Source organism: Nonomuraea montanisoli (genome assembly GCF_013363975.1).
Lineage (GTDB): Bacteria > Actinomycetota > Actinomycetes > Streptosporangiales > Streptosporangiaceae > Nonomuraea > Nonomuraea montanisoli.
In genome coordinates this window covers 111,220-334,356 of record NZ_JABWGN010000006.1, presented here as the reverse complement: position 1 = coordinate 334,356, position 223,137 = coordinate 111,220, and the positions used below count along the sequence as shown (strand labels likewise).

Sequence of the window (223,137 nt, the reverse complement as noted above, 5' to 3'; positions counted from 1 at the left end):
GCGGGTCCACCCCGTGGTCCGCCGCGTGGGCCCGCACCCAGCGCACCGCCCGCGCCGCGTCCAGCAGCGGCAGCGGATGGCGGTGCGGCGCGACCCGGTAGCGCAGCACGAACGCGGCCACGCCCAGCGTGTTCAGCCACCGCGCCACGGGCTCGTTCTCGTGCTCGGCCAGGCGCATGTACCCGCCGCCCGGCAGCACCACGACGGCCGCCGTGGGCCGTCGCGACCGCACCGGGTACGCGATGATCCGCTCGTCGGGCTCGCTCGGCCACAACCGGTGCCCGCTCACGCCGCCGCCTTCACGAGCCCGCCGTCGACGCCCGTACCCACGACCTCACCGCCGCCCGACCCGGCACGGTCCAAGCCAACGCGGTCCGACTCACCGCCGCCCGGCCAGACGCCGTCACCGCCCGCCACCACAGTGTCCCCGCACACGCTTCCGCCCTTCACGATGCCGCCCTCCGGAGGGTTCGCCGGGACACCGTACCCGGCCGTGATCACGACGCCGGGAGGGAGGGGGCGGCCGACCAGCTCGCCAGGACCGCGAGCTTCTCCGCGGCCTCCGTGCCGGGCGCGGCCGTGTAGACGACCAGCATCTGGTCCGGGTCGCCGGGCAGCGTCAGCCCCTCGAAGCCCAGGTCGAGCCGGCCCACGACCGGGTGCAGCATCCGCTTGACGCCGAACGTCTTCTCCTTCACCTGGTGGTCGGCCCACAGGCGGCGGAAGTCGTCGCTGGCCAGCGACAGCTCGCCGACCAGCGCCGCCAGCCGCTTGTCGCGCGGCCGCCGGCCGGCGTCCAGCCGCAGGAAGGCCACCGTGTCGGCGGCCACCGCGGGCCAGTCCAGGTAGAACTCGCGCGCGGCGGGGTTGAGGAAGGCGTCGCGCGCCTGGTTGAGCCCGCGTTCACCGAAGCGGGACCGGCGCTCGGAGAAGCCCATCACGGCGTCGCCCAGGGCGTTCCAGGCCAGCACGTCCATGCAGCGGCCCAGCAGGAACGCCGGCCCGCTCACCGATTCCACGACCAGCCGCGTCCCCGGCCGGACCCGCTGCCCGGCCGCCCGGGTGCGGGCCTCCTGGGGTGGTTCCTGCCGTTCCGGGCGGGCCAGGTCGCGCAGGTGCGCCTGCTCCACCTCGTCCAGCCGCAGCACCCGGGCGACGGCGTCGAGCACCGCGTCCGACACGCTCTGCCCGCGGCCCTGCTCCAGGCGGATGTAGTAGTCGACGCTCACCCCCGCGAGCTGCGCGACCTCCTCGCGGCGCAGGCCGGGCACGCGGCGGCGCCCGTACGGCTGCAGGCCGAGCTCCTGCGGCTGGATGCGCGCCCGTCGCGAACGCAGGAAATCGCCCAGATCACTACTCATGGGGCACAGCCTAGGCAAACTCCTGAGCGTCCAGCCTGGTACTGCCAGACCCATGATGAGCCTCACCCTGGGTACGACGGCTCGGACGCCGCAGGATCGTCACGTCGGCCGGCCACGAGGCCCGGCGGACGCGAAACCTTGCGAACAGGAGCAAACCACCATGAGCTACGACACTCTCTCCACCCGCACCGCCGTCGTCACCGGGGCCGCCAGCGGCATGGGCGAGGCCACCGCCCGTCTCCTGGCCGCCCACGGCGCCCGCGTGGCCCTGCTGGCCCGGCGGGCGGAGCGGCTCGACGAGCTGGCCGCCAAGATCACCGCCGAGGGCGGCCGGGCGCTGGCGGTGACCGCCGACGTCACCGACTCCGGCAGCGTCGCCGCCGCCGCGGCCCGGATCCACGAGGCGTTCGGGCCGGTCGACCTGGTGGTGAACTCCGCGGGCGTCATGCTGCCCAACCCGATCACCGAGGGTCGCGAGGACGAGTGGGCCCGCATGATCGACACGAACTTGAGCGGGGCGCTGCGCGTCATCCGCGCCTTCGTCCCCGACCTCGTCGCCGCGGCGGCCGAGGGCCGGACCGCCGACCTGGTCAACGTCTCCTCCATCGGCGCCCACGTGAGTTTCCCGAACTACGCGGTGTACGGGGCGACCAAGGCGGCGCTGACGCACCTGTCGGCGACGCTGCGCACCGAGCTGGGCGGCCAGGACGTGCGCGTCACCAACATCGAGCCGGGCCTGACCTCCACCGAGCTGGCCGACCACATCGACAACGCCGAGCTGAGCGGCCAGCTCGACGGGATGCTGTCCGCGATCGGCGCGCTGGCGGCGGAGGACGTGGCCGACCTGATCGCCTACACCACCAGCCGCCCGCGCCACGTCAACCTCCGCCAGCTCGTGGTCCTGCCGACGCGCCAGGCGTGAGACGGCCCCGCCCCGTGACAGGCTACGAGCCCTTTCCCGAGGCCGGGGGCTCCTCGGGGAGGCCCTGCGGCGGCCGGCGGGCGCCGGCGGCGAGGCGCCTGCCGAGCCGCTGGGCCGGAGCCTCGACCAGCCGCCAGGTCAGGGCGCTCAGCCCGAGGAGCAGCGCCACCACGCCCGCCAGGACGGCCAGCCGCGGGCCCAGCGGGACGGTGGCCGGCTCGGGCCAGAACCACTCGACGCTCTCCAGCAGCAGCGGGTGCAGCAGGTAGACGGAGTAGCTGACCAGCCCGAGCCAGGCCAGCGCCGCCGGCACCCTGCGGTGCCGCAGCGCCATCCCGGCGGCGAAGGTGATCCAGGCGGCGGCCGTGGCCGTCTGCAGGGCGGGCTCGTCGCGCCCCAGCCAGAGACCGGCCAGCGGCACCAGCGCCACCCAGCCGGCCCGGCCCCAGGTGATCTCGCCCCGCTCGGCCCGGTACAGCGCGGTGCCCGCGAACATGGTGGCCAGGATCAGCAGCCCCTGCCACGGGCCGGGATAGCTCTGGTTGACCAGCAGCAGCACCAGCACGGTCGCCCCGAGGAAGACCGCGCCCGCGCGTCGTATCCCGGCCGAGCCCCTGAGCACCGCGGCCAGGGACGCCGCCAGCACCGCCGTCACGACCAGCACGGACGTCAGCATCCGCCCCGCCCCGCCGGCCGACAGCAGCGCGACCGGCAGGGCGCCACCGCCCAGCACGGCCACCGCGGCGAAGCCGAGCGCGCCGGTGAGGCTCGCCCGGTGCGCGCCGAGGGTGAACATCGCGGTCAGCAGCAGGTAGAAGGCCATCTCGTAGGAGAGGGTCCACAGCACGTTGACCACGTTGGGGACGTACAGCAGGTTCTGCAGCATCGTCAGGTGGCCGAGGGCCATGGAGACCGGCCGGGAGCTCCACCAGACGTGGGCGTCGTCCCAGCCCACCGCCGTGAGCAGCGCCATGCCGGCCACGCCCACGGCGAACAGCGGATACAGGCGGAAGAACCGTGAGATCCAGAAGTCCCGCACGCTGCCGCGCCGCTCCAGCGACGCGGGCACGATGTAGCCGCTGACCAGGAAGAACACCATCACCCCGTACCAGCCGGGGTCGAAGGCCGCCTTGACCGGGTCGTGCGCCTCCGGCAGCAGCGGCCGCAGGGCGTGCTCGAGGACCACCACCATCGCGGCGACGCCGCGCAGCCCGTCGAGCCAGGCCATGCGCCGCCCGGTCCGCCGCCCCGATTCCGCCGCCGGAAGAGTGAGCATCCGGCGATCGTACCGGCGGGCGGGCGACCGCAAGCCGGACCATGCACGCGAGCCCCGGCGCCCGCCCCAGGTCAGTGGTCGCCCGACAGGAGCGCCAGTTCGGCGTCCGAGAGCCGCAGAGCGCCCGCGGCCACGTTGGCGGCCAGGTGCTCGGGGTCGCTCGTTCCCGGGATGGCCAGCACATGGGCCCCCTGCCGCAGGGTCCACGCCAGCCGGATCTGGGCGGGGGTCGCGCCGTGCGCCCGCGCGACGGCGAGCACCGTGTCGCTGTCGGTTCCGGTCGCGCCCGCCTCGCGCCCGGCGCCGGCGATCGCGAAGAACGGCACGAAGGCGACGCCCTGCTCCCCGCACGCCCGGACGAACTCCTGGTCGGCCGCGGGCGCCCCGATGCCGTAGGGGTTCTGCACGCAGACCACCGGGGCGATGGACCGGGCCTCGGCCAGTTGCCCGGGCGTGACGTTGGAGACGCCCAGGTGGCGGATGAGACCGGCGTCGCGCAGGCCGGCCAGGGCGCCGAAGTGCTCGGCGATCGAGCCGGTCCGCCGGCTCGGGGGGACGCGCAGGTTCACGACGTCCAGGTGGTCGCGGCCGAGCTGGCGCAGGTTCTCCTCGACCTGGCCGCGCAGTTGCTCGGGCGTGGCCCACCACCATTCGCCCGAGGGGTTCCGGCCCGGCCAGACCTTGGTGACGATGACGAGGCCGTCCGGGTACGGCGCCAGGGCCCGGTTGATGAGCTCGTTGGCCGAGCGCAGCGACGAGAAGTAGAACGCGGCGGTGTCGATGTGGTTGACGCCCAGGTCGACGGCGCGCCGGAGCACACGGACGGATCGTTCGCGGTCGCTCGGCGCGCCCATGTCGAACGGGGCGCTGCCCGTGAGGCGCATCGCGCCGAACCCGACTCGGTTGACGGTCAGGTCGCCGAGTTTCCAGGTGCCCGCGGAGGCGGCGGACACGGTGGTGCTGTCGAGCATGGATCTCCTTTGGTGCGCGATCGCGGGAAGGCGGGCCGGTTCACGGCTTCGGCCGGGGGACGCCCGCAGTGGGGGCGCGGTGGCCCCGGACATGAAAAAAGCCTCCTCGGCGGACGTGGTCCGGGCCGAGAAGGCTCAAGTGATGGAACAGATCATATCAGGCGGACCGAGGACGCGCGGAACCGCGGAGCCCGCGGAGCCCGCGGAGCCCGCGGAGCCCGCGGAGCCCGGGGAACCGAGGACCCGCGGAACCCCGGAGCCTTGGGGAACGGCTACACGGCGGCGAGGCGGACGCCGGTGGCGATCGCGTGGCAGGCGCCGGGGCCGTCGGCGCGGGCGACGATCCGGCCGTCCCGCACCCGCACCGCCGCCACCGTCCCGTCCGTCACCGCGGGCACTCCGGCCGCCGCGGCCAGCGCGCCCGTGGCGTCGTACGTCACGCGCAGCCGGGGCCACGCGCCGGGCGGGAACGCCTCGCGCAGGCAGCGGGTCACGTCGGCGAGCACGAGCCGCGTCAGCGGCGCGGACTCCGCCGGATCATCGCTGACCAGGGCCACGGTCACCGGCACGCCGGGCGGCGCGGCCCGTACGGCCTCCTCGGCGGCGGCGGCCTCAAGCGGCCCGAGCACCGCCACCACGCCGTCCTCCGCCGTCACAGCCGTCGCCGCGAGGTCACCGGCCCGCGCCGAGCCGACCCGCGCCGAGCCCGCCCCTCCCTCCACCGCGAGGTCGCCACCGGGCGCGATGGCGCCACCGGGCGCGATGGCGCCACCGGGCGCGATGGCGCCACCGGGCGCGATGGCGCCACCGGGCGCGATGGCGCCACCGGGCGCGAAGCCCGGCCAGGGAGCATCCCGCCAGGGGGCGTCGGCCGGCCAGGGGGCGTCGGCCGGCTGGACGGGCGGGACGTGCGGCGGCGGGGTCCACCGGTCGTCCAGGTCCAGCCCAGCCAGTTCGTCGCACACCGCGACCAGGTCGAACGGCTCCACGAAGCCGGGCGCGGCGACGGCCAGCTCGCTCGCGCCTCTCAGCGTCATCAGCGCCGCCTCGGCCACCCGCACCCGGCGCCCGCCTCCCGCCACCCCGGCCCCGGCCCCGGCGAGCCCTGGGGGCAGACCCCCGGCCCCGGCGTCCCCCTCCAGGAGATCGCCGCGTTCCAGGGCGTCCATGCGCTCCAGGGCCAGCCCGAGCAGCAGCGCGTCGAGCCGGCGCAGCCCCGACACCACCGCCCGCAGCCGCTCGTCGGCGAGAACCTCCGGCATGAGGTCCACCGGCAGGCGCCCCTCGCCGGCCGGGTCACCCGGGTCGCCGCGGCCGCCGCTCACCAGCGGCAGCCGCGTCACCCAGGCCCGCGCGAACGCCCCGAGCGCCTCCCGCGCCGTGCGCGCCCGGGCGGCCTCCCCGGGAACGGGTTCGGCGGGGCTGGACAGCTCGGCCAGGACCGTGAAGTACAGGGCCCGCTTGCCGGGGAAGTTCGAGTACACGGCTCCCCGCGTCAGCCCCGCCCGTGCGGCGATGCCGTCGATCGTGGCGCCGCCGAAGCCCCGCTCCGCGAACTCCCCCCGCGCCGCCTCGAGCACCTTCGCGCGGTTGAGTCGTTGCAGCTCCGCCCTGCTGAGCCGGGCCATCGTCCTCCCGTCGCGCGCGTTTGCGCCCTGTCCGCGACCAAGATACCGTCGCCATTCAGATGATGGCATCATCTGATCTTGGAAGAGCGAGGCGCGAGGAGGCGGTGCGGATGGCGCCCGGGCTGAAGTGCAGGTTCTGCGGCAGGAGCCAGGCCGAGGTCAGGAAGCTCATCGCCGGCCCGGCGCAGATCTGCATCTGCGACGGCTGCGTCGCGCGGTGCACCGAACTCCTGGGCGAGGAGGCCCGCGCGGAGGCCGCGGAGACGGCCGCCCGGGAGGAGCCGCCGCCCGCGCCCCGCGACCTCCACGCCTTCCTCGACCAGTACGTCGTCGGCCAGGACGCCGCCAAGACCGCCCTCGCCGTGGCCGTCCACAACCACTACAAGCGCGTCCGGCACGGCCGGCTGGGCGAGGTGGAGCTGGGCAAGTCCAACATCCTCATGATCGGCCCCACCGGCTCCGGCAAGACGTACCTGGCGCAGACCCTGGCCCGGGTGCTCGGCGTCCCGTTCGCCGTGGCCGACGCCACCACCCTCACCGAGGCCGGCTACGTCGGCGAGGACGTCGAGACCATCCTGGCCAAGCTCATCCAGGCGGCCGGCCACGACGTCGCCAGGGCCGAGACCGGCATCGTCTACATCGACGAGATCGACAAGATCGCCCGCAGGGGCGGCAACCCGTCGATCACCCGAGACGTCTCCGGCGAGGGCGTCCAGCAGGCCCTGCTGAAGATCATCGAGGGCACGACGGTGAGCGTCCCCTCGCCGGGCGGGGGCAGGCGCCCCGACCAGGACCACGTCCGGATCGACACGACCGGCGTGCTGTTCATCTGCGGCGGGGCCTTCGACGGGCTGGAACGCGTCGTGGAGGCCAGGACGGGCCACGGCGGCGCGGGCTTCGGCGCCGTCCCGCGCGCCCGCTCCGGGCCCGGCGCCGGCTCCCTGACCGGGGTCATGCCGTCCGACCTGATCGCCTACGGGCTCATCCCCGAGCTCGTCGGCCGCCTGCCGGTGACCGCGACGCTGGAGCGCCTGGACCGCGAGGCGCTGGTGCGCGTGCTGACCGAGCCCCGCAACGCGCTGCTCGGGCAGTACCGCAGGCTGCTGGAGATGGACGGCGTGGAGCTCGACTTCACCCGCGGCGCGGTCGAGGCGATCGCCGAGCAGGCGCTGCTGCGCCGCACCGGCGCCCGCGGCGTGCGCGCGATCGTCGAGGAGGTGCTGCTCAACGTCATGTACGAGGTGCCGGGACGCGAGGACGTGGCCCGGGTCGTGGTGACCCGCGAGACCGTCCTCGGCAACGTCAACCCGACCCTGGTGCCCCGCGAGCCCGGCGGCCGTGACGCGGGACCGCGCGAGAGGTCGGCCTGACGGACGGCGTGGGTCACTCCACGAGGCGGGCCAGGCGGCGCAGCGACAGCCGCGCCATCGCGTCGGCGAACGGCCTGGCCAGCGGCCACAGCAGCCGCCCGAGCGCCCCCAGCGGCAGGTCCAGGTCCTCGGCCCAGATCACCCGGCTGCCGCCCCCGTACGGCCGGATCCGGAAGACGCCCTCGCCGCGCACCAGCCGCCCGGTGTGGCGGACCCGCACGAGCCCCGGCGGTTCCCAGCGGGTGATCGTCATCGTGTCGAGGAACCCCAGCGGTCCCACCCCGGTGAACGCCTCCACCTGGTCGGGCCCGCTGCGCCGGGCGGTGGTGAGGAGCATCCACTCGTGGTGGCGCGGCCAGTCGGTGAGCACGGCGAAGACCCGTTCGGGCGGCGCGGCGACCAGCACCGCCGCCCCCATCCGGGCCCCGCTCACCCCCTGTCTCCCGGCCCGGCTCCCGCTCGTCCGGTGCCCGCCTGTCGCGACGCTCATGAGCCGATCCCCCTGACCTCGTGCCGGTCCGCCTTGGCCGGTTCGGCGAAGGCGAGCAGCGCCAGCGCCTCGGCCCTGACCTCCTCCACCTGCCCCGGCGTCAGCGGCGCGAACGGCTCGACCGTGACCACCGGCCCCTCGCGCTTCCAGACCCCGCGCACGAACCCGTCGGCCAGCACCGTGCCCAGCACCTGCCCGTTGATCGTGATGACCGTCCTGCGGTGCTCGTCGGAGATGATCCGGGTGCGGTCGGCGTGGCCGAGCAGCACGTTGTCGAACGGCGCGACCAGCCGCACGGGCGCGGGCACGTCGGCGCCGGGACGCGGCGCGTCCGGCAGGTCGAACAGCTCCCGTCCCTGCTCGTCGCGGAGGACGACGAGCCGGGGACGCAGCCGCTCGACGATCTCCCGCAGCCCGGTCAGGCCGGACCACGCCTGGGCGTCGGCGACCGTGGCGGGCCCGAAGGCGGCCAGGTAGCGCAGCACCAGCCGCTCGGGCGACGGCTCGGGGTGCGGCGGCCGTCCCAGCCAGTCCTCCATCGCCGCGTACGCGGTCCGCCCAGCCTTGCCCCACACGGCGCGGGGCGGCACCTGGACGAGCGGCACCACGCAGCGCACGGCCACCGCGAGATCGTCCGGCGCGGCGGCGGGGAAGCGCTCGGCCAGGTGCGCGCCCAGCTCCGCCGACGTCAGGGGCCGCTCCGCCAGGGCCTGGCGGATGGTCTTGGCCAACCGGTCGGCGTCCACGCCCTGGAGGGAACGGCCGTGGGCGAGGTTCAGGTGGCGGTCGAGGAGCGGCTGCGTGAGCGGGCGCAGGGTCAGGGCGTCGGCGGCGGTGACGAGGTGGACGGTGCCGCGCATGAGCACCATGCGCACCGCCTCACGCTCCAGCAGCGGCCGGGCCAGCTCGTCCGGGGTGAAGCCGTCCAGGCGCGACCACAGGCCGAAGTACGGGGGGAAGGGGGCCTGGGCCTGCAGGCCGACGAGGTGCTCCACGGCCTCCAGGGCGGGCATGGCGTGCCGCCGGAGCAGCAGCTGGCGGGCCAGGGTCGCCCGGTTGAGCTCACGCGTGCTGATCACGGGCCACAGCCTAGGCGTTCGGCCACGCCGCCGAGGAGGGAGGACGGGCCGCCGAGAAGGCAGGCCACGCCGTCGAGGAGGGGGCCGGGCCGCCGCGCGAGGGCCTCCCTGTCGTGGCCGAGCCCGTACGCGGCATGATGGCCGTCGGAAAGATCGTCGGAAGGTGCCACGTGAAGAGAATCCTGTCCATCGCCGTCGCGAACGCGCTCGTGATGAGCCTCGCCCCCGCCGCGCTCGCCGAGTCCGCGCGGCCGGCGGCGCCCGCGGAGGCGCGCGACGTCTACGCCGACTATGCCGAGCTCTCCGCCCACGAGGTCGAGGGCAAGGACTACCGGCGCGTCCTGCGCGTCCCCCGCGGGGCGAAGGTGGCGCACATCGCCATCCACGGCGGCGCCATCGAGGCGCCCACGTCGCAGCTCGCCGACCAGGCCGCGGGCCGCAGGGACGCCTATTACGCGTTCGAAGGCATCAAGGCCACGGGCAACAGCGCCCTGCACATCACCGCCACGCACTTCGACGAGCCCCGGGCGCTGAAGGTGGTGGCGGGGGTCGACCGCACCGTCTCCTGGCACGCGGCGTCGGGCTCCGACGCCACCACCTACGTCGGCGGGCGGGACACGGCGCTGATCAGGAAGGTCAAGGCCGAGCTGCGCGCCGCCGGGTTCGCGGTCTCGGCGTCCGTCCCCGAGGAGATCGGCGGTGACAGCCCTGGCAACATCGCGAACAGGAACCGCAGGGGCATGGGGGTGCAACTGGAGATCAGCCGGGGCCAGCGGGAGCGGTTCTTCAAGGACGGCAGGCTGGAGCGCGCCTGGGTCGAGAACCCCGCGAACCGCACGAAGGCCTTCTACGCGTACGTGGCGGCCGTCGACCGCGCCGTCGGCTGAGCAGCGACCGACGGCGTTCACTCGGGGTTCACCTGGGGTTCATCTGGGGTTGGTTGAGGGGGTTTGCAGGTAGTCCGGCGGGGCGGGGCGCACATACCGTCCAAGCCGTCACGTAGGCGAGCTCCGCCACGTGTCGGCACCGGTGCTCGGCAAGGAGATCCACGTGTTCAAACGCCTCGCCCTCGTCCCCCTCCTCCTTCTCTCGTTCCTGGCCACGGGCACCGCCCCGGCGCAGGCGCTCCACCGGGAGCCCCTGCGCATCCTGCTGACCAACGACGACGGTTACTCCTCGACCTACCTCCACCAGCTCCGCGAGGCTCTGGAGGCCGCCGGGCACGAGGTCACGGTCGTCGCCCCGGCCGCCGACGCCAGCGCCTCCGGCACCCAGATCAACGCCAGGTTCGGCGGCACGATCGAGGCCGGCAAGCAGGACCACGGCTGGGCCGTCGGCGGCAGCCCCAGCGACGCCGTCTCCTTCGGCACCCGGGTCCCCTTCGCCGGCGACCTGCCCGACCTGGTTGTCTCCGGCCCGAACCCGGGCGAGAACGTCGCGGCCGCCGCCACCTACTCCGGCACGGTCGGCGCCGCCATCACCGCCGTCGTCGCGGGCGTCCCCGCCATCGCGCTCAGCGTCGCCCGCGACGGCAGCGCCGTGCCCAGCGCCGCCCGGTCGATCGCGTTCACCGTACGGCTGGTGAACCGGCTGGCGGCCACCGCGAACGGCGGTCCCGTGCTGCCGGCCCGCACCGCGCTCAACGTCAACTACCCCGTCACGCCCAACGGCACGGTCAGCCTCGCCCACCTGGGCACCTCGCTGCCGTACGGCGCCGGCTACACGCCCGCGCCCGAGGCGTGCCCCCTGTGCTACCGCATCGTCCCGATCGCCGACCCCGGCCCCGACCCGGTGCCGGACGCCGACCGCACGCTGCTGGCCGCCGGCAACGTCACCATCACCCCGCTGGACGGAAGCTGGGAGGCCGGCTCGGCCACCGCCACGGCCATCCGCTCCCGCCTGCGCTCCCTCACGCCCTGACCCGAACCCCTCGATCCGAGCCCTTCGACCAGAGCGTCCCGCCGCACGGGCGGGGCGCTCAGCGGCCGCCCGTGAACGGCGCCTCGCCCTCCTTCAGCGGACGGAAGCGCAGCGCCGACCAGACCTCGTCCACGGCCACCTGCCCGTTGGGCCGCAGGCCGTACTCGCCGACGATCGGCCACAGCGTGTCGCGGTTGACGTCGGACCGGTTGCCCTTCGGGTAGGCCACCCACAGCACGGACGGGCCGGTCAGCGCGTCGCGGTGCTCGTCCAGCAGCCGCCGGGCCGAGGCGGCGTCGGCGGCGAAGACCACCGCGACGTCCGCCTCGCCGAGGCTCTCCGCGTGACGGGCGCCCTCGGGCAGCGGCTCGACCAGGCTCCGGTGGGCCGGGTCGGAGACCCAGACGACGGTGCCCGGCTTGACCAGGAGCTTGGCGGCGACGGTCTTGGTGCTGGTGGTCGTCGGCATGGTCAGGCCCTTCCGTAGGTCGCGTGGATGACGCCGGTCTCCAGTGTGCGGCTGTCGAGGAGCCGCAGCGGCACCTGCTCACCGTCGGTGAACAGCTTGGCGCCCCAGCCCACCACGATCGGGTGGATGAGCAGGCGCAGCTCGTCCAGCAGGCCGCCGGCCAGCAGCGAGCGCACCAGCGTGGGGCTGCCGGTGATCGAGATGTCCTTGCCCGGCCGCTCCTTGAGCTCCTTGAGCGCGGCCGGGACGTCGCCCCGCACGATCGTGGAGTTCTGCCACCCGGCCGTGCGCAGGGTGGTGGTGACGACGTGCTTGGGGGTGCCGTTCATGTAGCCGGCCAGGTCGGCGGCCTGCGGCTCGGGGTTCGGCCAGTAGGCGGCGAACTCCTCGTAGGTGCGGCGGCCGAGCAGCATGGCGTCGGCCTCCTTCATCTGGTCGCCGATGATCTGCGCCATCTCGTCGTTGAGGTACGGGAAGTGCCACTTCTCCGGCGACTCCACCACGCCGTCCAGCGAGACGAACAGTCCCGCGACGATCTTCCGCATCCGTGTCTCCTAGGTCCGTTTCCGAGGTGCCCCCACCGTCTCACCGACAAATTTTTTTGTCAAGGGTGCCGTGCTTCACGGAGGACCCGCCCGCGAGGCGCCCGGGTCAGGACTCCAGGAAGCGCAGCACGGCCAGCACCCGGCGGCTGTAGCCGGTGACGTGCGAGAGGCGCAGCTTGTCGAACAGCGCGTTGACGTGCTTCTCCACCGCGCTCTGCGACACGTGCAGCTCCTGCGCGATCGAGGCGTTGGTCAGGCCCTGCGCCATCCGCTCCAGCACCTCGCGCTCGCGGGCCGTCAGCCGGGCCAGCGGGTCCACCTGCGTGGTGCGGGCCAGGAGCTGGCGCACCACCTCAGGGTCGAACGCCGCTCCCCCCGCCGCCACCCGCTCCAGCGCGTCCAGGAAGTCGGCCACCTGCGCCACCCGGTCCTTCAGCAGGTAGCCGACGCCCTCGACGTCGCCGCTCATCAGCTCGGCCGCGTACTTCTTCTCGACGTACTGCGACAGCACGAGCAGGCGCACCCCCGGCCACCGGCGGCGGATCTCCAGCGCCGCGCGCAGCCCCTCGTCGGTGTGGGTGGGCGGCATGCGCACGTCCACGACCACCACGTCAGGGGCGTGCTCGGCCACGGCCTCCACCAGCGACGCGCCGTCGCCCACGGCGGCCGCGACCTCGTGCCCCTCCTCCACCAGCAGCCGGATGAGACCCTCGCGCAGCAGGGTCGAGTCCTCGGCCAGAATCACCCGCACGGCAGCTCCGCCACGATCGTCGTCGGCCCGCCCGGCGGGCTCGCCACCTCGAAAGTCCCGTCCAGCGCCGCCACCCGGCGCGCCAGCCCCGACAGGCCGCTGCCGGCCGGGTCGGCGCCGCCCGCGCCGTCGTCCTCCACCCGCACGACCAGCGCCGCGCCGTCGCGGCGGACGTCCACGGCGATGCGCGCCGAGCCGGCGTGCTTGGCGGCGTTGGTGACGGCCTCGCACACCACGAAGTACGCGGCCGTCTCGACCGCCATCGGCGGCCGTTCGTCCAGGTCGCAGGCCACGGCCACCGGCACGCTCGACCGCTCGGCCACCCCGGCCAGCGCGTCGTCGAGGCCCAGGGCGTCCAGCCCGCTCGGGTACACCCGCCAGGCCACCTCACGCAGCTCGGCCAGGGCGCGCTGCGCCTCCTCGTGCGCCTGGTCCAGCAGCTCCGGCCGGCCTCGCCGGGAACGTCCGATCAGCATCGACAGGGCCACCAGGCGCTGCTGGAGCCCGTCGTGCAGGTCGCGCTCGATGCGGCGCCGCTCGGAGTCGACCGCCGCCACGATCCCGGCCCGGCTCTCGGACAGCTCGGCGATCCTGCGCTCCAGCGCCTCGGTGCGGTCGGGCGCGAGCACCGCCCAGGCCAGGCGCCGCTCCACCGCGTACACGCCGATCATGCCGGAGACGTCGATGAACAGCATCACGATCCCGGCGACCACCAGGTAGGTCACCACCAGCGGCGTGGGCACCATGCCGTCGAACGGCTCGCCGCCCAGCCACGCCCGCAGCGCGGCGACCGCCATGGCGGCCCCGTACACGAACAGCGTCACCACCAGGCCGCCCAGCACCCCGACCGGCAGCCGCAGCGTCAGGAACCGCAGCGCCCGCGCGCCGGCGAGCCGCGCCCGGTCCTCACCCGCGCGCCCGGCGGGTCCGGCGGGTCCGGCAGGTCCGGCAGGCTCGGTGATGAGGTCCAGGGCGGCCGGGTCGAGGTGCAGCCGGCGCACCTCCAGCCCGGCCAGGCGGACCGCCGCGCCCGAGACGTTCGGATGGCCGAGGAACGGCAGCGCCAGCAGCAGGAACACCGCCTCCAGCAGGGCCGTGACCGCCCCCAGCACCACCGCCCCGGCCACCCGGGCTCCCTCAGCGACGGGACGCATGCCGCCCCTTGCGCCGCTCGGCCAGCCGCACGCCGACGAAGACCAGCACCGCGACGACGACCAGCGCGATCACCACGTTCGTGCCGACGCCGACGTAGGTCTCCACCAGCTCCCACTGCTCGCCCAGCAGGTAGCCGGCCATCACGAAGACGGTGTTCCAGGTCAGGCTGCCGGCGCTCGTCAGGGCCAGGAACGTCGTGAGCGGCATCCGCTCGACGCCCGCCGGGATGGAGATGAGGCTGCGGAACAGCGGCACCATCCGGCCGAAGAACACCGTCTTGCGGCCGTGCCTGAGGAACCACGCCTCGGTCCTCTCGACGTCGGCGGGCTTGACCAGCGGCATCCGCGCGGCGATCGCCAGCACCCGGTCCCGGCCGAGCAGGGCGCCGACCCAGTACAGCGCGAGGGCGCCCACCACCGAGCCCAGCGTCGTCCACACCAGCGCGTCGATCAGGTCCATCTCGCCCCGGCTCGCCGTGAAGCCCGCCAGCGGCAGGATCACCTCGCTCGGCAGCGGCGGGAACAGGTTCTCCAGCGCGATCGCGATGCCGGCCCCCGGCGCCCCGAGGTCCTCCATGAGTCCAACCACCCAGTCAGTCATGCCCTTAAGGCTATGGATGATCGAATATGCCAGTAATGAGGCGAACGCCCGATCTGGGGTGTGGTAAACCACAGCCCGTGTGTACCGTACACTGTACGGCCGTGAGTGCATCAACGGAGCTGGTACGGCAGGCGGTCCTCTTCGAGCCGGGCGATCCGCCCAGGTCCGGCCGGATGGTCTTCCTCACGACGGACGGGGACACCGGTGACGGCGCGGCCGACGGGGACACCCTTGACGGCGGCGGCACGGTCGAGGTGGCCGAGGACGCCGGCGACGGGACCGTGCGGGTCCGCCGGGCGCCCGCCACGCGGCTGCCCGTGGGCGAGGCCGTCGCGGCCCTGGCCCGTGCCCGCCACGACGCCGCCGCCCATCCCGCCGCCCGGTTCTGGGGAGCCGTCGCGGTCGTCGCCCTCCAGCTCGTCGCCCGGGGCCGCATCCTGCCGGGAGTGACGGACGGCGACCACGACGCCTGGCGGGCGGGGCCGTTCGACGCCGCCGACCTCCAGCGGGTGCGCGAGCTGGCCGCCGCCATGCCGGCCGCCGCCCGCGCCCAGCCCCTGCCCCTGCCCCTGTCCGGCGGCGAGCAGGCGGCCCCGCCCTCCCCCGGGGGCGAGGTCGTGCTGCTGCCCGACGCCGAGCGGCACGTGCGGGCGTTCCTGGACGCGGTGGCCGACGCCATGCCCCGCTCCCCCGGCGCCGTGCGCGCGACCGGCACCTCGATGTTCGCCGCCGCCAAGCCGGTCAAGGCGGCGCGGCTGCGCGCCTGGGCGGGCGAGGTGTCGTCCGCGCTCGACTCCGGCGTGCGGGTCTCCCTGCGCCTGGAGGCGGGCGACCCCGCCGTGGACGACTTCCGCGCCGTCGTCCAGGTCCACGCGCAGGCCGACCCGTCACTCGTGGTCGACGCCGGAGCCCTGTGGCGCGGCCAGGACCCGGGACTCGGCGGCCGCGCCCGCATCGACGTCACCGTGGCACTGCGCCGCGCCTCCCACGCCTGGCCCGCGCTGGCCCGGCTGCTCGACAGCGCCGTCCCCGACGAGCTGGCGCTGTCCGACGACGAGGTGGGAGAGCTGCTGGCCGGCGCCGCCGAGCGGCTGGCCGCCGCGGGCGTGGAGGTGCACTGGCCCCGCCACCTGGTACGCGGCCTGACCGCCCGCGCCGTCGTCGGCGACCGCGACCGGCCCTCCGACCTGCCCTCCTTCCTCAGCGGACGGCACCTGACCGGCTTCGACTGGCGGCTCGCCCTCGGCGGCGAACGGCTGACCGCCGCCGAGATGGACGCCCTGGCCGAGGCGCACCGCCCCGTCGTACGGCTGCGCGACCAGTGGGTGCTCATCGACCCCGACGTGGCGCGCAAGGCCCGCCAGCGCGACCTCAAGCCGCTGACCGGGCTGGAGGCGCTCGGCGCCGCGCTGACCGGCGCCGTGGAGGTCGACGGCGAGCAGGTGCCGATCGAGCCGAGCGCCTGGCTGGCCGAGCTGCGCGACCGGCTGGCCGAGCCGCTCGACATCCAGGCTCCCGAGGGGCTGGCCGCCACGCTGCGCGACTACCAGCTCCTCGGTTTGCGCTGGCTGGCCCGCATGACGTCCCTCGGGCTGGGCGGCTGCCTGGCCGACGACATGGGCCTGGGCAAGACCATCACCCTCATCGCCCTCCACCTGCATCTGCGCGACCACTGGGCCGCCGCGGGCGGGGGCGGCCCGACGCTCGTGGTCTGTCCCGCCTCGCTGCTCGGCAACTGGGAGCGCGAGATCACCCGCTTCGCCCCCGGCGTGCCCGTGCGCCGCTACCACGGCGCAGCCCGCACCCTGCCCGAGGAGGGCTTCGTCCTCACCACCTACGGCACCATGCGTCTCGACGCCGCCCGCCTGGCCGCCCACTCGTGGGGGCTGCTGGTGGCCGACGAGGCCCAGCACGTCAAGAACCCCGCCTCCGGCACCGCCAAGGCGCTGCGCGAGATCCCCGCCGCCGCCCGCGTCGCCCTCACCGGCACCCCCGTCGAGAACAACCTGTCGGAGCTGTGGGCCATCCTCGACTGGACCACGCCCGGCCTGCTCGGCCCGCTCGCCCGCTTCCGCGCGCGCTGGGCCAGGCCGGCCGAGTCCGGCGACGCCGAGGCCGCCGAGCGGCTGTCGCGGCTGGTCGGCCCGTTCCTGCTGCGCCGCCGCAAGAGCGACCCCGGCATCGCGCCCGAGCTGCCGCCCAAGACCGAGACCGACCGCCCGGTCGCGCTCACCACCGAGCAGGCGGGGCTGTACGAGGCGGTCGTGCGCGAGATCATGACCCGGATCTCCGAGGCCCGCGGCATGGCCCGGCGCGGGCTCATCGTCAAGCTCCTCACCGGGCTCAAGCAGATCTGCAACCACCCCGCCCAGTACCTGCACGAGGCGACGCCCCGCCTGACCGGCCGCTCCGGCAAGCTGGAGCTGCTGGACGAGCTGGTCGACACCATCGTGGCCGAGGACGGCGCCGTGCTCGTCTTCACCCAGTACGTCGCGATGGCCCGGCTGCTCGAACGGCACCTGTCGGGCCGGGGCGTCACCACCCAGCTCCTGCACGGCGGCACGCCCGTCGCCCGCCGCGAGGAGATGGTCCAGCGCTTCCAGGACGGCCGGGTGCCCGTCTTCCTGCTGTCGCTCAAGGCCGCGGGCACCGGGCTCAACCTCACCCGCGCGGACCACGTCATCCACTACGACCGCTGGTGGAACCCCGCCGTCGAGGACCAGGCCACCGACCGCGCCTACCGCATCGGCCAGACCCGGCCCGTGCAGGTCCACCGGCTGATCGCCGAGGGCACCATCGAGGACCGCATCGCCCGGATGCTCGCCGCCAAGCGCTCCCTGGCCGAGGCCGTGCTCGCCTCCGGCGAGGCCGCCCTCACCGAGCTGACCGACGCCGAACTCGCCGCACTCGTGGAGCTGAGATGAACGCCGCCAGAGGATTCCCCGCCTTCCCCCGCCAGCGGGCCGGCGCCCGCTTCGCCACCACCTGGTGGGGCCTCGCCTGGATCAAGGCCCTGGAGGACACCTCCCTCGACCAGGGGCTGCTGCGCAAGGGCCGCGCCTACGCCAAGACCGGCCAGGTCGGTCCCATCACGGTCAGCCCGGGCCGGCTGGCCGCGGTCACCGAGGGCGAGTACGACACGGTGGTGCGCGTCGAGCGGCTCACCGCCGCCGAGTGGGACCGTTTCCTCGACCAGGTCACGGCCAAGGCCGGCCACATCGCCGCCCTGCTCGACGGCGACATGCCGCACGATCTCGTCGAGGCGGCCCAGGACGCGGCCGTGCCGCTGCTGCCCGCCGTGGGCGACCTCGAACCGGAGTGCTCCTGCCCCGACTGGGGTCACCCGTGCCTGCACGCGGCGGCGCTGTGCTACCAGGCGTCCTGGCTGCTGGACGGCGACCCGTTCGTGCTGCTGCTCCTGCGGGGACGCGGGCGGGACGACCTGGTGCAGGCGCTCCTGCGTCACACCCCGCCCGCCACGGGGCCGGCGGGCGGGGCCTCGGACGTCTCCCCGGCGGGGGCGGTCGCCGCCGAGCCGGGAGACGACGACGCGTGGGGCGGTTCGCGGCCCGGCGGCCTCGGGGCCGCCGATACGGGCGTGGGCGGCAGGAGCATCGGCGGGACGGGCACCAGCGTGCCGGGCCTCGGCGGGACGGGCGCCGGCGGGGACGACCTCGGGGAGGTGGGCACCGGCGCGAGCCGCCTGGGACCCGCCGGCTCCGGGGCGGGTGGCTTCGGAGTGGATGGCTTCGGGGGAGGTGGCTCGGAGGGCGGGCGCGGTGTGCCCGCGGTCGAGGTGTTCGCGGCCGAGGCGGCCGCCGGGGTGCCGCCGCTGCCCGAGCCGCCCCCGCTCGACGTCACGTGCACGCCGCTCCGGCTCGAACCCGCTCCCGGCGTGGACGTCGCCGCGCTGGAGGTGCTGGCCGCCTCCGCCGCCTCCCGGGCGCGTGACGTCCTCGCCGCCGCGGCCCTCGGCCGGGAGCCGGCCGTCCTCACCGAGTACCAGGACCGCGTGCGGCTGGCCGCCGAGCACGACCTCGACCTCGGCCTGGACGCCGCGGTGCGGGCCTGGCGGTACGGCGGCGCCGACGGGCTGGACGCGCTGGAGTCGCCCTGGACGCCGCCCCGCCACGAGCTGGCCAGGGCCCGGGCGGTCCTGGAGGCCGCGTGGGAGGGCGAGGAGCCGCCGCCCACGGAGCTGTCCCGCAACCGGTGGACCATCGGCGGCGACCGCCAGCTCCGCTACGGCCGCGACGGCCGCTGGTACCCGTTCACCCTGCACGACGGCCAGTGGTGGCCGGCGGGCCCGGCGGAGCGTGACCCGGCGGTGCTGCTGTCCTCCTAGCGGGGTGCCCCGTTCACGGAAGCCATGGCCGGGAAGACGCCGTGACGGCGGCCCGCCGGCACCCGGTCAGCGGCCGTCTTCCTGGAGGCCCTCAGCCCCGTGCGGCGGGTGGCGGCCTGCTTGGCCGTGCCGTAACGAAGGATTCACCACGGAGGAGCAGACGAAAGGCCGGGAAGGTGCTCCGCCCACTCGCGCGGAGTCATGGAGGGATGGGCGAGGGTCCAGACGCGGGCGGCGACGCGCTCCGGCTCGGGGTCCCAGGTGGCGCAGGCGGCGGTCCGCGTCGCGCAGCGCGAGCCCGGCCTTCCGGAACTCCCGTTCGGGCGCGCTCAGCGCGGTGTCGGCGCACTTCTGCGTGGCGCCGGGCGAGTCGAGGTACGTGGGCCGCTGGAACTTCACCTTCCGGGCCCACGTCCGGGGGCGCCTCCTCCGTGCGGTCCCGCGCCGCCGCACGCGCCCCCGCCCGTTCACCCGACCACCCGTGCCCCGTCGCGCGTCCCCTTCGCGCGGCGGGGGCTCCCCTCCCGCCCTGGACCGCTTTGCGGGCCCGTGACGGACTCCGATAGGCTGCCGTCCCCAGTACGTGACGATCGAGGAGGTGAGACCCATTTCGCCAGATCAGGCCGGGTGCTCTCACCCCGCGGTCGGGCCGGTCGACCGAAGCGGCTGACCGGGAGGGCGCCCAACGGCATTCCGGAAGGGCGCTTCATGTCAGTCTCACCGCTTTCCCTCACTCACTCCGCCATCACGACCCGGCTCAGAGCGGCCGGCTGCGTCTTCGCCGAGGACGAGGCCGAGTTGATCATCACCACCGCGCGCACCCCCGCCGAGCTCGCCGCCATGGTGGACCGGCGCGTCGACGGGCTCCCGCTCGAGCACGTGCTCGGCTGGGCCGAGTTCTGCGGTCTCCGGGTGAGCGTGGATCCCGGGGTCTTCGTGCCGCGCCGCCGCAGCGAGTTCCTGGCGGCACAGGCGATCGACCTGGCCCGGCGGACACTCGCGGGCGGCTCCGGCGGTCCCCCGGCCGGGCGCCGGGTGGTGGTCGTCGATCTGTGCTGCGGTTCGGGCGCGCTCGGCGCCGCCGTGGCGGCGGCCCTCTCCACGTCCGCCCCTGAGGGACGGGCCGCCGACGCGAACCCTGTCCAGGCGCACGCCGACGCCCCGCACCCGGCCGAGATCCGCGGCGGCGAACCGCGCCCTGCCGAGACGCACGCCGATGACCGGCGCCCCACCGGGAACCGCGGCGGCGAACCGCGCCCTGCCGAGAAGGACGCCGACGACCTGCGCCCCACCGGGAAAAGCGGCGGCGACGGGAGTCCCGTCGAGTTGCACGCCGCCGACCTCGACCCGGTCGCGGTCCGCTGCGCCCGGCGCAACCTCGCCCCCGTGGGAGGTCGCGTCCACCAGGGCGACCTCTACGAGCCGCTTCCCGACCGGCTGCGCGGCCGCGTCGGCGTCCTGCTGGCCAGCCCGCCCTACGTGCCGACCGAGGCCATCGGGCTGCTGCCGTCCGAGGCGCGCGAGCACGAGCCGCTGCTGGCGCTCGATGGAGGCGCGGACGGGCTCGACATCGCCCGCCGCGTGATCGCCGAGGCGCCGCTCTGGCTGGCCCCCGGCGGGCACCTCCTGGTGGAGACGAGCGAACGGCAGGCCGCGCACACGGCCGAGGCCATGGCGCGCGCCGGCCTCACCCCCCGCGTGACAGGCTCGGACGAGCTGTACGCGACCGCGGTCATCGGCACCAGGTGACGCACCGGACCGTCTACCGGCGGCCGGACGCGGCGCCGTCACCGGTGCCGCTGACCACCTTGTACACCCCGTACAGGGTCTCCACGCCGCCGACGACCATCAGCACCACGCCGATCTTGGACGGCGTGAAGATGACGATCTCCTCGTCCAGCCCGAACAGCCACAACGCGAGCCCGCCCACGAACGTGGCCAGGCCGGTGAGCAGCGTCTTGCGAGCGGAGGTCATGCGAGCCTCTTTCCTTACGGCAGGGGACACAACGCCCCGTTCGCCGGAAAATCTAGTGATGATCCGGGTAGGCGCGCTTCCTGCCGCGAGAGGAGATCCGGCTACATCTTTCGTGTGACGTCAGGCGTCGAGGAGCCCGGCCAGCACGGCGGCGTGGCTGATGTCGGCGCGGGCGGTCGCGGTGAGCAGCGTCAGCGGGCCGTCCCCGGCGAGGCGGCGCAGGCCCTCCAGCGCCTCCGCCCGCTCGGGCTCCTCCAGCTCGGCGAGGTAGCGGTGCCTGAACTCGGCGAACCGGTCGGGGTCATGGCCGTACCAGCGGCGCAGCTCGGTGGACGGCGCGACCTGCTTGCACCACTCGTCGAGCCGGGCCGCCGCCTTGGACAGTCCCCGGGGCCACACCCGGTCGACCAGCACCCTCGTCCCGTCGTCGCCCGCCGGCTCCTCGTAGACCCGCCGCACCCGCACCCCGGCCATGGCCCCTCCCCGTCCGTCGTCCTCCCCATAGGGCGTTCCCGGCCGGAGGGGATTCTCGCGGAATCGTCACAGACGCTGTCCAGGCCGGCCGCGTCCCGCTGATCGCGCCGCACGGCCGGCGGGTGGTCAGGGGCGGGTGAGGAAGCCGGCGAGGGCGCCGCGGCTTCGCTGCATGTCGCCGATGCGCGCGTCCATGGCGGCCAGTTCCCCGTTGAGGATGTCCCACAGCTCCGCGCACCACTCGAACTCCGGGCGTTCTCCCCGCACGCACGGCAGCACCTCGCGGATGACCTCGGTGGACAGCCCGGCTCCGAGCAGGGCGCGGATCTGCCGCACGGTGACCACCGAGTCCTCGTCGTAGGAGCGGTAGCCGTTCGTGCCGCGCCCGGCGTCGAGCAGTCCCTGCGACTCGTAGTAGCGCAGCAGCCGCGCGCTCACCCCGGTACGCCGGGACAACTCCCCGATCAGCATGCGCCCCGCTCCCCCGCGTTTGACCTTGCCATCGATGTCAGCCCCTAACGTCACCTCGTCAGCGGACATTCCGTACAAGTCGTTGGGAGTAATGCATGTCCTCTTTCGTGGTTCATCGTGACGGGCACGCGGCGAGCGCCGACGAACTGGCGCCGCTCGCCTTCGCCGGCTACGCCCACTTCACCGCCATGCAGGTGCGCGGCGGCCGGGTCAGGGGCCTGGACCTGCACCTGGCACGGCTGCGGGCGGCCTCGATGGAGCTGTTCGGCCGGGCGCTGCCCGACGACCTGGTACGGGACCGCCTGCGGGCGGCGCTGGCGGCCGGCCCGGACGACGTCTCCCTGACGGCCACCGTGTACTCCCCGGAGGGCGAGTTCACCGCGGACGGCGCCGGCGCGGAGCCCGAGCTGCTGGTGCGCACCGGGCCCGCCGCGTCCGGTCCGCGCGGCCCGCTCGCCCTGGCGGTCGTCGAGCATGAACGGGTCCTCCCGGGCGTGAAGCACGTCGGCGAGGTGGCCAAGACGTACCTCCTGCGCCGGGCCGTCGAGCAGGGCTTCGACGACGCCGCGTTCGCCGACCGCCGGGGCCGGCTCAGCGAGGCGACGATCTGGAACCTGGCCTTCTGGGACGGCTCCGCGGTGGTGTGGCCGGAGGCCGAGATGCTGGGCGGGACCACCATGGGCATCGTCCGCCGGCGGCTGGACGATCTGGGCGTGCCGCAGCGCGTCCAGGAGGTCCGGCCCGCCGACCTGCCGTCGCTGGCGGGCGCCGTGGTCATGAACTCGTGGACGCCGGGGGTGGCGGTCCGCCGGATCGGCTCCGTGTCCCTGCCCGAGGCGCCGTCCTTCGTGGAGGCGCTGCACCGGGCCTACGCGTCGGAGCCGCTCGCCGCGCCGTGAGCGCCTGGCGATCCTACCTAGCGCTTGGTAGGGTCATCTCGTGCTGTTGCGGGACAAGGTGGCGGTGATCACCGGGGCGGGGCCTGGGCTGGGGCGCACGCTGGCGCGACTCATGGCGGCCGAGGGCGCGCGCGTCGTGGTCGCGGCGCGCACGGCGGCGACCGTCGAGCGGACGGCCGCCGAGGTGCCCGGGGCGCGCGCCGTGGTGGCCGACGTCTCCCGCCACGACGACGTCGAACGGCTGGCCGACCTCGTCGCCGAGCGCTTCGGCGGCGCGGACGTCCTGGTCAACGCCGCCTTCCCCGGCTCGCACCGCAGGAACGTGCTCGACATGACGGAGGCCGACCTCGCGGCCTGGCGGGCGGCGGTGGACATCGCGGCGTACGGCACGCTGCTGGCCTGCCGGTTCATCGCGCCGCACATGGTCGCCCGCGGGTCCGGGGCGATCGTCAACGTCACGTCGATGTCCTCGCGCGCCGGCTACGCGGGACGCAGCGACTACGCGGCCGGCAAGGCGGCGGTCCACCTGCTGTCGCACTGCCTGGCCGACGAGCTCGGGCCGTACGGGGTGCGCGTGAACTGCGTGGCACCGGGCTGGATCGCCTCGGAGGTGCTGGACGACTGGATGCGCGCCAGGGCCGCGGCCGAGGGGGCGACGTTCGAGGAGATCCGGGCGCGCGACGTCTCGGCGATGGCCCTGCGGCGCATCGCCACCGAGGAGGACGTCGCCCGGGCCGTGATCTACCTCGCCTCCGACCAGGCCCGCTCCGTCACCGGCGCCACCCTCGACGTCAACGCGGGCCAGCACTTCAGCTGAGCGCCCGTCAGCCGGCGATCTCCTCGCGGGCCGGCTCCGACAACGCCCGCACGGCACGCCGCGTCGGCACGAAGTTCGCCCCCGGCCAGACCCGCGCGTTCTGAGGCCTGTTCACCCTCTCCGCGACCGCCACGACCCTCGACGTCAGGATCGCCGCCTTCCGCGACCTCCAGGCCCTCGCCCGGTAGAACCTCCAGGTCCCCGTCCGGTAGATCCGTGGAGTACGGTCCCCCGTTCCCGACCGCTGGAGGTCAGACCATGGCACGGTTCGTCGATCCGACACCCCGGCTGCGCGCGTCGTTCCTGGAGGCGGTGGCCGAGTTCCGGGCCGACCGCGACTACCCGCCCTCCTGGTTCGTCCGCGACGTAGATCCGGCCGCCCTGACCGCCCCGGATGCCTTCGCGGCGTACGTGGCGCGGGTGCTGGGCGAGCGGTCCGAGGCGGGCGCACGGGAGGGATTCGTCCCCATGACCACGCTGTGGTGGGCCGACGGCGACCGGTTCCTGGGCCGGATGGCCGTCCGGCACCGGCTCACCCCGGCGCTGGAGCAGCTCGGCGGCCACATCGGTTACGACGTGCGCCCCTCCGCCCGGCGCCGGGGACACGCGACGGCCATGCTCGCCGCGGCGCTGCCGGTCGCCCGGTCGCTGGGCCTGTCCCAGGTCCTGGTGATGTGCGACCTGACCAACACGGCCTCGCGGCGGGTCATCGAGGCCAACGGCGGACGGCTCATCGACGTCACCGAGCACAAGCGCCGCTACCGGGTGCCGACCACGGCCTCCTGACCCCGCGGCGCGCAGGTCAGGTGCTCCACGAAGCGGGCGACGGCGGCCGTCGGGTGCGGGGGCGGGTTCCACACCAGGCCGATCGGGCGGTGCTGGGCCGGGACCAGCGGCCGGTACGCCGGGTCGTCCACCTCGGGCGTGGCCGGCAGCGGCAGGATGCCGACCCCGAGCCCGGCGGCGATGAGGCCGCGCACGGTGGCGATCTCCTCGCTCTCGAACGCGATGACCGGCTCGAAGCCCGCCTCCCGGCACAGCCCGTCGATCACCCGGCGCAGGTCCGTGGTCGGGGCGAAGGCGATGAACGGCTCGGCCCGTACGTCCCGCAGCGTGATCGAGGGGGCGGCGGCCAGCGGGTGGTCGGCGGGCAGGGCGATGCACAGCCGCTGCTCGCGCAGCCGGTGCCAGCGGGCCCCGCTGCCGGGCGGCGGCGGGGTGACCAGCGCGGCGTCGATGTCGCCGTCGTGCAGCCAGGCCAGCAGCTCGCGGGTGAAGCCCTGGCGCAGCTCGAACCGGATGCCCGGCGTGACCGCGCGGTAGTCGCGCAGGATCTGCGGCACCAGCCACCGCCCCACCGAGTGCAGGAACCCCAGCCGGATCAGGCCGGTGTCCGGGTTGGCCAGCGCGTCCACCCGGCGGCGGGCGTCGTCCAGCTCGGCCACCGCCCGCGCGGCGTGCTCGCGCAGCAGCGCGCCGAACCGGTTGACGGCCAGCCGCCGCCCGCGCCGGTGGAACAGCTCCACCCCCAGGTCGGCCTCCAGCCGGGCCAGCGCCCGCGACAGCGTGGACTGGTTGACGCCTTCCAGCGCCGCGGTGTCGCGCATGTTCTCTGTGTCACACAACGACAGGAACCAGCGCAGCGTCTGCACGTCCATACAGGCATGATGCACATAACGCATCAGCTACGTCAAACACTGCATTTTGCGCATCAGGGCCGCTGGGGCAGCATCGAGGCCGTGTCCTCCACAGTCGGGGCGGAGGAGCGCGTCCACCGCCGGATCAGGTACGGGCTGATGTGCGGCGGCCTGGCGAACTTCCTGGCCCTCTACTATGTGCAGCCGCTGCTGCCCGGCGTCGCGCGCCACTTCGGCGTGAGCGCCTCCGAGTCCACCGCGGTCCTGTCGCTGGCCACGATCACGATGGCCGTGGCGCTGCTGTTCGTCGGCCCGATCTCGGACATGACCGGCCGGGTCGGGATCATGCGGCTCTCGCTGGTCGCGTCCGGGGTGCTGGGCCTGGCGACCGCGTTCGCGCCCACCTGGCACAGCCTGCTCGTCCTGCGCGGCCTCCAGGGCGTCGCCCTGGCCGGGCTGCCCGCCGTGGCGCTCGCCTACCTGCGCGAGGAGACGCCGCCCGGCTCCCACGTGCGCGCCAACGCCACCTACATCATGGGCACGGCGCTCGGCGGCGCCGCCGGCCGGCTGCTGCCCGGGCCGCTGCAGGAGCTGTGGGGCTGGACGGGCGCGAGCACCGCCGTCGGCGTCGTGACGCTGGCGTGCGGGTTCGGCCTGTGGGCGCTGGTGCCGCCGTCGCGGCACTTCGAGCGGTCCAGCCCGAGCCTGGGCGGCCTGCTCGCCAACACCGCCCGCACCCTCAAGGACCCCACCCTGGTCCTGCTGTGCCTGGCGGGCGCGGCGACCATGGGGGCGTTCGTCGGCCTGTACAACGCGCTGGCCTTCCGCCTGGAGGCGGCTCCGTACCTGCTGGGCGGCGCCGCCGCACTGGCCTTCCTCGCCTACCCTGTGGGGATACCGGCGCCGCTGGCCGCCGGCCGGCTGGCGCTGCGGCGCGGGCGCGGCCCGGCGGCTCTGCACGGCGTCGCCCTGCTGGGGGCGGGCGTGCTGCTGACCCGCATGAGCGCGCTGCCGGCCATCGTGGCCGGTCTGGGAGTGCTGACGTTCGCCTTCCTCGGCACGCACTCGCTGGTCAGCGGCTGGGTCTCCGACCGCGCACAGCGGGTGGGCGTCGGCGTGGGCCAGGCCGCGGGGCTGTACCTGCTCGCCTTCTACGCCGGCAGCTCGGTGTTCGGCGCGCTGGCCGCCTACCAGTGGCAGAGCGCCGGATGGCCCAGCGTGATCACCGGCGCCATCGTCCTGACCGCCGCGGCCGGGCTGCTCGTCGTCCTGGCCCGCCGCTTCGACACCCCGTGAGGTACGCGATCATGTCCCCACTCGCCGGCATCGTCACCGGTACGGCCGTCGCCCCCGACGGCGTCCGCCTGGCCTACCAGGCCGGCGGCCGGGGCGAACCCCTCGTGCTGCTGTCCGGGCAGGCCAACAGCCACCACTGGTGGGACGGCGTCCGCGCCGGCTTCGAGGACGCCCACCGCACGATCACCCTCGACTGGCGCGGCACCGGCGCCAGCGGCAAGCCCGACGAGCCGTACACCACCCGGGCGCTCGCCGCCGACGTGGTCGCCGTCCTCGACGAGCTCGGCGTCGAGCGGGCCCACGTCTACGGCACGTCCATGGGCGGGCGGGTCGCCCAGTGGCTGGCCGCCGACCATCCCGGCCGGGTCGGCTCGCTCGTGCTCGGCTGCACCTCGCCGGGCGGCCGGCACGGCGTCGAGCGCGACAACAGCGTGCGCAGGGCGCTCGCCCAGCCGGACCGGGACGCGGCCGAACGTGCCCTGGCCGAGCTGATGTACACGCCGCGCTGGCTGGCCGCCCGTCCGGGGCCGTACAACACGGCCGGAGACCCCGGCATGCCCGCGCACGCCCGGCGGCGGCACCTGGCGGCCAGCAACGGCCACGACGCCTGGGACGTGCTGCCCGGCATCACCGCGCCGACCCTCGTGCTGCACGGCACCGACGACCTGATGACCCCGGCCGACAACGCGCCGCTGCTCGCCGAGCGCATCCCGGGCGCGCGGATGATCCTCGTCGCGGGCGCCCGGCACGCCTATTTCGAGGAGTTCCAGGACTACGCCACCCCGGTGGCGCTGGACTTCCTGGCGGGCCGCATGCACGCCTGACACCGCCGCACGATCACGGGCGGGCCTGCGCACGGCCAGGGGCGAACCCGCCCACGATCACGGGCGGGCCTGCTCGCGGTCAGGGGCGGACCTGCGCACGGTCAGGGCGGGCGGCCAGGAGGTCGTTCAGGCCGCGGGCCTCGGCGTCCTCGGCGGTGGTGTCGTACGTGCCGGCCGTCAGCATCTCGGCGGCGGCCCGGGCGGCCAGCGCGTAGGCGGCCTGGGCGATGGCCGCGCCCAGGCTCACCCGCACGGCTCCGGCCGCGGCCAGCTCGGCCACCGCCGGGGCGCCCGCCCACACCATCACCGTGACCGGCAGCGGTCCCGCCGCCAGCTCGGCGATCGCCGCCAGGTCCGTCAGCCCCGGCACGAACAGACTGTCCGCCCCCGCCTCGGCGTAGACGGCCGCGCGCCGCAGGGCCTCCGGCACCCCTTCGCGGGGCGCCGCCCCGGTCAGGAAGACGTCGGTGCGCGCGTTGATCCACGCGCGGACGCCCACCCGGTCGGCCGCCGCGCGGGCCGCGGCCAGCCGTCCGGCCTGCTCGGCCGGCGCGAACAGCGGGACGTCCGCGCGGCCGGAACGGTCCTCCAGGTTCACGCCCACCGCGCCGGCCCGCACGGCGGCGGCCACGGTCGTGGCCACGTCCTCGGGGCCGGGCCCGTATCCGGCCTCCACGTCCGCCGAGACCGGCACGGAGACGGCCCCGGCGATGCCGCGCACGACCGCGGCGGCGCGGGCGGCGCCCAGGTCGGCGGCGTCGGGCACGCCCAGCGACCAGGCGACGCCCGCGCTCGTCGTGGCGACGGCCCGGGCTCCGGCGCGCGCGATCAGGGCCGCCGAGGCGACGTCCCAGGCGTTGGGCAGCAGCAGGGGGTCGCCGCGCCGGTGCAGGCGGGCGAACTCCGCCGCCAGCCGCGCCTGCCGGTCACGATCGACGTGCTCTTCCGGGGTGTCGTGTCCTGTCATGGGACCGACCGTACGGATGCTCCCCCACACCAGGCCGGACATATCCGGACATGTACGCCAGGCGGATGCCGGCGCGTCCCCCTCAGGGCGTGCGGTGGCGCTGTCGTACGCGGTTGCCGGCCGAAGGCGGCACCCGGATCCGGCCTGCGCCCGAACCGGCTCACCCCAAAGGGGAGACGTTCGAGTCGATGCCATCGCTGTGCCGAGCACGACGAACCCGGACACCCGCCAGCGGAATGAGCCGACGCATCGGGTGACCTCAGCGATCGCAAAAAGGTCGGGAGAGCGCGAGATCGGCGTCCACTCGGCGCAACCCGTCGAAACCCCAGGTGTTGACGCCCTCCAGATCGACCTCGTTGAAGACGCGAACTGCAAGGTCACGCAGCGAGCGGGCGAGCCGGGCGTACTCGAGGTGGGTGAGGTCGAGTCCCTCCGCGCCGTAGGCACGCAGGAAGCGCACAGGGTCCGGCCCGCACAAGGCAGCGAACACATCGTGCTCGCGCGGCGCCGGCATCGCGCGGCCCCAGTCGAGCAGCGTCGCGATGCGGCCGTCGCGGTCAACGAGGACGTTGTGAGGGAACAGGTCATGGTGGCACACGACATGGGGCATGTCGATCGCGCGTGCCCGTTCGATCACCGCTTCGAGCCGGTCGACGCCGGCCATGACCTCGTCCCGGCGGTCGACGATCCAAGGGTGGTCGTGCCGGTCGCGCAGCACCTCGATGCACCACTCGTCCATATCGGTGCGGGGCAGGACGAGGTCGGTGATCTCGTGCACGGCGCGCATCGCCCGCGCGATCGCGTCGGCGTCGTTCCACGTCCCCTGGCGGCCGTCGACGAACGGGAACAGCGCATAGCGCCGCCCGTGGTGCTCGGAGGTGTATGAGCCGTCAAGTGCTCGCTCCGCCGCGGGAACGGGGATGCCCCGAGCCGCCAGCTCAGCGGTCAGCGCCAGACCGGCGTCGCTGTCGGGCCGCTGACGCCAAAGTTTCATGAACCAGCGCCCGTCGGTGAACGCATCCGCTTCGAAGCCGCCCGGATGCGGCCGCAGCTCGCCCACCTCGACACCGAAGGCGTCGCGGACCTGAGTCGTCGTCGGCGGTCGTACGTCGCTCCACATCGCCCCAGGACGCTACCGTTGCCGGGGTCAGCCGGTCGACGTCTTTTTGCGAGCACCGGCTCGACGCGGCCGACCTGCCGGTGTTGAACGCCCGCCCCGCCTCGCGCAGCCACGCCAGGTACGCGCAGACCACTCGTCGGCGACCACCGCCCCTTCAGGCCGGTCGTAGCGAGGCAGTACACCTGACATGACCGAGCGCCATGCGGCCGGCCGGTCCCCTCGACGGCCCGCTCCAGCCGCGTGGAGCGGTGCGACCCGTCGCCCGGCTCGTCCCCTGCTGGAGGCCGACCACAGGACGTCCGGGACCGGTCGGCCGAGGTGCTGCCGCAGGTCATGCCGTTCCTGTCCGCCGGCTGTGACCCCGCTTCTCGTCAGCCGGCACACGACCGCGCGTCGGCCGCGCGCTCGAAGCTCTCTTGGCCGGGAGGAGCCGGGAGCGCCGAGGCGGGCAGCGGCCGCGCGCCCGCCTCGGTCGACGGCCTGCCGGTCAGACAGTCAGGCCGGGTCAGATTCAGGCCGGTCAGGCAGGTCTGACAGTTCAGGCGGCCAGGCCTGTCAGGCGGCCTCGTGGCGGCGCTGGCAGGCGATGCAGTAGCGGGCCAGCGGGCGGATCTTCAGCCGTTCGAACGGGATCGCCGCCTCGCACTCGGCGCAGCGGCCGTAGCCGCCCTCCGCCAGCCGGTCGAGCGCCTGGGTGAGCTCGCCGACGGCGCGGTCGGCGGTGACGATGGAGACCGACAGCTCCTGCCAGGTCTCGTCGGCCCCGGTGCCCTCGCTCGCCGCCTCCTGCAGCCCGGCCAGGTGGCCGCGCCGCCGGGCGAGCTGCTCCTGCAGCTCCTGGCGCAGGACGTCGATCTGCACGCTGCTCAGGTGGGTCTGTCCGCTGGTTCCGGTGGTCATGGTGAAATGGTCCTTTCGGGAAGTCGTCGAAGGCCGGGCGGCTCGGCGGCCGGCCGGTTCGGGCGGGCGGCTCCGGTGCGGGGCCGCTCAGCGGCCGGCGGCGAGGCCGCCGGCCAGGGCCGGTTGCAGGCACAGACGGGTCAGGCCGCGTACGGTGGCGTGGGCCGGCTCGGGCGCGGCCTCGACCGGCAGCCGCAGCGTCTCCCGCAGCCGGTGCGCCAGCCGCGGCTGCGTGGCTCCGCCGCCGGTCAGGAGCAGGCCCCCGTCACGCGCGGCCGGACGGAGCCGAGCGGGCAGGCGGCGCAGCAGGCGGGCGGTCATCTCCACGACCCCGTCGAGGGCGTACGCCGGCAGGCCCGTGCCCGTCGTGGCGCTCAACTGGAGGGCCAGCGCGTCGGTGACGACGCCGTCGCGGATGACGACCGCCTCGACGATGCCCGCCCCCACGTCGAGCAGCAGCGCCGGCCTGGGGTCGGTGACGTCCAGCCCGGCGCCGACGGCCGCCGCGAGAGGCTCCTCGACGAGGGTCACCGCGCACCCGGCCGCCTCGCTCACCGCGGTGCGCACCGCGGCGCGGTCGCTCGCCGTGGCGGCCACCGGCATGCCCGCCAGCACCCGGTCCAGCGGCCACGCGCCGCTCAGCCGGGCGTCGTGCAGCACGAGCCGGACCAGCCGGTGGCAGGCGCCCGGGTCGGCGACCATGCCGTGCCGCAGGGGCCGCACCAGCCCGGACCCGGACCCGGCCGTGCTCGGACGACCCAGATCGCCGGGCGCGGGCGTCCGGCCCCACTCACCGGGCGCGGGCGTCCGGTCTCGGTCACCGGGCGCGGGCGTCCGGTCTCGGTCACCGGGCGCGGGCATCCCGCCTCGGTCACCGGGCGTGGGTGTCCGGCCCCGGTCACCGGGCGTGGGTGTCCGGCCCCGGTCACCGGGCGTGGGTGTCCGGCCCCGGTCACCGGGCGTGGGTGTCCGGTCCCGGTCAGAGGGCGCGGGCGGCCGGCGCGGGTGGGCGGGCACGGCCGAGGGCCGGTCGGCGATCGCGAACCCGCCCGCCGACAGCGACCGCGTCCGCGCCGTGCCCAGGTCGAGTGCCATGAACGCCCGCCGTGCCGAGGCGTTCACGCGGCCGCCCCGCGGCCGGACAGGACGGCGCAGCCGTCGCACGCCTGCCGCTCCGGCGCCCGCCGCAACTGCTCGAACGCGATGAGCGCCCCGCACCTGCGGCACACGCCGTAGACGCCGCGGTCCATGCGTTCGAGCGCCGCCTCGACCGCCGCGGCGCGCTCGTGGTCGCCCAGCGACCGGGCGGCGCCGAACCGGTCGTGCAGCAGGGCGCGCAGCTCCTCCAGCCGCGCCAGGTGCTGGTCGTAACGCTGCAGAAGGGTGTGAACTGATCTGACGTCGGCCATGACGACGACGCTCCTTGCGTACGTGAAGGGCCATCCACGGCGAGAAACGGGATGGCGATGCCGGCCCCCGGCCCGGCCGTCAGGCGCGGGGCAGGGGCGCGCGACACCCGGGCGTGCGGGCGCGCGTACAGGAGTTCGGAGAGCGGACGGCTAGATCAGCGGCGGGCTGCGTGAACCCGTGGCGCGGTGTCCGACCTGCTGCGGATCGCGGATCGCGGCCGAGCCGAGACCCGGCGCGGGCAGCAGCGGGACGTGGGCGGCCACGACGGCGCGCTCACCGCGCAGCGCCAGCCACAGCACGTGGTGCTCGCGGACGCTCGCGTTCTGCGGCGGCAGGCTCGACAACTGCCCGTCGCCCGCCCCGGGGACCCAGGTCTGCGTGGCCGCGGCGGAGCGATGCCCCGGGTCGCCGCCGTACCAGGCGGGGAGCGAGCCGATCATCAGCAGGCACAACAGGACCAGGCCCACCACGCCCGTGAACGCGGCGGACCCACGTGGTGTCCTCCACGGTCCCGTCATAGGCCCGACCATAGCCCAGCCCGCGCGGAAAGGCACCTGCCCTCACCAGCCAGATCACCCCGGCGGCCGCGGCGGGGTACGGTGGCCCCGAACCCACCCCCACGTCGGGACCCGGCACGAGATCAGGGAGAGGAGGACGCGTGCGCACTCGCCTGGCCGCCGCGCTCGTCCTCCTGCTGCACCTGCTCGCGCCGATCGCGGCGAGCGGCCCCGCCCTCGCGCCCTCGTCCCATCCGTCGGCTATCCAGGCCCTCGAGGCCGTCCTCACCCAGGTCGTCCAGGCCCCGGGACATTCCCGCGAGGAACGCGCGTCGCGCGGGCACTCGCTCGCCGTGGCGCCGGTCGCGTCCGGCGGCCCGGCGGTGCTGCCCGGCACGGCCGTCCCCGTCACAGGCTCGCGGCGGGCGGCCGTCGCGGGCGCCCTCAGCCCGCCCTCCCCCAGGCCGGACCGCCGCGCGGCCCCGGCCCGCGCTCCTCCCCTCTCCACGCGCTGACGCTCGTTCCCGTTCGTCGACGAAGCCCGTGGAGGCTCCCATGTCACGTGCGCCCGTGTGGCGCGCGGTGGTCGCGTGCGCCGTCATCGCCACCGCATTCATCCTCGCGTTCACCCTGTCCCCGCGCCTCGGCCTCGACCTGCGCGGCGGCACCCAGCTCGTGTTCGAGACCCGCGACTCCCCCACCGCCAAGGCCGACTCCGAGGCCACCGACCGGGCGCTGGACGTGCTCCGGCGCCGGGCCGACGCGCTCGGGGTCGTCGATCCCACGCTCGTGCGCTCCGGCGAGCGGCGGATCATCGTGGAACTGCCCGGCGTGCTCGACCCGCGCCAGGCCGCCGAGGTCATCGGCAGAACCGCCCAGCTCGCCTTCCATCCCGTACGGGGCGCCGCCGGCCCCCAGGAGCAAGGCGCCGGCCCCCAGGAGCAAGGCGACACCGTCCTCGCGGACGAGTCCGGGACGCGGCTGCGGCTCGGCCCCGCCGCCGTCAGCGGCGACGCCGTGGCGGACGCGGCCGCCCGCAGCGACCCGCAGCAGGGTCCCGGCTGGTTCGTCACCGTGGACTTCCGCGACGCCGGAGGCTGGCAGCGGCTGACCGGCGCGGCGGCCTGCGAGGCGCCCGGCGACCCCAGGCGGCGGGTCGCCATCGTCCTGGACCGCGAGATCATCTCCTCTCCGCAGGTGGACCCGTCGGTGGCGTGCCGGGCCGGCATGCCGGGCGGATCCACGCAGATCACCGGCTCGTTCACCCAGGAGGAGGCCGACGAGCTGGCCGTGCTCATCAAGGGCGGCGCGCTGCCCGTGCCGCTGACGCTGGTCGAGCAGCGCACCGTCGGCCCCACGCTGGGAGAGCAGGCCATCGAGGCCAGCGCCAAGGCGGGCGTGGCCGGGCTGGTGCTCACCACGCTGTTCATCGTCGTCGTCTACCGCGTGGTGGGCCTGCTCGCGGCCGTGGCGCTGGCCGCCTACGGGCTCATCTCGTACGCGGCGCTGCTGGCGCTCGGCGCGACGCTCACGCTGCCCGGTCTGGCGGGGTTCGTGCTGGCGATCGGCATGGCCGTGGACGCCAACGTCCTGGTCTTCGAGCGCGCCCGCGAGGAGTACGGCCGGCGGCCGGGCCGGGGCCTGCGGGCGGCCCTGGACCGGGGCTTCAGGCACGCCTGGAGCGCCATCGCCGACTCCGGCATCACCACGCTGCTGGCCGCCGGCCTGCTGTTCTGGCTGGCGTCGGGGCCGGTGCGCGGGTTCGGCGTGACGCTGGCCATCGGCGTGCTGGCCTCGCTCGTCTCGGCCATGCTCATCACCCGCGTCCTCGTCCACCTCGCCGCCGGACGGCTGGGCCCGCGGGTGTCCGGTCTGGGCGGCGTCGGGTGGGTCAGGACGTGGGTCGTCAGGCGCGGCCCGGACCTGATGGCGCGCGGCCGGCTCTGGCTCGGCCTGGCGGGCGCGCTCACCGCCGCCGCCGTCGCGGGCCTGGTCCTGCACGGGCTGAACGTCGGGGTGGAGTTCACCGGGGGACGTCTGGTCGAGTTCGCCGCGAGCCGGCCGGTAGGCGCGGAGGCGGCCCGGCAGGTCGTGAGCGGCGCCGGGCATCCGCAGGCCGTGGTGCAGGTCGCCGGCGAGGCGATCACCGTACGGACCGGGCAGATCACCGCGGACGAGGTGGCCGGCCTGGAGCGGGCCCTGGACGCCGGCGTCGGCGAGGTGACCAAGCAGCGCGACGAGCTGATCGGGCCGAGCCTGGGCGAGGAGCTGCGCCGCAACGCGTTCGTCGCCCTCGGCGTGGCGCTCGGGGCGCAGCTCGTCTACCTGGCGGTCAGGTTCCGGTGGACGTTCGGGGCCGCCGCCGTGCTGGCGCTGGTGGTGGACGCGGCGGCCGTCGTGGGCGCGTTCGCCTGGCTGGGCAAGCCGGTGGACGGGGTGTTCCTGGCCGCCATGCTCACCGTCATCGGGTACTCGATCAACGACAAGGTGGTGGTGTTCGACCGGGTCCGGGAGCTGTGGAGCGCGCACCGGGACCGGCCGTTCGCCGAGGTGGTCAACGGGGCCATCCTGCAGACCGTGCCGCGCACGGTCAACACCGGCATGGGCGCGCTGTTCATCCTGGTGGCCCTGGCCGTCTTCGGCGGCGACTCGCTGCGGGACTTCGCGATCGCGCTGGTCATCGGCATCGTGGCCGGGACGGCGTCCTCGGCGTTCGTGGCGGGGCCGCTGGCGGTCGAGCTGGAACGGCGCGGCGACCGGCCGCCGCCGGAGCCGGCCGGGAAGCGCCGGCCGCGGGCCAGGGACGGCTCCGGGGCCGTCGTCTGAGCCCGGGACGTGATGCCGCCGGCCCCGCGGCGGGCGGCATCACGTCCCGCGCCGCCTCACGGCCCCGAGAACCCGGTGCCGCCCTTCGGGAGACAGCACGATGACATACCTACTCACGAAGGAGAGGCGTTGAGTGCTGAGACCGTCGAGATCGACGACGGAGAACTGATCCGGCGATCGGCGCACGACCCGGAACAGTTCGCCGCGCTCTTCGACCGCTACGCCAAGCAGATCCACCTGTACGCGGCACGGCGGATCGGCACGCAGGCCGCCGACGACGTCGTGGCCGAGACGTTCCTGGCGGCCTTCCGCAGGCGCGGGACGTACGACACGTCGTTCGCGCTGGCCAGGCCCTGGCTGTACGGCATCGCCACCACGTTGATCGCCAGGCATCGGCGGCAGGAGGAACGGCTGCTGCGGGCGCTGAGCCGCACCGGGGTGGACCCGCTGCCCGAGGCGCTGGCGGACGCCGTGACGCACCGGGTGGCCGCGCAGGACAGGGAACGCGAGCTGGCGGGGGCGCTGGCGTCGATGTCGCGCGGGGATCGGGACGTGCTGCTGCTGGTGGCCTGGGAGGACATGTCGTACGACGAGGTGGCGCGGGCGCTGGACATCCCGGTGGGGACCGTGCGGTCCCGGCTGCACCGGGCGCGGAAGAAGGCCAGGAACGTGCTCGGGGACGAGGAGCTGTGATGAGCGCGATCAAGGAGTTCCGCCGGAGCACCCCGGCGATGACCGCCGAGGCCGCGGACGCGGCCAGGGCGCGGCTGATGGAGGCGATCCACCAGCCGGAGAAGGGCCGCGAGCGGGGCGCGACCGCCGCGAGACGGCTGGGCCTGCGGGCCGCGACTTCCGCGAGACGGCTCGGCCTGCGGGCCTCGGCTCCCGCGAGACGGCTCGGCCTGCGGGTCGCGGTGGCCGCGGCGCTGGCCCTGGCCGCCGGTGCGAGCGTCGTGGCGCTCAGGGACGACCGGCCGGACATGGCGCCGGTGGCCGGCGTGGCGGAGCTGGGCGAGCGCGCGGCCCGCGCGGCGGAGAACGACCCCACGCCGGCCCCCCGCCCCACCCAGTGGCTCTACACCAAGGAGCTGCAGATCACCGGCGTCGAAGGGGACGCCGACCGAGACCAGCGCGACACCTGGGAACGGTGGACCAGCGTGGACGGCAAGCGGTCGGCCTGGTACCAGGGTGGCAAGCTGATGTTCCAGGGCGGCGCGGTCATGGACCCCGCCGAGCTGGCCGAGGCCCCCGTCACCCCGGCCGGGGTGATCGGCAGGATCGAGGCCGCCGTCCTCGACGAGGACCGACGAGGGCCGGGGGAGCTCGACGGCCACGTCCCGCCCGCGACGCTGCTCATGGAGGTCAGCCAGCTCATCACCGACCAGTGGCTCGCCCCCGACGTCCGGGCCGCGCTCTTCCGCGGGCTGCCCACGATCAAGGGCATCACGGTGACCCGGGACGTGCCCGTCGCCGACGGACGCCGGGGCGTGGCGTTCAGCCTGGCCGACGCCGAGGCGCGCAGCTACCTGGTCCTGGACCCGGCGACCTTCCGCTACCTGGGCACCAACTCGACGCGGTTGAAGGACCGGACGTACACGTGGGCCGACGGCAGCAAGGAGACCTTCAAGGCGGGAACGACGGGCCAGACCGCCCAGCTTGAGGCCAGGATCGTGGACCGGCCAGGCCAGCGCCCCTGACCACGGCAGAAGCGGGCCCGGCCGGCTTCCCCGGCTCCAGCAGAAGCGGCCCGGCCGGCTTCCCCGGCTCCAGCAGAAGCGGCCCGGCCGGCTTCCCCGGCTCCAGGGGAAGCCGGCCCGGCCGGCGTTTCCGGCCGCGGGAGGATGCGGGCCCTCGGCTACTGACCGCTCGCGGGGTCCCCGGGCTCCGGGGCGTAGAAGCCGAGGGTGTTCTTGACCATGGCCGCCACGGTCTCGGGCGCCTCGCCCGCCGCCCGGTGCGCCTCGCCCCACGCCTCCGCGCTGACGGTCATGCACCGGCGGGCCTCCTCGCTCACCTCCCACGCCCTGGGGTCGCCGATCGAGCCGCCCGCCAGGTGCAGGCCGAGGCCCAGCACGGTGAGGTCCCAGCCGACGCCCACCGCGCCCGGCCCGTACGTGGACCACATCCCGGGCGGCACCGTCGCGACGTGCCGCAGCTCGAACAGCGTGCTCTCCTCGCCCTCGGGCGTCAGGCGCACCTCGACCTCCGACAGGCCGGGGGCGTCGCCCATCACCCAGGAGACCTTCAGCAGGCCGGGCGGCTCGCAGCGCAGGATCTCGCCGCCCGCGTTGCCCTGGAGCTGGTAGTGGCCGCCGACGCGGAAGTCGCCGCTGACCGGCAGGAACCACCGGGCGATCCGCTCGGGGTCGGTGCAGGCGTCCCACACGTCCTCGACGGCCGCGTCGTAGCGCCGGCTGATCGTCACGGTCTTGGTCTCGCCGTTCTCGCCCACCTCGCGGCGGGCCAGCTTGATCTGGTCGATGATGTCGATCATGTCTGCTCGTCTCTGGTCGGCGCCGGCGGCGTGGCCGGCGGGTCAGGGTCGGTGTCGGTGTCGGTGTCGGAGTCGGTGTCGGAGTCGGAGTTCGGGCCGGGGTCGCGGCGGCGGCGTCTGCCGCGCGCCAGCTCGGTGGCCAGGGCGTCGAGCCGGTTCTCCCAGAAGCCGCGGAAGCGCTCCAGCCACACGTCGACCTCCCGTAGCGGGGTGGGATCGACGGCGTAGAGGCGGCGCGCCCCGTCGGCCCGCACGGTGGCGAACCCGCTGTCACGCAGCACCCGCAGGTGCTGGGAGACGGCGGGCTGGGAGATCCCGTACTCGCGCCTGATGACGGTGGTGACCTCGCCGGAGCTCAGCTCGCCGTCGGCGAGCAGCTCCAGGATCCGGCGCCGGACCGGGTCGCCGAGAACGTCGAACGCATGCACCACGGAAGTATGCCGACAGCCGCTTATATAAGTCAACTCTTATGAACGATGGGCTAGGCTTATTGCGAATTCTTTGCAATAAGGAGTCGCGGTGACCACATCCTTGCGGCGGCACGACGCGGCCGGCATCCCGTCCCTGACCGGCGGGCTGGCCGCCCTGTACGAGCTGTGCTACGCGGCCCCGCCCTGGTCGGAGACGCCGGAGCAGATCGCCGGGTTCCCCCGCAGGCTGGCCGAGGCGGCCGCCCGGCCCGGCTTCGCGGCCTGGACGGCCCACGACGGCGACGACCGGCTCCTCGGCGTCTGTTACGGCTGGCCCACCCCCGCCGACCGGTCGGGCGACCCGTTCTACGCCATGCTGACCGGGGCACTCGGCGCGGGCGTGGTCGCCGGGCTGGCCCGCGACGCGTTCGAGGTGGCCGAGCTGTGCGTCCATCCCGGGGCGCGCGGGCGGGGCGTCGGGCGCGACCTGCTGGAGGCCGCCGTCGCCGGACGGCCCACCGCGTGGCTGATCACCTCACCGGAGGCGCCGGCCGCCCGGCTGTACGAGCGTCTGGGGTGGCGCCCGGTCGCCCCGCTGCCCGGCGGCCCCGGGGCGGGCCTGCCTCTGTCCGTCTACGCCCGCACCACCGCCGCCCGGCCGGACTCCACAGAGCCGGACCCAGCACGGCCGGACTCCGCACAGCCGGACCCAGCACGGGCGGACCCCGCACGGTCGCGGGAGCTGAGCAGCCCGGCCGTCTGAGCCGGAAGGGCCCGCCGCACCTCGGGGCGAGGCGACGCGGCCGATGTTTTTGCCTTACCCGGACGCCTTCCAGGCGCGCCGGTCGTTGAGCGGGCGGGCGGCGCTGCCTACATTTCCAGGGCCCATGGCCGTACCGTCACCCCGTCTGGTGGTCCCGACGTGAAACACAACCGTTCGAGCCTCGCCCACCAAGCCCGCTACGCCCTCACCCATCCGGGACGCGTCGCGCCGCACCTGCGCCGGCTGGCGCGCGACGCCTGGCTGCGGCTGCGCACGCGCGACCACGTCGCGTACTACCGGGCCGTGATGCGGTCCGACACCTCCCGCAGCCCCGAGGGGGCCGTCGGCTCGCACTCGCACAAGCGCTGGCTGGCGCTCGGGCGCATGCAGTTCGACTACCTGAGGGAGCACGGGCTCAAGCCGGACCTCCGGATGCTGGAGATCGGCTGCGGCAACCTGCGCGCCGGCCGCCTGTTCATCGACTACCTCGACCCGGGCAACTACTACGGCATCGACATCTCCCCCGACATCCTCTTCGCCGCCCAGGACACGATCGTCGCCCACGGCCTGCGCGACAAGCTGCCCCACCTGACGCCGGTGCGCGACCTGCGCTTCGCGTTCCTGCCCGACGCGCACTTCGACGTCGTCCACGCCCACAGCGTCTTCTCGCACTCGCCGCTGCACGTCATCGAGGAGTGCTTCGCGCACGTGGGCCGCGTCATGCGGCCGCAGGGCTGGTTCGACTTCACCTTCGACCGCACGGAGGGGCAGGAGCACCACGTGCTGCGCGAGGACTTCTACTACCGCACCGAGACGCTCGTCGGGCTGGCGGACAGGTACGGGCTCAACGCCGTGTTCATGGACGACTGGGAACGGCTGCCGCACAAGCAGTCGAAGATCCGCGTCACCAGGCGGGCGTGACCTCGCGCTCGAAGCGCGTTCAGAAGCCGGTCGAGAGCGCGGTGGGCCGCCACCGGTCCAGCTCGCGGCGGACGAAGTCCAGCTTGCTCTCCACGCGTTCGACCGCGTCCGCGCCGAGTTGCAGGCGCAGCGGAGGCTCGTCGGCCTCCGCGACGTCCACGATCGCGGCGGCGGCCTTCGCCGGATCGCCCGGTTGACGGCCGTCGTTGGCGGCCAGGGCCGCGCGGGTCGCGCCCGCACCGGCGTCATAGTCCGGGATGGAGGCGGGCTCGACCTGGAGGCTCGCGTCGTTGAGGAAGTCCGTGCGGAAGCCGCCCGGCTCGACGATGACGACCCGCACCCCGAGAGGCGCCAGTTCGCCGTGGAGCGCCTCGGAGACGCCCTCGACGGCGAACTTCGTCGCGCCGTACAGGCCCGTGCCCGGGGCCGTCGCGAACCCGGCCACCGAGCCGATGTTCACGACGCATCCGGAGCGCTGGGCGCGCAGCGCGGGAAGCGTCGCGCGCAACGTGTTCAGCACGCCGAAGACGTTGACGTCGAACAGGTCGCGGGCCGCCTGGTCCGACACCTCCTCGACCGCGCCCACCAGCCCGTACCCGGCGTTGTTGACCACGACGTCGATCCGGCCGAACTCGGCCAGCCCCGCGTCCACCGCGGCCCGCACCTGCTCCTGAGAGGTGACGTCCGCGGTCACGGCCAGCAGTCCGGCCGGTTTGTCCGGGTACGCCGTGAGGATCGCCTCCGCGTCCCGGGCCGTGGCGACGACGCTGTGCCCGCGGGACAGTGCTTCGCGCACGATCTCCGCCCCGAGCCCCCGCGACGCACCGGTGACGAACCAAACACTCATGATCTTTTCCTGTCGTTCGATCGGCTGCGCCGCGACGCTACAAGCTAGAGTCGGCTCTAGAGCAAGGGGCGGCGGCCTCGTCAGCGGCGGGGCGGCGCGCCGGAGGTGCTCGGGGCGCTCCGGCTGCCCGTGGGCGCGCCCTGGGGTGAGGGCAGCAGGGACGCCGGGACCAGGCCGAGGGCGGCGATCCCGGCCAGCACGGCCAGCGTGACGCCGGTCACGGGCGCCTCGCCGGAGGCGGGCGAGGCGGGCATCACGCTCGCGGCGACGGCGATGCCGAGCGCCGGGCCGACGTTCATGGCGGTCTGCTTGATCCCGCCGACCACGCCCGCGTAGCCGGGCGGGGCGTCGCCCACGACGGTGCCGGTGGCGGTCACCATGACGGCGGTGAATCCCGCGCCGAGCACGCCGAACGCGGCCCCCGTGGCCAGCGGGGAAGCGCCCGGCGCGAGCAGGGACAGTCCCGCGACGCCGGACGCGACCAGGACCGTCCCGGCCGTCGCGGTGCGGCGCGGGCCGTGCCGGCGCACCGCCGTCGTGGCGATCGGCGCGCCGACGACCATGAGCGCCGTCAGCGGGAGCACCCGCAGCCCGCTCTCCAGGGCGCTGAGCCCGAACACGTCCTGGAGCAGGAACGTGCCCACGAACAACGCGCCGAACATGCCGGCCGTGACGGCGAGCAGGAGCGCCATCGACGCCGCCACCGGCAGCGACCGGGCCACGGCGGCGGGCACGACCGGGTGCGCCGTCCGCCGCTGGTGGGCCGCGAATGCCGCGCCGGCGCCCGCGGTGACCGCGAGCCCGAGCAGCGTCGCGGCGCCGGTCCACCCGTGCGCGGGCACCCCGACCACCGTGTGGACGCCGGCCGCCAGCGTCGCGGCGAGCAGCGCCGGGCCGGTGAAGCCGAGGGGGCGCGCGGCGGCGCGTGCGGCCGGCGGCTCCTTCACGGTGAGCGCCAGCGCCGCGATCACGACAGCGACCGGGACGTTGACGGCGAAGACGGCACGCCATCCCACCTGCGCGACCAGGACGCCGCCGACGACCGGCCCGGCCGCGGCGGACAGCCCGATCACGCTGGTGCGGACGGCGACCGCGGCGGCGAGCCGGTCGGCGGGGTAGGTCACGCGCAGCAGGGCCAGCGTCGCCGGCTGCAGCAGCGCGCCGGACACCCCCTGGAGGACCCGCAGCGCGATCACCCAGCCGACGTCGGGCGCCAGGGCGAGGGCGGCCGAGGTGCCGCCGAGGCCGAGCGCGCCGGCCATCAGGAGCCGCCGGTGGCCGTGACGGTCGCCGAGGCGGCCGGCGATGACGAGGAGGGCGGCCACCGCCAGCAGGTAGCCGGTGCTGGTCCACTGCACCTGGGCCAGGCCCGCGCCCAGGTCGCGCCGCAGGCTGGGCTGCGCGAGCACGAGGAGGGTGCCGTCCAGCGCGACGATCCCGGCGCCCGCGGCGCTGGCCGCCAGGGTCAGGCGCGTCCGCCAGGGGGAGGTCATGCCGGCTCCGGGCCGAGGTGGGCGTCGAGCGCGGCCGAGACCAGCCGGTCGAGCAGCCCGCCGTCAACGTCGCCGTCGGAGGTGCCGCCGTCGGAGGTGCCGCCGCCGTCACCGTCGCCGTCGGAGGTGCCGCCGTCGGAGGTGCCGCCGCCGTCACCGTCGCCGTCGGAGGTGCCGCCGCCCGTGTGGTCGTGGGGCAGGGCCAGGCGCAGGCTCTCCCACGTCCAGAGCTGGACGAGGCCGTGCACGTTCGCCCACAGCGCGGCGGCCGCGACGGCGGGCGGGGGCGCCTGAGCGGACCCGCCCCCGCCGCGCCTGGACTCGCCGACCAGGGAGACCACGCGCTCGAACAGGGGAAGAGTGCGTTCGCGCAGGCGCGGCCCGCCGTGGTCCTGCCCGTCGCCGTTGAGCAGGTCGTGCCGGAACATGAGCTCGAACATGCCGGGACACTCCACCGCGTACCGGACATAGGCCCGGGCCAGGGCGCGCAGGTGGTCGCGCGGGGTGGCGGCACCCTGACCGGCGGCGTCGAAACGGGCCTCCAGGGCGGCGAACCCGCGATGGGCGATCGCCGACAGCAGGCTGTGGTGGGTGGGGAAGTACCGGCGCGGGGCGCCGTGCGACACCCCGGCGGCCCGGGCGATCTCCCGCAGCCCGAGGTCGCCCGCTCCCCGCGCCATCACCAGGTCGACGCCCGCGTCGATCAGCCGATCCCGGACGGATCCTTCATCAGACATAGACAGTGTCTACCACCGATGCGCAGACACTGTCTACGCGCCCTGGTCGCAGCCGAGCTTCGCGGTGCCGGACCGAGTTCGCGCGCGCAGCGCTCCGGCCGGTCGCCCGCCCGGGGCCTCCGCCGGGGTGGCATCATGCCACGCATGACATGGACCGCTCCCGAAGTGACCCGCCCCGAGGGGTCGCTGCTCGCACCCGAGGCCGAGCTGCTGCCGGGCCTGCTCGACTGGCACCGCGCGACGTTCCTGCACAAGTGCGCGGGCCTCACCGGCGAGCAGCTCGCCGCCGCGCCGATCCCCTGGTCGAACCTGTCGCTGCTCGGGCTGATCCGGCACCTGGCGAAGGTGGAGCACATCTGGTTCCGGCGCTCCTTCCTCGGGGAGGACGTCCCGAAGCTCTACTCCACGCCCGAGCGGCCCGACGCCGACTTCGAGGACCTCGACCCCATACGCGCCGAGGCCGACCACGCGGTGCTGCTGGAGCAGCAGGACATGGCCCGCAAGGCCACGGCCGGGGTGCCGCTGGACACCACGTTCGAGAACGCGGGCTGGGGCACGGTGACGCTGCGGCTCGTGTTCAACCACATGATCGGCGAGTACGCCCGGCACAACGGGCACGCCGACATGATCCGGCAGGGCGTGGACGGCGTCACCGGCGCCTGAATTCTCCGCCACTTTTATCATATGCGGCGAATTAATTATTGTCCATTTTTGAAATTCCCCTTGCCGGGACACCCTTAGCCGCTGTTATTCTCCGTCGGCTCCCTTTCGGTCCTTTCAGAGAGGAGACGGCGAGAGATGAGCGAGATGAAGGCGCGCGACGTCGGCCCGGCCGGGATCGAGGTGACCTACGAGCGCCTCGGCGACCCGGCGGACCCGCCCGTGCTGCTGATCATGGGCGGCGGCGGGCAGCTGATCCACTGGCCCGACGGGTTCTGCCGGAGCCTCGTCTCCCACCGGCTGCACGTGATCCGGTTCGACAACCGCGACGCCGGGCTGTCCACCCACTTCCATGACGCGCCGGTCCCCGACCTGCCCGCGGTGCTGTCCGGCGACCTGTCCTCGGTGTCGTACACGCTGGCGGACATGGCGGCCGACACCGTCGGCCTGCTCGACGCGCTCGGCCTGGAGTCCGCGCACCTCGTCGGCGCCTCCATGGGCGGGATGATCGCCCAGACGGTCGCCGTCGAGCACCCGGCGCGGGTGCGGTCGCTGACCTCGATGATGTCCACCACGGGCGACCCGAAGGTGGGGCAGCCCAGCCCGGAGGCGCTGGCCGCGCTCGCCGGCCCTCCGCCCGTGACCCGCGAGGAGGTGGTCGAGCACACGGTGAAGGCGTCCCGGGTGCTGGGCTCGCCGGGCTACCCGGCCGACGAGGAGGCGGTGCGGGAGCGGGCCGAGCGGGCCTACGACCGGGCCCACGACGAGCTCGGCTTCCTGCGCCAGGCGGTGGCCGTCGTGGCCTCCGGCGACCGCACGCCGCGGCTGCGCTCCCTCGGCGTCCCCACGCTGGTGATCCACGGCGCGGACGACGTCATGTGCGACGTCAGCGGCGGCCGGGCGACCGCGGCGGCGGTGCCGGGGGCGGAGCTCGCGGTGTTCGACGGCATGGGCCACAACCTGCCGCCCGCACTGTGGCCCGCGATGACCGATCTGGTGGCGAATCTCGTACGGCGCGCGGAGGGCATGAATTAAGGGGATGATTCGGGGCACGAACGTATGTTGTTCGTGCCCCGAATCATCCTGTCAGCCGGTCCCGCACGGCCAATTCTCGGCATTTCAGGAATTGTCGTTCACCGTCCCGTCGCCCCAACCTTCAGACCGACTGAAGCCTTCGCTAAGCTTCAGTCACTCTGAAGGTTGGAAGGGACCCCATGGAACACGTCCTGCTGTCGGTGCACGTGCTCGCCGCCATCGTCTTCGTCGGAGGATCGGCCGTCGCCACGAGCCTGTTCCCCCGGTACGCGCCCGTCGCCGTCCCCGTGCCGGACGACTCAGGCGGCCCACGCGACCGCGCCGTGGCCGCCGCCCTGCACCGGGTCACCGGCGGCTACGCCGCGTTCGGCCTGATCGTGCCCGTGGCCGGCATCGCGCTGGCGACCGCGCAGGGACGCATGGGCGAGATCTGGATCACCGTCTCCATGCTGCTCACGGCGGCCGCGGGCGGCCTGCTGGCGACGCAGATCCACCCGCGCCAGCGTGAGGCGCTGCGCGAGCCCGGCGACCCGCGGAGGCTGCGCACGCTGTCCATGCTGGCCGGGATCTACAACCTGGCCTGGGCCGCCGTCGTCGTCCTCATGATCGTCCGGCCGGGGTCGGGCCGGTGAGCGCGGCGCACCTGGGCGTGCTGCGCGTGGCCGCCGCCGTGGAGATGCTCTCCCTCGTGATGCTGCTGGGCAACCTGTTCACCGTCCACACCAGGGCGATCACGACGTTCGGCGGGCCGGCGCACGGGATGGCGTACCTCGTGGTCATCGCCGCCGTCTCGATGGCGCCGGCCGCGGCCGGGTCAGGGGCGCGGTGGCGCGCCTTCGTCCCCGGCGTCGGCGGGATGCTCGCGCTCCGGCGCCTGCGCCGGGCTGACAGCGCGGGCGCACTCCGCCCGCGACGCACTAGTTAGGAAATTTTCCTAACTATCTTGACGTGGACCCGGCCGCTTGCCACTCTTCAGGCGAGCGGCTTGGCGCGGCGCCCCGGTGGCGTGACGCGCTCAGATCCTGACCCGGCCGTGCCTTCCATGCTGACCACTCATGGAGCAATGCCGTGTACATCTCGGATGTCAAGTCCGGCGGCACGATGTCCCGACTCAGCCTCGCCGTGCCCGCCAACGTCCTGGCGCTCGGCGCGGTCAGCCTGGTGACCGATGTCTCCTCCGAGATGGTCACCGCGGTCCTGCCCTTCTACCTCGTGCTCTCGCTGGGGCTGAGCCCGCTGGCCTTCGGGCTGGTGGACGGCCTCTTCCTCGGCGTGACCGCCGTGGTGCGGCTGGCCGGCGCCCACCTCGCCGACCGGCTCCAGCGGCCCAAGCTGGTGGCGGGCCTCGGTTACGCGCTGTCGGCGGCGTGCCGGCTGGGCCTGCCGGCGGCCGGCGGCTCGGCCGCCCTGATCGGCGCCGTGGTGGCGGCCGATCGGACCGGCAAGGGCCTGCGCACCGCCCCGCGTGACGCGCTGATCACGCTCAGCGCCGACCCCGGGCGGCTCGGTCAGGCGTTCGGCGTGCACCGGGCCATGGACACCGCCGGGGCGTTCCTCGGACCGCTGGTCGCCTTCGCCGTCCTCGGCGTGAGCGGCGCCTACGACGCGGTGTTCGTGGTGAGCTTCGCGGTCGCCGTGCTGGGCGTGCTGATCTTCGTGCTCTACGTGCGCGACCGGCGGGAGGCCGCGCCGCCCCCGGCCTCGATCCGGCCCGCGCTGGCACTGCTCGCCGAACCTCGGTTCAGGCGGCTGTGCCTGACGGCGTGCGGCCTGGGGCTGGTGACGGTCAGCGACGCCTTCGTCTACCTGCTGGTCCAGCACAACGCCGGGCTCGCGACCGAGCACCTTCCGCTGCTGCCCCTGGGCACCGCGGCGGCGTACCTGCTGCTCGCCGTACCCCTCGGCAGGCTCGCCGACCGGGTGGGCAGGGGCCCGATGTTCGTGCTCGGCCACCTCGCGCTCGTGGCCGTCTACGGCGTCCTCGCGGCGTCCGGGCCGTTCTGGGTGGTCCTGCCGTTGCTCGGCCTCTTCTACGCCGCCACCGACGGGGTGCTCATGGCCGCCGCCGGGCCGTTGCTGCCCCCCGGGTTGCGCACGAGCGGGCTGGCCCTGCTGCAGACCGGCCAGGCCGTCGCCCGCATGGTCTCCTCCATCCTGTACGGCGCCGCCTGGGCCGCGTTCGGCCCCGTACCCGGCCTGGTCGCGATGGGCGTGGGCGTGGTGGCGTGCCTGTCGCTCCGGAAGGTGGTCCGATGAGACGCGGTGTGATCCTGCTCGTCGCCATGCTCGTGCTGGGCGGCGGCGCGACCGGCTACATCCTGTGGTCCGGACACCCCGCGCCCGCGGCCGGCCGGAGCACGCTCGACCTGGCCAAACCCGGCCAGATCCTGGTCAGGGACCGGGCCACCGGCCTGATCCGCGGCAGCAGCACCCGGTGCGACCGCTTCCACGCGGCGCACGGCACGGGCGTGTGCCTGGTCGCCCAGCCCGGGGCGATGGCGACGACGTACGCACTGGTCCTCGACCACGCCATGAGACAGACCCGGCGCGTCAGGCTCGCCGGGATCCCCAGCAGGGCGCGGGTCTCCGCCAGCGGCAGGATGATCTCCTGGACGGTCTTCGTCACCGGCGACTCCTACACCGGCGGCGCGTTCTCCACCCGGACCGGGCTGCTCGACACCCGCACCGGGAACGTGACCGTCACCATCGAGGACATCCCGCTGATCAAGGACGGCCGCCGCTACCACTCCGCCGACGTGAACTACTGGGGCGTCACCTTCGCACCGGACGACAGCCGCTTCTACGCCACGGTCGCGACCAGGGGGAAGACCTATCTGGTCGAGGGCGACTACACCCGCTGGCAGGCCAGGGTGCTCAGGGAGAACGCCGAGTGCCCGTCGCTGTCCCCGGACGGCCGCCGGATCGTCTACAAGAAGCGCATGCCGTCCGGCGCCTGGCGCCTGCACGCGCTGGACCTGGCCACCGACCGGGAGACCCCGCTCGCCGAGACCGCCGACGTGGACGACCAGGCGGCCTGGCTCGACGCCAGGAGCGTCATGTACGCCAAGGGCCGCGACGTCTGGGCGGTGCCCGCCGACGGGAGCGGCACTCCCCGGCTGCTGGCCACCGAAGCCTCCTCACCCGCGATCACCTGAAACCCGATCACCTGAGTCGCGAACACCTGAGTCGCGATCACCCGGAAGGAGAACGGAGTGTTATCCAGACGTATCAGGGCAGCGGTGGCCCTGCTCGCGGCGAGCATGCTGCTCCAGGTCGGGCAGGTCACGCCCGGCCACGCGGACGACGGGCTCATCTCGCAGGGCCGGCCCACCACCGCGTCCTCGGTGGAGGACTCGACGCTCACCGCCGACAAGGCCGTGGACGGCGGCACCACGACACGGTGGGCCTCCGCCGAAGGATCCGACCCCCAGTGGATCAGGGTGGACCTGGGCGACCCGGCGACGATCAGCCGGGTGCGGCTGTCCTGGGAGGCCGCCTACGCCAGGGCGTACCGGGTGGAGGTGTCGGCCGACGGCGCCACCTGGACCACCCTGTCCTCGACCTCCGCCGGTGACGGCGGCGTCGACGACCTGACCGTGACCGGGAGCGGACGCTACGTGCGGGTGTACGGCACGGCGCGGGCCACCTCCTACGGCTACTCGCTGTGGGAGCTGGAGGTCTACGGCAAGGGCGGCGGCGGCGACGGCTCGTTCGTCGTCGCGGCGGCCGGCGACATCGCCGGGAACTGCCGCGCCGGCGACGGAACGGCCTGCCCGCACGAGCGCACCGCCCGTCTGGTCGAGTCGATCAACCCCGTCTATGTGCTGACCATGGGCGACAACCAGTACGACGACGGGAAGCTGTCGGAGTACCGGTCCTACTACGCCACCACCTGGGGTCGCTTCAAGACCAAGACCAGACCCACGCCGGGCAACCACGAGTACTACGATCCCGCCGGAGGAGCCTCCGGGTACAAGGCGTACTTCGGCTCCATCGCCACTCCCGGGGGCAAGACCTACTACAGCTTCGACCACGGCAACTGGCACTTCGTCGCCCTCGACTCCGAGCAGTCCATGTCCGCCGGTTCGGCGCAGGTGACCTGGCTGAAGAGCGACCTCGCCCGCACCACCAGGAAGTGCGTCGCCGCCTACTGGCACCATCCGCTGTTCAACTCCGGCAGCAAGGGCTACGACCCCGTCAGCCTGCCGGTGTGGCGCGCGCTGTACGCCGCGGGCGCCGACCTGATCCTCAACGGCCACGACCACGTCTACGAGCGGTTCCGCCCGCAGGACCCCGACGGCAAGGCCACCGCGGCGGGGCCGCTGGCCGTCACCGCGGGCCTCGGCGGCGCCGAGAACTACACCTTCGAGCACGAGGTGCACCCCAACAGCCTGGTACGCCTGACCGACCTGCACGGCGTGCTCAAGCTGACCCTGACCGGCACCGGCTTCTCCGGCCAGCTCGTCCAGGACGACGGCCGGATCAGGGACACGATCCCGGCGACCGCCTGCCACTGATCCATGGCCGGGCGATCCGGCTCCAGCCCTCCGGTGCCGGCTCAGCACTGGAGTTCCGGCACCACGGCGCGGTGGCCGGGAGGCGTACGGCGTCGAGGTCGTAGGACCATCGACCCAGCCGCTTCCCCGGCCACCGGCCGATCCCCACCGGCCACTGCCGCGCCGAGAATCGTCGCCGTGATCATCACCTCCACCGGACGACGCGTCGCGGGCGCCAGGCCCTTCCTCGTCGGAATGTTCGCCGACGCGCTGGGCAGCGGCCTGTACGTCCCGCTCACGCTCCTGTTCATCCACCAGGTGACCGGGCTGCCCCTGACCACGGTCGGCGTGGGCGTGACCGCCGCCGCCGTCGTGGGGCTGGCCGCGAACCCGGCGGCCGGCGCGCTGATCGACCGCTTCGGCGCGCGGCGCGTGCTCATGGCCACGTACCTGCTGCGCGCCGCGGGCTTCGCCGCCTACCCGTTCGTGGACGGCTTCGCCGCGCTGGTGGCCGTCGCCGCCGTGGTCGCGACCGGCGACCGCGCCTACTACCCCGCCTCCGGGAGTTACGTCGCGGTCCTCGCGCAAGGCGCGGACCGCGACAAGCTGTACACGCTGATGGCCACCGCCAGGAACGTCGCGTTCGGCCTCGGCGGGCTGCTGTCGGCCGGGGCGGTGTCGCTCGCCGGCGGCGCGGGGTTCACCCTCATCGCGGCGCTCAACGCGGCCAGCTTCCTCGTGGCGACCGGGTGCCTCGTCGTCTCCGGCCGGCGCGCGCCCGCGCCGGCGACGCCCAGGGAGCCGAGGGGGTACCGGGCGGTGTTCTCCGACCGGCCGTTCGTCGCTCTCGTGGCGGCCGAGCAGGCGTTCACACTCGCGCACATGATCCTTCCGGTCGCGCTGCCCGTGTACGCGGTGACGGTGCTGGGCGCCCCTGTCTGGTTGACGGGCCTGCTCTACACCCTCAACACGGTCCTGGTGGCCGCCGGCCAGCTCGCGGTACGCCGCCGGCAGCGCGCCGCCCGCCGTACGCACGCCATGGCGCTGGCCGGGACGATCCTCGTCGCGGCGTGCGCGCTGTACGCCGCGACGGCGCTCCTGCCGCCGGGTGCGCCACGGGCGGGCGGCCTGCTGGTGGCCACGCTCGTCCTCACCCTGGGCGAGCTCATGCACACCACGCCGTCCTGGGCGCTGGCCGCCGCCACGGCGCCGCCGGCGCTGCCCGGGCGGTACCTCGCGATTCACCAGCAGACCTGGGCGGTGGCGGCCGTCGTCGCCCCGGGAGGCTACGCCGCGCTCCTCGACACCGAGCCGTCGCTGCTGTGGATCGCGCTGGCCGCGCTCCTCGTGCCCGCCTGCCTCGCGCTGCTCCGCCTGGCGCGCCGCCTGCCTCCGGACGCCGTCGCCGCCCCCGGCACGTGAGGCGCGGTTCAGCGGCGCGCCAGCCACGTGATCAGCACGGCGCCCACGACCAGGTGCAACGCGAGCAGCACCAGCGTCGCGGCGGCGCCGACGGCGCTGGTGAGCGGGCCGGCGAGGGACAGGACGCACACGACGAGGGCGGTGATCGTCCAGCTGCGGCGGGGGCGGGCCGCCCGCCGTTCCAGGAGGGCGAGCAGCGCCCAGCCCGCCAGGCCGGCCAGCAGGCTCACCACCACGACCGGCACCGCCTCGACCGTCTGCGTGCCGCCGCCCGTCCGCACGGTCAGCGTGACCCCGGCCACCGGCACCGCCAGCGCCCACACGGCCAGGGCGGCCGCGGCCGTGCCGATCACGGTGAGGGCTCTCTTGAGTGAAGTGTTCACGCCGGCCAGCCTGGCCGGGCCGGGCCGGTCACCGCATCGGGCGGCCGGTCGCGCGCCGTCCTTCCCCGGAGGGAGCCGGGTCCTCCTTTGGTAGGTGACGGCTCGGCCGTGCCCGCCGCTACCGTGTGCCGGATGAGCGCGAAGTGCCCCCCGAGAACCGTGGCCGTGGCGAGCATGGCGGCCGGGGTGGGCGCGGTGACCGGCGTGTCGCTGTGGGGGCGGGCCGGCGGGCCGCTGTGGCCGCTGGACGTCGCGGTCGCGGCGGCGAGCGTGGTCGCGGCGCTCACCCAGCTGTGGTGGCCGGCCCGTGGGGCGCTGGCCGCCGCCCTCCTCGCCACGCTCTCCCCCGTGGCCACGCCGGCGGCCACGACGGGGGCGCTGCAGGTGGCCCAGCGCAGGCGGTTCCCCGTCGCGGCGGCGGTGGCGGCGGCGGGCATGGCGGCGCACCTGGTGCAGGGGCTGTGGCGGCCGAGCTCCGGCATCTCCCTGGGCTGGTGGCTGCTGCTGGTGTGCGCCTCGTACGCCGCGCTGCTCGGCTGGGGCGCGCTGGCCCGTTCCCGCCGGGCGCTGCTCGCGTCGCTGCGCGAGCGCGCCCGCCGGGCCGAGGCCGAGCAGGGCAGGCGGGTCGCCGAGGCCCGCATGGCCGAGCGCCGCGAGCTCGCCCGGGAGATGCACGACGTGCTGGCCCACCGCCTGTCGCTGGTGGCCACCCACGCCGGGGCGCTGGAGTACCGCCCCGACTCCTCGCCCGAGCAGCTCGCCCGAGCCGCAGGGGTGATCCGCACCGGAGTGCACCAGGCGCTGGAGGAGCTGCGCCAGGTGATCGGCCTGCTGCGCGAGGACGACGACCTCCTGGACGAGCTGCAGCCGAGGCCCACGCTGGCCGACCTGCCGCGCCTGCTCGGCGAGGCGCGCGAGGCGGGCCAGGTCGTACGGGTGAACGACGGGACCGGCGGTGCCTCCCCGCCCGCCACCGCCGGGATGACCGGCTACCGCGTCGTCCAGGAAGGGCTGACCAACGCCCGCAAGCACGCTCCGGGCCAGCCGGTGGAGGTGGCGCTGAGCGGCGCTCCCGGCACGCGCCTGCTGATCGACATCCGCAACCCGCTGCCCGCCCCCGGCTCGGCCCCCGCCGTGCCCGGCGGCGGCGTCGGCCTGGTGGGCCTCACCGAACGGGTACGGCTGGCCGGCGGGCAACTGGACCACCAGAGCACCGGGGAGGAGTTCCGGCTGCACGCCTGGCTACCATGGCCGGCGTGATCCGCGTGCTGCTGGTCGATGACGACGCCCTGGTCCGCGCCGGGCTGGCCATGATGCTGGACGGCGCCGCCGGCATCACCGTGGTCGGGGAGGCCGCCGACGGGCAGGAGGCGATCGCCGCCGTCGACGCCCATGCCCCCGACGTGGTGCTCATGGACCTGCGGATGCCGCGCGTGGACGGCATCACCGCCACCCGCCGGCTGCGCGCCCGGGCCCGCCCGCCGGAGGTGATCGTGCTGACGACCTTCGACACCGACGAGAACATCGTGCACGCGCTGCGCGCCGGAGCCGGCGGGTTCCTGCTCAAGGACACCCCGCCGGCGCGCATCGTGGAGGCGGTCATCCGGGTCGCGGCGGGCGACCCGATCCTGTCGCCGCGCGTCACCCGGCGGCTGATGGAGCGTACCGTCGCCCAGAGCGGGGCCTACGAGCGGGCTCACGCCGCGCTCGCCTCACTCACCCCGCGCGAGCACGAGGTGGCCCTCGCGATCGCGCGCGGCCGGACGAACGCGGACATCGCCGCGGAGCTCGCCATGGGCGTCACGACGGTGAAGGCGCACGTGTCCAGCATCCTCACCAAGCTGCGCCTGGACAACCGCACGCAGGTCGCGCTCCTCGCCCACGACGCGGGCCTCGCCTGACCGCCGGCCGGGCCCGGCACCGAGCCTGCCCCCCGGCCGGACCCGACGCTGAGCCTGCCGCCCGGCACGGAGGGGCGGTGCCGTGGTCAGGCGATGGGGCCGAGGTACGTCCCGCCGGAGACGTCGACGGTCTGGCCGGTCACCCAGCGGCCCTGCGGCCCGGCCAGGAAGGCGACGACGTCGGCGACGTCCTCCGGCTCGCCCAGCCGGCCGAGCGCGGTGATCGCCTCCAGCCCGGCGAGCACCTCGGGGATGGAGGCGTAGCCCGCAGTGAGGTCGGTGCGCACGGCGCCGGGCGCGACGGTGTTCACCGTGATCCCGCGCCGGCCCAGGTCGTTGGCCAGCGTGGGGGCCATCGACTCCAGCGCGGCCTTGCTGATGGTGTAGCCGATCTGCGTGGAGACCGCGAAGCGGCTGGCGGTCGAGCCCATGTTGACGATGCGGCCGCCGTCGTTCAGCAGCGGCAGCGCCCGCTGGATCACGAAGAACGGCGTGGTCACGTTGATCGCCAGCAGCAGGTCCAGCTCCTGCGGGGTGACCCGCGCGATCGGGTTGCCGGAGCCGATGCCCGCGTTGTTGACCACGATGTCCAGGCCGCGTCCCGCCAGCCCCGCCGTCAGGCCCTCGAAGAGCCGGTCCACCGCGCCGTCCTCGCCGAAGCGGGCCCGGACGGCGAACGCGCGGCCGCCCTCCTCCTCGATCCGGGTCACGGTCTGCTTGGCCGCCTCGTCGTCGCCGCCGTAGTGGACGGCGACCTCCGCGCCCTCGGCGGCCAGCCGCAGCGCCACCGCCCGGCCGATGCCCCGCGACCCGCCCGTCACCAGCGCCGTCTTGCCCGCCAGGAAACCCATGTCAGCTCCTCAGGTGCCACATCCGGTCCTCGGTGCGGACCGGTCATGGGGCAACCGTGCCGGGGCCGGCTCACCGCGCGCTCACCGCCGGCTCACCGGGCCATGAACGAGCTGCTGAACGGATGCCCGTCGACCGTCGCCGCGACCTTCACCCGGCCCCGGGTCCCGAAGAACTCCGCCGAGCCCGGCCACACGACGTAGGTGTGACCGCCCTTGGCCGGGCTCCCGAGCAGCGTCGCGGTGAACTCCTCGTCCAGCGCCTCGATCGTGTCGTGGCTGACACCCGTGGTCGCGTTGGTCATCTCGGGCTCCTCCCGGGTGCGGGCCGGTGCCGGTCACCGGCCCTCACTCCATGGACGAACGGCTTCGCGCCGTCACGACACCCGCCGCGCGGATTCTTCGCGACTTCTTCGTCGTACCGGGGTCAGCCTTCCGCGCGGGGCCGGGCCTGGGCGGCCGGGAGGCGGTCGAAGACGGTGACGACGCGGGTGATCCTGCCGTCGCCGACGGTCAGGTAGTCCATGGCCCGGAAGTCGCGGGCGAACGTGGTGTCGGTGGTGTAGACGACGGCCGCGCTCGTGTCGTCGCCGAGGACCTTGGTGATGGAGGACCCGGTGAGCTTGGGCAGGAAGCCCTCCAGGAAGCCCCGGTAGGCGGCCAGGCCCTCGATCCGGCCGGCGGGCGCGTCGCACACGACGTCCTCGGCGAGGAAGCCGAGCGCCTGGTCGACGTCGCCGCTCATCCACGCGCGGGTGTAGTCCTCGGCGATCTGCTGGGCGGAGGCGTTGGTGCTGGTCACAGTGCTTTCCCTTTCGTGGTGTGCCGGAGCCGTCCGTGCGGGCCCCGGCCCCTGGATCCTCGCCCCGGTATATGTCAGGGTGTGTCTTATATGTGAGAAAGTTTTTCCGCCATGAGATCCGACCGGTTGCTCTCGATCATGCTGCTGCTGCAGACGCACGGCCAGCTGCCCGCCGGGACACTGGCCGAGCGGCTGGAGGTGTCGGTCCGCACGGTCATGCGCGACGTCGAGGCGCTGTCGTCGGCCGGCGTGCCCGTCTACACCGTGCGCGGGCCCCACGGCGGCATCGCGCTGCTGCCCGGCTTCCGCACCGATGTCACCGGCCTGACCACCGACGAGGCCCGCGCCCTGTTCGTGCTGCTGTCCGGGCGCGCCCACGACGAGCTGGGGCTGGGACGGGCCATCGGCTCCGCGCTGCGCAAGGTCATGGCGGCCCTGCCCGCCTCCCACCGGCCGGACGCCGACCTGGCCAGCCGCCGCGTGCTCATCGACCCCGAACGCTGGCGCGGCGGCCCGGCTCAGCCCGCGCCCGACCTCGCCGTGCTCCAGGAGGCCGTCTTCGGCGACCGGCGCCTGCGCGTGCGCTACCGGCACGGCGGCGGCAGCCGTCCCCGCTCGTACACGCTGGACCCGTACGGGCTGGTCAACAAGGCGGGCGTCTGGTACCTGGTGGCGGATCACCGCGGCGAGCCGAAGCTGTTCCGCGCCGACCGCGTCTCCTCCGCCGTGGTCGGCGACGAGCCCGCCCGGCGCCGCGACGGCCTCGAACTGGCCGGCCTGTGGGACACCCTGCGCCGCCGCATCGACGACGTCCCCACCCCGGTGCCCGTCACGGTCAGCGTCCGGCGGGACGTCCTGGACCGGTTCCTGCGCGTCCACCAGGCCGACCTGGCCCCCTCGGCCGGGGCGGACGGGTTCGGCGGCGAGGGCGAGGGCGACGGGGAACGGGTGGACGTCGAGCTGCGCTTCCGCTCCCTGGGCGCGGCCGGGGCGCTGCTCGCCTTCGGCCCCGACGTCGAGGTGCTGGAGCCCGTGGAGCTGCGCCGGGTCCTGGCCGGCAGGGCGGCCGAGACCGCCGCCCTCTACGCGGCTCGGCCGCGCAGCGAGGGTCCGGCGTCCGGGCGGGGTCGCGGCCGGTGAGGCCGAGCAGCCGATCCAGGAGCGTCGCGGAACACGGGTCATAACGCGATCCGTAGCCGATCGGCAGCGATCCATAACCGGCGACCTCCAGGCTGGGCCGGTGGGCTCAACCGTCCGGACGCGCGCGGTGTTCTCCCATCGCCCCCGTCCCTCCGTCCCCTGGAGCCCCTTCATGGCCACCGTCCCCAACCGCTGGTGGGCCCTGCCCGTCGTGCTGGTCGCCGTCTTCATGACGACCCTGGACTTCTTCATCGCCAACGTGGCGGTGCCGTCGATGCGCGCCGGCCTGCCCGCCGACGGTTCCGAGGCGCAGCTCGTGATCGCGGGGTACGGGCTGGCGTACGCGGCGGGGCTGGTCGTGGCGGGCCGGCTCGGCGACCTGCACGGGCCGCGCCGGGTCTTCTCGGCGGGCCTGGCGCTGTTCACGCTGGCGTCCGCCGCCTGCGGGGCCGCGCCGGGAGCCTGGGCGCTGATCCTGGCGAGGGTCCTGCAGGGCGTGGCCGCGGCGCTGCTCGCCCCGCAGGTGCTGACGCTGCTCGGAGACCTGTACCGGGGCGCCGACCGGGCCAGGGCGTTCGGCTGGTACGGCACGGCCGTGGGGCTGGCGGGCGTGAGCGGGCAGGTGATCGGCGGCCTGCTGATCGCGGCGGACCCGTGGGGGCTGGGCTGGCGGGCCTGCTTCCTGGTCAACGTGCCCCTGGGTCTCGTCGCGCTCGCCGTGACCCCGCGCCTCGTCCCGTCCCCGCCGCCCGTCTCACGTCCCGCCGGGGCCGGTCTGGACGTGGCCGGGGCGGGGATGGTCGCAGCCGGGCTCGTGGCGGTCGTGCTGCCGCTGGCCCAGGGCCGGGAGCAGGGCTGGCCGGCGTGGACGTGGCTGTGCCTGGCGGCCTCGGCCCCGCTGCTGGCCGCGTTCGCCCGCCGCCAGCGCCGCCTGGCCGCGGCCGGTCGGCAGCCGCTGCTCGACCTGGACGTCTTCGGGGAGAAGGGGTTCGGGCGCGGGCTCGTGGCGGTGGCGCTGCTGTTCGGCGGCTCGGCGGGGCTGTCGTTCGTGCTGGCCCTGTACCTCCAGGAGGGCCTCGGGCTCTCCCCGGCGGCGGCGGGAGCGGTGTGCACGGCGCTCAACGCCGGGTTCCTCGCCGGCTCGGCGCGGACGGCTGCCCTGGCCCGCCGTCTGGGGACGGGGGTGCCCCTGGCGGGCGCGGCGACGCTGCTGCTCGGGCTGCTGCTCCTGACCCGGGTCGTGGCAGGGGCCGGGGACGCCGTCGCGTACGAGGTGGCGGGGACGCTGCTCGTCGTGGGCGCCGGGATGGGGCTGCTGATGTCGCCGCTGATCTCCGCGACGCTGGCCCGGGTACGGCCCGAGCGGTCCGGCGCGGCGGCCGGGGTGCTGGGCACGGTGCAGGAGACGGGCGGCGTCCTGGGCGGCACGCTCACCGGGACCGTGCTGCTGGGGTCGCTGGAGTCCGGATGGGGGGACGCCGCGCGGGCCGGGCTCGCCGTACCGGCGGCGTGCGCCCTCGGCGTGCTCGTCGTGGCCGCCCTCGCGCTCCGGCGGGCGCCCGGCTGCCGTCAGGCGCAGGACACCGAGCAGATGATCACACCGTGGGAGCCCATCGGGTAGGGCGGTGGGACCGAGGACTTCTCTGGACGCCGGCGACAGGCAGGCGTCCGGCGGCGGGCCCGGCCGCCGTGAGAGCGCGTCTCCCCCGGTGCACAGACGAGCAGGGGCCCGCACCGGTGAAGGTGCGAGCCCCTGCTCGTGGTGCCGGCCGGGTCAGGCGGGAACGATGTTCTCCGCCTGCGGGCCCTTCTGCCCCTGGGTGATGTCGAAGGCCACGCGCTGGCCCTCACGCAGCTCGCGGTAGCCGCCCTGCGAAACGATGTTGGAGTAGTGGGCGAAGACGTCGGCGCCGCCGCCGTCCTGCTCGATGAAGCCGAAGCCCTTCTCCGCGTTGAACCACTTCACGGTTCCCTCAGCCATGTCATTCTCCTTCTGGTCTGGCAGAACCGGAGCCCGCCGTGTGCGGACTCCGCGTCGCCGTAATGAGCCCATCCGGAGTTGACCGGAAAACAAAAATGCGCCTGAGGTCACATACCGTCAGGCGCACACAGAGTTCGTATGGGTACCACAACTGCAACTACCGCCAGGCTAGCACACCGGTGAGCCGCGGCCCGGGCGTTTCGTCAACGGCCGGTGGACAGGCGGGCGGCGCGGGCGTTCAGGTAGCGGCGTTGCGGCAGGTTCGTGGTGCGCGCGGCGGCCTCCAGGTACGCCCGGCGCGCCGCCTCGCGGTCGCCGGCCGTCTCCAGCAGGTGCGCCCGCGCCGTGTGCAGCCGGTGCCCCGCGGCGAGCCGCTCGTCCTCCTCCAGCTCCCGCAGGGCGGCCAGCCCCGCCTCCGGGCCGTGGGTCATGGCGACGGCCACCGCGCGGTTCAGCCGCACCACCGGCCCGCCGTCGACCCGCAGCAGCACCTCGTACAGGGCGAGGATCTGCGGCCAGTCGGTCCGCTCCGCGCTCGGCGCCTCGTCGTGGACGGCGGCGATGGCGGCTTGGAGCTGGTACGGGCCGGTCGGCCCGGACGGCAGCGCGGCCGTGACGAGCGCGACGCCCTCCTCGACCAGGTCGGCGTCCCACAGGCTGCGGTCCTGCTCGGCCATGGGGACCGGCGTGCCGTCGGGCGCGACGCGCGCCGGCCGGCGGGCGTCGGTGAGGAGCATGAGCGCCAGCAGCCCCGCCACCTCGCCGTCGCCGGGCAGCAGCCGGTGGAGCAGGCGGGCCAGCCGGATGGCCTCGGCGGCGAGCTCGACGCGGTGCAGGCGCGGCCCCGACGTGCTCGCGTACCCCTCGTTGAAGACCAGGTAGAGCACGTGAAGGACGGCGGCGAGCCGCCGCTCCCGCTCGGCGGGCGAGGGCAGCGCGAACGGCAGGCCGCTGTCGCGGACGGTCCGCTTGGCCCGGGTGATGCGCCGGGTCATGGTGGCCTCGGGCACCAGGAACGCCCGGGCGATCTCCGCCGTGCTCAGGCCGCCGACCGCGCGCAGGGTGAGGGCGATCTGCGAGGCCGGCGACAGCGACGGGTGGCAGCACCAGAACAGCAGGATGAGCGTGTCGTCGCCGTCGCGTTCCCGGCGGTCGGCGGCGGGGGCGAGCCAGTCGTCCGGCAGCGTCCAGCGCGCGACCGCGTCCTCGCGCCGCCTTCGGGCCTGCTCGGCGCGCAGCAGGTCGGTGAGCCGCCGGGAGGCGACGGTGATCAGCCAGGCCGCCGGGTCGCCGGGCAGGCCGTCGCGGGGCCACTGGACGGCGGCGGCCAGCAGGGCCTCCTGCACGGCGTCCTCGGCGGTGTCGAAGTGCCCGTAGCGGCGCACGAGCGCGCCGAGGACCCGGGGCGTGAGGTCCCGCAGCAGCGCCTCCGTCGCGGCCTCGGTGTCCATGGTCGCCGTCCTTCCCCGGAGAGCCTGTCCTGGGGGTTCCGTCCTCTCCCGGTGGAGCCCGTCCTGGAGGACGTCGGAGCCGCCGCAGCGTTCCGGACATCCGCCAGCATCGCACGCGCGCGGGCTGATCACGCGGCTCGCCACCGGTCGTAGCCTGGTTCTATGCCGGAGCGGCGCGCCGGGACTCCGCCCGGCGCCCGTCCGGCCGAGGAGGTGAGGGGCGGTGCCACGGGGACGGCTGCGGGTCTACCTGGGCGCGGCTCCGGGAGTCGGCAAGACGTACGCGATGCTCTGCGAGGGCCGCCGCGCGACGGCCCGCGGCCGCGACGTCGTCGTCGGCTACGCCGAGACCCACGGCCGCGCCGCCGTCGCCGCGCTGCTCGACGGCATGGAGGTGCTGCCGCGCCGCGCCCTCGTCCACCGGGGCGCGAGCTTCACCGAGCTGGACGTGGACGCGGTCATCGCCCGGGACCCGAGGGTGGCGCTGATCGACGAGCTGGCCCACACCAACGTGCCCGGCTCGCGCAACGCCAAGCGCTGGCAGGACGTCGACGAGATCCTCGACGCCGGCATCGACGTGGTCACCACGGTCAACATCCAGCACCTGGAGTCGCTCAACGACGTCGTCCGCGAGATCACCGGGGTGCCCCAGCGCGAGACCGTGCCCGACGAGGTGGTGCGCCGCGCCGACCAGGTCGAGCTGGTCGACATGTCGCCGGAGGCGCTGCGCCGCCGGATGGCCCACGGCAACGTCTACCCGGCCGAGAAGATCGACGCCGCGCTGTCCAACTACTTCCGCGAGGGCAACCTGACCGCGCTGCGGGAGCTGGCGCTGCTGTGGGTGGCGGGCAAGGTGGACGAGCAGCTCGACCGCTACCGCGCCGCCCACGGCATCGAGGGCACCTGGGAGGCCCGCGAGCGGGTCGTGGTGGCGGTGACCGGCGGTCCGGAGGGCGACACGCTGGTCCGGCGGGCGGTCCGGATCGCGGCCCGGTCCAAGGGCGCCGACCTGCTGGCCGTCCACGTGACCACCGGTGGCGGCCTGGCAGGTGCCGATCCCGCCAATCTGGCCCGGCAACGGGCGCTGGTGGAGTCGCTGGGCGGCACGTACCACCAGGTGGTCGGCGACGACGTGCCGCGGGCGCTGCTGGACTTCGCGCGCGGCGTCAACGCCACCCAGCTCGTGCTCGGGGCGTCCCGGCGCGGCCGGTTCGCGCAGATCCTGTCGCCGGGGGTGGGCGTCACGACCACGGCCCTGTCCGGCCCCATCGACGTCCACCTGGTCACCCACGAAGGGGCCCGCAAGGGACGCCGGCGGCCCCGCGGCGGGGCGGCGCTCACCCGGCGGCGCCGGCTGCTCGGCTGGGCGATGACCGCGCTCGGCCTGCCCGCCCTCACCGCCGTCCTGCACGCGCTGCGCGACACGCTGGGGCTGCCGAGCCAGATCCTGCTGTTCCAGATGTGGGTGATCGCCGTGGCGCTCGTCGGCGGGCTGTGGCCGGCGCTGGCCGCGGCCGTGGGCGGCGTGCTGCTGCTCAACTACTTCTTCACCCCTCCCTACCGGAGCCTGCTGGTCTCCGATCCCGAGGCGCTGCTGGCGCTGGCGGTGTTCGTCGTGGTGGCCGCCGCGGTGAGCGCCATCGTGGACCTGGCCGCCCGCCGTACCCGGGAGGCCGCCCGCGCGAGCGCCGACGCCGAGCTGCTGTCCACGCTGGCCGGTCACGTGCTGCGCGGCGACTCCGCGCTGCCCTCGCTGCTGGGACGGCTGCGCGAGACCTTCGGCCTGACGTCCGTCACGCTGCTCGAACGTCGCGGCGAGCCGGTCACCGACGACCAGGCGCAGCCGGAGGCGTGGCGCATCGTGGCCACCTCCGGCGGGCGGCCCGCCACCTGCCCGGACGCCGCCGACACCGACGTGACCGTCGACGACCGCCTGGTCCTGGCCGCGCGCGGGCGGCTGCTCGACGCCGCCGACCGGCGGGTGCTGGAGGCGTTCGCCGCCGAGGCCGCGGTCGCGCTGCGCCAGGAGCGGCTGCGCGAGCAGGCCGCCCGCGCCGAGCCGCTGGCCGAGGCCGACCGGATGCGCACCGCGCTGCTGGCCGCCGTCAGCCACGACCTGCGCACCCCGCTCGCCGCCGCCAAGGCCGCCGTGGACAGCCTGCGCGGCACCGAGATCGACTGGACGCCCGAGGACCGGGCGGAGCTGCTGGCCACCGCCGACGAGTCGCTCACCACCCTCGACCGGCTGGTCGCGAACCTGCTCGACATGAGCCGCCTGCAGGCCGGCGCGCTCGGCGTCGCCCTCCAGCCGGTGGCGCTGGACGAGGTCGTGCCGCCGGCCGTGGACGAGCTCGGGCCGCTCGCCCACCGCGTCCGGAACACCGTCTCCTTCGACCTGCCCGAGGCCGTCGCCGACCCGGCCCTGCTGGAGCGGATCGTCGTCAACCTGGTCTCCAACGCCGTCCGCTACAGCCCGGCCGGGGAGAAGGTGCTGGTCACGGCGGGCGGCCATGCGGGGCAGGTGCAGCTCCGCGTCGTGGACCGCGGGCCGGGGGTGCCGCCGGAGGCGCGTGACAGCATCTTCCTGCCGTTCCAGCGGCTGGGCGACCGGCGCGACCATCCCGGTCCCGGCCTGGGGCTCGCGCTGTCGCGCGGGCTGGCCGAGGCCATGGGCGGCACGCTCGTGCCGGAGGAGACGCCGGGGGGCGGCCTGACCATGGTGCTCACGCTGCCCGCGGTGCGACCAGATCGGCGATATGCGTGACATATGCGCTTATGGGTAAGGTTACCGGCGGTGTGCCGGGAAGTCTGGTCGGCTGGTCCGTCGCCGACCCTTCCAGGGAGTCCTTGCCATGAGCCGCACCCCGTCCGCCCGTGTCCTGCGCCTGTTCGGCCTGGGCTCCCGCGCGGAGTCCCGGCGCATCGCCGACATCCTGCGCGCCGAGACCGTGGGCGGAGCGCTCCTGCTCGCCGGCGCCCTGCTCGGCATGCTCTGGGCGAACTCGCCGTGGGCCCACGGGTACGAGGCGCTGCGTTCCTTCGAGATCGGCCCCGCCGCCCTGCACCTGCGCCTCGACGTGGCGTCCTGGGCGGCCGACGGCCTGCTGGCCGTGTTCTTCTTCGTCGCCGGGCTGGAGCTCAAGCGCGAGTTCACGGCGGGCGACCTGCGCGACCCCAGGCGGGCGGCCGTGCCCGTCGCCGCCGCCATGGGGGGCGTGCTCGTGCCCGCCGTCGCGTACCTGGTGACCACCTCGCTCGCCGGGGCGGCGGACGCCGGCCGGGGATGGGCGATCCCGACCGCCACCGACATCGCCTTCGCGCTGGCGGTGCTCGCGGTGATCGGCCGGCACCTGCCGGCCGCGCTGCGCACGTTCCTGCTCACGCTGGCCGTGGTCGACGACCTGCTCGCCATCGTGATCATCGCCGTCTTCTACACCGAGCACCTGGCGCCCCTGCCGCTGCTGGGCGCCGTCGTGCCGCTGGCCGTGTTCTCCCTCCTCGTACGGCGGGGCGTGCGCGCCTGGTGGCTGCTGCTGCCGCTGGCCGTGCTCACGTGGGCCCTGGTCCACGCCTCCGGCGTCCATGCCACGGTGGCCGGGGTGCTGCTGGGCTTCGCCGTGCCCGCGCGGAAGGACGCGACGGTCGCCGAGCACTTCGAGCACCGCTTCCGGCCGCTGTCGGCGGGGGTGGCCGTGCCGGTGTTCGCGTTCCTGTCGGCCGGGGTGACGATCGGCGGGGTGGACGGGCTGAGCCGCGCGCTGACCGACCCGGTCGCCGTCGGCGTCGTCGCCGGGCTGGTGCTCGGCAAGCCGCTGGGCGTCATGGCCGCCACCTGGCTGGTGTCCCGGCTGACGCACGCCGAGCTGGACGAGAACCTCGCCTGGGTGGACGTGGCGGGGCTGGCCCTGCTGGCGGGCATCGGGTTCACCGTGTCGCTGCTCATCGGCGAGCTGGCCTTCGGCGCGGGCAGCGCGCGCGACGCGTACGTGAAGATCGCGGTGCTGGCGGGATCGCTGACGGCGGCGCTGCTCGCGGCGGTCGTGCTGCGCCTGCGCGACAACGTCTACCGCCGCATCGAGCAGACCCAGGCCGCCGCGCCGCCCTCCGCCTGACCGCTCCCCACTCCCGTCATCATCAGCGCTGCTGGGTGATCTCCGGCTCTACGATGAGCGTCATTGGCGACATACCGGATTCGCCGGTGTTGTACTTCGCCTGTCTGTGATTCGCCCTGTCTGTGATTCGGCTGTGTTGTGGAGGAAACCAGTGCCAGCGCCGATCCTTCGCCCTCGTGGCGAGACCGCCCGGGTCATGCCGGTCGAGCTGTTCTTCGACCTCGTGTACGTGTTCGCCATCACCCAGCTCTCGCACCTGCTCCTCGCCCACCTCGACATGGCCGGGGTGGCGCAGACGGTGTTGCTCACGCTGGCGGTGTGGTGGGCCTGGATGTACACCACCTGGACCACGAACTACTGCGACCCCGACCATCCGGTGCTGCGGCTGACACTGACCGGCGCCATGCTGGCCGGGCTGGTGATGGCGGCGGCGCTGCCGCAGGCGTTCGGGCCGCGGGCGATGTGGTTCGCCGGCGCCTACGTGGCGCTCCAGGTGGGGCGGACGCTCGTGGTGTCGATCGCGGCGCGCGCCCACCCGATCGGCGTGACGTTCCGGCTGGTGCTGGCCTACCACGTGCTCAGCGCGGTGCTGTGGATCGCGGGCGCCGCCATCGGCGGGGCCGCCCAGGGCGTGCTGTGGGCGGTCGCCCTGGCCGTGGAGTACTCAGGGCCCTGGCTCGGTTACCGCATGCCGTTCCTGGGCCGCGTCACCACGACCGACTGGACGATCGACGGCGCCCACATGGCCGAGCGCTGCCAGCTCTTCGTCATCATCGCGCTGGGCGAGTCGCTGCTGGTGACCGGGGTGTCGCTGGCCGACCACCCGCACCTGAGCGCCGCCGCCGTGGCCGCCTTCGCCGTCGCGTTCCTCGGCAGCGTGGCCACGTGGTGGGTGTACTTCCACCGCACCGCCGAGGCCGCTTCGGAGACCGCCGCCCACGTGGACGACACCGGGCGGCTCGGCAGGTCCGCCTACACCTACATCCACATCCCCATGGTGGCCGGCATCATCGTGGCCGCCGTGGGCGACGAGCTGGCGATCGCGCACCCGTTCGACCGGATCACCGCGGGTGCGGCGCTCGCGCTGCTGGGCGGGCCGGCGCTGTTCCTGGCGGGGCACGCGCTCTTCGTGCGGGCCGTGTTCGGGTGGGTGCCGGTCAACCGCCTCGTGGGGATCGGCGTGCTGGCGGCGGCCGGGCTGCTCGCCGCCGTGGCGCCCGGCCTGGTGCCGCCGCTCGTGCTCGCGGCCGTCGCCACGCTGGTGCTGGGCGCGGTCGCCGCCACGGACGGGCTGCGCGACCGGGCGCCCGCCCAGGCCGGGCTGGCCCCGTGACCGTCAGCTCACGCAGTCCTGGCCGTTGAGGCCGAGGGCGAGCGTCTCCACCTTGTTCCGCTGGTCGACGCCGAAGTAGTAATACGCCTTGCGGTTGCCCGGCACGGTCGCGTAGTAGCCGTTGATCTGCTCCTTGACCTTCGGGTACGCCTTCTGGACCTGGCGCAGGGTGGAGCCGACGGCGACCCCCTCGGGGGTGCGGGCCCCGCGCGGGGCGGAGATGACGGCCACGCCGTGCTTCTTGGAGATGTACAGGCTCACCTCGTCGCGAGGGTTGGGGTGAGCCTTGTAGTCCCAGCCGGAGCAGTTGTCGCGCGACTTGAGCACGATCTTGCCGGTCGCCTTGGCCTGCTGGGCCGTCATCCCCAGCTTGACGCCGCCATAGCCGTACGGGCCGAAGGAGCCCGGCGCGGCGGCCGCGGCCGGCGCCGGCGTGGCGGTGGCGGCCCCGGCCGGGCCCGCGATCAGCAGCGCGGTGGTCGTGGCCGCCAGTGCCGCGGCCGCCACCAGTCGAGTCGTGTGCATCCCCGTCCCCGTTTCCCTCGTTCGTCGATCACGTTGTCGTGTCCTTCTCTTCGATGCCGGGGACGGGCGAAAGGTTTGCCCTGCGGCTCAGCGGGCGAGAAGATCGCGCAGCGCGCCGGCGACCTCGGCGGGCGCCTCCTCCGCCATGAAGTGCCCGCAGGTGACGGAGACGTGCCGCAGACGGGGCGCCCAGGCGCCCCAGAGCGCCGCGGCGTCGAACCCGAGAGCGGCGCCCCAGTCCTGCTGCAGCACGGTGACCGGCATGCGCAGCCGGTTGCCCGCGTCGCGGTCGGCCCGGTCGTGGTCGACGTCGATGCCGGCCGAGGCGCGGTAGTCGGCCACGATCGACGGCACCGCCTCGCGGCAGGCCTCCAGGTACAAGGCGCGGACGTCGGCGGGGACGGCTCCCGGGTCGTTCGCCCAGATGTCGAGGAAGTGGCCGAAGAAGTCGTCCGCGGCGGCGGTGATCATCCGCTCGGGCAGGCCGGGCGGCTGCGCCATCAGGTAGAGGTGGAAGCCGACGGCGGCGCTGACGCCCCGCATCACGTCCCACATGTCGAGCGTCGGCAGCACGTCCAGGCAGGCGAGGTGGGTGATCACGTCGGGGTGGTCGAGTCCGGCGCGGAACGCGACCAGGGCGCCCCGGTCGTGGCCCGCGAGCGCGAACCGCTCGTGCCCCAGCGCGCGGGCCAGGGCGACGACGTCGGCGGCCATGGTGCGCTTGGCGTACACCGAGGGGCCGGTCGCGGCGGGCTTGTCGCTGGCCCCGTACCCGCGCAGGTCGGGGCAGATGACGGTGTGGTCGGCGGCGAGGTCGGCGGCGACGTGCCGCCACATGAGGTGGGTCTGCGGGAAGCCGTGCAGCAGCACGATCGGGGTGCCCGAGCCGGCGACGGCGGTGTGCAGGGAGACACCGTCGGCGACGGGGACGCGCCGGTAGTCGAAGCCGGTGATGGTGGCTGACATGGTGTTCGTGCCTTTCGTTGCGGTGTCCGGCGGGGGTTTGCGGGGGTGGGGCGGCGGTCGGCTGGGACTCGTTGCCGGGCCTGTGACGCCGTCATGGCCAGGCTGCCGGGCGCGAATGAGCATCCGATGAGCGCGCTACCGTGACATGGCACCCGCCGCCGCGTGAGGGGACTGCGGGGGGCTGCGTGAGCGGGGCTGCGTCCCATTCCTGGGGGGGCCTGGGAGGGGGGCGTGTGAAGGCGGGGATCGAGGGCCGGGTCGGCTTCGGGGTGCTGGGGCCGGTCGTCGCCTGGGACGGCTCCGGTGACGCGATCGCGTTGAAGGGGCCGCGGCATCGCGCGGTGCTGGCCCGGCTGATCGTCGCGCGCCGTCGCGTCGTCCCGGTCTCCAGCCTCGTCGAGGATCTGTGGGAGGACCCGCCCGAGGGGGCGGTGGGGGCGGTGCGCACGTTCGTGGCGGCGCTGCGCCGGGCGCTGGAGCCCGGGCGTCCGCCCCGGTCCCCCGCCCGGCTGCTGGTCACCGAGGGCCCCGGGTACGCGCTGCGCGCCGAGCCGTCCGCCGTGGACGCCTGGCGCTTCGAGCGGGCCGTGGCCGACGCCGTGACGATGGCGCCGGCCGAGGAACTGGCGCGGCTGGAGGAGGCACTGGGGTGGTGGCGCGGTCCCGCGTACGCCGACTTCGCCGACGAGTACTGGGCACGAACGGAGCGCTCCCGCCTGGCCGAGCTGCGGCTGCACGCCGTGGAGCGGCGGGCGGCGGCGCTGCTGGCCCTCGGCCGGGCGGCGGAGGCGGTGCCCGACCTGGACGCGCACGCGGCCGAGCATCCCTGGCGCGAGGAGGCTTGGCGATTGCTGGCCCTCGCCCTGTACCGCGCGGGGCGGCAGGGGGACGCGCTGGCGGTGCTGAGGCGGGCCCGGTCGCTCCTGGTGGAGCAGCTCGGCGTCGACCCGGGACCGGCGCTGCGCCGCCTGGAGGCCGACATCCTCCACCAGGCTCCCCACCTCGCCCCCGCCCCTTCGCCGGGTCAGAGCGCGGGCGGGCGGCTGTCGCGCGGGCCGGGCGGCGGGCGCTCGGCCGAGCAGGTGTGGGCGGAGGCGGCCGCCGCGTACGACAGCGCCGTGACGTCCGGCGCCCGGGCGCGGCTGGAGTCCACGATGGGCCTGCTGCGCAGCCTCGCGGTCACCGGGGCCGGCGGCCTGCAGGCGGCTCGGCGACACCGCGTCGCGGCCGTCGAGGCGGCCGCGGAGCTGGGCGATCCGGAGCTGACCGCGCGGGTGATCGGCGCGTACGACGTCCCGGCGATCTGGACCCGCGTCGACGACCCCGAACAGACGGCGCAGATCCTGGCGGCGGCCGAACGCGCCCTGACCGCCCTGACCGCCCTGACCGCCCCGACCGGGGCGGCCGGGCCGGCCGCGCTTCCGGCGCCCGGCCACGAGGCGGCGCGGGTACGGCTGCTGGCCACGATCGCCGTGGAGTCGCGCGGGGGCGGCCCCTCCGCGGCGGGAACGTCCGGCCACGGCCTCGCCCGGTCCGGAGACGGGTTCGCCGGTGGCGGCCGTCCCGCGCGGGGACGGGAGGCCGCCGAGGAGGCGGAACGGCTCGCGCGGCGCCTGGACGACCCGGCCCTGCTGGCGTTCGCCCTCAACGGCGCCTTCATGCAGACCTTCCACCGTGCGGGCCTGGCGGATCACCGCGACCGCATCGGTGCCGAGTTGGTCCTGCTGTCAGCCCGGCACGGCCTGGTCACCTCGGAGGTGCTGGGGCACCTCGTCCGTCTCCAGGCGCGCTGCGCGCTCGCGGACTTCCGTGCCGCCGACGACCACGCGGCGGCGGCCGACCGGCTGGCGGAACGCCATGAGCTGCCGTTGGTGGGCGTGTTCACGCAGTGGTACCGGGCGCTACGTCTCGCCGCGACCGGCCACCCGCCGGGCGACGACCGCGGTCACCCGCCTCGGGCGGACCGTGGCCACCCCACACGCGGCGACAACGGCCCGGTGATCGACGACGGCGGACGACCGGCGCAGCCCACCGAGGTCGAGGCCGCCTACCGGGACGCCGCCGCGCGGCTGGAAGGCGCCGGCATGCCCGGCATGGAGCGTGGCCTGTTGCCACTCGCGCTGCTCTGCCTGCGCGTACGGGACGACCAGCCGGCCCCGACGGAGGAGGACATCGACTGGGGTCCGTACGAGCCCTGGGTCCGGCCGCTGGTGCTGCTCGCCCAGGGCCGCCGCGACCTGGCCGCCACCGCGCTGCGCGAAGCACCGGAACCACCGGGCGACCTGCTGCTGGAGGCCCTGTGGTGCCTGACGGCCCGCGCGGCCGTCGCGCTCGGCGACCGGGAGACGATGGAGCGCGCCCACGCCGCCCTCCTGCCCGCGAAGCGGGAACTGGCCGGGGCCGGGAGCGGTGTCCTCACCGTCGGCCCGGTGTCGGCCCATCTCGCCGCCCTTGCCACCGCCCTGTCACGGGAGACGTCTCAGCCGCACCGTCCCGGGCCCTGAGCAACGCGGTGCGGCGTCCCCGGCGACGGAAACCACCTGACCGTCACCTGGCGGCCTAGGAGACGGCCGGGTGCCTCGCTCCAGGAACCGAGCCACGCTCGTCACCTGTTCACGCCGCGTCTCCGTCGTCACCTGACGATCTCGTGACGGGTTCGATCTCCAGTGGTGTGGTGGCGTCGCCGGTGATCTGGCGCAGTTGGACGAGGGTGCGGTCGAGCTGCGTCGCCAGACGGGGAATGGTCGCCGGCGGCAGATACGCCTCGGCGCCGGCGTCGAGCAGGCGCCGGACCGGGCCGTAGTAGCTGACGCCGAGCTCCTCGTCCTCGATCTCGGTGACGATGACCCGGGCCTTGGGGAACATCGACCGGAGGCCCGCGATCAACTGGGGGCTGACCGGCGGCGTCAGCAGCACGTCGGCTGTCGTGGGAGCGGCGTGCATGTCGAGCACGACGTAGTCGGAGCCCAGTTGGGTGGACAGTGACATGCGAGCCGACGCCGACAGCTTCATCGCGGTGGCGACGACCGTCACGCCGCTGTAGTCGATCGGAGGTTGTTCGCCGGCCCCCTCTGGAGCGCCGGTGCCGGCCGGGGTGCCGGGATCGACGACGGCGCCGTGGAGCACGCGAAGGGTGCTGGAGATCGCCGCGATCGACGCGCCGCCCCGCGTGATGACCAGCTCCTGCCCGGGCTCCAGGGCGTCGATGAGCGCCACGACGTCCTGGGGAAGCCTGCTCGCGTCGATCGACTGGGCGGCCCGCCCGGCGCGCTTGCCCGCCATCAGAACCGGAACGCTCTCAGGGCGGCGACGGCACCTTCGCGGTCGGCGTCTCGGACTCCGCGCGGCACCAGGCGACGCGATTCGACGACAGCGGCAGACAGCAACATTCTCATGACGCTCAACCCTCCCCCTTCAGCTTGCGCTGTGCTGAATGCTGAGATCAGCTTCGGAACATGGACAGGCGAGCCGTGCAGAGGGTCTGCTCGGCGCCGAACTCCTCGAACGTACTGACGGGGCGGAAGCCGAGGCGGGCGGCGAGTTTCAGCGACCGCGTGTTCGCGGTCTGGGTCACGAGCAAGACCGGCTGGTCGGGGAACTCGGCAGCCGCGGCGCGCAGCGCGGCCGTCGCGGCCTCGAAGGCGAACCCCGCGCCCCACGCACTGCGCCGCAGAACGTAGCCCAGTTCCAGTTCCTCGCCGTCCTCGGTGACCTGCCCGGGGCGATCGGCCGACCGGCGAGCGAGCATCAGGGTCCCTACGACCTGGTTCGTCGCGTTGTCCGCGATGACATAACTGCCGGGCCTGGCGGTCGCGTCGGCGGCCAGGACCGTGTCGAGATGCTGCTCGACCTCATCCCGAGGCCGGGGACCACCGAGGTATGCCCGAACCTCAGGGTCGGTCGAGAGCTCGACGAGTCCTTCGCGGTCGGTCTCGTGCAACGCCTTGCGAAGCAGGAGTCGTTCCGAACGAATTTCCGCGACGGACAGCGTGGACGATCGACTCATAGGCCCATGATCCTAGAACACGAGCCTCTTTCTGAGGTTGCCGCATTCGCCCGCGCCCGCGGCATTGACGCGCACCTGGCCGGCCTCCTCACCGACATCCCGAGCCCGATCAGCTTCCGAGTGCTGCCCGAACTGACCTGCAGACGCTGCTGCTCCTCACGAGCAAAGTCCGCTCAGCATCGTTCGACGCCGCGGAAGGCCGTTCACCATGGGGGAAGCGGGACCGACGGCGGGGAAGGCGGTCGGTAAACCTGGTGCAGCGGCGCCTGGGGTCCGCCACGATGAGGTCATGAGTGATCCGTCCGGACATGGTGGAGATCGGTCGACGGCGCAGGCACGCGATCGGTGGCTCGGCCGGATCCTGCGCGAGGGCGCCGTTCCCGAGCTGCTGGAGGCGCTCGCCGAGCGGTTGTCGCCGACCGATCTGCAGACGCTGCTGCTGGAGGTCTGTCGTCGTCGCGCCGCCACGGTGACGCCCGCTCGTCTGCTGCACGCCTACGAGCGCAACCGTTTCACCCGGCCGTCGGCGCTGGACGCCGGCGAGCTGGCACGCCTGGAATCCCTGGTGCACGGGCGGCTGTCCGAGCGCGCCTTCACCACCGTGGCCCTGTCGCCGCTGTGTCCGCTGGGCACCGTCTCGGCGGTGGCGACCGCGGACCAGAACAAGGTGGTCACGACCGTCCGCACCACCGAGGTCGTCGCGGACGCCACCAACGCGCTGGCTCTGGAGTGCGCGGTACGCCGCCGGGAGCTGCTGCGCTCCGATCCGCGCTCACGCCGGCGGGTCCGTCTGGCGGCCGTTCACCGGGTGGTGCGCGCCCAGGCCTTCGCCGTGCCGGGCATGGCGGCGCACTTCGCGCTGCTGGGGCTGTGCACCGCCGGTCGTGACGAGGGCTCGTTCACCTTCGAGACCGCGGCCCTGGCCGAGCAGATCGGCGTCCACCTCGACATCCTGCACAGCGCCCGCGCGCTCGGTTACCAGATCACGGCGGTGCGCGTGTCCGTCACCGACCTGACCGCCGGACGGCATCGCCGAGCCTTGCGTGAGGACGTCCTGGACCAGCTCGCGCAGGCGTATCCCAGCACCGCGTTCGCCTTCGACGACGACCGCACCGGCGGCCGCGGCTACTACCGGGACGCCTGCTTCGAGATCCGCGCCACCACCCCGGCCGGAGACGATCTCAACCTAGGCGACGGCGGTCTTGTCACCTGGAGCGCCGACCTGCTCGGCAACGCCAAGGAACGCCTGCTCATCAGCGGTCTGGGGCTCGAGCGCCTTTGCGAACGCTTCGGCCCGCCCGCCTGCGGCGATCAGACGGGCATCCGGCCGATGTGACCGCTCCCCAACGGCTGCGGCGGACGAGACAGCCGCCAGACCAGATCGACCTCGCTCTCGCCCGGGAGCGAGGGCAACCGGGCGGCACGGCGTCCGGTCTGGCTGAAGCCCGCACGCCGGGGGTGCCCGACCTGGCCCCCCGCACGACCTCATCACCATGCTCGGTGAGCTGCGCCACCGCGAGACCGGCTTCACCAGCCTCCACGAGAAGCGTCGAGCCTGGGCGGCACGGTGCGGGTCACGTCGTCTCAGCCGCCTCTCGGGGCTTCGAGTGGCCCCGTGTGTGCATCGCGCATCGACGTCGGCTCATGCCGTTCGTGGCATCGGCGAACGGCGATACGCAGCTGGTCTCCACACACACCTTGATCCGGTGCCATCCATCGCAGATCACCAGGAGCAGCAAGGCGTGCCGGGCAGCAGACACGTCCGCGATGACTCCATGCCGGAGACGTCGCCATACCTCGGGCACGGGAGCGTCGTCACGGACGATATCCGTCCACAACATCGCCGTCGCCCGATCGCTGTCATCGTCTTGAGCGTTGACGTACCGCGTCACGAGTCCGGGATGACGTTCGATCGCCGCGTCCACCATCGCCGCGACCCGCACGATGACGCTGATCGGGCTCCGTAATCCGCGCGTCGCACGACTCACCTGTTGATTCATGACCCGAAACCTAGGGCCTCACGTCACGTCGAAGTCGAGCCGCTTGACTCTCACGTAACGTCATATCGAACACTGACCGCATGAGGCATACGACCGATCCGGGAAAGGCGTGGGTCGGCCCGCGCGGCACCGCTCTCGAAGCCGTGATCGAGAGCACCTGTCATCCCGCTGTTCGCCGCGTGGCCGATGTGCTCCGGACCCCGAGCGGGGCTCAGCGCGTCATTCTCATCGACGACGAGGAGAACATCGCGCAGGCGCTGCGTTGTGGCATCAGATTCGACAGCCTGTACGCCACCATCGGCATGGAGTCGGCCGTCCCGGAGATCTTCATCCCCGCCGGCGCGCGGCATGTGCCGATGCACCTGCTTTCCGAGCGCACGGTGAAAGAGCTGTTCGGCAACGACAAGCGGTCCCGTGTGTTCGCCCTCGCCCACCGTCCTCGGCGGCCGACGCTCGGCGACCTGTCAGACCGGGATGGCGACATCGTCGTCCTGGACGGAGTACGACTCGCGGGCAACATCGGCGCGATCACCCGCACCGCATGCGCACTCGGCGCCGCCGGCGTCGTGCTGCTCGACAGCGGGCTCACCTCCGTCCTGGACAGGCGGTTGATCCGCGCCAGCCGGGGTCTGGTGTTCTCGCTTCCCGTCGTGCTCGCCTCCCGTCAGGAACTGCGTGATTACCTGCGGCAGCAGGGCATCAGCGTCGCCGGCCTCGCCGTGGACGCCTCGACGCCGCTCAATGTCATCAGCACAGTACGCCGGCGCCTCGCCCTCCTGATAGGCGGCGAACGAACCGGGACATCAGACGACATGGACGTGCTCGCGGAGCATCGATACCGGATTCCCATGACCTCGGGGGTCGAGTCCTTCAACGTCTCCGTGGCCACCGGAATCGCCCTCTATGAACGCCGGGAAGGACGGATGTCGAGGTGGTCAGAAACCTGCGCCCAGCTCCGTTAGGGCCACACCACCCCTTCGTCGGTCCACGTGACCCCTTTGTTGCGGCACAGGCAGAAGGGATGCCCGGCCGGGTCGGTGTAGATCCGCCAGCCGTAACCCTCGGGTCCGATGAAGTCCTTCTGCAGTGTCGCGCCGAGTTCGACGACGCGACGCTGTTCGGTCTCGATGTCATCCACTTCGAAGTCGAGGTGGTACTGCTTGGGGTGCTCGTCGTCGGGCCAGTGCGGGGGACGGTAGTCGTTCACCCGCTGAAAGGCCAGCTCGACCGCGCCGAAGCGGATGCCGGCCCATTGGTCGTCGCTGTCCTCCTTGATCGCGCGGCCCGTCAGTTCGGAGTAGAAGGCCGCCAGCTTCATCGGGTCCGGGCAGTCGATGATGAAATCCGTGAGTTGGAGCATCAGGCGATGATGCCACAGGACAGGACGTGGGCCCCTTCGCCTCCCCTGATCGTCCTGACCGAGGGGCGGGACCGGCGCGGCGGCTCCTCCGGTCTCGTGGCTCTCGGCCACTTCCTCCAGCCCAGGTGGCTTCATCCCAGTGGTGGCCGCACGATGTGCGGCGACGCGCGAGCCGTTCCGTCCGGGCGGCGTCAACGAGTCGGCCGGGGTTCCAGGGCGGGACGAGCGGGCCGTGCGCCGGCCGGTATCGGAGGGGGCACACCGATCTGACCACCGGCGAGCTCTACCGGGAAGAAATCGCCTTCCCTCCCGGCCGGTGGACGCGTGGACGGGCGGCCGGACCAACGTCCAGGACCAGTCCCGGGCCTCTCGAGCCCCTACGGGGGAACGGTGTCCGGTCGCCTCTCTACCCGCCCACTCCGTCCTCTGAGCTGGAGCGTCCCTCTGAACTGGAGCGTCATGGACGAGATCTACCTCCGAGAGGTGTGCGCCCGCCGCGCCGAGCCCGGCCGTGGTGATCAGCTACGCCCGCATGAGCATCCGCCCGGGAGACCACAGCCCCACGAGGTGGGCGGGCCCGACATCGGTTGCCTCCTCGGGTCGGTGCCGCGAGAGCGCATGCCGGACACCATGGCCAGGTCCTCATCACAGCCGGCAGCGCTCACCGGCCGGACACTGCCCTGGCCGGCCCGGCCTCGATGGGCGATGGGCGATGGGCCCCGACACTCGACTTCGCCCAGTCCTTCTGCCGCTCCCGGGTCCAGCAGTAGCCGGTTCGTCGCCACACCGGGGTTGGGCGTCGTGTCGGCGAGGTTGGGGGGCTGCCGGCACGATCTCGCGCTCCCGGGCGATCGGGTCATCCGGCCATCGTCGAAAGGCAACCCGGAGCGTACTTGGTGACGTGGGCACGGGTACGTCAGGTCCAAGTCGCCGAATCCGGGTCGACGCCTCGATCGCGGGCGTTGGCGTCGATGATGTCACGGAGCCAGAGGGTCAGGCCTGGCTCGATCGCGTCGTAGTAGGCCGTGAAGCCAGGATCGGCGGCGTACTTCTTTCCCAGGCAGACCTGCATCGAAAGGGTGCAGTCGAAGTACGCGTCGATGGAGGTCCTGTGTCGTTCCGCCAGGGCGTTGGCTTCGGTACTGCCTGGCCTGACTCCGGCGCGCTTGGCCGCTGCCAGGTCGTGCTCGAGCGTTACGACGTTGTCGGCGATCTGCTGCCAGTCGTCGGGGGTCATGCCCGCGGCGCGCTCGGCGTACTGTGCCCATTGAGGTGTGTCGCCCCATCGGTCATGTGCGCCCTCGGCCAGTGACGGCTTCCAGCGCTGCCCGAAGATCGCGACTTGTTCCTCCGCGGAGAGCAGGGTGCCGGCGCTTGCGGCTTCGATCATGCGATCGACCGCGTCGACCATGGCCTGCAGGCGGGAGATGCGATCGAGGAGCTGGGCGCGCTGCAGTCTCAGCGGCACGGTCATGTCGACCGTCGGAGCATCGAGAAGTGCACCGATGTCGTCGAGCGACAGACCGAGCTCGCGGTAGATGAGCACCCGGTGGATGCGTGCGAGGTCGGCCGCGGAGTAGAGCCGGTAACCGCTGGTGCTTCGCCCGGACGGCCGGACGAGCCCGATCGCGTCCCAGTGATGGAGGGTGCGGACGGTGACTTCCACGCGCGATGCCGTGGCCCCGACGGTCAGGCCGCCGGGGCCCGCGGCATCGTCCAGCGCGTTGTTGGTCACGCTGTCGAGTCTGACATGCGTGTCCGACCTGTGCGGTTTCATCCCTTGGGGAGCGTGAAGCCGTTTTCTTCCAGGTAGCGTGCCTCGGCGCTGTCGTGGTCGAGAGGACGGGCCGCAGTCATGATGACGCGAGCGTTCTCCGGGGTGATGACCTCCAGTTCCACGGTGTTCCACGGGGTCTGTCGCGGTCCTGTCGTGCATCCGGGCACCAGCGCGGCGCACGCCTGCGCGATCTCGTCGACCTGGCTCAGCACGCAGCTGAAGCCGATGGTCACCGTCGCAGGGGTAGGCAGGGCGTCGGTCGGGACGAGCAGAGCGTCTTGGAACGCCCACCGTCGAAGATGCGTGACCTGGCCCGGGACCGTGAACAGGTCGATGAAACCGAGCCCGCGGGTCCAGAAATCCACGGACGCGGCCAGGTCCGGCGTCGGCACCGTGACGTACATCGGCATGCCGTAGATGCCCCGGTAGATCTCAGGTGGCGTCGCGTCGGGCCCGGGCGGGGGAACAGGGCTGATCTCGAATGCTTCGTAGTAGTCGGCCATGGGGTCATCGTGGTGCCTGACGCAACGTCAGGGTCAAATCCGGATCAGCACGTGCAGCAAGATGCACGAGTCTCATCCAGGGGCCTCAGCTCGCGGCCGGCGGCCAGCGGCTGACGGGACCACTGACGACTGGCGGCTGGCGGCTGGCGGCTGGCGGCCGGGTGCCGGGTGCCGGGTGCCGGGTGCCGGGTGTGAGCTCGGCCAGTCGCATGCCGGTCAGTCCTCCCAGGCGGCATGCTCCCATGCCGGTACGGCTCCCCCTGACCCGCGTGCGACTGTCCTGTCCAGTGGTCCCCATGGCGTCCCCCGTCCCCGGCGGCCGACTGTGCGCCGCCGTTCCCGTCCCCGACAAGCAGGGTTCTCGCCTGCCTTGCCGTCCTGTGCGGCGAGTGCGGAGAAGGAGCCATATGGACGACATGCAGGTCAGCTTCACCGGACGTATCGCCTTCGACCCGAAGTTCTGGAACGCCGACGGCGACATGCCGCCCATATGGTCGGCCACCGTGGAGACCTCCGGGCCCCCGGCCACGGCCGGAGCGGAACCTGCATTCCGACCCGCTCGATCGAGGTCGTGGCCCACGGACTGGACGCGATCCGGGGCCGCAGAGTCCTACCACGTCGGCCACGTGATCACGGTCCAGGCGCGGGGCTTAAAGGCCCACGCCTACGAGTCGGAGGATCGTCCAGGGCAACCGAACCGTGCGGGCGTTCCCCGAGCGGTCGCCAAGGCACTGGCGATGTCTTCCCGGTACGACCTGGTACGCCAGGAGCCGCGCGAGTGGCCGCCGGCTTCGAGGTCGGCGCCTTCGCGCGACCCGCGTGGCGGTTGCCGGTGGATGTCCCGCTGGACAGCCCGCACGCTCGAGCATCGCGGCGGATCAGCGCGTACCAGCCGAGCTTGAGCTTGGGCCGCATCGGCGCCGCCGTATCGAGACCTTCAGCGTTGACTTCTTGATTTTGAAGTCTATGATTCTCTTTCCAGAAGAACGTTGCAGGGAAAGGAACATCATGGTGAAGGCGCTTTACACCGCACGGGCGCACGTGGCCGGAGGGCGGGCCGACGGCCACGGGCGTACCGAGGACGGCCGGCTGGAGGTGAACCTCAGGCAGCCCAAGGAGCTGGGCGGGGACGGCGACGGAGCGAACCCCGAACAGCTCTTCGCCATCGGCTACGCGGCCTGCTTCGCCGCCTCACTGGCCTTGGTGGGGCAGCGCAAGCAACTACGGGCCGACGACGCGGCCATCGACTCGAAGGTCATGCTCATCCCGGCCGGCAACGGCGGCTTCAAGCTGGGTGTCGAGCTGGACATCACGCTGCCGTCGATCACCGAGCCCGCGCTGGCCACCGGCCTGGTCGAGGTGGCCCATCAGGTGTGCCCGTACTCCAACGCCACCCGCGGCAACATCGAGGTGGCGCTGGTCGTGAACGGGACGCCGCTGTGACACGTCAGGCCGTACGCCTGCCATAACGCGCCAGGCCGTACACCTGCCGCAACTCGCCAGGGCTGTTGCACATCAGGGCGGTGACGCATGACGAGTAGCGACATGGCGACAGCACTCCCTGAGCCCGGACAGTTCACCCACGGCGCAAGCTCGTTTCGGGTCTCGGGGCGCCTTCTAGACGGTAATCGTCGATGGGGCCCCGCAGAACCGTGATTCATTTCGCCGAAGCTGACTGCGCTGCGGCCGGAATGGCGAGGCGTCCCACAACCGCGACCCGAGGAAGTCGTGAAACAACCTGTGTGTTCGTTCGCTGGTTGAGCGTGGACATAACCGCAGGACCAGGCGCCGGCATTCTTCGGGAAGTGATGAGATCTCAGAAATTCCGAAGGTCTGTCGTCCTCGTCGTGCGCCTTGCATGAATGGCGAGGACGAGGAGGTCGGGACGGCCGGAGCCGATCGGTCCGTCCCGGCCGGTGGCCTGGCCGCCGCGCGCGGTTCGCATACGGGCCGAGCCTGGAGGTCAGGCCGTGAGGGCGGCCCCTGCTTCCCGGTAGATGACGCTCGGGTCCTCGGACAGCCACGCCTTCACCTGGCGGCTCCAGGCGTCGGCGAGCACCTCTGACCGGTGCGCCTCGATGCCGTCGAGGGCTGCCGCGACGATCGCCTCGGGGGCGGTCTTGTCGCCGTCGTACCAGGCCATCATGTCGGTGTCCGCGGCGCCCAGGTGCAGGCCCGTCACCAGGGTGCCCTGGCCGGCCAGCTCCAGGCGGACGCTGTTGGTGAGCGCCCATTCGGCGGCCTTGGCCGCGTGGTAGGCGCCCGCGCCGTCGAAGGCGAGCCAGGAGATCGCGGACAGGACGTTGAGGATCGCGCCGTCGGCCAGTTGGGGCGCGAAGGCGCGCACGACGTTGAGGGTGCCGTAGAAATGGGTGTCCATCTCACGGCGGATCGCGTCCAGGTCGCCGGTGACGAGGTTCGCGCCGGTGGCGATGCCCGCGTTGTTGATGACGATCTTGACGTCGGGTGCCGCGGCGGCCGCGGCCGTGACCGACGCCGGGTCCGTGATGTCCAGGCGCAGCGGGATGACTCCCGGTACGTCGATGAGGTCGGGACGGCGGGCGGTGGCGTACACCTTGCCGGCGCCGCGGTCGAGGAGGGAAAGGACGAATTGCCGACCCAGGCCCCGGTTGGCGCCTGTGACCAGCACATGTGCTCCGTTGATCTGCATGCCGGATAGGTTAAAACCTGACGTTGACGTCAGGGGCAAGTGTTGTGATGGAGGACACGGTGCGTATCGGCGAGTTGGCGGCGCGGTCGGGTGTCAGCGTGCGGGCCTTGCGATACTACGAGGAGCAGGGACTGCTGCAGGCGGACCGGAGCGAGTCCGGGCAGCGTCACTATCCCGAGGCGGCGGCCGACCGCGTTCAGCTGATCCAGACGCTCTACTCCGCCGGCTTGTCCAGCCGGACCATCGCCGAACTGCTGCCCTGCGTCGATGCCAGGGTCAGCACTCCCGAATCGCGTGCCCGGCTGGCCGCCGAGCGTGATCGCATCGACGCCCAGATCGCCGCGCTGGCCCGTACTCGTGACAACCTGGACGCGGTCATCGCCTCCACCCGGAACCCGGCCTGTGGCTGCGCGCGGATCGGGGAGCAAGATGTCCCCGCGCAGGCGAGTCACTCCGCGACGCCATGATCGCCGCGGCCCGGTTCGGGTTCGCCGCCAAGAACGCGGTCCGTCATGCCGAAGACGTCCGGGCACTTCCGCGGACTACCGGCTGAGGAGCAGGACTCCGTCGGCCCCCGGAGCCTTTCTTGGATTCCTTCAGAGCGCCTTGCAGTTCGCGTGAACGCCGTTGGCGCTGAAAGGTGATGTGCGGACATCCGCGGCGTGCACCTGTCACGCGACGTGCCGCCATCCGGGGCGTGCGTCTGTCATTCGACCAACGCCGTCACACACCTCGGGCCCGGTGCTCCGCCGCCGCGGCCACCTCGAGGACGCCGTGCCCAGCCGCGCCAAGACCAACTCCGTCGAGTCGAGTCGAGCCGCACTGAGGGCTGCTCTTCAAGATCTTCCTTGAGGACCCCGTCCGCGAGGAGCACGCGCGGGTGATCTGACGCTGCCATCGCCGATCACAGCGCCGTCAGAAGAACGCGTACTCCCCTCCCTCGAACGAACACCGCCGACAAGCGGGCGGGCAGGCGAGCCCCGACGGCGTTGTTCGAGGTTGATTGTTCGCCTTCGCGGGCTCGAAGCCGAACAACTTCAGTGGGCTAGACAGTCAGCGGACCGGCAGGAATATGCCGCTCTTCTCTCTCCCCATCCCGATTCGGTGTGTTCCGCCGACCCTTCGCGAAGGAGAACCATGTCCGCTGTCAGGCGTCTGACAGGCGTCGCGGCGGTGTGCGCGTTAGCCGCCACCGCCCTCGCCGCGTCACCCGCCCAAGCCGCTGCGCCACCCAGCGCTCCGGACGCTGCGCCACCGGGCGCTCCGGCCTCGGTGCCGCCCGGCGGCCCGGCCGTCAAGTCGGCCCCGTCAACCTCGGTGACGAAGTCCACCTCGCCCGCCACCGCGCCGCCCGACGGCTGCTGGGGTACGGGGCCGGTCGCGACCGACCCCATGGGCGTCCGCTGGGCGACCCGTTACTGCCGCGCCTACCGCACCGGCGACGTCTACAACTACGTCGGCGGCGTGTGGCAGCCCATCGGCCGGCTCAACGCGGGCGACAGCTGGTTCGCCTGCCAGGCCCACGGGCCGGAGAACCCGCCCGTCCAGCAATGGCTGAACGACATCTGGCTCTACACCGAGGCCGACGACTTCTGGGACGCCGGGGGCTGGGGCGGGTTCCCGGCCACCCACGTGACCGGTGGCGTCAACTACGGCCCGATCCCCGACCTGCCGTGGTGCCCCTGGGAGAACACGCTCGCCAAGCGCGGCGTGCCGGAGAACACGGGAGCCCTGTCATGAGCCGCCCGACCTCCGCGGCCCGCGCCGTGCTCGGCCTGATCCTCGTGACGGCGACCTGCCTGGGCGCCTCCTCCGCGACGACAGCCACCGCGACAGCCGCAGCCACCACGACCCGGACCGCCGCCGCGATCCCGATCAGAGCCACAGCGGCCACGGCCGAGGCCGGCCCCGCGACCGTGGTGGCGGCGCCGCCCGCCCCCTCGCCGGCTCCCTCGGACGCCGAGGCCCACGAGCGGGCGCTGCGGATGGCCCGGGAGCTCGGCGACCACTCCTACTTCGACGCCGACAAGGCCCCGCGGAGCCGGCCCGAGCACGGCCTGCTCGCCGCCGCGGCCGACTTCCCGGCCACACCTCCCCAGCCCGACACCAACGACTGCCTGGTCCAGCGCGAGGCGCGGCGGCTCCAGGGCTGGACCTACAACCGCCTCCTGTGGTGCCAGGAGATCGAGCACGAGACGCGCTACGAGAAGACCGACCAGTCGGGAAACCGCTTCTACGTGGGAAGCGTCTGGATCCGGTGGGAGATGGTCGCGCTGGGCAGCAACACCCAGCGCACCATCCGGGTGTTCTGGCGGCCGGTGCCCGCCACGGTGCGGTACGTGGCCTGGACGGCCCCGGAGGACCCGAGCCAGTTGTTCTTCGGGGTGCACGCCGAGTGCGTCCAGGGCAGGCAGAACCCCTCCTTCTGCTGGACCGACCAGGTGCAGGACAGGACCACGTGGCAGGCGTGGAACACCACCACCCAGTGGACGTACTGGGACATCCAGGCCCCGGCCCAGGCCGGGGACTCCAGCCGCGAGAAGATCACCCGTCCCGACTGGTACCTGGTCACCGACAGCAGGTCGCTCACCTTCCCGGAGCAGGATCGGGTCGGCCACACCCTGCCCCTGCCGCTGCGCTGCGACTCGGCCGACTACTTCTCCATCTTCGGCCGGCCGTACGACAAGGCGTGCGTGTTCACCGCCGTGGTCCCGCACATCCAGTACAACCTGTCCAGCACCAAGCACGCGGCGGTCGCCCGGCACATCCGCGACGCGCAGCTCAGCCCGGACACCACCTATCCCATCGAGAACCACCGGAAGGTGTTCCCGGGCTGGTGGGAGCCCGGCGACAGCCCGCCGAACCCGCTGCACCGGGTCGAGAAGGAGGGCACAGTCGGCAACGCCAACGAGACGTGGAAGGACTACGCCTGCAAGGGCGGCGGGCCCTACACCGCGGCGACGCGGCTGCCGCCGAGGACGCCCCAGCAGGTGGCGGAGGGCTGGCAGTGCGACGAGTACCCCTTCCGCGCCACCGCTGAGGGAGCGAGCAGCGGCACCTGGGACTTCTCGGTGCGCTGGGTCCCGCCGGGCGACAACACCTCGGCCGGCGGCTCGTTGAGCGGGTTCTTCTGGAGGGACCGGATCCTGTTCGTCAACGACCCCTTCTGGGTCAAGATCAACCCCTGAGGCGGGCCCACTCGCGTCCCCCTCTGCTCGACCGTTTCCTCAGCCCTCGACGAGGGCTGAGGAAACGTCCGTCCTGCACCCTCCGGCCTGGTCGGGAGGAGGAGGGGAGGGAGGGAAGGGGCGCGCTCTCATGAGCGCGGGCGTACCTGGGGCAGCCGGAGGACGCACCGTCCCGCCCTCCGTGAAACGGTGGCCGGCGCAGAGAGCGTCCTGTTCACCAGCAGCGGAACGCGCCCGGGGACGCGCCTTCACGGGCACGGCGGACGGTGGGGCAGGCCGGTGAAGTACTGTTCCCACTCCGCCCGCGTGATCCGGGGCCGGGCGAGCTCGCAGACGCGGGCCGCGACGCCCCCGAGGTCGTCCCGCCACAGCCGCGCCGACCGGTCCTCGCTCGTGCTGACCAGGGTGTGCCCGTCCGGCCCGTACGTGACCGAGTAGACACGGTCGGTGTGGCCGGACAGCACGGCGAGCGGCGCGGGAGCATGCCCTCGCGTCACGTCCCACAACCGCACCGTGCGGTCGAGGCTCGCGCTGGCCAGGGTACGGCCGTCCGGGGCGTACGCGAGGCCCCGCACCGCGTCGGTGTGGCCGGACAGCACCGCGAGCGGCGCGGGAGCACTCCCCCGCGTCACGTCCCACAACCGCACCGTGCGGTCCAGGCTCGCGGTCGCCAGCGTACGACCGCCGGGCGCGAACGCGACGGCCTGCACCGCGTCGCCGTGCTCGCCGGTCGAGCCCCGGCGTACCGGCCGGCCCGGGTCGGTGACGTCCCACAGCACCGCGGCGTTGAGCAGGCTGGTCGCCAGGGTGCGCCCGTCGGGGCTGAACGCGACCGACAACGTGCCGTCGCCCTGGCTCGGCAGCGTGCCGGCGGAGCGGGGCCGGCCGGGATCGGCCAGGTTCCACAGCCGCACGACGGGGTCGCTCGGGCTGGCCGTGGCGAGCAGGGCGGCGCCGCCCGGACGGAACGCGACGGAGCGGATGCCCTCGACATGCGCCCGGAAGACGGCCACCCGCCTGGGCCGGGCCGGGTCGGCGAGCCCCCAGAGGCGGACGGTGCCGTCGATGCTCCCCGTCGCCAGCAGCGCGCCGTCCGGGCTGAACGTGACCGACTCGACCTGGCCGGTGTGGCCGGTGAGCAGCGACAGCGGCCAGGGACGGTACGGGTCGGCGACGTCCCAGAGCCGGGTGGTGAAGTCCTCGCCGCCCACGGCCACGGTGTGCCCGTCGGGGCTGAACGCGGCGGTGGAGACGGCCGAGTCGCCCGTCGACAGGACGGGGCCGGGCAGGTCGGTCAGGAGCGCGCTGTGGTCGGAGCTGGCCGAGGCCAGGAGGCGGCCGTCCGGGCTGAAGGTGAGCGACCACACGGTGTTGGCGTGCGCCGTCAGCGTCGTGACCAGCAGCGGGGCGCGCGGGGCGGCGACGTTCCAGACGCGCGTGGTGTGGTCCCACCCGGCGGTCGCCAGCGTACGGCCGTCGGGGCTGAAGGTGACCGCCTGGAGCGGCCCGGAGTGACCGGTCAGGCGCGAGAGGGGGACGGGACGGCGCGGGTCGCGGACGTCCCACAGGCGGGTGACGTGGTCCCAGCCGGCGGTCGCCAGGGTACGGCCGTCGGGGCTGACGGCGGCCGACGTGAGGCTGCCGTCGCCGTGGCGCACGCGGCTGAGCAGGCGCACCCGGTGGTCGCCGGTGAGCCGCCACAGCGCGGCGGTGCCGTCGTCGCCGGACGTGACCAGGCCGCCGGGGAGGAAGGCGACGGCGGTGACGCGAGCCGGTTGCGCTCCGGCGACGGCGGTGACGGGAGCCGCGCGCGCGGCGGTGACGGGAGCCGGGTGCGCGGCGGCAGTGGTGACCAGGCGCGGGGCCCGCGGGTCGGCGAGGTCCCACACGCGCAGGACGCCGTCGTCGCCGCCCGTCGCCAGCAGCCGGCCCTCGGGATGGAACGCCAGGCCGAACAGCGCCTTCGGGCCGGCGGCCACGACGGCCAGCGGCCGGAGGGCGCCGCCCGCGACGCGCCACAGACGCAGCGCGCCGTCGTAGAGGGCGCCGGCGAGCAGGGTTCCGTCCGGGCTGAAGCGCAGCGTCTCCACGTCGTCGCTCAGCCCGGCGACCTCGGCGGTGAGGCGCGGGCGGTGCGGGGTGGCGAGGTCCCACAGGCGCACCGTCCGGTCGTCGCCGCCCGTCGCGATCGCGCGCCCGCCGGGGGCGAACGCCACGGTGTTGATCTCGTGGTCGAGCCGCGTGACGAACGGCGTGGTGAACGCGCCGAGCAGACTGCCCCGCGCCTCCAGGGTGGGCGCGAGCCGGTGGGCGGCCAGGCTGAGCTGCGCCGCGAGCGGCGGGTTGACCGCGCGCAGGTCGATCGCCTGGTCGGCGACCCGCTGCGACAGGGCGATGTTGCGCTGCCCGGTCGCCGCCTCCTGGGCGGCCAGGGCGTAGCCGGTGGCGGTCCCGGCCACCACGAGCAGCACGCTGAGCAGGGCGACCAGCAGCCTGAGCCGCCGGGTGCGGCGGCGGGCGGCGGCCTCCTCGCGGGCCTCGGCCGCCGTGCCCGCGGACAGGAACTCCCGCTCACGTACGGTCAGCGCGGCGTCGTGGCGGCCGGCCCACTCGCGGGCCAGGGCGAGGGCCGTCCCGCGGTAGAGGGATCCCGGGTCGCGGCCGAGCGCCGCCCACGCCTCGGTCGCCTCGGCGAGCCGGTGATGGACACGCAGGCCCTCGCGGTCCTCGGTCAGCCAGTCGCGCAGGCGGGGCCAGGACCGGATGAGGGCCTCGTGGCTGATCTCGACGCTGTCGCGGTCGAGGGTGACCAGGCGGGCGCGGGCGAGGTGCTCCAGGACGGCGCCCGTGGCGGGGTCGTCGTCGAGCTGGTGGCGGCGGATGCGGCGCTTGGTGTCCTGGGTGCCCTCGCCGAGCGCGGTCAGGCGCAGCAGGATCTGCCGGGCGAGCTCCCGCCGCGCCGGGGTCGAGCGCGGTGTAGGCGTCCTCGGCGGTCCTCGCGACGGCCTGACTGAGGCCGCCGGCCGCCTCGTAACCGGCGAGGGTCAGGGTGGTGCCGCGGCGCCGGTGCCAGGTCTCCAGGAGGGCGTGGGAGACCAGCGGGAGGGCGCCGGGCTGGCCCGCGGCGTCGGCGACGATCCGTGAGGCCAGCGCGCCCTCCACGATGTGGCCCGCCCGCGCGGCCGGCTGGACGACCGCCTGGCGCAGCTCGTCGGCGGTCATCGGGCCGAGGGGCAGGTGGGCCTCGCGCAGCGCCTCCAGCAGCGCCGGGTGGCTGGTGCAGTGGGCGTAGAAGTCGGCGCGGACGCCGAGGACGAGACGGCAGCGGCTGCCGCCGGCGCGGGCCGCGGTGAGGAGCAGGTCGACGAACCGCGCGCGCTCCGCCTCGTCGTGGCAGAGGGTGAAGACCTCCTCGAACTGGTCCACGATGACGACGAGCTCCGGGCCGGGGGGCTCGTCGCCGAGGAGCTGGCGGGCCAGGCGGTGCAGGGCTCGGGGTTCGGCGGCGAGCTCGTCGCGCAGCGGGCCGGGCGTGCCGCCGGACAGGCGCGCCAGGTGGATCGCGCACTCCTCCAGCGGGTGCGCCCCTGGCGTGAACAGCAGGGCCCGCCAGAGCCGGTCCCCCGCGCGGGCCGAGGTCGCGTCGCCCGAGGTCGCGTCGCCCGAGGTCGCGCCGGACGGGCGGCCCGGCTCGCGGACGGCCGAGGCCGCGTGGGCGGAGGTCGCGTCGGACGGGCGGCCCGGCTGGCGGAGGGCGGCCAGCAGCCCGGCGCGCAGCAGCGACGACTTGCCCGCCCCCGAGGCGCCGAACACCATCACGATCCGCTGCTCGGCGACGCGTCGCAGCAGCTCGCCGGTCACCCGTTCGCGGCCGAAGAACCGCGCCGCGTCCTCCGCCTGGAAGGAGGCCAGTCCCACGTACGGCGAGGCGCCGTCGTCGCCGCCCGGCGCGGGACCGGCCGGCTCCTCGCTGATGCGCCGCCAGCGCTCCTCCCATTCGGCCTCGTCGCCGCCGCAGGCCCGCACGTAGGCCAGCGTCACCGCGAGCGTGGGCAGCCTGCGGCCGGCGGCGGCCTCCGACAGGGTCGCGGCCGAGTAGTGGGCGAGCCGCGCGAGCCGGCGGTAGGTGGGGTCGCCGGCCTTCCTGCGCAGCGCTCTCAGGTCGGCCGCGAAGCGTAGTAACGGGCTGTCTCCGGCGTCCAGGGGACGCTCTGGCCGAGGCACCTGCCCTGTCCTCCTCCGGGTCCGCGGGGACGCCGACGAGATGATCGTCCCGATCTAACAACCGCCGCTTACCGCGTGCAAGTGGCGTCGTGACGGCGACGGGTCCGCGCGGGAGGGAAGGGCACCGGGTCGCGGCGGCCGGACGGCCCCTGAGATCCGGCGTGCGGCCGGGCGACCCTGAGGTCCGGCGTGCGGCCGGACGGTCTTGAGGGGGCCGGCCGTGCGACCCGGGGTGCGACCGCGGTCGCAGATCGGGCGTCGCGCGTCATACCCGGGTGGCACGCATCGCTGGACATTGGGCCGATGTCCGGCGGAGGGCCGCTCTCCGACGATGATCGGGTGAACACAGCGATACTCGGCCTGTCCCCCATGGAGTTCGCGGCCCTGGTGGCCGCCCTGGTGCCGGTCCCGGCCCGCCGGCTGCCGCCCGGCGCGCGGCGGCCGGTGACGCTGGCCGGCGCGGCGGTCTTCGCGCTGTGCGCGATCGCGCTGGCCCTCTCGGGCATCCGCTGGCCCGTCGTGCCGGTGCTCGCGGGCGGGGCCCTCGCGCTGGCGGTCACCGTTCCTCCCCTGTTCGGACGGCATGCCGGACGGGCCGCGCGGTGGAGGCGGTGGACCACCCGGCTGGGGTCGGCGGCGGCCCTGCTCCTGGTCGTGGCCGGGGCGGTGACGGCCTGGGCGCTGCCCGTGCCCGTGTTCCCCGAGCCGTCCGGCCCGTACGCGGTCGGCACCACGGTCGTGCAGTGGACCGACACCGCCCGGCCGGAGCCCGCCACGTCCCGCCGCGACGACCGGCGCGTGGTCGTGGTCCAGCTCTGGTACCCCGCGACCGGCACGACCCCGGCGGCCCGGCGGGCGCGCTATCTCGGCCGCACCGAGCGGGAGGCGCGGACCGTCGCCCACGGCACGGCCGCCTACCTCGGGCTGCCGGGTCTCGTGCTGGACCAGGCGACGCTGGCGACCACGCGGTCCGTGTCCGGCGCGCCGGCGGCGGACGGGCGGTTCCCGGTCGTGCTGTTCTCGCCGGGGCTCGGCGGGGTGCGCACCCAGAACACCGCCTGGGCCGAGGAACTGGCCAGCCGCGGATACGTGGTGGCGGCCCTCGACCACCCGTACGACTCGGCCGTCGTGACCCTCGCCGACGGCCGGGTGATCCGGACGCGGCTCGCGGCCACCGGCGATCCGGCGGAGGACAACCGGCGGGCGGCCGCGTGGGCCGCGGTCCGCGCGGCGGACCTCCGCTTCGTCCTCACCCAGCTCGGCCGCCTCGACCACGGCGGGTCGCCGGGCACGCTCGCCGGACGGCTGGACACGGGCCGGGCCGCGGTGACCGGTCACTCCCTCGGCGGCGCCGCCGCCCTGCAGGCCGCCCGCGAGGACCACCGGTTCGCCGCCGTCATCGACATCGACGGCTATCCCCGGGACCCCGCCCCGGGGCCGTTCCCCCAGCCCGCGCTCGCGCTCGTCCACGACATCGAGCCCGGGCAGGAGCGCGACTACGTCGACCGCATGACCCGGGTGCTGGGGCTCAGCACGGCGGCCGGCTACCGGCTGACCGTTCCCGGCACGGCGCACCTGACCTTCACCGACGCGCCGCTCTTCCTGCCGCCGCTGCCCGCGCTCGTCGGCTCGCCGGACCGCGACACCGGACCACGCGACACCGGATCACGCGACACCGGCCGACCCGACACCGGCCGACCCGACACCGGGCCACGCGACACCGGGCCACGCGTCACCGCCGACGTCACGGCCGCCTTCCTGGACGCCACCCTGCGGGGCGCGCCGGGCGACCTGGCCACGACCTTGTCCGCGTACGGCAGGCTGACCGCCCTGTAACGTCTCTGAGCCGCCGCCCTCGTCCCCCTCCTGGCCCTCGACCAGGGCGTCGCCCAGCCGAGTCCGGGAGTACAGGACGGACCGGCCGGCGCGTCGCCGCCGGATCAGGCGGGCGTCCAGCAGCACCTTGAGATGCCGGCCCACCGACCCCAGCCCCTGGCCGGTCAGCGCCACGAGCTGGGTCGTGCTCTTGGGGCCGTCGAGGAGGACGAGGACCCCGGCCCGGGCGCTGCCCAGCAGCCTGCCCAGCGCGTCGGGCGGCGGCGGAGGGTCGCCTCCGGCGAGCGGTCCCCGGCACGGGTACACCACCGCGCACCGGTACGGCACCGGCTCCCAGCTCACCCAGCCCCTGTTCGGGGTCACCGGCACGAACAGCAGCCGGGCGCCGGCCAGGTCCCGGGGCGGATAGTCGTAGGCGTTGATCTGCAGCCGGCCCTCCCCCAGCCAGCGCATGCCGGGCCGCATGTCCCCCAGCGTCGCGGCCCAGCCGCCCTGGCTGAGCCGTTCCGACCTGGCGGCGATGTCGGCCTCGATGACCCTGCGGCGGCGCGGCCAGGTGGGCAGCACGGTCTCGCGCCACACCCATTCCAGGAGATCGGCCGCGCGGCCGGCCAGGTCGTCGCGGCCTTCCAGCGCGGCCGGGAGCGGCCCGTCCAGCGCGACCGCGAGGTCCGCGCGGACGGCCTCGGCGGGGGTCGCGCGGACGCGTCCGACCTCGGCGTCGAAGGGCGTCTCCCCTTCGCCGGCGGGTGTGGGGGCCAGGAAGTCGGCGGTCCAGCGGCGCCTGAGCGCGGCATGGACGAGCCGCGCGGTGATCGGGTCGGCGGACAGCCGGCTCCGGTAGGAGAGCAGGTGGGCGTCGAGCCAGGCGCGCTCGCCCGGGTGCGCGGCCGTGCCGCTCGCCAGGGTCTTCAGCCCCGCCACGGTCTCGGCCAGCGCGGAGACGACGAACCGGCTGCCGGCGAGGGTGTCGGCGTCGATCTGCCACCAGCCCAAAGTTTCGCCCCCTCGCGAAACCTTAGCAGGGGCACTCCGGAGCGGATGAGATTCCCGCATGCGTACCTATGGGGATCTCTTCCGCGTTCCGCAGTTCGCGCCGCTGTTCGCCTCCTCCGCCGCGCAGACCATGGGCACGACGGTGAGCGGGCTGGCCCTCGGCACGCTCGTCTACGCCGCGACCGGCTCGCCGCTGCTGTCGGCGCTGAGCATGTTCGGCTCGTCCTTCGCCCAGGTGGTCGGCGCGACGGCGCTGATGTCCGCGGCCGACCGGCTGCCGCCCCGGGCCGCGCTGGCCGTCCTGGCCGCGGCGCTCGGGCTCGGCACGGCCGTCCTCGCCCTGCCCGGCCTGCCGGTGTGGGCGTTGTTCGTGGTGCTCCTCGGCCTCGGGCTGGTCGCCTCGCTGGGCGGCGGGGTGCGCCAGGGGCTGCTGACCGAGCTCCTCCCCGAGCGGGCGTACGTGCTCGGCCGCTCGGTGCTCAACGCGTCGGTGGGCGTCACGCAGATCTGCGGGTTCGCCCTGGGCGGCCTGCTGCTGGACGCCCTGTCGCCCCGGGGCACGCTGCTCGTCGCGGCGGCGCTCGACCTCGCCGCCGCGCTGATCGCCTGTCTCGGCCTGGGCCACCGCCCGCCCCGGGCCGCGGGGCAGCCGTCCGTCGCCGCCACCTGGCGCGTCAACGTCCGGCTGTGGTCGTCGGCGCCGCGCCGGTACGTCTTCCTCGCCCTGTGGGTGCCGAACGGGCTGATCGTGGGCTGCGAGGCGCTGTTCGTGCCGTACGCGCCCGGCCACGCGGCGCTGCTCTTCGCGCTGGCCGCGGCCGGCATGCTGGCCGGGGACGTGCTGGTGGGCCGGGTCGTGCCCGCGCGGTGGCGGGAGTGGCTCGCCGCCCCGCTGCGGCTGCTGCTGGCCGTCCCCTACCTGGTGTTCTTCCTGCATCCGGCACCGGTTCTGGCGGCGGTGGCCGTCACCGTGGCCTCGGTCGGGTACGCGGCGAGCCTCATGCTCCAGGAACGGCTGGTCGCCCTCACCCCGCCGGACGCCCGGGGACAGGCGCTGGGGCTGAACTCCTCGGCGATGATGACCATGCAGGGCGTGGGGGCCGCCCTGGCCGGCGCCCTCGCCCAGCACACGTCCCCGGCTCTGGCCATGTCGGTGATGGCGGCGGCCTCGGTCCTCGTCACGCTGTGCCTGGCGCCGGGGCTGCGATCGGATCCCGCGCGCCAGGAGCCCGCGTCCGAGCCGGTCGCCTTGTGAGAGGGTCACCGCCTCACGGCGGGTCCGTCAGCCGATGACCGGGAAGCCCGTTCTCGACCAGAGCGCGCGGGAGGCCGCCTCCGGGTCCTCGGCGTCGTACGGGGAGACGTCGAAGAGGCGGGTGGTGGCGGTGGCCGGGTCGTGGCGCGGCCAGCCGGGGTCGCCCGTCGCGGCGAAACCGGTCCAGGCGGTGACGAACTGCTCCGACACCTTCGGCAGGTCCGGTGACCCGCCGGTCAGCCCGGTGGCCATGTCGTCGCCGACGTTGCCGAAGACGAGCGGGACCTCCAGCCCGTGGCAGGCCCGGAAGGTGTCCGTCGGCGACCAGGTCAGCTCGTAGGCGTAGGTGGTGCCGGAGTGGGCGTCGGCCAGCAGCGCGCTCGGCATCCGGAACATCCAGTCCGACATCAGCACCTCGTACAGCTCGCCGTCGGACGCCCCCGGCCTCATCCGCCGGTAGACCTCCTCCGCTCCGGCGGGGGCGAGCGTCTCCAGGGCGCCGGCCAGGTTCGCCGACCGCCCGGCGCCCATCGAGCCGAACAGGCGGAACTCGTCCTTGGTGAAGCCCACGACCAGCTCCACGTCGCGGGCCGCGCCGGCCGCCAGCGCGCTCCACGGCGTGTCGGGCAGCACCTCGCCGTCCACCACCGGGGCGAACGCCAGCCCCGCGTACCCCATCGGGCCCCAGCGGCCCGGATCGCCGAAGATCACCCGTGCCGCGATGTCCTCGGCGGCCGCCAGCAGCGCCTCGGGCGCGCTCTCGCGCAAGGAGCCGCCGCCGAGCCGCCGCCCGACCTCCTCGGTGACGCGGGCGGCGTAGGCCGGGGTGAAGAGCATGGACGGCACGCTCTGCGCGATGGCCCGCCCGAACAGGCCCTCGGCCATCGGCATCGTCAGCAGGCAGGAGATGGCCCCGGCCCCGGCCGACTGGCCGAACACCGTGACGTTGCCGGGGTCGCCGCCGAAGGCCGCGGCGTTCTCCCGCACCCAGCGCAGCGCCGCCACCATGTCGAGCAGGGCCCGGTTGTCGGGCGCGCCCTCGACGTGGCCGTAGCCCTCGAAGCCGATCCGGTGGTTGAAGGTGACCACCACCACGCCCCGCCCGGCCAGGTTCGCCCCGTCGTAGGTGGGCAGGCCGGCGTAGCCGGAGCGGTACGCGCCGCCGTGGATCCACACCATCACCGGCAGCCCCGAGCCGCCCGGGTCGGGCGTCCAGACGTTGACCGTCAGGCAGTCGAGCCCCGCCGCCGGGTCCCATGCGGGCATGCCCGGGAACATCGGCGGCTGCGGCGGCCGCGGCCCGAACCGGGTGGCCTCCAGCACGCCGTCCCAGGGCTCGGCCGGCTCCGGCGCCGCGAACCTGAGCGGCCCGAACGGCGCCCTGGCGAACGGGATGCCCTTGAAGGCGGTGACGCCGCCCTCCTCGATGCCGCTCACCCTGCCGGTGCTGATCGTCGTCATCGGCAACCTCCCCAAGGTCGTGATCTCCTCCGGCCCTCAGTCTCCTCGCGGGCATGGTCGCCCCCTCATCCGGGCCGGGCGATCGGCGGACGCGGGGGTTCACGGCAGGTGCGGCGCGGCCTGGAGATAGGCGAGCACCGCCATCACCCGCCGGTTGTGGTCGTCGCACGGCGGCAGGCCGAGCTTGGCGAAGATGTTGTTCGTGTGCTTGCCGACCGCCTTGTCCGTGACCCGGAAGCGGGCGGCGATCGCCAGGTTGGACAGGCCCTCCGCCATCAGCGCCAGCACCTCCCGCTCCCTCGGGGTCAGCCCGCCCAGCGGCTCGTCGCGGCTGCGGCGGGTCAGCAACTGCCCGATCACCTCGGGGTCCATCACGGTGCCGCCCGCGGCGACCCGGCGCACCGACTCCACGAACCGGTCGACGTCGCCCACCCGGTCCTTCAGCAGGTAACCGACCCCGCCCGACCGGTCGGACAGCAGCTCGCGGGCGTAGAGCTGCTCCACGTACTGCGACAGGATCAGCACCGGCAGCCCCGGCACCAGGCGGCGGGCGGCCAGCGCGGCGCGCAGCCCCTCGTCGGTGTGGCCGGGCGGCAGCCGGACGTCGATCACGGCCACGTCCGGGCGGTGGCGGGTGAGGGCGTCCAGCAGCATCGGGCCGTTGTCCACCGCCTCGGCCACCTCGAAGCCGCCGGCCGTGAGCAGGCGGATCAGGCCGTCCCGGAGGAGAGCGAGGTCTTCGGCTATGACAACGCGCACGGGAGCTCCATGGTGAGTTCGGTCGGGCCGCCGGGAGGGCTGTGCAGGGTGAGGCGTCCGTCGAAGGCGGACAGGCGCCGGTCGATGCCGCGGATGCCGGTGCCGGCCGACCGGTCGGCGCCGCCGCGGCCGTCGTCGCGCACCGTCACGCGCAGCAGGCCGCCCGTGTGGGACACCCGCAGCCACGCGCGGGACGCGCCGCTGTGCTTGGCGACGTTGGTCAGCGCCTCGGCGGTGGCGAAGTACGCCGCGGACTCCACCGGGGCCTCCAGGCGGCCGGGCAGGTCGATCCGTACCTCGACCGGCGCCGGGCACAGCAGCGCGGCCGCCTCGATCGCGCCGGCCAGGCCGCGGTCGGCCAGCACCGGCGGGTGGATGCCGCGCACGAGGTCCCGCAGGTCGGTCAGGGCCTGGGCGGCCACCTCCCGGGCCTCGTCGATCATCTGCCGGACCTCTTCCGGGTCGCCGGCGCCGCGGGCCAGTCCCAGGTGCATCCGGATCGCGACGAGCTTGGCCTGCGCGCCGTCGTGCAGGTCCCGTTCGATGCGGCGCAGCTCCGCCTCCCGCGCGTCGACCACCACGGACCGCGACTCGGTGAGTTGCCTGATCCGCGCGGCCGGCGTCAGGCCGGGGAGGAGCAGCAGCGCCGTCAGCCGCGCCTGCACGGTCCTCAGCAGGGGCAGCGCCATCAGGGTGATCGCGGCGATGGCCGCGACGGAGACGCTGAAGGCCAGGGTGGTCACCGACTCGGCCTGGACCACGCGCACCCGGAAGAAGACGTAGTCGAAGGCGGCCACCAGCACCCAGACGACGAGGGCGGGGCCCGGCCAGGTGACCCCGTGCACGGCGAGCCAGGCGACCTCCCGCCGGGTCGCGGGGCCGCGCTCCTCCGGTCCGGGGCGCCAGTGGTGCGGCTCGGGCCCCTCCGGGTCGAGGACGCGGGCCGCCCAGGCGCGCTGGAACCGGGCCAGGGAACCGACGAGCGCGAGCACCCGGACCAGTGGCGGCCGGCCGAGTCCGGCCACCGGCACCAGCACGACGCTCACCAGCAGCAGGGCGGCCAGCGCCAGCGCCGCCACGCCCGTGGCGGCGCTGAGCAGCAGCCCTCCGGCCGCGCCGCACACGCGGCGAACCCGGATCACGACGGCCCTCCTACGTGCCCGCGGCGAAGCCGGATCACGACGGCCCTCCTGCGCGCCCGCGGCGAATCCCGATCACGGGCAGCAGTCTGCCCGATCGGCGGCGCCGTGACGGTAGGCCCAGACCTACCGGCGGGGGTGGGGATACCCGCCACCGGCGGTGGGCGCACCCCCATCGTGATCGGCCGGCCGTGCCGGAAGGCTGACGGCCGTCAACCGAGCGACGAGGGGAAGACCGTGATCGAAGTGATCGGGCTGACCATGAGATACGGCGGCAAGGTCGCCGTCGACGACCTGAGTTTCACGGTGAGACCGGGCCTGGTGACCGGTTTCCTCGGGCCGAACGGCGCGGGCAAGTCCACCACCATGCGCGCCGTCCTCGGCCTGGAGCCGCCCGGTGCGGGCATGGCGCTGGTGAACGGCCGCGCCTACGCGTCCTTCCCCCGGCCCCTGCGGGCGATGGGGGCGCTGCTCGACGCCGGAGCGGTGCACGGGGGCCGCAGCGCGCACGCGCACCTCGCCTGCCTGGCCCGCAGCAACGGCATCGGCCGCGACCGGGTGGACGCCGTGCTCGACCAGGTCGGCCTGGCCGGGGTCGCCGGCCGCAGGATCGGCGGGTTCTCGCTCGGCATGCGCCAGCGCCTCGGGATCGGCGCGGCGCTCCTCGGGGATCCCGGGGTGCTGATGCTCGACGAGCCGCTGAACGGGCTGGACCCGGAGGGCATCCGCTGGCTGCGCGAGCTGTTGCGGTCGCTGGCGGCCGAGGGCCGTACCGTGCTGCTCTCCAGCCACCTCATGAACGAGATGGCGCTCACCGCCGACCATGTCGTCGTCATCGGGCGCGGCCGGCTGATCGCCGACTGCGCCATGGACGCCCTGGCCGGGCGCTTCCAGGGAGAGGTGCTCGTGCGCACGCCTCAGGCGGAGCGGCTCGCCGGCGTCCTGCGCGCGCACGGGGCGGCGGTGGTGGCCGAGGACGGCGGCGCCCTGTCGGTGCGGGACCTGGACGCGGCGCGGATCGGGGTGCTCGCGCTGTCGGAGGGGATCGCGCTCGCCGAGCTGTCCCCGCGTGGAGCGTCCCTGGAGGAGGCGTTCATGCGCCTCACCGAGGAGAGCACCGAGTACAGGACGGGTCTGCCGGAGGCCGTCCGATGAGGGACGTGATCGCCTCGGAATGGCTGAAGCTCCGCTCGCTGCGCTCGAACCTCCACCTGCTGGCCTGCTCGGTGGCGGCCGTCCTGGCCTGCGGCGGGGTGGCGTTCCTCATCGGCCGCGGGTTCGACCGGCAGACGGTCGAGGAGCGGATGGGCTTCCCTGGCAACGGGGACGGCCTCGGCAACGGCATCGCGGTCGCGTACTTCGTGTTCGCCGCGCTGAGCGCCCTCGCGATCACCTCGGAGTACGGCACCGGGATGATCCGGACGAGCCTGGTCGCCGTGCCCCGACGGCTGCGGCTGCTGCTGGCCAAGGTGCCGGGGCTGGCCGCGGTGTCGCTGGTGGCGGGCCAGGTCCTGGCGTTCGGGATGCACCTGGCGGCGATGGCGGTGCTCGGCGACCGGGCCGACCAGCTCCTGCGCGACGGGCAGACGCTGGGCACGCCGCTGTCGGAGCCGGGCGTGCTCGGCTCGGTGGTCGCCGCCGGGCTGTCGATGGCGGCGGTCACGCTGGTCGGGCTCGGCGTCGGGGCCGCCGTGCGCTCCACGCCGGGCGCCCTGGTCGTCCTCGCCGTGGTCATCGTGGCGCTGCCCACGGTGGTGAAGACCCTCCCCTCGCCGCTGCGCGCCCAGGCCGGCTCATTCATGATCGAGAACCTGCCGGCGCAGATCGCGGGGGTCGGCGGCGGGATCCTGCCCCCTGCCGCGGCGGCGGGACTGCTGGTCGCGTACGTGGCCGCCGCGTTGACGGCGGGCGCGACGGCGATCGCGCTCAGGGGACGCCGGATCAAGGTCCTGGCCATCGGCACGGCCGCCACCGTCCTGCTGGCGGCGGGCCCCGTCGTCGTCGCGTCCGGTCCGACCGGGTCCGTTCCGGGGTCGTCCCTGGCCTGGACGGGCTGCGCGGACAAGGAGGTCGTCAAGGAGATGCGGTGCGCCACGATCGAGGTGCCCGTGGACTGGTCCAGGCCGTCCGGCCGGAAGGTCGGGCTGACCGTCGGCATGCTGCCCGCCACCGGCGTCGGGCGCCGGATCGGGGCGGTGTTCGCGATCCCCGGCGGGCCCGGCGCGTCGGGGGTGACGGATCTCAGCAGGTACGCGGGCAGCTTCGCCGAGCTGCGCGAGCGCTTCGACGTGGTCACGGTCGCCCCCCGCAACACCATCGACAAGGGCGTGCTGCCGTACGCGTGCCTGGTCTCCGGCCCGTGGATCACCCTGCCGGACAGCCGCGCCGAGTACGCCGCGCTGGGACGACGCAACAGGCAGGCGGCCGAGCGGTGCCGCGCCGCCGATCCCGATTACTTCGACCACATGGACTCGGCCTCGGTGGCGCGGGACATGGAGGCGATCCGGGTCGCGCTGGGAGAGGAGAGGCTGAGCTTCATCGCCTCCTCCTACGGCGGTGTGCCCGGCATCGCCTACGCCCGGCTGTTCCCCGGCCGCGTCCGCGCGATGGTCATGGACGGCGCGGCCGACCCGTTCATGGACCGCGCGCAGGGCATGCGCTCCCACGAGAGGTCCTTCGGCCGGTTCGCCGCCTGGTGCGCGGCGAACGCCGCGTGCGCGCTGCACGGGCAGGACGTCGGCGCGCTCTGGCGGGCGCTGGTGGCGCGGGCCGACCGCGTCCCGGTGCCGGTCAGGGGGGAATCCTCCCGGGCCGCCTACAGCGGGTTCGATCTGAAGCAGGCCGCCGTCGCCAGCGTCGTCTCGCCGGGCCCCGCGCCCGGGTATCCCCGCTGGACGCAGCTCGCCGAGGCGATCAGGCGGGCCGCCGGCGGTGACGCCTCCGGGTTCGCCGACTACGTCCGGCAGGCCGGCGGCAGCCCGAAGGTCCCGTCGTTCACCGGCATGAACATGACCCACTGCCTCGACGGTCTCGGCTACCGCGACTACGAGCAGTACCGGACGGCCCGGCTCGCGGGCGAGCGGCTGCTGCCGGACCTCGCGGGAATCGAGCTGTGGCACCCGCTCGGCTGCGCCGGCTGGCCCGCCCCCGTCGTCAACCCGCCCGCGCCGCTGCCCGCCACGGGACTGCCGCCGTTCCTGGGCGTCGGCTCCTGGACGGACTTCGACCAGTCCGCGGACATCGTGCGGCGGGTGCCGGGGTCGTCGGCGCTGCGGTACGAGAGCGACGGCCACGCCCTGTACAACAGTGGCGTCTCGTGCGTGGTCGCCCACGTCAACCGCTACCTGATCAGCCTGCGCCCGCCCGCGCCGGGCACGGTCTGCCGCCCCGCCGCCTGAGCCCGCGGCTTCGCTACGACCGGGCGGGGATCTCGTGCAGGTGCTGCTCCACCCAGGAGCGCAGCATGCCCAGCGGCACGGTCACGCTGCGGCCCAGCTCGGTCAGCGCGTACTCCACGTGCAGCGGCACGGCCGGGTACACGGTGCGGTCGACGAAGCCCGCCTCCTCCAGCCGCCGCAGCGTCTGGGTGAGCACCTTGGGGCTGACGCCCTGGAGCTGCCGTTGCAGCTCGCCGAAGCGCCGCGGCCCGTCCTCCAGGGCGCCGATGGCCAGCGTGGACCACTTGTTGGCCAGCAGGTCGAGCACGTCGCGGCAGGGGCAGAGCGCCGAGTAGACGTCGTGGCGGTCGTGCTCGCCGCTGGGGCACCTCATGATCACGGCTGGGACTCCTCTCGTACTACCCAACAGATAGTAAGACTCCTTGCGGGTTACTACCACCGTGCGGATAGCGTCCGGGATCGTCGCACCAAGCCCATCAAGCAAGGAGAAACAGCATGTCGACGCCCACCATGCGCGCCGTCAGCCAGCCCGCGTTCGGCGGCCCCGAGGTGCTGGAGCCGGTCCGTGTCCCCCGTCCCGAGCCCCTGCCCACCGAGGTGCTGGTCCGGGTGCGCGCCGCCGGGGTCAACCCGGTGGACTGGAAGACCCGCTCCGGGGGCGGCATGGCCGGGGTGCTCGGCCAGCCGCCGTTCATCCTCGGCTGGGACGTCTCCGGCGTGGTCGAGGAGGTCGGCTTCGGCGTGACCACCTGGAAGCCGGGCGACGAGGTGTACGGGATGCCGTGGTTCCCCCGCGCGGCCGGCGGCTACGCCGAGTACGTCACCGCCCCCTCCCGCCAGTTCGCCCGCAAGCCGGCCACCCTGGACCACGAGCACGCGGCCGCCGTACCGCTGGCCGCCCTGACCGCCTGGCAGGCGCTGACCGACACGGCGGGTGTCCGGCCCGGGCAGCGGGTGCTGATCCACGCCGGAGCGGGCGGCGTCGGTCACCTGGCCGTGCAGTTCGCCCGCCACCTGGGCGCGCACGTCGTCACGACGGCCCGCGCGGCCAAGCACGAGTGGCTGCGCAAGCTCGGCGCCGAGGAGACGATCGACTACACCACGACCCGCTTCGAGGACGCCGTGGCCGACGTGGACGTGGTCATCGACCTGGTGGGCGACGGGCACGACGCCACCAGCACGCGTTCGCTGGGCGTGCTGCGGCCCGGCGGGCTGCTCGTGGCGGTCCCGTCCGGGGTGTCGCCCGAGGTGGCCGAGCGGGCGCGGGCGGCGGGGGTGCGGGCCACGCCGTTCCTGGTCGAGCCCGACGCGCCGGCGCTGGCCCGCATCGCCGCCCTCATCGACCAGGGCGACGTCGCGGTCGAGGTGGAGGGCGTTCTCCCGCTGGAGCAGGCCGCCGAGGCGCACCGGCGCGGCGAGGAGGGACGCACCCGGGGCAAGCTCGTCCTCAACGTCTGATCCGTACGATCGCGGCGCGCGCCCCCGACCTCCTGCCCGCCGGCCGAGCGTCTCCCGTCGAGGCGGTCAGGCGTCGAGATAGCGCAGGATGGCCAGGACGCGGCGGCTGTAGCCGGGGTCGCGCGGCAGGTCGAGCTTGTCGGTGATGGCGTTGATGTGTTTCTCGACCGTGCTGAGCGACACGTGCAGGCGGGCCGCGATCGCCGTGTTGACGTAGCCCTGGGCGAGGTGCCGCAGCACCTCCGTCTCGCGCGGGCTCAGCCGGCTCAGCGGGTCGGCGCGGGCGGTGCGGGCCAGGAGGCGGCGGACCACCTCCGGGTCCACGACCGTGCCGCCCGCGTGCACCCGTCCGAGGGAGTCCAGGAAGTCGGCCACCTCCGAGACCCGGTCCTTGAGCAGGTAGCCGAGCCCCTCGGTGCGGCCCCCGAGGAGGGTGGCCGCGTAGGTCGTCTCCACGTACTGGGACAGGACGAGCACGCCGACGTCCGGGAGGCGTTCGCGGATCTCGAGGGCCGCCCGCAGCCCCTCGTCGGTGTGCGTCGGAGGCATGCGCACGTCGATCACGGCCACGTCGGGGCGGTGCGAGACGACGGCGTCGAGCAGCGCCGCGGCGTCGCCGACGGAGGCGACGACCTCGTGCCCGGCGTCGCCGAGCAGCCGGCTCAGGCCCTCGCGCAGCAGCACCGAGTCGTCGGCCAGGATCACCCGCACGGCGCCTCCCTGGGCAGCGTCGCCGCGATCGTGGTCGGGCCGCCCGGCGGGCTGTCGACGGTGAACGTCCCGTCCAGCGCCAGGACCCGCCTGGCCAGGCCGGACAGCCCGCCACCCGCGGGGTCGGCGCCGCCGGCGCCGTCGTCGGAGATCGCCACACTCACCGTCCCGTCGTCCTCGGTCAGCACGACCAGGATGTCGCCCGCGCCCGCGTGCTTGATCGCGTTGGTGATCGCCTCGCGGGCGACGAAGTACAGGGCCGTCTCGACCTCGCGCACCGGCCGTTCGGCCAGCCCGTAGTGTACGGTCACCGGCACGCCCGACCGCTCGGCCACGCCCGTGAGCGCGGCGCGCAGGCCCAGCTCGTCCAGGGCCGTCGGATAGATCCGCCAGGCGACGCTGCGCAGCTCGTCCAGGAGCCGGCGCGACTCGGTGTAGGCCTGGGCGACCAGCTCGCCGGCTCTGGCGGGGTCGGCGTCGTGCCGTGCGCGGCCGAGCAGCATGGCCAGCGCCACCCCCCGCTGCTGGACGCCGTCGTGCAGGTCGCGCTCGATCCGGCGCCGTTCGTCGTCCACGGCGCGGACGATGCCGGAGCGGGTCGCGGTCAGCTCGGCGATGCGCCTGCGCATCAGCTCCTGCCTGCCCGGCCCGAGGAAGTGGCCGGCCAGGCGGCGCTCGGCGGCGCCGGCGACGAGCGTCGCCGGCACGGTCAGGGTCAGCAGGAGCGCCGCGGTGACCAGCCCGACGATCCCGCTGTCGGTGACCAGCCGCACGCCGGGCAGGTTGACGGCCACGGCCTCGCCCTGCCCGGTGACCAGGGCCCACAGCCCGCCGGTCAGGAGCAGGCCGGACAGGAACAGCCCGGCCGCGAAGGCGTACCCCACCACGACGCCCAGGGCGGCGCGGGCGGCGAGGAAGCCGTAACCGCCGCTCACCGGCTCGGTGGCGTGGTCGAACCAGCGGGCGAGCCGCGCCCGCTCCAGCGACACCAGCCGGGCCAGGCCACGGCCGGCGGCGGGCCGCGCGGGCGGGATCAGCCGGGCCGGGACGGCCGCGCAGAGGAAGGCCAGTTCCACGATCCCGAGCGCCGCGCCCGCGAGCACCCCGGTCAGGGTGCGCGCGACCCGGTGGCCCGGCATGGAGGCGAGGGAGAGGGGGGAAGCCGGCACGGCCGCAGTCTAGGCGTCGCGCCGGCGCAGCATCGCGTGGCCGGCGGCCAGCGCCGCCGCCGTCCAGGCCAGCAGCCAGGCCAGCCCCTCACCCGCCGGGTACGGGATCGGGCCCCCGGTGATGGTGTCGGCGCTTTCCAGGAAGGCGAGCCCGGCGAACAGCGGCATCCGCAACGACGCCTCCAGCGCCACGGAGCCGCCCGTCATCAGCAGGAGCATCGGCACGCCCATGAGCAGCATGAACACGACGCTCAGCGTTCCGGCGGCGCTGCGCACGGCGGCGCCCACGCCGACGGTCATCACCGACACCAGGGCGAAGAAGAGGCCCATGCGCAGGAGGTCGAGCGCGATGTCGGCCGGCGGCAGCGCCACGCGGACGCCGAACACGTCCGCGGACAGCACCGCGGCGACGGCCGCGGTCGCCGCCGTCCCCGACAGCACTCCCGCGACGGCCGCCACCGGCGCCACCACCAGCGCCTTCGCGGCGAGCACCCGGCCGCGGACGGGCACGGCCTGGAGCGTGCCCCAGATGCCGCGCGAGGCGTACTCCGAGGTGATCACCAGCGTCGCCATCGCGGCCATCGCGAACGGGACGAGCGCCGCGGCCGACAGCACCGGCTCGCCGGCGGTGAGGCGCGCGTTCCCGGCGCCCGAGCGCGCCAGGTCGGTGGCCTCGCCGGCGCCGACCGTCACCGCGCCGAGCACCATCAGGGCCGCCGCGCCGGCCAGGCACCACCAGGTGGAGCGGACCGACCACAGCTTCACCCACTCGGCGCCGACCGCCCGGCCCAGCGGCACGAGCTCCGTCGAGCGGGCCGCCGCCCTCTGGCCCCGCCTTCCTCTCGTCGCGTCTTCCACGCTTTCCACACTCACGCCTTCCACGTTCACGCCGCCGTCCCTCTCGTCGAGTACTCCACGCTGCCGGCCGTCAGCTCCTGGTAGGCCTGCTCCAGGGAGGCCTCGCGGGTGCGCAGCTCGTGCAGCCGGATGCCCGCCTCGTACGCCAGGTCGCCGACGCGCTCGATCGTGGCGCCCGTCGCGACCAGCTCGTTCTCGCCCAGGCGCTCCACGGTGACGCCCGCCGCGCCCAGCCGCGCCGACAGGTCATCCGCGTGCGGCGTGCGGACGGCCACGGCCGTCAGGGCGCTGCCGGCGATCACCTCGGCCAGCGGCGCGTCCATGATGAGCCGCCCCCTGCCGATCACGACGAGATGGTCGGCGGTGAGCTGCATCTCGCTCATCAGATGGCTGGAGACGAACACCGTGCGTCCCTCGTCGGCCAGCGAGCGCATCAGGTGACGCCCCCAGCGCACGCCCTCCGGGTCGAGGCCGTTGACGGGCTCGTCGAAAATCAGCACCTCGGGGTCGCCGAGCAGCGCCGCGGCGATGCCGAGCCGCTGGCTCATGCCCAGCGACAGCGCCCCGGCCCGCCGGCGCGCCACCTCCGCCATGCCGACCGTCTGCAGGACCTCCGTCACCCGGCCGCGCGCGATGCCGTTGCTGCGCGCCAGCGCCGTCAGGTGCGCGTACCCGCTCCGGCCGGGGTGCAGCGCCCGCGCGTCCAGCATCGCGCCGACCGTGCGCAGCGGGTTCCTCAGCTCGCGGTACGGGACGCCGCCGATCAGCGCGGTGCCCGCCGTGGGGCGGTCGAGGCCCAGAATGAGGCGCATCGTCGTGGACTTCCCCGCGCCATTGGGTCCGAGGAACCCCGTCACCGCACCCGGCCTGACCTCCAGCGACAGGTCGTCCACGGCCGTACGGTCTCCGTAGCGCTTGCACAATCCCTTGAGACTGATCACACCGGGTGAGGCTAGGCGGGCGTCCGGGCGGCCACCATGGGGGCGAACCGCCGTCTTCGATGGCGGAAACCCGTAAAACGGCCGCGCCCGGGCCGTTGCGGTGGTCCGATGGTCGCCGGCTGGGCGCCGTTATTCCGTTGCGACCGGAATTCCGGATATGTCAGCGTCCGTCCCACGGGAACGGTCATGACGGCGCAGCTGGTGCGGGGTGAGGTATGCGGGGCCGGCGCTCGCGCTCGCGTCGTCGTGGTGTTTCGCGTTCTCGGGAACGCTGGCCAAATACCTCGGCGCCGCCGGGCTGACGCCGCTCGAAGCCGTGTGGGCGCGGATGGCGGGCGCGGGGCTGTTGCTGGTGGCCGTGCTGGCCGTGAGCAGGCCACGGGCGTTGCGGGTGCCCCGCTCCAGGGTGCCGTTCGTCGGGCTGTACACGGTCGTGGCGGTGGCCGGGGTGCAGTCGCTGTATAAGTCCCCTCCCTGAGTGATGCCGCGGTGCGGTGGACAGCCCCGGCGGCGATCCAGGCACCTGTCGCCTGGCCTTCACCGCGCCAGAGCACCACGGCCGACCAGCTCATCGACCAGGTCCGCGCGCGGCGGCCGGCTCCCGAGATGGACACGGGGCAGCCCAAGTACGAGAGAAAGGGGCAGTGAGCCGCTGAGCCGCTGGTAAACGGCGTGATCGTGAGCCCGGCATGACCCACTGCGTGGGTCTGGGTGCGGTTTGATGAACAAGGTCGGACGCCGGGATTGAGGCGAGGGACGGCCTTGGGATGTGGCGGTGCACGGGCCCGTGGTGCTCGTGGGTGCCAGCCTCGGCGGGACGGCCATCACCGGAGTGGGCCACACGGTCCCCGAGCTGGTGGATCGGCTCGTCTACATCTCCGCGTGGTCGTGCGTGCGACGAGCCAAGCCCATCGAATACATGCGGGAGCCCGAGTTCGGAGCCAGTCTGCTGGCCCCTCTCCACGCGTTCAATGTCGGAGATCCGGCCCTACTCGGTGTCGGGCGAGCCAACTACCGCACCGCGGACGCCAGGCTGCTCGCCGCACTCAAGGCGGCGATCATGGCGGACGTCACCGACGAACAGTTCCGTGCCTTCCTCAACATCCTGCAGCCGGACGAGTCGATCGCGGTGATGACGGCCGACGCCCGCGTCCGCGCCGACACCTGGGGCACGATCGCCCGCAGCTACATTCGACTCACCGGCGACCGAACCCTCCCCCTGGCCATACAGGACAGGCTGATCGCCGAAGCGGACGCCCTGACCCCTGACAACCCGTACGACGTTCACACCCTCGACACGGCCCACGCGGGCTTCGTGTTCAGAGCGGCCGAGGTGGCCGCCATCCTCGACAAACTGTCCATCTAACGACAAACAGCAAAGGGGAACGACCGCCCACGGACTACCTCCGGGCGGCGGTGGCCGACGGAAGCTCGCCGAACCGCGAACGGTACTCGCCTGCGAATCGGCCAAGATGGGTCATGCCCCAGCGATACGCTATTTCTCCGATCCGGTCACCGGTCGTCAGTATGTCGTGGCGTATCCGGTCCAGCCGGAGGTCGCGGACGTAACCCATCGGAGATGTCCCGAGTTTCCCCCGGAACGCGCTGCTGATCGTCCGCGCGCTGCACCCGGCCGCCTCCGCGATCTGGCCGAGGGAGATCGGTTCCGACAGGTTGGTTTCGACGAAGGCGACGGCCGCACGCAGCGCTCTGGGATGCGGCATCCCGGGGACGCCGCGCAGCGTGGCGGTATGGGTGTGCGACTGGGCCAGCAGCAGCGCGGTCACGATGCAGCGCAACTGGCTCCGTTGCAGTTCCTCCCGCTGGAACAGTGGATCGCCGGAGTCGAGTTGCTCGATCAATGACCCGATCAGCAGCTTCACCGCCCTGCCCCGCGGTTCGGACAGGTCGAGTGGAAGGTCGAAACGCACGGTGGAACCGGTCGGGCGCCCGGTGAGCGCCGCGAATTCCCGCCGGACGAGTCCGGCGTCGATCCGCAGGCCCAGGAATCTCGTCCCCGGCCGGCTCGGGCGAAGTTCCTGGGCGTCGCCCGGATTGAACACCCCGGCCCTGGCCCGGCTGAGGACGGCTTGCCGGCCGTCACTGCTCGCGGAGATCTCACCGGCCAGGCCCAGGTTGACGAAGTACGACTCCCTGCCGGGCGCCGTGCCGACCCGCACCGCCAACGAGGACGCGAAGTAGCCGACGGCGAAGTCCGCGGACGCGACACCGCGTACCTCGTGCTCACCGTCGGCGAAGGGGCCGAGGGGGCTGGTGGTGACCGCCCCGCCGAAGAGCCGGGCCGCCGAGTGGAGCAGGTTGACCGGATTGCCGGACTTCGTGATGACGAAATCGCGGAGGGGATTCGACAACACCGCCCACCTCCTTGACAGGCGAGACCATCATGTCACCGATCGAGGTGGCGGAACACGGCCCGTCGAGGCGAGCAGTCGGTCGGCGAACCAGTCCGCGACGAGCACGTGCTTCTCGTGCGAACGGTTGTAGACGCAGTGGTCGCCGTCGGGCCACTCGGCCCAGCGCTTGTCGGGCGATCCCGCGGCGTCGAACAGCGCGCGGGCGTTCTCGATCAGGAACACCCGGTCGGGCCTGCCGTGCAGGACCAGCAAGGGCACCTGGAGGCGGGCCAGGCGCTCCGGGGTCAGCCGGAAGCGCTCCATCGCCACCCGAGCCTGCTCGGGGTCGTCGATCCCGAGCAGTGGCCCCACCTTCGCGATGAACCTCGGGTAACGGTCCAGGATCTCGGCGGGACGGACGGTGCCGCCGTTGACGCAGCAGGCCGCGAACCCCTCGCCCGCGCTCGCGGCCAGCCCGGCGAGGAACCCGCCCATGCTGTTCCCCCAGATCCCGACCCGGTCGCCGAGCCGGCCGTCCGCACGCAGGGTCTCCGCGACGGTCCCGAACGCCTCGTCCACGCCCGGGGTCATCCGGCTGCCGTGGAACAGCCTGCTTTCCCCCTGGCCGGGACCATCGGCGAGGAACGCGGCGATTCCGCGGTCGAGCAGATACGTCGCACCGAGGTGGTACTCCTCCCGCCACCCGTCGAACCCGCCGACGATCACCACGGTGGGCGGGTTCCGGACCTGGGCAGGGCGCAGCAGCCAGCCCGACACGACCCCGGCCGGGGTGTCCACGTCCAGGTGCTCGGTGACCGGCTCGGCCAGTGCGCCCGCGGCGCCGAAGGCGGCGATCAGCTTGCGGTACAGCTCCCGCTTGCGCGGCTCGGTGTCGGCGAGCGGGACCTGCCCGACCCGGAAGCATGCCGAGGCGAACAGGTACCAGTCGCGTGCGGTCGCGGTGTGCCCCTCGGCGAGCGCGGCATCCGCGCGGGCCAGGTTCCGCTCGCCCAGCTCCTCGGCGGCCTCGTCCCACGGCCGTCCGGTGTCGACGAGCCGGTAGAGCTCGCTGACGTCGGCGAAATCCATGCCGTTGCCGACGAGACGTTGCACCGGCATCGCCCGCTTGTGCGCCTCCGCCGCGGCCTTCCAGCTCGGGATCTCCGTCACGGAGCGGCCACGATCCGCGCCGGCCCGCCGATCGCCCGGCCGAGCGCGTCGACGACCCGGCCCATCGCGCCGCTGGTCTCGGCGGCGCCGAAGACGTAGAAGTCCGGGCGGTAGAGGATCATCGAGACGCCGGTCCGGGCGAAGTAGTCGGCGTAGTAGCCGTCGACGTCGGCGGGGTCCTCGCCGATGGCGACGACCCGGGCGCCGAGCCGGTCGAGCAGGGCGGCCTGGCCGGTGGTGAGATCGCAGCCCGTGCCGGGGGCGAGCAACAGGGTCCACCCGTGGCCGACCACGTCGTCGAAGCGCCCGGTCCGGCCGCCGGTCCGCACGCGGCCCTGTGGGGCGAGCCGACCCACGACCTCAGCCGCCCTGCCTCCGGCTTCGGTGTCGAGCAGCCCGTCGAGCAGGTGCGGGAAGGGCGGCGGGGGCGGGACCTCGCCACGCCGGAAGGCCTCGTCCCTGGCCGCGGCGATCTCCGGATCGAAGGTGCAGGACACCCGGCCCGCCTCGACGGACATCTGGATCAGCGTCTCGACGTGCGGCGCCCGCTCGACCTGGTAGCTGTCGAGAAGGGCGTCGCCGGCAAGGTCACGCAGCACCAGATCGAGCCGCCAGGCCAGGGCCTTGGCGTCGCGGATCCCCGAGCACATCCCCTGCCCCATGAACGGCGGCATGACGTGCGCGGCGTCGCCGGTCAGCAGGATCCGGTCGCGGCGCCACCGGTCGGCGAGCCTGGCCTGGAAGGTGTAGACCGCGTGCCGGACGAGATCGGCCTTGTCCGGTGTGACGCCGTAGGGCGCGAGCAGCTTCCAGGCCGTCCGCGGGTCACCGAATCGCTCGGGATCCTCGCCGGGCAACAGCGCGAACTCGAACCGGCGGTGCCGGGTGCCGAGCTGGAACAGGCAGTGCGGCCGGGCCGGGTCGCACACCTGCCCGTTGTCGAATCCGAAGTCCAGCGCGACCTTCGGCTCGAGGTCGCAGACGAACCAGGTCTCCCGGAACCCGAAGTCGGTCTGGGTGGTGCCGAGTCGCGTACGGACGAAGCTGTTCGCGCCGTCGGCGCCCACCAGGTACCGGCCCCGAACCGTCCGGGTCCGCGCGCCGAGGACTCCCTTGCCGGTGCGGGATCCGGTGCTCTCGCGCAGGGTGACTTCGACGTGGTCCTCGTGCCGGGTGAGCGCGGTGGCCTCCCAGCCCTGGTGCACCGAGACGGTCGGCTGGGCGCGCACCGCCGCGTCAAGCGCGTCCTCGATCGACGGCTGGTACATGATGTAGTCCGAGGGCCAGCCGGAGATGCCGTCGGCGTCCCAGTCGAAGGTCAGCAGGGTCTCGCCGCCCGCGTTGCGGAACACGTACTTGGTGGCGCGGAACATGTCCCGCCCGACCCGCTCGGCGATGCCGAGGGACTGGAAGATCCGCATGATCTCGTGATCGACGTGCCCGGCGCGCGCCCGGCCGTACAGCCGGGGCCAGCGCTCGAACACCGCGATCTTGTGGCCGGCCTGCCCGAGCAGGGCCGCCAGGGTCTGGCCGACCGGGCCGTACCCGATCAGCACGACGTCGTGCAGGATGTCGTCGCGTGGCCGTCCGGTCGGATCGGTGGTCTCGGTCTCGGTCATCGTCACCTCCGGCGAGGGATCGGGCGAAAGGTCAGCGCGGCGCGTGTGCGCCGGTCATCAGCTCGGCGAGGTCCTCCGGCCGCAGGAACGACGGTGGAGGCGGCGGCCCCCAGTTGAACAGGCCCTTGGCGCCCTCGAGGGCCTCCGCCGTCCAGAGCTGGTCGTCGACGATGCAGTCCATGTCGGAGTAGTACTCGCTGAAGTTGCCTGCGGGATCTTTCAGGTACCAGAAGAAGTTCGAGCCGGCGTGGTGCCTGCCGAGACCCCAGACGTGCCGTTCGGGATGGCCCGCCAACATCGCTGTGGCGCCCCGGCCGACCTCGTCGACGTCGTCGACCTGCCATGAGGTGTGGTGCAGGAACGTCGTCGGAGCGCGAAGGACCAGGACGTTGTGATGGTCGGTGGAACAGCGCAGGAAGGCTCCCGCACCTGCGATCCGGTCGGAGAGCCGGAAACCCAGCCCGTCGCGGAAGAACCGCTCGGTCGCGTCCGGATCGGTGCTGCCCACCACGACATGCCCGAGCCTGCGGGGCCGCACCGCCGCGGTGCGCTCGACGCCGGGTGCCCGGCCGGTGCGGTCGATCCGGCCGGGCCCGTTGTACGGGGTCGCCGCGACCGCGCGCTGGACGCGGCGCGGCTCGACGCGGACGACGGCGCGCAGCCCGGTGACCGGTTCGACCGCCGCGATCCAGCCGGCACCGGGCCTGCCGCCCTCGGCCGCGACTCCGAGCCGGGTCAGGGCGGCCGCGACCCGGCCGACGTCGTCCGCGTCGTCGGCGCCGACGGTGAGTTCGACGAGCCTGCGTCGTGGGCTAGGGACAAGGCTGAGTTGCTCGCCACCGTCCTGGGTACCGAAGCGCTGCCCGCGGGGATCGTCGGACAGCTGGTCCAGTCCGAAGTCGCGGTAGTAGGCGCCGGTCGCGACGACGTCCGGAACGCCGATGACCACGCGCGCCAGTCTGTGTAGTGCCATGGTTCTCCTCGTCGGGTCGGGCGGTGGCGGTGTCGCACTCCCGGGCTCAGCCCGCTGTGAAGGTCTGGCGCAGCTCCCCGACGCCCTCGACGTGACTGGTGAGAACGTCGCCATCGCGCAGGAAACGCTGCGGCCTGCGCCCCAGTCCGACCCCGGACGGGGTGCCGGTGAACAGGATGTCCCCTGCGCGCAGCGGGGTGACCTTGGACAGCCCCTCGATCAGCGCGGGGATCCCGAACAGCAGGTTCCGGGTCCGGCCGCGCTGCACGGGCTCGCCGTTGATCTCGCAGCCGAGGGCGAGATCGTCCGGGTCGTCGAACTCGTCCACGGTGACCAGCCACGGCCCCAGCGGCGCGAAGCCCGGATGTGACTTGCTCAGGCTGAACTGCGGACTGGGGCCGGCGAGCTGCCCGATCCGTTCGCTGATGTCCTGGCCGACGGTCAGCCCGGCGACGTGACTCCACGCGGCGTCGGCGGCGACGGCTCGCGCGTCCCGGCCGATCACCACGACCAGCTCGACCTCCCAGTCGGTGTGCCCGCCGTCGGGCAGCACCACCGTGGTCACCGGGCCGGACAGGGCCGAGCGGAACTTGGTGAACACCAACGGGAACCGCTCCGGCCGGTCCATCGCGGACTCCTCGACGTGCTCGGCGTAGTTGAGCCCGATCGCGAAGACCTGGCCGGGGGCGGGCGCCGGGGCGTCGAGATCGGCCAGGTCGAACCCGGTCGCGCCGGACAGGTCGGCGGCACGCGCCCAGCCGAGGAACTCCTCCCACACCGCGAACACCGCCTGCGGGTCCGAGCCGAACCGGCCGGCCGACGCCTTCTCGACGTCGACCGCGCGGACCGGGTCGGTCGCGGTGAACAGAGTGAGCCGTCCTGCAAGGTTGCCGATGCGCACGTGTCGTCCTCCTGGGTCGGACCTCCGGTTGCGGTGCTGGACACGCTAGGTCCGCGGCGACGAGGTCGTTGTCCGGTTCCAGACGTCGGTATCCGATTCCGGAACCGTTGCCGGAACCGGACAACATTCGCCTGAACCGGACTGGGCACTCAGGGCCGCCCGCCTAGCTTGGCCGAACACAGCGGCATGGAGGGCCCATGGACAACAGTGACGGCGCACGTTCAGCGCTGATCGTCGGTGCCGGCATCGCGGGATTGACCACAGCGAGCGCCCTGGCTCGACGGGGATGGCTTGTCGAGGTCATCGAAGCGGGCGGTGAGGGTGCCACCGCCGGATGGGGGCTGAGCCTGACCGGCCCTTCGCTTCGCGCGCTCGACGGCCTGGGGCTGGCCGATCAGTGCCTCGCCACCGGGTACGGCATGAGCGTCATCACCAACGTCGACGCGAACGGGGTGGCGATCCCGATCGAGCTCCCGCGCCTGATCGGCCAGGATCGCCCGGCCATGGTGGGGATCGCGCGCCCGGAGCTGCACCGGATCCTGCGCACCGAGGCGCTGCGGCTCGGTGCGCGGATCCGCTATGGACTCAGTGTTTCCCACCTGGACCCGGGGGACGGCCGGGTACGCGCCGAACTGACCGACGCGACGGTGCGAACCGTCGACCTGCTCGTGGGTGCCGACGGCATTCGTTCCGTCGTTCGTGACCTCATCGGCCGTCCTGCCCCGATTCGCTATCACGGCCAGATGGTGTGGCGGGCCCTCGTGCCGCGTCCCGACTGGGCCACCGGCATCCACACCTTCGCCGGTGCCGTCCACCAGGCGGGAGTCGTGCCGATCTCCCCGAGCCAGGCATACGTCTTCCTCACCGAGAACGGGGTTCGACCGGACGTGCTTCCGGATGCCGGCCTCGCCCCGCGGATGGCGGATCTGCTGGCACCGTTCACCGGCCGTGTCGCCGAGATCCGCCCCCAGGTCGCACGGTCCGATTCGGTGGTTCGGCGGCCCGCGCAGACCGCGTTCGTCGACACGTCGTGGTTCGACGGGACCAGCGTCGTCATCGGCGACGCCGCGCACGCGCCCTCGCCGCAGATGGCCAGCGGGGCCGCACTCGCCATCGAGGACGGCCTGGTCCTGGCTCAGGAGCTGGACCGTTGCCAGGACACCCGGAAGGCGCTCAAGGCATTCATGGACCGCCGCCGGGAACGGTGCGCGGTCCTGGTGAAGACATCGGTCGCGATCGCGGGCCTCGAGCAGGAGCAACGACATCGCGATGCGTATCCACTCATCGAGGCGTGCCACCAGCGGATGGCGCTCCCGGCATGACCGACGTGAAGGAGGAGGTCCGGTTGGCCGACGAGACCGCCCCGTCCCTGCCAGAGGCGAAGTCGTGGTTGCGTACGCATCTCGCGCAGCGGCGCAACCCGTTCAACGCCATCGGCGAGGCCGCGGCTTCCCGGTACATCGAGACGCTGCCCGGCGTCGACCCGGTCCGCTGGGCGGAGCACTGGCTCGGCGGCGCGGCGGAGTTCGCGGCGGCGGCCGAGCGGGCCGAAGCCGACGGCGACCGCGGCACCGCGCTGGAGAACTGGTGGCAGGCCTACCAGTTCGCGTTCCTCGGGCGATACCCCTCGCCCACCCATCCCGCCAAGCTGGCCGCGTACGAGCTGGCTCGGACCTACTTCGCCCGGGTCTGCGAACTGGAGAACACGCCCGTCGAACAGGTCAGTGTCCCGTTCGACGGTCGCGCGGACGAAGGCGACTCCGTCTCGCTCCTGGTGGCCCGGCCACCCGGCTCCGGCGCGGCCAGGGCACCGGTCGTGCTGATGTGGGGCGGAATCGACGTGTGGAAAGAGGAGAGCTACGCCCGCGGTCGGCTGCTGCGCGAGCATGGTTTCGCCACGGTGCACATCGACAAGCCGGGTGTCGGGCAGTCTCCGGTGCTGGCCGGTCCGGACGCGGAACGCCAGTGGGATCCGGTGTTCGACTGGTTGCGGAGCAGGAACGACCTCGACGCGGATCGGGTCGCGGCCCTCGGGCTGTCCTTCGGCGGGTACTGGGCGATGAAACTGGCGCACACGCACCGCGAACATCTCACCGCCGCGGTCAACTGGGGCGGCGGGGTGCACCTGACGTTCCAGCCCGAATGGCAGGAGAAGTCCCGGAACGCCGCGTCCTACCTGATGGATCTCATGCCCGCCCGCGCTCGCATCTTCGGTGGCACCACCTTCGCCGACTACGTCGCGCGCTGCCCCGAACTCTCCCTGCTGGACCAGGGAATTCTGGACCTGAGGTCGTGTCCGCTGCTGCTGGTCAACGGAAAGGACGACCAGCAGAACGCCTCCGCCGACATCCACCTCGCCCTCGAGCACGGTGACCCGAAGACCGCACGGCTTTTTCCCGGCGGACACATGGGATCCGGCCCCGTCCTGCCGACCATCGTCGACTGGCTGACCGACCGGCTCGGCCGGCCGGCAACAGAAGGGAACTGACATGCACGCCACCGGTCCGATCACACACCTGCGGCACGTCGACATCGCGATGCCGAACTTCGCCGACCAGCGCACGTTCTACCGGGAGACGTGGGGGCTGACGGAGACGGCCAACGACTCGGGGGTCTCCTTTCTCGCCGCCGAGGGCTCACCGGAGCTGTACGTCGTCCGGCTACGCGAGGACGACCAGAAGCGCACGGACCTCATCGCGTTCGGCTGCGCCGGCCCCGCCGAGGTGGATGCCTTGACCGAGCGGCTGATCGGTCGAGGAGTGAGGCTCGTCCACGAACCCCGCGCGCTGGACACACCGGGCGGCGGCTACGGCGTACGGTTCTTCGACAACGAGGGGCGAGTCGTCGAGGTCTCCGCGGACGTCGCGGTCCGGGCGCACCGCAGGATCGAGGAGCGCGAGTCCGTGCCGGTACGGCTTTCGCACGTGCTGATGAACACGCCCACCCCGGAAGTGACCGTCCGCTGGTACGTCGAGAACCTCGGGTTCCGGCTGTCCGACACGATGCGCATCGGCGACCGCGAGATCATGTGGTTCTTGCGGTGCAACACCTTCCACCACAGCTTCGGCTTCGTACGCGGTCCGCATGCCGCCTTCCACCATGCCTCGTTCGAGCTGCGCGGCGTCGACGAGTTCATGCGGGGCACCGGGCGCCTGCACCGCCTCGGCTTCGAGCGCCTCTGGGGACCGGGACGGCACCGTGCCGGGGACAACTCGTTCAGCTACTTCCTCGACCACGCCGGGAACACCGTCGAATACACGACCGAGCTCGAGATCATCGACGAGGACACCTGGCACCCGCACATCTACGACCTGACCGATCCCGCCAACGCCGACCAGTGGGGCACCGCGAACGAGATGAACGAGTTCATCGCCGCCCGCTCGCACAACGACGTCGACCGCGGCCTGTTCGTCGCGCCGCCGATGTGACCGGGCGGACGAGATGACAGGATCACCGGCGACGACCTCGGTCCGCGCCCGGCTTCTCGGCAGTTGGCGGATGATCGACTGGCAGGTCTTCCGGGGTGAGGAAACGATCGATCCACCCCTTGGCCCGGTCGCGGACTGCACGGGGCTGCTCATCTACACCGAAGAGGGAACGATGAGCGCCCATCTCATGCGCGCCGAGCGCGCGTCCTTCGCCGACGGGTCGCTCGACGGTGGCACGCGAGAGGAACGGGCCGAAGCGTACCGCTCGATCATCTCGTACGCCGGCACCTACGAGGTCGACGAGCCGACCGCGACGGTTGTCCATCACGTACAGATCGCGACATTTCCAAATTTCGTCGGTGCCGACCTCACCAGAACATGCGTCTTCGAGGGCGAGGACACGCTGAAACTCGACACTCCGCCGATGAAGATCGGCGGCGAATCGCTCAGAAGCTACATTCTCTGGCAGCGGAAAGGGACGAAGGCCCGATAATGCGGACATTCCGAAGAATCGTCACCGGCCATGACCGCGACGCGCGATCCCTCGTCGCCGAAGACCGCGCATGTCCGCACGTCGAGATCATCGCCAACGCCACCGTGACCAACCTCTGGCTGCACGAGGGACGCCCCAGCAACGCGGACCCCTACCTCGACCCGGTCGGGCCAGGGGTGTCGCTGGCGCCCCCGGCCCGGGGCAGCGTGCTACGCGTGGTCGAGTTCCCGCCGCGCGGATCAGGCGCGGCCGCGTACGTCCATCGCACCGAATCACTCGACTACGCCTACGTCATCGACGGCGAGGTCTACAGCGTCCTCGACAGTGGCGAGACTCTCATGCGTGCCGGCGACGTGCTGGTCCAGCGAGGCACCAGCCACGCCTGGGACAATCGCTCCGACAAGCCCTGCACGATTCTCTTCGTCCTGCTGGACGCCGAGCCACTCCGCGCCCGGGAGAGCGGATGAGAGTGAGGTCCCGGCCGCCGGCGGACGGACGGCGCAGCCCATGAGGCCGTGTCAGCCCAGGATGATCGTGAGGTCGAACGTGCCCTGGTGAGGGATGCGCAGGGCGTGGAAGCGGCGAGCGCCGTCGCGGAGGCAGCGCACGCTGCCGGCCGCGACGGTCGCCTGCTGGGGAGTGTTCCAGCGCAAGCGGATCGTGGTGCGGCCCCGGCGCACGTCGAAGCCGTCGGCGGTGGCGGTGGCCGAGCCGCCGGACACGGCTCGCGACCCCGCCAACCGCACCGTCTGGCAGGAGCCGCTCAAGGGGCAGCCGCCACTGCAGCGGTGTGAGCGCCGCACAGGTAGCAGACGAGGACCGTGGTGGACATGCCGGGCCCGCCCTGGGTGAGCACGGCGATCTGGGCGAACACCTGCAGCGACCCGACCACGGTGATGATCGAGGTGAGCAGGATCGTCGGGCTGATGCGCCGCCAGGAACAACACCATGTTGAGGCCCGCCACGCCGAGCAGGCCGTTGACGCCGCCGTCCTGCTGGAGCAGGAGCTGCCAGACGATGGTCCAGGCGACCAGCGACACGAGCACCGGCGAGAAGAACGCGGTGCTGCCCGCCAGCATGTTCCAGTTCTGGAGGCTGTAGTACGCGACCAGGCCGAGCGGCAGCAGGACGAACAGCGCGCTGCCCACGAGTTGCGGCGAGATCAGCAGGTAGCCGACGAGGGCGTCGCGCCGGGGGACGGTCCAGAAGCGGCGGGTCCCGGCTGAACAAGGTGCGACCTACGCGCCAGCCACGCCACGACGGTGACGCCGCAACTCGGGTCGTCACACTGCTAGTGGCCGGGCTGACACTGCGCTCAGCCGACCTCCTGGAACTGTGCCGGGCCATCGCCTCTGGCCAAGATCTCAAGGCCGCCCGCGCCACCGCCCGCCTCCCCTTATCCACCGTGAAGCGCTGGCGGCGCCGATCTCATGCCGCGAGGACCGGTTCGATCAACGCCCACCGAGCGTCGGTTGAGTCGCTCGGGTACGGCTTGCGCTCAGTCACCGCGCCATCCCAGCACAACTGGACCCGCAGACTGGCGGCAACACTACACATCCACACGATCACATCACGACATCACGGATAGGAGGCTCACGTAGGCACTCTCAGGGGCTCGAGGGCGGCCAGGACGAGGTCGAGGCCGAAGGTGAACTCCTCCGCCGGGTCGTAGCCGGCAGCGGCGAGCACCGCGGCGGACTCGTTGAGGTAGGGGAACTCGTCAGGAGGAAGCTGGGGCAGGAAGACGTCCTCGGCCATGTCCGCGAACTCATCGGCGGTGTCGAACGGCAGGCTGGCTTCCTGCAGGGCGAAACCGTATACATAGCTGTCGAGCAACCAGTTGGCGTGCGTCGCCATCAAGACCGGGAAGCCGGCCCTCCGCAGGCAGGCGGTGACCGCTTCGCGGTGGCGGAGGTTCGCGGGCCCCGGCGATGTCCGCGACTCCATCAGGCCGATCGCCCACGGGTGGCGTGCGAGAACCTGTCGGACGGATACCGCCCGACGTCGCATCGCTGACTGCCAGTCGGTCTCTTCAGGCGGGAGCTCGATCTCCTCGAACACGACGTCGATCATGGCGTCCAGCAACTCTTCCTTGCTCGCCACGTAGTAGTAGAGCGACATCGCGCCCGCGCCGAGCGCGCCGGCCAGCCGGCGCATGCTCAGCCCGTCGACCCCCTCGCGGTCGGCGAGCCGGACCGCCTCGACCACCACCCGTTGCCTGCTCAGCGCCGCGTCTGACGCCACCTGGCGTTGTTCCCTCGCAGACACGGGTCTCCTCTCGCTCGCTCGAACGGCTTGACAATCGTCCAGCGCACGGTCATGGTACAGCGTACGGCTTGTAGTACACCGTACGAGGTACGGTGTACGAACCAGCTCGGACGTGAGGAGGCTTCTGTGGGAATCGAACAGCGATCGAGTGCCGGAGCACGCATGGTGCCGGGGGCGAATGCGGCCGGGGCGACGACGATGCCGGCCGCCGACCAGCACCGCTACGGCCTGCCCTCGGCGCTCGAGTCGTCCGAGGTCCGGGCTACCGCTGCCCGGTCGAGGCGATGTGCTCGTCCAGGTGGGCGCGGCCTCGGTACATCCCTGCCGCCACTCCGGCGGAGGGACCGCTCCTCTCGAAAGAAGAACCGATGACCATCCGAACGAAAACCCCGAACCTGCTCGACAACCCGCCGGTCACCGTGCACGCCAAGCTCGCCGCCGCATGGACCAGCTTCATGTTCCTCTACATCTACGTCGACTACTTCCACCTCCACAAGCCCGGCGTCATCGACAACCTCCGCGCCGGCGTCGTCTTCGAGTTCGACATCAGCCCGACGTTGTTGACCATGATGCTCGCGTCCGTGGCGATCCCGGCCCTGATGGTGATGCTCTCCATGACGCTGCCCGCCCGGGTGAACCGCGCTACGAGCCTCGTCGTCGCATCGCTGTACATCCCCTACTCGGTGTTCAACGCGGTAGGGGAGTCCTGGGACTGGGCCCCCTTCTACGGCCTCTCCATCGGAATCGAGGGGCTGCTCCTGGCCTTCATCCTGCGCTCCGCCTGGACATGGCCTCGAACCCCCGCCGTCCCAGCCGGTCCCACGACGACCGACCTTCGACAGGACCTTCGACAGTAGGTGTCCGTCCAGAGCCCTACGGCGTGAAGCCCGCCGCCGCGGACACCCGGCCGACCGTGACCAGCTCAGTCGTCGCGGTCGCGGGCCTCGCGATCGTGGCCGAGGTGTGGCGGGAGATACGGCTGGACGCGCTGGGCCTGGCGCTGGGGGTGCTGGCCGCGGCGTGCTCTGCCGGATATTTCCTGATGAACGCTAGTTTCGGGGACGATGTGGACCCCCTGGCGCTCATCGCCTGGGGGATGACGGGCGCAGGCGCCGAACGCCTCACTCCCGCGCCTCCACCGGCTCCCTGGTGCGCGGGGTCACCCGGCAGTTGGTGTGGAGGTATCGCGCGGCCCCGTCCTGGAAGTCGTAGATCGCGACCGTCTGAGTGTCCTCGAGGGGATCGTCGGAGGGCATCAGGAAGTGCGTCTCGCTCACCGGGAGCAGGTCGTAGGTGATCCGGTCGGGGCGGCCGAGGAACCGGGCGTTCTCCGGGTTCATGACGAGGGTGAGGCGGAGCCGCCCGCCCTCGGCGTGGACCTCGTAGCGGGAGCCGGGCCGCTCGTACACGCCCTCGTACCTGGACAGGTCGAGCCTCAGCGTCGGGTCCGGCGCGGGCAGGCCGGGGATCGTGGCCGCTCCGAGGTCGGCCAGGATCTCGTCGAACACCTTCTTGTAAAAGCTCTCGCGCGGGCCTCCGTTCGTCAGCATCGTGAGGGCGACGCCGGAGTCGGGCAGGATCCGCAGGCGGGCGTTCTGGCCGATGGTGCTGCCGTCGTGCGCGTACACGGTCTCGCCGTGCCAGTCGCACACGATGAGCCCGAGGCCCCAGGCCGGCCCGAACATGTACGGGTCGGGCACGGCGACCCGGGAGGTCATCATCTCCCGCACCGCCTCGGCCGAGACGATCCGTGTGCCGTCGGCCGCCCTGCCCTCGTGGAGGAGGACGTGCGCCATCGCGAGCACCTCGGCGACGGTGGAGGTGAGGTTGCCGCCGGGCCCGAAGGCGCGGGGCAGGTGGCTCACCGGCGAGATGACCGGCCCCTCGTCGAGCGAGCGCACGATGTGCCCCGTCGCGGCGCGGTCCTGGTCCACGTCCTCGTGCCTGCTGCTCGTGGCCGTCAGCCCGAGGGGGCCGAGGAGGCGGTCGCGCATGACGGCGTCCCACCCCTTGCCGTCGATCACCTCCATGACGCGGGCGAGGATCGCGTAGCCGAGGGCCGCGCTGTAGCCGTGGGTGCGGCCCAGGGGGTGGACCTGGGGCGCTCCGGTGATGCCGGCCACCATGCGCGCGTACACGTCGTCGCCCTCGCCGGGGTCGCCGTAGTCCTCCTCGATGCCGTTGGTGTGGTTGAGCAGGTGGCGCGGCGTGACCTCGGCGGAGGTGACGGGGTCGGCGACCTCGAAGCCGGGCAGGTACGCGCGGACCGGCTCGTCCAGCCCGGCCTTGCCCTCGTCGACGAGCTGCATGAACGCGAGGGCGGTCCAGGTCTTGGTCATGGAGCCGAGCTGATAGACGGTGCCGGTCGTCGCCGGCTCGCCCGTCAGCACGTTCGTGACGCCGGCGGCGAGGCCGGTGATCCGCCCGTCCTGGAGCACGCCGATCGCCGTGCTCGGGATCCGGTACTCGGCCAGGAGCTCGGTGACCCGCCCCCGGACCCGTTCGAGGTCCCATGTCGCTGTCATCGGGACCGTCCCGGGCTACTTGGGGAGGCCGACCGCGTTGGCGGCGTCGGCCTCGAAGTACTCCGTCACGGCGAAGGGGGCGGTGGGCCCCTCGACGATGGCTCTGACGCCGTCGATCGAGTCGTGGACGATGACGTTCACCGCCTTGGTGCCATCGGCCCCGGCCACGGCCAGGACCCACCGGGCGCCCTTGGGCAGCCGGCCGTACGCCTCCTTGAGCGCGGCCCAGAACCCGTCCCCGTCGGAGATCGTGGAGATCGCCATCACGTGCATCGTCGCTTCCTCTCTGTCGCTTTCCCGGAGTTTCCGGGCAACGAAAAGCTACATTGCGTTTTATGAAGCGTCAACGCGATGGCCGAACGAAATCCACGTCTGAACAGGTCACAGCAGGCAATCGTTGCAACCGCCTTGCCGGGTAATGCAACCCGCACCCGCCGCTCCGTTGCAATGTAGTGTGGATGAACGCCACCACGTCCACCCGCAGGAGGCCGGCCGATGCCCGGAGCCAGACTCACCCACGAGGACCGCCGGCTCATCGCGGCCTGGCTCGCCGAAGGGCTCGGGTACGCCGAGATCGCCAGGCGCCTCGGCAGGCCGACCTCCACGATCAGCCGGGAGGTCGCGCGCAACGGCCTCCACGGCGGCTACCTCGCCGACCGCGCCCAGCAGGCCGCCGGGCGGCGCGCCCGCCGGCGCGGGCCGACCGGCGGGCCGCAGGCGGAGCCGCCGATCGACGGACGGCCGTCCGAGGAGGTGCGCGCGTTCGTGGACGAGCTGGCGGTCTCGCTGGCGGGCACCGGGCTGACCCGGATGGCCTCCCGGGTGTTCGCCTGCCTGATCACCTCCGACACGGGGAGCCTGACGGCCGCCGAGCTGGTACGCCGGCTCCAGGTCAGTCCGGCGTCGGTGTCCAAGGCCATCGCCGCCCTGGAGGTGATCGAGCTGCTGCGGCGCGAACCGGACTCCCGGGGGCGGCGCGAGCGGTACGTCGTCGGCGAGGACGTCTGGCGGCGGGCCTGGAGGGCCGACACCGGGGCGCACGCCGAGGTGGCGGAGGCCGCCCGGCGCGGCGCCGGCGTCTTCGGCGCCGGCACCCCCGCCGGGATCCGGCTGGGCCGGATGGGCCGGTTCTTCGCCCAGATCAGCGAGCACATGGACGGCGGCGGTCTCACCGAGGCCGTCGTGCTCGACGCGCTGACGGTGCTCGCCGCGCTGGTGCACGCCGGCCGGCCGCTCACCCGGGACGAGCTGGCCGCCGCGCTGGACTGGCCGCCCGGGCGCGTCACCGCCGCCGTGGACGCCGTCGAACGCCGCCCGATCATCGCCGACCCGCTCGCCGTGGAGCGCACCGGCTCCGGCGCGTACACCGTCGTGGCGCGGCCGGACCGCCTCAGCCCGGCCCAGCGCGAGGCCCTGGTCAGCCCGCATGCCGCTAGTCTTGATCGGTCCCCGGCGAGTGGAGAGGCCGCCTCATGACCGTTCCCGACGTGTCGGCGCTGCGCGAAGGCACGCGCCTGCGGGCCGCCGCCCGCCCCCGAGGCCCCGAGCTGGCGCGCGTGGAGGACCTCCGCGGGCCGGGCGGGCTGCCGCTGCGCCACTACCGGCCGTCGGAGCAGGCGCGGCCGCTGATGGTCTTCGCGCACGGCGGCGCCTTCGTCATCGGCGACCTCGACACCCACGACCGCACCTGCCGGCGCATCGCCGAGACCTGCGACGTCGAGGTGCTGGCCGTCGACTACCGGCGCGCCCCCGAGCACCCGTACCCGGCGGCCGTCGAGGACGTGGCCGCGGTGCTGCGCTGGGCGCGCCCGGCGGCGGTGGCCGGTGACAGCGCCGGCGGCTACCTGGCGACCATGGCCTGCCTGCGGTTGCGCGACGCGGGCGAGCCGCTGCCCGGCCTGCAGATCCTCATCTGCCCCAACACCGACCTGACGCTCTCGCAGCCGAGCGTCGCCGAGAAGGGCTCCGGTCACTCGCTGGACGCCGACTTCCTGGAATGGGCGGTCGCGCTGTGGACGCCCGATCCTGCGGGCCGCGCGCACGCCAGCCCGCTGCTCACCGCGGACCTGTCCGGCATGCCGGACACGCTCATCGTGACCGCCGAGCACGACGCGCTGCGCGACGAGGGCGACGCCTACGCCCGCCGGCTGGCGGAGGCCGGGGCCCGCGTGCGGCACCGGCAGGAGCCGGGCCTGGAGCACGGCTTCATCCAGAACATGGACCTGACCTCGGCCGAGGCCGCCGCCGCCCACGACCGCCTGTTCGCCGACATCGCCGCCATGATCCCCCGGTGAGGGCGGACCGCTAGGAGTCCGGCCCCCGCACGGACTGCCAGACCCGATCGGGCAGCAGCCTGGCGGCCTCGTCGAGGTCGATGCCGGGCACCCCGGCCAGCCAGCGGCGGACGGTCTCGGCGACCGGCCCGATCACGAGCATCTCGATGAGCGCGGGCGGAAGGTCCTGGATGCGGCCCGCCGCGACGTGCGGCGCGAACCACGCGGCCATGGCCTCCATCCGCTCCGCCTTGCCGGCCCGCATCCGTTCGGCGTGCGGAAGGACGTGCCCCGCGTACGGCGACACGAGCAGGAAGTGCGCTTGTGCCCGGTGCTCGGCGGCCCAGCGCAGGTAGCCGACGACCAGGGCGCGGATGCCGGTGCGGGCGGTGCGCGTCGCCCGCAGGGCCGCTCCGAGGTGGTCGAGCAGATCGGCCATGCAGCGGCTCCACACCTCCGCGGCCAGGACGTCGAAGCTGCCGAAGTGGTGGTAGAGGCTGCCCACGCTCACGCCGCCGGCCTCGACGACGGCGGTCAGCGTGAAGCGCTCGGGGCCGCCCTCGGCGTAGACCGCCATCGCGGCCTCCACCAGTTGCTCGACGGTCTCCCGGCCGCGCGCCTGCTTCGCCGACCTCACGCCGCATTCCTCCGTATCGATTGACAACCGGAGAGCCTATCCAAAAAACTCTTCTAGAAAAATTCTCTAGCAAGGGTCTGGTTCGCCGCCGGGGGCCGGTCCCGCCGAGGAGGACCGCGATGCCCGAGCGAGACCGCGAGACGAACGACGCTCCGCCCCCGCAGAGGAGCCGGTGACCGCCGTGATCCATGCTCTACGGGCGGGCGACGCGTCCGAGATGGGGCCGTACCGGCTGGTGGGACGGCTGGGCGGCGGCGGGATGGGCGAGGTGTTCCTGGGCCGCTCGCGCGGCGGGCGCCCGGTCGCGGTCAAGGTGGTGCGCCCGGAGCTGGCCGGGGACGCGGACTTCCGGCGCCGCTTCGCCCAGGAGGTGGAGGCGGCCCGCAAGGTCGGCGGCTTCTACACCGCCCAGGTGATCGACGCCGACACCTCCGCCGCGCGGCCGTGGCTGGCCACCGCCTACATCCCCGGACCGTCCCTGGACGAGGCGGTGAGCCGCCACGGCCCGCTGCCGGCCGCGTCGGTCGCCGTCCTGGGGGCGGGCCTGGCCGAGGGGCTCGCCGCCGTCCACGCCTGCGGGCTCGTGCACCGCGACCTCAAGCCGGGCAACGTGATCCTGGCCGAGGGCGGTCCCCGCCTCATCGACTTCGGCATCGTCCGCGCCCTGGACCTCGTCGGCCAGACCCACTCGCGCATGGTGGTGGGCACCCCGGCGTTCATGTCGCCCGAGCAGGCCCGGGGCCACGCGGTCGGGCCGCCGTCCGACGTGTTCGCCCTCGGCAGCGTGCTGGCCTACGCCGCGACCGGCCGCAGCCCCTTCGGCTCCGGCCACGGCGAGGCGCTCGGCTTCCGGATCGTGCACGAGGAGCCCGATCTGTCCGGGATCCCGGACGACCTCGCCGACCTGATCACCACCTGCCTGGCCAAGGAGCCGGCCGGGCGCCCCGACGTCCCCGCCGTCATCGACCGGCTCGCCGACCCCTCCGCTGACCCGCCGTGGTGGCTTCCCCTGGACGTCACGAGGATGATCACCGAACGCGAGACGGCGATCCTCACCCCGCCCCCGACCACACCCCCCACGCCGACGGAACCGCGCACCCCGGCCCGGAGGAAGCTGCCGCCGTGGCAGGCCGCCGGCGCCGCGCTGGTGACGCTGTCGCTGCTCGCCCTGGCCCTCGTGGGTCTGGACGACGAGTTCGACACCGTCATGGGAGCGATCGACGGCACGGGGTTCGAGCAGGTCTTCGACGGCCCGCCGGGGGTGCAGGACGAAGGTGTCACGGCGGCCTCGGTTCTCACCGTCCTGACGCTTCTGGGCTGCTGCTTCGTCCTCGGCGCCCTGTCCGCCCAGGTGGCCGGGCGGGCCGTCGCCCCCGTGGCCGACGCCATCGGCAGCACCCTGCGCACCACCGTGGTCACCGCGGCGTCCGTCGCGGGCCTCGCCGCCCCGCCCTTCGCCTGGACGGGGCTGGCCGGTCTCCTGAGTGAGTGGATGTCGCCGATGACCGCGCTGTGGGTCGCGCTGGCCGCCGTCGCCGTCGCCCTGGCCATCGGGCTCGGCTGGAACGCCGAGGCCGTGAAGGCCCGCGAGACCGGCTGAGTCGCCGCGGCCGGACGAGCGGTCAGTCCCGTGGCGGTTTCTGGCCGGCCTTGTCGACGACAGCCACGGCGGCGCGGGTCATCACGACGTCCGCGTCCTGCGCCGGCCCCGGGGAGTCAGACCGCGGCGGCGCGGTCGGCGGCCGGGCGGCGGCGCAGCGAGGCGTCGGTCAGCACCCGCGGCCGCCACGCCCCGTCGGCCTGGTAGAGGTCCGTGCCGGGCGGCACGATCGCGTCGATCCGGTCCAGCGTCTCGTCGTCCAGCGTCAGCGACGCCCCCTTCAGCAGCGACTCCAGGTGGTCCATGGTCCGCGGCCCGATGATCACCGAGGTGACGCCCGGATGGGCCACCGGGAACGCCACGGCCAGCTCCGGCAGCGAGCAGCCGACGCTCTCGGCCACGGCCGCCAGCTCCTCGACGGCGTCGTACTTGGCCGCGTTGCCCGGCAGCGCCGGGTCGAAGCGGGCGGGCGTGAGCGCGGCCCGGCCCGTGGACAGATCCGCCGCGCGGCCCTTGCGGTACTTCCCGGTCAGGAAGCCCGAGGCCAGCGGGCTCCAGGTCAGCACGCCCATGCCGTACCTCTGGCAGAGCGGCAGCACCGCCGTCTCGGCCCCGCGGCGCAGCAGCGAGTACGGCGGCTGCTCGGTGCGGAAACGCATGAGGCCGCGCCGCTCGGCCAGGTGCCGCGCCTCCGCGATCTCCTCGACCGGGAACGTCGAGCAGCCGAACGCGCGGATCTTGCCCTCGCGCACCAGGTCGGTCAGCGCCCACAGGGTCTCCTCCAGGTCGGTCCGCTCGTCGAAGCGGTGCACCTGGTACAGGTCGATCCAGTCGGTGCCCAGGCGGCGCAGGCTGGCCTCGACCTCCCGGACGATCCAGCGGCGCGAGGCGCCCCCGCGGTTGGGGCCCTCGCCCATCGGGAAGTACACCTTGCCGGCCAGCACCACGTCGTCGCGGCGGCCCTTGAGCGCCTTGCCGACGATCTCCTCGGACTCGCCCGCCGAGTACATGTCGGCGGTGTCGACGAAGTTGACGCCGCGGTCGAGCGCCGCGTGCACGATGCGGACGCAGTCGTCGTGGTCGGGGTTGCCGACGGCGCCGAACATCATGGTGCCGAGGCAGTGGACGCTCACCTCGATGCCGGTGCCGCCGAGGACGCGATAACGCATGCACGTGCTCCTTGTGCGAAGAGAAGGGGGGTCACCGGCCCGCTCCCGACGCGGCCGGACGCGTCGCACGCTAGCCCCTAGAGGCGGCTCTAGGTCAACTTCCGCCGATCGCTATGCTGGCCCGCATGCCGGATTCCGCCGCCCCCGGGCTCACGATCGGCCAGGTCGCCGAGCGGACCGGGCTGAGCGTCCACGCCCTGCGCTTCTACGAGCGGGAGGGCATCCTCGCCCATCCGGTACGGCGGGAGGCGGGCGGGCGGCGCGTGTACGCCGAGCGCGACGTGGAGTGGCTGTCCGTGTGCGTCGTCCTGCGCGCCTCCGGCATGCCGTTGCCGGACATCCGCGCCTACACCGACCTCGTCCGCCAGGGGCCGGGCAACGAGGAGCAGCGCCTCGTGCTGATGCGCCGGCACCAGGAGCGGGTGCAGGAGCAGATGGCGCGCCTCAGCGAGAGCTACGACCTGATCAGCTACAAGGTGCGGGTGTACGAGGACCGGGTGGAGCAGGCGGGCGAGGCGCACGCCTGCTGACGCCCCCGTGGCGCCCCGCCGGGCCGCGTGGCGCGCGGCGGGTCAGCCGCACTCGGGCATGAGGACGGCCGTCTGCTCCGGCGTCAGGGGCGGCACCGGCAGCGGCCGGGAGTCCGAGGCCGCGGAGGCGCGCAGGCCGTCGAGCGTCAGCGCGAGGTGGCGGCGCCAGGCTCCGGGCGCGACGCGGAACGTCGCCCGCACGGTCGCGGCGATGCCCCAGGTCACGAACGCCATGTCCTCCAGCGTGACGTCCGCGCGGAGCTGCCCGGACGCGTGGGCGCGATCGACGATGCGCCGCATCAGGCTGTAGCCCCCGGCGGGGTCGCCCGCGGCGGCGCCGCGGACGGCGACGTCGTTGTAGCCGAGGTCGGCCGCCTGCAGCTCGCACACGCCGGTCAGGAACGCCACGAACCCGTCCCAGGCGTCGTCGGCGGTCAGCGCCTCCTCGGCCAGCCGGGCCACCACGGCCATCCGGTCCTCGAACACCGCGTCGACCAGCGCCTGCCGGGTGGGGAAGCGGTTGTAGAGGGTGCCGATGCTGACGCCGGCCGTGCGGGCGATCTCCTCCAGCGGCACGTCGAGCCCCCGGTCGGCGAACAGCGACCTGGCCGCCCGCAGGAGGCGCTCGCGGTTGTGCACGGCGTCCTTGCGCATGGACCCGATCCTAACGAAGGTGAGGCGCCTCTCAGGTTGCGGTCCGGCGGCCGGTGGCCGGCCCGGCGGGCGGGAGGGTCAGCGCCGGCCGTACTTCTTGTGGACGGCCTGCTTGCTGACGCCGATCGCGTCGGCGATCTGCGCCCAGGGCAGCCCGGCCACCCTCGCCCTGCGGACCTGAACCGCCTCCATGCGCTCGATCTCGTGGCGCAGCGCGGTGGTGGCCTGCAGCGCCACCAGCGGGTCGTCGTCCTGCGCCTGCCGCATGAGGGAAGCCAGGTCGTTCGTCATGCCCCAACGGTAGACGAACCCGCGGGGAAACCTCTCATCCGTCAGCCGTACATCTTGGCCAGCTCGGCGACCGCCTCGGCCATCAGCTCGCGCAGCTCCGGCGGCCCCACCACCTCCACCAGCGCGCCCATGCGCAGCAGCATCCAGCGGCCGTGCCGCAGCGACTCGACGGGCACGGTCAGCGTGCGCCAGCCGTCGGCGTCGGCCGGCCCGGCCTCCTCCATCGCGGCGGCCACGACGTCGCCGCCCATCGTGTACGAGAACAGGCCGTCGGCGCCGGGGGCCAGCCGGACGACGGCCTCGGCGGTGTACATGCGCTCGCGGAACTCCTTGGCGTACGCGTGCCAGAACTCCGTCAGGTCGAAGCCCTCGGGCCGCTCGAAGCGGCCGGGCAGCGTCTCCAGCGTCAGGACCCGCGAGACGCGGTAGGTGCGCGGCGTCCCGCCGGGCGGGGCGGCGACCAGGTACCAGGAGCCGCCCTTCAGGACCAGCCCGTACGGGTGGACCATCCGCTCGACCTCCTGGTTGCCCCAGCGCCGGTAGGTCATCCGGATCGGCCGCAGGTCCCACACCGCCTCGGCCACCGCGCTCAGGTGGGGGGCCTCGTCCGGGCCGCGGTACCAGCCGGGCACGTCGAGCAGGAAGCGCTCGCGCATGCGCGAGGCGTACGAGCGGGGCTCGGGCGGGAGGGCGGCGAGCAGCTTCAGCTCGGCGGTGGCCGCCACGTCGGCCAGGCCCAGCTCGGCGGCCGGGCCGGGCAGGCCCGCGAGGAACAGCGAGGACGCCTCCTCGGCGGTCAGGCCGTTCAGGCGGGTGCGGTAGCCGTCGAGGAGCTGGTAGCCGCCGGCCGGGCCGCGGTCGGCGTAGACGGGCACGCCGGCGGCGGACAGCGCCTCCACGTCGCGGTAGACGGTGCGGACGGACACCTCCAGCTCCTCGGCCAGCTCGGTGGCGGTCATGCGCCCGCGCGTCTGCAGGAGCAGGAGGAGGGACAGGAGGCGGCTGGCGCGCATGCCGCCAGTCTAGGGACGGCCGGCGCCCCCGCGCGGGCCCCCGGGAGCGTCAGTCAGGTGAACTGCTGCCAGCCGAGCCGGATCACCATGGCCACGACGACGACCAGCAGCACGATCCGCACGAATCCCGTGCCGCGCCGCAGCGCCATCCGTGCCCCGACCTGCGCGCCGGCGATGTTGCACAGCGCCATGCCGAGCCCGAGGCCCCACAGCACGTGCCCCTGCCAGGCGAAGACGAACAGCGCGCCCAGGTTCGTCGCGGTGTTGATGATCTTGGCGGACGCCGACGCGGAGACGAAGTCGAGGCCGAGGATCGTGGTGAACGCGATGATGAGGAAGGTCCCGGTGCCGGGGCCCATGATGCCGTCGTAGAAGGCGACGCCGACGCCCGCGACCGTCACGGCGGCCGTGATCCGGCCGCGGGTACGCAGGTGGGGCTGCGGCACGGCGCCGAGCGCGGGCCGTAACGTCACGAAGGCGGCCACGGTCAGCAGCACCGCCATCACGACCGGTCGCAGCACCTCGGCGGAGACGGCGGCCGCGGCCGAGGCGCCGAGGCCGGCGCTGACCACGGCGAGCCCGGCGCCGGGCAGCGCCACCTGGCGGTCCAGCTTGGTGGTTCGGGCGTAGGCCACGGCGGCGGACGCCGTCCCGAACACGGACGACAGCTTGTTGGTGGCCATGGCCGGGACGGGCGGCACCCCGGCCAGCATCATCGCCGGGAGCTGGAGCAGTCCGCCGCCGCCCACGACCGCGTCGACCCATCCCGCGCCGGCCGCGGCCACCAGCAACACGAGCACCTGTTCCAGCGGCACGCCACTCCCCCGACCGACGACTCAACCCAGATCAACCGAGACGAGGTTATACGTCGGCTTTCATCCGCTTTCCCCCGCCCTGGGCGCGGACACGGAGAGGCCCGGCACGCGGTGTCAGGGAGGTGACGGCCGCGCGCCGGGCGAGTGTTCTCAGCCTTCGGCCATCTCCTTCGCCTCGCGGCCGTGGACGATGAGCGCGTACAGGACGACCAGGTCCACCGCGATGACGACGAGCGACCACCAGGGGTTGACGGCGATCCAGATGAGCTGCGTGATCGCGTTGAGCATGACGAGGATGACCCCGATGACGCGCGCCCACGTCTGCCCGACCATCAGGGCGACGCCGACCACGAACAGCAGGATCCCCAGCAGCAGGTGCACCCATCCCCACCCCGTGAGGTTGAACAGGAACAGCCGCCGGGCCGTCTCGACGTAGAAGTCGCCGCTGAAGATGGCGTACAGGCCGGAGATCACGTTGAACAGGCCCGACATGATGATCATGACGGCCGCGAACCACACCCAGCCCACCCAGCCGGTGACGTGGTGCCGCGCTTGATAGGTCATGGCGAATCCCCCCGAAAGACTGCCTTCAAGCCACACTCTATCGATGACGCTGCGGAGTGCGTTATATACCGACAGTACTGATGTAGGGGCGCATGAGGCTCTTGCTGCGGTAAATGTTGTGGCTGCGGCTCTTGGTGCGGGGTGGACCGTGGGGGAGCCCGGTCAGGCGCCCTGCGCGTCCAGGGGAGCGGTGAGGGCGTGGTCGACCGTGGCGTGGATCCGCAGCACGTCGGCCGTGCCGGTGATCTCCAGGAGGCGGGCCGGCGCGGGTCGCATCCCGGCCAGGTGCAGGCTGCCCCCGGCGTCGCGGAGGAGGGCGTCGGCGGTGATGAGCACGCGCAGGCCCGGGCTGGCCATGAACGGCATCTCGCTCAGGTCCAGCACCAGCCGCTCCCCCGCGCCGGGGCACGCGCCGCGGATGAAGTCCTCGAGCTGGTCGGCGGTCACGGCGTCCACCTCGCCGCCGACGGCGATCACGCTCGCGCCGGGCAATCGCCGGGTGGTGAGGTTCAGCATGGTCATCGGGTCCTCGCGCTCTGCCGGTCGGCTACAGGGTCTGGTGGAGCATGGCCAGCAGGCGGCGCAGCTGGGCGGGCACCTCGCTCACCGTGGCCGCGCCCTCGCGGACGAGCCCGAGCAGCACGCGCACGCCGGAGACGTCGACGAACGACAGCCGCGCCGCGTCGATCACCAGCCTCCCGCCGAACCCGGCGGCCTCGCGCAGGACGCGCGCCAGGGCGGGACTGTTGGTGCGGTCGATCTCGCCGACGAGCGCGACCGAGGGCACGCCCGAGCGCTCGGCCGAGGTGACGCGCAGGAGCCCGTCGACGTACAGGACCCGGTCGTCCGCCGGGGCCTCGCCCCGCAGGAGCGGGCTGTCGCCTTTGAGCATGTCGTCGCCTCCCCTTGCCGGTCGCCCTTCTTACGGGAGATCGCCAATCTTCGCGGCGCTTCTTGTAGGCCCCAAGGGTAAGCGTGTATGAGAATACAGGAAAGATTTTTCGCTATAAAATCTTGGGCGACACCCAGCCGGGTCCAGATCTCCGCCCGGGCCTACGGAGTGAGTTTGATGGGCAACACCACCGGCGGCCAGTCCCGCTGGACCTTCCTCACCAATCACGCGCGCGTGCTGCTGGAGATCGCCCGCAATCCCGAGGTGCGCGTCCGCGAGATCGCGGCGACGATCGGGATCACCGAGCGGTCGGCGCAGGGCATCGTCACGGACCTGCGGGAGGCGGGCTACCTCGACCCCGTCCGCGTGGGCCGGCGCAACCACTACAGCATCAACGCCGACCGGCGCTTCCGGCACCACACGGAGGCCGACATGCCGGTGCGGGCGCTGATCGACATGTTCACCCACCGCGACCAGCCCGGAGCCCCCGACTGAGCGCGCGGGCGGGCCCGCCCGCCTCCGTGCGGACGGGCCCGCCCGCACGGAGGGGGGACCGTGCGGGCGGGCCCATGCCCCCTCGGCGGGGGCTCCCGGACCGTTCAGGCGGCGGTCGTGAAGCGGACCGGCATGTGCTTGATGCCGTTGATGAAGTCGGAGCGCATCCGCCGGACCGGCCCGGCGTGCTCGGCCGCCGGGAAGCGGCGCAGCAGCTCCCTGATCATGCAGGTGATCTGCAGCCGCGCCAGGTTGGCGCCCAGGCAGAAGTGCGGGCCGCCGCCGCCGAACGTCACGTGGTCGTTGGGGTCGCGCCGGATGTCGAAGGTGTACGGGTCGGGGAAGACGGTCTCGTCCCGGTTGGCCGACATGTAGAACGTGACCACCTTCTCCCCCTCGGCGATGCGCTGCCCGTGCAGCTCGGTGTCGCGCGTCGCCGTACGCCGGAAGTTGTGGATGGACGACCCCCAGCGCAGGAACTCCTCGGTGGCGGTGTGCCACAGCTTGTCGTCGCCCAGGCCGGCCGACAGCTCGCGGTAGCTGGCCGGATGCTCGATGAGGGCGTTCATGGCGTGCGCGATGAGGTTGCGGGTCGTCTCGTTGCCCGCGACGCAGAGGATGACGAAGAACGCGTCGATCTCCTCGCGGGTCAGCCGGTCGCCGTCGATCTCGGCCTGGACCAGGCTGGTGAGGATGTCGTCGCGGGGGTGCTTGCGCCGCTGCTCGACCAGGCCGTCGCAGTACTGGAAGATCTCGGCGGCGGCGATCTCCCCGTCCTCGGGGGTCGTGCGGAAGTCGGGGTCCTGGAAGCCGACCATGCGGTTGGACCACTCGAAGATCATCGCGTGGTCCTCCTCGGGGACCCCGATGAGGTCGCAGATCATCTGCAGCGGGAGGTACTCGGCGACGTCGGTGACGAACTCGACCTCGCCGCCCTTGTCGAGGACGCCGTCGGCGATGCGCTCGGCCCGGCGCCGCACCTGGTCCTTGAGCCGGGCGATCGTACGCGGGGTGAAGCCGGCGCTGACCAGGCGGCGGTAGCGGGTCTGCTTGGGCGGGTCCATGTTGAGCAGCATGAGGCTGGCGACCTCGATGAACTCCGGGGTCTGGTCGCGCAGGAACGCCGTGCCCACCTCGGTGGACCAGGTGCGGGTGTCCCGGCTGATCGCCTTGACGTCGTGGTAGCGGGTCACGGCCCAGAAGCCGGTGTCGCCGGGGATGTCGTGCCAGTGGACGGGGGCGTGGCGGCGGAGGTAGGCGAACTGCTCGTGCGGTACTGCTTGCTCCCAGGCGTCCTCTAACAGGTTGATCCGCATGGGTGCTCCCCTTTCGGCGCGAGTCGGGAGAGGTGGTGGTCGTGCGGTGGGCCGTCCGGGAGGCCGAGCAGGTCGCGCAGGCCCTCGACGACGGCCCGGGTCTCGACCGCCGGCGGGTCGAGACGGTGCTGCACCGCGCAGCCGATCAGCACCCCGAGCACGGCCGTGGCCGTCCGCTCGGGCGAGCGCCGCAGGGGCACCCCCGCCGTGTCGGCCCAGTCGGCCAGCCCTTCGGCCAGCCGGGCGCGGATGCCGGCGTACCTGCGGGCGAGGGGCTCGCCGATCTCGGGATCGCGCGCGCCGTGCAGCCACAGCTCCATCTCCAGCAGGAGCCATGACGCACCGCGATCACCGTCGTCGCGGGTGAGCACCTCGAACAGGGCCGCCAGCCGCTCGTCGAGCCCGGTGACGTCCTCGAACCCGGCGAGCAGCTCGGCCGCCGTCTGGTCCTTCCACACCTCCAGCAGGGCCAGCAGCAGTCCCTCCTTGCCGCCGAAGTGGTTGTAGAGGGCGCCGGTGGTGCGGCCGGCCGCCTCGGCCACGGCCTCGGCGGAGACGGCGTGGAAGCCCTTGCGGGCGAACAGGTCGGCGGCGGCGTCGATCAGCCGGGCGCGGGTCTCGGCCCGCCGCTGGTCCTGGGTACGGGCCACGGCCGCCTCCCGGCTGAATATCGGGTCGCCTACATATGTCTACGCCCTGATATATCTCCCAACCGAGCGCTCGGTCAAGAACGGGATGGCCCGTTCGTGAGGCGGCGCAGGCCGTACTCGACCGGCCCGAGGCGGTGCGAGCGCAGCCACCAGGCGCTCAGCGTCAGCAGCACGGCGTAGATCGCGGCGGCGACCCCCATGACCGCGATCGGCGCCAGCCGCCCGCCGAGCGCCAGGCCGTACCCGGTGAAGACCAGGGCGATCAGCAGCGACTGGCCGAGGTAGTTGGAGGCGGCCATCCGGCCGGCGGGCGCCAGGACCCGGCCGACGGCGGGGAAGCGGCCGATGACCCGTACGAGCGTGGCGACGTAGGCGGCGGCGAGGAGCAGCGAGGTGACGGTGTTCACGGCGAGGCCGGCGACCTCGACGACGCCGGTGCGAGGGGAGCTCCAGGCGTACAGGACGCCGCCGGGCAGTCCGATGCCGAAGCCGATCCACTGGACGCGGCGCAGCAGGCGGGTGCGCGTTCCGAGCCCCTCCAGCAGCCGCGTCTTGCCTGCCGCCAGGCCGAACAGGAACATGGCCAGCGCCATCGGCCCCTGGAACACCCAGACCATGAGCGCCATGGGCGGGTACAGGGAGGCCTGCATGCGCAGGAAGTCCAGCGGCCCGCCGGTGGCCAGGGCCAGGACACGGGCGGCCTCGGCGGGGTCGGCCTGGGCGGCCGGGGAGCCGGACGGGTCGAGCGCGGACAGCGCCGCGAGCGCCGCCATCACCAGGGTGAGCGTGCCGATGATCGCGGCACCGGTGATGACGGCCGTCCTCGGCCGCAGGTTGCGCAGGGCCAGCAGGACCACGCCGAGCAGCGCGTACAGGGTGAGGATGTCGCCCACCCACAGCAGGAAGCCGTGCGCGACGCCGATGAGGAGGAGCCCGAGGCAGCGGCGCAGCGTGCGGGCCCGCACGTCGGCCCCCGCGCGTTCGGCGGCGCGCATCTGGAGCGTGAACGAGTAGCCGAACAGGAACGAGAAGATCACGTAGAACTTCGTCAGGACCAGGGCGACGATCACGTACGCGACCGGCCCCTCGGAGATCGGCATGGCGTCGGCCATGGCGTACCCGGGGTCGGCCAGGAAGCCGATGTTGGCCACCAGGATGCCGGCGAGGGCGAACCCGCGTACCGCGTCGACCTCGTGGACCCGCCCGGCCGGGGCGCTCTCATGACCTCGCCCGGCCGTGGTGGCGGAGGGAGTGGACGGCTGCGTCATGCCGCGACGCTAGGCCGGGCGCGGCCCCCGCCACATCAGACCTTGGTCGGCCCCCTCCCCCACCAAAGACGCCGCGGCCCGCGTCCAAAGACGGTGGCGGCCGGCTTCGGGAGAGCTCACAGCCGGACCAAAGGGGCGAACGGGAGGGGCTCGCCGGGGCGGGCCGGGGTCGTTGGGATCGGGATCAAGGTGCCGTACGGTGATCGTCGTACGGATCGGCACGGGCGGCCATGGAAGGGCTGCCGTCCGTGACGGTTCGCTGGTCCGCCTCCCATACCACGGTGATAGGTGGCCTTTGACGACTAGCCGGATCCGCCCCAGTCGGTACTTTGACAGCACCCCCCACAAAGGAGTGCACATGTGGAGTAAGCGCATGGGCCTGGTCGGCGCCACGATCGTCGCCGCCGTCCTGGCCACCCCCCTCACCCCCGCGGTCGCCACCCCCACTCCTCCCGGCGACGAAGCTCCACGCGAAGTGGTGAACGCCCTCCAGCGCGACCTCGGCCTCACCGAGCAGCAGGCGCTGACCCGCCTGGCCAACGAGCAGCGCGCCGCCGCCACCGAGGCCCGGCTCAGCTCGACGCTCGGCGCCTCGTACGGCGGGTCCTGGCTCAACGCCGACGCCTCCAAGCTCATGGTCGCCACCACCGACCCGGCGGCCACGGCCTCCATCGAGGCGCAGGGCGCCCAGCCCGTGGTGGTGGCGCGGACGCTCGCGCAGCTCACCTCCGTCAAGGACCGGCTCGACCAGGCCGCCGCCGGCACCAGGGCGAACCTCTGGTACGTCGACGTGACGACCAACTCGGTCGTCGTCGTCGCCCCCGACCAGCGCTCCGGCGACCGGCTCGCCGCGAGGGCGGGCGCCGAGCAGGGCGTCGTCACCGTGCAGGTCAGCAGCGAGAGCCCGCAGACGTTCATCAACCTCGTCGGCGGCGCGCCGTACTACATCGGCTCCAGCCGGTGCAGCATCGGCTTCTCGGTGACCCGCGGCAGCACCCCCGGCTTCGTCACCGCCGGTCACTGCGGCCGGGCCGGCTCCCGCACCACGAACCCGACGGGCACCTTCCAGGGCTCGTCGTTCCCGGGCAACGACTACGCCTGGGTCGCCGCGCCCGGCAACACCCCGACGCCGTACGTGCGCGGCTCCGGCGGCGCGAACGTGACCGTGCGCGGCTCCACGCAGGCGTCGGTCGGCGCCTCGATCTGCCGCTCCGGCTCCACCACCGGCTGGCGCTGCGGCACCATCCAGCAGCACAACGCCACCGTGCGTTACGCGCAGGGCACGGTCACCGGGCTCACCCGCACCAGCGCGTGCGCGGAGCCGGGCGACTCGGGCGGCTCGTTCATCTCGGGCAGCCAGGCCCAGGGCACGACCTCCGGCGGGTCCGGCAACTGCTCGATCGGCGGCACGACGTACCACCAGCCGGTCAACGAGGCCCTGTCGGCGTACGGGCTGACGCTGACGGTCGGCTAGCCTCCGGCGGAACCGGCTGACGGATGACGCGGCGTGCCCGGGACCTCGTGCCCGGGCACGCCGTTCTTCGCGGTCTCAGGGACATTCGCGGCTTCAGGGGCTTCGCGGTCTCAGGGACACTCGCGTTTTCGCGGAGCTTCGCGGCTTCAGGGAGTTTCGGCGGCGCGGCGCTCGCGGTAGGCGCGCTGGCGGCAGGCCGGCGAGCAGTACGCGCGGGGACGTCCGGACGCCGGCCGCTCGACCGGGGTGCCGCACATCCGGCACACCGACGTTTCGTCACGCGTTTCGTCACGAGCGTCGGTGGCGGAGCGTCGCCGGACGAGCAGCTCGACGCCGTCGAGCAGCCGGGCCAGGCCGAAGGCGAAGGAGTCCTCGGGGTGGTCGTAGCCGCCCTCCTCCCACAATCGCGTGATGGTCGGATAGCGCTCGAACCGCTCGAACAGCGACTGCCGGGCGCCCCACCACTCCTCGTCGCTCACGCCGCTGCGGCGCTCGGCCTCGGCGGCCTCCACGAGCTGCAGGGCCTCGGCGTCGACGAACTTCCCGACGAGGTTCACCACGGCGAGCACCTCCGAGGGGGACAGGCCGGTGCCGGCGACGGCGGCCAGCATGCGCTCGTAGTGGGCTACGGCGTTCGGACCGGGCAGGTGGCGCACGCCGCGCGCCTCCGCGAGCCAGGGGTGACGCCGCCGGAGCTCCCAGCCCTGCCGCGCGAACGCCTCCAGCCGCCCCCTCCAGCCCTCGCCACGCTCCCCACCACGCCCCTCGCTGCGGTCCTCACCGCACCCCCCGTCGCGCCCCCCGTCGTGCGTCCCGGGCGGTTCGGCGAGCTCGGCCAGGACGGCGTCGCGCATGAGGTCGACGAGCTGGTCACGGCCGGGCACGTGCCGGTAGAGGGACATGGTGGTGAACCCGAGCCGGTCGGCCACCTTGCGCATGGACAGCCCGGCCAGCCCTTCGGCGTCGGCCAACTCGACGGCTGCGCGCACGATCCGGTCCAGGTCTAGCCCCTGCCGCGCCCCCCGCCTCGCGCCACCGTCGGCGTCGGTGGCGGTGGCGGTGGCGGTGGCGGTCTCGGGCCACAGCAGCTCCATCCCGCGCCGGGGATCTTCCGCCTCGCTTCTCGCCATCACGTTTATGGTATACACCTTGTGTACGCCATAAACATACAATCTGTGGAGGACCCGTCCATGATCGAGATCTTCGTGGCCCCCGGCGGGGACGACTCCGGACCCGGGACGCGCGAACGGCCGTTCGCCACGCCCGGCCGGGCCCGCGAGGCGGCCCGCGCCGCGGCGGGAGACGCGCTGGTCCAGTTCCGCGGCGGCACGTACCCGTTGGAGGAGCCGCTGGAGCTGACCGAGGCCGACTCCGGCCGCGACGGCCGCCGGGTCGTCTACCAGGCGTTCGGTTACGGAACCCCCGGCCAGGAGGAGGTGGTCCTGAGCGGAGGGCGCCGGGTGACCGTACGACAGGAGAGCGGCGGCGTGTGGGCGGCCGTCGTCGGCAGCCTGGAGCCGCGCCAGCTTCACGTGGCGGGGCACAGGGCCGAGCGCGCCTCGATCGACGCCCTGCCCGGCGCGGCGGTCATGACCGAGACCGGCTACACGACCGACAGCGCCGGCCCGCTGGACTGGCGCAGCCCGGGCGACGTGGAGTTCGTCCACCGGGGCGTCTACCCGTGGACCGAGGCCCGCTGCGGCGTGGCCGCCGTCGCGGCGCAGGACGGCACGACGGTCATCACCATGGCGCAGCCCGCGTTCGGCCGGGCCCTCGACCTGTACAACTCCACCTGGCAGGGCATGACCACGCGCGGCCCCGGCCTGCCCACCAGGATCGAGAACGACGCGGCGTTCCTCACGCGACCCGGCACGTTCGTGGTGGACCGCTCGGCGCCGGGCGCCCACGTCGTCCGCTACCTGCCCCGGCCGGGCGAGCGGCCCGAGGACGTGGTGGTCCCGGCCCTGGAGACGCTGCTGCGCGTGACCGGCGCGCGGGACGTGTCGTTGCGCGGGCTGACGTTCGCCGACGCCACCTGGACCCGGCCGAGCGGCCCGGAGGGGTTCCTCCACTACCACGGGAGCGGCTTCTACGAGGGCGGCCCGGTCTTCACGGTGTCGCTGGGCGAGGGCGTGGGCTCGGTGAGCGTGCCCGACGAGTCCGCCACGATCCCGGCGTGCGTGGTGCTCGACGACGTGTCCGGGGTCACGGTCGAGGGCTGCCGCTTCACCCGGCTGGGCGCCACCGGCCTCGGCGTGGGCGGCGGGGCGGAGGTCACGGTGCGCGGCTGCGACTTCGACACGCTGTCCGCCGGGGGCCTCACGGTCACGCGGGGCGCCCGCGACGTGCTGGTCGAGGACAACTGGATCCACCACGTCGGGCTCGACTACCCCGGCTCTCCCGGCGTGGCGCTGCAGGGCACCACGAGGTGCACGGTCTCCCGCAACCACGTCGCCGAGACGCCGCACTGCGGCATCGTCGCCGGGCCCGGCCGGGGCACGCGCGTCGTGGGCAACGTCGCCACCGGCACGATGAGCGTCCTGGCCGCCGGGGGCGGCGTCTACCTGTCGGGGCCCCAGGGCGAGTCGTACGAGGACGGCGCGGTGATCCGGGGCAACGTCATCACCGACACGCGCACCCCGTACAACTTCGGGCTGTACTGCGACTACGGCGCGGCGTGGGTCACGGTCGAGGACAACGTGGTGGCGCGCGCCGACACCACGGCGATCCTGCACGTGTCGCCGCCGCTGGAGCACGTGGTGTACCGGGGCAACGTGTGGGACGCCGACCCGATGGGCGCCGACGCGCCGCCGCCGGGGGTGACGTACGAGGACAACACCACGCTCGCGGACGAGGCGGAGCTGCTGGCCGCCACGGAGGCCGTCCGCTCCCGGGCCGGCCTGCTGACCCCCCGCCCGGGACTCCCGGCCGAGCCACTGCACTCCACCGCCTCCTGACCGCCCTGACCACCGGCGTTGCGATCACGACCTCATGGACGCCTTGGGCAACGGCGACCTCCGGCGGGTCCTCGACCTGCCGGAACGCGCGCCGCGCCCGACCGCGGCGATCTACCGGGCCTGGCATCACCCGCACCGGGAGATGAGCCCGTGGGCGAGGCGGCAGATCCGCGTGCCCGAGCGGTTCGGGGACCGGGCGTCGTTCGCCACCGCGAAGGGTTTCGTCACAGGGTCGTCACTCGCTCACAGCGTCGTCTGGAGGACCGGGCGGCCGGTGACGCCCGGATCGGCCGTGAAGACCGATCCGGCGGCCGGCTGCTCGGCCCGGTCCACGCCGCGGGCCGAGCTGGTGACGAACAGCCGGTCCAGCCCGTCCCCGCCGAACGTCACCGCCGTCACGTTGACCACCGGCAGCTCCACGACCGCGTCCAGCGTCCCGTCCGGGCTGTAGCGGTGGACCGCGCCGCCGCCCCACAGCGCCACCCACACCCCGCCCTCGGCGTCCACGGTCAGGCCGTCGGGAGCGCCCCGCTCCCGGTCGACGGACACGAACGGCCGCCGCTCCCACAGCCCGCGTCCCGGTTCGTAGTCGAACACGTCGACCCGTCCCGTCGGCGTGTCGGCGTAGTAGGCCAGCGTCCCGTCCGGGCTGAAGTCGAACCCGTTGGAGATCGTCACCCCGGGCACCACCACCCGCAGCGTCCCGTCCGGCTCGGCCACGTACAGGTCGCCCGCGCCCGGTGTCTCGTCGTAGGCCATGGTGCCGATGTAGAAGCGCCCGTCGGGGTCGCAGCCGCCGTCGTTCATCCGGATCCCCGGGTCGCCCCACTGCTCCCCCAGCGAGCGCAGCGGCGCGTCCAGGTCGTCGGCGTCGGCGAGCAGCAGCTCGCGCTCGCCCGCCACCACGTAGCCGCCGGCCGTGCGGGGCCGGACGACCGCCGCCACCCTTCCGGCGTGGCGGCGGCGCACGCTCCCGTCCGCGTCCAGGTGCAGCACGTCGCCGGCCAGCATGTCGACCCAGCGCAGGCCGCCCCAGCGGGCGCACCACACAGGTCCTTCGGCGTGCTCGGCGACGGGGCCGGTCACCGGCTCGACGGCGATGCTCATGGCGTGCTCCTCGTCCTGGCGGATCGGTGCGGCCGCGGTCGCCGCGTTGCCGCGTTGCCGCGTTGCCGCGTTGCCGCGTTGCCGCGTTGCCGCCAAGAGGCAGACTGCCACGGACCTGTCGTGAACAGCGTCAGGCGGGCGCGCGCGTCCCGCCGCTCTCTTCCGGAACGCCCGGGATCACGTCAGGCGGACGCCCGCGTCCTGCCGCTCTCCTCCGGCACGCCGGCGCGCCGCGGGGAGGCGAACGTGGCCAGCACGAGGAGGAGCGCGCTCTGGGCGAGCATGCCGGGCGCGAGCGGCGGCGTCGGCCCGACGGTCTTCGACAGGGCGTACCACCACTGGGTGAGCGGGCCGAGCGTGTCCCACGTGTCCGCGTACCGCTGGTCGAGCGGGCCCGAGGCGAGGTTGACGGACACGTGCTCGTACACGCCGAACAGCGCGGCCAGCAGGACGACCCCGGCGAGCACCCGGACGACGGCGGCCCCGCGCGGCGAGCGGCCGAACGCGCACACCCCGAGGGCGAGCACGAGCACCCCCAGCGTGGCCCAGGGGACGAGCTGCTCCAGCGACTGCCAGTGGCGTTCCGCCGCCAGCTCCGCGGCGGCGCCCCCGACGCTGATGGCGGCGACCGCGAGCAGGCCATGGCGCAGGGTCAGGGTCATGGCGTCAGCGCCGATACGATCTTGTTGACGGTGTCCTCGCCCGGGTTGTACTTGGCGAGGTTCTGCCGCAACGAGGTGAGATCGGCGTCGTCGGCCGCGTACGGGCGGTACTCGACGACCTCCTCGGCCCACCGCTCGGGGTTGTCCACGCCGGCGGCCTTGAGCGCGGCGGCGATCCGGGACTCGTCGGCGGTGTTCGCCGAGACCTTGCCTGCTGTGGCGCCTGCTGCGGCGGTCGCGGCGCCTGCCGAGGCGGTGGCGGCGGGCGCCGGCTCGCTCGCCGTCCCGGCGGCCGAGCAGGCCGCCGTCGCGAGGCCGGCGACCAGGGCCGCCGCCACGAGCTTGATCTTCATGGGTGTCATCTGAGCCCATCCGGTACGGGGGTTCTTGCGTCGACTCCCACGTTCTCCGGTTTGTCTCAAAGCTTTCTCGCCGCTTCATGAAGATCTGCTGAGAAATGCGCCGATGTCCGTTTTGCCGGATTGCTGGGAACCACGGCCGGCCGCCGCTCGTTTCCCGGGTACCGCTCGTCGGCCCGGCGCGCCTTCGGACGCCCGGGGCGACGCCTACGCCGGAGGAGGAGCATGGGCTGGCACTACAGCAAGTCGATCAAGGTCGGGCCGTTCCGGGTCAACCTGTCACGGCACGGCGTGAGCCACAGCTTCGGCGGGCGCCGGTTCCACGTCACGACCACCCCCGACGGCCGCAGGCACGTGTCGCTACGGCTGCCCGGCGGCTTCCACCTCGGCAAGACGTTCGGCGGGCGACACTACCGCGGACATTACTAAACCCGATATATCTCGCTTTTTCCGGGTAGCTGGTCGTCGTTCCGACGTCTCTGAAGTCAAGGAAAGTCCAGGGAGGACGGCGATGGGCTGGAGCTACCGGAAGTCGATCAACGTTGGGCCGCTGCGGCTGAACCTGTCCCGGAGCGGTGTCGGACACAGCTGGGGCAACCGGCTGTTCCGGGTCACCAAGACCGCTGACGGCCGCAAGACCCTGTCGGTGAACCTGCCGGGCGGATTCCACTGGCGCAAGACGCTGAGCAGCCGTGCGAGAGACTGAGGCACGCCGCCCGTCCCGAGAGGGCGGCGCGCTTCATGAGCCCCGGCCGGGGCCGCCTGATCATCACCGGCGGCCCCGGCCTCTTCGTCGGCCGGCTCGCATGGTGAGGCGTTCGGCTCGCACAGCTCCGCCGTGCCTGTGAGGCGGGTGAGTTGCCCGCCGTGCCGGTGAGGCGGATGAGGTGCCACACCTTGCCCGTGAGGCGGATGAGGTGCCACGCCTTGCCCGTGAGGCGGATGCGTGACACCGCCGGGCACATGAGGCGGATGAGTCGCGACCCGAGCGCGTGAGGCGGATGATCAGTCGAGGACCGCGTGGGCCGTGGCAGCCGTGATGGCGGCCTCCGCATGAGCCGTCGCCGTCATCGCCCCGAACGCGACCAGCCGCACCAGCTCCTCGTCGCTCGCCACCCCTCCCCCCGCCCTCCTGTCCGTCCCCGTCCGCTGAGTCCTTTGCGGAAGTGTGTGGGCATCTGCCTGCTCCTCTCATGGGGTCGCGCTGCGTCAGGCCGCGGCCTGTCGCAGGCCGAAGGTCTCGCGCACGCCGGAGGTTTCGTCCCAGGCCGCGGGTTTCGTCTCAGGCCGGGGGGATGTTGTGGACGCGCCCGAGCAGGTTGCCGGGGTCCCAGCTCTTCTTCACCCGGGTCAGGCGTGCGTGGTCGGCAGCCGTGTAGGCGTCGCGCGTCCTGGCGGGGTCGGTGAGGAAGTTCAGGAACGATCCTCCGGTGGCGTACGGACGGAGGACGCCGGCCAGGTCGTGGAGCGCGTCGCCGCCCTCCCGGGCAGAGGCGTCCTCCGGCCGGGCCGAGGCCGCGGGCGGGACCGCGGTCGCGATCACGGAATAGGGCACGTCGCGGTGCCCCACCGGTCCGGCGTCAGGTTCCGGCCGGGCCATGGCGCCGCCCCAGTGGCGTACCTCGACGGCCGTGAGCGTGGTGACCACGGCGCCCGTCACCGCCTCGACGGCGCCGTCGGAGAGCTCGGGCAGCAGTTCCAGGTGCTGCCCGATCGCCATGGGCGCCGGTTCGGGCCCGCCGAACGCCGTGGCCGCCTCCCCGAACGTCATGGCCTCGAACCCGCCCGCCAGAGCGGGCCCAGCAGCCTCCAGCAGCGGAGCCAGCAGCTCCCGTCCCCGTTCCGCGCCGCCCGCGTGGAAGCCGCGGACGGCGAGCGCCCATCCGCCGGTGTCGCCGGGTCTGCGCATGAGGATGATCGAGGTGTTCAGCTCGTCGGGAGCGGCCGGGGCCCACTCGCGATATCGGGCCAGCGTCGCGGCCGCCCGGTCGACGGAGTGGAAGGTCATACCGGCGTACACCTCCCGGACCGGGTACAGACGGAACTCCAGCACCGTCACGACGCCGAAGTTGCCGCCACCGCCGCGCAACGCCCAGAACAGGTCGGGGTTCTCGTCCCTGCTCGCCACGACCGGCTCACCGGCGGCGGTGAGGAGTTCGGCCCTGACCAGGGAGTCGGCCGCGTAGCCGTACAGACGGGACAGCCAGCCCGCGCCACCGCCGAGCGTGTAGCCGGCCACGCCGATGGCGGGAGTGCCGGACAGCGGCGCGAGCCCGTGCGGCGCCGCGGCGGCGATTACGTCGGACCATCGCGCGCCCGCGCCGGCGCGGACCGTGCGGCGCTCGGGGTCGACCCGCACGCCGACCAGGCGTCCGGTCTTGAGCAGCAACCCGCCGTCGGCCGGCACGTGGGTGCCATGACCGGTGGACTGGACGGTCAGGGGCAGCCCGTGCTCGCGCGCCACGACGACGGCGGCCCGCACGTCCCCGGCGCTCGCCGCCTCGGCGACGACAGCGGGTCGCGGGTCGATGGCGAGGTTCCACGCAGGGCGGTGGAGGTCGTACCTGGGCTCGCCCGGCAGATGCAACCGTTCCCCGAACACCCCGCGCAGCCGGCGCGCCGCCTCTCGCAGGGAAGCGGCGGTCACGTCGAAGGTGGTGACGTTCTCCCTTCGCTCGGCGGCGTGACCAGGGGCCGCAGGGACCTCGCCCCGGGCAGCGGCGGCATGGCCCAGGCCGAATGAGAGCTCACCCTGGGCGGCGGGATGTCCAAGGTGGGCAGAGACCTCGCCTCGGGGGGCGGCATCATCGCGAGGGACCGCACCGAGCAGGGCTGCACCGAGCGGGGCTGTACCGGGCGAAGCATCACCGGGCGGGGCTGCACCGGGCGAAGCAGCACCGGGCGAGGCCGCATCGGGCGGGACTGCATCGGGCGAGGCCGCATCGGGCGGGACTGCATCGGGCGAGGCCGCATCGGGCGGGACTGCATCGACCGGGACTGCATCGACCCGAGTTTCCGTGGACAGCGGGGGCTCGAACACTTCGTCATCAGAGGGGGAGATCATGACGCCGATCCTCGGCGCCCGCCCCGTCCCGAGTCGTCCTGCAGGCGAAGACACCTCCGCCTACCAGGCCCGGCGTACGCCGCCCACCCCCTACAACCCTGGTAGTACATCCCAGATCAGACCTGGAGCCGACGAGGCCCCCCACCCCCACCCTCTACTGTTCATCCATGAAGCTCGTCCGCACGCCCGACCTGGCGCTCGCCCTCGTGGTCGCCATCCTGCTGGAGGCCGGCGTGCTGGCGTCGCCCGGCACGGGTCTCCTCGCCCACCTCGCCGTCCTGGCGGGCTCGCTCGGGCTGATCGCCTGGCGAGCCGCGCCGCTGGTCGCGCTCACCGTGGCCACGGTCTTCATGCTGGTCTTCGTCGTCACCTCCAACCCGGGCCCGGCGGCCGCGTTCCCGGTGCTGGTGGCGATGTTCGAGACGGTCAGGAGCGGCCACCGGCTGGCCGCGGCGGTGGGCGCGGTCGCGTTCCTGGGCGGCAGTCTCGCGATCGGCATCACCCAGGCGGCGGGGCAGCCGCTCCAGCCGCTGACGGAGCGCACGGTCCTCATGGTCGGCTGGTTCCTGGCGGCGGCGGTGGCGGGCAGCGCGAGCCGGGGCTGGCGCGCCTACCTCGACGAGGCCGAGCACCGGGCCGCCGAGGCGGAGCGCACCCGCGAGGAGGCGGCGCTGCGGCGGGCCGGCGAGGAGCGTCTGCGCATCGCCAGGGAGCTGCACGACTCGCTCACCCACAGCATCTCCATCATCAAGGTGCAGGCCGGGGTGGCCGTCCATCTGGCGCGCAAGCGCGGCGAGGAGGTCCCCGCGGCGCTGCTGGCGATCCAGGAGGCCAGCCGCGAGGCGATGCGGGAGCTGCGCGCGACGCTGGAGGTGCTGCGCGACTCGGCCGACGACCCTCCGGCCACGGGCCTGGACCGGCTCGACGACCTGGTGGGCCGCGCCCGGGCCGCCGGCCTGCCCATGAGCGTGACGATCGAGGGCGACCGGCGTCCGCTGCCGGCCGAGGCCGACCGGGCGGCGTACCGCATCGTCCAGGAGGCGCTCACCAACATCGCCCGTCACGCGGGCCCCGCGACGGCCTCGGTGCTCATCCGGTACGACGACGAGACGCTGCTCGTGCGGGTGGACGACGACGGCCAGGGCTCCCTGGCGACGCCTCCGATGCCGGGCGTGGGCCTTCGCGGCATGCGCGAACGCGTCACGGGCCTCGGCGGTCACCTCCGGGCGGAGCCCCGCCTCGGCGGCGGCTTCACCGTGCAGGCCGAGCTTCCGCTCACCGGCTCCCCCACCCCCACCCCCGCGTCCCTCGCTGCCCACCCCCGTCCCGAAGAGTCGCTGAAGGACGTGAAGGATCAGGACAAGTCACGTCAGCAAGAGCGAGCAGAACGACCGGCCAAGCCGAAGAAGCCCGCGAAGCCAGGAGCCCCAGCCTCGGAGCAACCATCAGCCGCCACATCTGGCAAGACCTCAGGCAAGGGATCAGAGCGCACCTCAGACACAGCGTCGGACACGACGTCTGCCAGATCCTCAGACCTGACGTCGGACACGACCTCGCGCAAATCCCCAGACCTGATCCCGGACATGACCTCGACCAAGTCCCCAGACCTGACGCCGGGCACGACCTCGACCAGGCCCTCAGACCGGACACCGGACACGACCTCGACCAAGTCCCCAGACCTGACGCCGGGCACGACCTCGACCAAGCCCTCAGACCGGACACCGGACACGACCTCGACCAAGTCCCCAGACCTGACGTCGGACACGACCTCGACCAGGCCCTCAGGCAAAACCCCGGCCAGGACGACGGCCCGGCTCTCAAGCAAGGCATCGACCAGGCCCTCGGGCAAGACGTCGGCCAGGTCCGCAGACAAGACATCGACCAAGACCCCAAGCGTGACCACGACCAAGACCTCGGACAAGCCCTCAGACATGACTGAGCCCAAGACACCAGTCACGGCCTCGAGCGCGACCTCGGGCGCGACCTCGGGCGCGACCTCGGACAGACATTCAGACGTGCCTTCAGCCAGGCCGTCGTCCGGCGAGGAGCCCGGCGAGGAGTCGAAGCCGATCGTCCGCCTCGGAGACGCGTCATGATCCGCGTCCTGCTCGCCGACGACCAGGCGCTGATCCGGGCCGGCTTCAGCGCCCTGCTCAACGCCGAGGACGACATCGAGGTGGTGGCCGAGGCGGCGAACGGGGAACAGGCGGTGGCCCTGGCGCTGGAGCACCGTCCCGATGTGGCGCTCGTCGATGTGCAGATGCCGGTGATGGACGGCATCGAGGCGACCCGGCGCATCGCCGCCGACGATCGGCTGATCGACGTGCACGTGGTGATCCTGACCAACTACGGCCTGGACCAGTACGTGTTCGACGCCCTGCGTGCCGGGGCGGGCGGTTTCCTGGTGAAGGACACCGAACCCGCCGATCTGCTCCAGGGCGTACGGATCGCCGCGCGCGGCGACGCCCTCCTGTCGCCCTCGATCACCAGACGCCTGATCTCCGAGTACGTCGCCCACCGCCCTGAGCCGTCCCCCGCGGGCCTGGAGGTGCTGACGAACCGGGAGCGGGAGGTGACGGCCCTGGTGGCGCGTGGCATGTCCAACGACGAGATCGCGGCCCACATGGTGATCAGCCCGACCACGGCCAAGACCCACGTCAGCCGCGCCATGACGAAGCTCCACGCCCGCGACCGCGCCCAACTCGTCGTACTCGCCTACGAGACAGGTCTGGTGACGCCCCGCTCCCGCTGACCCTCCGACCAGGTGAAGCCCGCTCCCGCCGACCATCTGACGCCCGCTCCCTCAGACCCGCCGACCCACCGACCCACCGACCATCTGACGCCTCGCTGGCGGGCGGTGACGATGCGCATGAACACCGCAGCGCGCGTGCGAGAACTGAGAGCGGTATCAGCGGGGGCGCCACCGTTAGTAACGCGGGGGCCCCACCGTTAGTAACGCGGGGGCGCCACCGCTATTTACAAGCTGTCCTGGAAGCTGTGACAAGCTCCCGCCTACGTGGTGAGGCTCGACAGCCCACATCCGAATCCAGCACAACGCCCCCTCCCTCGTCCGCCATCCATGAAGCCCATCACCTGGTCCAGGCTGTGGTTCTGCCCAGCCGGGCGGCGGCCCGGCTGTCGTCGAACTTCCGGGCCGCCCACCGGGGGGAGAGCGAGGGAAGTGAGGGGCGGGCGACCCGGTCGGGTGGGGTCAGGGAGCGAGCACGACCGTCTTGCCGGTCAGCCGACCGGCGCCGGAGTCCTCATGTACGGCGGCCAGCTCGGCCGCCGGGCGGCGAGCGGCGACGTGGAGCCGGAGCTTGCCTGCATCCACCTTGGCGACCAGCTCGGTCAGCTGGGCTCCGTCGCTACGGACCCACAGGCTCGCGCTGCGCACCCCGCGGGCAGGGTCTTCGGGAATCGGGCCGGCTGTGCTGGCGGCGACCCCGCCGTCTGCGACGTAGTCGGTCAGCTGTGCGAGCTCCTGCGGGGAGACGCGCACATGGTTCACCACGACCTGGAACGGACCGCCCACCGCGGCCGGGTCCGCGGCGAGGTCGAGGGGGCCGACGACCCGGTGTGCGCCGTAGCCTTGGAGGCGGTCGGCGTGGTGCGGCGCGTCCACCGCGGTCACGTGCGCTCCCGCGTCGACGGCGAGCTGCACCACAAGGCTGCCCACCGCGCCCCCCGCCCCGTTGACCAGGACGGTCTGACCGGGCTTCAGTTCGGCGAGCTCGAACGCCGTCTGCCAGGCCGCCAGGCCGGTCAGCGGCAGCGCCGCCGCGTCGACCAGCTCGATCGTCCGGGGCGCCGGGGCCAGCGACTCGGCCGGCGCGAGCACGTACTCGGCGGCCCCACCGGCGGAGTCGAGGGGCAGCATCGCCACGACCCGGTCGCCGACCTCCAGGCCCGTCACGTCCGCGCCGAGTTCGGCGACGGTGCCCGCCAGGTCGATCCCCGGCACGTACGGGAGAGTGATCGGGATCATCTCGGCCAGGACACCGGCGCGGATGTGGTCGTCGACCGGGTTGAACGACGTGGCCGCCACCCGCACCAGCACCTGTCCAGTGCCGGGGACCGGACGGTCGACGTCCTCGTGGCGCAGGACCTCGCTGCCGCCGAACTCGTGGAAACGTATGGCCTTCATGGCGCTTTCCTCCAGTGTTTATTGATGTCGTCGCCAAGGGATGAGGCGATCAGGCGGGACGGTCAGGAACGGCGGGACGTTCAGGTCAGCTGCACCGAACGGGTGGAGTTGCCCATCACCATGCGGTCGATCGTGCTGACGGCGCTGGCGGGGTCGTTCGCGGCGCCGACTGCGACCAGCAGGGGCACATAGTGGTCGGCTGTCGGGTGGGCGACCGCAGCGCCGGGCGCCTTGTTGCGGTAGTCGGTGAGGGCGTCGACGTCGCCGCGGCCGAGTGCGTCAACGGCCCATTCGTCGAATGCTTCGGTGTGCGCGACGAGGTCGGGGCGGCGGAAGACCGCGAAGCTGTGGGTCATGAAGCCCGAGCCGATGACGAGGATGCCTTCGTCGCGCAGGGTTCGCAGGCGTGCCCCGAGCTGGAGCAGCGCGGCGGGGTCGAGACTGGGCATCGACAGTTGGACGACCGGAACGTCAGCCGCGGGATACATGGCCATGAGGGGGATGAACGCGCCGTGGTCGAGACCCCTGTCAGGGCGCTCGTGCACCGCGGTCGCCGGGCTGAGAGTGACCGTGAGCCGGTGGGCGAGATCGGTCGCGTCCGGGGTCGCGTACGGCAGGGTCTTGTAGCGGGGGTGGAAGCCGCTGAAGTCGTAGAAGAGCGGGGTTCCCGCCGCCGCGCCGGAGACCGCAGCCGGGGCGTCCTCCCAGTGCGCTGAGATGATCACGATGGCTCTCGGCTTGGGCAACGACTGGGCCCAGGTGAACAGGTCGTCGAGCCATTGCGGGTCGTCGAGAGTGAACGGCGCTCCATGACTGACGAACAGGCTCGGCAGCGCCCCGTCGCCGGGGACCCAGGGCCGCTGCTCGCGAGCTATGGGAAGGACCCGGGCGAGGTGATCGTCGTAGGCCCCGGCCGGGATGCGAGGGGTGTGCAGGGTGGTCATGGCGTCGTTCCTTGTCGGACGGGGCGGGCGTGACTCTCGGGCTCGTGGGCGCTGACGGCGGCGGGGGGCGCTCAACCGAAGATCGGGGTCTCGGTGGTGTAGAGGAAGCGGGTCTGCGAACGGTCGAGGAACTTCTCCTCGTCCTCGGCGACGGTGGTGGTGTAGGTGTCGGAGGTGAACCAGCGGGCCGCGTCGGCGATGTCGTCGACCCACACCTCGGCCACACCGTCGTAGGCGGCGGTGCTGATGCCGGGGATCCCGTCCTCGGTGGGCAGCAGTTGGACGTGGCGCCGGACCGGGACCTCACCGCCGGGCAGGCTCAGGACCAGCGGGGTGTGCTTCTGCGTCCAGTAGTCCACGAACTGCTCGTGGGTGAGGTCGGCCCGGCGGGTCAGGAAGGCGCTGATCTTGATCACGAGGTCTCCTTGAGATCGGAATTCACTTGCCTGGGCAACTCAAAAGCTATCCCGGAATGACTTGCCCAGGCAAGTGATCGCAGTTGCTCGGGCAAGTAAGATGGATCACATGGACGAACCGTCGACGTGGCTCGACACCGAGCAGCAAGACATCTGGCAGGACCTTCTCACCGTCGTGATCGCGCTGCCTGCGGCCCTGGACCGTCAGCTGCAGCGCGACGCGGGCATGTCGAACTTCGAGTACGGCGTGCTCGCCCGGCTGTCGATGGCGCATGAGGCCACCATGCGGCTCAGCGAGTTGGCCCGGGTCTGCGACAGCACGCTCCCGCGGCTGTCGAAGCTGATGGACCGCTTCGAGGCGCGGGAGTGGATCGTTCGTCGAGTCGACCCGAGCGACGGTCGCTACACGCTGGCCACACTGACCGACGGTGGCCGGCGGCAACTGGCCGAGAGCGCACCGGGGCATGTCGCACAGGTGCGCCGGCTCGTGTTCGATCCTCTGACCGCCGTGCAACGCCGCCACCTCGGCGCGGCGCTTTCCAGGGTCGCCGACACCCTGCGGCGGGAGACAGACTGCGGCCCCACCGGATGAGTGCGCTCATCGCTCATGCGGCGTCCGTGCCGGACTCGTACGACCGGATCGTCCTGTCCGGCAGGCGCCCCGCCGCTCCAGGCGGATCCTCAGCTGGACGCTGCTCTTGTTTTTGAGGTGTTACCGCCGAGGTACCAGTTGATCCGGTTTGCGCGAAGTGCCGAGCGCGCCCGAGCCCTGTGCCCCGGTGCTCCACGCGCGCGGCGAGATCGCGGTCGCGGCACGGCGGTGGCCGTCTTCGTGATCGGCTTCATGTCCTTCTCCCTGGGGCCGAGTTCTCCGCTCGCGTTGAGAATCTGTTGAGCATCTGTCAGGTGCGGCGCCACGCCTGGAAGAGATGCCACTGTTGACCTCGCGGTGAGAAGGACGCCACGCGACTCGGTTTCGCGATCTCGCTCAATCCGTCGTCCGGAGTTGGACCCATCGGCGTCGCCGGGCCTCCACGTCCTCCGCACGCTTCCAGCCGTGCAGCGCCTGCGAGCCAGTGCGGGCGCGTTTCACGTGGTCGCTTCTCGGAACTTTTGCCGCGCATCCAAAGTCATTGGCTGTAAATGATCGATTCGGGCGCTCTGGGGGAACAGTGGGACTTGCCGGCTCACGGGCGGAGAAGGCGGCGGCGCGCGGGGAGGAGCACCGGCTGGCGGGGCGCCACGAAGCGGCCATCGAGGAGTTCACCAGGGCCATCGACCTCGTACCTGGCTACACCTACGCGCTCGGCTCGCGCGGACAGGCGCTCAGCGCCATGGGACACATCGAGGCCGCGCTCGCCGACTTCGACCGGGCCGTCGAGCTGGATCCCGACCTCGGCTGGGTCTACGTCGAACGCGGACGCACGCTGGCCGACGCCGGCCGCAAGCAGGAGGCCCTGGCCGACTACGACAGGGTGATCGCGCTCTTCCCCGAAGACGCCGCCGCCCACACCGCACGCGGTGACCTGCTCTGGCACGACCCGGAGGCAGCGGTCGCCGCCTACAGCAGAGCGATCGAGATCGATCCCGACGACAGCTTCTGGGCACTGGTCGGGCGGGCCACCCTCCACCGGCTGGACGAGCGCCTGGAGGAGGCGTTGGCCGACCTTGACAGGGCCGTCGAACTGAACGCCGACGTGTCGTACGTGTTCAGTGAGCGCGGCCAGGTCAACCGTCGGCTGAAGAGGTACGAGCAGGCGCTGGCGGACCTGGATCTGGCGATCGAGCTCGACCCGGACGACAGCGACTCCTACACCGAGCGCGCCCAGGTCAAGTACGAGCTCGAACGGCTCGAGGAGGCGCTGGCCGATGTGAACGTGGCGCTCGCCGCAGCCCCCGACGACAGCGAGAGCCTTGAACTGCGGGGCATCCTGCACATGGTCGCGGGCCGCCCCGCGACGGCGGTGGCCGACCTGGACCGAGCGATCGAGCTGGACCCCGAGGCGCTGCTGGCCGTGATGATCCGCGGTCAGGCCCACGAGCAGCTCCGGCTGCACGACGCCGCGTACGCCGACTTCAGCAGGGCCATCGAGCTCGGGCTCGACGACGCCGACACCTACGTCAGCCGTGGCGATGCGGCCCTGCGATGCCACAGGGCGGAGGATGCGCGGGCCGACGCCGACCTGGCGCTGGAGCGCGACCCCGATCACTTCGACGCGCTGCTGCTGCGCGGGCTCGCCAACTGGATACTCGGCCGGCTGTTCGAGGCGCACATCGACCTGATGCGAGCCGACCGGCTCTCGCCCGGCTCTCCTGTCATCGCGCGCTGCATCGAGGAGATCAGGCCCACCTTGGACGGCCAGATGGAGGAGCTCCTCATGACGACCTTCGCCGAGATGGTCGCCGACTCCGCGCGGGAGCTCGTGGCGGCCGGGACCGCTGATGAGGAGACACGCACGACGGAAGCGGCCGACTTCGCGGCCATGGTGTACGGGCTGCGCGATGCGGATGAGGCGGACATGGAGGACGCCGCCGTGGTGGAGACGCGGCTGGCACGCGACCCCGAGGACCCTTTCGCGTTGGCGGTGCGGGCGGTGCTGCACCACTCCGCGGGCCGCCACGACGCCGCGCTGGCCGATCTCGACGCGATCCTGCGGGCCGAGCCTGCCGCCTGGTGGGCGGCGGCGCTGCGGCGCACCGTGGACTCCGGCGACGAAGGCCGGCAGGAGGAGGTCGGCGATCTCACCTGGGCGTACCGACTCGGGGTGCTCGGGCTTCCGCCCAGCGTCGAGGTGGTCTGCGCAATGGCCGTGACCGGTGGCGCCGAGCTGGTGCGAACGGTGTTCCCCGCGGGCTCACGGACGATGCTGGACCTCTTGGGGGACCTGGGGGTGGACCCGCAGGAGCAGTGACGGCGGCCGCCGCGGAGTATCACCATGCCTGTTCGCGACGCCGGCACCCACGTGGCCACTTCGACGTCATGGCGACCATCGGCCGGCGCTGACCTGCGGCGGCGTGATCCCGTGTGCCTGGTGACAGCACTCCTCCCGACATCATCGCGTCATGGCCTTCGCGGCGCCGCCACGCCCGAGCACCGGATGCCGGCCGAGCGGGGGTGCCGTGAACCAACGTGACACCGCCCGCCACCCCGGCATCGCCCGGCAGAATCGACCGGAGTTGTCGGATCCTGGCCATGTTGTTCGTAGCTGGGGTAAGGAGCCGCCCACCAGGGCGCTGTCACGACCAAGGGAGATGCGAACGATGCCGCACCCTCAGGCCAGGGTCCACCGCATGTTCGAGCTCGTCGAGCCGATCGCCACCGTCACCTTCTCCGAGGTGGTGAACGAGGAGTTCCTGGCCCTCGGCATGCGCAACTACTGGGACGGGTATTTCGCGGGCCGGGCCGCGCCGCTGGGGCCGGCGCCGGCCGGGGTGGTGCACGCGGTCTTCTACAACTTCGCCGACGGCGAGGTGGCGCGCCACATCCCCTGGGTGTGGGGGAAGATCACCCCGCAGGAGGCGATCGCCGTGCGCGAGCGGGGCAGCGCCGCCGCGCTGCGGCAGAGGATCGGCGAGCTCGCCGGCTCCCCCGCTCTGGTACGGGTCGCCGACCTCGCCACCCGGGCAGCGCTCAGCGCGCCGGCCGAGGGCAGAGCGCTGTACGCCGGGCTCCGGGCGCTCGACGTGCCCGAGGAGCCGGTGGCCAGGCTGTGGCACGCGGCGACGCTGCTGCGCGAACACCGCGGGGACGGCCACAACGCCGCCCTCCTCGCCCACGGCATCGGCGGCACCGAGTCCCACGTCCTCATGGCTCTTTCCCTCGGGATGAGGGCGGAGGAGTTCGGCCGGATCCACCACCTGCCCCAGGCACAGCTGGCCGCTGTCGTCGACGGGCTGAGCGGCCGCGGCCTCGTGGACGCCGCCGGCGGGTTCACCGACGCCGGCCGGGAGATCAAGCAGCGGATCGAGGCGCTCACCGATGAGCTGGCCGCGCCGGCGTACGACGTGCTCGCCGCGGATGAGCTCGACGAGCTGGTCGCGGGGCTCGAACCGATCGCCGCCGCGGCACACGCCGTCGACGACTGAGCGGGCGCATCAGACGACGGCCACGATCTCCAGTCCGGCCACCGAGGTGAGCAGGTCGCTACGCGGGATCACCAGGATGACGGGAACCGAAGGCGCCGCCGCGGTCGAGGTCGATGAGCCCGTCGAAGCGGTAGCGACCGCAGGCCAGGGCTCTTCGAGGTTTGGCGGCCTGTGACACGTGGTTGACGGCACCCCGATCCGCGCCAGACCCGCCGAGGGATTCGTTGTGGAGGGCGGAGACGGCGGAGCGGCGTTCCGGGTGGCCTGCGCCGACGACGCCGAGAGCCCCGCGCGGAGCTCTCGCGGTACGAGGGACGGGGTCGGTCTCGGCGGTGATACGGGCGGAGGTGAACCGTGGCTCCGCCCTTGGCCGGGGCCACGGTGGCGCGATCGTGGTCAAGCCTTGATGGATGCGGCTGCCCTGGCGGCCAGTTCGATCTTCGCGCAGTAGGCTGCACGGGCTTCCTCGTCGATCTGCATCTCGTGTTCGGGGCGCACCCCGGTCCGGCCGTCGAGGCCCTCGCGCAGGATATCGGCGTGCCCGGCATGCCGGTTGGACTCGCCGAGGACATGGACCATGATGGCGAACAGGTTCGTGTTGGGATAAGGCTCCGGCCACCACGGCACGTGGCCGGGGGCGTCGAGGGGAAGCTCGTTGATCGTCGCGTCCGCGTGTTCCCACGTACGCCGGTAGAACCCGATGATCTGATCGCGGGTCTCGTCCGCGGTCGCCCACAGATCGCTGCCGTCGGAGTCCTGCCACCGGGGCAGCGGTTCCGGGGAAGGACGGTCGAAGACCTCGCCGAAGTACCTGGCCTCGACGCTGGCCACGTGTTTGACCAGACCGAGGAGGTTGGTCCCGGTCGCTGTCAAAGGTCGACGGGCGTCGTATTCGGACAAGCCGTCGAGTTTCCAGAGCAGCGCCTTGCGGTCCCGCCGCAGTCTCCCGTGCAGGTTGTCTTTCGCGAAATCGTCGATCATGGGTCACGATTCTGTCAGGCACCTGGAACGCCCGCCGCGCCTCGCCCGGCTCGTGGCTCAACCTGGCCCCCGGCCATCATCGCGAAGAACTACGCGGCATACGTCACCGCATACGGCGAGTTCGCCTGGTCACCATGGCTACCTGATGGCTGGGGACACGTTCGGGAGCGAAGGGCCCAAGCTAGCTCGGCCGTTGCGCCGGGGTGCAGGACCAGCGTCCGTCGTGCCAGCCGCAGGTCTGCTCGTAGCCGGAGCGGAACGACCCGAGCCAGGGGATGTCGTCCTCGTAGCGCGTGGGCGGCGGTGTCGGCGCGAAGTTCGCCGCGTCGTCAGTGCTGCCGCTCCCGTCGTAGCGTGCGACGGTCGGATAGGGGTAGATCGGCCGGGTCCGTACGACGGTGTCGTCCTGGCGCTTCGTGGCGACGAGCCGGTCGGGTGCGACGCCGTTCTCGACCCAGGCGAGGGTGGGGGTGAGCGCGTCGATCGCGTCCGGTCCCTGACCGTCACCGCAGTGGGCGACGCCCGGCAGCATGAACAGGCGGGCGAACCGCTGCGTGGCGTCCGTCCCGCCCATGCGCTCGGTCAGGGCGTGGTAGTAGGCGATCGTCCCGTACGGCGAGATTGCCTGGTCTGCCCAGCCGTGCCAGAGGAGGAGCTTCCCGCCCGCGGCGCGGAAGGCCGTCAGGTCGGGGTCGCTCGCGTCGTAGACGCCGGCCTGCCGGTGGATCTCGCGGAACGTCGCCGAGTCGTAGTGCAGGTCGTGCAGTGTCGCCGACGGCCGGGCGGACGGGTAGGCGAGGTACTTCAGCGCGTTCGTCGCGTTGCCCTCGGCCACGGCCGGGGCGCCGGTGGCGGTCGGGGTGACCCAGCGGGCCCAGTTCGCTTCCGAGCCCACGGGCTCGCCCCCCGGGTACATCCGCCGGCCCCGCTCGTCGCGTGGCCCGTCGTACAGCTTGCGTACGGCGCCGATCTGCGCGTCGGTGAGGCAGTCCGCGCTGTCGGTTCCGGTCGCGCAGCGCAGGATCCGCGGATCGAACGAGCAGGCACGCGGGTCGTCGATCTGGCCGTCGGCCAGGCCGTCCCGTGCGTCGCACTCGCGCATGACGGCGGCGTGCAGCGCGGGAAGCTTGGCGGCGGTCAGGATGGGCCGGCCCTGCGCGTCGGTGTTGGCCGTGGCGTGCCAGCCCGCGGACCACACGATGAGCGACGTGAGCAACGACGCCGGGGCGCCGGCGATGATGCCGTCGAAGTCACGCGGGTAGCGCTGCGCCTCGGTCATCCCCTCGTGGCCGCCCTGCGAGCAGCCGTCGAAGTAGGAGTAGCGCGGGCCTTGCCCGTAGTAGAGCGCGATGAGCCGCTTGGCGACGAGCGCGACGACGTGGTCGGACCGGTAGCCGAAGTCGACCCGGAGTTGCGGATCGGCACCGAACGTGCCGTCGAAGCCGGAGACGCCGACGTGCCCCCCGTTGCCGGTGGCTATGGCGAAGTCGCCGCGGGTCAGCGGCACGCACCCGGCCGTCGCGTCGGCGTAGATGTCGACGCTCCCGCAGAACGCCCCGCACCCGGTCTGCAGATACCGCTGCCGCCACGTCTCGGTGGGGAGGAGCACGTCGAACTGGATCTGCGGCGCCGCGGTTCCCTTGACTTCGCAGGCCGCCCAGCCGTCCGGCGAGGTCGTCGCGGTCGCGGACCCGATGACCGCCGGAGCGCCGGGCGTTCCCGACAGGTCCTGCCCGGCGAGGGCCGCGCAGTCGATCGTCGGCAGCACCACGGGAGGGCCGGAGGACGAACCGCGCGCCTCGGCGGACACCCCGGCCACGGCCGTACGGGACGCGGCCTGGCCACCGCCGGCCATCGCGAGGACGACGAGGACGGCGAGCACAACCGGTAGCGCCCGGATTCCAGCGGTGCGGCCCGGCGTCCGGCCCCGTACACAAGCGAGCAGTTCTTGTGTCATCGCCATACTTGATCATGACCGAAGGCGGGGCGGCGGTAAAGGCTTTTGGGCCCGTTCCAGGGCGAGGTGGCCGAGCCCGGCGCGCAGTCTCCCTCTCTCATGGGGCGGATCGACCGGCGTCTCCACCACATCACCATCAAAGACCCACAGGACACGGCCTACGCGAGGTCGACGACTTCGTGCATGCGGCGCCGGCGGTTGAGGTTACCGGTGACCCGTGCGACGACGGTGCGCGGCAGCAGGCGCGGGGGCCAGGTCAGGGCCCGGTTCATGGCCCGGCCCGGGTAGGACGCCGCGCGCCGCCGGGCGTAGTCGTCCAGCGTGCGGGCCGCGACGATGGCCGGCGTGTCGGCAGCCCGGGAGTCGATCGTGGCCGAGGTGCCGTCGAAGAAGCCGGTCGCGACCGCGCCGGGATGCGCGGCCATGACGTGGACGCCGGTGCCGCGCAGTTCCTCGGCCAGCGCCTCGGTGAAGGAGAGCACGAAAGCCTTGGTCGCGGCATAGCTGGCCTGGTAGGGCATGGGCTGGAAGGCCGCGGTGGACGAGACGTTGATGATGCCGCCGGAGCCGCGGGCGACCAGTTCGGCCCCGATCGCGTGGGTCATCACGATCAGGCCGACGACGTTGAGCCCGACGGAGCGCACCTGCGGCTCGAGCGGGCGGCCGAGAAACGGGCCCACGCTGCCCGCGCCGGCGTTGTTGAGCAGCAGATCGACGGTCAGGCCGCGGTCGCGCAACTCCCGCAGAACCCGCTCCGGACCATCCGGAGCGGCCAGGTCACCGGTGATGACCTCGGCGTCCGGTCCGCCGTGCCGTTCCCGAATCTCCGCGGCGAGCTCCCGCAGGCTCCCGTCCGAACGGGCCAGCAGGATCACCCGTGCTCCCCTGCGTGCCAGCTCCAGCGCGTACGCCCGCCCCAGCCCCTTGGACGCGCCCGTGACGAGCGCGGTCACACCGCGATAGCCGTCGGTCACGACAACCTCCATTGTTTCGAGTCTCGAAGCAGTGACGCTAGCACGATCCTTCGAAACTCGAAACATCGGTAGAATGGCGACATGACCACGCCCGAGCTCACCGCGGTGGTGGCCGCGATCCACGACATCTGGATGCGGACCAACGACCTGATCGGGCATGCGCTTGCCAGGCACGGTCTGACACCGGCGACGTTCCAGGCGCTGTGGGCCATCGACCCGGCCGAGCCGCCACCCTCGATGAAGGTGATGACCGAGCGCCTGTACTGCAACGCCCCCAACCTGACCTTCATCACCAACCAGCTCGCCGATCGGGGGCTGGTGGAGCGCGTCGTGGATCCGGCCGACCGCCGCTCTCGCGTCCTGGTCCTGACCGCCAAGGGCCGCGAGGTTCGCGACGAACTGGTCCGGACGGCGCTGGAGAAGACCCCGCTGGCGGCGCTGAACCGCGACGAACTGCGGCAGCTCATGGTCCTGCTGAACCGCGCCGTCCGCTCCGGCTGACGTGCCGCTTCACACCTGGCCTAGATTGCGATCGTGACTTTTCCGGACTTCGGTATCGAGTCCATTCCCGTGGTTCTTCCCGCCTCCGATCCGGGCCTGGGCGGCGAGTCCCTGCTGTTCCGGGCGTCGAAAGCGGAGTTCGAGGCCGTCTTCGGCGCCTCCCTCGACATTCGCGGGCCGGGACCGGTCGAGGGCGGCCGCTGGGAGCTCGTCATCGACCCCGCCCACGACGGCCCCGCCGTACTGGACTGGAGCCCGCGAGATCGGGTGCTGACGTCACGGGCGGCGGACGCGAGCGGGCTGATGCGCACCTTCCAACTCGTGCACACGATGGCCCGCACCCGCTCGACCCGCGAGGTGGATGAGGCATGCCCCGACCTGCGGAGCGCGGTCGACCGGACGATCGCCGAGGTGGGCGCCGCCTTCCCCGGGCTTGAGCTGCGCGGACTCGACTGGCCGGAGATCTGTGAAGAGCACGCGAAGGGTGTCGTGGAGGCGTCCGATCCGCTCGCGGCCGCACAACGCTGGATGGCTCGCCTCCAGGACGCGCACACCAAGATCGAGCCGGTCACGCGTCCCACCCCGTCGCCCTACGTGGTGTCCGTCCGCGGCGGGGCGGCCTGGTTCGTCCGCGTCCCCGAGGGGACGCCCGCCTTCGAGGCCGGCGTACGTCCTGGTCAGCGGATCGTCGGCCTCGACGGGGCGACCGGGCCGGAGCTGGCCCGGCTGATCGAGGACTGCCGGTCACGGACCGCGGCTCCGCGCCACATGCTCGGCCTGCTCGCGGGACGCCGCCTTCTGTCGGTGCGGGAGGCGACCAGCGTGAAGGTCACGGGGGCGGAGTGGACGGAAGACGGCCGAGACGACCCGGTCGAGTCGATCGAGTGGCGGCGGCTCGCGTCCGGCACCGGGTACGTGCGGCTCAGGATCTGGCAGGGCCAGGTGGCCGAGGGTTTGGATGCGGCGCTGGCCGAGCTGGGTGGCTGCGATCGTCTGGTCCTGGACCTGCGGGGCAACGTCGGCGGCAACCTCATGCCGGCCACCGGCGCCAGAGACAGATTTCTGCGCGGGACCACTCATCTCGGCTGGATCCGGTACACCGATGGAGACGGAGGGCTCGGCCCTCGGGTCGCCCTTCTCGGTGAGCCGTCCCCGGAGCGTCGCTGGCCTGGCCGGCTCGTCGTCCTCACCGACCCCTTGACCTACTCCTCCAGCGAGGACTTCCTGCTCGGCCTCCAGGGCCTGGAGCACGTCACCGTGATCGGGCGGCCCAGCGGGGGCGGCAGCGGACGTGCCCGCTCGTTACGCCTGCTCCCGGACTGGGTGCTGACGGTCAGCACGGCGCTGACGTACGACAGGACCGGTCATTGCGTCGAGAACAGCGGCATTCCCGTGGACGTGCCGATCCGCTCGGACGGCCCCGGTCACGCGCAGGACGACCCGGCGATCCGGGCTGCGCTCATGTCCTGAGGTCAGAGTCTTCCGCGCCGCCCCTCCCGGTCTGAGGGGAGCCGCTGGACAGGCCCCGCTTCCGCGACCTGTCCAGCGAGCTCGCGATCGCGGGGGTCAGTACTTGCTCAGGCCGAACGTGGTGAGGTCGTCGCTGGTGAACAGCAGCTTGGGAACGAGGTTCACCGTGACGCCCTTCTTCCTCAGGCCCTCGCTCTTGATGAGGTCCTTGATGAACGTCTCGTCCCAGAAGCCCGCGGCGTCGTCCGGGGTGGCGGCCTTCACCGACCGGGTGCCCGGTTCGGTGCGGCGCTGCCGGGCGTACCAGACGTCGATGAAGAAGCAGTCGTGACCGTAGCTGTCGACGTCCTGCGGGTCGCCGTCGGCGCGGCCGACCACGACGTAGGCGTGACCGCTCGCCCCGGTGGACTCGACCAGGTTGAAGAGCTCGACCTTCACCCCCTTGCCGAGCAGACGGGAGTCGTCGGCCAGCATGCCCAGCACGCAGCAGGCGAACAGCGTGCAGTTCGCGCTGTCCAGCGTCCGGTAGTTGGTGCGTCCTACCTCGACGTACTTGTCCTTGAGCTTCAGGGCTATGTCCGCGAAGTTCTGCGCGGTGGGCGTGTCGATGTCGACCGATTTGGCGAGCAGTCTCAGCTTGAGCGAGCCGTAGTCGGTGAAGGCGCGGCTCGGCGGGATCGTCTCGGGCACCTGGCCGCCGCCCGCCGGCGCTTTGATCTTGTTGATCTCGACGCCCTTCTCCACGACGGTCTCCCAGGGGTTCCAGAGCTTGGCCGTGGCCATCCTGGTCTTCTCGATCGCCGTCTGGACGCGCTGCATCCGCTCCATGCGCGGGTTGGCGGAGTGGGACGGGCTCTCGCTCATGGTGATCTCCTAGGCGCTCTCCGTCGATGTGTCGACGTTTTCACCCGGTCGACTGGGCGGCAATACGCCGAGATGTCGTTGGCCGGTATCGGCCAACGACATCTCGTGACGATGCGCAGCCCCGGGGCCGCGCCGTTCGTGGCACCCACCCGAAGACCGTTCGGGGCGGGCACCGAAGATCGTACGGCCGCCCGGGAACGTCTCAGGATCGGGCACTAGGATCGGGCACCGTGAGTGACGAGGACGGTGCGCGGGACGCGATCGACGTGATCCTGGAGCAGTGGCGGCGGGAGCGGCCCGACCTCGACCTGTCCCCCATGGGCGTCTTCGGGCGGCTCGCCCAGGCGGCGCGGGTGGTCGAGGCGTCCGTGGACGAGGTGTTCACCCGGCACGGGCTGCGTCCCGGCGAGTTCGACGTGCTGGCGGCGCTGCGCCGGTCCGGGCCGCCGTACACGATGATCCCGTCGGAGCTGTCGGCGGTGCTGATGATGTCGCGGGCCGGCATGACCAACCGGCTGGACCGCCTGGAGGCGGCCGAGCTGGTCGAGCGGAGCCTCGACCCGGCCGACCGGCGCAGCTTCCGCGTCACGCTGACCCCCGAGGGGCGGCGGGTGATCGACGCCGCGCTCACCGACCACGCGGCCAACCTGGCCCGGCTGGCCTCCAGCCTCGGCCCCGGCGACACCGAGGCACTCGGCCGGATCCTGCGCTCCATGCTCGCGGGCGGGCTCGCCGGAGACTGAGCCCGCCTTCCGGGCAGCCGGGAGCCTGCCCCCGGAGAGGCGTCCAGGACCTGGGTCAGCGCTCCGCGCCGACGTGCTCGTCCAGGAAGGACACCAGGGCACGGGTGAGTGCCACCCGGTGGTCCGACAGCGCGTGGTCGGTCGCGAAGACCTGCTCCTCCAGCGCCCCGGACGGCCGGGCGCGGAAGGCGGCGGCGAGCGGCTCGTGGTGGATCGTGTGCGCGGTGACCGCGTCGCGGCTGGTGCCGATCAGCAGCACCGGACGCCCGTCGAGCCGCGGGGCCAGCCGGGCGAGCCGCCACTCCTCCCCCGCCTCCTCCATCTCGGCGACCAGCGCCTCGCCGCTGGTGCCGCGCAGCGGGAGGAGCTCCTCGTCGAACGCCCGCACGTACGCCGCCCGCTTGTCCGGGTCCTCGCGGACGGCGGCGCCGATCGTGCCGAAGTCGAACCCCGCCCACGAGCCCGCGGCGACGATCGACGGGTCGGCCGCGGCGGTCATCAGCGCGGCGAACCCACCCGTGCTGTGCCCGGCGACCACCAGCCGCGCCGGGTCCAGCCGGTGGGCCGCGGCGAAGCCGGGCTCGCGCAGCGCGGCGACGGCGGCGGCGCTGTCCTCCAGCACGTGCCGCCACGACCACGACCCGCCCATCCCCCACGAGCCGCGGTAGTGGAACACCAGCGTCGCGTACCCGAGGCGGCGCAGCGCCTGCGCCACGTCGAAGTTGCGCTCCATGCCGGGGAACCCGTGCAGCAGCAGCACGACCGGGTGCGGCCCCGGTCCCGCGGGCACGTGCAGGACGCCGATGAGCGTCTCGCCGCCGCTGGTGAAGGTGATGGCCGGGGTCGTGGCCGGGGACCGCGAGCCGGCGGCGGGGTCGGTGACGAGGGGGTCCGGCGTCATGCGCGTACGCCTCCAAGAGATCGAACCGATCGGTACGAAGAGGCACGCTAGCAGGACATCGCACCGATCGGTACCATCGACCTCATGCCAGTCGACAAAGGCGTCACACTGGACCCTGCACGCACCCGCGAGCAGATCCTGCAGGTGGCCACCGAGGTGCTGTACGAGCAGGGACTCGACGGAGTGGGCGTGGCCGGGCTCTGCGCCCGTGCCGGCGTGTCGAAGGAGACGCTGTACCGCCACTTCGGCTCCAAGGAGGGGCTGGTGCGGGCCACGCTGGAGGCCCGCAGCGACCGGGTGACGCGCTGGCTGCGCGAGGCCGCCGCGTCGGCGGGGCCGGAGCCCGCGGACCAGCTCGGCGCCGTGTTCGACGCGCTCGCCGGGTGGTACGCCGAGCCGAAGTTCCGCGGGTGCGCGATCGTGAACGCCGCCGTGCAGCACCACGAGGGCGCCGCCCGGCAGGTGGCGGCCCGCCACCTGGACCGCCACCTGGAGCTGCTCTCCGGCATCGCCGCCCGCGCGGGCGCCGCCGCGCCGGACGTACTGGCGCGGCAGATCCTCGCGCTCATGGAGGGCGCCGCCGTGGTCGCCGACCTGCACGGCGTGGACGGCACCGGCCGGCAGGCGCGGGAGGCCGCCCTCGCCCTCCTGCGGGCATCGACGACGCGCGCCTCGGACGGCTGACGAGCGCGCCGCGCACAGCCGTGCGAGCATGCCCGCGTGCCGCCACCCGCGAGGCCATCGGCCGGCTGCGGGACCCATATCCTTATGCCGTACGGAGATCTTCGGGACGGCGAGAGGTGAGGTGGGCGGCGTGGTGGTGTTCGCCGGGCAGGGCGACGCGCGGCGGTCCATGGCGCTGCTCTGGCGCGGCGACGGCGCGGGCGAGCGGGCCGACACGCGCGGGGAGGCGCGTGGGGAGACGCGCGGCCGGCCGGGGCCGAAGCCGGGGCTGAGCGTCGGCGCGATCGTGGCCGCGGCGATCGAGGTCGCCGACGCCGAGGGCATGGCCGCGCTGTCCATGCGCGCCGTGGGCGAGCGGCTGGGGCGCACCGCCATGGCCCTGTACACGTACGTTCCGAACAAGGGCGAGCTGCTCGACCTCATGTACGACCAGGCGCTCGCCGAGCTGCCGGACGGCTACGACCTCGCGGCGGGGCGGCGGGCGGCCGTGACCGCGTGGGCCCGGGACCTGTGGGCGCTGTACCTGCGGCATCCGTGGATGCTCCAGGTGTCGCAGGCGCGGCCGGTGCTCGGCCCCCACGAGTACGCGATGCTGGAGACGCTGCTCGGCCTCCTGCGCGGCGGCGACCTCGGGCCCGGCCCGGTGCGGCACCTGGTGGGCACCCTGTTCGCGTTCGTCCGGGGGGCCGCGGGCACGATCGCCGAGGCGCGGCAGGCCGAGGCGGCGACCGGGGTGACGGACGAGCGGTGGTGGCGCGACCGGGCGGGCCTGCTGGCCGAGGTGGCGCCGGACTTCGCGGCGCGGTTCCCCGCGGTGGCCTGGCTGGAGAGCACGCCGCCGGAGCCTCCGGCGGGGTCTCCGGCGGAGGAGCCCGCGCCGGGCGAGCCGTACATGGAGCAGGAGGCCCGCAGGATGTTCGAGGCCGGTCTCGCCCTCATCCTCGCCGGGCTCGACACCGCCCCGGCCCCCGCCTGAGACCTTCGGCACCGCGCGCGGGGCGCAGCGGGGAGGGGGCGCGCGTGGGGCTCGGGGGCGCCGTCTAGCGTGGGGAAGGGGGCTCGCGGCGCCGTGGGGACGGCGCCGTTCCGTGCCGTACCGGGGGGACACCATGGACACCTCCAACATCCACGTGGCCGAGGACGCGCAGCTCGCGGAGCAACTGGCCGAGCGGCTGTTCGACGACACGCTCGGCGCCCTCGAGCTGTTCTCCGTCTACCTGGGCGCCGAGCTGGGCCTCTACCGCGTCCTGCACGAGCAGGGCCCGCTGACCGCCGCCGGCCTGGCCGAGCGCACCGGGACCGCGCCCCGCTACGCGTCCGAGTGGCTGGAGCAGCAGGCCGTCGCCGGTCTCGTGGACACCGACCCCGACGAGCCGGCCGGGGAGCGGCGCTACCGGCTGCCGGCCGCGCACGCCCGCGTGCTGGTGGACGCCGACGACCCCGCGCATGTGGCGCCGTTCGCGTACATGCTGGCCGGGATCGGGGGCGTGATCGCCGAGGTGGCCGAGGCGTACCGCACGGGGGCGGGGGTTCCGTACGAGTCGTACGGGCGCGCGTTCCGCCACGGGCAGGGCCACATCAACCGGCCGGCCTTCACCCATGAGCTGCCGGACGCCTGGCTGGCCGCCATGCCCGACATCACCGCCCGCCTGCGCGACGCCCCCCGGCCCCGCGTGGCCGACGTCGGATGCGGCCAGGGCTGGGCGGCGCTGGCGATCGCGCGCGCGTTCCCGAACGCCTGCGTGGACGGGCTGGACGCCGACGCCTCGTCCATCGCCGACGCCCACGCCGAGGCCGAGCGGGCCGGGCTGGGCGACCGGGTGCGGCTAGAGCAGGCCGACGCGTGCCGGATCGCCGCGGCGGGCCCGTACGACCTGGTGATGATCCTGGAGGTGCTGCACGACCTGGCGCGGCCGGTGGAGGCGCTGCGCTCGGCCCGCGCCGCGCTCGCGCCCGGCGGGGCCGTGCTGGTGGTGGACGAGCGGGTGTCCGACCGGTTCACGGCGCCCGGCGACAAGGTCGAGCGGATGATGTACGGCTGGAGCGTCACGCACTGCCTGCCCGCGCAGCTCGTCGAGTACCCCTCGGCCGCCACGGGCACCGTCATGCGCGCCGGCACGGTCCGCCGGTACGCGGAGGAGGCCGGGTTCGCCGGCTGCTCGGTGCTGCCGGTGGAGAACGACTTCTTCCGCCTGTACCGGCTGGATCCGTGATTGATTAGACGCGACGTTGCGTCTAGTCTTTGACGCGTCATCCCGAACGTCTCGGAAGGAACATCCATGCGCCATCCCCCGCGTCAGGGCGTGGAGGCCCGCCGGGTCGCGCCGCCGTACCGGCGGGGCCGCGTCCTCGCGCCCGCGATCCTGGCGTTCACGTTCTGGGCCACCATGGCCGGCACGACCGCGCCCACCCCGCTCTATCCCCTGTACGAGCACGCCTTCGGCTTCGGGCCGGTCACCGTGACCGTCATCTTCGCCGTGTACGCCTTCGGCGTCGTCGCCGGGCTGCTGCTGTTCGGGCGGCTCTCCGACGAGATCGGCCGGCGGCCGGTGCTCATGGTCGCCGCCCTGCTCGCGATCGTCGCGGCCGCGGCCTTCCTCGTGACCGGCGACGTCACCGTCATGCTCGCCGCCCGGGTCGTCTCGGGACTGTCGGCGGCTCTCGTGACGGGCGCCGCCACGGTGGCGCTGGCCGAGGCCATGCCGCCGGACGGCCGGATCCGCCCGGCCACGGTCGCGCTGTTCGCCAACATGGGCGGCCTGGCCGGCGGCACGGTGCTGGCCGGGATCCTGGCCGACCTGGCGCCGGCGCCCCTGCGCACGCCGTGGGCGCTCATCGGCGCACTGGCGCTGCTCGGGCTGGCGGGCGTCGCGTTCGTGCCGGAGACCGCACCGAACCGCTCCCGCCCGTCCCTGCGCCTGCAACGCCCGCACGTGCCGGCCGAGATCCGCGGCGACTTCGTGCGCTCGGCGATGGCCGCCGGCGCGGGGTTCGCGGTGCTGGGGGTGCTGACCGCCGTGACCGGCGTGTTCCTGTCGGGGGTGCTGCGGCTGCCGAGCGCCACGCTGACGGGGGCGGTGGTGTTCACCGCGTTCATGTGCACCGCCGCCGGACAGCTCCTCAACCGGGTCGTACGGCCGGGCCGGGCGCTCGTGCTCGCCTGCGGAGGGCTGGTCGCCGGCTCCGGGCTGATCGCCCTGGCCATGGCCGCCGCGTCGCTGCCGGCGCTGCTGGCCGGGGCCGCGGTGAACGGGCTGGCCACCGGCATGGCCCTGGGGTACGGCGTCACCGTCATCACCACGCGCGCCGCGCCGGACCATCGGGGGGCGTCGGTGTCGACGTACTTCGTGATCCTGTACTCCATGCTGGCCGTGCCCGCCGTGGGGGTGGGGGTGATGATCCGGCTGACGGGCCTGCGCCCGGCCGGGGAGATCTTCAGCGCCGTGGTCGCCGTGCTGGCGCTGGGCGTCCTGCTGAGCCTCCTCCTCGGGAGCCGCCGGGCGTCCCGGCACGCCTGACGCGGGCGGCGTGCCACAATCGGGCTGCCCCGCGCATGCCCGCGGACCGTACGACGAAGGCGGAGCGCCCGCGCGCGAGGACGCGCCGGCGCGGAAGGAGGAGCGGCCATCAGCACGCGAGGACGAGCCGCCGTCGGCGCCGCCCCGGACAGCGCGGCCGCCCAGGCACGGGAGGCCGGCCGGGCCGGGGAGACCGGGGAGACCGGCCAGGCCCGGGAGGCCGTGGTCAGCCGTACGGGGCCGAAGCGCAGCGAGAGCATCCGGCGGGCCGTGCTCGACGCGGCCGACGACCTGCTGGTCGAGCGCGGTTTCTCCGGCGTGACCATGGAGGGCATCGCCGTCCGCGCCGGGGTGGCCAAGCAGACGATCTACCGCTGGTGGAAGTCCAAGGTGGACATCCTGCTCGACACGCTCGTCGACGACGCCGAGCAGCCGCTCGCCTGGCGTCCCGGCTCGTCGCCGGCCGCACCGGAGGAGGAGCTGACGGACCAGCTCGGCCGCGTGGCGGCGTTCCTCCAGGAGCCGGCCGGCCAGGTGCTGCTGTCGCTCATCGGACACGCCCAGCTCGACCCGGAGACCGCCGCCAAGCTGCGCGACGGGTTCCTGCGCGAGCAGCGCGAACGCGACCTGGCGGGGCTGGGCGCCCTGCTGGCCCGGCACACGGGCCGCCCGGTGGACGAGCGGCTCACCGGCCGCCTGCTGGACGCCGCTCTCGGGCCGATCTTCCACCAGGCGCTCGTCCTGGGCCGTCCCGCCGATCCCGCCACGCTCGCCACCACCGCCCGGCTCGTCCTGGACGCGGCCGGCCGCGAACCCGTCCCCGGCGCGGGCCGCTCCTCGGACGCGGAGTGACGTCGCCCGCCACCCCTTACACCGAAGACCTGGTCGAGCGGGCCGTCACCCTGCTCGGGCCGCCCCGCTTCACGGCGGGAAGCGGGCCGCCCCGTTTTGCGCCGCTCGGGCCGCCCCGCTTCCCGCCGTGAAGCGGGCGTGCGCGCCGACGTCGCCCAGCCGGTCGAGGGCGGCCAGCCAGCTCGCCCCGCCCGCCCCGTCCCGGGCGGTGAGCACCTCGTGCCCGGCCAGCAGCGCCGTGACCGCCGTCCGTACCGGGCCGTCCGCGGCCAGCACGCTTCCCGCCAGCACGACCGGCCCCGGGCCGAGCACCCGGCCCGCCGTCGCCGCGAGCCGCCGGGCGGCCTCGCCGACGATCTCCGCCGCGCGGGCGTCCCCGGCCGCCGCGGCCTGGGCCACGAGCGGTGACGCGGCCGCCACCAGCGTCCGGTCGGCCTGCGCCAGCCGCACGACGCGGTCGGCGCGTCGCCGCGCCTCCCCCGGCCCGCCGGTCCCGCCCATCATGACGTCAGGGACGCCGGTCACGCCGGGCAAGCCAGGCACGCCGGGCACGCCGAAGTGCGCGCAGACCAGCTCCACCAGCGGCCCGTACGGCCCGCCGCGGTCGAGCGCGTGGACGGCGGCGCGCACCCCGGCCCGGCCGATCCAGAACCCTCCGCCCTCGTCGCCGAGCAGCCACCCGAGCCCGTCGGCGACCGCGGCGACCGCGCGGCCGGAGAAGCGGGCGGCCGCCGCTCCCGTCCCGGCGAGCAGCAGCGTGCCTGACGGCTCCGCGGTGCCGGCCGCGTACGCGACGTCCACGTCACCCGCCAGCCGGGGCGGTGAGGCGAGGCCGCACGAGACCCAGACGCGCCGCAGCACCTCCGCGAAGCCGTCGTCGGCGCCCGCCACCCCCGCCACCGAGGCGGCCACCAGCGACGGGTCCAGGCCGTCGAGCGCCCGGCGCAGCGCCTGCTCGATCGCCGCGCCGGCCGCAGCGGCGCCCTGCGCGGCCGGGTTGCCCGGGCCCGCGGTGCCGTACCCGAGCCTGGTCCCGTCCGGCGTGTGGACGGCGGCCCGGGTCGTGGTGCCGCCGGCGTCCACGCCGGCGAAGAGGATCACCGGACGAGCCGCGCCGCGCCGGGCGCGAGGGTGAAGGTCGTGCCGCAGGGCGCGTAGGAGCCGGTCGCCGGGTCGAAGGCGGCGCTGATCCCGTCGAGCGTGACCTCGGCCGGCTCGTCGGGCCGGGCGTTGCAGACGAACAGCCGGCGCTCGCCGTAACGGCCTACGAGGACGTCGCCGGCGCGCTCGACCGACGTCCAGCCGGACAGCTCGGCCGCCACCGGGCGCAGCCAGCGGGTGTTGAGGTCGCGCACCACACCGTAGCGCTCGGTCGGCGCGCCGTCGCCGCCGATGAGCGCGGGCTGGAAGCCCTCGCCGCGCGCCGGGTCGGGCGTCCAGTAGGTGAAGTACTGGATGCCGGTGTAGCCGTGGGCCAGCGCGGTGTTGACCTGCCAGGCCAGCTCGGCGGCCGTGGGCTCGCGGTGCCCGTCGTAGGCCAGCGTCTGCACGTACATCCAGGCGGGCAGCCCGGCCCGGCGCGCCTGCTCGCGCACCGTCGCCAGGTCGGCGAGGTAGCCGTCGTCGAAGCCGTCGGCCAGGAACGGGTAGCGGTCGAAGGACAGCACGTCGGGGCGGACGGTCCTGGCGAACTCCCCCACGTACGCGGCGTAGGGTCCGTCCGTGGCGTGGCTGGGGAAGAGGTTGGCGTAGGCGAAGGCGCCGGCCGCGCGCACGGCGGCCACCCCGGCCGCCACCCTCGGGAACTGCCCGGCGTGCGGCTCGTCCATGAGGCTGACGCCGCGGAAGGAGCGGAACGCGCGGTAGTCCTCGACGACCCGGCCGATCAGCGGCGCGGGATCGGCGTCCAGGTCGCGCATGAGGACGTCCACGCGCGGGTCCGAGGCGACGAGCACGCCGAGCCCCGCCTCCTCGGCGCAGGCCAGCGCGTGCCGCAGGATGACCCGGTCGTTGAGGTAGTTGCCGGTGATGACCAGGTCGATGCCGGCGTCGGCGATCTCCCGGTAGCGGGCGGCCGTCGTCTCGTGGGGCGGCGGGGGCCAGAAGGCGGCGATCGTCAGGTTCACAGCGCGCCGGTCCTGATCCGCCCGGCGTAGCGGGCCACGAGGGCGTCGTTGCGGGCGTCGGAGCCGGGGATGTTGGCCGACAGGTAGACGGGCGGGATCGCTCCGTCGGCCAGCAGCAGGCCGATGGCCTCGGCGACCATGAGCTGCACGGCCAGCGCCGAGGTGATCGAGGAGATGCCGCAGACGGCGCCGTGTTCGGTGGTCAGGACCGCGTCGCCGTACGGGGCGAGGTTGTCGATCACGATGTCCGCCAGCTCGAACAGCCGCTCCCCCGACGGGTGGCGCGAGGTGATGGCACCGGAGTGGGCCAGCGAGGTGATCGCGATCAGCGGCAGGCCGCGCTCCTTGACCAGCCGGGCCATCTCCACGGTCGAGCCGTTGCCGCCCGAGTTGGAGGCGATGACGAAGGCGTCGGACTTCTCGATCGTGTGCAGGGCCAGCACCTCGTGCGCGGTGCGCGGGTCGCGCTCGGCCAGCGGGTCGAACCCGGCGGGGTCGGCCGAGCCCAGCACCACGGGGTCGCGCAGGGTGAGCCGGTTGGTCGGGATCAGGCCGCCGGCCCGGCCCGCCACCTCCAGCGCCACCGCCTCGGAGTGCCCGGTCCCGTAGGCGTGGACGACGCCTCCGGCGCGCACGCTCTCCGCGATCAGCGCCCCCGCCTGCCTGATGGCGGGCAGCTGGCCGGTCACCAGCTGGTCCAGGCGGGAGCGCGCCTCGTCGGCGAAGGCCATCACAAGATCCATGAATGGGTTCCTCAACGGTTCATGCCGGCGGTCAGCCCGGCGACGATCTGGCGCGTGGCCAGGACGAAGAGCACGACCAGGGGAATCGTCGTCATCACCAGGCCGGCGAAGAGCGTGCCCCAGTCGTTCTGGAACTGGCCGAAGAAGTGGGTGAGACCGACCGGCAGGGTCAGCTTGGTCTCGTCCCGCATCAGGACCAGCGGGTAGAAGAAGTCATTCCAGATCGGCACGAACTGGAACACCACCACGGTCGCGAGCGCGGGCCGCACCAGGGGCAGCATCACGTGCCAGAAGGTCGCGAGCGGCCCGGCGCCGTCCAGGGCGGCGGCCTCGTCGAGCTCGTGCGGGAGCTGGCGGAAGAAGGCGGTCAGCACGAAGACGTTGAACGGGACCGACCCGGCCGCGTAGACCAGCACCAGCCCGGTCAGCGAGTCCACCAGGCCCATGCTCTCCAGCAGGTAGAACAGCGGCAGCACGCCCAGGTGGGCGGGCAGCGTCATGCCGGAGATGAAGTAGGCGGCGAACATGCTGCGGCCCCGGAACTCCCTGCGTCCGAGCGGGTAGGCGGCCAGCAGCGAGACCACGGCGCCCAGCAGCACGGCGCCGACCACGACGGCCGCCGAGTTGACGACGTAGGTGGAGAAGGACGCCTCCGTCCACGCCTTGACGTAGTTGCCGAGCCCGCTGGGCGGGCCGATCGGCTGGTCGAAGATCTCGCTGGTGGGCCGGAACGAGCTGAGCAGCATGACGACCAGCGGCGCCATGGAGAAGGCCGCGTAGCCCCACAGCAGGACCTTGACGATCGAGGCCCTCATGCCTTCCTCCTCAGGACCCGCTCCAGCAGCAGCGTCGAGCCGAAGATGAAGGTGAACATGAAGACCGCCAGCGCCGAGGAGGTGCCGAGCGCGTTGACGTCCCCGGAGGCGAACGCCGTCCGGTAGAACAGCAGGCCGAGCACGTCGGTCGCGCCCGCCGGGGCGCCGTTGGAGCCGCCGAGCGCGTAGACCAGCGCGAAGGTGCCCATGCTGCCGATGAAGCTGAGGATCGTGACGGTGGCCATGGCCGGCCTGAGCAGCGGCAGCGTGATCCGCCGGAGCACCTGCCAGGAGCCGGCGCCGTCGGTCCTGGCGGCCTCGGCGTACTCCTGCGGGATGCCGCCGAGGGCGGCGCTGAACAGCAGCATCGGGAAGCCCACCCACTGCCAGGTGGTGATGACGACGACGGTCGGCAGCGCGGTGCCCGGGTCGCCGAGCCATGGCATCGCCAGGCCGAGCGGCTTGAGCAGCGCGTTGACCGGGCCGAAGGCGGGGCTGAGCAGCAGGGTCCACAGGTAGCCGATGACCAGGGGGTTGACCAGGTACGGCAGGGCGAACATGGTCTGCAGCGCCCGCTTGCCGCGCCGCACGCGGGACAGCGCGAGCGCGAAGGCCAGGCCGAGCGTGTTCTGCACGAGCATGGTGCCGGCGAAGAGCAGGGCGTTGTGCCCCAGCGCGGGCAGGAGCTGGTCGAGGAAGGCGCCCGACAGCAGGCCGGCGTAGTTGTCCAGCCCGGCGAAGCTGTCGCGCAGCGTGCCCTTCCAGGTGAAGAAGCTGTAGGTCAGGCCGGTGAACAGCGGGTAGACGACGAAGGCGGAGTAGAGGAGGAAGGCGGGGATCAGGAACACGTACGACGAGCGGTTCCTTCCCTGGCCCCGCCGGACGCCTAGAGCCATGTGGACACGCTCTTGTCGAGCTGTTCCGCCGCCTGCTCGGCGGTGAGGCGGCCCAGCAGCATCTCCTGCAGCGCCTTGGAGAACACGGCGGCCGACGAGGGGTTGCCGTAGGCGAACTCGTTCATGAAGTAGGTCGCGCCGTGCTGCTCGAAGGTGGTGGAGACCTCCCCGAGGAGGGGGTCCTTGGGCGTGACGCCGGGGACGGCGGAGAAGACGCGCAACGTGTCGGTGAAGAGCTGGCCGTAGTTCTTGGAGGCCAGCCAGGCGGCGAACTTCAGCGCCTCGGCCTTGTGCTTGGTCTTGACGTTGATGCCGTACGAGCCGTCGGTGAAGCCGGGCATGAGGCCCTGGCCCTCGGGCACGGGCGGCGTGAAGACGCCCAGCTCGACGCCCTTGGCGTTCTCGCCGAAGAAGTTCAGCTCCCACAGGCCCCCGGGGAACATGGCGGCCTTGCCGGAGGAGAACAGGATCTGCGCGTCGGTGTAGGAGACGCCGGCGGCGTTCTCGGGGAAGTACGGCTTGAGCTTGTTGAGCTGGTCGATGCCCGCGACGAAGCGCGGGTCGGCGAACTTCTTCTGCTTGGCCTTGACGGAGGCGATGAACGCGTCGCCGCCCCAGCGGGCGGTGCCGAAGATGCTCGCCACGACCGGCAGCATCCAGTCGTCCTTGCCGCCGAAGGCGAACGGGATGATGCCCTTGGCCTTGAGCTTCTCGGCGGAGGAGATCATCTCGTCGTAGGTCTTCGGCGGGGTGATGCCGTTGTCGGCGAAGATCTTCTTGTTGTAGATCACCTGCAGCGTCTGCACGGCGAACGGCACGCCGTACACCTTGCCGTCCTTGTCGCCCTTGGCGTAGCGCAGGACCTTCTCGTCGTAGTCGGCCAGGCCGGGCACGTCCTTGGCGTCGAGCGGGAGCAGCCGGCCGGCCTCGACGAGCGGCTGCAGGTTGGCGCCGGCGCGCAGCCAGGCCAGGTCGGGGCCGTTGTCGCCGGCCAGGCCGGTGGACAGGATCGTGTCGTACTCGGTGGCGGTGGTGAAGGAGCGGGCGTCGACGTCGACGCCGGGGTTGGCCTTCTCGTACTCGGCGAACATCTTGTCGTAGTTGGCCTCGGGACCCCATCCCCAGACCGAGAGGGTGACCTTGCCCCCGCCCGTACGGGGGGTGGTCGAAGGGGCACAGGCGGTGACGGCTATCGCCAGCGCGACAGCGGCGGAGGCGGCGAGGCGCATGAGGGGCTCCTAGCGTGGGGGCAGGCGGTGCTTGGCGACCGCGTCGGTGGCGGCCGTCAGGAGCTGGTCGCTGGTCTCGTGGGTGCGCTGGACGACTCCGATGTAGAGGCAGTCCAGGACGAGCATCTGGGTGTGGCGGGCGGCCACCCCGCCCGCGCGGAAGGGGGTGTCCTGCGCGGCGGTGGTCAGGACGATGTCGGCGGCCTCGGCCAGCGGGCTGCGGGGGAAGTTGGTGATCGCGATCGTGGTGGCGCCGCGTTCCCGGGCGATGGTCAGCGGCTCGACGACCTCGGCCGTGGTGCCCGAGTGGGAGATGCCGACCGCCACGTCGCGCTCGTCGCGCGCGTTGGCGCTGCAGACGGCGTTGTGCACGTCGGTCCACAGCGCGCACGGCCGGCCGACGGCGTGCAGCCGCAGGTGCAGGTCCATGGCCACGCCGGCGCTGCCGGCGACCGCGAAGAAGTCGATGAACCTGGCGCGGACCAGGGCGGAGACGGCCCGGTCCACCGCCTCCAGGTCGAGCTGGGCCGCCGTCTCCTCCATGGCGCGCAGGTCGCTGGCCAGCAGGCTGCGCAGCACGAGGCTGGCGGGGTCGTCCGGCGAGAAGGCGATCAGGCTCTGTTCGCGCGGGGTCGCGTCGTTGCGGCCGAGCTCGGCCGCCAGCGCCAGCCTGAGCTCGGGGTAGCCGGCCAGGCCCAGCTCGCGGCAGAAGCGGGTGATGGTGGTGAGTGAGGTGCCGCACCGCTCCGCCAGCTCGCCGATGGTCGAGGCGGCCACGACGGCGGGCTCCGCGAGGATCGTCTCGGCGATGCGCCGGTGGGCCGCGGTGAGGGTGGGCTCGACCCCCCGGATTCTGGCCAGGATCGGTGACATGGGAGGAACCCTCCCGCTTCCCGGCAGGTATGTCAATAGTTCACATTCGACATGCGATGTTAGAAATTTTCCCCCTTGCGGGAGTTGCTGGGACTATGTCACTTTCGACGCCATGCGCAACCTCCTCATGGCGCTCGTGCTCGGCAGCACCAGTCTGCTGCCCGCCCGCGCCGACGCGGTGGACATCCAGTTACTGACCTTCAACGACTTCCACTCGTCCCTCCCCTCGAGCTTCGCCATGACCCCGGAAGGCCCCGTCGAGGCGGGCGGAGCCGAGTACCTCGCGGCTCACATGGACCGGCTGCAGAAGGACAACCCGCACGGCACCCTCCGCCTGGCCGCGGGCGACAACATCATCAGCAGCCCCGCCTCGGCCGTCATGAACGACGAGCCGGCCATCCAGGCGCTCAACCTGATGCGCCTGGACGCCTCCAGCGTCGGCAACCACGAGTTCGACCGCGGCCTGAGCGAGCTGCGCAGGCTGGAGAACGGCGGCTGCCACCCGATCGAAGGGTGCAGCGTGCCGGGCTTCAAGGGCGCCTCCTTCCCCCTGCTGGGCGCCAACATCGTCGACACCACCACGGGCAAGCCCGCCTTCGACCCCTACCTCGTCAAGGAGGTACGTGGCGTCAAGGTCGGCATCATCGGGCTGACCCACAAGAACTCGCTCTTCGAGGCGCCCTCGCCCACCGCGCCCCTGGAGGGCCGGGACGAGGCCGAGACCGTCAACGCCTACGTCGCGGAGCTCAAGGCCAAGGGCGTGCACACCATCGTCGTGCTGCTCCACCAGGGCGGCGGCCAGACCGGCGGCGGCCTGCCCAACCAGTGCAACAACCTGGTCGGACCGGTGAAGGACATCGTCGCCAAGCTCGACCCCGAGGTGGACGCCGTCGTCTCCGCCCACACGCACAACGCCTACAACTGCACGATCAACGGCATCCCCGTCACCCAGACGTCGGGCTTCAGCCGCGAGGTCACGCGGATCAACCTCACCGTCGACCGCGCCACCGGCAACCCGGTCACGGCGAAGGCGGAGAACATCACGGTCACCCACGACATCAAGCCCTACGGGCCGATCTCCGTGCTGCGCCGCAAGAGCGAGGAGGAGGCTCACCGTCGGTTGGACAAGCCGGTCGGCATGATCACCGGCGACCTCACGGCGGTCAGGAACGCGGCCGGTGAGTCCACGATGGGCCACGCCCTGGCCGACGCCAGGCTCTTCGCCACCTCGGCGCCGGAGAACGGCGGCGCCCAGATCGCGGTCCAGCCTCCGTACGGCGGCGGCATCGGCGGCGACCTGGTCGTCTCGGCGACCGGCAACGACCTGCCCAACCTGGTCACCCACGGTGAGGCCATGCGCGTGCAGCAGTTCAGGAACAACCTGGTCACCATGACCCTGACCGGCACGCAGGTGGAGCGACTGCTGGAGCAGCAGTGGTGCGGCCAGAAGACCGCCCGCGTGCTCGGCGTCTCGCAGGGGCTCACCTACACCTACGACAACGCCAAGCCCGCGTGCGACAGGATCGACCCGGCCACCGTCAAGCTGAACGGGACCGTCGTCGACCCGGCCGCGAAGTACCGCCTGACCGCCAACTCCTTCATCGCGAGCGGCGGCGACGGCTTCTCCGTGCTGACCGAGGGCACCGAGCGGGTGGAGAAAATCCGCGACATCGAGGCCTTCGAGTCCTACCTCCGGGCCAGGAGCCCGCTGGCGGCCCCGGCCCTGGGCCGGGTCACCCGCGTGAACTGACAGCCTCCCCTTCTCGGCCCGTCTCAGTCGTCGAGGCCCGATTCGGCGGCCAGCGGGACCTCGCCCGCGGTCTTGCTGTAGCCGAGGGCCTCGACGATGAGGCCGTCGCGGACGCGCATGAGGTTCACGCCCTCGACCCAGTCGGCCGGGCCGGCGCCGAAGTGGTAGCGCCAGCGGATCGTGGCCCGCTCGCCCGCGACGATGACCTCCTGCGGCTCGAACCGCGTCGTGTGGTCCTCGACCAGCGCGCGCCACCACGCCAGGCAGGCGGCGCGACCCTCGACGCGCTCCCCGGTGGGCGCCGGCTGGACCGACTCCATGACGCAGTCCTCACCGACGATGTCGGTCAGCGCGTCGGCGTCGCGTCCGGTGAAGGCGTGGTTGAAACGGTCGATGACCTCGGTGGTGGTGCGGAGCGCCATGATGGATTCCTCGGTAGATAGATCGTTCGGTCTACTCAAACCATATAGAACGGTTGATCTACCCGTCAAGGGGTGGCAGGCTGACACCATGACCACACGCACCGCGCCGGGGCCGCGCGAACGCCTGCTGGACGCCGCCCGCCGGCTGACCTACACCCAGGGGATGGCCGTCGGCGTCGACGCGCTGCTGAAGGCCGCCAACGTGGCCCGGCGCTCGCTGTACGAGCACTTCGGCGGCAAGGACGGGCTGATCGTGGAGGTGCTGCGGCTCACCACCGCCGAGGACGAGGAGTGGTACCGGCTGACCATGCGGGGCGCCGGCGACGACCCGCGCGCCCGGCTGCTGGCCGTCTTCGACGGGCTCGCCGAGGCCATCGACACGCCGGACTTCCGCGGCTGCCGCTACCTCGCCGCCGACCTCGCCCTGGCCGACCCCGCCCATCCCGGGCACGCCGTGACGCGTGAGTACCGCGAGTGCGTCCACCGGCTCCTGGAGGACGAGCTCCGCCGGCTCGCCCATCCGCGGCCGGAGCACGCCGCCACCCAGCTTCTCCTGCTCGTCGACGGCGCCCTGGCGGCCGGAGCCACCCGGCCCGGCACGGACCCCGCGGCGTCCGCCCGCGAACTGGCCGAGCACGTCCTCGACCTCCCGCGGCACGTCGCGGCCTGACCGGCCGCGCTCGCTCAGCGGAAGGCGGCGGCGCGGTCGCCTCGCCGACGAGCGTCACGGCCCGTTCCCGGCGGGGGCGTCCTCGATCACGGGCTCGGGCAGCCACGACCCGGGGCAGGTCTCGCGGCAGCCGTCCCAGCGATATGACAGCGCTGTTGTATCTTGGTCGGATGCTTCCACCGATCGAGCCGTACGACCACGGCCACCTCGACACCGGCGACGGCCACCTCGTCTACTGGGAGGTCTGCGGCAACCCCGCGGGCAAGCCGGCACTCGTCGTCCACGGCGGCCCCGGGTCGGGCTGCTCGACGAACGCGCGCCGCACGTTCGACCCCGAGCACTACCGGATCATCCTGTTCGACCAGCGCAACTGCGGGCGCAGCCTGCCGCACGCCTCCGACCCGGCGGCCGACCTGAGCACCAACACCACGCAGCACCTGGTGGCCGACATGGAACGGCTGCGCGAGCACCTGGGCGTCGAGCGCTGGCTGCTCTACGGCGGCTCGTGGGGGTCCACGCTCATGCTGGCCTACGCCGAGGCGCACCCCGAGCGGGTGTCGGAGATCGTCATGGTGGCCGCCACCATGACCCGCCGGTACGAGATCGACTGGCTGTACCGGGGCGTGGGCCGGTTCTTCCCCGAGGAGTGGCAGCGCTTCCGCGCGGGGGTGCCGGAGGACCAGCGCGACGGCGACCTGCCGGACCTGCTGGCCGCGTACCACCGGCTCGTGAGCGACCCCGACCCGCAGGTGCGCGCCAAGGCCGCCCAGGACTGGCTGGCCTGGGAGGACGCGGTCATCTCCCTGGAGCCGAACGGCAAGCGCGACGCCTACAGCGACCGCCCCTCCGACGCCCAGGTGGCCTTCGTCCGGATCTGCTCCCACTATTTCGCCAACGGCGCGTGGCTGGAGGAGGGCGCCCTGCTGCGCGACGCCCACCGGCTGGCCGGCATCCCCGGGGTGATCGTCCACGGCCGGTTCGACCTGGGGGCGCCGCTGGAGAACGCGTGGCAGCTCACCCAGGCGTGGCCGGACGCGCGGCTCGTCGTGGTGGACGACTCCGGCCACACGGGCAGCGAGACGATGCGCGACGCGATCATGTCCGCCATCGCGGGCTTCACCCCCTGACCTCGCCCCCGCCGGCGATCAGCCTTCAGCGGAACCCGTTGGCGCGGGCGCGGGCCTCGGGCTGAATGGTGGCATGAGGGCCGCCTACGACGAGATCGCCGACTGGTACGAGTCCGAGTTCCTGCCCAGGAACGCGGACGACCCGCTGGGGCAGCGCCGGGTGCTGGCCGGCCTCCTGGGCCGCGGCGAGGGCGCGTGTCTGGAGATCGGCTGCGGCACCGGCGTCCACGCCGGCGTCCTGCGCGACCTGGGCTGGACGCCGGTGGGCGTCGACCTGTCGGCCGGGATGCTGCGCCACGCCAGGCCGCGCCTGCCGGTCGTGCGGGGCGACGCGGCGCGCCTGCCGTTCCGCGACGGGTCCCTGCCGGCGGTCGCGGCGCTGATGGTCCACACCGACATGCCGGCCTACCCGGCCGTGCTGCGGGAAGCGGCCAGGGTGCTGCGGCCGGGCGGGGCGCTGGTGCACGTCGGCGTGCATCCGTGCTTCTGCGGCGGGTTCGCCGACCGCGCCGATCCGGAGGCGATCGTGGTCCGGCCCGGCTACCTCGACGGCCACTGGACCAAGAAGTCATGGACGGACCAGGGCATCCGCGACAAGGTGGGCGCGAGTCACTGGCCGCTGGCGGAGCTGCTGGGGGCGTTCCTGGAGGCGGGGCTGGCGCTGGAGGCGTTCGCCGAGGGCGACGGGCCCACGCCGGTGATCCTCGGCGTGCGGGCCCGCCGCCCCTGACCCCGGCACGGACTTGGCGGGGGTCAGAGCCAGACCCTGACCCAGGACACGGACGTGGCGGTCAGTCCGCGAAGACCCGGCCGAGCCACGCCTGCCAGGCCGCCTCCTGCGCGGCGGCGTCCCCGCCGCCGAACAGGACGTGGGAGAGCACCATGACGCCGGGCAACCCCTGGATGAAGCGGTACAGCGCGCCGGGGGTGCGGATTCCGAGGGTCTGGGCGTTGGCGTAGTAGACGACGCCCTCGACGGGCGGCAGCCCCTCCGGCCGGAACACCACGCGCCGGCCCGTCACGTCACCGGCCGCCGGCAGGCCCAGCTCGGCGTACAGGGTGCGCCAGGCGCCGGGCCAGTCGCGGACGGGCGGCCCGAACGCGGTGACGGGCGCGGCCGGGCGGCCCGGGAAGTGGCCGAGGTACTCGACCAGCGTGGCGAAGAACATCGCCAGGCCGCTCCGCATCGCCTCGTACTCGGTCTCCCAGTCGTCGCCGGGCAGGAAGCCGCTCGTGACCATGCGCACGACCGTGCTGCCCTGCTCGCGCCCCTCGATGAGGAACTCGTACGCGACGAACCGCCCGTCGTCGCCCGCCGGGCTGGCGTGCGCGAAGCGGTGGGGCGGGTCGGACACCGTGACGGCCGAGTCGGGCAGCAGTCCGCCGAAGTCGGTGCGCACCGCCTTCTCGGTCACCTCGGTACGGCCCATGAACCACGAGTCGACGCCGGGGCCGGTGGCGATGGCCTCCCACACCTCCTCCGGCGTGACGCCGACCACGGCCTCCTGGGGCAGCTCGAACCGGTGACCCATGTCAGCCCTCCCCTCCGGTCGTTTCCGGCCGGGACTGCCTGACGGACGGGTGGACGGCGACCACGATCCGGTGCTCGCGCCCGCCCTCGGCGCTCTCGTCGTGATATCTGCCGACCAGGGCGGTCACGAACGACGTCAGCTCCTCGGCGAACGCCGCCCGGTCGGCCGCGGAGGCGAAGCGCACCTCGCCGTCGATGCCGAACGTCGCCACCCGCTTGCGGGCCTTGACCGCTCCGGTGACCAGCTCGCCGAGGTCGCGCACGAGCCGGGCGGCCACCGCGAGCAGCCAGCCCGCCGACAGCCGGTCGGGCGACCGGGCGGGATCGGGCTGCACGGCGGCCAGCGCCACGGGCGAGATGACGAACGAGGCCGCCGTGGCCCGCATCACGCGCTCGGTGACGTTGCCCTTCTTCCGCTCCTCGACCAGCTCGACGAGCCCGTGCTTCTCCAGGGTCCGCAGATGGTAGTTGACCTTCTGCCTGGCCAGGCCGACCCGGGCCGCCAGCGTGGTGGCCGAGCCGGGCTCGACCAGCTCGGCCAGCAGCCTGGAGCGCATGGGGTCGAGGGACGCCTCGGCCGCCGCGGGGTCTTCGATCACCGCCACATCTCGCATGCCCGAACCATCCCACCGAAAAAATTAGTTGTCAAGACGGGAGGCGCGTTCCTCCAGGTAGCGGCGTTCCGGCTCGCTGGCGGTGCGCGCGGCGGCCGCGCGGTAGGCGACGACGGCCCGGGCGTGGTCGCCGCCCTCCTCCAGGAGGTGGGCGCGCACCGCGGACAGCCGGTGGTGCCCCGCCATCCGCTCGTCGGCCGCGAGCTCGTCCAGCAGAGCGAGCCCCGCCTCGGGCCCGCGCACCATGGCCACGGCCACGGCGTGGTTGAGCCGGACGACCGGATTGTCCTCCAGGCCGAGCAGCACGCCGTACAGGGCGAGGATCTGCCGCCAGTCGGTGTCCTCGGCGCGCGGCGCCTCGTCGTGCACGGCCGCGATCGCCGCCTGGATCTGGTACGGCCCGACGGCGGAGGTGGACAGCGCCGCGGTGACCAGCGCGGCGCCCTCGTCGACGGCCGCGCGGTCCCACAGCGAGCGGTCCTGCTCGGCCAGCGGGACGAGCCGGCCGCCGGGACCGGTGCGGGCCGGGCGGCGGGCCTCGGTGAGCAGCATGAGGGCCAGCAGCCCCCTCACCTCGCCGTCGCCGGGCAGCAGCCGCAACAGCGCCCGGGTCAGCCGGACGGCCTCGCGGGTCAGGTCGGGCCGGTGCAGCTCGGGGCCGCTGGTGGCGGTGTAGCCCTCGTTGAAGATCAGGTAGAGGACGTGCAGGACAACCCGGAGCCGGTCGGCGCGCTCGGGCTCGGGCGGCAGCCGGAACGGCACCCCGGCCGCCTTCACCCGCTGCTTGGCGCGGCTGATGCGCTGCGCCATCGTCGCCTCCGGCACCAGGAACGCGGCGGCGATCTGCGCCGTCGTCAGGCCGCCCACGGCCCGCAGCGTGAGGGCGAGCTGCGAGGCCCGCGACAGCGCCGGGTGGCAGCACAGGAACAGCAGCGTCAGCGTGTCGTCCTCGTCGCCCGGCCGTTCCTCGCCCGGTGCGGGCACGACGGCCTCGTCGGCCGGCGCGCGGACGGCGACCGTCTCCTCGCGGCGCCGCCGGGCGTGCTCGCTGCGCACGTGGTCGGTCAGGCGGCGCGCGGCCACGGTGACGAGCCAGGCGCGCGGATTGTCGGGTACGCCCTGCTCGGGCCACTGCACGGCCGCGTCGAGCAGCGCCTCCTGGACGGCGTCCTCGCAGGCGTCGAACTGCCCGTACCGGCGGACGAGGATGCCGAGCACCTGCGGCGCCAGCTCCCGCAGGACGTCCTCGACGCCGCCCCCGGCCGCCGCGGACAGCCCGCGCGGCCGCGACGGCTCGGATGGACACGACGGGCCGGCCTCGCTCACCCGGGGACTCCGTCGATGATCGGCCCCGCTCGCTCGGGGACCCGGTCGATGATCGGCTGCGCTCACTCGGGGACCTCGTCGATGATCGGCCGCACCTCCATCGCGCAGAGGCGCGCGTCCGGCCAGCGGGCGGCGATCTCCGTCGCACGCTCGACGCTGTCGCACTCGACGATCAGGTAACCCGCCAGGTACTCCTTGGCCTCGATGAACGGCCCGTCGGTGACGGCCGGGACGCCGTCGCGCACCCGAACCGTCCGCGACGTCTCCGGTCCGGCCAGGGCCTGCCCGCCGGCCAGCTCGCCGCTCTCGCTCAGCTCCTTCATCAGCGCGTCGACCTCGGCCATGACCTCGTCGACGCTGCCGGCGATCGCCTCCTGCGACGCGGGGTTGCTGTAGATCAGCAGCATGTACTTCACAGAACTCCTCCTGCCGGCGCGGCACGTGCTTCCCCTCATCCAACCGGCAAGCACGGCCGCCCGCGAATCCCGCCCCCTCCGCGTCTGGCATGTACGGCTTTCGTATAGTTCACGCATGTGAGCGAGCACCAGACCGGCTCGGTGAAGCCCCCCGGTCCCCCGCAGGAGCCGCGCGACGTCGCCCGGCTGCCGAAGGCGCACCTGCACGTCCACCTGGAGAGCACCGTACGGCCGTCGACCGTGCGCGAGCTGGGCGGCCCGCCCGAGCCGGAGGGACCGTTCGGCAGCTTCGCCGAGTTCGCCGACCATCGGGCCCTGGTACGGGAGCGGCTGGTCACCGCGGAGCACTTCCGGCGGGTGGCGCTGGAGTTCTGCGAGGACGAGGCGGCGCAGGGCACGGGCTACGCGGAGCTGACGTTCACGGCCGCCGCCCACGGCGAGCGGGTCGGGGCGCCGGAGCTGCCGCTGGAGGCCGTGCTCGACGGGCTCGCCGAGGGGTCGGCGCGGTACGGGATCGAGTGCCGGCTGCTCCTGGACCACTCGCGGCGGCGATCCGTGGAGCGGCTGCGGCGGACCGTGGAGCTGGCGCGCCGCCACGACGGGGTGATCGGCGTCGGGCTGGCGGGCGACGAGAGCCATCCGTTGGCGCCGTTCGCGCAGGTGCTGGACGAGGCCAGGGACGCCGGGCTGCGGCTGGTCCACCACGCGGGCGAGACGGCGGGCCCGGACAGCGTCCGGGAGGCGCTGACGCTGGGCCACGCCGAGCGGATCGGCCACGGGATCCGCGTCCTGGAGGACGAGGAGCTGGTGGCCGAGCTGCGGGAGCGGCGGGTGCCGCTGGAGGTCTGCCCGACGTCCAACGTGCTGCTCGGGCTCGTGCCGTCGCTGGCCGCGCATCCGCTGCCGCGCCTGCGCGCGGCGGGGCTGGTCGTCACGGTCAACACCGACGGGGAGACGGCGCTGGCGAAGGAGTACGGGCGGCTGCGGGAGGTGTTCGGGTACGGGGACGAGGAGCTGGCGGACCTCGCCCGGGCCTCGGTCGAGGCGTCGTTCGCGCCCGAGGACGTCAAGGCGAGGCTCAGGGCCGGCATGGACGCCTGGCTGACCGGCGGGCAGACGCCCGCGACCGGGGCGTGAGGCCGGTCAGGCGTGGGGGCCGGTGGTGACGGGGCCGATGGTCAGCTCCGGGCGGGCCTCCAGGATCTCGCCGATGCGCGCGACCTGGTCGTCCAGCTCGCGCGACCGGGCCGCCGTGAGCGGACGCAGCGGCTCGACCGTGACGTGGACGCGGCGGCCGGAGCGCCGCTGGTGCCACACCCCGGCCACCTCGCCGTCCACCAGCAGCACGGCGTGGTTGCCCGCCTGTCCCCCGTTCAGCGCCCGTCCGGCCGCCGCGCCCGGGTAGAGGAGCTCGCGCGGCCGACCCGCCACCAGGTAGGCGTCGAAGTACGGCAGGAGCCGCACACCCCGGGGCGGCTCGCCGGGCGTCTCCGTGTCGCCCGCCACGACCCAGGCCGGGCGCCCGGCGAACCGCACCTCCTCCAGGTCCGCGGAGGCGAACAGCCGGGCCGCCCACGCCTTCGGCACCCACAGCCACTGCGCGAAGTCCTCGGGCGTGGCGGGACCGTAGGCGAGCAGGTACCGCCTGAGCAGCTCCTTCGCTCCCAGGGCCGGGCCGGGCAGGGTTCCCGGGGGCGGGGCGGTGTAGGTGACCTTGCGCCCGCGGGCCGGCCCGTACACGAACGCGCCCCGGTGGGCGGCCACCGCCATCGCCTGCCGCCAGCGCGGCCACATCGTCTGGAACGCGGGCATCACCAGGTCGCCCGCCCACGGCCCCGTGGCGGCCACCACGGCCTCGCCCAGCTCGTCGATGGTCAGCTCGCGTTCCCGCACGGCCCCGGCGATGGCCTCGACCACCTTCTCGGTCTGCTCGCCGGTCATCCGCACGTGCGCGGGGAAAGACGGTCCGACCAGCGGCAGCTCCGACAGGGCGCTCACCCACATCGGCAGATCCGCGGCCGGGAGCAGGTGGACGGTGCCGCGCGGACCGTGGGTCTTGACCAGTTCGCGCGTCCCCCACAGCGCCTCGCGGACCGTCGAGCGGGTCGCGCCCTCCAGCCGCAGCGCGACCGACAGCTCGGCGGCCGACATGACCTGGGCGTGCGCCCCGCACATGGCTCCCACCGCCCCCGCGGGAGTGCCCGCCTTCATCGGCGCGGCCAGGCCCTGCCGCTCCAGCCTGCGCGCGCTGACCTCACGCCAGGAAAGTTCGATCACGATGTCCCTCCTCAGTGGTTCACGACCACGTTAGAGCACAATGCGGAAAGATTCGTTCCGCGATTGCCCGCCTGCACGGGGAGAGCGCGGGTGAGGGAGGCGTACTCGCGGGTGATCGAGCGCTCGAACGGGCCGGCCGGCTCGGCTCGCGCGGCCACGCGATTGGCCCGGCGTCGGGCCGCTTCCCGGACGTTCACATCAACCAGGGACTATGCGCCTCTTTAGTCATTTATGGACCTATGGCCCCTCTTCCGATCATGGGAGGATGACGGCGCCATGCTTCAGCTGCACATCCTTGGACCGCTCCAGGTCACCCTCGGCGGCCGTCCCGTCGAGCTGGGGCCGGCGCGGCAGCGCGCGGTGCTCGCGCGCCTGGTGGCCGAGGGCGGGCAGGTGGTGTCCACCGACCGGTTCATCGAGGACCTGTGGCAGGGGCAGCCGCCGCCCAAGGCGCTGGCCGCGCTCCAGGTCTACATCTCGAACCTGCGCCGCCTCCTGGAGCCGGACCGGCCGCCGCGTGCCCCGGCCACAGTGATCGTCAGCACTCCGCCCGGCTACCGCTTGCGCCTGCCGGAAGAGGCGGTGGACGCCTGGCGGCTGCCCCGCCTGGTGGAGACGGCCGGCACGGCTCTGCAGCGCGGCGCGGCGGCGGACGCGCACCGCCTGCTGGACGGGGCGCTGGGGTGGTGGAGCGGGACGGCGTACGGGGAGTTCGCCGACGGGTGGGCGGCCGCGGAGGCGGGACGGCTCGCGGAGCTGCGGCTGATCGCGGCCGAGTACCGCGCCGAGGCCGCGCTCATGCTCGGCCGCCACGTCGACGCCGTGCCGGAGTTACGGCGGCACGCCGAGGCCCACCCGCTGCGGGAGAACGCGGTGGGACTGCTGGCGCTGGCGCTGTACCGGTCGGGCAGCCAGGCCGAGGCGCTGGCGGTGCTGCGGCGGGCCCGCGGGCACCTGGCCGAGGAGCTGGGGGTCGATCCCGGTCCCGCGTTGCGCGCGCTGGAGCAGGACATCCTGCGGCAGTCGCCGTCGCTGCGGCCCCCCTCGGCGAACGGGGGCTCGTCCCCGCAGGCCGGAGTCGTGCAGGCCGTCGGAGGTTTTCGGGGCTCGGGTGGCGGAGAGACCGGCCGACGCGAGGATGCCCCGGGTGAGCACCAGGAGGGGTCTCACCGGAGCGGGCGCGAGTACGGGTCGACGGCCGTCCAGGAGCAGAGGCCGGCCGGGCGCGGGCGTGGACTCGTTGGTCGGGAGCGTGAACACGCGGGCCAGGAGCGAGGGCTCGCGGACCCGGAGCGGGGACTCGCGAACCCGGAGCCGGAGCTCGCAGCCCCCGGGCCGGAGCTCGCGGAGCGCGGGCCGGAGCTCGCGGAGCGCGGGCCGGAGCTCGCGGAGCGCGGGCGGGAGTTGGTGGGGCGCGGGCGGGAGTTGGCGGCTCTGCGGGAGGAGGCGGGGCGCCCGGGGCGGAGGATGGTGTGGCTGGCGGGCGAACCGGGCGCCGGGAAGAGCGCCCTGGCGGAGGCGTTCGCGGCGGAGCTGGCCGGTCGCGGCCGGCGGGTGGCGCTCGGGCGCTGCCCGGAGATCGACGGGGACGCGCCGCCCGCGTGGGCGTGGAGCGAGATCGTCCGGGACCTGGCCGCCGCGCGCCCACCTGGCGACGGGACGCGAACGGTGCGGCCGCCCGGTGACGGGCCGGGGACCGTGCAGCCGCCCGGCAGCGGGACGGGAGCAGCGGCACCGCCCGGCGACGGGACGAGGACAGCGACACCGTCCGAGGACGGAGCGCGACTGACGCCACCGTCCGGCGGCGGGAGGGGAACGCCGCCACCGTCCGGTGACGGGAGGGGAACGGCGCCGCCGTCCGGTGACGAGGACGGGCTGGCGCCCCTGCTGCGGGACGGCGTCGCGATTCCGAACCAGTTCCGCCTGGCCCGGGCCGTGGCCGGGTATCTCGCGGCGTGCGCGCCGCTGCTGGTGGTGCTGGACGACGTGCACCGCGCCGACGGCGAGACGCTGCACCTGCTGCGGCACCTGCCGGACGCCGCCGACCTCCTGGTGGTGGCCACGTACCGGCCGGCGGAGGTGACCGAGGACCTGGCCGCCACGCTGGCCGCGCTCGCCGGCGCGGGGCGTCACGTGGACCTCGGCGGGCTGGAGGAGGCCGCGGTCGCCGCGCTGCTGCGGCGCCACAGCGGACGGGACCTCGACCCGGCCGACGTGCGCGCCGTCGCCGAGCGCACGCAGGGCAACCCGCTGTTCGTGTGCGAGACCGCCCGGCTGATCTCCTCCGAGGGGGCGGGGGCCGCGCGGGCGCTGCCGCCGGGCGTGCGGGACCTGATCCGCCGCCGAGTCGCCCGGCTGCCCGCCACCGCGCGGACCGTGCTGCGCAACGCCGCCGTCGTGGGACGGGAGGCGGACGTGGAGGTGCTGATCGCGCTGCACGACGGCGACGAGGACACGGTGTTCGACGGCTTGGAGGCGGGGGTCATCACCGGGCTGCTCACCGAGCCGGGACCGGGCCGGGTCCGGTTCGCGCACGTGCTGGTGCGCGAGGTGCTGTACGAGGACACGGCGCGGATCCGGCGCACCCGGCTGCACGGGCGGGTGGTCGCGGCCCTGGAGCGGGTACGGCCGGGCGACGTGGCGGCGCTGGCCCACCACGCGCTGGAGGCCGCCTCGCCGGACGCGGTCCGGTACGCCCGGGCGGCGGCCCTCCAGGCGTCCGGCCTGCACGCGCACCGGGAGGCGGCGGCCCTGTGGCGGGCGGCGCTGGAGTTCGCCACCACGGACGGGACGCGGCTAGAGCTGCTGTGCGGGCTGGTGTCGGCGCTCGGCCACGCCGGGGACGTCATCGGCGCCCTGGCCGCGAGGACCGCGGCGGTCGAGACGGCCCACACGATCGGCCGACACGCCGCCGGAACGGCTCACGGGGAGGCGACCCACGCGATCAGCCGACACGCCGCCGGGGCGGCTCACGCGATCGGCCGTGGCGCCGCGACCGGTGGCCCGAGTCCGCTGCAACGGGCGCTGACCTCGTACGACGCGCCCGTGATCTGGACGATCCAGGTGGACGCCCGCCTGGACGAGGAGTTCGTCGCCGCCCTGGAGCGCGAGCTGGCCGCCGGCCCCGGCGACGAGGCGCGCTGCCGGCTGCTGGCGACGCTGGTGTTCGCCATGGAGGGGCACGACGACGCGCGGGTGGACGCCGCCGGCGCCGAGGCGGTGGCTCTGGCCCGCCGGGCGGGACGTCCCGACCTGCTCTGCCTGGCGCTCAACGCCCGCTACTTCGCGCTGCTGGCCCCCGAGCGGCGCGCCGAGCTGGAGGCCGTGGGCGCCGAGCTGCTGGAGCTGGGCCGCGCGCACCGCCTCGTCGGGTATCTCACGCTCGGGCACGGCGCGCTGCTCATGGCCGCGCTCGGCCGCAACGACCTGGAGGCCGCCGCCCGGCACGCCGACCGCGGGGTGGAGGTGTCGACCAGCGGCCAGCTCGGCCTGTCGCTGGCCATCCTCACCCTCTTCGGCGGGCTGCGGAAGCTGGTCGAGGGCGACTACGACGCGGCCGAGGCCGTCTACGACGGCCTGGCCCGGCAGATGGCCGAGCGCGGCGCGGTCAACGCGGAGGCCATGGGCATGGTGGGGAGGTTCGTGGTGCGGCTGGCCCGCGGCGACGTGCGGGCGTCCGTTCCCGAGCTGGCGCTGCTCGCCGAACGGGTGCCCAACGAGGCCACCCGGGAGCTGTACGCCGGGGCGCTGGCCGCGTCCGGGGACCTGGCCGCCGCCCGGCGGGTCTGGCGGCCCCGGGTCGCCCATCCCCGTGACTACTACTGGCTGCTGTGGGAGACCCTGCACGCCCAGACCGCCGTCGCGCTGGGGCACCGGGAGGCCGCCGAGCGGTGCTATCGGAACCTGCTGCCCTGGGACGGCGAGCTCGGCGGGATGCACAGCGGCTCCGTCACGCTGGGGCCGGTCGCGCTGGTGCTGGGGGATCTGGCCGGGCTGCTGGGGCTGGGGCCGGACACCGCCCGTGACCACTACGCGCGGGCCGTCGCGGTCGCCGAAGGGGTGGGTGCGCCGCGCTGGGCCCGGCAGGCCCGCGAGCGGTTCGAAGGTTTGCCCTGACGCCCTCCGCCGCACACCCGACCTCCCGCGCCGCGCGCCCCCGACGGGCCCGTGGCGGACCGGCCGCGCGACGGGCGCGTGGCGGGCGCGTGGCGGACCGGCCGCGTTCAGGCGGCGGCGCCGAAGACGAAGCGCTGGCGGCGCCGGTGCCCCCGGCGGGTGAGGGTGAGCAGCAGCGCGAGCACCGGGCCGGCCAGCCGGCGCAGCTCGGCCAGCTCCTCCGCCCGCGCGTACTGACCGATCCTCGGCAGGTCGAAGCCGATGTCGCCGCCCTTGCGCACGGCGTCCTCGACCTGCTGCCAGTCCTCCTCGGAGACGTAGGCCGTGATGACCGGGAACAGCAGCCGCTCCTCCTCCTCGATGTGCTCGTCGAGCAGGTCGGCGAGCGTGGCCAGGTTCTTGGCCAGGCGGATCGCGGCCGGCGGGTCGCCGCGGAAGGCGTCGGCGTCGCGGACGACCTCGTCCAGCAGCGGGTCGAGCTGCGCGTGGTCGTCGGTCAGGTCGCTCAGGTCCACCTCCGCGCCCGCCGACCGGACGATGACCGGCCACAGGACGTCGTCCTCGGCCCGGTGATGATGGTGGATCCCGGCGCACAGCCGGGTGACGAACGTGCTGATCGCCTCGCGCCGGGCAGGTCCGGCGTCCTGCCGGCCGGCGACGAGGTCGTTCATGAGCACGGCCAGGCGGCGCGTGTCGCCGCGCATGGCGCGGTGCGTGATGCGGATCCCGAGCAGGTTGGGTGCCATCTGATCTCCTCGATCGGTGATGACGCCCAGCCTGCTCCCGGGCTCTTGGCCCGCTCTTGGTGACGACTTGGCTGCCCGCCGCGAGAAGGTCAGGTCAGGTAGTCGCGCAACGCGCGGGCCCGCGACGGGTGGCGGAGCTTCGACATCGTCTTGGCCTCGATCTGGCGGATGCGCTCCCGGGTGACGCCGTAGACGCGGCCGATCTCGTCCAGCGTCATCGGCTTGCCGTCGACCAGGCCGTACCGCATCGAGATCACGCCCGCCTCGCGCTCGCTCAGCTCGTCGAGCAGGTCGCGCAGTTGCTGCTGCAGCAGCGTGAACGACACGGCGTCCGCCGGCGAGACCGCCTCGGTGTCCTCGATGAGGTCGCCGAACTCGCTCTCCCCCGCCTCGCCGAGCGGCGTGTGCAGGGAGATGGGCTCGCGCCCGTACGCCTGGACCTCGGCCACCCGCTCGGCGGGCAGGTCGGTCTCGGCGGCGATCTCCTCCGGCGTGGGCTCGCGGCCCAGGTCGGCCTGGAGGCGGCGGTGCGCCCGGGCCACCTTGTTGATCAGCTCGACCATGTGGACCGGGATGCGGATCGTGCGGGCCTGGTCGGCCATGGCCCGGGTGATGGCCTGCTTGATCCACCAGGTGGCGTAGGTGGAGAACTTGAAGCCCAGCCGGTAGTCGAACTTCTCGATCGTCCGGATGAGCCCGAGGTTGCCCTCCTGGATGAGGTCGAGGAAGAGCATGCCGCGCCCGGTGTAGCGCTTGGCGATGGAGACCACGAGCCGCAGGTTGGCCTCCAGCATGCGCTGCTTGGCGCGGGTGCCGTCGGCGGCGATCAGTTCGAGGTCGGCGCGCAGGTCGGCGGGCAGGTCGAGCTCGGTGTCGAGGCGCTCGCGGGCGAACAGTCCGGCCTCGATCCGCTTGGCCAGGTCGATCTCCTGCTCGGCGGACAGCAGCGGCACGCGCCCGATCGCCGACAGATACGTCTTGACGGAGTCGGCGCCGACCGCGGGAGAGTCGGCGGCTCCGTCGTCCAGTTCGAGAACCTCTGCTGCTTGAGACACGACAACTCCTCGCTACAGGCAGGTCACCACCGTCCACGCTACCCAACCGTGCCCGGTGCGCGGGCCGCCGCCGGGGCCGCTCGGGCCCTGGTGCGGCGGGTGGCCGTCCTCCTGGCTATCTTCCCCCGTGAACGCGCTTCGCACCCGGCACCCCCTCTGGCCGCACCAGCGGACGATTGAGGACTGACGCGGACGAGCATCACCTTTCCATGCGCTTTCCGCACGAAAAGGTCCGAGCCTCCTATCCCGCCCTGTCCGACGGCCACGCCTACCTCGACGGCGCGGCCGGCACCCAGGTCCCGCGGGCCGTCATCGACGCGATCGCCGGCGCCTACCGCTCGGGCCTCGGCAACGTCGGCGGCGCCTTCCCCGCCAGCCACCGCTCCGACGCCATCGTGGACGGGTGCCGGGCCGCCGTGGCCGACCTGGTCGGCGGCCGCCCGGAGGGCGTGATCCTCGGCCCCAACATGACGACGCTGACGTACCGGCTCGCGATGACCCTCGCCAAGGACTGGGGGCCGCAGGACGAGGTGGTGGTCTCGCGGCTCGACCACGACGCCAACGTCCGCCCGTGGACGCGGACCGGCGCGACGGTCCGCTGGGCCGAGGTGGACCCGGTGACCGGTGAGCTGCCGGTGGAGCAGTACCGGGAGCTCGTCGGCGAGCGCACGCGGCTGGTGGCGGTGACCGCGGCGAGCAATGTGCTGGGCACGCGCCCGGACGTGGCGGCGATCTGCGAGGTGGCCCACGCGGCGGGGGCGCTGACGTACGTGGACGGGGTGCACGCGACCGCGCACGGCCCCGCCGACATGCGGGCGCTGGGCGCCGACTTCTACGCGACCAGCGCCTACAAGTGGTCCGGCCCGCACGTCGGCGCGGTGGTGGCCGACCCGGCGCTGCTGGAACGGCTGCGCCCGGACAAGCTGGCCTCGTCGCCGGACACGGTGCCGCAGCGGTTCGAACGGGGGACGGCGGCCTTCGCCGACCTGGCGGGAGTGACGGCCGCCGTCGACCATCTGGCCGCGATGGTGCCGGGGACGGGCTCGCGCCGCGAACGGCTGCTCGCCTCGATGGGCGCCGCGGAGGCGTACGAGCTGGAGCTGTTCGGGGCGTTGCTGGCCGGGCTGGAGGCGATGCCGCACGTCACCCTGTACGGCAAGGCGGCCCGGCGGACGGCGACGGCGTACTTCACGGTGGCCGGCCGGACGCCGCGCCAGGTGGCCGAGCACCTGGCCGGGCGCGGGGTGAACGTGTGGAACGGCCACAACTACGCCTGGGAGCTGACGGGCACGCTCGGCATCCGGGAGGCGGGGAGCGCGGTGCGGGCGGGGCTGGTCCACTACAACGACCGCTCCGACGTGGACCGCCTCCTGGAGGGCATCGCCGGCCTGGGCGCCGGCTGACGCCCCCACGGCAGGATCAGCCGGCCGCGGTGAAGTCGGCGACGTGCTCGCGGGCCCAGGTCGCGAAGTCGCGGCCGGGCCGGCCGGTCAGCCGCTCGACCGTGTCGGTGATCTCGACCGGCTTGCCGACGGTGGAGCACCAGTAGTCGAGCAGGGCGTCGGCGAAGCCGGCGTTCATGTACGCGGACATGTCCTCCTTCCACTGCTCGGGGCTGACCCGCCGGATCTCGACGGGCCGCCCGAGGACGCCGGCCAGGACGCCGAGCTGCTCGGCGAAGGTGACCGACCGGGGTCCGGTCAGCGTGTGGGCCTCGCCGTGCTCTCCGCCCGAGGTCAGCACGGCGAGCGCGACGGCGGCGACGTCGGCGGTGTGGATGGGGTCGTTGTGGGCGTCCGGGTACGGCAGGGCGACCGGCTCGCCGGCCTTGATCGCCCAGGACCAGGCGAGCGCGTTGGAGGAGAACGAGCCGGGCCGCAGCAGCGTGGTCCGCACCGGGCCGGCGACCAGGGCGCGCTCGGCGTTCAGGTGCGAGGCGGCCAGGGGGTTGGTCGCGGCGTCGGGGTGGAGCACCGAGGCCGAGGACAGCAGCACGATGTGCTCGACCCCGGCCTCGGCAGCCTCCCGGGCGAAGGCGTCGGCGTGGGCGGCGTTGGCGTACAGGAAGACCGAGGTGGCGCCCTTGAGCGCGGGCGCGAACGTGGCGGGGTCGTCCAGGTCGCACACCACGCGGTCGGGCAGACCGGGGGCGGGGGCGGCGGAGGCCTCGCGGACCTCGGCGCCGCGCTCGCGCAGCAGGGCGATGAGGTGGCGGGCGACGGCGCCACGCGCGCCGGTGACGAGAATGGTCATGGTTCCTTCTGTAGGTATATTCGTGACGCATATATTGCGTGACACACATGATTTGGGGTGGGAGAGGTCATGTCAAATCGGCACGCGCTGCTGAAGCGGATCATCGCGGAGAGCCAGCGGCACTACGCCGCGTACGTGCTGTTCAACCAGGCCATGGCCGACCGGCTCGGGCTCCACCCCACCGACCTGCAGTGCCTGGCCCTGCTGGACCTGGAGGACGAGCCGGTCACCACCGGCCACATCGCGCGCCTCACCGGCCTGACACCGGGCTCGGCCTCCCGCCTGGTGGACCGGCTGGAGAAGGCGGGCCTGGCGGTGCGCGAGGCCGACCCGGAGGATCGCAGGCGGTCGCTGGTGTCGCTGGCGCCGGGCGTGAGCGAGCGGATCGGGCAGGCGTGGGACACGCCGGGCGCGGCGTACGGGGACGTGCTGCGCTCCTACACGGACGCCGAGCTGGAGCTCATCGCCGACTACCTGCGGCGGGCCACCCGGGTGGGGCTCGACCAGGCCGAGCGCCTCACCACCGGAGGTTGAGCTCGACCGGCACGGGCCCCTCACGAGCGGACGTCGGGCGCGGATCGCGGCGGGCGCTCAGGGCCGGACGTTAAGATCGGCGGCGTGAGCCTGCCCGCCGTGCCCGACCTCGGGGCGCCCTCGCCCGTCGAGCCGGCGCGCGACCCGTACCACGTCTACCTCGACTCGCTCACCAGCCCCGAGTCCCGCCGCTCGATGCGCGGCTGCCTCGACCGGCTCGCCCGGCTGCTCACCGGCGACGAGAGCGCCACGGGCGAGGGCCAGCCGTGGCACCTGCTGCGCTACGAGCACACGGTCCGCATCCGCACGATGCTGACCGACCAGGGCTGGTCGGCGGCGTACGTCAACAAGCACCTGGTCGCCCTGCGCCGGGTGCTCAAGGAGTCGTGGCGGCTGGGCCAGACCAGCGCGGAGGACTACGCCCGCGCCTCCGACCTCGCCCCGGTGCGGCAGAGCCGCCTGCCCACCGGCCAGCACGTGCCGCCGGAGGTGGTGGGCGCGGCCCTGGCCGCCTGCGACGACGCGCCCGCAGGGGTGCGGGACGCGGCGCTCATCGCGGTGCTGTACTCGACGGGCTGCCGCCGCGCCGAGGTCGGCGGGCTCACGCTGGCCGACTACGACCCGGGCGGCCGCTCGCTGCGGGTGCGCGGCAAGCGCGACAAGGAACGCCTGGTGTACCTGACGGCCGACGCCATCGGCCTGGTGGAGCGGTGGCTCGCGCTGCGCGGCGGCGCCCCGGGGGCGCTGTTCAGCCCGATCAGCAAGGCGGGCCGGGTCCGCACGCGCGACGGCCGCCCGGCGGGACTGACCGGGCAGGGCATCGCCGACATCCTGACCCGGCGGTTCGGCCAGGCGGGGGCGTCGCGGCGCACGGCGCACGACTTCCGGCGCACGTTCATCGGCGAGCTGCTGGACGCGGGCGTGGACCTCGCGACGGCCCAGGCGCTCGTGGGGCACTCCTCACCGGCGACGACGGCCCGCTACGACCGCCGCCCCGAACGCACCCGCCGCGAGGCCGTCGACCGCCTCCGCCTCCCGGCCCCGCGCCCGCTGTCCTGAGACCGCCCCCGCCCTGTCGAGAGGCCGACCCCGGCCGCTGTCGTGAGACCGCCCCAGGCCGCTACGGCAGGGCGGGCACGGCCGGCGCGGTGTCGGTCCAGCCGGCCTGGAGTACGGTCCGGGTCCCGGTGTGCTCCAGGGACGCCATGCCGTCGATCGTGTCCTGCATGTCTTCCGAAAGCAGGAGCATCGCGCCGGTATCGACGATCAGGTCGCTGCGCACGGTCGTTCCCTTCTGCGGAGGGATCGACAGGGCCGTGCCGGTCCGGCCGACGCCGTCCTTCGCCGTTCCCTTCACGCGGACGCCGGGCATCGTCTGCAACGCCCGGTAGGCCGCGGCGCGGACCTCCTTCGGCGCGGGCAGCTCGTAGAGCAGGCCCGTCAGCGCCCCGGTGACGAAGCTGTCCACGATCGTCTCCTTGGCCTGCTCGACCCGCGCGACCTGCGTGAGCCAGGACTTCAGCGCGTCCGGGTCCGCGGGCAGCCGCTGGATCTCGTCGTACGTCAGCCGCTGCTCCGACAGGAGGAACGTGCGTTCGCCCGGCACGGGTCCTACGTGGCCCTTGTCGGGCCGGGTGGACAACGACACCACCTGGCCGTCGGCCGTGCGGGTCCACTTCGTCGGCGATCCGTCGCGGCGCCATGCCTCCCGGTCCGCCGCGCTCTTGGGGTACACCCCCGGCTTGCGCCATCCTGTCCAGGATCTGCCGTCACGGGCGGACCACTTCTCGAGCAGCTCCTGCTCCACCACCCAGTACTGATCAGACCCTCTGCCGAGCCGCCGGGGGTGGGTGGTCTTCCACACCACCCGCGTGTGCCAGTACGCGCCTCCAGGGGGAGCCGACGCGGCGCCCGTGAGCCGGATCTCCGGCGCCCTCGCCGGGCCGGGCAGGCCCAGCAGCACGGCGGCGCCCACCGCCACCAGGGCGATCAGCGGACGGACCGGTACGGTTCCGAACTTCATGTGCTTCCTCCAGTCGTGCCGGGTTGACGCCTCCCCATACGCTCGGGCGCCCCACGAGGTTGCCCGCGGAACGCAGGCAACGTCGCGGACGACCGGAGCGTATGAGGGGGCGTGACATTGGACAGACAACCGTGAGCGGCACCGACCAAGACTTCGGCGCCTTCGTGGCCGCACGCGCCACGAGCCTGCTCCGGGTCGCCTATCTCGCCTGCGGGGACCAGGCGGAGGCGGAGGACCTGCTGCAGACCGCGCTGGAGCGCACCTACCGGAACTGGCACCGGGTGGAGCGCGACAACCCCGAGCCCTACGTGCGCCGCGTCATCGTCAACGCCGCCATCAGCCGCGCCCGCCGCCGGGCGATCCTGCGCATCGTCCCGACGCGCACCCTGCCGGAGACGCCGGCCCGCTCGGCCGACGTCGACCTGCGCCATGTCCTGATGGACGCGCTGCGCGCGCTGCCTCCCCGGCAGCGCGCGGTGGTCGTGCTGCGGTACTGGGAGGACCTCGGCGAGGCCCAGACCGCGGAGGTGCTCGGCTGCTCGGTCGGCACGGTGAAGAGCCAGGCGTCGAAGGCGACGGCCAAGCTGCGCACGGCACTCGGCGAGACATCCGTGGAAGGAGTGATCGGCAATGCCCGCGCTTGAGGACCGGCTCCACCAGGTCATGGCGGACGAGACCGCGCGGCTGCACGCCGCGCCCGACCTCGCCGAACGGGTCATCCGTTCCGCGCGGCGGAGGAGGATGCGCGCCCGGATCGCGGCCCTGACCGGCGCGCTGGCCGTCGCCGCGGCGACCCCTCTCTACCTGACGGCGGCGCCCGCCGCCGGTCCGGCGCCCGTCGTCGCCGAGACGCCGGCCCCGCCCGCCATCGACGACACCCCGGCGCCGCGGTCCGCGCCCCCGGACCTCGGGGACCTGGGCGACGGGAAGGCGTTCGGGCACGTCAAGGTGGGCTACCTGCCGCCGCGTCTCCAGTGGGGCCACCGGTCCTGGGACTACGGCGACGTCTACTCGACCTCATGGAACTACGACGGCGACGAGCACGGCCCCTACTGCGTCCACATCATGGTGTTCGAGGACCAGGCCGTCCAGAAGCTCGACGACGAGGTGCAGGGGTATCGCGCCGAAGGGGAGGGCGAGGAGGTGACCGTCGGCGGCCGGACCGGCTACACGGTCGTCGCGAACGTCGGCGAGGACGGCGGGAAGGGCACTCCCACGCTCTTCCTCACCATGGGTGAGCGGCGGCGGGCCCGGATCATGCTGAGCCCCCTCTACGCCGACGACCTGGGCGGCGCCGAGGCCGTCGACCGGGAGCTGAGGAGGATCGCCGAGGGGCTCACCGCCGACGACCAGCCGGCGCTTGGCCGGCGACTGGCCGGCGACTAGACGTGCCGGGTCGGGGCGTGCCGGCGGTGGCCGCCGGGCGTGGTGCCGTACCACTGCCGGAACGCCAGGTGGAAGCCCACCACCGACCCGTAGCCGACGCGCCGGGCGATGGCGTCGTGGGGCAGCGCGGTCTCCTCCAGCAGCCGCGCCGCCTCCTGCATCCGGCGCGCGGTGAGGTGCCGCATCGGCGCCTCGCCCACCAGCCGCCGGAACGTGGCGGCGAACGCCGAGCGGGACATGCCCGCCTCGGCGGCCAGCGTCTCGACCGTCCACGGCTCGCCGAACCTGGTCTGCACGGCCAGCAGGGCCGCCCCGACGGCCGGGTGCCGCAGCGCCCGCAGCACGGGCCGCCCGGCCGACATCCCGCCGTCGCCGAGCGCGGCCCGCAGCGCCAGCACGAAGACCAGCTCGAACGCGCGCAGCGCCACGAGGGCCTGCCCGGGCTCGTCCTGGTCCCACTCCCCCGCGAGGCCGCCCAGGGTGCCGCCGAGCAGCGGCTGCCCGGCCAGCGTCGTGCGGTCGAGCACGAGCACGGCCGGCAGCGCCCGGTAGAGCGGCGAGGCGGCCGCGGCGTCGTAGTGCAGGCCGCCGCACAGCATGACCGTCTCCGCGCCCGGCCCGTCGATCCGCACCGTACGGACGGCACCGGGCCGGCGCGCGGGCAGGACGCTCTCCAGCGGCACGGTGGCCCGGCCGGGCGCGTCGGCCAGCCGGTGGGCGCTGCCGTGCGGGAACACCGCCAGGTCGCCGGTGCGCAGCCGCACCGGCTCGTGGCCCGGCAGTTCGACCGTGCACGCGCCCGCCTGCACATAGTGGACGAGGGCGCAGCTCTCCCGCTCCCCCGCCACACCCCACGGGGCCCGCGCCGACCAGCGGCTGTGGAAGACGCCGCGCAGCCGCAGCGGGGCGAGCAGCTCGCTCAGCAGATCACCATCCACGGACGATCCTTAACCTCCACTGGAGTCGCCTTTATGGATCGTACCGGCGCGGCGGGTGGAGGCTGGGCGACATGAGGATTCTGGTCATCGGAGCGGGTGGCGCGCAGGGCGGCGCCGTGGCGCGGCGCCTGGCCGCCGAGGGGCACGCGGTGCGCGGGCTGTCGCGCACGGGCTCGGCGCCGGAGGGGGTGGAGCCGTTCGCGGCCGACCTGGGCGACGCGGCGCGGGTCGCCGAGGCGTTCGCCGGGGTGACGCACGTGTCGGTGACGTTGCCGCTGGTGTTCGAGGCGGGACCGGTCGAGGCGTACGTGCGCAACGTCCTGGAGGCGGCGTCGGGGGCGGGGGTGCGGCGGCTGGTGCTGAACACCGGCAACCGGCTGCCGGGGCGGGCCACGGGGGTCGCGGCGTTCGACACGCGGAGGGCGGCGGCCGCGGCCGCGCTGGCGTCCGGGGTGCCGACGGTGGTGCTCAGCCCGCCGCTGTACCTGGAGAACCTGGCGGCGCCCGGGGTGCTGGAGGCGGGCGTGCTGCGCCATCCGGTGCCGGGGGACGTGCCGGTGTCCTGGCTGAGCCACGCCGACCTGGCCGCCGCCACGTCGGCCGCCCTGCTGGGCGACGGCCCCGAGGGGGCCACGGTCGCGCCCGGGAGTCCGCCGGTCACGGGGGTGGAGCTGGCCGCCGCGGTCGGGGCTCGGTACGAGGAGCTGGACGTGGCGGCGTTCGAGGCGGGGCTGTCGGCGGTGCTGGGGGCGGGGGCGGCGGCCGGGGTCGCGGACACCTACCGCTGGATCGCCGCGCACGGCCGCGACCTGTACACCGCGGGTACGGGCGACGCCGGGGCGGCTGACGAAGAGGCGGGCGACGCGGGGGTGGGCGGCGCGATCCGGGTGACGCCGCCGCGGGAATGGCTCGCCGCCCAGCCGTGGGCCGCCCGATGACCCGGCACGGCGCGCACGGCACCGACGAGGCGCACGCCGCGCGGGCCGAGGAGGCACGGGAGGACGTGATCCCGGAAAAGCTGGTGCGGGCCGAGGAGGCACGGGGGGACGTGATGCCGGTGCGGGCTGAGGAGGCGCGGAGGGACGTGATGCCGGTGCGGGCTGAGGAGGCGCGGAGGGACGTGATGCTGGAGGAGCTGGTGCCGGCCGAGGTGGTGCGGCATCACGAGGTGATCGGGCGCTGGCTGGCGGGGACGGCGCCGGGTGAGGCGTTCGAGGAGTTCGCCCGCGCCCACGCCCCCTCCTTCACCCTGGCGGCCCCGGACGGGCGGCTGATGTCGCGGGCCGAGGTCCTGGCCGAGGTGGAGGCGGCACACGGCCGCGTGCCCGGAGCCCGGATCGAGATCCGCCACGTCACCGTGGTCGCCGCCGCCGGATCCCTGGTGGTGGCCGCGTACGAGGAGTGGCAGCAGGGCGCGGGCCGGCGCTCGACGGTCGTGTTCGAACGCGGCCCCTCCGATCGCCTGAGCTGGCTGCACCTGCACGAGACACCGCTGGGCGGTTCAGGCGCCGAGTAGCGCGAAGGCGTGCTCGGCCGCACTCACCGCCTCCCGTTCGACCTCCTCGATGGGACGCCCGGCGACCAGCGCCTCCCAGGAGCGGCGGGCGAGCACGCGCTGCGCGGAGAGCACCTGCCCGGCCAGCAGCTCGGCCGTCAGCCGGTCGGTGGTCTCGGCGAGCGCGTCGGCCAGGGCCGCCTCGTCCGTGGCCATGTACTGGAACACCCGCGCCGCCAGCCCGGGCGTCGAGAAGACGAGCCGGTAGTACGCCACCACCCGCGGATGGTCGTTCAGCCCGGTCGTCGGCTCGTGGCGGGCCAGCCCCTCCAGGAAGTGACGGCGCAGGGCCTCCAGCGGACTCTCCCCCGGCGCCCGCCCGCGCACCACCTGGGCGGCCTCGCCCTGGTGGTCGGCGATGCGGTGCAGGACGAGGTCCTCCTTGGTCGGGAAGTACTTGAACAGCGTGGGCTTGGACACCCGCGCCGCCGCCGCCACCTCGGCGACCGGCACCTCGTCGAAGCCCCGCTCCATGAAGAGCGAGATGGCCGCCTCGGAGATCGCCTCGTGGATCCGCCGGCGGTGCTGCTGCCTGAGTCCTGTCATGCGTCCACTCTAGCAAGAAAGTGTTAACCTGGTTAATATCTTTACCGAGTTAACGCTTTGCGGGAGGGATGTTCATGGACGCACAGGACCTGGATGGGCTGACCGAGGAGCTGCGCCACGTCGAGCGGTGCCGCGCGGGGCTGAGCCGCATGCTCGACGCCGCGCGCGGCAACGTGATCATCGGCGAGACCGTCGCCGGTGACCGCTACAGCGCCGAACGGCTCGGCCGCCACCTCAAGAGCCTGGCCAAGGAGCTGAGCGAGGAGCCGGAGGGGCCGCCGTTCTTCGGCCGTCTCACCTTCGGCCCCGCCGGGAGCCCCGCCGCCTCCGCCGAGCACGCCGGCCGCACGTACTACATCGGCCGGCGGCACATCCCCGGCGAGCACGGCGGGGCGCCGGTCGTGATCGACTGGCGGGCGCCGGTGGCCCGCTCCTTCTACCGGGCGGGCGCGCGCGACCCCCAGGGCGTGGCGGTGCGCCGCCGGTTCGGCTGGGCGGGCACCACGCTGACGTCGTACGAGGACGAGCGCCTGGGACACGGCGAGGAACGGCGCAGCCGCCTGCTGGCGGCCGAGATCGAGCGGCCCCGTGTCGGGCCGATGCGCGACATCGTCGCCACGATCCAGCCCGAGCAGGACGACCTCGTCCGCGCCGGTCTCGACGACTCGATCGCCGTCCAGGGGGCGCCCGGCACCGGCAAGACCGCCGTGGGCCTGCACCGGGCGGCGTACCTGCTGTACGCGCACCGGCAGCGGCTCCAGCGCGGCGGCGTCCTCGTGCTCGGCCCCAACCGCGCCTTCCTCGGCTACATCGCGGCCGTCCTGCCCGCGCTCGGCGAGGTGGACGTCGAGCAGACGACCCTGGACGGGCTCATCGCCTCGGTGCCGGTCCGGGCGGTGGACGGCGAGCGGGCGGCGGCCGTCAAGCACGACGCCCGGATGGCCGGGGTGCTGCGCCGGGCCCTGTACGGGCGGATCACCAAGCCGGTCGAACCGGTGACGGTGGCCGAGGGGTCGTACCGGTGGCGGGTGGAGGAGGACGAGCTGCGCCGGATCGTGGACGACACGCGGCGCGACGCCCTGCCGTACGGGATCGGGCGGGAGCGGGTGCGCGCCCGGGTGGTCGCCCTGATGCGGCGCCAGGCCGAGGCGCGCGGCCACAGCACGAACGCCGCCTGGGAGCGCCGCACCGGCCGCGCCCTCGGGCCATGGCTGGACGGGATCTGGCCGGCGGTGCGGGCCGAGCAGGTGGTGCACGAGGTGCTGTCCGGCCGGTGGGCCGCCGCCGGGGGAAAGGGCGCGTTGAGCGACGCCGAGTGGGCGGCCGTCGTCTGGGAGCGGCCCGCGCGCACGTTCAAGAGCGCGACGTGGTCGGCGGCCGACCTGGTCCTGATCGACGAGGTCGCCGGGATGCTGGAGCGCCCGCGCGGCTACGGCCACGTCATCGTGGACGAGGCACAGGACCTGTCGCCCATGCAGTGCAGGGCCGTGGCGCGACGGGCCGAGCACGGCTCCCTCACGGTGCTGGGCGACCTGGCGCAGGGCACCACGCCGTGGGCGGCCCGGTCGTGGCCCGAGCTGATGGCGGCCCTGGGCCGGCCGGAGGCGCGGGTGGTGGAGCTGACGACCGGCTACCGGGTGCCGGCGGCCGTGGTGGAGCTGGCCAACCGGCTGCTGTCCGCCCTGGACGCCGGGGTGCCGGCGACCCGGTCGTACCGGTCGGACGGGCGGCTGCGCGTCACCGAGGTGGCGGGCGTCGAGCGGGGGGTGGCGGCCGCGGCGCGCGAGGCCCTGGAGCTGGAGGGGTCGGTCGGCGTGATCGCCGCCGACGCGGACGCCGAGAGGCTGAAGGCCGCGCTGTGGGACGCCGGGCTCGACGTGGGCGGGCGGCTGAGCGTGGTCCCGGTCACGCTGGTCAAGGGGCTGGAGTACGACCACGTGGTGCTGGCCGAGCCGGCCGCGATCGCCGAGGCGGAGGAGCGGGGGCTCAACCGGCTGTACGTGGCCCTGACGCGTGCGGTCTCCCGGCTGGACGTCGTCCACGCCCGACCCCTGCCGCCGGAGCTGGACGGCCCCGCGGCGGGGGCGGGCTCCGAGGCGGGGGCGGGCTCCGAGGCGGGGACGCGTGAAAGTTTCTCGACCGCCGGCTCAGCGTGAGCCGCCCTGGCCAGGCCCTATGCCCGGCGGGAGAGGTGACGGCCCGTCGCCTCCTTTGACCTCAGGAAAGCGCTTTCCTACGGTGTCGGTAACCGCTTTCCCGTGACCGCGAAGGTCATCCCAGAGGAGCACAGCGATGGGCACAAGAGGACGCACCCCCAAGCTCACCACGAGCCCCCTGACCACGAGCCCCCTGACCACGGGCACCCTGACCACGGGCATCCTGATCAGCGGCCTGGCCGCCGCGGCTGCCGCCGTCACCGCGCTCGCCGCGCCCGCCTCCGCCGTGCAGCGGGCGGACGAGCCGCCGGCCGCCACGCCGGCCGCCGAGACCTCCCCCGTCGGCTGGGCCGGCCAGGGCGGCGGCACCACCGGCGGCGGCGGCACGTCCCCGACGACCGTGAACTCCGCCTCCGCGCTCAAGACCGCCCTGTCGTCCGGCTCGGCCGCCGTGATCCGGGTCTCCGGCACGATCTCCTGCTCCGGCATGCTCAAGGTGACGTCGAACAAGACCGTCATCGGCAACGCGGGGGCGACGATCGCCGGCTGCGGCTTCAACGTCGCCGGCGCCTCCAACGTGATCATCCGTAACCTCACGTTCCGCGACTGGGACGACGACGGCATCAACGTGCAGTACTCGACCCGGGTGTGGATCGACCACAACTCCTTCAGCAACGGCTACGACGGGGCGGTGGACGTCAAGCGGGCCAGCGACTACGTCACCGTCTCCTGGAACAAGTTCTCCAGCCACGACAAGACCATGCTGCTCGGCCACAGCGACGACAACGGCTCCGAGGACCGCGGCCACCTGCGGGTGACGTACCACCACAACTGGTTCAACGGCACCAACCAGCGGCACCCGCGCGTGCGCTTCGGCAACCCGGTGCACGTCTACAACAACTACTACGCCGGCGTCGGCAGCTACGGCGTGGCCTCCACGAAGGAGGCGGGCGTGCTCGTCGAGGGCAACTCCTTCGAGAACACCAAGGACCCCTACCACCGCGGCGAGGGCAGCTCGCCCGCCGGCAACCTGGTGGCCCGCAACAACCAGTTCGTCAACTCCGGCGCCGGCGACGCGGGCGGCAGCGTCGCCGGGATCCCGTACTCCTACCCGCTCGACGCGGCCTCCAGCGTCAAGTCCATCGTGACCGGCGGTGCGGGAGCCGGCCGCATCAGCATCTGACCGGCCCGGGACGAACCGCGCCGCACCCGCGGGCGGCCTTCCGCTAAGGGGGCTGCCCGCGGAGCGCCCCAGGGCGTTGTTCGCTCCGCCGGGAGCCCGTCTCCGGGGCAGCGGCCGTCTCCGGGGGGCGGCGGGGCTCCCCGGCGGCGTCTGCCCGCGCCCGCGCGGACGTCGACCCGAGGCGACGGCCGGACCGATGCCGGGGACGAACCCTCCACCAGCCGCGCCAGGACACCATCCGAGGGGACGGGCCGCCCCACGCCTGCCCCGCCTCGACGCCACCCGAGGGACGGTCGCGGGCGGGCCCCCTCGGGAGACCGCCAAGCGGGCCCCCTCGGGAGACCGCCGGGCGGGCCCGCCGCGGAAGGTCGCCAGGCAGGCCCGCTGTCACGGAAGGCCGTCGAGCGGGCCCGCCGTCACGGAAAGCCGCAGGGCGGGACGCGCCGCCGCTGAAGGAGCCCGCCGTCACGGAAGGCCGTCGAGCGGGCCCGCCATCGTGGAAGGCCGCCGGGCGAACCCCGCCGTCAGGTGGCGGCCAGGGCGACCGTCGGGGACAGGCGGGCGGCGCGCATGGCCGGATAGATCCCGGCGATCGTGCCGATGACCAGGGTCGCCGCCACCGCCCCGCCGATCGCCCACGGCGGCACCACCGGCGGCCAGCCGCGCGCCACCGCGTACCCGGCGCTGGCCACCGTCCCCAGCGCCGACCCCGCGATCCCGCCGAGCGCCGACAGCAGCAGCGACTCGGTCAGGAACTGCACCCGCACCTGCCCGCGCGTGGCTCCGAGCGAGCGGCGCAGCCCGATCTCCCTGCGCCGCTCCAGCACCGAGATGACCATGGTGTTGGCCACCCCGACGCCGCCGACCAGCAGCGCGACGGCGCCGAGCCCGAGCAGCAGGTTCGTGAACGCGCCCGCGGCGGCGGCGCGCGCGGCCAGCGCGTCGGAGGGCCGGCTCACCTCGACCTCGCCCGGGTTCTCCGGGTTGACCGTGCGGGCCAGCACGTCCCGGACCGCCTCGACGGACTCCTCGGCGGACCGCTCGTAGATCGTCGTGGGATGCCCCCCGAAGCCGAGCAGGCTCTCCGCCGCCGGGAACCCGACGAGGGCCGACCGGTCGATCTCGGGCGCCAGCGGCATCGTCCGCAGGATCCCGACGACCGTGAACCACCGTCCGCCCATCCAGACGCGTACGCCGGTGCGGGTGATGCCCAGCCGCACGGCCGCCTCGGAGCCGAGGACGACGGCGGGCCGGCGCTCGGTGGCGGCGTTCAGCCAGGTCCCCTGGGCGACCCGGCCCTCCAGCGTGGCCAGCAGCTCGGTGGTGGCGGCCTGCACGGCGATGCCGCCGGTCACGGCCTCCGGGATGCGGTCGGTACGGCGGACCGTGGCCTTGACCGTGCCCGTGGCCGCGGCCGTGCGCACGGGGCCGATGCGTTTGACCATGTCGAGCGCCGTAAGCGGCAGCTCCGCCTCCTCGCCGAACATGGTGCGGCCCGGCGCGACGGTGAGCAGGTTGGTGCCCAGCCGGTCGAGCTGGCGCATGAGTTGCTCGCGCGACGACGACGAGATGCCGATGACCGCGATCATCGTGGCGATGCCGATGGCGATGCCCAGGGCCGACAGGAAGACCCGGGTGGGACGGGTCCGCAGCCCGGCGGCGCCCACCCGCAGCACGTCGGCCGGGCCGAGCCGGGCCGGGCGCGGCCCGCGCGGCGTGCTCCGGCTCATGTCCGCGCCCCCTTCAGGATCTCCCCCGGCCGGGCGGTCCCGTCGCCCTCGTCGCCGTCGATGCGGCCGTCGAGCAGCCGCACCCGCCGGGGGCACCAGGCCGCGATCTCCGAGTCGTGGGTGATGACGGCGATCGTCGTCCCGGCCGCGTGCAGGTCGCGCAGCACGCCGAGGACCTCCGCGCCCGCGCCCGAGTCGAGGTTGCCGGTGGGCTCGTCGGCCAGCAGCAGCCGCGGGTCGCCGGCGACGGCGCGGGCGACGGCCACGCGCTGCTGCTCGCCGCCCGAGAGCTGGTACGGCCGGTGGTCCAGCCGGTGGCCGAGGCCGACCCGCTCCAGGGCCGCGGCGGCCCGCTCGCGCCGCACCCGCCGCGGGGTGCCGGTGTAGAGCAGGCCGTCGGCCACGTTGTCCAGCGCGTTCAGGCCGGGGCTGAGGTGGAACTGCTGGAAGACGAAGCCGAGCGTGCGCCCGCGCAGCGCCGACAGCTCCCGGTCGGACAGCGTGGCCACGTCGTGGCCGTCGACGCGGACGGTCCCGGAGGTGGGCCGGTCGAGCGTGCCGATCATGTGCAGCATCGTCGACTTGCCGGACCCGGACCGGCCGACGATGGCCACCAGCTCGCCGTCGGCCACGGCCAGGTCCACCCCGCGCAGCGCCCGCACGTCGCCGGGGTAGATCTTGGTCACGCCGCTCAGCTCGACCACGTACGGGCCGGGTGCGGCCGGGTCCGCCGCGCCGCCGGGCGTGACGCCGCCGGGCAGGGGGCCGGTCATGTGGACGGCACCCCGACCTTCATGCCCTCGGTCAGTCCGGCGCCCTCGACCTCGACGCGCCCGCCGCCGAACGCGCCGGTCCTCACCCCGACGACCCGGGTCGCGCCGCCCTCGACGACCTCGACGCCGAACCCGCCCTCGCGCAGCGCCAGCAGCGCCTCGATCGGCACGGACAGCACTCCCTTGTGCCGCTCGCTCTCCATCTCCACCTCGACCGGCGCCTGGTCGAGGCGGGTCTTCGGCGTCCTGGCCAGGGTGATGTCGACGTCCACGGTGACGTTCTGGTCCTGGCCCTGGCCGCTGGTCTCGGCGACCGTGCCGACCGAGGTGATCCGGCCGGAGACGCGCTCGCCGCCGGGCAGCTCCACGGTCACCTTCGCGCCCTTGCGGGCCAGCGCCTGGTCGTCGGCGTCGAGGTCCACGTGGACCACCCGGCGCACGCCGCTGACGGTCATGGCCCGGCGTCCCGGGGCGAGCCGGTCGCCGACCTCCACGGCCGCGTCGGTGACACGCACCAGCGAGGGCAGGAACACCACCTGCGCGGCGTCCACCCGCCCCGTCTCGGGCAGTCCCCGGTCGTCCTGCCACTCCTTGACCGCGAGGTAGGTGGCGTAGCTGTAGTGCTCGTCCACGGTGAGGTAGTCGCCGTAGCCGAGGGCCTTGAGGTTGCGCTCGAGCTGTTCGACGTCCGGGCCGTCGTCGATGCCCTGGCGCAGCTCCCGGTAGAGCGGCAGCTTGCCGTACATGAGGACGACGGGCCTGCGGTCGGCCGACAGCAGCTTGTGGCCGCGGCGGACCACGGAGCCCTCGGCGGCCACCCACGTCACCGTGCCGGACGCGCCGGTGCTGACCTGCCGCTCGCCGGAGTAGGTGAGCGCGCCGGTGACGGTCTTGGTGTCGACGAGGTCCTGGCGGGTGATCTCGGCCGTGGCCGGGACGGCCCTCGGCGTCGGGTCCGCCGCGCCGGCGCCGCCGTCGCCCAGCACGGCCACCGCCGTCCAGGCGGCGGCGACGGCGAGCGCGCCCGCCCCCGCGAGCGCGAGCCCCTTCCTCATCTGGGGCCACCGCCGGGCTCGAACTCCTTGCACGCCTCGTGGGCGGCCTTGACCTTCTCCTCGGGCGTCCCGGGCTTCACGTTGATCTCGATCCGGCCGTCGGACGACGGGTCCTTCATGTCGATGCCGTGCTCGCGCATGCACTGGGCGAACTTCAGCATCTTGTCGCGCTGCTGCGGATCGACCTTGCCCTTGGCCTCGCCGACCGCGGCCTCCATGAAGTGCCCGCACGCCTTCTGGGCCTCCTGCATCCTGGCCTCGTCGCCCTTCTGCGACTTGATGCGGATGCCGCCGCCCGGCTCGGGGTCGTCCATCTGGATGCCGTGCTCGCGCATGCACTGGGCGAACTTGAGCTGCGCGCTGCGCGGGTCCAGGGAGGCCGTGGCGGCGGACGCGCCGGGGCTCGCCGTGGCGCCGCTCGCGCTGGCCACGCCGTCCGAGGCCGGCGTCTTGGCGGCGCAGGCGGTCAGGGCCGCCGCCGCGCAGACGGCCGCCAGCAGGGGTCGTACGTTCATCGTCGTCTCCTTCGGGGGCGCCGCCGGTCGTTCGCCGCGGCGCGACGCTCACTCCAGCGGGGCGGGTGCTAAACGGCGATAAGCCGCACGCACCCCGCGCACCGCCGCTTATCCGCTGCTAACACCCGATCCGCCACTGTCGTGGCGTAAGGAAAGGGGGCCCGGGGATGCGGGTGCTCGTCGTGGAGGACGAAGAGGAACTGGCCGACGCGATCGCGCGCGGGCTGCGGCTGCACGCCATCGCGGTGGACGTGGCCTACGACGGGCAGGAGGCGCTGGAGCTGGCCGCGTACGTCCCGTACGACGTGGTGGTGCTGGACCGCGACCTGCCCGAGGTGCACGGCGACCAGGTGTGCCGGGAGCTGGCGGGCGGGGGCGCGGCGGGCCGGGTGCTCATGCTGACGGCGGCCGGGCGGGTGCGCGACCGGGTGGACGGGCTGACCCTCGGTGCCGACGACTACCTCATCAAGCCGTTCATGTTCGCCGAGCTGGTGGCCCGGATCCGGACGTTGTCGCGGCGCTCCCGGCGGGACGGTCCGGCGCCGCTGGAGCGGGCCGGGGTGTTGCTGGACCCGGGCCGGCGCACGGTCACGCGGGACGGGCGGCCCGTCGCGCTCAACCGCAAGGAGTTCGACGTGCTGCACGCGCTGCTGCGCGCCGAGGGACGGCTGGTCACCTCGGCGGAGCTGCGCAGGAGCGCGTGGGACGAGTACGCCGACGCGGCCAGCGGGGTGCTGCGGGTGACGCTCACCTCGCTGCGCCGCAAGCTCGGCGCTCCCCCGCTGATCGAGAACGTGCCGGGCCGGGGGTACCGGCTGTGACGGCGTCCACGTCGCGCGGCGCCGCCCGGCTCAGGGGCCGGTGGCGGTCGCGGCGCGGCTCGCCCGGCCGGGTGCGGCCGTGGCACCGGCTCGGGCTGCGCGTGCGGCTGACGGTCCTGTACGGCGGGCTGTTCTTCGTGGCCGGGTCGCTGCTGCTGTGGTCCACGTACCTGCTGACCGCGCGGGCGCTCAGCCAGCAGTTCTCCGTCGGCATGACGAAGATCGTCACGAGCAAGCCGGTCACGCTCCTCCAGCCGCCGGCCGACGACATGTTGTTCCAGAAGACGTCCGCGGACGTGCAGCAGCGGGCCGCGACCGTGCTGGCGGACATGCTGCGCTCCTCGGCGCTCATCATGGTGCTGCTCGGCGTCCTCGCCGTCGTGCTCGGCTACCTGGTCGCCGACCGGGCGCTGCGCCCGCTCGACCGGGTGACCGAGACGGCCCGCCGGCTGTCCGAGAGCAACCTGCACGAGCGGATCGCGCTGGAGGGGCCGCCCGACGAGGTCAAGCGGCTGGCCGACACCTTCGACGCGATGCTCGACCGGCTGCACCAGGTGTTCGAGGGGCAGCGGCGCTTCATCGCCAACGCCTCGCACGAGCTGCGCACCCCGCTGGCGATCAACCGCACGGTGCTGGAGGTGTCGCTGGAGGAGCCCGCCGCCTCCGAGGACCTCAAGGCGCTGGCCCGCGCCCTGCTCGGCACCAACGCCCGCTACGAGCGGCTCATCGAGGGCCTGCTCCTGCTGGCCCAGTCCGAGCAGGAGCTGGCCGTGCGCAAGACCGTGGACGTGGCGCAGGTGGCGCGCACCGTGCTGGACCAGCTCGACCTGGCCGGGCGCAAGCGGCCCCTCGCCGTCCACGCGGACCTGCGCCCGGCCCTCGCGGCGGGCGACCCGCTGCTCATGGAACGCTGCGTGTTCAACCTGGTGGAGAACGCGGCCAAGTACAACGTGCGCGGCGGCGAGGTGTGGGTGCGGGTGCGCCGGGAGGACGGCCAGGCGGTGGTCACGGTGGCCAACACCGGGCCGGCGGTCCCGCCGTACGAGGTGGAGGACCTGTTCGAGCCGTTCCGGCGGCTGCAGGGCGACCGTGTGCGCTCGGCGCGGGGCGCGGGACTGGGGCTGTCGATCGTGCGGGCCATCTGCGACGCGCACGGCGGCGCCGTCACGGCCGAGGCCCGGCCCGAGGGCGGCCTGAGCGTCACCGTCCGGCTGCCGGGAGCCGCCCCCTGAACGCCAACCGTGCGGCTGCCGGGGGGCCGTCCCCTGAGCGTCAACCGTGCGGCTGCCGGGGCCGCTCCCTGAGGACGCGTGGGATCCTGGGCCGGTGCTTCCCTCCGTCGGCGAGCTGCGCGAGCTGGTCGCCTCCCGCCTGGCCGCCTTCCCGCGCCGCGAGGCGCCGCCCGCGCCCGGTGTCCGCCGCGCCGCCGTCACCGTGTGCGTGCTGGAGGACGACGCGGGCGTCCCGTACACGATCCTGATCAGGCGCTCGCCGCACGGCCGCAACGCCGGCCAGTGGGCGCTGCCCGGCGGGCGGCTGGAGGACGGCGAGGGGCCGGTCGAGGCGGCGCTGCGGGAGCTGGCCGAGGAGACCGCGGTGCGCGGCGTGGAGGTGGCGGGGCTGCTGGACGACTACGTCACCGACTCCGGGTTCGCGATCACCCCGGTCGTGGCCTTCGGCGGGCGGCAGCGGCCCGTGGCCGACGCCCGCGAGGTGGCCTCCGTGCACGCCGTGCCGCTGGAGCGCTTCCTGGCCCCCGGGGTGCCGCGCTGGACCGCCGCCGGGCTGCTGCAGATGCCGCTGGGCCCCTCGATCCTGGTCCACGCGCCGACCGGGGCGATTTTGTGGCAGTTCGCCGAGGTGGCGCTGCGCGGCCGTGACCTGCGGGTCTTCGACGTCGCTCAGCCGGAGTGGACCAGGTCGTGACCGAATCTTTGGGTCCGATGGAATACGCGTCACCGGATGTCCGTTAGAGTCGAGTGGCCGATGTGGTCTGTGTCCCCCGGGCCGCAAATTACCGCCTTCACGGAATACCGTTCGGCTGGAGCCGTGTTGTGCACCTCGCCGAGGAGGCGACCGCCACATCGGCCTCAATGCTTTTCCAGGCGCCCCGGCTCCGGCCGGGGCGCCTGCTCTATGGTGGGGTGGCCGACCGACGATCCGCCAGGAGAGCTCATTGCTGTACCAAGTGGTCAAGTTCACCGCCACGTCGCTGGCGCACGCCATGTGCCGCCCGCACATCTCCGGCGCGGCGCACGTGCCCAGGACGGGGCCCGCGATCCTGGCCGCCAACCACCTGTCCGTGCTCGACTCGTTCCTGCTGCCGGCGCTGCTGCCGCGGCCGGTGACGTTCGTCGCCAAGAACGAGTACTTCTCCGGCAATCCGGTCTCGAGCTGGTTCATGCGCCTGGGCAACAGCCTGCCCATCGACCGTGAGAGCGCCCACGCCGCGCAGGCCATGCTGGACGCGGCGACCGAGGTGCTGGAGCGCGGCGACCTGTTCGGCATCCACCCCGAGGGCACCCGCTCGCCCGACGGGCGCCTCTACCGCGGCAAGATCGGCGTGGCGTGGCTGGCCCTGCGCACGGGCGCGCCGGTGCTGCCCGTCGCGCTCAGCGGCACCGAGAAGGTCCTCCCGGTCGGCGCCAAGGTGCCGCGCCCGGCCCGCATCGGGATCAAGATCGGGGCGCCGATGACGTTCGAGGGCAGCCACACCAACGCCCGCGACCGCAGGCGGGTCACCGACGAGATCATGGCCGCCATCCAGCGGCTCTCGGGTCAGGAGTACGTGCCGGCGTACGCGGCCAGCGTCAAGGCCGCCTCCGGCGGCGACACGACGGCGTCGAACGGCTCCGGGGCGAACGGGTCCGGCTCGAACGGCTCCGGGGCGAACGGCTCGGCGGCCGGACAGGCCGGCGAGGCCGCGTCCAAGATCGCTGCTTCGGACCCGGCGGACGGCGCGCGCGGCTAAGCTCGGGGACCGAGCAAGCGCTGCCGAGGACCAGGGGGCTGACCAGTGGCGCGTGGCCGCACCATCGCGATCGTATCCGGCATCACCGTGCTGGCAGTGGGCGCCGCCGGGGGCGGCGCCTGGTATCTGCTGCACACGCGGGGCACACCCGCCGAGACCGCCCGGCGGTACGCCGCCGCCTGGCAGGCGGGCGACACGGCCGCCATGCGGGCCGAGCTGGCCACCCAGCAGCCGCTGACCGCCTACGACCAGATGCGCACCGCCCTGGCCGTCGAGTCCGCACAGATCAAGCTGGGACAGGTCTCCGAGTCCGACGACCGGGCCCGCGTGCCGTACACCGCGACCCTGAAGCTGAAGAACATCGGCGACTGGACCTACGAGGGGCGGATCGACCTCAAGGTCGCCGACCGCGCCTGGAAGGTCGACTGGAGCCCGGCCACGCTGCACCCGTCGCTCGCCTCCGGCGCGTCGTTCAAGATCAAGACGAGCTGGCCGCATCGCGCGGGCATCACCGACGCCGACGGCGGCCGCATCGACGACGGCAAGGCCGGCGGCTCGGTGCAGCAGCTCGTCGGCTACCTCGACAAGGCCACCAAGAAGGACGTCGCCAAGCTCGGCAGCGCCTACAAGGTCGACCAGGCGATCGGCCGGGGCGGGCTGCAGGAGACGTTCCAGAAGCGGCTCGCGGGCACCCCGACCACCGAGATCCAGGTCGGCGGCAAGACCCTGCACACCATCGAGGGCACCGACGGCGAGGAGGTGAAGACCAGCCTCGACCCGCGCGCTCAGGCCGCCGCCGTCGCCGCGGTCAAGGACGTCGACAAGCCCACCTCCATGGTCGCCATCAAGGCGAGCACGGGCGAGATCCTGGCCGTGGTCAACAACGTGGGCGGCTTCAACCGGGCCCTCGACGGCCGCTACCCGCCCGGCTCCACGTTCAAGGCGGTGACCGCGATCGGGCTGCTGGCCGAGGGCGTCGCTCCCGGCGACTCCGTCACCTGCCCCAAGTACGCGACCGTGGGCGGGCTGAAGATCCGCAACTCCGAGGAGGAGGAGTTCGGGTCGCTGTCGTTCCTCGACTCCTTCGCCCACTCCTGCAACACCACGTTCGCGCCGATGGCCGAGCGCCGCCTCGGCGCCGACAAGCTGCTGAAGACGGCCGAGTCGGTCGGCTTCAACCAGCCGCTCAACATCGGCGTGCCCGCCACCAAGGCCAGCATGCCGCGCGCCCAGTCCGACGCCGAGCTGGCCGCCGAGGCGTTCGGGCAGGCCAGGATCACGGCGAGTCCGCTGTCGATCGCGTCGGTGGCCGCCGCCATCGCCGACGGCACCTGGCGCCCGCCGACGCTCGTGCCGGGGCTCCCCCAGAAGGCCCAGGAGCACCCGCTGCCCGACGGGGTCAAGGACGCGATGCACTCCCTGACCTCCGCCGTGGTCACCAAGGGCACGGCCAAGGGCTCCGGCCTGCCGGCCGGCACGCACGGCAAGACCGGCACGGCCGAGTACGGCACCGGCGACAAGCTGAAGACGCACGCCTGGTTCATGGGGTTCAAGGGCGACGTGGCGTTCGCGGTGGTGGTGGAGGGCGGCGGCACGGGCGGCAAGGTCGCCGCGCCGATCGCCGCCGCCTTCCTGCGCGGCCTCTGACCCTCGCCTGACCCGGCCGCGCAAGGCTTCCCGCGCGGCCTCTGACCCTCACCCGACCCGGCCGCGCAAGGCTTCTCGCGCGGCCTCCGACCGGGGCTCAGGCCAGGAAGGGCTCGATCGCGCGGGCGACCAGCTCGGGCTTGCCCCTGCCGGCGGCGTTGCCGGTGGCCTCGTGGCCGACGCCCTTGAGCACCACCCGCCGCGCGTGCGGGAGCACGCCCTCCAGGGTGGTGAGGGCGCGCTTGAGGTACGCCGGGCTCCTGGTGCCGCCGAGCAGCAGCACCTCGGCCCGCAGCTCCCGCAGCCGGGGTACGAGGTCCGCCGTCTCGGCCACCACCATCCCGTCGTGGCGGATCGTGGGCGCCAGCTCGCGGAAGCCCGGCTCCTCCCCTGCCGCGGTCCGCTCCTCGCGGGCGAGGAGCGCGGAGGTGAGCCGTACGAGCAGCGGCCGCGGCACCATGCGGAGGAACGCCGGCCCCATGCGGGCGGCGAGCATGCCCGTGACGAGCGCGGCCTCGGTCCGCCCTTCCGCGATCTCCCGGTCGAAGCGCTCGATCCAGACGGTGTGGTCGGTCCCGTCGAGCTCCAGCGGCGGCTCGAACGCGACGACACGCCGCACGTCGGGCCGGGACAGCGCGGTGAGCAGGGCGAGGATCGCGCCGGAGCTGACGCCGACGACGTCGCGAGCCCCGGTGGCGTCGAGCACCGCGCGGACGTCCTCGACGTCCACGTTCACGCCGTGTCCAGGGCGCCGCGGGCCGCTCGCGCCGCGGCCGCGCCGGTCGGGCACGTGGACGGTGTGCCTGGCGGCCAGCGCGCGGGCCAGCTCGATGTTGCTCGGCCCGGTCTGCATCGCGCCGTGCAGCAGCACCACCCCGGGTCCGGAGCCGAGGGTGCGGCAGGCGATGGCGGTGCCGTCGGCCGAGGTCACGTGCTCGACGGCGATCTTCACGTTGCTCATGGTCGTTCCCCATTCGTGGTGTGGACGTGCCGGAAAGTCCACGTGGGGAGGCCCGGATATGCTTGCGAGTGCCATCTCGTGGCCGGGATCCGCCCCACGCGGGTTTCGCTTCGAGGTTTTCCGAGGGCTCCGGCGGCGGTGTTCCCGCACCTCCGCCGGGGCCTTCATGCGTGTGGGGTCAGTCGGTGACGCGCCCCCTTTCGGACAGTTCGGCGATGTCCGGGGCCATCCGCCCCGCCCCGTGGAAGGCGCGCCACTCCGCCAGCCGGGGGAACGTGCCGCCGGCCAGCTCGTCGAGGAGCGACCGGGTCCACGCCGCCTCGGCCTCGCGCATCGCCAGGGCGTACTCCGACTCCAGGACGAACAGCCGGGGCAGCTCCCCTGCGTCGCGCTCCAACGCCTCGCGCTGGGCGGCGGTGAGCCGTTCCAGCTCGTCGAGCCGCCGGCGCAGCAGCGCGGTCACCTCTTCCGGTGGCAGCCCGCCCATGACCGACAGTCCCGCCTCGAACCTGCGCGGGGTCTCCTCGGGGTCGGACAGCAGCTCGCGCGTCCAGTCGGCCAGCTCGGCGCGGCCCTCGGCGGTGATCTCGTAGACGGTGCGCTCGGGACGCCCGCCCTGCCGGTCGCTGCCGACCTCGCCGATCAGGCCGTGCCGGGCCAGGTTGTGGACGACGGTGTAGAGGGACCCCCACTTGATCGCCATGTCCTGGTCCTTGCCACGGGCCCGCAGGACGGAGGCCATCTCGTAGGCGTGCATCGGGCGCTGGACCAGGACGGAGAGCACGGCGAGCGCCAGCAGGCTGCCCACCTTCCGCCGCTTCGCCATCCTCGGCCCCTCTCACTCGTTCACGAATACTCGTCTACGAGTGTACGGCGGCGAGTGCCGTCTGCACAGCCCTCGAAGGCCGGAAAATCCGCCGGATTCGTCCCGCGGTCGCGCGGGCTTGCGTTCGAGCGCGCTCGAAGCCCTAGCGTCACCGCCATGACGACACAGACCTGGATCATCACCGGCGCGTCCCGCGGCTTCGGGCGCTCACTGGCGGAGTCGGCGCTCGCGGCCGGCGACAACGTGGTGGCGGCGGTGCGCCGGCCCGAGAGCATGACCGACCTGGAGGCCACGTACCCGGACACCTTCATGGTCGCGACGTACGACGTCCGGGACGTCTCCGCGGCCGCCGGCCTCGTGGGCGACACCCTCGACCGCTTCGGCCGGCTCGACGTGCTGGTCAACAACGCGGGCCGGGCCGTGGTCGGGGCGGTCGAGGAGGTCGGCGACGCGCAGTTGCGCGAGCTGATGGATCTGCACCTGTTCGGCCCCGCCGCGCTCGTCCGCGCGGCGCTGCCCGGGATGCGCGCCCGCGGCACCGGGACGATCGTGCAGATGAGCAGCCAGGGCGGGCGCATGTCGTTCCCGGGCGTGTCGACGTACTCCGCGTCGAAGTTCGCCCTGGAAGGCTGGTCCGAGTCGCTGGCCGGGGAGGTCGCCCCGTTCGGGATCCGCGTGATGATCGTCGAGCCGAGCCGGTTCCGTACCGGCTTCAACGGGGCCGACGTGCTGGAGTTCACCGAGGCGTCCGAGACCTACCGCGACCTGCTCGCCGCCGTCCGCGTGGACATGGCCGGGGCCGACGGCCTCCAGGAGGGCGACCCGGCGCGGGCGGCCGAGATCATCGTGTCGCTCGCGCACGGCGACGAGGTGCCGCTGCGGCTGCCGCTCGGGCGCGAGGCGGTCGAGCGGATCTCGGGGGTGTACCGGCGCGGCCTGGAGGAGGTCGAGCGGTGGGCCCCGATCGCCCGCAGCGCCGACTTCGCCGACGCCCCGGCGTCGGTCCGGCCTGTCTAGGCCGGCTGTCCGCGGCCCGTCTAGGCTGACTGCCATGGCCACCGACGACCTGATGACCAGGGCGCTCGAAACGCTCGGGGACGACGCGCCGCTGTCGGTCGAGGCGATCCACTCCCTCACCGACCCGGCCGACGTCCCCGAGTCGATGACGATCGCCGAAGTCGCCGACCTCCTCGACATCTCGCCGCACACGCTGCGCTACTACGAGCGGGCCGGGCTGGTCGAGGTGGCCCGCGACGACCACGGCCACCGCGTCTACGACGCGGAGGCCGTGCGGCGCCTGGTGTTCCTCACCCGGATGCGGCTGTCCGGCATGCCGATGCGCGACCTGCAGCACTACATCTCGCTCGTCGACGCCGGGAAGGAGACGGTGTCCGAGCGGCTCGACATGCTGCTCGAACATCGCGACACCATCCGCCGCCGCATCCGCGAGCTGACCCTCTCCCTCGCGGCGACCGAGTACAAGATCGCCACGTACGGGGGCTCGACCGGGCCGGACGTCCAGACTTTCGACCTCGCCGCCGGCGCCGACCGCACGCCGCTCCCCCACGAGCCGTCGCGACCGTCGCCCGGCCGGTCGGAGGTGTCGCGGAAGTAGACGCGTGGCGGGGGTTGCAAACGCCGGCACCTGGATGTCCTGGGCGGTGCCCTCCGGGGGAGTCGACAGCGGCAGGACACCTCCCGCACCTGACCGCCGCCGCCGTGAGCCACGGCTGGGGCATGATCCCGGTCACGGCCCAGATCCGGGGGACCCGGTGGAAGACCTTAAGGACGGGAGCTCTCTCGTACCGGTGAAGGCGTGCGTGCGGACGGCCCGCCTGACCGTCGAGATCTGACCGCTCGGGATGGGACACCGGCCCGCAGGTCGCCCTTCTCTGGACGCCTACGGACGCCACACCCGATCACCAAACAAAGCCTCAAAAATCCACCCAAGACGGCTACACAGCTGCTTAGGCGGGAATTGCGGGATCAGAAGGACGTGGCGCCTCCGTGCTGGAGCACCATGACCAGCAGGGCGGCCACCAGCGTGGCGATGAGCACCCAGCTGATCAGGATGATGACAGTGGAGCGGCGCGGCCTCCGGCTGAGGCGCCCCTGGCCGGCGGCCTTCGCCTCGTTGCGGCGGACTCGCTCGTTGAACGACTCCAGTCGCGCCACGAGACGGGGATCGTCATCGACGAGGTGCCGCTCGATCTGTGCCAGCAACCGCTCCTCGTCCTGCGACCAGGCCATGGGTGCACCTCCGGAACGCAAGCTCTGTGCGGGTGTTCTGCCCAACCCTGAAGATCATTAGCCCCCGCCCTGTCGGGTAATTGCCGCCTCTTTTCCGTTTGCGATCACGCTCGAACCTCTGTTCTAATCAGTGGCATGCGCTGGGACAACCTCCGCCTGACGGAGACGAATGCGGATGATCCGGTCGTGCCGCTGTTCGCCCGCGGCGCTGTCACGCGCACCTTCGACACCCCCGAGTTCCGGGGCATGACGTTCTACGAGATCCACGCCCGTTCGATCATCAACCGGGTGCCGGCCGCCAGCCGCGTCCCGTTCGAGTACACGATCAACCCCTATCGGGGCTGCGGCCACCGCTGCGTCTACTGCTTCGCCCGCAACACGCACCGCTACCTCGACCTCGACGCGGGGGCCGACTTCGACTCCAGGATCGTGGTGAAGGTCAACGCCGCCGAGCTGGCCCGCAGGGAGCTGGCCGCCCCCGGCCGGCGGGGGCGGCACGTCGCCATGGGCACCAACGTCGACTGCTACCAGCGCGCCGAGGGCCGGTATCGGCTCATGCCGGGCATTCTGGGAGCGTTGCGCGATGCCGCCAACCCGTTCTCGATCCTCACCAAGGGCACACTGATCCTGCGCGACCTCGACCTGCTCACCGAGGCCGCCGAGGTCACCGACGTCGGCGCCAACATGTCGGTCGGCTTCCTCGACGCCGACGTCTGGCGCTCGGTCGAGCCCGGCACCCCCGATCCGCGGCGGCGCCTGGAGGTGTGCGCCACGCTCAACGAGCGCGGCATCGGCTGCGGCGTGCTGATGGCGCCGATCCTGCCGTATCTCACCGACTCGCCGGCCGAGCTGGAGCGCACGGTCAAGGAGATCGCCGAGGCGGGCGCGACGCACATCGCGCCGATCGTGCTCCACCTGCGGCCGGGGGCGCGCGAGTGGTGGCTGGCGTGGCTCTCCCGCGAGCACCCGCGTCTCGTGCCGCGCTACCTGGAGCTGTACGGCAGAGGCGCCTACGCGCCGCGCGAGTACCAGGGGCGGATCATCGAGCAGGTCAGGGGCCTGGCCGAGCGCTACAAGGTGGGCACCGCCTCCCCGAGGCGGGGGCGCCGCGTCGGCCCGCCCCGCCCTCCGGCAGCGGCCGCCGCCGACCCCGCGCCGGAGCAGCTCAGCCTGCTCTGACGGGCTTTGAGGTCATGGGGACAGACGCCATTCAGACTCACTCGTGATGCTATGTCGGGTTTCGGGGCCGAATGGGTATTAAGCGGCTTAGTGTGCCATTCGGGCACCATAGTCACACGGGGGAAACCATGGCAGACACCAAGAAGAAACCGGCCACCAAGTCCGGCAAGTCCAAGAAGGAAGCGATCAAGACCAGCAGGCAGGTCAAGGACGCGAAGAAGGACACCAGCAAGCCGGACGAGGTCTAGCCGGTGACCTGAAGGGCAGCCGCGGCCACGTCCCGGCTGCCCACCCTCCGCCGCGGAGCCACACCGCCGTCGCGCGTGATGACCGCTCCGGGCCTGCCCGTAATACCAGCCCACCGCCCGGACCGTATTCCCGGCACCCAGACGACTCCGATCACCCGGCCGCCCCGGATCGCGCTCGCCGATCACCCCGCCACTCCGGACGCGAGCACCCGTGGACGTGGGCATATGCAACGGCCGGGCGCGTCGCCCCCGGAGACCTCGCCCAGGTTGGTTTCGGCTCGATCACCGATGCAACCTTAAGACCATTTGCGGCGTCTAATGATCATAGGTGGGGATAGTGCCACGGGGATGAAGGGTGCACTCCACCGAAGCGAGACAATAAGCCGGTGGCGAGAGAGGCTCGCCACCGGCCATGTGTGTTGTGACACTCTCAAGTCAAGGGGGACCCCTCAGGTGCGCGCACTGGCACGCAAGGGCAAGTCGGCGATGGTGAGGCTGTACAAGGGCTACAACCGGCGCAAGGTGCGCAAGGCACCGCCCCCTTCCATCCATCAGGTGCGCATCCTGCTGCTCCACGCGTACGGCATGGGCGGCACGATCAGGACCGTGTTCAACCTGGCCAGCTACCTGGCGCGCGAGCACGACGTGGAGATCGTCAGCATCCTGAAGGAAGCCGAGGAGCCGTTCTTCCCGATCGACCCGCGGGTCAAGTTCCGCTTCCTGGACGACCGGCTGGACCCGAGCCCGGACCCGATGCGGACCATGCTGTCGAAGATGCCGAGCCGGCTGATCCCCAAGGAGGAGACCGCGTACCACCGGTTCAACCTGTGGACCGACCTCAAGCTGGCCCGCTACATCCGCTCCCTCGACACCGGCGTCCTCATGGCCACCCGGCCCGGACTGAACCTGGCGATGGCCCAGCTCGCCCTGCCGAGCGTCATCACGGTCGGCCAGGAGCACGTGGCCCTGCGCACCCAGGTCGAGCCGATGCAGGAGCTCATCAAGTGGCGTTACCGCCGCTTCGACGCGCTCACCACGCTGACCAAGGCCGACCTGCGCGACTACCGCAACACGCTGCCGAAGAAGCCCAAGCGCCTGGTGCGGATCCCCAACGCCGTGCCCCCCATGGGAGGCGGCACGGCCGACCTGAACTCCAAGGTGGTCGTGGCCGTCGGCCGCATGACCCGGCTCAAGGGCTTCCACCGGCTGATCACCGCGTGGGAGACGGTCGCGCAGGCGCACCCGGACTGGCAGCTGCGCATCTACGGCGCGGGACCGCAGGAGGACAACCTGCGCGCCCAGATCACCGAGGCCGGCCTGGAGGGCAAAATCGTGCTGCCCGGCCCGACGACGGACGTGGGCGCCGACCTGGAGAAGGCGTCGATCTTCGTGCTGAGCTCGCGGCACGAGGGTTTCCCGATGACGATCCTGGAGGCCATGGCCAAGGGGCTGGCGATCGTCAGCTTCAACAGCCCGCACGGGCCCAAGGAGATGATCACCGACGAGGTGGACGGGCTGCTCGTCAAGCCCCGTACCAACGCCAACCTCGCCACGGCGATCATGCGGGTGATCGAGGACGAGGACCTGCGCCGCCGCCTGGCCGCCGGGGCGCTGGAGACGGCGCGCACGTACGACGTCGACGCGGTCGGGGCGCAGTGGGACGCCCTGCTGGAGGAGCTGCTGGCCCGCCGCAACGGCACGTACGTCAAGCCCGAGCCCCCGGCCCCCGCCCCCGGCGAACCGCGGGAATCGTCCGGGCTCCAGGACGCCTCCCGTGACGACGCCGGCGACGCCCAGGGCGACAACGACGAGCACGAGGCCAGGGACGCCGACGACATCCCGGACTCCGAGGACGCCCGCGACTCCGAGCACGAGTCCGGCGACGAGGAGCGCGAGTCCGGCGACGACGAGCGCGGCCAGGCCGCCGATCCGGCGGAGCACACCCGCGGGCTCGACCGGCCGGGTGACGTGCCGGGCCGGGGCGCCTTCGAGCTGCGCCGCCAGACCGTGAACGGGGCCACCGCCCCGCCCGCGTAGCGCGACCGGACCCCACGATGCGAGGGGCCGCTCCATGACGTGGGCTGGAGCGGCCCGGTTCGATGCCCGAAAGACCCCGGCAGCACGAAGCTGCCGGGGTCTTTCGCGTGCGGGCCGACCGCTCGACCGCGCGTGCGGCCAGGGCGAGGCGACACCCGACGGCTCGGCTGACGCACGTTCATTTGACTGAGTCCTCAATTGAATATAGACATGACTCCATGGAAAGTGAGGCCAGGCGCCCCTACCGCATGGGGGCCCGCGCCGCCGCCATGGAGGCCACGCGCACCCGCGTGGTGGAGGCGGCGGCCACGCTGTGGATGCGGCAGTGGTACGACGACGTCACGCTGCAGGACGTCGCCGACGAGGCGGGCGTGTCGGTGCAGACGATCGTCAACCACTTCGGCGGCAAGGACGGCCTGGCCGACGCCGTCGCCGACCTGGTGGCGACGGAGACGGCGGTCACCCGTCAGGCGCCGACCGGCGACGTGGCGGCGATCGCGGCCGCGCTCTTCACCGACTACGAGCGGCACGGCGACGCCAACGTGCTCTGGACGGCGCAGATGGACCGCGTCCCGGCCATCGCCCGGGCGGCCGCCCACGCGCGCGGCCTGCATCGGGCATGGCTGGAACAGGTCTTCGCCGACCGGCTCCCCGCCCCGGGCCCCGCCCGGGAGCACGCCCTGAACCTGCACCACGCCGCCACGGACGTCTACCTGTGGAAGCTGTGGCGGCGCGACCTCGGCCTGTCGCGCGAGGACGCCGAACACGCCATGCGTGACCTGCTGACCTCGATCGACCCCCGAAAGAGACACGCCCCCCGAAAGAGACACGATGCCTGAGAGCTTCCTGTTCGCCACCTGGGCCGGCGGCGGGGCCGTGCCGCCCGTCCTGTCGATCGCCCGCGCGCTGCGCGAACGCGGCCACGACGTCCGGGTGCTGGCCGACACGTCACTGCACGAGGAGGTCGCCGCGGCCGGCGCGGAGCCGATCGCCTGGACCACGGCGCCGCAGGGCGACGCCGGCGATCCGGCCAAGGACGTCATCAAGGACTTCGAGGCCCGCACGCCGCTGGGCGCGTTCGCGCGGCTGAGGGATCGCATCGTCTGCGGCCCCGCGGCCGACTACGCCCGGGACACGCTGGCCGAGTTGCGTGCCCGCCCGGCCGACGTGCTGGTCGCCGAGCACATGCTGCTCGGCGCGCTCACCGCCGGCGAGGCCGCCGGGATCCCCGTGGCCTCGCTGGTGACGACCCTGTACCCGTTCCCCACCGAGGGGGCGCCGCCGCCGGGCCCGGGCCTGGCTCCCGCCGAGGGCGCGCTGGGGCGGCTGCGTGACCGGGTGGTGACCGGGCTGATCCTCAGGCCGTGGGAGAAGGGGCTGCCGGCGCTCAACGCGGCCCGCGTCGCGAGCGGCCTGGCGCCGGTGGACTCGGTCGTCGGCGCGTTCGACCGCGTCGACCGGCTGCTCGTGCTGTCCCCGCGCGCCCTCGACTACCCCGGCCGGCGCTTCCCCGCGCACGTGCGGCACGTCGGCCCGCGGCTCGACGACCCGGCCTGGGCCGCGGACCTGGAACTGCCGGCGGGCGACGCCCCGCTGGTCCTGGTCGGCCTGAGCTCGTCGTTCATGAACCAGCACGCGCTGCTGGAGCGCATCGCCGAGGCCCTCGGCACGCTGCCGGTGCGCGGGCTGCTGACCACCGGCCCGGCCGTGGACCCGGCGACGGTCCGCGCCCCCGGCAACGTCCTGGTCACCGCGGCGGCACCGCACAGCGTCGCGCTGCGCCACGCCGCGGTGACCGTCACGCACGCCGGCCACGGTACGGCCGTCAAGTCCCTGGCCGCCGGGGTCCCCTTGGTCTGCGTGCCGCTCGGGCGCGACCAGGCTGAGGTGGCGCGGCACGTCGAGGTCGCCGGCGCCGGGCTCACCGTGGGCAGGGGCGCCTCACCCCGCACGATCGCCCACGCCGTCGCCCGGGTCCTGCGCGAGCCGTCCTACCGGCGCGAGGCGCGGCGGCTGGCGGCGGAGATCGCCGCCGAGACCGCCACCGACCGGGCGGTCGCCGAGATCGAGGCCCTCACCACGCGAGCGATCGCCAAGGACTAGGGCCTCCCCCGGCGTACGTGTCGAAGTCGGCTATGCCGGGAATCTCTCTAGAGATCTGTGCCCAACACCCCGTCACCCCCATCGGAGGCGTGCTTGAGCACAAAAGACACGGTCGCCCTCATCGCGGGCGGCGTCCTCGTCATCTCCCTGTTCGGCACCGCGAAGGGCACCCACGCCACCCGCACCGCCGCCGTCAGCACCGCCGCCAGCCCGCTCGCCAACACCGGCGGCACCCGCCCCGGCCTGGCCCCCGTCGCCTCCGGCGACGACCGGGCCGCCGCCCGCAAGCTCATCTCCCGGTTACGCGTCAAGGGCCGCGGCCCCGCCACGGGGTACGCGCGCACCCGGTACGGCGGCAACTGGGCCGACACCGCCCCCGGCGTCCCGTACGCGGGCAACGGCTGCCGCACCCGCGACGACCTGCTCGCCCGCGACGGCCAGGACGTCCGGTACCGCACGGGATCGCGGTGCGTGGTCGTCGCCATGCGCCTGGCCGACCCGTACACCGGGAGGGCCATCGCGTGGCGCAAGTCCGACGCCGACGAGGTGCAGGTCGACCACGTCGTCCCGCTCGCCTACGCCTGGCGGATGGCCGCCGCCCGCTGGCCGATGTCCAAGCGGCTGAACTTCGCCAACGACCCGCTCAACCTCCTGCCCGTGGACGGCGCGGCCAACGAGCAGAAGGACGCCTCCGGCCCGGCGAGCTGGCTGCCGCCCCGCCGCCGCATCCGCTGCGCCTACGTGACGCGTTTCGCCCAGGTCGCCGTCAAGTACGACGTGCCGGTCACCCCTGCCGACAAGCGGACCATGCTCGCCCAGTGCCGGTGACCGCCCGCGTCACCTGACGTCCTGCCGGTCGTCTGACCACTCGAAGCCGTGGCCGAACGTCTCCTCGGCCAGCACCCGCTGGCCGGCGGCGTTCGGGTGGAAGAAGTCCCACTTGCTGATGTGGTCGAGCGTGAACCGGTACCGGAAGATCGCTCCCCCGTCCGTGCGGCAGGAGTCGCCCAGCGCGGCGCACGCCTCGGCCGCCTGCTCGTTGTAGGCCATCACCCGCTCGCGCACCCGCGCGCGCCGCGCCACGTCGGCCCGCTTGACCGACGCGGGCCGCGCCAGCATGGACTGGCAGATGTGCCCGGCGGTCCAGAACGTCCGGGCGAGCGCGTGGCTCCTGCCGACCTGCCACAGCCGCCGCAGGTCGGGGACGCTGGCCAGGAACACCCGCACGCCGGGCACCCCGTCGCGCAGCGCCGCCAGCGCCGCGTCCAGCCGCTGCCGGTAGAGCTCCACCGGCGTCATCTCGCGCTCGGTCCCCACGCACGCGTCCTGGGCGCCGATGAGGATCGTCACGTAGCCCGGCTTGAGCTCGACGGCCTGGCGCACCTGGCTCATGAGGCCGGCGCTGGTGGAGCCGGGCACGGCGAGGTTGCGGTTGTGGCCCTGGATGTCGTCGTCGAGCCGCAGCAGCCGCAGGTAGTGGCTGGCGACCTCCGCGTTGTCGCCGGCCGACCACGAGCGGGAGGTGCACGACACGTACCAGCCGCAGGCATTGAACCCGCTGGAGATCGAGTCGCCGAGCGCCACCATCGACGTCGGCACGGGGACGCCGGTGTCGGCCGACGCGGGGCCGGCGCCCAGGAGAACCCCGGAGCCGGACAGGAGGACGGCGGCGGCCAGGAGGCGAGGGATCATGGCCCCCAAGGTAGGGATCCGATCTTGGACCCACTATGACCGGCGGGGAAGGTGGGCCATTTCACAACCGACTTCATATCGCTGCTTGACAGTCCCGCCGCGGACCGGGCAGGAGAGGGCGATACCGCTAACAACGCCGCATGTCCGCGAATATGCAGGTTTTTCTTGGATCCCTGACCGTTACCACCCATTCCAGGGGGTCACAGTCGAACGTGTTCAGTTCCCGCATAGAGTGTCTTGAGTGAGTGTCGCGCTCGGAACCACCCGCCCGCTACCGGTTCGCACCACCCCCGTGGGCGACCCCGGTGACCTGCTGGCTTCCCTGCCGAAGACCGCGCCGTTCGCGTGGATCCGGCACGGCGAGGGGCTCGTCGGCTGGGGGGAGGCCGCTCGCGTGGAGGTGCCGCCGGGCCCGCGCCGTTTCGCCTGGGCCCGCGAGTGGCTGGCCGAGGTGCTCGGCGACGCCCACATCGACGACGCCGTCAAGACGCCCGGCTCCGGGCCGGTCGCCTTCGGCACGTTCACCTTCGACGAGAACGCGCCCGGCTCCACGCTGATCGTCCCCCGCACGATCCTGGCCCGCCGCGACGGCCGCGCCTGGCTCACCACCGTGGGCGAGCCGCGCCTGCAGCCGTTCACCCCGATCCGCACGCCGGGCCGCATCCGCTACAGCGACGGCAGCCTCACCGCGCCCGAATGGGAGCACATCGTCGCCCGCGCCTCGCGCCGCATCCGCGCCGGCGAGCTGGAGAAGGTCGTGCTCGCCCGCGACCTGCTCGCCACCGCCGAGCGGCCCATCGACATCCGGCTCCTGCTGGCCCGCCTCAGCCGCCGCTACCCGGAGTGCTACACCTTCTCCGTCGCGGGCCTCGTGGGCGCCACCCCCGAGCTGCTGGTCCGCCGTACCGGCAAGCACATCGAGTCGCTCGTGCTGGCCGGCACGACGCCGCGCGGCACCAGCGCCGCCGACGACGTCGCCCGGGGCGCGGCGCTGTTCGCCTCCGAGAAGGACCGCCACGAGCACGAGTGCGCGATCGCGTCGGTGCGGCAGACGCTCGCGCCGCTCTGCTCCTCGCTGCACACCCCCGACGAGCCGGAGCTGCTGGTGCTGCCGAACGTCCAGCACCTGGCCAGCCACGTCACCGGGCGGCTGGCCGACGGGGCGTCCGTGCTGGACGTCGTCGCCGCCATGCACCCGACCGCCGCCGTCGGCGGCACCCCGACCGGCACGGCGATCGAGGTGATCCGCGAGCTGGAGGGCATGAACCGCGCCGGGTACGCCGGTCCGGTGGGCTGGATCGACGCCCACGGCGACGGCGAGTGGGGCATCGCGCTGCGCTCGGCGGTCGTGGAGGGGCGCCGCGCCCGGCTGTTCGCGGGAGGCGGCATCATGGGCAACTCCGACCCGGCGTCGGAGCTGGCCGAGGCTCAGGCGAAGTTCCGCGTCATGCAGTACGCCCTGGAGGGGTGAGCGCCTCGCCGGCTCAGGGCGACGGGACGTGGATGCCCTCGCCGGTCTCCACGCGGGCCCGCCCCGCCGTGAGCGTCGCCAGCCACGCCGTGAACGCGGGCACCTCGTCCTCTCCCACCGCCACCGCGAACTCCACGGCCGCCCCGTAGGCCACCTCGCGCACGGCGTACCGCGACGCGCGCAGGCCGTTCTCGACCCGTCCCGCCTGGTCGTGCGCCACCGACACGCGCACCAGCCGGGCCGGCACCATGCGCACCGCCTCGGCCCGGTCGAGAGTCTCCGTCACCGCTGAGCCGTAGGCCCGGACCAGGCCGCCGGCCCCGAGCAGGACGCCGCCGAAGTAGCGCGTCACCACGGCCACCACGTCGCTGAACCCCCGGCCGACCAGGGCCTGCACCATGGGGGTGCCCGCCGTGCCGCCGGGCTCGCCGTCGTCGTCGCCCTTCTGCACGCGCTGCCCGATCACGTACGCGGTGCAGTTGTGCGTGGCGGCCGCGTGGGTCCGGCGCCGACCGGCGATGAACTCCTGCGCCTCCTCGACCCCGCTCACCGGCGCCATCGCGCAGACGAACCGGGAGCGCCGCGCCTCCGTCTCGTGCTCGATGGCGGTCTTCAGGGTGAGGTACGAAGAGGACACGTCACCAAGCTACCGCCTTTACAAAGTAGATCAATTCCTTCGCCGCCGGGCCGAGTTGCGCGGATCGAACCGTATGCTGTACGGTACAGCGTACCGAAACGATGGAGGCATGGCTTGACCCCGAACGACATCCGGACCTTCCGCTTCGAGCCCGACCGCGGCGCCCTCGACGACCTGCGGGAACGGCTCGACCGGGTGCGCTGGCCGGACGAGGTCCCCGGCGTGGGCTGGGGATACGGCGTCCCGCTCGCCCGCATGAAGGAACTGGTCGGCCACTGGCGCACCGGCTACGACTGGGACGGCGCGCTGGCCGAGCTGAACGCGCACGACCAGTACGTCACGCAGATCGACGGCCAGGACGTCCACTTCCTGCACGTGCGCTCCGCCCGCGAGGACGCGCTGCCGCTGCTGATCACGCACGGCTGGCCCAGCTCCCCGGTCGAGTACCTCGACGTGATCGAGCCGCTCGCCCGCGACTTCCACCTGGTCATCCCCTCGCTGCCCGGTTATGGCCTGTCCGGCCCGACCACCGAGACGGGCTGGGGCTCGACCCGGATCGCGAAGGCGTGGCTGGAGCTCATGACGCGCCTCGGCTACGAGCGGTTCGGCGTGCAGGGCGGCGACTGGGGCACGTGGATCTCCCGCGAGGTGGGCGTGCTCGCCCCCGAGCGGGTGGCCGGCATGCACGGCAACGGCATCATCTGCTTCCCCATCGGCCTGCCGGGCGAGCTGGACGGGCTGAGCGAGGTGGAGCAGGAGCGCATGGCCTTCCGCGAGCGCTACCTGACCGACCAGTACGGCTACAAGCTCATCCAGTCGGCCCGGCCGCAGACGTTCGCCTACGGCATGGCCGACTCCCCGGTGGCGCTGCTGTCGTGGTTCGCGAGCGTCTACCACGAGTGGAGCGACGAGCCGATCCCCGACGACCGGC

General features: G+C 73.6%; 217 protein-coding genes and 4 pseudogenes (2 of these 221 cut by a window edge). 104 read left to right on the top strand and 117 right to left on the bottom strand.

What is annotated here, in order from left to right:
* Together HTZ77_RS17145 and HTZ77_RS17140 are read right to left on the bottom strand one after the other, a co-directional pair.
* A protein-coding gene (locus HTZ77_RS17145) for an alpha/beta hydrolase (RefSeq protein ID WP_175590586.1) crosses the window boundary here: on the bottom strand, positions 1-289 show its 5' end (the start). It extends 485 nt beyond the left edge of the window; only the first 289 of its 774 coding nucleotides appear in the window; its start codon is at positions 287-289; its stop codon lies off the left edge, out of view.
* A gap of 208 nt (positions 290-497) precedes the next feature.
* Positions 498-1,361, bottom strand: a complete 864-nt coding sequence (locus HTZ77_RS17140) for a helix-turn-helix transcriptional regulator (protein WP_175590585.1) — start codon at positions 1,359-1,361, stop codon at positions 498-500.
* Positions 1,362-1,521: 160 nt separating this feature from the next.
* On the opposite strand from HTZ77_RS17140, the gene HTZ77_RS17135 reads away from it, so the two are divergent.
* On the top strand, positions 1,522-2,283 hold the full coding sequence (locus HTZ77_RS17135; protein ID WP_175590584.1) for an SDR family oxidoreductase: 762 nt from the start codon (positions 1,522-1,524) through the stop codon (positions 2,281-2,283).
* 22 nt (positions 2,284-2,305) lie between these two features.
* On the opposite strand, the gene HTZ77_RS17130 is transcribed toward HTZ77_RS17135, so the two are convergent.
* The 3 genes from HTZ77_RS17130 to HTZ77_RS46235 form a co-directional block, all read right to left on the bottom strand.
* Positions 2,306-3,559, bottom strand: a complete 1,254-nt coding sequence (locus tag HTZ77_RS17130) for an acyltransferase family protein (RefSeq protein WP_175590583.1) — start codon at positions 3,557-3,559, stop codon at positions 2,306-2,308.
* Between the two features lie 71 nt (positions 3,560-3,630).
* On the bottom strand, positions 3,631-4,530 hold the full coding sequence (locus HTZ77_RS17125) for an oxidoreductase (RefSeq protein WP_175590582.1): 900 nt from the start codon (positions 4,528-4,530) through the stop codon (positions 3,631-3,633).
* 272 nt (positions 4,531-4,802) lie between these two features.
* The gene (locus HTZ77_RS46235; RefSeq protein WP_235994770.1) at positions 4,803-6,158 is read right to left on the bottom strand and encodes a TetR/AcrR family transcriptional regulator; all 1,356 of its coding nucleotides are present in this window, start codon (positions 6,156-6,158) and stop codon (positions 4,803-4,805) included.
* A 110-nt stretch (positions 6,159-6,268) separates the two neighbouring features.
* On the opposite strand from HTZ77_RS46235, the gene clpX reads away from it, so the two are divergent.
* Positions 6,269-7,528 carry an ATP-dependent Clp protease ATP-binding subunit ClpX gene (gene clpX / locus HTZ77_RS17115; RefSeq protein WP_175590581.1) on the top strand — a complete coding sequence of 420 codons (1,260 nt, stop codon included), beginning with the start codon at positions 6,269-6,271 and terminating at the stop codon, positions 7,526-7,528.
* Between the two features lie 13 nt (positions 7,529-7,541).
* On the opposite strand, the gene HTZ77_RS17110 is transcribed toward clpX, so the two are convergent.
* Genes HTZ77_RS17110 through HTZ77_RS17100 form a run of 3 tightly spaced genes read right to left on the bottom strand, consistent with a single transcriptional unit; the run spans position 7,542 to position 9,267 of the window.
* Positions 7,542-8,018 (bottom strand): SRPBCC family protein, encoded by a 477-nt coding sequence (locus HTZ77_RS17110; protein WP_235994769.1) that lies wholly within the window; start codon positions 8,016-8,018, stop codon positions 7,542-7,544.
* Entirely contained in the window at positions 8,015-9,097 is a 1,083-nt protein-coding gene (locus HTZ77_RS17105; RefSeq protein ID WP_328808628.1) for a winged helix DNA-binding domain-containing protein, read from the bottom strand. Before HTZ77_RS17105 ends, HTZ77_RS17110 begins: the two co-directional genes overlap by 4 nt.
* A complete protein-coding gene (locus HTZ77_RS17100) occupies positions 9,094-9,267 on the bottom strand; it encodes a hypothetical protein (protein ID WP_175590580.1) in 174 nt (57 codons plus the stop codon). The genes HTZ77_RS17105 and HTZ77_RS17100 overlap by 4 nt, the downstream gene beginning before the upstream one ends.
* Here HTZ77_RS17100 and HTZ77_RS17095 point away from each other — a divergent pair, their 5' ends adjacent.
* Positions 9,268-9,984, top strand: coding sequence for a poly-gamma-glutamate hydrolase family protein (locus HTZ77_RS17095; protein WP_175590579.1), 717 nt, complete (start codon positions 9,268-9,270; stop codon positions 9,982-9,984).
* A gap of 163 nt (positions 9,985-10,147) precedes the next feature.
* Positions 10,148-11,017, top strand: coding sequence for a 5'/3'-nucleotidase SurE (surE, locus tag HTZ77_RS48230; protein ID WP_175590578.1), 870 nt, complete (start codon positions 10,148-10,150; stop codon positions 11,015-11,017).
* 58 nt (positions 11,018-11,075) lie between these two features.
* Here surE and HTZ77_RS17085 read toward each other — a convergent pair whose 3' ends face one another.
* The 5 genes from HTZ77_RS17085 to HTZ77_RS17065 all read right to left on the bottom strand — a co-directional run bounded on the left by HTZ77_RS17085 (position 11,076) and on the right by HTZ77_RS17065 (position 14,537).
* On the bottom strand, positions 11,076-11,486 hold the full coding sequence (locus tag HTZ77_RS17085) for a hypothetical protein (protein WP_175590577.1): 411 nt from the start codon (positions 11,484-11,486) through the stop codon (positions 11,076-11,078).
* Positions 11,487-11,488: 2 nt separating this feature from the next.
* Positions 11,489-12,031 carry a dihydrofolate reductase family protein gene (locus HTZ77_RS17080; RefSeq protein ID WP_175590576.1) on the bottom strand — a complete coding sequence of 181 codons (543 nt, stop codon included), beginning with the start codon at positions 12,029-12,031 and terminating at the stop codon, positions 11,489-11,491.
* A gap of 106 nt (positions 12,032-12,137) precedes the next feature.
* Complete coding sequence (locus HTZ77_RS17075) at positions 12,138-12,782, bottom strand: response regulator (protein WP_175590575.1); 645 nt, start codon at positions 12,780-12,782, stop codon at positions 12,138-12,140.
* Complete coding sequence (locus tag HTZ77_RS17070; protein WP_175590574.1) at positions 12,773-13,936, bottom strand: sensor histidine kinase; 1,164 nt, start codon at positions 13,934-13,936, stop codon at positions 12,773-12,775. Before HTZ77_RS17070 ends, HTZ77_RS17075 begins: the two co-directional genes overlap by 10 nt.
* A complete protein-coding gene (locus tag HTZ77_RS17065) occupies positions 13,920-14,537 on the bottom strand; it encodes a DedA family protein (RefSeq protein ID WP_175590573.1) in 618 nt (205 codons plus the stop codon). The genes HTZ77_RS17070 and HTZ77_RS17065 overlap by 17 nt, the downstream gene beginning before the upstream one ends.
* Before the next feature lie 101 nt (positions 14,538-14,638).
* Here HTZ77_RS17065 and HTZ77_RS17060 point away from each other — a divergent pair, with 101 nt between their 5' ends.
* From HTZ77_RS17060 to HTZ77_RS46220, 3 genes are all read left to right on the top strand, one after another.
* Complete coding sequence (locus tag HTZ77_RS17060; protein ID WP_328808627.1) at positions 14,639-17,461, top strand: DEAD/DEAH box helicase; 2,823 nt, start codon at positions 14,639-14,641, stop codon at positions 17,459-17,461.
* Complete coding sequence (locus HTZ77_RS45300) at positions 17,458-18,882, top strand: SWIM zinc finger family protein (RefSeq protein ID WP_205302742.1); 1,425 nt, start codon at positions 17,458-17,460, stop codon at positions 18,880-18,882. The genes HTZ77_RS17060 and HTZ77_RS45300 overlap by 4 nt, the downstream gene beginning before the upstream one ends.
* A gap of 708 nt (positions 18,883-19,590) precedes the next feature.
* A complete protein-coding gene (locus tag HTZ77_RS46220; RefSeq protein ID WP_235994768.1) occupies positions 19,591-20,631 on the top strand; it encodes a class I SAM-dependent methyltransferase in 1,041 nt (346 codons plus the stop codon).
* 13 nt (positions 20,632-20,644) lie between these two features.
* Here the strand turns inward: HTZ77_RS46220 and HTZ77_RS17040 are convergent, their stop codons facing one another.
* The 3 genes from HTZ77_RS17040 to HTZ77_RS17030 form a co-directional block, all read right to left on the bottom strand.
* A complete protein-coding gene (locus HTZ77_RS17040; protein WP_175590571.1) occupies positions 20,645-20,857 on the bottom strand; it encodes a DUF5708 family protein in 213 nt (70 codons plus the stop codon).
* A gap of 120 nt (positions 20,858-20,977) precedes the next feature.
* The gene (locus HTZ77_RS17035; RefSeq protein WP_175590570.1) at positions 20,978-21,331 is read right to left on the bottom strand and encodes a DUF488 domain-containing protein; all 354 of its coding nucleotides are present in this window, start codon (positions 21,329-21,331) and stop codon (positions 20,978-20,980) included.
* A gap of 126 nt (positions 21,332-21,457) precedes the next feature.
* Entirely contained in the window at positions 21,458-21,802 is a 345-nt protein-coding gene (locus HTZ77_RS17030) for a MerR family transcriptional regulator (RefSeq protein ID WP_175590569.1), read from the bottom strand.
* 95 nt (positions 21,803-21,897) lie between these two features.
* On the opposite strand from HTZ77_RS17030, the gene HTZ77_RS17025 reads away from it, so the two are divergent.
* The 3 genes from HTZ77_RS17025 to HTZ77_RS17015 all read left to right on the top strand — a co-directional run bounded on the left by HTZ77_RS17025 (position 21,898) and on the right by HTZ77_RS17015 (position 24,304).
* Positions 21,898-22,701: an aminotransferase class IV family protein gene (locus HTZ77_RS17025; RefSeq protein ID WP_175590568.1), complete on the top strand. Its 804-nt coding sequence runs from the start codon at positions 21,898-21,900 to the stop codon at positions 22,699-22,701.
* 40 nt (positions 22,702-22,741) lie between these two features.
* Complete coding sequence (locus HTZ77_RS17020; protein ID WP_175590567.1) at positions 22,742-23,518, top strand: SDR family oxidoreductase; 777 nt, start codon at positions 22,742-22,744, stop codon at positions 23,516-23,518.
* 258 nt (positions 23,519-23,776) lie between these two features.
* Positions 23,777-24,304, top strand: a complete 528-nt coding sequence (locus HTZ77_RS17015; RefSeq protein ID WP_175590566.1) for a GNAT family N-acetyltransferase — start codon at positions 23,777-23,779, stop codon at positions 24,302-24,304.
* On the opposite strand, the gene HTZ77_RS17010 is transcribed toward HTZ77_RS17015, so the two are convergent.
* Entirely contained in the window at positions 24,277-25,176 is a 900-nt protein-coding gene (locus tag HTZ77_RS17010; protein ID WP_175590565.1) for a LysR family transcriptional regulator, read from the bottom strand. The genes HTZ77_RS17015 and HTZ77_RS17010 overlap by 28 nt on opposite strands.
* A gap of 81 nt (positions 25,177-25,257) precedes the next feature.
* Here HTZ77_RS17010 and HTZ77_RS17005 point away from each other — a divergent pair, with 81 nt between their 5' ends.
* Entirely contained in the window at positions 25,258-26,451 is a 1,194-nt protein-coding gene (locus HTZ77_RS17005; RefSeq protein WP_175590564.1) for an MFS transporter, read from the top strand.
* Between the two features lie 11 nt (positions 26,452-26,462).
* The gene (locus tag HTZ77_RS17000) at positions 26,463-27,275 is read left to right on the top strand and encodes an alpha/beta fold hydrolase (protein WP_175590563.1); all 813 of its coding nucleotides are present in this window, start codon (positions 26,463-26,465) and stop codon (positions 27,273-27,275) included.
* Between the two features lie 79 nt (positions 27,276-27,354).
* On the opposite strand, the gene HTZ77_RS16995 is transcribed toward HTZ77_RS17000, so the two are convergent.
* The 6 genes from HTZ77_RS16995 to HTZ77_RS16970 form a co-directional block, all read right to left on the bottom strand.
* Complete coding sequence (locus HTZ77_RS16995; protein WP_175590562.1) at positions 27,355-28,242, bottom strand: isocitrate lyase/PEP mutase family protein; 888 nt, start codon at positions 28,240-28,242, stop codon at positions 27,355-27,357.
* 259 nt (positions 28,243-28,501) lie between these two features.
* A complete protein-coding gene (locus HTZ77_RS16990) occupies positions 28,502-29,362 on the bottom strand; it encodes a phosphotransferase enzyme family protein (RefSeq protein WP_175590561.1) in 861 nt (286 codons plus the stop codon).
* A gap of 555 nt (positions 29,363-29,917) precedes the next feature.
* Positions 29,918-30,262, bottom strand: a complete 345-nt coding sequence (locus HTZ77_RS16985) for a TraR/DksA family transcriptional regulator (RefSeq protein ID WP_175590560.1) — start codon at positions 30,260-30,262, stop codon at positions 29,918-29,920.
* Positions 30,263-30,349: 87 nt separating this feature from the next.
* A complete protein-coding gene (locus HTZ77_RS16980) occupies positions 30,350-31,357 on the bottom strand; it encodes a rod shape-determining protein (protein ID WP_175590559.1) in 1,008 nt (335 codons plus the stop codon).
* Positions 31,358-31,380: 23 nt separating this feature from the next.
* Positions 31,381-31,671, bottom strand: a complete 291-nt coding sequence (locus HTZ77_RS16975; RefSeq protein ID WP_175590558.1) for a hypothetical protein — start codon at positions 31,669-31,671, stop codon at positions 31,381-31,383.
* 150 nt (positions 31,672-31,821) lie between these two features.
* Positions 31,822-32,190 (bottom strand): hypothetical protein, encoded by a 369-nt coding sequence (locus HTZ77_RS16970; RefSeq protein WP_175590557.1) that lies wholly within the window; start codon positions 32,188-32,190, stop codon positions 31,822-31,824.
* Positions 32,191-32,330: 140 nt separating this feature from the next.
* On the opposite strand from HTZ77_RS16970, the gene HTZ77_RS16965 reads away from it, so the two are divergent.
* From HTZ77_RS16965 to HTZ77_RS16950, 4 genes are all read left to right on the top strand, one after another.
* On the top strand, positions 32,331-32,684 hold the full coding sequence (locus HTZ77_RS16965; RefSeq protein WP_175590556.1) for a hypothetical protein: 354 nt from the start codon (positions 32,331-32,333) through the stop codon (positions 32,682-32,684).
* 40 nt (positions 32,685-32,724) lie between these two features.
* Positions 32,725-34,995, top strand: a complete 2,271-nt coding sequence (gene secD / locus HTZ77_RS16960; RefSeq protein ID WP_175590555.1) for a protein translocase subunit SecD — start codon at positions 32,725-32,727, stop codon at positions 34,993-34,995.
* A 129-nt stretch (positions 34,996-35,124) separates the two neighbouring features.
* Entirely contained in the window at positions 35,125-35,688 is a 564-nt protein-coding gene (locus HTZ77_RS16955; RefSeq protein ID WP_235994767.1) for an RNA polymerase sigma factor, read from the top strand.
* Positions 35,688-36,692, top strand: coding sequence for a hypothetical protein (locus HTZ77_RS16950; RefSeq protein WP_175590553.1), 1,005 nt, complete (start codon positions 35,688-35,690; stop codon positions 36,690-36,692). The genes HTZ77_RS16955 and HTZ77_RS16950 overlap by 1 nt, the downstream gene beginning before the upstream one ends.
* Before the next feature lie 158 nt (positions 36,693-36,850).
* Here the strand turns inward: HTZ77_RS16950 and HTZ77_RS16945 are convergent, their stop codons facing one another.
* Both HTZ77_RS16945 and HTZ77_RS16940 read right to left on the bottom strand, forming a co-directional pair.
* Positions 36,851-37,489: an SRPBCC family protein gene (locus HTZ77_RS16945; protein WP_175590552.1), complete on the bottom strand. Its 639-nt coding sequence runs from the start codon at positions 37,487-37,489 to the stop codon at positions 36,851-36,853.
* Entirely contained in the window at positions 37,486-37,917 is a 432-nt protein-coding gene (locus HTZ77_RS16940) for an ArsR/SmtB family transcription factor (protein WP_175590551.1), read from the bottom strand. The genes HTZ77_RS16945 and HTZ77_RS16940 overlap by 4 nt, the downstream gene beginning before the upstream one ends.
* Positions 37,918-38,008: 91 nt before the next feature.
* On the opposite strand from HTZ77_RS16940, the gene HTZ77_RS16935 reads away from it, so the two are divergent.
* The gene (locus HTZ77_RS16935) at positions 38,009-38,662 is read left to right on the top strand and encodes a GNAT family N-acetyltransferase (RefSeq protein WP_175590550.1); all 654 of its coding nucleotides are present in this window, start codon (positions 38,009-38,011) and stop codon (positions 38,660-38,662) included.
* Positions 38,663-38,821: 159 nt separating this feature from the next.
* Positions 38,822-39,583 carry a class I SAM-dependent methyltransferase gene (locus HTZ77_RS16930; protein ID WP_328808626.1) on the top strand — a complete coding sequence of 254 codons (762 nt, stop codon included), beginning with the start codon at positions 38,822-38,824 and terminating at the stop codon, positions 39,581-39,583.
* Between the two features lie 19 nt (positions 39,584-39,602).
* Here HTZ77_RS16930 and HTZ77_RS16925 read toward each other — a convergent pair whose 3' ends face one another.
* The 3 genes from HTZ77_RS16925 to HTZ77_RS16915 all read right to left on the bottom strand — a co-directional run bounded on the left by HTZ77_RS16925 (position 39,603) and on the right by HTZ77_RS16915 (position 42,660).
* Complete coding sequence (locus HTZ77_RS16925) at positions 39,603-40,430, bottom strand: oxidoreductase (protein ID WP_175590549.1); 828 nt, start codon at positions 40,428-40,430, stop codon at positions 39,603-39,605.
* Positions 40,431-40,510: 80 nt separating this feature from the next.
* Entirely contained in the window at positions 40,511-41,923 is a 1,413-nt protein-coding gene (locus tag HTZ77_RS16920) for an MFS transporter (RefSeq protein ID WP_175590548.1), read from the bottom strand.
* The gene (locus tag HTZ77_RS16915; RefSeq protein WP_175590547.1) at positions 41,920-42,660 is read right to left on the bottom strand and encodes a TetR/AcrR family transcriptional regulator; all 741 of its coding nucleotides are present in this window, start codon (positions 42,658-42,660) and stop codon (positions 41,920-41,922) included. The genes HTZ77_RS16920 and HTZ77_RS16915 overlap by 4 nt, the downstream gene beginning before the upstream one ends.
* Positions 42,661-42,804: 144 nt before the next feature.
* Between HTZ77_RS16915 and HTZ77_RS16910 the strand changes: the two genes are divergently transcribed.
* The 8 genes from HTZ77_RS16910 (at position 42,805) to HTZ77_RS16875 (ending at position 50,273) form a co-directional block, all read left to right on the top strand.
* Complete coding sequence (locus HTZ77_RS16910; RefSeq protein WP_175590546.1) at positions 42,805-43,323, top strand: DinB family protein; 519 nt, start codon at positions 42,805-42,807, stop codon at positions 43,321-43,323.
* A gap of 135 nt (positions 43,324-43,458) precedes the next feature.
* Positions 43,459-44,355, top strand: a complete 897-nt coding sequence (locus tag HTZ77_RS16905) for an alpha/beta fold hydrolase (RefSeq protein ID WP_175590545.1) — start codon at positions 43,459-43,461, stop codon at positions 44,353-44,355.
* A gap of 179 nt (positions 44,356-44,534) precedes the next feature.
* The gene (locus tag HTZ77_RS16900; RefSeq protein ID WP_175590544.1) at positions 44,535-44,987 is read left to right on the top strand and encodes a hypothetical protein; all 453 of its coding nucleotides are present in this window, start codon (positions 44,535-44,537) and stop codon (positions 44,985-44,987) included.
* Positions 44,984-45,280, top strand: coding sequence for a hypothetical protein (locus HTZ77_RS16895; protein WP_328808625.1), 297 nt, complete (start codon positions 44,984-44,986; stop codon positions 45,278-45,280). Before HTZ77_RS16900 ends, HTZ77_RS16895 begins: the two co-directional genes overlap by 4 nt.
* 143 nt (positions 45,281-45,423) lie before the next feature.
* A complete protein-coding gene (locus HTZ77_RS16890; protein WP_328808624.1) occupies positions 45,424-46,611 on the top strand; it encodes an MFS transporter in 1,188 nt (395 codons plus the stop codon).
* Positions 46,608-47,510 (top strand): TolB-like translocation protein, encoded by a 903-nt coding sequence (locus HTZ77_RS16885; RefSeq protein ID WP_175590543.1) that lies wholly within the window; start codon positions 46,608-46,610, stop codon positions 47,508-47,510. Before HTZ77_RS16890 ends, HTZ77_RS16885 begins: the two co-directional genes overlap by 4 nt.
* Before the next feature lie 57 nt (positions 47,511-47,567).
* Positions 47,568-48,872, top strand: coding sequence for a discoidin domain-containing protein (locus tag HTZ77_RS16880; protein ID WP_328808623.1), 1,305 nt, complete (start codon positions 47,568-47,570; stop codon positions 48,870-48,872).
* A gap of 177 nt (positions 48,873-49,049) precedes the next feature.
* Positions 49,050-50,273, top strand: coding sequence for an MFS transporter (locus HTZ77_RS16875; RefSeq protein WP_175590542.1), 1,224 nt, complete (start codon positions 49,050-49,052; stop codon positions 50,271-50,273).
* Positions 50,274-50,281: 8 nt separating this feature from the next.
* Here HTZ77_RS16875 and HTZ77_RS16870 read toward each other — a convergent pair whose 3' ends face one another.
* Entirely contained in the window at positions 50,282-50,656 is a 375-nt protein-coding gene (locus tag HTZ77_RS16870; protein ID WP_175590541.1) for a DUF6069 family protein, read from the bottom strand.
* Positions 50,657-50,788: 132 nt separating this feature from the next.
* Here HTZ77_RS16870 and HTZ77_RS16865 point away from each other — a divergent pair, with 132 nt between their 5' ends.
* Positions 50,789-51,916 carry a sensor histidine kinase gene (locus HTZ77_RS16865; protein ID WP_175590540.1) on the top strand — a complete coding sequence of 376 codons (1,128 nt, stop codon included), beginning with the start codon at positions 50,789-50,791 and terminating at the stop codon, positions 51,914-51,916.
* Complete coding sequence (locus tag HTZ77_RS16860) at positions 51,904-52,557, top strand: response regulator (protein ID WP_175590539.1); 654 nt, start codon at positions 51,904-51,906, stop codon at positions 52,555-52,557. The genes HTZ77_RS16865 and HTZ77_RS16860 overlap by 13 nt, the downstream gene beginning before the upstream one ends.
* Positions 52,558-52,643: 86 nt before the next feature.
* On the opposite strand, the gene HTZ77_RS16855 is transcribed toward HTZ77_RS16860, so the two are convergent.
* From HTZ77_RS16855 to HTZ77_RS16845, 3 genes are all read right to left on the bottom strand, one after another.
* Complete coding sequence (locus HTZ77_RS16855; protein WP_175590538.1) at positions 52,644-53,408, bottom strand: SDR family NAD(P)-dependent oxidoreductase; 765 nt, start codon at positions 53,406-53,408, stop codon at positions 52,644-52,646.
* A gap of 92 nt (positions 53,409-53,500) precedes the next feature.
* Positions 53,501-53,710, bottom strand: a complete 210-nt coding sequence (locus HTZ77_RS16850; protein ID WP_175590537.1) for a DUF1905 domain-containing protein — start codon at positions 53,708-53,710, stop codon at positions 53,501-53,503.
* Between the two features lie 122 nt (positions 53,711-53,832).
* Positions 53,833-54,207: a nuclear transport factor 2 family protein gene (locus tag HTZ77_RS16845; protein ID WP_205302740.1), complete on the bottom strand. Its 375-nt coding sequence runs from the start codon at positions 54,205-54,207 to the stop codon at positions 53,833-53,835.
* 111 nt (positions 54,208-54,318) lie between these two features.
* Here HTZ77_RS16845 and HTZ77_RS16840 point away from each other — a divergent pair, with 111 nt between their 5' ends.
* Positions 54,319-55,347: a helix-turn-helix transcriptional regulator gene (locus HTZ77_RS16840; RefSeq protein ID WP_175590536.1), complete on the top strand. Its 1,029-nt coding sequence runs from the start codon at positions 54,319-54,321 to the stop codon at positions 55,345-55,347.
* A 172-nt stretch (positions 55,348-55,519) separates the two neighbouring features.
* Positions 55,520-56,968: an MFS transporter gene (locus tag HTZ77_RS16835; RefSeq protein WP_175590535.1), complete on the top strand. Its 1,449-nt coding sequence runs from the start codon at positions 55,520-55,522 to the stop codon at positions 56,966-56,968.
* A gap of 153 nt (positions 56,969-57,121) precedes the next feature.
* On the opposite strand, the gene HTZ77_RS16830 is transcribed toward HTZ77_RS16835, so the two are convergent.
* Complete coding sequence (locus HTZ77_RS16830) at positions 57,122-57,328, bottom strand: cold-shock protein (RefSeq protein WP_175590534.1); 207 nt, start codon at positions 57,326-57,328, stop codon at positions 57,122-57,124.
* A gap of 203 nt (positions 57,329-57,531) precedes the next feature.
* On the bottom strand, positions 57,532-58,779 hold the full coding sequence (locus tag HTZ77_RS16825) for an RNA polymerase sigma factor (RefSeq protein ID WP_175590533.1): 1,248 nt from the start codon (positions 58,777-58,779) through the stop codon (positions 57,532-57,534).
* A 223-nt stretch (positions 58,780-59,002) separates the two neighbouring features.
* On the opposite strand from HTZ77_RS16825, the gene HTZ77_RS16820 reads away from it, so the two are divergent.
* The 3 genes from HTZ77_RS16820 to HTZ77_RS16810 all read left to right on the top strand — a co-directional run bounded on the left by HTZ77_RS16820 (position 59,003) and on the right by HTZ77_RS16810 (position 64,224).
* Positions 59,003-61,543, top strand: coding sequence for a DUF4118 domain-containing protein (locus tag HTZ77_RS16820; RefSeq protein ID WP_175590532.1), 2,541 nt, complete (start codon positions 59,003-59,005; stop codon positions 61,541-61,543).
* An 88-nt stretch (positions 61,544-61,631) separates the two neighbouring features.
* Positions 61,632-62,891 (top strand): Na+/H+ antiporter NhaA, encoded by a 1,260-nt coding sequence (gene nhaA / locus HTZ77_RS16815; RefSeq protein ID WP_175590531.1) that lies wholly within the window; start codon positions 61,632-61,634, stop codon positions 62,889-62,891.
* A 151-nt stretch (positions 62,892-63,042) separates the two neighbouring features.
* The gene (locus HTZ77_RS16810; RefSeq protein ID WP_205302739.1) at positions 63,043-64,224 is read left to right on the top strand and encodes a low temperature requirement protein A; all 1,182 of its coding nucleotides are present in this window, start codon (positions 63,043-63,045) and stop codon (positions 64,222-64,224) included.
* Between the two features lie 3 nt (positions 64,225-64,227).
* Here HTZ77_RS16810 and HTZ77_RS16805 read toward each other — a convergent pair whose 3' ends face one another.
* Positions 64,228-64,749 carry a hypothetical protein gene (locus HTZ77_RS16805; RefSeq protein WP_175590530.1) on the bottom strand — a complete coding sequence of 174 codons (522 nt, stop codon included), beginning with the start codon at positions 64,747-64,749 and terminating at the stop codon, positions 64,228-64,230.
* 87 nt (positions 64,750-64,836) lie between these two features.
* The gene (locus HTZ77_RS16800) at positions 64,837-65,715 is read right to left on the bottom strand and encodes an alpha/beta fold hydrolase (RefSeq protein WP_175590529.1); all 879 of its coding nucleotides are present in this window, start codon (positions 65,713-65,715) and stop codon (positions 64,837-64,839) included.
* A 233-nt stretch (positions 65,716-65,948) separates the two neighbouring features.
* Here HTZ77_RS16800 and HTZ77_RS16795 point away from each other — a divergent pair, with 233 nt between their 5' ends.
* The gene (locus HTZ77_RS16795; protein WP_328808622.1) at positions 65,949-68,219 is read left to right on the top strand and encodes an AfsR/SARP family transcriptional regulator; all 2,271 of its coding nucleotides are present in this window, start codon (positions 65,949-65,951) and stop codon (positions 68,217-68,219) included.
* Positions 68,220-68,328: 109 nt separating this feature from the next.
* Here HTZ77_RS16795 and HTZ77_RS16790 read toward each other — a convergent pair whose 3' ends face one another.
* Both HTZ77_RS16790 and HTZ77_RS16785 read right to left on the bottom strand, forming a co-directional pair.
* Complete coding sequence (locus HTZ77_RS16790) at positions 68,329-68,997, bottom strand: hypothetical protein (RefSeq protein WP_175590528.1); 669 nt, start codon at positions 68,995-68,997, stop codon at positions 68,329-68,331.
* Between the two features lie 160 nt (positions 68,998-69,157).
* Complete coding sequence (locus tag HTZ77_RS16785) at positions 69,158-69,721, bottom strand: GNAT family N-acetyltransferase (protein ID WP_175590527.1); 564 nt, start codon at positions 69,719-69,721, stop codon at positions 69,158-69,160.
* 289 nt (positions 69,722-70,010) lie between these two features.
* Between HTZ77_RS16785 and HTZ77_RS16780 the strand changes: the two genes are divergently transcribed.
* A complete protein-coding gene (locus HTZ77_RS16780; protein WP_175590526.1) occupies positions 70,011-71,057 on the top strand; it encodes a hypothetical protein in 1,047 nt (348 codons plus the stop codon).
* Between the two features lie 238 nt (positions 71,058-71,295).
* On the opposite strand, the gene HTZ77_RS16775 is transcribed toward HTZ77_RS16780, so the two are convergent.
* Complete coding sequence (locus tag HTZ77_RS16775) at positions 71,296-71,721, bottom strand: hypothetical protein (RefSeq protein ID WP_175590525.1); 426 nt, start codon at positions 71,719-71,721, stop codon at positions 71,296-71,298.
* Positions 71,722-71,801: 80 nt separating this feature from the next.
* Here HTZ77_RS16775 and HTZ77_RS16770 point away from each other — a divergent pair, with 80 nt between their 5' ends.
* Positions 71,802-72,683, top strand: coding sequence for a TrmH family RNA methyltransferase (locus HTZ77_RS16770; protein WP_175590524.1), 882 nt, complete (start codon positions 71,802-71,804; stop codon positions 72,681-72,683).
* Here the strand turns inward: HTZ77_RS16770 and HTZ77_RS16765 are convergent.
* The 3 genes from HTZ77_RS16765 to HTZ77_RS16755 all read right to left on the bottom strand — a co-directional run bounded on the left by HTZ77_RS16765 (position 72,680) and on the right by HTZ77_RS16755 (position 75,361).
* A complete protein-coding gene (locus tag HTZ77_RS16765; RefSeq protein ID WP_175590523.1) occupies positions 72,680-73,081 on the bottom strand; it encodes a VOC family protein in 402 nt (133 codons plus the stop codon). The two genes, HTZ77_RS16770 and HTZ77_RS16765, sit on opposite strands and share 4 nt — an antisense overlap.
* Before the next feature lie 916 nt (positions 73,082-73,997).
* Entirely contained in the window at positions 73,998-74,816 is an 819-nt protein-coding gene (locus tag HTZ77_RS16760; RefSeq protein ID WP_328808621.1) for a MerR family transcriptional regulator, read from the bottom strand.
* Between the two features lie 38 nt (positions 74,817-74,854).
* Positions 74,855-75,361 (bottom strand): VOC family protein, encoded by a 507-nt coding sequence (locus tag HTZ77_RS16755; RefSeq protein WP_175590521.1) that lies wholly within the window; start codon positions 75,359-75,361, stop codon positions 74,855-74,857.
* Between the two features lie 1,008 nt (positions 75,362-76,369).
* On the opposite strand from HTZ77_RS16755, the gene HTZ77_RS16750 reads away from it, so the two are divergent.
* Positions 76,370-76,804 carry an organic hydroperoxide resistance protein gene (locus HTZ77_RS16750; protein ID WP_175590520.1) on the top strand — a complete coding sequence of 145 codons (435 nt, stop codon included), beginning with the start codon at positions 76,370-76,372 and terminating at the stop codon, positions 76,802-76,804.
* Positions 76,805-77,324: 520 nt separating this feature from the next.
* Here the strand turns inward: HTZ77_RS16750 and HTZ77_RS16745 are convergent.
* The gene (locus HTZ77_RS16745; RefSeq protein WP_175590519.1) at positions 77,325-78,032 is read right to left on the bottom strand and encodes an SDR family oxidoreductase; all 708 of its coding nucleotides are present in this window, start codon (positions 78,030-78,032) and stop codon (positions 77,325-77,327) included.
* A 59-nt stretch (positions 78,033-78,091) separates the two neighbouring features.
* Here HTZ77_RS16745 and HTZ77_RS16740 point away from each other — a divergent pair, with 59 nt between their 5' ends.
* The 3 genes from HTZ77_RS16740 to HTZ77_RS16730 all read left to right on the top strand — a co-directional run bounded on the left by HTZ77_RS16740 (position 78,092) and on the right by HTZ77_RS16730 (position 81,220).
* Positions 78,092-78,499 (top strand): MerR family transcriptional regulator, encoded by a 408-nt coding sequence (locus tag HTZ77_RS16740; RefSeq protein WP_175590807.1) that lies wholly within the window; start codon positions 78,092-78,094, stop codon positions 78,497-78,499.
* 850 nt (positions 78,500-79,349) lie between these two features.
* Positions 79,350-79,772, top strand: coding sequence for a hypothetical protein (locus HTZ77_RS16735; protein ID WP_175590518.1), 423 nt, complete (start codon positions 79,350-79,352; stop codon positions 79,770-79,772).
* Positions 79,769-81,220, top strand: coding sequence for a NucA/NucB deoxyribonuclease domain-containing protein (locus tag HTZ77_RS16730; protein ID WP_175590517.1), 1,452 nt, complete (start codon positions 79,769-79,771; stop codon positions 81,218-81,220). Before HTZ77_RS16735 ends, HTZ77_RS16730 begins: the two co-directional genes overlap by 4 nt.
* Positions 81,221-81,468: 248 nt before the next feature.
* Here the strand turns inward: HTZ77_RS16730 and HTZ77_RS16725 are convergent, their stop codons facing one another.
* From HTZ77_RS16725 to HTZ77_RS16720, 3 genes and pseudogenes are all read right to left on the bottom strand, one after another.
* Positions 81,469-83,691 (bottom strand): WD40 repeat domain-containing protein, encoded by a 2,223-nt coding sequence (locus tag HTZ77_RS16725; RefSeq protein WP_175590516.1) that lies wholly within the window; start codon positions 83,689-83,691, stop codon positions 81,469-81,471.
* Positions 83,692-83,931: 240 nt separating this feature from the next.
* Positions 83,932-84,144, bottom strand: a pseudogene (locus HTZ77_RS48715) (nSTAND1 domain-containing NTPase); the annotation flags it as partial.
* Positions 84,145-84,199: 55 nt separating this feature from the next.
* Positions 84,200-85,444 (bottom strand): annotated as a pseudogene (locus HTZ77_RS16720) (nSTAND1 domain-containing NTPase); the annotation flags it as partial.
* Positions 85,445-85,783: 339 nt separating this feature from the next.
* Between HTZ77_RS16720 and HTZ77_RS45295 the strand changes: the two are divergent.
* Complete coding sequence (locus HTZ77_RS45295; protein ID WP_205302737.1) at positions 85,784-87,280, top strand: alpha/beta hydrolase family protein; 1,497 nt, start codon at positions 85,784-85,786, stop codon at positions 87,278-87,280.
* Positions 87,281-87,391: 111 nt separating this feature from the next.
* Here HTZ77_RS45295 and HTZ77_RS48710 read toward each other — a convergent pair.
* Positions 87,392-87,733, bottom strand: a pseudogene (locus HTZ77_RS48710) (transcriptional regulator); the annotation flags it as partial.
* Positions 87,734-88,334: 601 nt separating this feature from the next.
* On the opposite strand from HTZ77_RS48710, the gene HTZ77_RS16710 reads away from it, so the two are divergent.
* A complete protein-coding gene (locus HTZ77_RS16710; RefSeq protein ID WP_175590513.1) occupies positions 88,335-89,531 on the top strand; it encodes an MFS transporter in 1,197 nt (398 codons plus the stop codon).
* Between the two features lie 27 nt (positions 89,532-89,558).
* On the opposite strand, the gene HTZ77_RS16705 is transcribed toward HTZ77_RS16710, so the two are convergent.
* The 3 genes from HTZ77_RS16705 to HTZ77_RS16695 form a co-directional block, all read right to left on the bottom strand.
* Complete coding sequence (locus HTZ77_RS16705) at positions 89,559-90,992, bottom strand: carboxylesterase/lipase family protein (RefSeq protein ID WP_175590512.1); 1,434 nt, start codon at positions 90,990-90,992, stop codon at positions 89,559-89,561.
* A gap of 99 nt (positions 90,993-91,091) precedes the next feature.
* Positions 91,092-91,751, bottom strand: coding sequence for a response regulator (locus tag HTZ77_RS16700; RefSeq protein ID WP_175590511.1), 660 nt, complete (start codon positions 91,749-91,751; stop codon positions 91,092-91,094).
* Positions 91,736-92,893 (bottom strand): sensor histidine kinase, encoded by a 1,158-nt coding sequence (locus tag HTZ77_RS16695; protein WP_175590510.1) that lies wholly within the window; start codon positions 92,891-92,893, stop codon positions 91,736-91,738. Before HTZ77_RS16695 ends, HTZ77_RS16700 begins: the two co-directional genes overlap by 16 nt.
* Before the next feature lie 234 nt (positions 92,894-93,127).
* Between HTZ77_RS16695 and HTZ77_RS16690 the strand changes: the two genes are divergently transcribed.
* Both HTZ77_RS16690 and HTZ77_RS16685 read left to right on the top strand, forming a co-directional pair.
* Positions 93,128-94,045, top strand: coding sequence for an ATP-binding cassette domain-containing protein (locus HTZ77_RS16690; RefSeq protein WP_175590509.1), 918 nt, complete (start codon positions 93,128-93,130; stop codon positions 94,043-94,045).
* Complete coding sequence (locus HTZ77_RS16685; RefSeq protein WP_175590508.1) at positions 94,042-96,288, top strand: alpha/beta fold hydrolase; 2,247 nt, start codon at positions 94,042-94,044, stop codon at positions 96,286-96,288. The genes HTZ77_RS16690 and HTZ77_RS16685 overlap by 4 nt, the downstream gene beginning before the upstream one ends.
* A 13-nt stretch (positions 96,289-96,301) precedes the next feature.
* Here HTZ77_RS16685 and HTZ77_RS16680 read toward each other — a convergent pair whose 3' ends face one another.
* Complete coding sequence (locus HTZ77_RS16680; protein WP_175590806.1) at positions 96,302-96,661, bottom strand: winged helix-turn-helix transcriptional regulator; 360 nt, start codon at positions 96,659-96,661, stop codon at positions 96,302-96,304.
* Positions 96,662-96,783: 122 nt separating this feature from the next.
* Between HTZ77_RS16680 and HTZ77_RS16675 the strand changes: the two genes are divergently transcribed.
* A complete protein-coding gene (locus tag HTZ77_RS16675; RefSeq protein ID WP_175590507.1) occupies positions 96,784-97,746 on the top strand; it encodes an NADP-dependent oxidoreductase in 963 nt (320 codons plus the stop codon).
* Between the two features lie 66 nt (positions 97,747-97,812).
* Here the strand turns inward: HTZ77_RS16675 and HTZ77_RS16670 are convergent, their stop codons facing one another.
* The 4 genes from HTZ77_RS16670 to HTZ77_RS16655 are packed head-to-tail and all read right to left on the bottom strand — an operon-like array spanning position 97,813 to position 101,425.
* Positions 97,813-98,457, bottom strand: a complete 645-nt coding sequence (locus HTZ77_RS16670) for a response regulator (RefSeq protein ID WP_175590506.1) — start codon at positions 98,455-98,457, stop codon at positions 97,813-97,815.
* Complete coding sequence (locus HTZ77_RS16665) at positions 98,448-99,626, bottom strand: sensor histidine kinase (RefSeq protein WP_328808620.1); 1,179 nt, start codon at positions 99,624-99,626, stop codon at positions 98,448-98,450. Before HTZ77_RS16665 ends, HTZ77_RS16670 begins: the two co-directional genes overlap by 10 nt.
* 9 nt (positions 99,627-99,635) lie before the next feature.
* Positions 99,636-100,493, bottom strand: a complete 858-nt coding sequence (locus HTZ77_RS16660; RefSeq protein ID WP_175590505.1) for an ABC transporter permease — start codon at positions 100,491-100,493, stop codon at positions 99,636-99,638.
* Between the two features lie 17 nt (positions 100,494-100,510).
* Positions 100,511-101,425, bottom strand: coding sequence for an ABC transporter ATP-binding protein (locus tag HTZ77_RS16655; RefSeq protein ID WP_175590504.1), 915 nt, complete (start codon positions 101,423-101,425; stop codon positions 100,511-100,513).
* A 208-nt stretch (positions 101,426-101,633) separates the two neighbouring features.
* Here HTZ77_RS16655 and HTZ77_RS16650 point away from each other — a divergent pair, with 208 nt between their 5' ends.
* Together HTZ77_RS16650 and HTZ77_RS16645 are read left to right on the top strand one after the other, a co-directional pair.
* The gene (locus HTZ77_RS16650) at positions 101,634-101,903 is read left to right on the top strand and encodes a DMT family transporter (protein ID WP_235994766.1); all 270 of its coding nucleotides are present in this window, start codon (positions 101,634-101,636) and stop codon (positions 101,901-101,903) included.
* Positions 101,904-102,200: 297 nt separating this feature from the next.
* Positions 102,201-102,791, top strand: a complete 591-nt coding sequence (locus HTZ77_RS16645) for an alpha/beta fold hydrolase (RefSeq protein ID WP_205302736.1) — start codon at positions 102,201-102,203, stop codon at positions 102,789-102,791.
* 34 nt (positions 102,792-102,825) lie between these two features.
* Here the strand turns inward: HTZ77_RS16645 and HTZ77_RS16640 are convergent, their stop codons facing one another.
* From HTZ77_RS16640 to HTZ77_RS16620, 5 genes are read right to left on the bottom strand one after another with little or no spacing between them, the layout of a single operon-like run.
* Entirely contained in the window at positions 102,826-103,800 is a 975-nt protein-coding gene (locus HTZ77_RS16640; RefSeq protein WP_205302735.1) for a helix-turn-helix transcriptional regulator, read from the bottom strand.
* A 27-nt stretch (positions 103,801-103,827) separates the two neighbouring features.
* Entirely contained in the window at positions 103,828-104,949 is a 1,122-nt protein-coding gene (locus HTZ77_RS16635) for an alpha/beta hydrolase family protein (protein WP_175590503.1), read from the bottom strand.
* Positions 104,946-106,568: a bifunctional 3-(3-hydroxy-phenyl)propionate/3-hydroxycinnamic acid hydroxylase MhpA gene (gene mhpA, locus HTZ77_RS16630; protein ID WP_175590502.1), complete on the bottom strand. Its 1,623-nt coding sequence runs from the start codon at positions 106,566-106,568 to the stop codon at positions 104,946-104,948. The genes HTZ77_RS16635 and mhpA overlap by 4 nt, the downstream gene beginning before the upstream one ends.
* A gap of 31 nt (positions 106,569-106,599) precedes the next feature.
* Entirely contained in the window at positions 106,600-107,541 is a 942-nt protein-coding gene (locus HTZ77_RS16625; RefSeq protein ID WP_175590501.1) for a VOC family protein, read from the bottom strand.
* A 46-nt stretch (positions 107,542-107,587) separates the two neighbouring features.
* Complete coding sequence (locus tag HTZ77_RS16620) at positions 107,588-108,442, bottom strand: fumarylacetoacetate hydrolase family protein (RefSeq protein WP_175590500.1); 855 nt, start codon at positions 108,440-108,442, stop codon at positions 107,588-107,590.
* A 197-nt stretch (positions 108,443-108,639) separates the two neighbouring features.
* Between HTZ77_RS16620 and HTZ77_RS16615 the strand changes: the two genes are divergently transcribed.
* From HTZ77_RS16615 to HTZ77_RS16595, 5 genes are all read left to right on the top strand, one after another.
* Positions 108,640-109,764 carry an FAD-dependent monooxygenase gene (locus tag HTZ77_RS16615; protein ID WP_175590499.1) on the top strand — a complete coding sequence of 375 codons (1,125 nt, stop codon included), beginning with the start codon at positions 108,640-108,642 and terminating at the stop codon, positions 109,762-109,764.
* Positions 109,761-110,930, top strand: a complete 1,170-nt coding sequence (locus HTZ77_RS16610; protein WP_175590498.1) for an alpha/beta hydrolase family protein — start codon at positions 109,761-109,763, stop codon at positions 110,928-110,930. Before HTZ77_RS16615 ends, HTZ77_RS16610 begins: the two co-directional genes overlap by 4 nt.
* A 1-nt stretch (position 110,931) precedes the next feature.
* Positions 110,932-111,870, top strand: a complete 939-nt coding sequence (locus HTZ77_RS16605) for a VOC family protein (protein WP_175590497.1) — start codon at positions 110,932-110,934, stop codon at positions 111,868-111,870.
* A gap of 70 nt (positions 111,871-111,940) precedes the next feature.
* On the top strand, positions 111,941-112,363 hold the full coding sequence (locus HTZ77_RS16600) for a lipocalin-like domain-containing protein (RefSeq protein ID WP_175590496.1): 423 nt from the start codon (positions 111,941-111,943) through the stop codon (positions 112,361-112,363).
* Positions 112,363-112,830 (top strand): cupin domain-containing protein, encoded by a 468-nt coding sequence (locus HTZ77_RS16595; RefSeq protein ID WP_175590495.1) that lies wholly within the window; start codon positions 112,363-112,365, stop codon positions 112,828-112,830. Before HTZ77_RS16600 ends, HTZ77_RS16595 begins: the two co-directional genes overlap by 1 nt.
* Positions 112,831-112,881: 51 nt before the next feature.
* On the opposite strand, the gene HTZ77_RS45290 is transcribed toward HTZ77_RS16595, so the two are convergent.
* The gene (locus HTZ77_RS45290; protein WP_205302734.1) at positions 112,882-113,511 is read right to left on the bottom strand and encodes a sugar ABC transporter permease; all 630 of its coding nucleotides are present in this window, start codon (positions 113,509-113,511) and stop codon (positions 112,882-112,884) included.
* 445 nt (positions 113,512-113,956) lie between these two features.
* Entirely contained in the window at positions 113,957-114,631 is a 675-nt protein-coding gene (locus HTZ77_RS16580) for a TetR/AcrR family transcriptional regulator C-terminal domain-containing protein (protein WP_175590493.1), read from the bottom strand.
* Positions 114,632-114,999: 368 nt separating this feature from the next.
* On the opposite strand from HTZ77_RS16580, the gene HTZ77_RS16575 reads away from it, so the two are divergent.
* Positions 115,000-115,488, top strand: a complete 489-nt coding sequence (locus HTZ77_RS16575; protein WP_175590492.1) for a DUF6326 family protein — start codon at positions 115,000-115,002, stop codon at positions 115,486-115,488.
* A 264-nt stretch (positions 115,489-115,752) separates the two neighbouring features.
* On the opposite strand, the gene HTZ77_RS16570 is transcribed toward HTZ77_RS16575, so the two are convergent.
* A complete protein-coding gene (locus tag HTZ77_RS16570) occupies positions 115,753-117,156 on the bottom strand; it encodes a serine hydrolase domain-containing protein (RefSeq protein ID WP_175590491.1) in 1,404 nt (467 codons plus the stop codon).
* Positions 117,157-117,171: 15 nt separating this feature from the next.
* Entirely contained in the window at positions 117,172-117,429 is a 258-nt protein-coding gene (locus HTZ77_RS16565; protein WP_175590490.1) for a hypothetical protein, read from the bottom strand.
* Between the two features lie 222 nt (positions 117,430-117,651).
* Here HTZ77_RS16565 and HTZ77_RS16560 point away from each other — a divergent pair, with 222 nt between their 5' ends.
* Together HTZ77_RS16560 and HTZ77_RS16555 are read left to right on the top strand one after the other, a co-directional pair.
* Positions 117,652-118,632, top strand: a complete 981-nt coding sequence (locus tag HTZ77_RS16560) for a GbsR/MarR family transcriptional regulator (protein WP_175590489.1) — start codon at positions 117,652-117,654, stop codon at positions 118,630-118,632.
* Complete coding sequence (locus tag HTZ77_RS16555) at positions 118,629-119,450, top strand: alpha/beta hydrolase (protein WP_175590488.1); 822 nt, start codon at positions 118,629-118,631, stop codon at positions 119,448-119,450. Before HTZ77_RS16560 ends, HTZ77_RS16555 begins: the two co-directional genes overlap by 4 nt.
* 10 nt (positions 119,451-119,460) lie before the next feature.
* Here HTZ77_RS16555 and HTZ77_RS16550 read toward each other — a convergent pair whose 3' ends face one another.
* Positions 119,461-120,066: a TetR/AcrR family transcriptional regulator gene (locus HTZ77_RS16550; RefSeq protein ID WP_328808619.1), complete on the bottom strand. Its 606-nt coding sequence runs from the start codon at positions 120,064-120,066 to the stop codon at positions 119,461-119,463.
* A gap of 172 nt (positions 120,067-120,238) precedes the next feature.
* On the opposite strand from HTZ77_RS16550, the gene HTZ77_RS45285 reads away from it, so the two are divergent.
* Positions 120,239-121,666 carry a serine/threonine-protein kinase gene (locus HTZ77_RS45285; RefSeq protein WP_205302733.1) on the top strand — a complete coding sequence of 476 codons (1,428 nt, stop codon included), beginning with the start codon at positions 120,239-120,241 and terminating at the stop codon, positions 121,664-121,666.
* A 116-nt stretch (positions 121,667-121,782) separates the two neighbouring features.
* Here the strand turns inward: HTZ77_RS45285 and HTZ77_RS16540 are convergent, their stop codons facing one another.
* A complete protein-coding gene (locus HTZ77_RS16540; protein WP_175590487.1) occupies positions 121,783-122,835 on the bottom strand; it encodes an aldo/keto reductase in 1,053 nt (350 codons plus the stop codon).
* A 125-nt stretch (positions 122,836-122,960) separates the two neighbouring features.
* Between HTZ77_RS16540 and HTZ77_RS16535 the strand changes: the two genes are divergently transcribed.
* Positions 122,961-123,365, top strand: coding sequence for a MerR family transcriptional regulator (locus HTZ77_RS16535; protein ID WP_175590486.1), 405 nt, complete (start codon positions 122,961-122,963; stop codon positions 123,363-123,365).
* Positions 123,366-123,407: 42 nt separating this feature from the next.
* Here the strand turns inward: HTZ77_RS16535 and HTZ77_RS16530 are convergent, their stop codons facing one another.
* The 7 genes from HTZ77_RS16530 to HTZ77_RS16500 all read right to left on the bottom strand — a co-directional run bounded on the left by HTZ77_RS16530 (position 123,408) and on the right by HTZ77_RS16500 (position 127,594).
* The gene (locus HTZ77_RS16530) at positions 123,408-124,019 is read right to left on the bottom strand and encodes a TetR/AcrR family transcriptional regulator (protein ID WP_175590485.1); all 612 of its coding nucleotides are present in this window, start codon (positions 124,017-124,019) and stop codon (positions 123,408-123,410) included.
* A 78-nt stretch (positions 124,020-124,097) separates the two neighbouring features.
* Positions 124,098-124,310 carry a hypothetical protein gene (locus tag HTZ77_RS16525; RefSeq protein WP_175590484.1) on the bottom strand — a complete coding sequence of 71 codons (213 nt, stop codon included), beginning with the start codon at positions 124,308-124,310 and terminating at the stop codon, positions 124,098-124,100.
* 41 nt (positions 124,311-124,351) lie between these two features.
* Entirely contained in the window at positions 124,352-125,323 is a 972-nt protein-coding gene (locus tag HTZ77_RS16520) for a helix-turn-helix transcriptional regulator (protein ID WP_175590483.1), read from the bottom strand.
* Between the two features lie 53 nt (positions 125,324-125,376).
* Positions 125,377-126,138, bottom strand: a complete 762-nt coding sequence (locus HTZ77_RS16515) for a TSUP family transporter (protein WP_175590482.1) — start codon at positions 126,136-126,138, stop codon at positions 125,377-125,379.
* A 150-nt stretch (positions 126,139-126,288) separates the two neighbouring features.
* The gene (locus HTZ77_RS16510; RefSeq protein ID WP_175590481.1) at positions 126,289-126,702 is read right to left on the bottom strand and encodes a DUF7144 family membrane protein; all 414 of its coding nucleotides are present in this window, start codon (positions 126,700-126,702) and stop codon (positions 126,289-126,291) included.
* A gap of 162 nt (positions 126,703-126,864) precedes the next feature.
* Positions 126,865-127,224 (bottom strand): STAS domain-containing protein, encoded by a 360-nt coding sequence (locus HTZ77_RS16505; RefSeq protein WP_175590480.1) that lies wholly within the window; start codon positions 127,222-127,224, stop codon positions 126,865-126,867.
* 25 nt (positions 127,225-127,249) lie between these two features.
* Positions 127,250-127,594, bottom strand: a complete 345-nt coding sequence (locus HTZ77_RS16500; protein WP_175590479.1) for an STAS domain-containing protein — start codon at positions 127,592-127,594, stop codon at positions 127,250-127,252.
* 177 nt (positions 127,595-127,771) lie between these two features.
* Here HTZ77_RS16500 and HTZ77_RS16495 point away from each other — a divergent pair, with 177 nt between their 5' ends.
* Complete coding sequence (locus tag HTZ77_RS16495; RefSeq protein WP_175590478.1) at positions 127,772-128,089, top strand: helix-turn-helix transcriptional regulator; 318 nt, start codon at positions 127,772-127,774, stop codon at positions 128,087-128,089.
* A gap of 104 nt (positions 128,090-128,193) precedes the next feature.
* Here the strand turns inward: HTZ77_RS16495 and HTZ77_RS16490 are convergent, their stop codons facing one another.
* From HTZ77_RS16490 to HTZ77_RS16480, 3 genes are all read right to left on the bottom strand, one after another.
* Positions 128,194-129,405, bottom strand: a complete 1,212-nt coding sequence (locus HTZ77_RS16490; RefSeq protein ID WP_175590477.1) for a cytochrome P450 — start codon at positions 129,403-129,405, stop codon at positions 128,194-128,196.
* Positions 129,387-130,055: a TetR/AcrR family transcriptional regulator gene (locus tag HTZ77_RS16485; protein WP_175590476.1), complete on the bottom strand. Its 669-nt coding sequence runs from the start codon at positions 130,053-130,055 to the stop codon at positions 129,387-129,389. Before HTZ77_RS16485 ends, HTZ77_RS16490 begins: the two co-directional genes overlap by 19 nt.
* 74 nt (positions 130,056-130,129) lie before the next feature.
* Positions 130,130-131,323 (bottom strand): DUF418 domain-containing protein, encoded by a 1,194-nt coding sequence (locus HTZ77_RS16480; protein ID WP_175590475.1) that lies wholly within the window; start codon positions 131,321-131,323, stop codon positions 130,130-130,132.
* A gap of 358 nt (positions 131,324-131,681) precedes the next feature.
* On the opposite strand from HTZ77_RS16480, the gene HTZ77_RS16475 reads away from it, so the two are divergent.
* The gene (locus HTZ77_RS16475; RefSeq protein WP_175590474.1) at positions 131,682-132,797 is read left to right on the top strand and encodes a S1 family peptidase; all 1,116 of its coding nucleotides are present in this window, start codon (positions 131,682-131,684) and stop codon (positions 132,795-132,797) included.
* Between the two features lie 146 nt (positions 132,798-132,943).
* Here HTZ77_RS16475 and HTZ77_RS16470 read toward each other — a convergent pair whose 3' ends face one another.
* Positions 132,944-133,927 (bottom strand): TetR/AcrR family transcriptional regulator, encoded by a 984-nt coding sequence (locus HTZ77_RS16470; RefSeq protein WP_175590473.1) that lies wholly within the window; start codon positions 133,925-133,927, stop codon positions 132,944-132,946.
* 60 nt (positions 133,928-133,987) lie between these two features.
* Between HTZ77_RS16470 and HTZ77_RS16465 the strand changes: the two genes are divergently transcribed.
* Positions 133,988-135,754, top strand: a complete 1,767-nt coding sequence (locus tag HTZ77_RS16465; RefSeq protein ID WP_175590472.1) for a right-handed parallel beta-helix repeat-containing protein — start codon at positions 133,988-133,990, stop codon at positions 135,752-135,754.
* A gap of 243 nt (positions 135,755-135,997) precedes the next feature.
* On the opposite strand, the gene HTZ77_RS16460 is transcribed toward HTZ77_RS16465, so the two are convergent.
* From HTZ77_RS16460 to HTZ77_RS45280, 3 genes are all read right to left on the bottom strand, one after another.
* Positions 135,998-136,861: an SMP-30/gluconolactonase/LRE family protein gene (locus tag HTZ77_RS16460; RefSeq protein ID WP_175590471.1), complete on the bottom strand. Its 864-nt coding sequence runs from the start codon at positions 136,859-136,861 to the stop codon at positions 135,998-136,000.
* Positions 136,862-137,043: 182 nt separating this feature from the next.
* Positions 137,044-137,523: a hypothetical protein gene (locus HTZ77_RS16455; protein ID WP_175590470.1), complete on the bottom strand. Its 480-nt coding sequence runs from the start codon at positions 137,521-137,523 to the stop codon at positions 137,044-137,046.
* Positions 137,520-137,876, bottom strand: coding sequence for a hypothetical protein (locus HTZ77_RS45280; protein WP_205302732.1), 357 nt, complete (start codon positions 137,874-137,876; stop codon positions 137,520-137,522). Before HTZ77_RS45280 ends, HTZ77_RS16455 begins: the two co-directional genes overlap by 4 nt.
* A gap of 231 nt (positions 137,877-138,107) precedes the next feature.
* Between HTZ77_RS45280 and HTZ77_RS16445 the strand changes: the two genes are divergently transcribed.
* Together HTZ77_RS16445 and HTZ77_RS16440 are read left to right on the top strand one after the other, a co-directional pair.
* Complete coding sequence (locus tag HTZ77_RS16445; RefSeq protein ID WP_175590469.1) at positions 138,108-138,311, top strand: DUF4236 domain-containing protein; 204 nt, start codon at positions 138,108-138,110, stop codon at positions 138,309-138,311.
* 82 nt (positions 138,312-138,393) lie between these two features.
* Positions 138,394-138,588, top strand: coding sequence for a DUF4236 domain-containing protein (locus HTZ77_RS16440; protein ID WP_175590468.1), 195 nt, complete (start codon positions 138,394-138,396; stop codon positions 138,586-138,588).
* A 576-nt stretch (positions 138,589-139,164) separates the two neighbouring features.
* Here the strand turns inward: HTZ77_RS16440 and HTZ77_RS16435 are convergent.
* Positions 139,165-140,529 (bottom strand): FAD-binding oxidoreductase, encoded by a 1,365-nt coding sequence (locus HTZ77_RS16435; RefSeq protein ID WP_175590467.1) that lies wholly within the window; start codon positions 140,527-140,529, stop codon positions 139,165-139,167.
* A 584-nt stretch (positions 140,530-141,113) separates the two neighbouring features.
* Here HTZ77_RS16435 and HTZ77_RS45275 point away from each other — a divergent pair.
* Both HTZ77_RS45275 and HTZ77_RS16425 read left to right on the top strand, forming a co-directional pair.
* Positions 141,114-143,042 (top strand): histidine kinase, encoded by a 1,929-nt coding sequence (locus tag HTZ77_RS45275; protein ID WP_205302730.1) that lies wholly within the window; start codon positions 141,114-141,116, stop codon positions 143,040-143,042.
* Positions 143,039-143,698 (top strand): response regulator, encoded by a 660-nt coding sequence (locus tag HTZ77_RS16425; protein ID WP_175590466.1) that lies wholly within the window; start codon positions 143,039-143,041, stop codon positions 143,696-143,698. Before HTZ77_RS45275 ends, HTZ77_RS16425 begins: the two co-directional genes overlap by 4 nt.
* A 459-nt stretch (positions 143,699-144,157) precedes the next feature.
* Here the strand turns inward: HTZ77_RS16425 and HTZ77_RS16420 are convergent, their stop codons facing one another.
* From HTZ77_RS16420 to HTZ77_RS16410, 3 genes are all read right to left on the bottom strand, one after another.
* Positions 144,158-145,093 (bottom strand): NADP-dependent oxidoreductase, encoded by a 936-nt coding sequence (locus HTZ77_RS16420; protein WP_175590465.1) that lies wholly within the window; start codon positions 145,091-145,093, stop codon positions 144,158-144,160.
* An 80-nt stretch (positions 145,094-145,173) separates the two neighbouring features.
* Entirely contained in the window at positions 145,174-146,037 is an 864-nt protein-coding gene (locus tag HTZ77_RS16415) for a DODA-type extradiol aromatic ring-opening family dioxygenase (protein WP_175590464.1), read from the bottom strand.
* A 71-nt stretch (positions 146,038-146,108) separates the two neighbouring features.
* A complete protein-coding gene (locus HTZ77_RS16410; protein WP_175590463.1) occupies positions 146,109-146,453 on the bottom strand; it encodes an EthD domain-containing protein in 345 nt (114 codons plus the stop codon).
* Positions 146,454-146,562: 109 nt separating this feature from the next.
* On the opposite strand from HTZ77_RS16410, the gene HTZ77_RS16405 reads away from it, so the two are divergent.
* The 3 genes from HTZ77_RS16405 (at position 146,563) to HTZ77_RS16395 (ending at position 150,539) form a co-directional block, all read left to right on the top strand.
* Positions 146,563-147,045: a MarR family winged helix-turn-helix transcriptional regulator gene (locus HTZ77_RS16405; RefSeq protein ID WP_175590462.1), complete on the top strand. Its 483-nt coding sequence runs from the start codon at positions 146,563-146,565 to the stop codon at positions 147,043-147,045.
* A 580-nt stretch (positions 147,046-147,625) separates the two neighbouring features.
* Positions 147,626-149,365 carry a tetratricopeptide repeat protein gene (locus HTZ77_RS16400; protein ID WP_175590461.1) on the top strand — a complete coding sequence of 580 codons (1,740 nt, stop codon included), beginning with the start codon at positions 147,626-147,628 and terminating at the stop codon, positions 149,363-149,365.
* Between the two features lie 349 nt (positions 149,366-149,714).
* Complete coding sequence (locus tag HTZ77_RS16395; RefSeq protein ID WP_175590460.1) at positions 149,715-150,539, top strand: SCO6745 family protein; 825 nt, start codon at positions 149,715-149,717, stop codon at positions 150,537-150,539.
* A gap of 396 nt (positions 150,540-150,935) precedes the next feature.
* Here HTZ77_RS16395 and HTZ77_RS16390 read toward each other — a convergent pair whose 3' ends face one another.
* From HTZ77_RS16390 to HTZ77_RS16380, 3 genes are all read right to left on the bottom strand, one after another.
* Entirely contained in the window at positions 150,936-151,520 is a 585-nt protein-coding gene (locus HTZ77_RS16390; protein WP_175590459.1) for a DinB family protein, read from the bottom strand.
* A gap of 181 nt (positions 151,521-151,701) precedes the next feature.
* Positions 151,702-153,402 carry a tannase/feruloyl esterase family alpha/beta hydrolase gene (locus HTZ77_RS16385; protein WP_175590458.1) on the bottom strand — a complete coding sequence of 567 codons (1,701 nt, stop codon included), beginning with the start codon at positions 153,400-153,402 and terminating at the stop codon, positions 151,702-151,704.
* A gap of 233 nt (positions 153,403-153,635) precedes the next feature.
* Entirely contained in the window at positions 153,636-154,451 is an 816-nt protein-coding gene (locus HTZ77_RS16380) for an SDR family NAD(P)-dependent oxidoreductase (protein ID WP_328808618.1), read from the bottom strand.
* A gap of 81 nt (positions 154,452-154,532) precedes the next feature.
* On the opposite strand from HTZ77_RS16380, the gene HTZ77_RS16375 reads away from it, so the two are divergent.
* Both HTZ77_RS16375 and HTZ77_RS48225 read left to right on the top strand, forming a co-directional pair.
* Complete coding sequence (locus HTZ77_RS16375) at positions 154,533-154,952, top strand: MarR family winged helix-turn-helix transcriptional regulator (RefSeq protein WP_175590456.1); 420 nt, start codon at positions 154,533-154,535, stop codon at positions 154,950-154,952.
* Between the two features lie 33 nt (positions 154,953-154,985).
* The gene (locus HTZ77_RS48225; RefSeq protein WP_175590455.1) at positions 154,986-156,422 is read left to right on the top strand and encodes a S41 family peptidase; all 1,437 of its coding nucleotides are present in this window, start codon (positions 154,986-154,988) and stop codon (positions 156,420-156,422) included.
* A 96-nt stretch (positions 156,423-156,518) separates the two neighbouring features.
* Here the strand turns inward: HTZ77_RS48225 and HTZ77_RS16365 are convergent, their stop codons facing one another.
* Positions 156,519-157,286, bottom strand: coding sequence for a hypothetical protein (locus HTZ77_RS16365; RefSeq protein WP_175590454.1), 768 nt, complete (start codon positions 157,284-157,286; stop codon positions 156,519-156,521).
* 230 nt (positions 157,287-157,516) lie between these two features.
* Here HTZ77_RS16365 and HTZ77_RS45270 point away from each other — a divergent pair, with 230 nt between their 5' ends.
* Entirely contained in the window at positions 157,517-158,029 is a 513-nt protein-coding gene (locus tag HTZ77_RS45270) for a MarR family winged helix-turn-helix transcriptional regulator (RefSeq protein ID WP_328808617.1), read from the top strand.
* A gap of 55 nt (positions 158,030-158,084) precedes the next feature.
* On the opposite strand, the gene HTZ77_RS16355 is transcribed toward HTZ77_RS45270, so the two are convergent.
* Complete coding sequence (locus tag HTZ77_RS16355; RefSeq protein ID WP_175590452.1) at positions 158,085-158,930, bottom strand: alpha/beta hydrolase family protein; 846 nt, start codon at positions 158,928-158,930, stop codon at positions 158,085-158,087.
* An 84-nt stretch (positions 158,931-159,014) separates the two neighbouring features.
* Between HTZ77_RS16355 and HTZ77_RS16350 the strand changes: the two genes are divergently transcribed.
* From HTZ77_RS16350 to HTZ77_RS47485, 5 genes are all read left to right on the top strand, one after another.
* Positions 159,015-159,614: a TetR/AcrR family transcriptional regulator gene (locus tag HTZ77_RS16350; protein ID WP_175590451.1), complete on the top strand. Its 600-nt coding sequence runs from the start codon at positions 159,015-159,017 to the stop codon at positions 159,612-159,614.
* Between the two features lie 130 nt (positions 159,615-159,744).
* Positions 159,745-160,590 carry a TetR/AcrR family transcriptional regulator gene (locus tag HTZ77_RS16345; protein WP_175590450.1) on the top strand — a complete coding sequence of 282 codons (846 nt, stop codon included), beginning with the start codon at positions 159,745-159,747 and terminating at the stop codon, positions 160,588-160,590.
* Between the two features lie 133 nt (positions 160,591-160,723).
* Complete coding sequence (locus HTZ77_RS16340; RefSeq protein ID WP_175590449.1) at positions 160,724-161,827, top strand: SAM-dependent methyltransferase; 1,104 nt, start codon at positions 160,724-160,726, stop codon at positions 161,825-161,827.
* Between the two features lie 66 nt (positions 161,828-161,893).
* The gene (locus tag HTZ77_RS16335) at positions 161,894-163,132 is read left to right on the top strand and encodes an MFS transporter (RefSeq protein WP_175590448.1); all 1,239 of its coding nucleotides are present in this window, start codon (positions 161,894-161,896) and stop codon (positions 163,130-163,132) included.
* 222 nt (positions 163,133-163,354) lie between these two features.
* Positions 163,355-163,984, top strand: a complete 630-nt coding sequence (locus tag HTZ77_RS47485) for a TetR/AcrR family transcriptional regulator (protein WP_328808616.1) — start codon at positions 163,355-163,357, stop codon at positions 163,982-163,984.
* 69 nt (positions 163,985-164,053) lie between these two features.
* On the opposite strand, the gene HTZ77_RS16325 is transcribed toward HTZ77_RS47485, so the two are convergent.
* The 7 genes from HTZ77_RS16325 to HTZ77_RS16295 are packed head-to-tail and all read right to left on the bottom strand — an operon-like array spanning position 164,054 to position 170,666.
* On the bottom strand, positions 164,054-165,085 hold the full coding sequence (locus HTZ77_RS16325; protein WP_175590447.1) for a BadF/BadG/BcrA/BcrD ATPase family protein: 1,032 nt from the start codon (positions 165,083-165,085) through the stop codon (positions 164,054-164,056).
* Positions 165,082-166,110 (bottom strand): hypothetical protein, encoded by a 1,029-nt coding sequence (locus HTZ77_RS16320; protein ID WP_175590446.1) that lies wholly within the window; start codon positions 166,108-166,110, stop codon positions 165,082-165,084. The genes HTZ77_RS16325 and HTZ77_RS16320 overlap by 4 nt, the downstream gene beginning before the upstream one ends.
* Entirely contained in the window at positions 166,107-166,853 is a 747-nt protein-coding gene (locus HTZ77_RS16315) for a sugar isomerase domain-containing protein (RefSeq protein ID WP_175590445.1), read from the bottom strand. Before HTZ77_RS16315 ends, HTZ77_RS16320 begins: the two co-directional genes overlap by 4 nt.
* Before the next feature lie 11 nt (positions 166,854-166,864).
* Positions 166,865-167,668, bottom strand: a complete 804-nt coding sequence (locus tag HTZ77_RS16310) for a carbohydrate ABC transporter permease (RefSeq protein WP_175590444.1) — start codon at positions 167,666-167,668, stop codon at positions 166,865-166,867.
* Entirely contained in the window at positions 167,665-168,564 is a 900-nt protein-coding gene (locus HTZ77_RS16305; protein ID WP_175590443.1) for a carbohydrate ABC transporter permease, read from the bottom strand. The genes HTZ77_RS16310 and HTZ77_RS16305 overlap by 4 nt, the downstream gene beginning before the upstream one ends.
* A complete protein-coding gene (locus HTZ77_RS16300; RefSeq protein ID WP_175590442.1) occupies positions 168,555-169,793 on the bottom strand; it encodes an ABC transporter substrate-binding protein in 1,239 nt (412 codons plus the stop codon). The genes HTZ77_RS16305 and HTZ77_RS16300 overlap by 10 nt, the downstream gene beginning before the upstream one ends.
* A 9-nt stretch (positions 169,794-169,802) precedes the next feature.
* Positions 169,803-170,666 (bottom strand): MurR/RpiR family transcriptional regulator, encoded by an 864-nt coding sequence (locus HTZ77_RS16295; protein ID WP_175590441.1) that lies wholly within the window; start codon positions 170,664-170,666, stop codon positions 169,803-169,805.
* A gap of 112 nt (positions 170,667-170,778) precedes the next feature.
* On the opposite strand from HTZ77_RS16295, the gene HTZ77_RS16290 reads away from it, so the two are divergent.
* On the top strand, positions 170,779-172,416 hold the full coding sequence (locus HTZ77_RS16290) for a bifunctional metallophosphatase/5'-nucleotidase (RefSeq protein WP_175590440.1): 1,638 nt from the start codon (positions 170,779-170,781) through the stop codon (positions 172,414-172,416).
* A 23-nt stretch (positions 172,417-172,439) separates the two neighbouring features.
* Here HTZ77_RS16290 and HTZ77_RS16285 read toward each other — a convergent pair whose 3' ends face one another.
* Positions 172,440-172,838, bottom strand: coding sequence for a nuclear transport factor 2 family protein (locus tag HTZ77_RS16285; RefSeq protein WP_175590439.1), 399 nt, complete (start codon positions 172,836-172,838; stop codon positions 172,440-172,442).
* Positions 172,839-172,926: 88 nt separating this feature from the next.
* Here HTZ77_RS16285 and HTZ77_RS16280 point away from each other — a divergent pair, with 88 nt between their 5' ends.
* The 3 genes from HTZ77_RS16280 (at position 172,927) to HTZ77_RS16270 (ending at position 175,365) form a co-directional block, all read left to right on the top strand.
* Positions 172,927-173,508: a TetR/AcrR family transcriptional regulator gene (locus tag HTZ77_RS16280; RefSeq protein ID WP_175590438.1), complete on the top strand. Its 582-nt coding sequence runs from the start codon at positions 172,927-172,929 to the stop codon at positions 173,506-173,508.
* Positions 173,509-173,678: 170 nt separating this feature from the next.
* A complete protein-coding gene (gene pip, locus HTZ77_RS16275; protein ID WP_175590437.1) occupies positions 173,679-174,635 on the top strand; it encodes a prolyl aminopeptidase in 957 nt (318 codons plus the stop codon).
* A gap of 73 nt (positions 174,636-174,708) precedes the next feature.
* The gene (locus tag HTZ77_RS16270) at positions 174,709-175,365 is read left to right on the top strand and encodes a class I SAM-dependent methyltransferase (RefSeq protein ID WP_175590436.1); all 657 of its coding nucleotides are present in this window, start codon (positions 174,709-174,711) and stop codon (positions 175,363-175,365) included.
* A gap of 61 nt (positions 175,366-175,426) precedes the next feature.
* Here HTZ77_RS16270 and HTZ77_RS16265 read toward each other — a convergent pair whose 3' ends face one another.
* The 4 genes from HTZ77_RS16265 to HTZ77_RS16250 all read right to left on the bottom strand — a co-directional run bounded on the left by HTZ77_RS16265 (position 175,427) and on the right by HTZ77_RS16250 (position 178,513).
* Positions 175,427-176,167: an SRPBCC family protein gene (locus HTZ77_RS16265; RefSeq protein WP_175590435.1), complete on the bottom strand. Its 741-nt coding sequence runs from the start codon at positions 176,165-176,167 to the stop codon at positions 175,427-175,429.
* Between the two features lies 1 nt (position 176,168).
* Positions 176,169-176,765 carry an ArsR/SmtB family transcription factor gene (locus tag HTZ77_RS16260; RefSeq protein ID WP_328808615.1) on the bottom strand — a complete coding sequence of 199 codons (597 nt, stop codon included), beginning with the start codon at positions 176,763-176,765 and terminating at the stop codon, positions 176,169-176,171.
* Between the two features lie 39 nt (positions 176,766-176,804).
* On the bottom strand, positions 176,805-178,055 hold the full coding sequence (locus HTZ77_RS16255) for an RNA polymerase sigma factor (RefSeq protein WP_175590801.1): 1,251 nt from the start codon (positions 178,053-178,055) through the stop codon (positions 176,805-176,807).
* 113 nt (positions 178,056-178,168) lie between these two features.
* Positions 178,169-178,513 carry a YciI family protein gene (locus HTZ77_RS16250; protein ID WP_235994801.1) on the bottom strand — a complete coding sequence of 115 codons (345 nt, stop codon included), beginning with the start codon at positions 178,511-178,513 and terminating at the stop codon, positions 178,169-178,171.
* A gap of 126 nt (positions 178,514-178,639) precedes the next feature.
* On the opposite strand from HTZ77_RS16250, the gene add reads away from it, so the two are divergent.
* Positions 178,640-179,659 (top strand): adenosine deaminase, encoded by a 1,020-nt coding sequence (gene add / locus HTZ77_RS16245; RefSeq protein WP_328808614.1) that lies wholly within the window; start codon positions 178,640-178,642, stop codon positions 179,657-179,659.
* 6 nt (positions 179,660-179,665) lie between these two features.
* Here the strand turns inward: add and HTZ77_RS16240 are convergent, their stop codons facing one another.
* Positions 179,666-180,799, bottom strand: a complete 1,134-nt coding sequence (locus HTZ77_RS16240; RefSeq protein WP_328808613.1) for a winged helix DNA-binding domain-containing protein — start codon at positions 180,797-180,799, stop codon at positions 179,666-179,668.
* 276 nt (positions 180,800-181,075) lie between these two features.
* On the opposite strand from HTZ77_RS16240, the gene HTZ77_RS16235 reads away from it, so the two are divergent.
* Positions 181,076-184,915, top strand: a complete 3,840-nt coding sequence (locus tag HTZ77_RS16235; RefSeq protein WP_235994764.1) for an AfsR/SARP family transcriptional regulator — start codon at positions 181,076-181,078, stop codon at positions 184,913-184,915.
* A gap of 107 nt (positions 184,916-185,022) precedes the next feature.
* On the opposite strand, the gene HTZ77_RS16230 is transcribed toward HTZ77_RS16235, so the two are convergent.
* Complete coding sequence (locus HTZ77_RS16230) at positions 185,023-185,661, bottom strand: hemerythrin domain-containing protein (protein WP_175590431.1); 639 nt, start codon at positions 185,659-185,661, stop codon at positions 185,023-185,025.
* An 89-nt stretch (positions 185,662-185,750) separates the two neighbouring features.
* Positions 185,751-186,686 (bottom strand): annotated as a pseudogene (locus tag HTZ77_RS16225) (RNA polymerase sigma factor); the annotation flags it as partial.
* 239 nt (positions 186,687-186,925) lie between these two features.
* Between HTZ77_RS16225 and HTZ77_RS16220 the strand changes: the two are divergent.
* Positions 186,926-188,119 carry a cysteine desulfurase-like protein gene (locus tag HTZ77_RS16220; RefSeq protein ID WP_175590429.1) on the top strand — a complete coding sequence of 398 codons (1,194 nt, stop codon included), beginning with the start codon at positions 186,926-186,928 and terminating at the stop codon, positions 188,117-188,119.
* A gap of 16 nt (positions 188,120-188,135) precedes the next feature.
* On the opposite strand, the gene HTZ77_RS16215 is transcribed toward HTZ77_RS16220, so the two are convergent.
* Positions 188,136-188,969, bottom strand: coding sequence for an NAD(P)H-binding protein (locus tag HTZ77_RS16215; protein ID WP_175590428.1), 834 nt, complete (start codon positions 188,967-188,969; stop codon positions 188,136-188,138).
* 69 nt (positions 188,970-189,038) lie between these two features.
* Between HTZ77_RS16215 and HTZ77_RS16210 the strand changes: the two genes are divergently transcribed.
* A complete protein-coding gene (locus HTZ77_RS16210) occupies positions 189,039-189,503 on the top strand; it encodes a MarR family winged helix-turn-helix transcriptional regulator (protein ID WP_175590427.1) in 465 nt (154 codons plus the stop codon).
* 84 nt (positions 189,504-189,587) lie between these two features.
* Positions 189,588-190,562, top strand: a complete 975-nt coding sequence (locus tag HTZ77_RS16205; protein ID WP_175590426.1) for a tyrosine-type recombinase/integrase — start codon at positions 189,588-189,590, stop codon at positions 190,560-190,562.
* A 61-nt stretch (positions 190,563-190,623) separates the two neighbouring features.
* Here the strand turns inward: HTZ77_RS16205 and HTZ77_RS16200 are convergent, their stop codons facing one another.
* Positions 190,624-191,526: a hypothetical protein gene (locus HTZ77_RS16200; RefSeq protein ID WP_175590425.1), complete on the bottom strand. Its 903-nt coding sequence runs from the start codon at positions 191,524-191,526 to the stop codon at positions 190,624-190,626.
* Between the two features lie 131 nt (positions 191,527-191,657).
* On the opposite strand from HTZ77_RS16200, the gene HTZ77_RS16195 reads away from it, so the two are divergent.
* Positions 191,658-192,170, top strand: coding sequence for a SigE family RNA polymerase sigma factor (locus HTZ77_RS16195; RefSeq protein WP_328808612.1), 513 nt, complete (start codon positions 191,658-191,660; stop codon positions 192,168-192,170).
* Positions 192,157-192,912 (top strand): hypothetical protein, encoded by a 756-nt coding sequence (locus tag HTZ77_RS16190; RefSeq protein WP_175590423.1) that lies wholly within the window; start codon positions 192,157-192,159, stop codon positions 192,910-192,912. Before HTZ77_RS16195 ends, HTZ77_RS16190 begins: the two co-directional genes overlap by 14 nt.
* Here the strand turns inward: HTZ77_RS16190 and HTZ77_RS16185 are convergent.
* Entirely contained in the window at positions 192,909-193,850 is a 942-nt protein-coding gene (locus tag HTZ77_RS16185; RefSeq protein ID WP_175590422.1) for an AraC family transcriptional regulator, read from the bottom strand. The two genes, HTZ77_RS16190 and HTZ77_RS16185, sit on opposite strands and share 4 nt — an antisense overlap.
* Before the next feature lie 71 nt (positions 193,851-193,921).
* Here HTZ77_RS16185 and HTZ77_RS16180 point away from each other — a divergent pair, with 71 nt between their 5' ends.
* Both HTZ77_RS16180 and HTZ77_RS16175 read left to right on the top strand, forming a co-directional pair.
* Positions 193,922-194,788 (top strand): SDR family oxidoreductase, encoded by an 867-nt coding sequence (locus HTZ77_RS16180; RefSeq protein ID WP_175590421.1) that lies wholly within the window; start codon positions 193,922-193,924, stop codon positions 194,786-194,788.
* The gene (locus tag HTZ77_RS16175) at positions 194,785-195,366 is read left to right on the top strand and encodes a DUF4440 domain-containing protein (RefSeq protein WP_175590420.1); all 582 of its coding nucleotides are present in this window, start codon (positions 194,785-194,787) and stop codon (positions 195,364-195,366) included. The genes HTZ77_RS16180 and HTZ77_RS16175 overlap by 4 nt, the downstream gene beginning before the upstream one ends.
* Here HTZ77_RS16175 and HTZ77_RS16170 read toward each other — a convergent pair.
* Complete coding sequence (locus HTZ77_RS16170; RefSeq protein ID WP_175590419.1) at positions 195,352-195,951, bottom strand: TetR/AcrR family transcriptional regulator; 600 nt, start codon at positions 195,949-195,951, stop codon at positions 195,352-195,354. The two genes, HTZ77_RS16175 and HTZ77_RS16170, sit on opposite strands and share 15 nt — an antisense overlap.
* 74 nt (positions 195,952-196,025) lie before the next feature.
* Here HTZ77_RS16170 and HTZ77_RS16165 point away from each other — a divergent pair, with 74 nt between their 5' ends.
* The gene (locus HTZ77_RS16165; protein WP_205302727.1) at positions 196,026-198,107 is read left to right on the top strand and encodes a HelD family protein; all 2,082 of its coding nucleotides are present in this window, start codon (positions 196,026-196,028) and stop codon (positions 198,105-198,107) included.
* A gap of 136 nt (positions 198,108-198,243) precedes the next feature.
* Positions 198,244-199,290 carry a pectate lyase family protein gene (locus tag HTZ77_RS16160; protein WP_235994763.1) on the top strand — a complete coding sequence of 349 codons (1,047 nt, stop codon included), beginning with the start codon at positions 198,244-198,246 and terminating at the stop codon, positions 199,288-199,290.
* A 524-nt stretch (positions 199,291-199,814) separates the two neighbouring features.
* Here the strand turns inward: HTZ77_RS16160 and HTZ77_RS16155 are convergent.
* Genes HTZ77_RS16155 through HTZ77_RS16140 form a run of 4 tightly spaced genes read right to left on the bottom strand, consistent with a single transcriptional unit; the run spans position 199,815 to position 203,363 of the window.
* On the bottom strand, positions 199,815-201,020 hold the full coding sequence (locus tag HTZ77_RS16155; RefSeq protein ID WP_175590417.1) for an ABC transporter permease: 1,206 nt from the start codon (positions 201,018-201,020) through the stop codon (positions 199,815-199,817).
* A complete protein-coding gene (locus HTZ77_RS16150; RefSeq protein ID WP_175590416.1) occupies positions 201,017-201,793 on the bottom strand; it encodes an ABC transporter ATP-binding protein in 777 nt (258 codons plus the stop codon). The genes HTZ77_RS16155 and HTZ77_RS16150 overlap by 4 nt, the downstream gene beginning before the upstream one ends.
* The gene (locus HTZ77_RS16145) at positions 201,790-202,848 is read right to left on the bottom strand and encodes a peptidoglycan-binding protein (RefSeq protein WP_175590415.1); all 1,059 of its coding nucleotides are present in this window, start codon (positions 202,846-202,848) and stop codon (positions 201,790-201,792) included. The genes HTZ77_RS16150 and HTZ77_RS16145 overlap by 4 nt, the downstream gene beginning before the upstream one ends.
* Positions 202,845-203,363 (bottom strand): hypothetical protein, encoded by a 519-nt coding sequence (locus tag HTZ77_RS16140; protein WP_175590414.1) that lies wholly within the window; start codon positions 203,361-203,363, stop codon positions 202,845-202,847. Before HTZ77_RS16140 ends, HTZ77_RS16145 begins: the two co-directional genes overlap by 4 nt.
* A gap of 167 nt (positions 203,364-203,530) precedes the next feature.
* Between HTZ77_RS16140 and HTZ77_RS16135 the strand changes: the two genes are divergently transcribed.
* From HTZ77_RS16135 to HTZ77_RS16115, 5 genes are all read left to right on the top strand, one after another.
* Entirely contained in the window at positions 203,531-204,184 is a 654-nt protein-coding gene (locus HTZ77_RS16135; protein WP_175590413.1) for a response regulator transcription factor, read from the top strand.
* Positions 204,181-205,416 (top strand): sensor histidine kinase, encoded by a 1,236-nt coding sequence (locus HTZ77_RS16130; protein ID WP_175590412.1) that lies wholly within the window; start codon positions 204,181-204,183, stop codon positions 205,414-205,416. The genes HTZ77_RS16135 and HTZ77_RS16130 overlap by 4 nt, the downstream gene beginning before the upstream one ends.
* A 94-nt stretch (positions 205,417-205,510) precedes the next feature.
* Entirely contained in the window at positions 205,511-206,110 is a 600-nt protein-coding gene (locus HTZ77_RS16125; RefSeq protein ID WP_175590411.1) for an NUDIX hydrolase, read from the top strand.
* A 250-nt stretch (positions 206,111-206,360) separates the two neighbouring features.
* On the top strand, positions 206,361-207,155 hold the full coding sequence (locus HTZ77_RS16120) for a lysophospholipid acyltransferase family protein (RefSeq protein ID WP_235994762.1): 795 nt from the start codon (positions 206,361-206,363) through the stop codon (positions 207,153-207,155).
* 87 nt (positions 207,156-207,242) lie between these two features.
* Complete coding sequence (locus HTZ77_RS16115) at positions 207,243-208,802, top strand: penicillin-binding transpeptidase domain-containing protein (RefSeq protein WP_328808611.1); 1,560 nt, start codon at positions 207,243-207,245, stop codon at positions 208,800-208,802.
* 97 nt (positions 208,803-208,899) lie between these two features.
* On the opposite strand, the gene HTZ77_RS16110 is transcribed toward HTZ77_RS16115, so the two are convergent.
* Both HTZ77_RS16110 and HTZ77_RS16105 read right to left on the bottom strand, forming a co-directional pair.
* Positions 208,900-209,763, bottom strand: a complete 864-nt coding sequence (locus HTZ77_RS16110) for an alpha/beta fold hydrolase (protein ID WP_175590409.1) — start codon at positions 209,761-209,763, stop codon at positions 208,900-208,902.
* Between the two features lie 178 nt (positions 209,764-209,941).
* Positions 209,942-210,589: a PadR family transcriptional regulator gene (locus HTZ77_RS16105; RefSeq protein ID WP_175590408.1), complete on the bottom strand. Its 648-nt coding sequence runs from the start codon at positions 210,587-210,589 to the stop codon at positions 209,942-209,944.
* Positions 210,590-210,745: 156 nt separating this feature from the next.
* Here HTZ77_RS16105 and HTZ77_RS16100 point away from each other — a divergent pair, with 156 nt between their 5' ends.
* Both HTZ77_RS16100 and HTZ77_RS16095 read left to right on the top strand, forming a co-directional pair.
* Complete coding sequence (locus HTZ77_RS16100) at positions 210,746-211,606, top strand: SDR family NAD(P)-dependent oxidoreductase (protein ID WP_175590407.1); 861 nt, start codon at positions 210,746-210,748, stop codon at positions 211,604-211,606.
* 34 nt (positions 211,607-211,640) lie between these two features.
* Positions 211,641-212,204 carry a MerR family transcriptional regulator gene (locus HTZ77_RS16095; protein ID WP_205302726.1) on the top strand — a complete coding sequence of 188 codons (564 nt, stop codon included), beginning with the start codon at positions 211,641-211,643 and terminating at the stop codon, positions 212,202-212,204.
* 371 nt (positions 212,205-212,575) lie between these two features.
* Here the strand turns inward: HTZ77_RS16095 and HTZ77_RS16090 are convergent, their stop codons facing one another.
* Positions 212,576-212,839 (bottom strand): DUF3040 domain-containing protein, encoded by a 264-nt coding sequence (locus HTZ77_RS16090; RefSeq protein WP_175590406.1) that lies wholly within the window; start codon positions 212,837-212,839, stop codon positions 212,576-212,578.
* A 135-nt stretch (positions 212,840-212,974) separates the two neighbouring features.
* Here HTZ77_RS16090 and HTZ77_RS16085 point away from each other — a divergent pair, with 135 nt between their 5' ends.
* The 5 genes from HTZ77_RS16085 to HTZ77_RS16065 all read left to right on the top strand — a co-directional run bounded on the left by HTZ77_RS16085 (position 212,975) and on the right by HTZ77_RS16065 (position 219,234).
* Positions 212,975-214,018, top strand: coding sequence for an Rv2578c family radical SAM protein (locus HTZ77_RS16085; RefSeq protein WP_175590405.1), 1,044 nt, complete (start codon positions 212,975-212,977; stop codon positions 214,016-214,018).
* Between the two features lie 701 nt (positions 214,019-214,719).
* Positions 214,720-216,303, top strand: a complete 1,584-nt coding sequence (locus HTZ77_RS16080) for a glycosyltransferase family 4 protein (protein ID WP_328808610.1) — start codon at positions 214,720-214,722, stop codon at positions 216,301-216,303.
* Positions 216,304-216,521: 218 nt separating this feature from the next.
* Positions 216,522-217,142: a TetR/AcrR family transcriptional regulator gene (locus tag HTZ77_RS16075; RefSeq protein ID WP_175590404.1), complete on the top strand. Its 621-nt coding sequence runs from the start codon at positions 216,522-216,524 to the stop codon at positions 217,140-217,142.
* Positions 217,135-218,406: a glycosyltransferase gene (locus HTZ77_RS16070; protein ID WP_175590403.1), complete on the top strand. Its 1,272-nt coding sequence runs from the start codon at positions 217,135-217,137 to the stop codon at positions 218,404-218,406. Before HTZ77_RS16075 ends, HTZ77_RS16070 begins: the two co-directional genes overlap by 8 nt.
* Before the next feature lie 93 nt (positions 218,407-218,499).
* Positions 218,500-219,234: an HNH endonuclease family protein gene (locus tag HTZ77_RS16065; RefSeq protein ID WP_175590402.1), complete on the top strand. Its 735-nt coding sequence runs from the start codon at positions 218,500-218,502 to the stop codon at positions 219,232-219,234.
* 9 nt (positions 219,235-219,243) lie between these two features.
* On the opposite strand, the gene HTZ77_RS16060 is transcribed toward HTZ77_RS16065, so the two are convergent.
* Positions 219,244-220,098 carry a GDSL-type esterase/lipase family protein gene (locus HTZ77_RS16060; RefSeq protein ID WP_175590401.1) on the bottom strand — a complete coding sequence of 285 codons (855 nt, stop codon included), beginning with the start codon at positions 220,096-220,098 and terminating at the stop codon, positions 219,244-219,246.
* Positions 220,099-220,339: 241 nt separating this feature from the next.
* Between HTZ77_RS16060 and HTZ77_RS16055 the strand changes: the two genes are divergently transcribed.
* A complete protein-coding gene (locus tag HTZ77_RS16055; RefSeq protein ID WP_175590400.1) occupies positions 220,340-221,569 on the top strand; it encodes an isochorismate synthase in 1,230 nt (409 codons plus the stop codon).
* A gap of 13 nt (positions 221,570-221,582) precedes the next feature.
* Here HTZ77_RS16055 and HTZ77_RS16050 read toward each other — a convergent pair whose 3' ends face one another.
* Positions 221,583-222,206, bottom strand: a complete 624-nt coding sequence (locus HTZ77_RS16050; protein ID WP_175590399.1) for a YigZ family protein — start codon at positions 222,204-222,206, stop codon at positions 221,583-221,585.
* A gap of 114 nt (positions 222,207-222,320) precedes the next feature.
* Between HTZ77_RS16050 and HTZ77_RS16045 the strand changes: the two genes are divergently transcribed.
* On the top strand, positions 222,321-223,137 hold the 5' portion of the coding sequence (locus HTZ77_RS16045) for an epoxide hydrolase family protein (protein WP_205302725.1). It continues 302 nt past the right edge of the window; the window shows 817 of its 1,119 coding nt (coding positions 1-817); it begins with the start codon at positions 222,321-222,323; its stop codon lies off the right edge, out of view.

Bases quoted from the DNA above. Each gene is read 5' to 3' on its own strand.
- HTZ77_RS16595 (WP_175590495.1), top strand. From the start codon at position 112,363: ATGCGGACATTCCGAAGAATCGTCACCGGCCATGACCGCGACGCGCGA.
- HTZ77_RS17040 (WP_175590571.1), bottom strand. From the start codon at position 20,857: ATGACCTCCGCTCGCAAGACGCTGCTCACCGGCCTGGCCACGTTCGTG.
- HTZ77_RS16215 (WP_175590428.1), bottom strand. From the start codon at position 188,969: ATGACCATTCTCGTCACCGGCGCGCGTGGCGCCGTCGCCCGCCACCTC.
- HTZ77_RS17030 (WP_175590569.1), bottom strand. From the start codon at position 21,802: ATGCTGATCGGGGAGTTGTCCCGGCGTACCGGGGTGAGCGCGCGGCTG.
- HTZ77_RS16535 (WP_175590486.1), top strand. From the start codon at position 122,961: ATGCCGGATTCCGCCGCCCCCGGGCTCACGATCGGCCAGGTCGCCGAG.
- HTZ77_RS16910 (WP_175590546.1), top strand. From the start codon at position 42,805: ATGACATGGACCGCTCCCGAAGTGACCCGCCCCGAGGGGTCGCTGCTC.
- HTZ77_RS16710 (WP_175590513.1), top strand. From the start codon at position 88,335: ATGCGTACCTATGGGGATCTCTTCCGCGTTCCGCAGTTCGCGCCGCTG.
- HTZ77_RS16570 (WP_175590491.1), bottom strand. From the start codon at position 117,156: ATGACAGCGACATGGGACCTCGAACGGGTCCGGGGGCGGGTCACCGAG.
- HTZ77_RS16840 (WP_175590536.1), top strand. From the start codon at position 54,319: ATGAGATCCGACCGGTTGCTCTCGATCATGCTGCTGCTGCAGACGCAC.
- HTZ77_RS16160 (WP_235994763.1), top strand. From the start codon at position 198,244: ATGGGCACAAGAGGACGCACCCCCAAGCTCACCACGAGCCCCCTGACC.
- HTZ77_RS16625 (WP_175590501.1), bottom strand. From the start codon at position 107,541: ATGGCACTACACAGACTGGCGCGCGTGGTCATCGGCGTTCCGGACGTC.
- HTZ77_RS17070 (WP_175590574.1), bottom strand. From the start codon at position 13,936: ATGCGTCCCGTCGCTGAGGGAGCCCGGGTGGCCGGGGCGGTGGTGCTG.
- HTZ77_RS17000 (WP_175590563.1), top strand. From the start codon at position 26,463: ATGTCCCCACTCGCCGGCATCGTCACCGGTACGGCCGTCGCCCCCGAC.
- HTZ77_RS16070 (WP_175590403.1), top strand. From the start codon at position 217,135: ATGCCTGAGAGCTTCCTGTTCGCCACCTGGGCCGGCGGCGGGGCCGTG.
- HTZ77_RS16540 (WP_175590487.1), bottom strand. From the start codon at position 122,835: ATGCGTTATCGCGTCCTCGGCGGCACCGGCATCGAGGTGAGCGTCCAC.
- HTZ77_RS16470 (WP_175590473.1), bottom strand. From the start codon at position 133,927: ATGGCGAGAAGCGAGGCGGAAGATCCCCGGCGCGGGATGGAGCTGCTG.
- HTZ77_RS16865 (WP_175590540.1), top strand. From the start codon at position 50,789: ATGAGCGCGAAGTGCCCCCCGAGAACCGTGGCCGTGGCGAGCATGGCG.
- HTZ77_RS16280 (WP_175590438.1), top strand. From the start codon at position 172,927: ATGACCACACGCACCGCGCCGGGGCCGCGCGAACGCCTGCTGGACGCC.
- HTZ77_RS16285 (WP_175590439.1), bottom strand. From the start codon at position 172,838: ATGGCGCTCCGCACCACCACCGAGGTCATCGACCGTTTCAACCACGCC.
- HTZ77_RS16250 (WP_235994801.1), bottom strand. From the start codon at position 178,513: ATGCTGCTGATCTACAGCAACCCCGCGTCGCAGGAGGCGATCGCCGGC.
- HTZ77_RS16530 (WP_175590485.1), bottom strand. From the start codon at position 124,019: ATGCGCAAGGACGCCGTGCACAACCGCGAGCGCCTCCTGCGGGCGGCC.
- HTZ77_RS16675 (WP_175590507.1), top strand. From the start codon at position 96,784: ATGTCGACGCCCACCATGCGCGCCGTCAGCCAGCCCGCGTTCGGCGGC.
- HTZ77_RS16425 (WP_175590466.1), top strand. From the start codon at position 143,039: ATGATCCGCGTCCTGCTCGCCGACGACCAGGCGCTGATCCGGGCCGGC.
- HTZ77_RS45280 (WP_205302732.1), bottom strand. From the start codon at position 137,876: ATGAAGATCAAGCTCGTGGCGGCGGCCCTGGTCGCCGGCCTCGCGACG.
- HTZ77_RS16885 (WP_175590543.1), top strand. From the start codon at position 46,608: ATGAGACGCGGTGTGATCCTGCTCGTCGCCATGCTCGTGCTGGGCGGC.
- HTZ77_RS16705 (WP_175590512.1), bottom strand. From the start codon at position 90,992: ATGACGACGATCAGCACCGGCAGGGTGAGCGGCATCGAGGAGGGCGGC.
- HTZ77_RS16375 (WP_175590456.1), top strand. From the start codon at position 154,533: ATGACCACGCCCGAGCTCACCGCGGTGGTGGCCGCGATCCACGACATC.
- HTZ77_RS17080 (WP_175590576.1), bottom strand. From the start codon at position 12,031: ATGCGGAAGATCGTCGCGGGACTGTTCGTCTCGCTGGACGGCGTGGTG.
- HTZ77_RS16440 (WP_175590468.1), top strand. From the start codon at position 138,394: ATGGGCTGGAGCTACCGGAAGTCGATCAACGTTGGGCCGCTGCGGCTG.
- HTZ77_RS16200 (WP_175590425.1), bottom strand. From the start codon at position 191,526: ATGAAGTTCGGAACCGTACCGGTCCGTCCGCTGATCGCCCTGGTGGCG.
- HTZ77_RS17015 (WP_175590566.1), top strand. From the start codon at position 23,777: ATGGCACGGTTCGTCGATCCGACACCCCGGCTGCGCGCGTCGTTCCTG.
- HTZ77_RS16110 (WP_175590409.1), bottom strand. From the start codon at position 209,763: ATGAGCAACGTGAAGATCGCCGTCGAGCACGTGACCTCGGCCGACGGC.
- HTZ77_RS16340 (WP_175590449.1), top strand. From the start codon at position 160,724: ATGGACACCTCCAACATCCACGTGGCCGAGGACGCGCAGCTCGCGGAG.
- HTZ77_RS17085 (WP_175590577.1), bottom strand. From the start codon at position 11,486: ATGCCGACGACCACCAGCACCAAGACCGTCGCCGCCAAGCTCCTGGTC.
- HTZ77_RS16860 (WP_175590539.1), top strand. From the start codon at position 51,904: ATGGCCGGCGTGATCCGCGTGCTGCTGGTCGATGACGACGCCCTGGTC.
- HTZ77_RS16985 (WP_175590560.1), bottom strand. From the start codon at position 30,262: ATGACCACCGGAACCAGCGGACAGACCCACCTGAGCAGCGTGCAGATC.
- HTZ77_RS17140 (WP_175590585.1), bottom strand. From the start codon at position 1,361: ATGAGTAGTGATCTGGGCGATTTCCTGCGTTCGCGACGGGCGCGCATC.
- HTZ77_RS16085 (WP_175590405.1), top strand. From the start codon at position 212,975: ATGCGCTGGGACAACCTCCGCCTGACGGAGACGAATGCGGATGATCCG.
- HTZ77_RS16805 (WP_175590530.1), bottom strand. From the start codon at position 64,749: ATGCACACGACTCGACTGGTGGCGGCCGCGGCACTGGCGGCCACGACC.
- HTZ77_RS45275 (WP_205302730.1), top strand. From the start codon at position 141,114: ATGAAGCTCGTCCGCACGCCCGACCTGGCGCTCGCCCTCGTGGTCGCC.
- HTZ77_RS16075 (WP_175590404.1), top strand. From the start codon at position 216,522: ATGGAAAGTGAGGCCAGGCGCCCCTACCGCATGGGGGCCCGCGCCGCC.
- HTZ77_RS16990 (WP_175590561.1), bottom strand. From the start codon at position 29,362: ATGTGGAGCGACGTACGACCGCCGACGACGACTCAGGTCCGCGACGCC.
- HTZ77_RS16610 (WP_175590498.1), top strand. From the start codon at position 109,761: ATGACCGACGTGAAGGAGGAGGTCCGGTTGGCCGACGAGACCGCCCCG.
- HTZ77_RS16415 (WP_175590464.1), bottom strand. From the start codon at position 146,037: ATGACCACCCTGCACACCCCTCGCATCCCGGCCGGGGCCTACGACGAT.
- HTZ77_RS16830 (WP_175590534.1), bottom strand. From the start codon at position 57,328: ATGGCTGAGGGAACCGTGAAGTGGTTCAACGCGGAGAAGGGCTTCGGC.
- HTZ77_RS17065 (WP_175590573.1), bottom strand. From the start codon at position 14,537: ATGACTGACTGGGTGGTTGGACTCATGGAGGACCTCGGGGCGCCGGGG.
- HTZ77_RS16165 (WP_205302727.1), top strand. From the start codon at position 196,026: ATGGACGCACAGGACCTGGATGGGCTGACCGAGGAGCTGCGCCACGTC.
- HTZ77_RS16615 (WP_175590499.1), top strand. From the start codon at position 108,640: ATGGACAACAGTGACGGCGCACGTTCAGCGCTGATCGTCGGTGCCGGC.
- HTZ77_RS16560 (WP_175590489.1), top strand. From the start codon at position 117,652: ATGCCCGGAGCCAGACTCACCCACGAGGACCGCCGGCTCATCGCGGCC.
- HTZ77_RS16770 (WP_175590524.1), top strand. From the start codon at position 71,802: ATGAGGCATACGACCGATCCGGGAAAGGCGTGGGTCGGCCCGCGCGGC.
- HTZ77_RS16750 (WP_175590520.1), top strand. From the start codon at position 76,370: ATGGTGAAGGCGCTTTACACCGCACGGGCGCACGTGGCCGGAGGGCGG.
- HTZ77_RS16300 (WP_175590442.1), bottom strand. From the start codon at position 169,793: ATGCGCCTCGCCGCCTCCGCCGCTGTCGCGCTGGCGATAGCCGTCACC.
- HTZ77_RS16680 (WP_175590806.1), bottom strand. From the start codon at position 96,661: ATGAGGTGCCCCAGCGGCGAGCACGACCGCCACGACGTCTACTCGGCG.
- HTZ77_RS16310 (WP_175590444.1), bottom strand. From the start codon at position 167,668: ATGAGGGCCTCGATCGTCAAGGTCCTGCTGTGGGGCTACGCGGCCTTC.
- HTZ77_RS16490 (WP_175590477.1), bottom strand. From the start codon at position 129,405: ATGCGGATCAACCTGTTAGAGGACGCCTGGGAGCAAGCAGTACCGCAC.
- HTZ77_RS16850 (WP_175590537.1), bottom strand. From the start codon at position 53,710: ATGACCAACGCGACCACGGGTGTCAGCCACGACACGATCGAGGCGCTG.
- HTZ77_RS16600 (WP_175590496.1), top strand. From the start codon at position 111,941: ATGATCGACTGGCAGGTCTTCCGGGGTGAGGAAACGATCGATCCACCC.
- nhaA (WP_175590531.1), top strand. From the start codon at position 61,632: ATGAGCCGCACCCCGTCCGCCCGTGTCCTGCGCCTGTTCGGCCTGGGC.
- HTZ77_RS16235 (WP_235994764.1), top strand. From the start codon at position 181,076: ATGCTTCAGCTGCACATCCTTGGACCGCTCCAGGTCACCCTCGGCGGC.
- HTZ77_RS16980 (WP_175590559.1), bottom strand. From the start codon at position 31,357: ATGGCACTCGACCTGGGCACGGCGCGGACGCGGTCGCTGTCGGCGGGC.
- HTZ77_RS16105 (WP_175590408.1), bottom strand. From the start codon at position 210,589: ATGGCGAAGCGGCGGAAGGTGGGCAGCCTGCTGGCGCTCGCCGTGCTC.
- HTZ77_RS16900 (WP_175590544.1), top strand. From the start codon at position 44,535: ATGGAACACGTCCTGCTGTCGGTGCACGTGCTCGCCGCCATCGTCTTC.
- HTZ77_RS16555 (WP_175590488.1), top strand. From the start codon at position 118,629: ATGACCGTTCCCGACGTGTCGGCGCTGCGCGAAGGCACGCGCCTGCGG.
- mhpA (WP_175590502.1), bottom strand. From the start codon at position 106,568: ATGACCGAGACCGAGACCACCGATCCGACCGGACGGCCACGCGACGAC.
- HTZ77_RS16730 (WP_175590517.1), top strand. From the start codon at position 79,769: ATGAGCCGCCCGACCTCCGCGGCCCGCGCCGTGCTCGGCCTGATCCTC.
- HTZ77_RS16970 (WP_175590557.1), bottom strand. From the start codon at position 32,190: ATGACGGGACCGTGGAGGACACCACGTGGGTCCGCCGCGTTCACGGGC.
- HTZ77_RS16090 (WP_175590406.1), bottom strand. From the start codon at position 212,839: ATGGCCTGGTCGCAGGACGAGGAGCGGTTGCTGGCACAGATCGAGCGG.
- HTZ77_RS46220 (WP_235994768.1), top strand. From the start codon at position 19,591: ATGTCAGTCTCACCGCTTTCCCTCACTCACTCCGCCATCACGACCCGG.
- HTZ77_RS16745 (WP_175590519.1), bottom strand. From the start codon at position 78,032: ATGCAGATCAACGGAGCACATGTGCTGGTCACAGGCGCCAACCGGGGC.
- HTZ77_RS16305 (WP_175590443.1), bottom strand. From the start codon at position 168,564: ATGGCTCTAGGCGTCCGGCGGGGCCAGGGAAGGAACCGCTCGTCGTAC.
- HTZ77_RS16575 (WP_175590492.1), top strand. From the start codon at position 115,000: ATGACCATCCGAACGAAAACCCCGAACCTGCTCGACAACCCGCCGGTC.
- HTZ77_RS16135 (WP_175590413.1), top strand. From the start codon at position 203,531: ATGCGGGTGCTCGTCGTGGAGGACGAAGAGGAACTGGCCGACGCGATC.
- HTZ77_RS16335 (WP_175590448.1), top strand. From the start codon at position 161,894: ATGCGCCATCCCCCGCGTCAGGGCGTGGAGGCCCGCCGGGTCGCGCCG.
- secD (WP_175590555.1), top strand. From the start codon at position 32,725: ATGTCACGTGCGCCCGTGTGGCGCGCGGTGGTCGCGTGCGCCGTCATC.
- HTZ77_RS17130 (WP_175590583.1), bottom strand. From the start codon at position 3,559: ATGCTCACTCTTCCGGCGGCGGAATCGGGGCGGCGGACCGGGCGGCGC.
- HTZ77_RS16780 (WP_175590526.1), top strand. From the start codon at position 70,011: ATGAGTGATCCGTCCGGACATGGTGGAGATCGGTCGACGGCGCAGGCA.
- HTZ77_RS16265 (WP_175590435.1), bottom strand. From the start codon at position 176,167: ATGGGTCACCGGTTCGAGCTGCCCCAGGAGGCCGTGGTCGGCGTCACG.
- HTZ77_RS17125 (WP_175590582.1), bottom strand. From the start codon at position 4,530: ATGCTCGACAGCACCACCGTGTCCGCCGCCTCCGCGGGCACCTGGAAA.
- HTZ77_RS16605 (WP_175590497.1), top strand. From the start codon at position 110,932: ATGCACGCCACCGGTCCGATCACACACCTGCGGCACGTCGACATCGCG.
- pip (WP_175590437.1), top strand. From the start codon at position 173,679: ATGCTTCCACCGATCGAGCCGTACGACCACGGCCACCTCGACACCGGC.
- HTZ77_RS16790 (WP_175590528.1), bottom strand. From the start codon at position 68,997: ATGGCGGGCAAGCGCGCCGGGCGGGCCGCCCAGTCGATCGACGCGAGC.
- HTZ77_RS16835 (WP_175590535.1), top strand. From the start codon at position 55,520: ATGGCCACCGTCCCCAACCGCTGGTGGGCCCTGCCCGTCGTGCTGGTC.
- HTZ77_RS16100 (WP_175590407.1), top strand. From the start codon at position 210,746: ATGACGACACAGACCTGGATCATCACCGGCGCGTCCCGCGGCTTCGGG.
- HTZ77_RS16785 (WP_175590527.1), bottom strand. From the start codon at position 69,721: ATGAGTCGATCGTCCACGCTGTCCGTCGCGGAAATTCGTTCGGAACGA.
- HTZ77_RS16915 (WP_175590547.1), bottom strand. From the start codon at position 42,660: ATGTCTGATGAAGGATCCGTCCGGGATCGGCTGATCGACGCGGGCGTC.
- HTZ77_RS16315 (WP_175590445.1), bottom strand. From the start codon at position 166,853: ATGGATCTTGTGATGGCCTTCGCCGACGAGGCGCGCTCCCGCCTGGAC.
- HTZ77_RS16395 (WP_175590460.1), top strand. From the start codon at position 149,715: ATGCCGCACCCTCAGGCCAGGGTCCACCGCATGTTCGAGCTCGTCGAG.
- HTZ77_RS16995 (WP_175590562.1), bottom strand. From the start codon at position 28,242: ATGACAGGACACGACACCCCGGAAGAGCACGTCGATCGTGACCGGCAG.
- clpX (WP_175590581.1), top strand. From the start codon at position 6,269: ATGGCGCCCGGGCTGAAGTGCAGGTTCTGCGGCAGGAGCCAGGCCGAG.
- HTZ77_RS16350 (WP_175590451.1), top strand. From the start codon at position 159,015: ATGCCAGTCGACAAAGGCGTCACACTGGACCCTGCACGCACCCGCGAG.
- HTZ77_RS16390 (WP_175590459.1), bottom strand. From the start codon at position 151,520: ATGATCGACGATTTCGCGAAAGACAACCTGCACGGGAGACTGCGGCGG.
- HTZ77_RS45300 (WP_205302742.1), top strand. From the start codon at position 17,458: ATGAACGCCGCCAGAGGATTCCCCGCCTTCCCCCGCCAGCGGGCCGGC.
- HTZ77_RS16945 (WP_175590552.1), bottom strand. From the start codon at position 37,489: ATGATCGACATCATCGACCAGATCAAGCTGGCCCGCCGCGAGGTGGGC.
- HTZ77_RS16210 (WP_175590427.1), top strand. From the start codon at position 189,039: ATGTCAAATCGGCACGCGCTGCTGAAGCGGATCATCGCGGAGAGCCAG.
- HTZ77_RS16445 (WP_175590469.1), top strand. From the start codon at position 138,108: ATGGGCTGGCACTACAGCAAGTCGATCAAGGTCGGGCCGTTCCGGGTC.
- HTZ77_RS16060 (WP_175590401.1), bottom strand. From the start codon at position 220,098: ATGATCCCTCGCCTCCTGGCCGCCGCCGTCCTCCTGTCCGGCTCCGGG.
- HTZ77_RS16220 (WP_175590429.1), top strand. From the start codon at position 186,926: ATGCGCTTTCCGCACGAAAAGGTCCGAGCCTCCTATCCCGCCCTGTCC.
- HTZ77_RS16510 (WP_175590481.1), bottom strand. From the start codon at position 126,702: ATGACCTATCAAGCGCGGCACCACGTCACCGGCTGGGTGGGCTGGGTG.
- HTZ77_RS16145 (WP_175590415.1), bottom strand. From the start codon at position 202,848: ATGAGGAAGGGGCTCGCGCTCGCGGGGGCGGGCGCGCTCGCCGTCGCC.
- HTZ77_RS16495 (WP_175590478.1), top strand. From the start codon at position 127,772: ATGGGCAACACCACCGGCGGCCAGTCCCGCTGGACCTTCCTCACCAAT.
- HTZ77_RS16685 (WP_175590508.1), top strand. From the start codon at position 94,042: ATGAGGGACGTGATCGCCTCGGAATGGCTGAAGCTCCGCTCGCTGCGC.
- HTZ77_RS16465 (WP_175590472.1), top strand. From the start codon at position 133,988: ATGATCGAGATCTTCGTGGCCCCCGGCGGGGACGACTCCGGACCCGGG.
- HTZ77_RS16170 (WP_175590419.1), bottom strand. From the start codon at position 195,951: ATGACAGGACTCAGGCAGCAGCACCGCCGGCGGATCCACGAGGCGATC.
- HTZ77_RS16925 (WP_175590549.1), bottom strand. From the start codon at position 40,430: ATGAGTGTTTGGTTCGTCACCGGTGCGTCGCGGGGGCTCGGGGCGGAG.
- HTZ77_RS16405 (WP_175590462.1), top strand. From the start codon at position 146,563: ATGGACGAACCGTCGACGTGGCTCGACACCGAGCAGCAAGACATCTGG.
- HTZ77_RS16290 (WP_175590440.1), top strand. From the start codon at position 170,779: ATGCGCAACCTCCTCATGGCGCTCGTGCTCGGCAGCACCAGTCTGCTG.
- HTZ77_RS16975 (WP_175590558.1), bottom strand. From the start codon at position 31,671: ATGGCCGACGTCAGATCAGTTCACACCCTTCTGCAGCGTTACGACCAG.
- HTZ77_RS46235 (WP_235994770.1), bottom strand. From the start codon at position 6,158: ATGGCCCGGCTCAGCAGGGCGGAGCTGCAACGACTCAACCGCGCGAAG.
- HTZ77_RS16475 (WP_175590474.1), top strand. From the start codon at position 131,682: ATGTGGAGTAAGCGCATGGGCCTGGTCGGCGCCACGATCGTCGCCGCC.
- HTZ77_RS16755 (WP_175590521.1), bottom strand. From the start codon at position 75,361: ATGGCCGACTACTACGAAGCATTCGAGATCAGCCCTGTTCCCCCGCCC.
- HTZ77_RS16230 (WP_175590431.1), bottom strand. From the start codon at position 185,661: ATGGCACCCAACCTGCTCGGGATCCGCATCACGCACCGCGCCATGCGC.
- HTZ77_RS17035 (WP_175590570.1), bottom strand. From the start codon at position 21,331: ATGGCCGGGGTGCGGGTGCGGCGGGTCTACGAGGAGCCGGCGGGCGAC.
- HTZ77_RS16365 (WP_175590454.1), bottom strand. From the start codon at position 157,286: ATGAGCGAGAGCCCGTCCCACTCCGCCAACCCGCGCATGGAGCGGATG.
- HTZ77_RS16775 (WP_175590525.1), bottom strand. From the start codon at position 71,721: ATGAATCAACAGGTGAGTCGTGCGACGCGCGGATTACGGAGCCCGATC.
- HTZ77_RS17135 (WP_175590584.1), top strand. From the start codon at position 1,522: ATGAGCTACGACACTCTCTCCACCCGCACCGCCGTCGTCACCGGGGCC.
- HTZ77_RS16355 (WP_175590452.1), bottom strand. From the start codon at position 158,930: ATGACGCCGGACCCCCTCGTCACCGACCCCGCCGCCGGCTCGCGGTCC.
- HTZ77_RS16155 (WP_175590417.1), bottom strand. From the start codon at position 201,020: ATGAGCCGGAGCACGCCGCGCGGGCCGCGCCCGGCCCGGCTCGGCCCG.
- HTZ77_RS16825 (WP_175590533.1), bottom strand. From the start codon at position 58,779: ATGGACACCGAGGCCGCGACGGAGGCGCTGCTGCGGGACCTCACGCCC.
- HTZ77_RS16525 (WP_175590484.1), bottom strand. From the start codon at position 124,310: ATGACGAACGACCTGGCTTCCCTCATGCGGCAGGCGCAGGACGACGAC.
- HTZ77_RS17110 (WP_235994769.1), bottom strand. From the start codon at position 8,018: ATGAGCGTCGCGACAGGCGGGCACCGGACGAGCGGGAGCCGGGCCGGG.
- HTZ77_RS16855 (WP_175590538.1), bottom strand. From the start codon at position 53,408: ATGGGTTTCCTGGCGGGCAAGACGGCGCTGGTGACGGGCGGGTCGCGG.
- HTZ77_RS17010 (WP_175590565.1), bottom strand. From the start codon at position 25,176: ATGGACGTGCAGACGCTGCGCTGGTTCCTGTCGTTGTGTGACACAGAG.
- HTZ77_RS16455 (WP_175590470.1), bottom strand. From the start codon at position 137,523: ATGACCCTGACCCTGCGCCATGGCCTGCTCGCGGTCGCCGCCATCAGC.
- HTZ77_RS16520 (WP_175590483.1), bottom strand. From the start codon at position 125,323: ATGCGCGCCAGCCGCCTCCTGTCCCTCCTCCTGCTCCTGCAGACGCGC.
- HTZ77_RS16480 (WP_175590475.1), bottom strand. From the start codon at position 131,323: ATGACGCAGCCGTCCACTCCCTCCGCCACCACGGCCGGGCGAGGTCAT.
- HTZ77_RS16190 (WP_175590423.1), top strand. From the start codon at position 192,157: ATGCCCGCGCTTGAGGACCGGCTCCACCAGGTCATGGCGGACGAGACC.
- HTZ77_RS16950 (WP_175590553.1), top strand. From the start codon at position 35,688: ATGAGCGCGATCAAGGAGTTCCGCCGGAGCACCCCGGCGATGACCGCC.
- HTZ77_RS16920 (WP_175590548.1), bottom strand. From the start codon at position 41,923: ATGACCTCCCCCTGGCGGACGCGCCTGACCCTGGCGGCCAGCGCCGCG.
- HTZ77_RS16095 (WP_205302726.1), top strand. From the start codon at position 211,641: ATGGCCACCGACGACCTGATGACCAGGGCGCTCGAAACGCTCGGGGAC.
- HTZ77_RS16505 (WP_175590480.1), bottom strand. From the start codon at position 127,224: ATGACCATGCTGAACCTCACCACCCGGCGATTGCCCGGCGCGAGCGTG.
- HTZ77_RS16175 (WP_175590420.1), top strand. From the start codon at position 194,785: ATGACCCGGCACGGCGCGCACGGCACCGACGAGGCGCACGCCGCGCGG.
- HTZ77_RS16800 (WP_175590529.1), bottom strand. From the start codon at position 65,715: ATGTCAGCCACCATCACCGGCTTCGACTACCGGCGCGTCCCCGTCGCC.
- HTZ77_RS16140 (WP_175590414.1), bottom strand. From the start codon at position 203,363: ATGAACGTACGACCCCTGCTGGCGGCCGTCTGCGCGGCGGCGGCCCTG.
- HTZ77_RS16765 (WP_175590523.1), bottom strand. From the start codon at position 73,081: ATGCTCCAACTCACGGATTTCATCATCGACTGCCCGGACCCGATGAAG.
- HTZ77_RS16500 (WP_175590479.1), bottom strand. From the start codon at position 127,594: ATGCTCAAAGGCGACAGCCCGCTCCTGCGGGGCGAGGCCCCGGCGGAC.
- HTZ77_RS16565 (WP_175590490.1), bottom strand. From the start codon at position 117,429: ATGCACGTGATGGCGATCTCCACGATCTCCGACGGGGACGGGTTCTGG.
- HTZ77_RS16180 (WP_175590421.1), top strand. From the start codon at position 193,922: ATGAGGATTCTGGTCATCGGAGCGGGTGGCGCGCAGGGCGGCGCCGTG.
- HTZ77_RS17025 (WP_175590568.1), top strand. From the start codon at position 21,898: ATGTCCTCTTTCGTGGTTCATCGTGACGGGCACGCGGCGAGCGCCGAC.
- HTZ77_RS16905 (WP_175590545.1), top strand. From the start codon at position 43,459: ATGAGCGAGATGAAGGCGCGCGACGTCGGCCCGGCCGGGATCGAGGTG.
- HTZ77_RS16460 (WP_175590471.1), bottom strand. From the start codon at position 136,861: ATGAGCATCGCCGTCGAGCCGGTGACCGGCCCCGTCGCCGAGCACGCC.
- HTZ77_RS16150 (WP_175590416.1), bottom strand. From the start codon at position 201,793: ATGACCGGCCCCCTGCCCGGCGGCGTCACGCCCGGCGGCGCGGCGGAC.
- HTZ77_RS16270 (WP_175590436.1), top strand. From the start codon at position 174,709: ATGAGGGCCGCCTACGACGAGATCGCCGACTGGTACGAGTCCGAGTTC.
- HTZ77_RS16420 (WP_175590465.1), bottom strand. From the start codon at position 145,093: ATGAAGGCCATACGTTTCCACGAGTTCGGCGGCAGCGAGGTCCTGCGC.
- HTZ77_RS16295 (WP_175590441.1), bottom strand. From the start codon at position 170,666: ATGTCACCGATCCTGGCCAGAATCCGGGGGGTCGAGCCCACCCTCACC.